Source organism: Chimaeribacter sp. YP20170169, assembly GCF_056739715.1.
This window is the reverse complement of sequence record NZ_CP176824.1, coordinates 2,237,465-2,457,989: the sequence shown is the minus strand read 5'-3', so window position 1 is coordinate 2,457,989 and position 220,525 is coordinate 2,237,465. Positions and strand designations below refer to the sequence as shown.

The window sequence follows — 220,525 nt, the reverse complement described above, 5'->3', positions numbered from 1 at the left end:
TGTGGCGCGCGCAACTGGCGGCGTTACTGTTTTCTTTCCACCAGACTATCAATGAGGGAAATGAGGCATATGAAGAGACAAAAACGCGATCGCCTAGAACGGGCACATTCACGCGGGTATCACGCAGGTATTTCAGGGCGCCCCAGGGAGCTATGTCCCTATCAATCGTTGGATGCCCGGTCTCACTGGTTGGGAGGTTGGCGACAAGCCATGGAGGACAGGGCTGTGACCGCTTAAGCGGCGCCCTGTAAGAGAAAGGGATAACCTCCGCCACGGCGCGGAGGTTTTCATTTTGGCGCTTAGAACGCGCTAGTGTCCTTGAACAGGCCCACTTTCAGATCGGTGGCGGTGTAGATCACCTTGCCATCAACCAGCACTTCACCATCTGCCACGCCCATGATCAGCTTGCGGTTGATCACACGCTTGAAGTTGATGCGATAGGTCACTTTCTTCGCGGTCGGCAGCACCTGGCCGGTGAATTTGACTTCACCCACGCCCAGCGCACGGCCTTTGCCTTCGCCGCCCAGCCAGCCGAGGTAGAAGCCAACCAGCTGCCACATCGCGTCCAGACCCAGACAGCCCGGCATCACCGGATCGCCGATGAAGTGGCAGTCAAAGAACCACAGGTCAGGGCGGATATCCAACTCTGCTTCCACGTAGCCTTTGTCATGGCTGCCGCCGGTTTCGCTCATTTTGACGATGCGATCCATCATTAGCATGTTGCCAGACGGAAGCGGCGGGCCGCCTGCGCCGAACAGTTCACTGCGGCCGGAGGCTTCCAGATCTTCTTTCGTGTAAGAGTCGCGTTTTTCTACCATGTCGATGTAAGCCTTATTTTAATGAAGGTCGCAGATTAGCGTACAGGTGTAAGCTGAACAACTCCGATCAGCCGTGGTTAAACCAGTTTAACCAGCGCAGTCCCCAGGGCAGATGCCTGCGTTCCTGTGCGGTGACCTGTGCTATGCGATCCTGAATGGCGCCCAGCAGGCTGGGTTGCTGTTCGTCAGCATAGGTTACGCCTGTGATTATCGTTAATGCCTCAGCGGCGGTAGTGACAGCCCACACATGGAACTGCCCCTCACGCACGGCATCCACTACCTGCGGTTGCAGGCAAAGGTGGCGCAAGTTAGCCAGCGGCAGGATTACGCCCTGCTTACCGGTCAGCCCGCGCCGTTGGCAGACTTCAAAGAAGCCCTCAATCTTTTCATTGACCCCGCCGATCGGCTGGACGTTACCAAACTGATCCACGGAGCCGGTCACGGCAATCTGCTGGTTGAGCGGCTGCTGCGCGAGGGCGCTGATCAGCGCACATAGCTCGGCCAGTGAGGCGCTGTCGCCATCCACTTCACCGTAGGACTGCTCAAACACCAGCGAGGCGGAGAAGGGCAGTTGCTGGTCCAGCTCCAGTTCTGAGATCAGGAACGCCTGCATGATCATCATGCCCTTGGCGTGCAGGTTGCCGCCCAGCTCCGCCTTGCGCTCCACGTCATGGAACTCGCCGTCGCCAGCGTGCACCACGCAACTGATGCGTGATGGCTCGCCAAAGGCGCGCGGGTGGCCGGGGTACTCCAGCACCGAAAGGCCGTTGATCTGGCCCACCACTTCGCCTTCGGTTTCAATCAGGATCTGGCCCAGCTCAATCTCATCCTGCATCCGCTCGGCCAGATAGCTCTCGCGCCATGCCTTGGCCTGACGCGCGGCGTCGAAGGCCTGCTCGTCCAGCAGCGGGCCATTGCCATAGAGCGCGGCCTCTGAGAGCAGGGTGGCAATCCACTCCGGGCAGAGCGGCAGGCTGCCCTGATCGCCACTGAAGCGCACCGCCTCCGTCAGCAGGCCCGGCCAGGCGTCGGCCGCCGGGCGCGGCAAGGAAAGGGTGTCCGCCAGCGTATTGATATAGGCACACCAGGTCGCCATCTCTTCCGGCTCGGTGAGTGGCAACTCGCCCTCAAACTCGCCATACAGCCCTTGATCGACCAGCTCCGGCTCCATCTCATTGAGATCGGCCAGGCCCGGCCGGTCACCGACGATAATCAGCTTCAACGCCAGCGGCATGGGTGGGATGGCGACCGGCAGGGGGCGGCTCTCGTCCGGCGAGATCCAGCGGAACACCCCTTCGTTGACCATCTGCTTGAGCCGCAGCCACATCAGCGGCTGCGCCAGCAAGGTACGCACGCTCAGGATCAGCACGCCGCCATTCAGCTGGTGCACCACGCCCGGTTGCAGCACCAGCTGGCCGTCCAGCAGGGCGGCACGGCCAAACAGCTGCTCTGGCTCTATCCACTCATGGAACTGGCAACGCGACGTGGCGCTAAACGAGCCGGAAGCGGCAGGAATAAAGTGGGCGGTGGTACCCTCAATCTGGTAGTGGCCGCCAGCCGGGCCGTCGCGCTCTGGCAACAGGCCCTCTACCGCCTCAGCGATGACCGAGAGATAGGCACGACTCTCCTGGGCTTTAACCGTCATCATGCGTGGGCGGGACTGGGGATGACAGAACAGGGTCAAGCCATTTTCCAGTCGCGGTTGGATCGCGGAGAAGGTTATCGGGGCCAATTCTGGCGCCGCGGCGAATAATGCCTCATAAGGCGCGGCGTCAGGAAGAAGTGACTGCCATTCAAGTCGGTTATTGGTCAAAGTATCAGGGTCAATCAGTAATAGGTAAAGGGCGATTATACAAGAATAACGAAGGCTGCATATACGCAGAGTGTCTCATCCGGGATTCAGGTTCCAGGGTAGATGTGGAGTGCGCAAAAAACAGACAAATCACAGAAAGAAAAGGGGTAAAAAGTCGTCGCAAAGCTGTTATGCTTAATAACGTTACACGGTCACATTAAGGCGCGCAATGAAATACCAGCAACTCGAAAATCTGGAAAGCGGATGGAAATGGAAGTATCTGGTGAAAAAACACCGGGAAGGGGAGCACATCACCCGCCATCTTGAAAACAGTGCTGCGCAACACGCCGTACAGGCGTTGCTACAGATGGAGAGCGAGCCGGTTAAAGTCCTGCAATGGATCGCCGAGCATATGAACCCGGCGTTGGATAACCGCCTTAAGCAGACTATCCGGGCGCGGCGCAAACGCCACTTCAATGCCGAGCACCAGCACACCCGCAAAAAATCGATCGACCTGGAGTTCCTGGTCTGGCAGCGGCTGGCCGGACTGGCGCGCCGACGCGGCGTCACGCTGTCAGAAACGGTGGTACAGCTGATCGAAGACGCGGAGCGCAAAGAGAAGTATGCGAGCCAGATGTCCTCACTGAAACAGGATTTGCAGCAGATTCTGGCCAAGAAAGAGTAGGCCGTGGTCAAGGGAACATAAAAACCGCATTGGCGGTTTTTTTATGGTTGATTGCTGGCATAAAAAAACCCCGCCGAAGCGGGGTTTTTATTATCTGGAGCGTTTAACTTAAGCCTGCGGCTGAGTTACAACGTCTTTAATGCCTTTCACTTCGATCTCAACACGACGATCCGGAGCCAGGCAGTTGATCAGGGCGTTACGGCCTTTCACGCTGTCACAGGTAGAACCGGTAACCGGCTGGCTTTCGCCCATGCCGCGTGCGGAGATTTTGTCAGCCGGGATGCCTTTGGAGACCAGGTAGTCCACAACGGACTGAGCACGCTGCTCAGACAGTTTCTGGTTGTACTGGTCGGAACCGATGCGGTCGGTGAAGCCCAGAACCACAACAGAACCGTCTTTCGGGTCCATGGAGCTCAGCTGGGAGTACAGCTGATCCAGAGCCTGCTGGCCTTCGCCTTTCAGGGTGGATTTGTTGAAGTTGAACAGAACGTCAGACTTCAGGGTGAAGCGCTTGGTCTCAACAACCGGAGCCGGGGCCGGAGCCGGAGCAGCGATCGGAGCAGCTACGTCATCCTGACCGAAACGGTAGGAGACGCCCAGGCTCAGCATGGCGTTGTCAGGACGTGCACCCACGGTGCCTGCGTCGCCGATGTTGTTAACCCACTGGTAGTCCAGACGGGTAGCCCAGTTTTTGGTCAGTGCGTATTCCAGACCTACAGCAGCCAGCGGGGACACGCCAGTGTCGTTGTCGCTGATACGGTTGCCGTTTACGAAGCCTTTGGAGTCAGCGCGCCATACCATACCGCCCAGACGGGTGTAGATGTCCAGCTCGTCGTTGATCGGGTAGCTCAGTTTAGCAGCCAGCTGAATGCCTTGTGCCTTGAATGCACCGTTGTTTACGCTGCCTTTGTAAGGCATACGGCCAAGCCAGTCATATCCCATTTCAAAGCCCAGGTACTGGTTCGCTTGGTAGCCTACGAACGCACCTGCACCCAGTTGGCTTTCATGAGTTGGGCCATTGCCAACACCGTTGTAGCCGTTACCATAGAAACCAGTGTCATGGTACTGGGACCAGCCCAGTTTAGCACCGGTGTACCAGGTGTTATCTTTAGGGGCGGCTTGCGCTACGGTAGCGAAACCTGCCAGTGCCACTGCTAATGCGATAGCTGTCTTTTTCATTTTGCGCCTCGTTATCATCCAAATAGGCAATGAGCTTTAAGCTGTTATAAGCCCTTGGTTAAAATCCTTCGTCAAGGTTATTGCTTCCGTTAGTTACTTTGCCAATTGATTTGGCCTTATAGAGCAACCTTGGCGATGTAAAGTCTACAACGTGGCGTGAAACTTACAAGTATGAAGTTTTCAGGGCCAGCAAAAATGGCTTAAAACGTACATAATTTTTAACATGTTCGAGCAATTGGTGACGAATTTAGACGGAAAAAACCCTTAATGGACGTTAAACAGGCCGCTTGAATGGCGGGTTGTAGAGTTATTGACGTCAAAAAGGGCTTTTTTCATGAGAATATTCCTAATTTGTGTCAATGATAACGTGATGAGTGAATTTTAAGGGCCGGGAAATGTCCGCACGCCCGGCGCTCCCCCAACTGAGGGCGCATAATGAAACCGTAAGCCTGCCCGCGTTGTGCTGCTTGTTGCAATCGGGCATGTTCGGCGTCGGTCAGTTCCGGCAGCCACCCTAACACCACGCTGTAATTGCCGCTCTGCAAAGCCCTTGCCATCGCTTCTACTGTAGAGGCAGGGGGCAGGGTGCGCAGCTGTACCACTTTATCCACCGGCAACCCGGAATCACGTAGCCAGTGGCGGCTCAATTTCTGTTGAGGGGCCAGCCAGAGCAACCAGCGGGACTGGGCGCCGAGGTGGTGCAGGAGGGGAAGAAGGATGTGTGCCAGGACAGGCTGCTCCTCGCTGTAGACAAATTCGCTGATCAGGCCACCTTGGTATTCCGGTGAGGCTGGTAGCGTGGAGGACGACATTGTGATTTGAGCGTGTTCGCCAGTCTGATAGTTATGAAGAGATGGACGCATAATTTCCCTGCCCTGAAGTCACTGTATGCATATACAGTATCCCCAGAAAATTCAAAAATCAACGCCATTCTTTCAAAGCAGCTCGCAGATTTAGCAGGTAATCCGCTGCAAACGCAATTTGTATTTGGCACTCTCACCCAGTTTGCGTATTTTGTAATTCGCTGTTCTTAATACAGTTATTTCGCTTATAGACCTATTTACTAAAGGAAATAGTAATGAAGAACCTATACAAAAAAAGGATCGATCGCGCCAAGCTCGCGCTGGCCTCTTTGGGTGAAATTTGTACTCGTCCGCAGTTCGGCGGTTATGGCGTATTGGTCGGCGGCGTGATGTTCGGCTTGTTTTTGCAGGGTGAACTTTATCTACGCGCCACGGCGCACATTGAGGCGGAATTCCTCCAGCAGGGGATGACGCGACTGCGCTATCTGCGTCGCGGCCTGCCGTTGACCCTGAAATATTACCGGATAACGGAGGCGCTATGGGCGGATGAGACGCAGTTGCTGGCGCTCGCGACCCTCGCCGTGGAGAGCGCCCGCCGCGAGGGAAGCGAGAAGCAAGGTGATACCCGGCTAAAGGCCTTGCCCAATATTGGCCTTAACCTGGAGGGGCAGCTGCTACAGGCCGGTATCGGCAACCCGGCTGAGCTGAAAGCACAGGGTGCCAAGGCGTGCTATCTGAAGCTGGATACCGAGAAAACGCCCCTGAGCATCCGGGTGCTGTTTGCTCTGGAGGGGGCGATCACGGGCTACCATGAGGCGGCGCTGCCACCGGAGCGCCGTGAAGAGTTGCGCAGCTGGTATGAGAGCATCCACCCCGCCGCCAAAAAGTAAGCCTTGAGGTCAGGCGGCCAGCCAGTGGGCTGGCCGCCATTCACGCCGCACTCTCCTGTGCAGGGTGCGCCAGCCGCTGATGCAGGGCCACCAGCTCCGGCAGCAGCCGTAGCACCAGCCCCACCTGTTGCAATACCAACTGCTCACGGCTCTCGGCCTCCGGCGTGATACTTGCCACCCGCTGCGAGAGCTGGGCCAGCAGCCGCTGGATGCGCGCGGCGTCATGCTCGGTCAGGTGCAGCGCACCATCGACGTAGCAGGCGGTGTCATCCAGAATGGCGAGGACGGCCGGATCGCCCAGTTCGCCGCGGTGCGCGCCAAGGGCGGAAATATAGCTGAGCAGCGTATGGTTAAGGCAGAGCAAGCGGAACGCCTGCTCCTGGCGATCGGCACTGTTATCTGGCTCCGCCGACATATTGGAGATCACCGACGCCAATTCGGCATTGCCATTGTGAGCATCGCGACGGGCGATACGATACTCCAGACGATTGTCGCGCCCCTGATGGTACTGCACCAGTATGGCGTCAAGGTAGCGGCAGTCGGCATTCAGCGCCCGGTCAATCACCTGTGGCAGTTGGCGGAAACGCCAGTCCGGCCAGATAAAACTGACCGCCGCCCAGGCGATGGCACAGCCCAGCAGCGTATCCACCACGCGAGGCAGTGCCACCTCAAATCCCTCACCCAGCAGGTTGAAGCAGAGCAGCACCAGCAGGGTAATGAACATGGTGGCATGGGCATACTGCACGGTGCGGAAGGCAAAGAACAGCACGCCACTGATGACAACCAACACCAACTGTCCCTCCGTCGAGGGGACAAAATAGAGGATCGGCAGGCCGAGCAGCACCCCGGCCAGCGTGCCAATGATGCGCAGCGCCAGCCGGCGGCGGGTGGCGTTATAGTTGGGCTGGCAGACAAACAGGCTGGTCAGCAAAATCCAGTAACCGTGATCCATCCCGGTCACCTGGATGAAGGCGTAACCGACGCAGAGCACCACGGACATGCGAATGGCGTGGCGGAACAGCGCCGAGCGCGGCGTCAGGTTGCGGCGAAAACGCAGCAACATATCCCCCCAGCCTGACAATCCCTCCTCCGACAGCCGCTCATGGGCGTAGAGGGCGGCGCTCGCCTGCTCAGACTCAATGTTTGCCAGCTGTGCATCAATGGCGCGCAGGTTTTTCAGCAGGTGGCGCAGCGCCCGCAACAGGTCGCGGTTCTCTGCGTCGGCGGAGAGCCGAGTCAGGGTCGCCTGCAGGTGGCTGAATGCCCGCTCAAACTGGCTGTTATGGTGATAGGTCTGCTGGTGCAGAACGCACTGTGCCAGATGCTGACAGGCCCGCGCCTGCATAGTCAGCAGCCGCTGGAAGCGGAACATGATGTCGCTGTAGCGGAATTTTTCACTCAGCTCACGGTACTGGGCGTGGGTGGAACTGGCGCGCTCATGGATATCCTGCGCCGCAAAGTAGTAGTGCAGGGCGCGGCGGGTGCCACGCTGGCCGCGATCCCCCTTCAGGCGCGTCAGCAAGGAAACTTTGGTCTGGTTGAGGGTCGCGACCAGTGTGCCGTTAGCCATCGCCACATCAATCAGCGCCTGATTGCCCTCCTCAAGGTCGGGATCAAACAGGTTGGATTTGGCATCCAAATAGGCGGCCAGCTGGTCAAAACTGCGGGCAATCAGATCCTGTAGCGGCCGGATCGGATAGATCAGGTGACCAAGCAGCGTTAACAGGTTGTACCACATCGCGCCGCACAACAGCAGCAGCGGTTGCTGGTACCAGACGTGGTACATCGACGTCCCCAACATGGTGTACACGGCGATCAGCAGGGCGCCAAAGGCGATGGTGGCGTAGCGCTGCCCGAGCGCGCCAAGCAGGATAAACCCGCAGGTGGAGAGCGTCAGCCCGGCGGCAAACAGCCAGGGGTAGGGGAACAGCAGCTCAATTGAGGCGGAGGCGACAAAGAAGCAGAGCAGCGTGATCAGCAGGTTGCGCAGGCGACCGGCCAGGCGATCGTCCAGATCGGCCAGCGCCGCCGCTACCACTCCCAGCGTCAACGGAATGGTGAGCTTGGGCTGGCCCAGCCACCAAGGCACCGCCGCCGCACCGGCCAACGCCAGGGTGATACGGATATGGTACAGGACGCTGCTGTTATAAAAGTACCGACGCAGGCCGGTGGCATAAGCGAGCACAGAAGACTCCGCAAATCAGAAAATTGGCCCGGCCGCAGCCGGGGCGAGGGCAGGCCAGGTGGCCTGTCGCCGATTAACGGCGTCGGGCGTTATCCAGCCGCGCCTGTTGCGCCACTTCGACTGGCACCACGCGGCGGCCCACCGGCCACAGGGCAATGGCCGCAATCTTGAAGTTGGCGATGCCCACGGGAATGCCAATGATGGAGAGGCACTGCACCACGCCGGTGGCGATGTGGGAGAGGCAGAGCCACCAGCCAAACAGCACGAACCAGACCACGTTCAGCAGCGTGCCGCCACTGTTGAGCAGGGTACTGCTACGCTCCGGGTAGAGCACATCCACATGCACCGCCTCATTGCCGTAGGGCAGCAGCGACAGCTTGGTGATCTCCCAACAGGAGCGGGTCAACGGCAGGGTGAAGATCAGCACCACGCTCACCAGCGTGGCAAACAGCCAGGCGAGGGTGGTGAAAAAGCCACCCAACACGAAATTCAAAATATTCAATACAGTACGCATAATAGAAAAGTTGTCCCTTATTTAAAAAACCTGGTTGCCAGAGTGCGCTATGGTTGTGCCACACCCGGCCAGTTTACCCTTTTTTTAACGCTGGAGCGCCTATCCCTCCCACAGGTAAACTTGCGCTGGAACATTGAACCCTTGGTAACTGACAGCGTGGATTATGGAACTGAAAGCAACGTCACTGGGCAAACGTCTGGCGCAGCACCCCTATGACCGGGTGCGGCTGCTCAATGCGGGCCTCGAGGTGAGTGGGGAGCGACACCACTACGTGATCCCTTTCAACCAATTGGTCCGTATTCAGTGTAAACGAGGAATGGTCTGGGGCGAGCTGGAGTTTGAGCTGCCGGGCCAGAAAGTGGTGCGGCTGCATGGCACTGACTGGCAGGAGACGCAGCGCTTCCACCACCACCTGAACGAGGTGTGGCAGCAGTGGAGCGAAGAGATGAGCGTCATCAGTGCCAACGTATTGCAGGCGCAGAGCGCGGCACTGGCGCAGGCGGAGCAGGCCAATGGCTGGATGAGCCAGCCCGCCCTGTCAGCCTTGCAGGCGGAGATTGCCGATACCTTTGCCGCCCTGCCGATGCCGCTGGCACGAATGACGGAATTTGACGCCTGCCGCGCCGCTGCAGCCCACTGCCGTGCGTGGCTTGAGGAGGGGGAAGCACGGCAGGCGGCGCGCAACCGCCGCTGGGCGAAACAGATGCAGGAGGCACACCCGGCGTGGCTCGCCACCTCAGCCACTGGGCCGCTGGATGAGCGGCAGGTGCAGGCGGTAGTGAATGGCGAACGCGCCGTGCAGGTCATGGGCATGGCTGGCAGTGGCAAAACTGCGGTGCTGGTGGCACGCGCTGGTTGGTTGGTGCAGCGCGGCGAGGCCGCCGCCGGGCAGATCCTGCTGATCGCCAGCGGCCAGAGCACGGCAGATGAGCTGAACGGCCGCCTTAAAATCGAGCAGGGCAAGCAGGCCCCCGAGGCCCTTACCGTGCCCGCGCTGGCGTTGCAAATTCTCCAGCAGGGTGGGCGCAAGGCGCTGGTGCTCAGCAAATTGGAGCAGGATGAGAAGGCGCGCCGCGCCCTGTTGCTGAAGCTATGGCGGCAACAGTGTGAAGAGAAAAAGCCACAGGCCAACGGCTGGCGTCTCTGGCTGGAAGAGGAGCTGGGCTGGGCGTTGCCTGCCGGCGCGTACTGGAAAAACCGGGCGCTGGGCGAGCGGCTGGCCGGTCGGCTCGATCGCTGGCTGGGATTGATGCGCGCGCACGGTGGCAGCCAGGCCGCAATCATCGCTGAAGCGCCAGAGGCGCCAAGCTTCGAAAAACAGGTAAAACTGATGGCCCCGCTGGTGAAGGGGTGGCGCAGCGCCCTAAAAGAGGAGGGGGCCGTGGATGCCGACGGCGCGATCCGGCAGGCGCTGGATCGCCTGAACAAGGGGCGTTTCAATCCACCCTGGCGGCATATTCTGCTGGATGAGTGGCAGGATTTGCCGCCGCTACATGCGCAGTTGTTGCGTGCCCTCTGTACGGGCGACGATGGCCCCAGCCTGTTTGTCGCCGTCAATGCGTCGCTGTCGCATGAAACTCACACACAAGCATTACCGGCTGCGATGGCGGTGTGTCCGCTGGCACGCAGCTACCGCGCCGACGCGATAGGCGAGCTTGCCGACCGCCTTCTGGCCGGCCACGCGGCCGCGCGCCGCAAGCCGGGCCTGCGGAACGGGCCATCGCCGGACTTGCTGCTGTTGCCGGATGACCAGCTGGCCGCGCTGCTCGACAAACTGAGCGGTTTTGCGCAGGAGAAGGAGCGGGTGCTGCTGCTGGCGCGTGACGTGCACCAACGTCCAGCGCTGCTGCAAAAGGCGAAAACCCGCTGGCCAAAATTGTCGCTGGCTTTCTCGACCATTCAGATGAGCGCGGGGCAGGAGGCAGAGTATGTGATTGTGCTGGAGGCGATGGCGGATGAGGGCGCGGTAGCGGCACTGGAACAGGCGCTGGCACCTGCGGAAGAGGCTGGCGCGGAGAGGCAACGGTTGCTCTATCTGGCGCTGACCCGCGCCCGCACGCGGGCCTGGCTGCTCTCTCCGCCAGAGGCGCCCTCGCCGTGGGCGGCGGCGCTGCGTGCGCAGGGCGTGCCGCAGCGTCGCACGCCCTGACGGGGGATTATTTTAACCGTTCTTGCAGATAGCGCTGGTAGTCAGGGATGGTGACCTTCACTTCCTCACGGAACAGGCCGGCGCTGATCAGGAAATCCGCCGTGGCGCGGTTGTTGGCGACCGGGATGTTCCATACCGTCGCCAGACGCAGCAGCGCCTTGACGTCCGGGTCATGCGGCACCGCATTCAGCGGGTCCCAGAAAAAGATCAGCACATCAATCTTGCCCTCAGAAATCAGTGCGCCCACCTGCTGGTCGCCGCCCATCGGCCCGCTTAGCATACTGGTGACCTCCAGCCCGGTATTGCGCTGCACCAGGTTACCGGTCGTGCCGGTGGCATAGAGCCGGTGCTCTGAGAGCAGGGCCTTGTTCTCATCCACCCAGTTCAACAGGATATGCTTGCAGTGATCGTGGGCAACCAGGGCAATGTGCTTCTGCTTGCCGATCGTGCGGGTCGTAAATTCCATGCGATGTCCCTTATCAGACGTTGAGATAAGTGACAGAGTACTGAAACTGTTTTTCTCTGCAAATGCCGGAGCGGGGAAAAGCGGCCCGCGAGGAGAAAAAAGCGCTTTTTGTAGAAAAAAGCGCTTGATGAAGTTATTTCGCGGTTGCGCGGTGCTGTTCCGCCCAAGAGAGGAAGCGAGCTTGAGTGGTGTGATCCGCCTGCTGGAACCAGTACTGCAACATCTGCTCGGTGACGTTCTCGCCCTGTAGCGTGACGGTCTTCTGGTTGACGTTGCCGACCACCACGGGCAGCGCGGCTGGGGCCTCCTGAGGTTGGATGGCGAGTGCCGGCAGTGAGGCCGGGTGTTTGCCAGCATTGTAGCCAGCCATGACATGCTCAAGATCTGCCATCAGGCTCAGGCCGGGCACCTGGAGCGTATCGCGGCGCAGCGGCAAGGGTTGCTGCTGCTCATCAAGAATCTGGTAGTCGCGGTGTGTGTCAAAACGGCGGCCATCACGATCGCTGGCCAGAGTGGGGAGCTTGATGCTGATTTTTTTATGGTTTTGGGTGTCAAAGACCGCGATCTGCGGCGAAGAGTGGTAGATAAATTGATCATGCTGACCCGATTTGACCACCTTGGAGACGCGGAACAGCAGCTGGTGCTCCCCGGCGCTCAACTCCAGGCTGTCAGCACTCTTCAACAGCGAGCCTGATACTTTTTTGCCATCCACCACCAGCAGATCCACTTCGGGTGACAGCGCCAGCGTAGCGGCCATAGCCGGCAGGCCGACGGCCAGCGCCAGCAACCCGGCAAACAGCCTTGCTTTTTTCATTGTGCTCTCCTTTATAAAAATTGACCGCCGATATTCTCAGTGAACCGCCACAGTGTGTCAAAGTTTTTCAAATGGCCAATTTGTTAATATTTAGAAATGAAATGACTGTTGATTATTTATTCATTACGTGAATTTTGTGCTGACAAATTGAACGGAATGGTGCGGTTTGCGGCAAAAAATGTGCGATGAAGTGACGGGCGTCGCCGGTGGGTTACACTTAGCACACTGAACAGGCAAAGGAGTGGAACCATGCAACAGAGTGATATTGCACAAATCCTGCAATCGGTGAAAACAATCGCGCTGGTGGGTGCCAGCGATAACCCGTCACGGCCAAGCTATGGGGTGATGGCCTATTTGCTGGCACAGGGCTATGACGTGATTCCGGTCAGCCCCAAACTGGCAGGCAAAAGCGTGCTGGGCCAGCAGGCAGTGGGTTCGCTAAAGGAAATTGGCAAGCATGTGGATATGGTCGACGTGTTTCGCAACCCCGATGCGGCCTATGGCGTCGCGCAGGAGGCGATTGAGATTGGCGCGGATGTGCTGTGGTTGCAGATTGGCGTCATTAATGGGGAAGCGGCGGTGCTGGCGCAGGATGCTGGCCTGAAAGTGGTGATGGATCGCTGCCCGAAGATTGAGATCCCCCGGCTGGGGCTGCACAAGCCGGCATAAGGCCATAAAAAAGCCCAGACTGGGTCTGGGCTCAGGCGTTTCTCAGTGATGCAATCAGTGGCGCAGGCGCGGGGTCTTGAGCTGGTGCCGGATATTTTCGGCCAGCTCATCCAGCGAGGGCTGCTCAGGGTGGGCCTGGGCCACTTCACTATCGAGTTGCGCCTCAGCCAGATAAGTGTGCACTGGCTGCCCCTGATCGTCCTCCATGACCACGTGATACCAGGGCGCGAAGCGCAGCGTGTCGCTGTCTGCTACCTCCTCCGCACTGGGCTTGTCCAATGAGTATTCGGGATCGATATCGATTACCACGCCCAAATACCCTAGCAGCTTATGGCGAACCTGCTGGCCAATACCAAATTTGCTGGCAATCATAGATGACCTCCTGAGAAACCGTGCCTTAACCCAACAGATATGGGGGCAAAAGGCACGTTTTCAAGTTACATCACCCGGCAGGCAAAGCCTTTCAGATAGAGTCCTTCAGGATAGGTGGCAATGACCGGGTGATCCGCCGCCTGGCGGAACTGCTCTATAAATTGTACATCACGCCCCGCATCCACAGCGGCATCGGCCAAAATTTTCTGGAAAAGATCGGTGGGCATCAGGCCAGAGCAGGAGAAGCTCAGCAGGATGCCGCCCGGCGACAGGATCTGCATCGCCAGCATGTTGATGTCTTTGTAACCGCGGCAGGCGCCCGCCAGCTGGTTCTTGTTCTCGACGAACTTGGGCGGGTCCATGACGATCAGGTCGAAGGTTTCGCCGCGGTCACGGTAGGCGCGCAGCAGCTGGAACACATCTTCGCGCACGAAATCGGCCTTGCTCAGATCCAGCTGGTTCAACTCGACGTTCTGGCGCGCCACATCCAGCGCCGCCTGAGAGGTGTCAACGCTGGTGACATGGCGGCAACCGCCCATCAGCGTGGAGACGGCAAAGGCACCCGTATAGGAGAAGCAGTTCAGCACCCGGCGGCCTTCGGCATAGCGGCGTGCCGCCAAACGGCTGTCACGCTGGTCGAGGTAGAAGCCGGTTTTGTGGCCCTGCTGGATATCCACCAGCAGCTGCATACCGTGCTCGGTAATAGGCAGCAGCGCTGGCGGCAGGTCGCCCAGCACCTGGCCTTGGGTCAGCGGCAGCCCCTCTTTCTTGCGCACCGCCACATCGGAGCGATCATAGATCGCGCACTCTGGGAAGCAGTGTTGCAGGGCAGAGAGCAGCGCCGCACGCTGGAACTCCGCGCCAGCGGAGAGCAGTTGCAGCACCAAAAAGTTTTGGAAGCGGTCGATGGTGATGCCCGGCAAACCATCGGACTCGCCAGCAATCAGGCGGTAGCCATTCAGGCCGTCGCGCTCGGCCAGCCACTGGCGCCACTGCTGCGCCTGCTCCAGACGGCGGATGAAGAACGCGGTATCGATCGCCTCTTCTTTGTCAAAAGTCCAGACACGGGCGCGGATCTGGGACTGCGGCGAGTAAGCGCCACGTGCCAGCCACTTGCCCTGGTGGTCATGGATCTCAATGGTGTCGCCCGAGGCGGCTTTGCCCTCAACGCGCGCAACGGCGCCGGAGAAGACCCAGGGGTGACGGCGGAGCAGGGATTTTTCACGCCCTTTGGCGAGAAACAGACGTACGGTCATAATATAAAGGCTGCCAGCTGAAAAAAAAGAGCGACATTGTCGGGCGGTGGTGCCGAAAATGCAATGAATCACATCAGGAGGAGAAGATTATGGCAAATGTCTGTGTTTCTGCCTATGTCTATGGGCGAGTACAGGGCGTTGGATTCCGTTACTCAACCCAGCAGCAGGCGACCCAGCTTGGCCTGACCGGCTACGCGCGCAACCTGGACGACGGCAGCGTCGAGGTGGTGGCGTGCGGATCACAGGAGCAGGTGGACAGCCTGATTGACTGGCTGAAACAGGGGGGGCCAAAAAGCGCCAAAGTGGATCGGGTACTGACGGAACCCAAGGCCCCCGGCGACTACCCTGATTTCAGGGTGCGTCACTGATTACAGGCACTTCACGGGCTTGGGCAGGCCGGCAATTTTGGTGGCCTGCTTGGCTGGCCCCTTGGGGAACAGGCGGAACAGATAGCGACTGTTGCCCTTCTCCTCACCATACTTTTGTGCCATCGCCTTGACCAGCATCCGCACGGCCGGCGAGGTATTGAACTCCAGATAGAAGCCGCGCACAAAGCGCACCACTTCCCAGTGCGCGTCCGTCAGCTCAATGCCCTCTTGCTCCGCCAGCAGGGGCGCCATGCCCTCTTGCCAGTCGGCGCTGTTTTTCAGATAGCCCTGCGCATCGGTCTCGATGGGGCGGCCTTCAAACTCGAACATACAACCTCAGTCATGCAGAAAAAACGGCGGGCAGTCTAGCAAAAATCGTGTGCGACGGACAGCAGGGCGTCGCCCCAGCTGAGTGGGGCGACGGGGCTGGGGGATCAGTTGCTGCGGGCGAAGCCTAACAGGCTCAGCAGGCTGACAAAGATGTTGTACAGCGACACATAGAGGCCAACGGTGGCGCGGATGTAGTTGGTCTCGCCGCCGTGGATGATGTTGCTGGTCTCCCACAGGATGGCACCTGAGGAGAAGAGAATGAACAACACGCTGATCGCCAGGTAGAGCGCCGGGATTTGCAGGAACAGATTGGCGATCACTGCCACCAGCAGCACCACAAAGCCCGCCATCATCATGCCGGAGAGGAAGGACATATCTTTACGCGTGGTGAGCACGTACGCCGAGCAGCAGAAGAACACCAGTGCGGTGCCGCCCAATGCCAGCATAATGATGTCCCCCGCGCCCGCCGAGAGCAGCGAACTCAGGATGGGCCCCAGGGTATACCCCATAAAGCCGGTCAGGGCGAAGGTTGCCAGAATACCGGCCGGGCTGTTAGCCAGACGGTAGGTCAGGAACATCAGGCCATAAAAGCCCACCAGCATCAGCAACAGGCCGGGTGCCGGTAGTTGCAGCAGGGTACTGGCCGTCGCCGTCAGGGCAGAGAAGCCCAGCGTTAACGCCAGCAGGAAATAGGTATTGCGAAGCACCTTGTGGGTGCTGAGGAGCGATGACTCCCGTGACGATACGACGATACGATCCATAACCATCCACCTATAAAGAGTGAAAAGAGAGGAAATAATAAGAAGTTACCGTAAGCGGGCAAAGGCGTTTTACCCTTCTTTACGCGCTCCTGACGCATAAAAACGCATCATTCTGATGATATTTGCAACGCTTGCGTGCCTTATGCCGATTTTTCAGGCAATTGATACACGTCGGGCTTTACAACGGGATCGGGGATGTTTATAGTTCGCGTCGTTGCGGAGGAGTGGCCGAGCGGCTTAAGGCAACGGTCTTGAAAACCGTCGATGGGAAACCATCCGTGAGTTCGAATCTCACCTCCTCCGCCACTCTCCCTGCAGTATCTCATGACACTCTCCCTGATAGTTCCAAACACCGTATCTCCTTTGACTTTCCTTATCTTTGCACCGATGTTCTCTCTGTCTGTGAATGCCCGCAGAAGTGTGATCCTGTTCTAACTTAAGCACGACACATAAGTCGTGGTAGTGGAAAGTGATGTTCATCACATTCAGAAACTAAGTAATAAATTAGGATTAGTGCCAATAGACGAACGGAGGTTGTCTGTTGTTTTCCCGTCGAAGAGCTGACTTGCCTGACAACCGGAGATAAGCGCCGGGGGTGAACGACCTTTCCTCACGGACTTCTGTTAGCAGCAGATAGGCCAATCAGTAAAATGATGTTTTGCAGCAAAAATATACCCTGCCTGGCGCAGGGTTTTTTTGTTGCTGGCGATCGGTGATGGCTGCGGCGCGTGGCGCATCTGGGCTGTATTGTTTATTATATCTTCATACTGGGCGTGAATATGTGTCGCCTACGATTGCACGCAGTACGCTGCGTAATGAGATGTTGTGGAAAAGAGATCCCCTCTCCCGGAGAGACCTCCGTATCAGGAGACGTTGGGCGACGCGCAGTTTGCGGTCGCCGTGCTGGTGGTAGCCTCCAGCGCCCTTATCATTTTTACGCTGATTATTACACTACTGGTGACCTGACGGACAAGGAGGGAAACAGCATGGAGAAGAACCGTTTCGATGACAACAAACTGATTGCCCTCATTGCCTTGCTGGCCTCCAGCCTGATTGTGGTCTCTGTGATGTTTGCTATCACCTACTTCAATGATGTGAAGCACGACGACGCCCGGCTGGACGTCAAACGCTGCTATATCAAAGAGTCACCCTCTACACTTTCACCCAATACTTGAGGCACCCCTCGCTGTGGCCAGTGACCGGATCGCTGGTTGGCAGCGGCACCGCGAGCACGCTTTTGCGGCGTTTCGCCAACAGCGGCGGCTCATCCCGACAGAGGTCAGGGCTAAAGCCGGTGGGGTAGGCACCCACCAGCATAAAAGCTTTGTCTGCCTCCATCTGCTTATGACCCACCCCTGCCGGGAGCAGCAGCACATCCCCGGCCGTGACCTCATGCACTGGCCCGCCTTCACCACCGAGCTGTAATTTGGCGGAGCCAGCGTAGCAGCCGAGTACCTCATGGGTGTTGGAGTGGAAATGGGTATAGGGGTAGACCGGGTAACGCCACTGTGGCAGCCAGCCATTGGCGGTGAACAGGCGCTCCAGGTAGGCCGCGGGGTCAGCGGTTTCCGGCGGCAGCACATGGTGATAGAGGATCACCGGATAGGGGCTGTTAGGGACACCGTGGGCAGCTTTGGTCAGTGCAATCCTCTCCATGGCAACCTCCCGTGATTGCGCGCGCGCCGGGGAACCAAAGGGCGACACGGCCAGTAAAATGAAAAAGCCGCAAAACTGGCGGCGATCAAGCGGCATCGGCGCTCCTCCTTGGGTGACGGTGGAATAAGCACAGCAATTGCGCAGGCTTACATCAAACAGGTATAGCGCAAAACGTGATGCTGGTCGCGGTAGGAAGATTTTTCCTGTGGCTTTTTTTCCCACGCGGACGCAGGCAAACATGCCGTCTGGCAAGGGGTGGCGCGCGCCCGGCAGGGGTAAACCGGTCTCATGGGAAAATGCCGGGCGGTGGCAAAACGGCAAACGAATTTGAAAAACTTGCGTTATCTTCTAGGCTTAAAGGACATCACGCACCTCAGGAGGAGAAGTCATGAATAAAAAAACGCTGTTAATGGCGGCAATGGGAGCTGTTACGCTGCTGTCAGGCTGTACCGCATACGACCGCGCCGCCAGCTATGTGGATGAGCCGGTTGTCAGCGATGTCAAAGTCGGTATGACCCGCGACCAGGTGCGCGCCATCGCCGGCCCGCCGTCCACCGACGCCACGCTGGTGCATGCCAAGGGCACCTGTAGCACCTACGCGGTAAAACCGCGTGACGGCAAGGCGCAGACCTACTTTGTCAGCTTTGATGAGACCGGCCATGTGATGAACAAGGGCTACCAGTCCTGCTCCGATTACGACAAAGACCCGCAGCAGGGCCAGTAATCGCACCACATCAGAGAGGCCGCCGGGGAGACCCGGCGGCCTTTTTTTATCGATGAGTGGGCAATCGCGCAATTTGGCAGCAAAGCGGCCAGCTATTCCCGCCATGGCCGGCGGGGGAGATGGCGTAACCTGAGTGTTCACTCACAAGGAGACGCCATGAGACCGAAAACTGAGCGGTTGTTTAAATGCCTGAGCCTGCTGTGCGGGCTGACCATCGTCGTGCTGCTGGTGGTGATGTACCGTACCAGCCCCTAGGCCGGCTCGTCGCCGTCAATTTTCACGCCGATCCGGGTCACGGTGTGGCCCTCCATCTCTGCGATAGTCCAGACCAGATCGTTCCACTCCACGTGGTCGCCAATCACCGGCTCGCCGCCCAGATGCTGCATGATGAAGTGGCGCAACGGCTGGTTGGGATCAATCTTCGCCTCCAGCGTCAGCCCATACTGCGCCGCCACGCCGCCCAGCGGGGCATCGGCGTCGAGGATAAAGTCGCCGAAGAAGCGCTCATCCACCACCCGGGTTTTCGGCGTCTCGCTAAACAGCTTGCCGAGCCGCGGAATGTCGCTCTCGCGGCCAATCACGCACAGGATGTCCCCCTCCTGCAAACGGGTGTGGCGGGAGGGGTAGATCATCTCCTGGCCGCGGAACAGTGCGGTGATGCGGGTCTGTGGCGGCATGTGCAGGTCACGGATTGCCGCGCCGATGTACCACTTCTCCGCGCCAAGCTTGTAGGTAAAGTGCTGCCAGACGTTTTGCGGGTCGATGTCCAGCCCAATGCGTGACTCCGGCGTGGGCTGGGGCGGCACCAGCACCCGCGCCCGCTGGGCGGCCCACGCCAGCGAGCTGCCCTGCACCAGCAGTGACACCAGCACAATAAAGAAGGCGACGTTGAAAAACAGCCGCGCATCCGGGATGCCCGCCATCATCGGGAAGACCGCCAGGATGATGGGCACCGCGCCGCGCAGGCCCACCCAGGAGAGGAAGATGCGCTCGCGGCCCGTAAAACTGCGGAACGGCAGCAGGCTGGCGAACACCGCCACCGGCCGGACAAACAGGATCATCCACACCGAGAGCAGCAGCGCCGGCACGGCAATCGGCAGCAACTGGCTGGGGGTGAGCAGCAGGCCGAGCACCATGAACATGCCAATCTGGCTTAGCCAGGCCATGCCGTCAAAGGTCTGCAAAATGCCGTGGCGGTTGCGGATCGGGGAGTTGCCGAGTTTCAGCCCGCAGAGGTAGACCGCCAGAATGCCGCTGCCCTCCAGCAGTGTAGTAAGGCCAAACACCAGCAGGCCGCCGCTCAGCGCTAGCAGCGGGTAGAGGCCGTTGGCCAGCGAAATGCGGTTGATGGATTGCTGCAACAGCCAGCCGCCCGCAAAGCCAAGCAGGATGCCGAGGCCAAACTGGCGCACGATGTCGATAAGGAACATCCAGCTCAGACCCTGCTCGCCCTTGCCGATCATGTCAATCAGGGTGATGGTCAGGAACACCGCCATCGGGTCATTGCAGCCGGACTCAATCTCCAGCGTGGCGCTGACGCGGTCATTCAGCCCCTTGCCGCCAATCAGCGAGAAGACCGCCGCCGCATCCGTCGAGCCGACAATCGCGCCAATCAGCAAGCCCTGATAGAGATCGATGTCAAACAGCCAGGCGGCCGCCAGCCCGGTGAGGGCGGCGGTGAGCACCACGCCCAGCGTCGCCAGCGACAGTGCCGGCCATAGCGCGACGCGGAAGTAGGAGGCGCGGGTGCGCATACCGCCATCCAGCAGGATCACCGCCAGCGCCAGGTTACTGATCAGGTAGGCGAAGGGGTAGTTGTCAAACTCGATGCCGCCCAGACCATCGACCCCGGCCAGCATCCCGATAGCCAAAAAGATCACCAAAATGGGGATGCCGAGGCGGGAAGAGAGCGAACTTAGCAGAATGCTTGCCCCCACCAACACGGCACCAATCACAAACAGTGTGTTGATTGTGGATGCGTTCACTCTGCCTCTCTCCTTTTTGCCAGTCATGCAGCAACCATGCCAGCGTGTTAAATGGTCTGGATAATCCAGATATAATTTAACCCGAGAATAGCAAAGAGGTTATTGATAATTTAGGAAAATGAGCGCTTGCGCCTTTTTTGGCTGGCGCAGCGCGGCAGGGAGGGGGGGCCGGTTCCCTCTGGCCCAGGATCCTACCTTCAACGGCGGCGGTCACGCGGGTTGAGCAGGTCACGTGAGCGGCTCAACCGGATGTGCCGGGTCAGGGCGTAGGCCGCCACCACACAAAGCAGCACCAACAACCCAATCAATGCAGTTTCCATAGGCATATCTCCGGTAAGGGGCAGAGGTCAGCCGGCCTATCCCTGTGCCGCATCAGCCAGCCAGGCAGCGTTCACCGGCCTTTTTGGAGTGTAGTGCACCCGGCCCGGTTGTACAGCCGCGTGGGGTTGGGTTGGGAGTGCCGAGCGGCTATACTGCCCGGCTGCGCCCGGCTGGCGGGCGCAATGACAAGAGAGAACCTGTGTCTGATTCAACTTCCGCCGTGCGTGCGCCCGGTTTGCGCCTGTCTGTCCAGGAGTGGGTGCTAATTGGCATCACCATGATTTGGGGCGGCACCTTTTTGGTCGTCCATTTGGCCGTGCAGGAGAGCAGCCCCTTCTTCTTCGTGGGCCTGCGCTTCGCCACCGCCACCGCAGTGCTGCTGCTCTTCTCCGCCCATACGCTGCGCGGCCTGACCCTGGCCGAGCTGAAGGCGGGCACTCTGGTGGGGGTGGCGATTATGTTTGGCTACGGCCTGCAAACCGTTGGGCTGCAAACCATCAGCAGCAGCAAATCCGCCTTCATCACTGCCATGTATGTGCCCATCGTGCCGCTGTTGCAGTGGCTGGTGCTGCGCCGCGCGCCGGGGCTGATGTCGAGCATTGGCATCGTGCTGGCGTTTGCTGGCCTGATCCTGCTGGCCGGGCCAGACAACGCCTCGCTGGCGTTCACCTTCGGTGAGCTGATCACGCTGGTCAGCGCGCTGGCGATCGCTGCGGAGATCCTGTTGATTGGTGCCTTCGCCGGGCAGGTGAACATTCGCCGCGTCACCATTATCCAGCTGGGCACCGCCTCGCTGCTGGCCTTTATGATGATGGGGCCGACCGGCGAATCGGTGCCGCCGCTAAGCGATCGCCTGCTCTACAGCGCCATAGGGCTGGGCTGCGCCAGCGCGCTGATCCAGGTCACCATGAACTGGGCACAAAAGAGCGTCTCACCGACGCGCGCCACCGTGATCTATGCCGGGGAACCGGTGTGGGCTGGCGTGGTGGGGCGGCTGGCAGGTGAGCGCCTGCCGGGCGTCGCGCTGCTGGGCGGTGTGCTGATTGTATTGGGGGTACTGGTGAGTGAGTTGCGGCTGAAAAGAAAAAAACCGGCGGTTGTCTCAGACGGGTGGGCTGAGTAACCGCCGGCGATCATCAACGATGATGAGCTAAGGAGAAACTGAGGTCGTCATCCTTTGGTTGCAGATTCTGTGCCAACTGGCAGCACCCGCCGGTTGCGCAGCAGCGCGTTGAGTAAAATTGCCCCGAAAGTGGCGGTGCCGATGCCGCCCAAGGTAAAGCCACCCAGCGTCAGCGCAAAGTCGCCCGCCCCCAGCACCAGCGTGACGGCAACCATAATCAGGTTGCCGTTCTCGCTCAAGTCCACCCGGTTCTGCACCCAGATGCGCGCACCGGCCACCGCAATCAAACCGAACACCACAATCGAGGTGCCGCCCAGTACTGGGCCGGGAATGGTGTGGATCAGTGCACCAAATTTGGGCGAGAAGCCCAAAACAATGGCGATCAGCGCTGCCGCGACAAAGATCAGTGTGGAGTAGATACGGGTCACCGCCATCACGCCGATGTTCTCGGCATAGGTGGTAACGCCGGTGCCGCCCGCGGAGGCCGAGAGCATAGTCGCCAGCCCGTCGCCGACAAACGCCCGCCCCATGTAGCGATCCAGGCTCTGCCCGGTCATGCCCGCCACCGCCTTGAGGTGGCCCAAATTCTCCGCCACCAGAATTACCGCCACCGGCGCAATCAGCAGCATCGCGTGGCTGTCAAACACCGGCGCGGTAAAGGCTGGCAGCCCGAACCATGCGGCGCTGGCGAGAGGAGTGAAGTCCACCGGCGTGCCCCAGCCCAGCCCATTGGTGACGGCCACGTAGATCAGGTAGGCGGCCACCAGCCCGGCCAGGATCAGCAGGCGTTGCAGCAGCCCACGGGTGAAGACCGCCACGCCGCCGATGCAGAGCACCGTCACCACCGCCATCCAGCTCTCAAACGCCGAGCCAGAGACGCCCTTGACGGCAATCGGTGCCAGGTTCAGGCCAATTGCCATCACCACCGCGCCGGTTACCACCGGCGGCATCAGCCGCTCGATCCAGCGAGTACCCGCGGCCATCACCACCAGCCCGACCAGCGTATAGACCGCGCCGCAGGCGATGATGCCGCCGAGCGCCACGCCCATATTGAGGTTCGGCCCCTGACCGCCGTAGCCAGTCACCGCGATCACCAGCCCGACAAAGGCGGCGCTGGAGCCAAGGTAGCTCGGCACCCGGCCCCCCACCACCAGGAAGAACAGCAGGGTGCCGATGCCGGACATCAAAATCGCCAGATTGGCGTCGAAGCCCATCAGCAGCGGCATCAGAACGGTGGCACCGAACATCGCCACCGTGTGCTGTAGCCCCATGATGAGGGTCGGCCCGAGCGGCAGCCGCTCGTCCGGGGCGATCAGGGCACCATCCAGATTGCCCTGCCGTTTTTGCCATTGCGGGAACCAGTGAGCCATTGTCTTCTCCGAAAGAAAGCGCCGCACGGGCGGCAGGGTGGTCAACGTGGGGCGTGCGTCAGGGCGTGGTAGCGGCGGTCGGCATAGATCAGGCCATGCCCCTCCGTGTTGCAGCAGATCGCCAGAGCCTCGCAAAACAGGATGTCATGGCTGCCGACGCTCACCACTTGGCTGATGCGGCAATCGACGCTGGCCACCGCGCCAGCCAGCACCGGCGAGCCACTCTCCAGCGTCTGCCACTCGGCGGCGGCAAAACGCGCCGCCATCGGCGTCTTGCCGCCAAACAGCGTGGAGAGCGCCTCCTGGTCAGCGGCCAGCGTGTTGACGCACAGCTGCTGGTTGGCGAGGAACACCGGATGCACCGAGGCGGCGCGGTTCAGGCAGACCAGCAGCGTCGGCGGGCTGTCGGTAACGCTGCATACCGCCGAGGCGGTGAAACCGGCGCGCCCGGCCGGGCCATCCGTGGTGATGATGTTGACGGCCGCGCCAAGGCGCGCCATAGCATCGCGGAAGGTGGGTGCCGCCACTGGGGCGGCCGGGGTAGTGGATAACAGGGTTTGCATACTGCCACTCCTATGTGAATTGCCTACAGCAGTCGGCAGGCGCGGTCAAACGGCAGGCGCGGCAGGCGGCCATACACCTTGCCAGCGTCACCATAGCCAATGTTGATCAGGAAGTTGGACTTCCAGCCCAGCTCCGCCAGAAATTCGCTGTCCACCTTCGCCTGATCGAACCCGGACATCGGCCCGGTATCCAACCCCAGCGCCCGGCAGGCGATGATCAGGTAGGCGGCCTGCAAACTGGCGTTGCGAAACGCAGTCTCCTCGGCCAGCGCCGGGCTGGAGGTGAACCAGCTACGTGCGTCGCCATGCGGGAACAGTTCCGGCAGGGCGTCATAGAAGGCCGGATCCCAGGCGACGATGGCGGTCACCGGGGCGCTCTCAGTCTTCTTCACATTACCGCTGGAGAGCGCTGGCAACAGCCGCGCCCGCGCCTCCGGCGTGCGAATGAACAGAATGCGCGCCGGGCTACAGTTGGCCGAGGTGGGGCCGAGGGCCGCCAGCGCGTAGGCCTCCTGCAACAGCGCGTCGCTGACCGGTTTCTCCAGCCAGCCATTCTGGCTGCGCGCCTCGGTGAACAGCGTCGCCAGGGCGCTGGGGCTTAATGCTTCGCTCATACAGGCTCCGTGCAGTGGCGCTGCAACCACGCCAGCATCAGGGGGTTGAAGGTGTCAGGGTCGGTCACGCTCATCGCATGGCCGCCATAGGGCATGATGTGTGTCTCGCCGTGCGGCAGCAGCGTCGCCAGCGCATTGGCGCAGGGCCAGGGCACCAGCAGGTCATCGCGGCTGGAGAGCGCCAGCACTGGCAGGTCAAGCTGTGGCAGGCGCGTGCGCAGGTCGCATGTCATCAGCGCCTGCAAGCGCCGCAGCAGGTTTTCACTGCCCTGAAAATGTGCCTCCTGGTGGCGCTGCTCCTCCGCCAGATGCACCTCATGGCGGGAGAGCCAGTCAGCCGGGTAGAGGAACAGCGGCTGGGCGCGCACATAGGCCGCTACGCCGCTGTTGAGCAGCAGGTCGCGGCGCACCTCAAAGCAGCGGCGGGTCTGGCTGTCCAGTACCGCCCAGCCATTGACCACCAGCACGCTCGCCAGCAGGCCCGGATGGTCGAGCGCCAGTTGCAGCCCAATCAGGCCGCCCAGCGCATGGCCCACCAGATGTGCCTGCCGCACCTCTAGCGTCTCCAGCAGCGACGCCAGCTCGCTGGCCATCGTCGCCATTGTGTACTCAGCCGGCAGGGTGCCGCCGCTGCGGCCGGTGCCAGCGTGGTCATAGAGCACCACCCGGTAGCGCGCCTCCAGCGCCGCCAACTGCGGCTGCCAGAAGCTGCCACTGCCGCCCAGCCCCGCCGAGAGCACCACGGTGGGTGCGGCCGGGGAGCGGATACCACGGATCTCATGGAACATGCGAAGCTCCCTCAGCGCACGCCAATGTGGGCGATGGAGGCGATCTCCACCAGCGCGTCCGGCTTCACCAGCCCGCACTGGATGCAGAAGCGGGCCGGTTTGTCACCGGGGAAGAACTCGGCATACACCTCGTTGATCGCCGCGTAGTTCGCCCAGTCGGTGAGGAAGAGGGAGTTGAAGGTGACATCCTCCATGCTGCCGCCAGCGGTCTCAATCACCCCCCGGATGATCTCCAGCACATGCCGGGTCTGCGCTGCCGCATTGCCGACGTGCACCACATTGTTCTCTTTGTCGAACGGCAGGGTGCCGGAGACATAGACCACGCCGTCGGCCAGCGTGCCGGGGACGAAGGGGGCCAGCGGTACGCCGCTGCCAGCGGGGATAATCGCGTGTTTAGGCATTCTCACTCTCCAGTATGGTGTGGGGGGTAGACTCGCTGGACACGGCCGCGCAGAAGCTGGCGACATCCGAGACCCAGCCGAAGAAGGTTTCAATATTGAACAGCGCCGCCTGCTGGGCGAAGGCTGGCCCGGCCTGATGGGTGGCATCCTCCAGCACCACGCCGAAATACTCGAGGAAGAAGCCGTCGCGCAGCGTGGATTCGACGCAGACGTTGGTGGCGATGCCGGTAAACACCAGGTGGTGGATGCCATAGCTGCGCAGCAGGCTGTCGAGTTGAGTGTTGAAGAAGCCGCTATAGCGCGGTTTCGGCAGTACGATGTCACCCGGCTGCGGTTGCAGTTCGTCCACCAGTTGATAATCCCAGTCGCCTTTCGCCAGCAGCTTGCCCATCAGCTCCGGCTGCTTGCGCATGGTTTTGAGCGCGTTGGATTTGTGGTAGTTGGGCGAGCCGGGGCCACCGGCCTCGACATACTGGTCATCCCAGCCGTTCTGGAAGAAGATCACCTTGATGCCAGCGGCGCGCGCGGCGGCAATCGCCCGTTTGATGTTGGCGATCACTGGCCCGGTGGCGGAGACATCAAAGCCCGCCAGATCCAGGTAGCCGCCCGGCGAGGCGTAGGCGTTCTGCATATCCACCACAATCAGCGCGGTCTGCTGCGGGCTGAAGGCCAGCGCCTCCGGGCGGGCAGCCAACGTGACTTCCCCGGTAACACCCGCGCCACGGCGTACCACTGGCACTGTTTCATCTCTGCTCATCATGCCACCTCGCGCTTGTCAGTCAGCAGGTTCTGGCGGGTCTGCATCAGCGGCTGAATGCGTTCGCCAAACTGCTCGATGCCCTGGATAAAGTCATCAAAGGTCAGTAGCACCCCCTCGGTGCCGGGAACGGTGGCCACTTCATCCAGCATCTTCGCCACGTTGGCATAGGAGCCGACCAGCGTGCCCATGTTGATATTGACCGCCGAGGTCGGGTCAGCCATCTGGCGCACATTGGTGTCCGCGCCGGACTTAGTATCCTTGCCGCTCTGCTCGGTCAGCCAGGCCAGTGCCTCAGTGTCTGCGCCCGCCTTGTAGCGCTCCCACTTGGCGCGCGCCGCCTCGTCGCTCTCATCGGCAATGATCATAAACAGCACGTAGGAGGTGACATCGCGGCCCGTCTGCTCGGCTGCCTGCTTCATGCGGGCGGCGGTCGGGGCAAAGGCGGTCGGCGTGTTGACCCCCTTGCCGAAGCAGAAGTTGTAGTCGGCGTAGCGTGCGGAGAAGGCCATACCGGCGTCGCTCTGACCAGCGCAGATTACCTTCATCTCTGCCTGCGGGCGCGGGCTAAGGCGGCAGTCATTCATCTGGAAAAAATCGCCTTTGAAGTCTGACTTGCCGGTGCCCCACAGGTCGCGCAGCACCTGGACATACTCCGACAGGTAGTCGTAGCGGCGGCTGAAGTACTCATCGCCCGGCCAGATGCCCATCTGCTCATACTCCGGCTTCTGCCAGCCGGTGACCACGTTCAGGCCAAAACGGCCATTGGAGATGGAGTCAATGGTAGAGGCCATGCGCGCCACAATCGCTGGCGGCAGGGTGAGGGTGGCGGCGGTAGCGTAGATCTTGATGCGCGAGGTGACGGCCGCCAGCCCGGCCATCAGGGTGAAGGACTCGAGGTTGTGATCCCAGAACTCGGTTTTGCCGCCAAAACCTCGTAGCTTGATCATCGACAGGGCAAAATCGAAGTGGTAGTGCTCCGCCTTCTGCACGATCGCCTTGTTCAGCTCAAAGGTCGGCATGTATTGCGGCGCGGCGGTGGAGATCAGCCAGCCATTGTTGCCAATCGGAATAAAGACGCCAATTTTCATCTGCACACCTCATCAGTCAGTCAGGAAGGGCCGCGGCGCGGCGCGATGGATTGACTATTGCAAGGGCAGTGCCACTTTTTTAAACGTTTTTAAAATCAGTATGTTAAAAATCACGGCAGGAAATTAACGGACTGATTGGTCTTTTCAGACCAGTTGGTCAAAACAAATTGCACGAAAAACAGGCAGTGCTGGGCCGCTTTGGTGCGTGCTGCTCAACACGCATCCGTAGGCGTTCGCTGCTGAGGGGCGTCAGCCACGTAGGCGCATCCGCCACGGTTTGTTATGCTTGGCTAATAAAGAGCCGCCTACCAATCCCGGGAGGGGATGTGAAACCACCAGCCGCCGAGGACGCCCTGCCGGCATCCGCACCCAAATTGCCAACCCGCCGTTCACGCGCCACGGCCGCCAAGCGCCACGCCATCATGGCCGCCGCGCTGGAGTTCTTCTCCCACTACGGCATCCACGGCACCAGCCTGGAGCAGGTGGCAGAGCGCGCCGATGTCTCCAAAACCAATTTGCTCTACTACTTCCCCTCCAAAGAGGCGCTCTACGTGGCGGTGCTGCGCGAGATCCTCGACATCTGGCTGGCGCCGCTGAAGGCACTACGCGCCGATCAGGACCCGCTGGCGGCCATCAGTGAATATATCCGGCTGAAGTTGGAGGTATCGCGCGACCACCCGCAGGCGTCGCGGCTCTTCTGTCTGGAGATGATTCAGGGCGCGCCGCTGCTGAAACAGGAGCTGCAAGGCTCACTGAAAACGCTGGTGGCGGAGAAGTCCGCCATTATTGAGCGTTGGGTGCAGGCGCGGCGCATTGCGCCCATCGCGCCGCTGCAACTGATCTTCATGCTGTGGGCCACCACTCAGCACTACGCCGATTTTTGGGTGCAGGTGGAGGCGATCTCTGGCACCTCCCTTCAGGATGAGCACTTCTTCCGCCAGACGGTGGAGAACGTCCAGCGCATTATCCTTGACGGCATCCGCCTGCGTCCGTAAGCGGATTTTTGGTAATTTTCGCCGGTTATGCATATGGTTAAACCAGCCGCGGCGAAGGCTGACGCCGTTGGGCGAACCCATTACATAGCCAGTTGACCGGCGTTGCGCAGGCCGGCTTACCGACCAGGGAGAGATGATGGACTCTGTTTCGCAGTTAGTGCTGGGGGCGGCCGTCAGTGTGACGGTGATGGGGCGGCGGATGCCGGTGTGGAAGTCGGCGCTGTTGGGCGCGGTGTGCGGCACGTTGCCCGATCTGGATGTGTTTATCAACCACGGCGACCCGGTCAGCAACATGACCATGCACCGCACCGAGAGCCACGCGCTGTTCTACCTGACGCTGGTGTCGCCGCTCCTCTCGTGGCTGGGGGCGCTACTGCTGCGCGAGCGCGGGCAGGTGGTGCGCACCTGGCTGGCGGTGTGGCTGGCGCTGATCACCCACCCGCTGCTGGACGCAATGACCGTCTACGGCACCCAGCTTGGCCTGCCGTTCACTGACTACCCCTATGCCGTCGGCAGCATGTTCATTATCGATCCGCTCTACACCTTGCCGCTGCTGGTGGGCACCGGCATGGCGCTGATCTTGCGCTCGCCGCGCGGGCTGCGCTGGAACCGCATGGGGCTGCTGCTGAGCTGCCTCTATCTGGCATGGAGCGTGTTTGCCCAGTATCAGGCCACGCAGGCGGCGCGTCAGGCCATCGCCCAGCAGTACATCAATGGCCAGCGGCTGCTAGTGACGCCGACCAGCCTCAACACGCTGGTGTGGCGGGTGGTCGTGATGACCCCCGGCACCTACGGCGAGGGCTTCTACTCGCTGCTGGATCCAGATCGGCCCCTGGAGTTCACCTTCCACCCGCGCGGCGAGGCGCTCTATGCGCGCAACCGCGACAACCCCTACGTGGCGCGCATGGCGTGGTTCACCCACGGTTTCTTCCGGCTGCGGGAGCAGGAGGGGCGGTTGCTGCTGAGCGACCTGCGCATGGGGGAGGAGCCTTACTACACCTTCACCTTTGATCTGGGGCCATTGGATGATACCAGCGGTGAGGCGGCACCGGCGCGGGTGGAGAGCGTGCGCCCGCCAATTGGCGAGAGCCTGCACCGCCTCTGGCAGCGGCTGAAAACGGAATAAAAAAAGCCCCGCTAAGCGGGGCTTTTTTATCAGGCGGCGAGGCGCTGTTTGCGGCGGATAATGCCGTAGGTCACGGCCAGCAGCAGGAACCACAGCGGCGTCACCATCAGCGCCTGACGGGTGTCCTCCTGCAGCGTCAGCAGCACCAGCACAAAGGCGAAGAACGCCAGGCAGACCCAGCACATCACAATGCCAAACGGCATTTTGTAGCGCGAGGCCTGATGCAGTGCCGGGCGCTTGCGGCGGTAGACCAGATAGGAGCAGAGAATGATGCTCCAGACAAACATGAACAAAATCGCCGACACCGTGGTGACCAGCGTAAAGACGGTCATCACGTTCGGGATCAGGTAGATCAGCACCACACCGGCCATCAGGCAGATGCAGGAGAAGATCAGGCCGGTAGAGGGCACCGCTCGGCTCGACAGACGGCCAAAGCTTTCCGGCGCGCTGCCCTCTTGTGACAGGCCGAACAGCATCCGGCTGGTGGAGAAGACGCCGCTGTTGGCGGAAGAGGCCGCGGAGGTCAGCACCACAAAGTTGATGATGCTGGCGGCGGCTGGCAGGCCAACCAGCACGAACAGCTCGACGAACGGGCTTTTGTCTGCCACCACTGAGCGCCACGGTGTCACGGACATGATCATCACCAGCGCGAAGACGTAGAACATGATGATGCGCAGCGGGATGGAGTTGATGGCCTTCGGCAGCACGCGTTGCGGATCTTTGGTCTCGGCAGCGGTGGTGCCCACCAGTTCAATGCCGACAAAGGCGAAGACCGCGATCTGGAAGCCAGCGAAGAAGCCGCTCACCCCTTTCGGGAACATGCCACCATCATTCCAGATATTGCTGAACGAGGCCACGCTGCCGGACGGCGACGGGAAGTGCATCATCACCATCGCCACGCCAGCGACAATCAGCGCCATGATCGCCACGATTTTGATCATCGCGAACCAGAACTCCATCTCACCGAACAGCTTGACGGTTGCCAGGTTGAGGCTCAGCAGCAGCAGCACGCAGAGCAGCGAGGCGACCCAATGTGACAGGCCGGGGAACCAGAATTGCGCATAGGAGGAGATGGCGACCACGTCGGCAATGCCAGTGACAATCCAGCAGAACCAGTAGGTCCAGCCGGTGAAGTAGCCAGCCCAGGGGCCAAGCAGGTCGGTGGCGAAATCGCTGAAGGATTTGTACTCCAGGTTGGAGAGCAGCAGCTCACCCATCGCGCGCATTACGAAGAACAGCATAAAGCCGATGATCATATAGACAAAGATGATCGACGGCCCGGCCAGGCTGATGGTTTTACCTGACCCCATAAACAGGCCGGTGCCGATGGCGCCGCCAATGGCAATCAACTGGATGTGCCGGTTTGTCAGATTGCGTTTTAGGTTCTCTTCGCCGCGCTCTGGCGCGGCGGCAAGCTCTTTTGTTTGATCAACCATTAATGAGGGTTCCTGTCTGTCTTGGTGGCGGGCTCTAACTGGCCCTTGTTTGTTGTGTTGTGTTTGCCTGCGGCAATCTTCAAGATAATGTAATGCATGTGTTAATTGTTAGTGTCTTGTATGCTATTTCCTGCAGCGCAAGCGGGGTCATTTGTATATTTATTTTTACGGTTTGGTGACAGTTGTGGGCATAAAATTCAGAGCGCAAGAGGCTAACAAAATAACTACAGGCAAACAACGTGATTCCTATCACAGGATATAAATCTTGGGCGGCCATGACGCGTTATTTCACCACTGGGGCAGGGCAACCGTTTGCGATTCTGCGGCAGGGCAAAACAGGCGCAGAATAAAAAGAAGCATATCGCCCAAGGGGCAGAAAATTTGTTGGATGGGTAAATCCTCTGGTGCGACGGATGGTCATAAGCAGACGATCTGGCCATCCTCTGAATTGTGCTAAGCATTGCCGGATCTGGCATTTCTCCCGGCAACGGAACCCCCTATAGTCGGCTTATCGCTTCTTTTTCAGGATGATGCCATGAACCGACTGTTGCCCGTAGCCGCTGCCCTTGCCCTGACCGCACTTACCCCGGCCCACGCCGCCACGCCGCCTGACACGCTGGTGGTGGCGGTCTCACTTGACGGCATCATCAGCCTGGATCCGGCCGAGAGCTTTGAGACCATCAGTACTGGCAGTCTGGTCGATACCTATCAGGGTCTGGTCGCCGCTGACCGCCAGGATCCGCGTAAACTAACGCCGCAACTCGCCACCCAATGGCAGCCGGGGGAGGGGGAGCACAGCCTGCTGTTCACCCTCAACCCTCAAGCGCGCTTTGCCAGCGGCAACCCAGTCACGGCGGAGGATGTGATCTACTCGCTGACCCGCGGCGTAAAGCTCAACAAAACCCCCTCCTTTATTCTGGGGGAGTTCGGTTGGACGCCGGAGAACATTGACGCGCAGTTCGTACGCCACGGCGACCATCAGGTGGAGATTCGTTGGGTATCGCCCATCGGGCGCGATCTGGCGCTACGGCTGCTCTCCGCGCCGGTCGCCAATATTGTCGACAGCAAGCTGACGCAGCAGCACGCCACTGAGGGTGACTTCGGCAATGGCTGGTTGCGCACCCACTCCGCCGGCAGCGCCGCCTATCAGGTACGCACCTATATTCCGCACGAGGCGCTGATTCTGGAGCAGAACCCGCAGGCCAACCCGGCACCGAAGCTGAAGCGCGTGCTGCTTAAAAACGTGGCCGATCCCGGCACCCGTCGTCTGCTGCTGACGCAGGGGGACGTTGACGTCGCCTATGATTTGGGCGCGGATCAGTTTGCCGCGCTGGCGCACCAGTCGGGCGTGAAGGTGGCAAGTTTCCCCTCTGGCCTGATCTATTACCTCGGTTTCAACACCCAGAACGCGCAGCAACCGGCGCTCGGCAACCCGGCGCTGTGGCAGGCGGCACGCTGGCTGGTGGATTATGATGCGCTGGCGAACCAGCTATTGAAGGGGCAGTTCCAGGTGCACCAGTCCTTCCTGCCACAGGGTTTTGATGGCGCACTGGAGAACCAGCCTTTCCACCTGGATGTGGCGAAGGCCAAACAGATCCTGTCACAGGGCGGCATCCAGCCAGGCACCCGCTTTACTTTGACCATCGTCAATCAGCCGCCCTACACCGAGGTCGCGCAGGCATTGCAGGCCAGCTTCGCACAGGCTGATATCAACATCGACATCCAGCCCGTGGCAGAGGCCGAGCTGTGGGGCAAGATGCGCAGCCGCGATTTCCAGTCGATCTTTATCTACTGGGGGCCGGACTACATAGACCCGAACACCAATGCCAGCGCCTTTGTCTATAACGTCCCGAACGGCCCGAAAACGCTGGCCTGGCGCGTCGGCTGGCAGATCCCGCAGCTGAGTGAGCAGACCCGCAACGCCGCCGCCATCAGCGACGCCAGCCAACGTAACGTGCTCTACACCCAGTTGCAGACGGAAGTTCAGCAAAACTCCCCCTACGTGGTCACGCTTCAGGGCCAGCGGCAGGTAGGCTTGCGCAGCAACATTGAGGGGGCAACCCAGAACCTCGGCAACAGTATGCTGTTCTTTGACACGGTCAGCAAAGTGCAATAAAAACGCACCTATTGCTTAGAAATCAGCAGCAAAAGTGACCGCCGGCCTTTGACATCCCCGGCGGACAGGAGAATAATTCAGCACATCGGGTCGTTAGCTCAGTTGGTAGAGCAGTTGACTCTTAATCAATTGGTCATAGGTTCGAGCCCTATACGACCCACCAATTTAATCAACTACTTAGCGGCGGACAGCGGTATCGCTTCCGCCAAGTGGGACAGATTTGGGGGACGCTCACCAAATATTGCGTCAATTTGGCGGGTGTGCTCTGTCAGAGGATTCGGTGCCAGGTGCGCATATCGCTTTACTCTCTCTTTTGACTTCGCTTTCATCTCCTGAGAAAAATTGGGTATAAATTTTCATGATAGTATGATCATGTAAATAATATTCCGTATTTTTCTTCTTAAATTTTCATTAAAATTGAAAAGTATTTCATTATTATTAATTGATAATGGGATGCTGATGATGAAATTAAGTTATTCTGAAAGTTTAATGATTAATCTATTATCTACTATTTTAATTGAGCCATTGGCGGGCCATGTGGTCATTTTATAGGCGGCATCTCTTTGTTTTTCACTCATGTGGTTATCTTCAGTCGCTACTGTATTTAAGAGTCCCAGCATATTAAGATAGCTGCCTTTTCTAAAGGATTCATTCCTTTCAAAAAAAGAAACGCCAAAATCGTCAGCGCGTTGCTTTTTCCATGGGTTAGCAAAGGCTATCTTGCCTACGACAAATAATTTTATATAGTAAGTGATGATCAGGTAAACCTGTGAGTTCAAAACCGTAATTTATCAGACAAGCAATTATTGCGGCGCAAAATGCGAACATTTCTGTCCGATGCATAGCGCGATTTTTTCCATGTGGCATTCCAAATGTTTGCAATAGTTAAATTATTTTGTCGGCTACTTTCTATCATTACACTTTTTAATTATGATTATCTATATGTAGAACATTAAGTTTGATTTTAATATTGTTCAGGTATCAGAGTGCATTACAACATGTTTTTTCGATTTTTTAATAGAATCTATCCTTTCTAGTTATCTTCAGCCAGCTAACCATTAAAAAACCCCGCCGTAGCGAGGTTAAGTGGAGCATGACAGCATCAAGGCTTTTTCACGGTGACAGGCTTGGGATTAAGCTGGGTGATGGCCAGATAGAGATCGCTGGCGTCCATCTTCTCTGGCTCCTCAGCGGCATACCAATACTCACGCAAAAAACCTTCGTCATAATCATTAAAGGTGAAGGTCATCAATCTATAGATATGTCCGGCCTCGTCAGCGATGACGCCATTAGGCTCCTCGTTGATAAAACCGGTAAGCGTGGTCAGGTGGAAATGTTTTTCTCGCGTGAATACAACCACATCTTCGCTCATTTTCATCCTCCCTCAGGTTATACGGCAGTTTGGGGTGGGTGCAGCTTTTGACGATGGTGTAAGACAAAAGAGATGCCTTGTCGAAAAAGTATACGCTGGAACAGTGTGGAAAGTGTGCGCTCCGTCACGTCAGGAAACGGAGTTTATCCAGATGATTGCTTTCCCGATAATGATTGCTTTACCGGGCATCCGCACACCACGCATCAGGAGCCACTATGCACCCTCGCGTTACCCTGCCAGCGCTCTTGCTGGCCCTTGGCTTGTCCAGTTTGCCCACCGCGCAGGCCGCCCCTTCGAATGATGAAATTAAACAGCAAATGATTGAGGAGTCCATCGCGGCCTATGATGGGAACTGCCCTTGTCCCTATAACACCATGCGCAATGGTCGCAGTTGCGGGAAACGCAGCGCCTGGAGTCGGCCGGGTGGCGAATCACCGCTCTGTTATAAAAATGATATTAGTGATGAGGAGGCCGCAGCCTGGAGCCAGCAGCACAGTGAATAGGCCGCCTGCAAGATAAAAGCGAACTATGCTTGTATCTTGACTAACCCGCGCCTGCGCCGGGTTATGTGCTGCTGACTGGAGATTATATGGATAAAAAACTGCAACAGAGCGCAGAAAGGCTTGGAAAAGAGCTGAAAAAGCAGAGTATGCGCGTCACCTTTGCGGAGTCATGTACGGCCGGCCTGGCTGCCATGGCTGTCGCGTCAGCCAAATCCAGCGGCGAGTTCTTTAGCCGCAGCTATATCACCTACACCTACGATGCCAAGCGCGAAGTGCTGGGCGTCAGTAATAGCGCGCTGGAAACCTACACTGCCGTGAGCGAACCGGTAGCGCGTGAAATGGCCGAAGGCGCGCTGCGGGTGTCAGGCGAGGAGGTGGCCGTGGCGATCACGGGCTACGCGGGGCCTGATGGCGGGCCAGATGGCACCCCAGCCGGCACGGTCTGGTTCGGCTGGGCCTTCGCAGACGGGCTGACCATCGCGGAGGTCGAGCACTTTCCCGGTGAGTGTGAGGAAGTCATGCTGGCGGCGGCGGATTATGCCCTGACCCGCCTGACAACGTTGGTGCAGCAAAAACTTGCCTGAGAGACAGAGGCCCGCTGGCAAGGCGGGCCTGATTGCCCCTGAATTGATGAGATTTTCCCACCTTTTTCCCTCTATTATAAAAAGACCAGACTTCACTGCGCCGGTCGCTTAATGCTGCTTATCTTGCCTATTATCGGCTGACCATCTCCTCCCGTGTGAAAAAGAGGGCAGGTGTTGATATCAACTTTTTCTCAGCGGAGAAATTACCCTGCTTTCCGGCGGCGTAATAATAGACAGCGCCACACGCCTATTGAAGGGAAAAGAGTAGGCAGGCTAATTACGGGCTCGTTATAAAACCCGGGATAATTGTCGTCATCAATCTCAATAAAAAGAATTATTGGTTTAAATGCATTGATATCAATGGGTTGATTGAGGTTGATATACGGGTGGGATGGCCAAAGAGTTCACCTCGGCTAATGCTATTAAATGCGTGACACAATGGTGTGCAGGGTGAGCGAAATAAATCATGAAAAAGAGGGCTACGCAGGCGATTTTTATATTGCTTAGAGAGCTGTGTCGCGCTTTGGAGGGTAGGAGGAAGTTACAATGGATAAACGTTAGCCTTCATCACTAATTTAAATAATATCATTGAGTTATTTGGTGATATTTCATGTTTTCGCGCTGGCGGTTATCGCTCGTATGAATGCTACCGTTTAAAAAAGCTTATCTATCGAGGAGGCAAGCTATGACACGTGAGCAATTCAAACAGGCCGCTGGGCTGACTGACGCATTGGCAGATCGCTGGTATGAACCCTTCATGCAGACCTGCCATGAATTCATGATCGATACCCTGACGCGCCAGGCCTGCTTCCTGGCGCAGATTGGGACGGAATCAGGCGGTTTTACCCAGCTGATCGAGTCCTTCAACTACAGCGTCAAAGGGTTGGTAATTTTTGGACCACGCCTGACCGCTGCGCAGCGGGCGACCCTTGGACGCAAACCGGGCGAACCATCACTGCCCCAAGAGCGGCAGCGAGCCATCGCTAACCTGGTCTACGGCGGCCGGCTGGGCAACAGCCACCCAGATGATGGCTGGACTTACCGTGGCCGTGGGTTAAAACAGATCACCTTCAAGGCGAACTATCAGGCGTGTGGCAAGGCGCTGGGGTTGGATCTGTTGGCCAATCCCGATCTCCTGCTCTTGGAGAGCAATGCGGCTCGCTCGGCGGGGTGGTTCTGGCAGGAGCATCATTTGAGTAAATTTGCCGATCGCGGTGATTTCACTGGGATGACAAAGGCGATCAATGGTGGCCTGAATGGGCTGGAGGATCGGCTGGCGCGTTTGCAGGTCGCGCGCAAGGCGCTGGGACTGGCCTAAGGGGGAGGGGGCCGGGCGGCGACGCCCGGCCTGGGGACTACTGGCGGTACGCTTGCTTGATCTGAGCCAGCGTGGTGCGGAAGGTCTCCGCCTGCTGCTCGTCCTCAATCTGGGTAATGAACTTCTCCAGATTCAGAACCACTTTGCCGGCATCTGCTTGGCCCAGGGCCTTCAGCATCATGGTCAGCGTGGCTTTCAGGCAGGCAACTTCGGTAGCCAGCGTCTCAACATTCGGGGCGGTGGCAAATTCATTAAGGCTCATTCTCATCTCCTGGCGATGAACAGCGCGCTGACATGCGCGACAGGCGGCATGGCAACGCAAAATAGCGAGGCGGGCGAGTATACCACAGTCACATCCACCTTCACTCCCCTCTGCGGTAGCGAAAAAGCATGAATGGCGCGGGGAAGCGACAAGGCTGGCAGTAGCATATGCCAAAATCTGCTCATTCTGGCGGGAAAGGTTATAAACAGGGGTTCATGTTACGGCTTATTAAAAAAGAATCATTATTAATGGCATGTTCAAGGCAACTTAAGGATAAGAAGATGTTGCTTATTTAGCATGAAGTCGGCACAAAAATAAAAAAGCAGATTTACTGTAAACTTGATGTAAAAATGTTCTGGCAAAGTTTGCATATTTTATAATTTGTGCTTTAATTCAAGAAGTTACTGTGCGATTTTTTGCGCACTAAGACCGCTAGCAATTTTTTACAGTGTTTGTTGGTCAAATATAGAGGCATGCAGTAAAATGAGCGGGTCAAATAGCGGCTCTCCTTTTCGTTACGAATAATAACAACGTTCGCCGGAAGCTGCCGCTCTTTGCCACTTTTGTTGAGTTCAATAGATGTAAAATCGTGCCAGGCGTCGCGTATCCCGCCCCGTCTGGCGTTTGTTACGCTGGCCTGTTCATCTCTGGCTCAGACATCGTCATTCTTGCGCAGTGAACAAAAGCTGACGGCGTTACTCCCTTTTTTTGGAGAATTCTCTTTGATTAGCGTTCTTCTTGTTGATGACCACGAATTGGTGCGCGCAGGGATACGACGCATTCTTGAAGATATTAAAGGTATCAAAGTCTCAGGTGAGGCGCAGTGCGGTGAAGATGCCGTCAAATGGTGCCGTAGCAACGACGTTGATATCGTGCTGATGGATATGAACATGCCGGGTATCGGCGGGTTGGAGGCCACACGCAAGATCGTGCGTTTCTCGCCCCATATCAAAGTCATCATGCTGACCATCTATACAGAAAATCCGCTGCCCGCCAAGGTGATGCAGGCAGGTGCCGCTGGCTACCTGAGCAAGGGTGCCGCGCCGCAGGAGGTGATCAATGCCATCCGTCTGGTCTATTCCGGCCAGCGTTATATCGCCTCCGACATTGCCCAGCAGATGGCGCTCAGCCAGTTGGAGCCACAGGCGGAGACGCCTTTTGGCTGCCTTTCTGAGCGTGAGCTGCAAATCATGCTTATGATTACCAAGGGGCAGAAAGTCAATGAGATCTCGGAACAACTCAATCTCAGCCCGAAAACCGTGAACAGCTACCGCTACCGGATGTTCAGCAAGTTAAATATCAGCGGTGACGTTGAGCTGACCCACTTGGCTATTCGTCACGGCTTATTCAATACTGAGAGCCTGACCAGCAGTGAGTGATCGTTTTGATTCCCAAGCCTTCCTGAAGACAGTGACCAGCCAGCCCGGGGTGTATCGCATGTATGATGCCACCGGGACGGTGATTTACGTAGGTAAAGCCAAAGATCTGAAGAAGCGGCTTTCGAGCTACTTCCGCACCAATGTCGGCAGCCGCAAGACGGAAAATCTGGTCAAAAACATCCAGCAGATTGACGTGACCGTCACCCACACGGAGACGGAAGCGCTGCTGCTGGAGCACAACTACATCAAACTGTACCAGCCGCGCTACAACGTGTTGCTGCGCGATGATAAGTCCTACCCGCTGATTTTCCTCAGCGCTGACGAGCACCCGCGCCTTTCAATTCACCGGGGTGCCAAACATGCGAAGGGCGAGTATTTCGGCCCTTTCCCTAACTCCTATGCGGTGCGTGAAACGCTGGCGCTGTTGCAGAAACTATTCCCGATCCGCCAGTGTGAGAACAGCGTCTACCGCAACCGCTCGCGCCCCTGCCTGCAGTACCAGATTGGGCGCTGTCTCGGGCCGTGCGTGTCCGGGTTGGTGAGCGAAGAGGAGTATAAACAGCAGGTCGATTATGTGCGGCTGTTCCTGGCCGGCAAAGACCAGCAGGTGCTGACCCAGCTGATTGAGCGCATGGAGCGCGCCAGCCAGGGGCTGAATTTCGAGGAGGCCGCGCGCATCCGCGATCAAATCCAGGCGGTGCGCCGGGTGACCGAACGCCAGTTTGTCTCGGGCGACAGCGATGATCTGGATGTGATAGGCGTCTCCTATGATGCCGGGTTGGCCTGTATGCATGTGCTGTTTATTCGTCAGGGCAAGGTGCTTGGCAGCCGCAGCTACTTCCCGAAAGTGCCGGGCGGCACGGAGCTGGCGGAGGTGGTGCAGACCTTTATCGGCCAGTTCTACCTTCAGGGTAGCGAGGGGCGTACCCTGCCGGGCGAGATCCTGCTGGACTTCGCCTTGCCGGAAAAAGATCTGCTGGCCGGCTCGTTGAGCGAGATGGCCGGGCGTAAAATTGCCATCCAGACCAAGCCACGCGGCGATCGGGCACGCTATCTGAAGCTGGCGCGCACCAATGCCACCACGGCGCTGGCGACCAAGCTTTCGCAGCAATCTACCATCCATCAACGGTTGGCGGAGCTGACCAGCGTGCTGGGGCTGGCGGAGATCAACCGCATGGAGTGTTTTGACATCAGTCACACGATGGGAGAGCAGACCGTTGCCTCCTGCGTGGTATTTGATGGCAACGGCCCGGTGCGCTCAGAGTATCGCCGCTACAACATTACCGGCATCACCCCGGGCGATGACTATGCCGCCATGGCGCAGGTGTTGCGCCGGCGTTACGGCAAGCCGCTGGAAGAGAACAAAATTCCAGACGTTATTTTTATTGATGGCGGCAAGGGGCAGCTGGGGATGGCGATGGATGTCTTTGCCGAGCTGGACGTGCCGTGGGACAAGAGCCGTCCTAAGCTGATTGGCATCGCCAAGGGCACCGACCGCAAGGCTGGATTGGAGACACTGTTCTTCAAGCCAGAGGGGGAGGGCAAGGCCCTGCCATCAGATTCACCGGCACTCCACGTGATCCAGCATATCCGTGATGATGCCCATAACCACGCCATTACCGGTCACCGGCAGAAACGGGCGAAGGTGCGCAATACCAGCGCACTGGAAACCATTGAGGGCATCGGGCCAAAGCGTCGCCAGGTATTGCTGAAATACATGGGCGGCCTGCAACCCCTGCTCAATGCCAGCATCGAGGAAATTGCAAAAGTGCCGGGTATTTCACATGCATTGGCAGAAAAAATCTACAATGCGTTGAAACACTAAGGGCAATGTAGCAACATACTCACAATAATCACTTTTGCCAGATAGTTACTGAGCGCTATGCAATTTAATATACCGACTTGCCTCACGCTGTTTCGCGTGGTTTTGATACCTTTTTTTGTGCTGGCGTTCTACCTTCCCTTTATCTGGGCGCCGATGGCCTGTGCCGTAATCTTTGTCATTGCCGCCATCACCGACTGGTTTGACGGCTTTCTGGCGCGGCGTTGGAAGCAGACCACCCGCTTCGGCGCCTTCCTTGATCCGGTTGCGGACAAGGTAATGGTGGCGATAGCGCTGGTGCTGGTAGCGGAGTACTTCCACTCCTGGTGGATAACGTTGCCAGCGGCGACCATGATTGCGCGCGAGATAATCATCTCTGCACTGCGGGAGTGGATGGCGGAAGTGGGCAAGCGCAGCAGCGTGGCAGTCTCCTGGATTGGCAAGGTGAAGACCACGGCGCAGATGCTGTCGCTGGTGGCGCTGTTATGGCGGCCTGATCCGGCCCTGGAGTTCGTCGGGGTGATTGCGTTGTACATCGCGGCGGTGCTGACTTTCTGGTCGATGTTCCAGTATCTGTATGCGGCGCGCAAAGATCTGCTTGAACCGTGATCGATGTGATTCAAAAACCGGCAAACGAACATTTTGCGCTGATAATTGTATTGACTCATCGGCGCAGGTAAGTAGAATGCATCGCATCAGACGGCAGCACGAAACGCCGAAAGATAATGAAATCAGCAAGTTCTGATGTTTGCGGGAATAGCTCAGTTGGTAGAGCACGACCTTGCCAAGGTCGGGGTCGCGAGTTCGAGTCTCGTTTCCCGCTCCAAATTAAATAAGTTGGTTGATTGACGAGTGATGTCAACGAGCTTAGCCTGAAAGACGGCAAACCTGTTACGGCGCGTTAACAAAGCGGTTATGTAGCGGATTGCAAATCCGCCTAGTCCGGTTCGACTCCGGAACGCGCCTCCACTTTTCCCGATGCCCGGGTGGTGAAATCGGTAGACACAAGGGATTTAAAATCCCTCGGCTTATGGCTGTGCGGGTTCAAGTCCCGCCCCGGGTACCACGGAAAAGCAATAAAAAAGCAATAAGCAAGGTCGTGAACCGCCGAGAGGCGGTTTTTTTGTTTTTGTTCCTGCTTGCCAAAATAATCTACTGCTTGCTCAAGCCGTTAAACCATAACCCACGCCGATACTTGCCTCTGGTAGCCGTTCCCTTCGTATTGTCCCGTGCCATAGCCACCGATGTGAATATTTTGTAACCTCGATGCTTCTTTCTACCAGGAGCGGCACCATGCATTACCATCTTCCCTCGGAAGTCATTACCCTGCATCGTTTTACCCCAGCCGATCGCCAGGGAGTAATTGACGTTATCCTCCCGATTCAAAATCAGGAATTTGGGATTGCCATCACAGCAGAGCAACAACCAGATTTAAGCGAGATCCCCGCCTTTTATCAGCAGGGATATGGTGATTTCTGGCTGGCCAAGCGCGGAGAAGAGGTGGTAGGCACATTGGGGCTGAAAGACATTGGTAACAGGCAGGCCGCGCTGCGAAAAATGTTCGTTAAACAGACGGTGCGAGGGCGAGAACATGACGTTGCAGCCCGGCTTCTCGATATTTTGTTACAACATACTTATGATGTAGGTGTGAAGGAGATCTACCTGGGCACCACGGCAAAATTTTTGGCGGCGCATCGTTTCTATGAGAAACACGGTTTTCAGGAGATTGAAGTGGCTGCGCTGCCAGCGGCATTTCCCCTGATGGCAGTGGATACCAAGTTTTATCTGCGAAAAGTAAAAGGGCCGGTGTGAAAGACGTCAGCTGGCCTCCTCCTATTGGCACGCGTCAGCGTGTGAAAGAGATGAAACGTTGCAGGGAAGGGCAGAGGTCAAAGGAGAAAGCGGCGTCACATAAGGCTCGCTCCTGCTGGCAAACGTAACGCTGACGAGTATTCGGGAGTAAATGAAGCGCCGCGTCAAAAGCGGCGTCACACAAGGCCCTCTCCTGCTGGCAAACGTAATGCTGACGAGTATCCGGGAGTAAATGAAGCGCCGCGTCAAAAGCGGCGTCACATAAGGCTCGCTCCTGCTGGCAAACGTAACGCTGACGAGTATCCGGGAGTAAATGAAGCGTTGCGTCAAAAGCGGCGTCACATAAGGCCCACTCCTGCTGGCAAACGTGATGCTGACGAGTATTCGGGAGTAAATGAAGCGTTACGTCAAAAGTGGCGTCGCATAAGGCTCGCTCCTGCTGGCAAACGTAATGCTGACGAGTATTCGGGAGTAAATAAAGCGTTGCGTCAAAAGCGGTGTCGCATAAGGCTCGCTCCTGCTGGCAAACGTAACGCTGACGAGTATCCGGGAGTAAATAAAGCGTTGCGTCAAAAGCGGCGTCACACAAGGCCCACTCCTGCTGGCAAACGTAACGTTGACGAGTATTCGGGAGTAAATGAAGCGTTGCGTCAAAAGCGGCGTCGCATAAGGCTCGCTCCTGCTGGCAAACGTAACGCTGACGAGTATTCGGGAGTAAATGAAGCGCCGCGTTAAAAGCGGCGTCACATAAAGCTCAATCCTGATAACGAGCGCAGAGCGCAGCGCTGACGATCAATAAAACTTTAAGACACAACGCTGCGTTGGCTGGCTCCTGCTGGCAGGAATAGGTACAAGCCGCGTTCACTCCGTCTCCTGCCAGTTACCCCACTGGGCATTCTCAATCAATGGTCGTAGCGCCTGATCAAATACCCGCAGCTGGGCGGGCGACAGATTGGCCAGCGTCTTCTCCGCCATAATCTGCCGGGCCACACCACGGGCGCTGGCAAGGTTGGTGCCGCTTTGGCCCGCCGCCTCCTCAATCAGCTCCGGCAGGTTATGGTAAATATGGGACAGGGCTTTCACATTTAACATGGCGGCGCTCCAGAGGGGGACATCCTTTAACTATAGTGCGCGCTGTAAGTGGCTGCATATCGGCTGCTGGGCTTTGTCTGATTTTGCTGAGCAATAGGTGTGTTTCGCTTGAATGTCATGTTTATCGACTAGTCTTACAGCACGGAAAGCCCTTTTCCCCTTTGGGTCACATGGCAAGGCCGGGCTTTCACTTCTGAATACGATCACTGATGCAGCCTCCAGAACCGTCAGCCGCCTGGCTTCTGCCAGTATGCGGTCGCTGTCGGTTATTACACTTTTTATATGGAGTTCCCGTTATGCAGACGATTGACAAAATTACGGTTAAAGATGGCACGCAAATCTACTTTAAGGATTGGGGTGAAGGGCAACCCATCGTGTTCAGCCACGGTTGGCCGTTGACCGCCGATGCCTGGGAGGATCAGATGCTGTTCCTCGCCTCGCAGGGCTACCGGGTCATCGCCCATGACCGTCGTGGCCACGGGCGCTCGTCGCAGCCTTGGGATGGCCATAATATGGATCAGTATGCCGATGATCTGGCCGAACTGACCGCTATGCTGGATCTGCAGGATGCCATTCATGTCGGCCACTCCACCGGTGGCGGCGAAGTGGCGCGCTATATTGGCCGTCACGGCACCAGCCGGGTGGCGAAGGCGGTGCTGATCTCCGCCGTCACGCCCATTATGCTGAAGACCGATTTCAACCCCAATGGCGTGCCAAAAGAGGTATTCGATGGCATCCGTGAGAATGTGCAACAAGACCGTTCGCAATTTTTCCATGACTTGCCGGCAGCCTTCTATGGCTACAACCGCCCGGATGTGCGCGCCTCGCAAGGTGTGGTAAATGCCTTCTGGTTACAGGGCATGGCCGGATCCATCAAGGCGCTCTATGACTGTGTGGAAGCCTTCTCGGAGACCGATTTGCGTGAAGATTTGCGGAAGATGACCATCCCAACGCTGGTGATCCACGGCGATGACGACCAGATTGTGCCATTCGAAAGTTGTGGCAAGCAGGCAGCAGAGATGCTGCCCAATGCACAGCTGAAAGTCTATCCGGGCGGCTCGCATGGCATCTGCACCACCCACAAAGACCAAATCAATCAGGATCTGCTCGAGTTTATCCGCGCCTGAGTCTTTAAGCCGGCGCACTGCGCCGGCCTGCTACACCAGTGGGTCGCTGATCGGCTCCAGTAGCGCCGGTTCATCATGGTGAACATTGCCCACCGCTTTGTCTACCGGGTGCCAGTCAAACTCCTCCGCCGCAACCGCCCCTTCTGCCACCAATTTTTCTGCCTCTTCCGCACTGTAGTCGGGATCAAGCCAATCGCGGGCGGCCGCCGGGGTCAACACCAGCGGGCGGCGATCGTGAATATCAAGCAACCCGGCATCGGATGCCGCCGTCACAATCACAAAGCCATCATCGTCTGGTGACTCTGGTGCGTCAGGATGGAAACGGCTGATGGCAGCGAAAAACAGCGGCGTTTTGCTCCGGTGATAGATGAAGTAGGGCTGCTTCTTCTTGGCGTCTTCGGCATCTTTTTTCCACTCAAACCAGCCATCGGCCATCACCAGCGCGCGCCCATGCTGCCACAGCGGCTTAAACATCCGGCTTGTGGCGGCGGTTTCAACCCGGGCATTGATCACCGGGGGGCGATGCGCCTCCTTGGCCCAGTGCGGCTGATAACCCCAACGCAGTGGATCGAGGTGCAGCTCGCCGTCACGCTGGTTGAGCAGCAGCACGCGAGTACCGGGTGCCACGTTATAGCGGCCAATCGGCACCGGGTCGAGCGCGCCGTTGAAGGGGAGATCCGAGCCAAGGGCATCGAGATAATCGGCCCGGGTCTGGTGTTGTGAAAAGCGTCCGCACATAGTTCCTCCTGGGTTTCCCCTAAGTATAGAGGGGAGGACGCCGGGCGCTTAGTCTGCTTGCGGCTGGTGGGGCGTGGGCAGCAAGAGTTGGTAGAAGGCCAGATCGAGCCAGCGGTCAAACTTGTAGCCCGCCTGCTTGACGGTGCCACAGTGCTGGAAGCCCAGTGACTCATGCAGCGCGATGCTACCGAGGTTGCCGCTGTCAATGCCGCCGACCAGCGTGTGCACCTGATTGGCTTGCGCCTCTTCAATCAGCCGTGCCAGCAGCTGGCGGCCTAGGCCGCGGCCACGGTGATCCTTATGCACATAGAGCGAGTGCTCCATCGAATACTTGAAGGCTGGCCAGGCGCGGAAGGTGCCGTAGCTGGCAAAGCCGAGCAGCGTGCCATCCTCATCCTCCAGTCCAATCACCGGGAAGCCATTGTCCCGTTTCACGGCAAACCAGCCGGCCATCGCCGAGAGCGGGCGCGGATGGTAATCATATAGGGCCGTTGAGGTCGCAATTGCGTCGTTGAAAATCGCCAGAATCGCCTCTGCATGTCGTTCTTCACTACAGGCCACCCACTTCATATTGCTCGCTCCCGCTGTCATGTCTACTATAGTGGAAATTATTCCACTAAGCTAAACAACAGGGACAGCCATGTCAATTGACGAGATCATCGCCGACCAATTACAGGGACGGCGGCGCGCCAAAGGCTGGAGCCTTGAGGAGCTGGCGCAGCAGGCGGGGGTCAGTAAGGCGACCATCTCCAAGATCGAACGGCGCGAGAGCAGCCCAAGTGCAGCCATCCTCGGCCGATTGGCGGCGGCACTCGGTGTGTCATTGGCGGAGCTGGTGACGGCCACGGAGCCACAGGCCGCCCCCCTGCGCCGGTTGGCCGATCAGGCCGTGTGGCGTGACCCCAATCTGGGCTACCTGCGGCGGCAGGTAAGTGAAAAAGATCCACTGCATGGGCTGGAACTGGTGGAGATCACCTTGCCAGCTGGCGCGCGCGTCAACTACCCGCCCTGGCATGATGCCCCCTATCACCAGCGGCTCTGGCTGTGCGAAGGTCGCCTGCACTTGCACTACGGCGCGCAGCGCTACCAGCTGGAAGCGGGGGACTGCCTGACATTCGGTGTGGATGCGCCGCTCAGTTTTATTAACCCGGCGCAACAGCCCTGCCGTTATCTGCTGGTGATGACGGCAGGTTAGCGGATCAGAAGAGGGAGAACAGCAGCACGACCGGGAAACTCAACGGCCAGGTCAGGCCAATGATGCCGGAGGTAAACAGGCGGATCCTGAAAGAGGAGTCGCGGCTAATAAACAGGGTGAAAAGGGCGGAGAGGGCAAAGCCGACGTAGAAAATGGTTTTTAACGCTTCCCAGGCGGTATGAGCAGACACATCTGTTACCTGTAATTTACACAATGTCATTATTGTATTAAATGTGCTCTTTTCGTTCAATTGTTTGATCGGCTTAATAGACAACGGCAAAAAAATTTCATCGACAGGGGCGGGAAACGGGCATAAAAAAAGCCCGGCCAGGCCGGGCTTCTCAGCAAGAGGGCAGGATCAGTGACGACCACCCAGCAGCTTGGCCAGAACGAAGCCAACACCTGCTGCCACTAACAGCGCCGGAACCGGGTTGTCAGAGGTCTTACTTTTGATGGTGTCTACCGCATCGTTGACGGCATAAGAGGCCTGAGAGAGGTTCTTACGCACTGCCCCTTCAAATTGGGTTTTGCTGTCATCAGTCGCACGACCAAATTGTTCCTGACCTGCGCCTACGGCTTCTTCTGCTTTATCTTTGGCTTTCTCAAACATACGCAAACTCCATTTGTTGGTGAACGTACTTAAAGCGTAGACCAGAAATTGGGGTTTGGCGGCGTTATTAACATGCAGTAACAATGGTTTTCACTCTCTGGCGCTAAAAACCGCGGTTTTTTAGCTGAAAAAGGCGCGCCGTTACAGGGTTTATGGCCGGTTATCCCGGTATGCCGCCGGGTTAGCAACTTGTTACATTGTGCTGCCGGAATCCTTACAGCCAAACCCTGTAGTATCGTTTCCAGCGAATGAATCGCCAGAACAGCCTACATAGAGGTCATAATGAAAATGATTAAATCAGTGATGCTGGGATCACTGTTGGTATTGAGCAGCGCCGCGATGGCCGCGCCGGCACACCAGGATCAGCCGGTGAAAAAGGTGGCGCATGTCGCCCCGCATCAGGCTGCCAAACATGCCGCGCCGAAGCCAGTGTTGCACAAGGCCGCGCACCACCCGGTCAAAAAACCGGTGAAGAAAGCCAAGCCGGTGGCCCACCACCCACAGGCGCCGCGTTAATCCGCATCCAGAAAAAAGCCCACCGATTGGTGGGCTTTTTTTATCGTCAGGCTTTGCGCTTCTGGCCGGTGGAGAGGGGCCGCGTAACAGGTTGCGGCTGGTAACGATCGCGGAAGAAGTGCTCTATCTGCTCCAGACTGCGCCCCCGGGTTTCTGGAATGCAGCGGATCACAAAGAGGGAACCGGCAATGCCAATCACCGCAAAGGTGAAGTAGGCCCCGGCCAGCCCGACGCTGGCCAGCAGCATTGGGAAGGAGAGGGAGATCAGGAAGTTGGCGATCCACATGGCGAACACCGCGGCCCCCATACAGATGCCGCGCAGGCGGGTCGGGAAGATCTCTGACAGCAGCAGCCAGGTCACTGGCGAGAGCGCCCCCTGCTGGAAGCTAAGGAACATCAGCATCCCGGCCAGTACCAGATAGCTGCGCAGCAGGTTAGGCGCGCCCGCCACCGTCTCTGGCATCAGCACACAGACCGCCCCGAGGAAGAACAGGCAGCTGGTGCAGCCAATCTGCCCAATCAGCACAATCGGCCGGCGGCCAATCTTGCCCAGCAGCCAGATGCCAACAAAGGTCATCAGCACCGAGATCACCCCATTGGCGATGGTGGCGAACAGTGCGGCATCGGCGCTCAGGCCGGTAGCCGTCAACACCGTCGGCGCATAATACATAATGGTGTTCACGCCGGTCAGCTGCTGGATCACCGCGATGCCGATGCCCAGCAGGAACAGCCGCATCAGCCACGGGGTCGCCAGGTCACGTACCCGCCCCTTGCCGAGATGACGGTTCTCTTCAATCGTCTCCTCAATCTCGGTCATCTCCCACTCGACATCCTCCTTGGCGCGGGTACGCTCCAGCACCCGGCGCGCCTCGGCGAAACGCCCCTTCATCGCGTACCAGCGTGGGGAGTCGGGCATGAACATCATGCCGAACCACAGCAGCACCGCGGGCACCGTCGCCAGCGCCAGCATCCAACGCCAGGTGGTGGCACCCCCCCAGATCTCATTAAAGGTGGCGTTGGAGATGTAGGCGAGCATCTGGCCGGAGACGATCATCAGCTCCTGCAACGTGACGAGCTGGCCGCGCCGGTTGGCCGGGGCGATCTCAGCGATATAGACCGGCACGGTCGCCGCCGCGCCGCCCACCGCTACGCCGAGCACCAGGCGGAAGACAACCATCCAGGTGACATCTGGCGCCATGGCGGTGCCTACCGCGCCAATGGCAAAAATGACCGCCAAAAACAGGATGATTCTTTTCCGCCCGGCGGCATCGGCCATGTGGCCAGCCAACAGCGCGCCAAAGGCGGCACCGAACAGCAGGGAGCTGGTAACCAGCCCGGTGGTAAAGGGGGTGAGGTGCAGTTCTTCGCCCATAAACAGCAGGGCACCTGAGATGACGCCGGTATCATAGCCAAACAGCAGGCCGCCCAGCGTGGAGATAATGACAATCACTTTGACGAACGGCTCGGTCTTGGTGCGGCTGTTGGGGCCGGATGCAGGGTTGGTTGTTATGTAGTTTTCCATGGTGACTCCAGTAGTGGTACAGACTCTGAAGGTAGGGGCTGACAGAGATCATCGTGGTACAAAAAAATAACATCCTATTTATAGACTTTTAATTTTATTTACATGAAGAGTGAAAAATTGATTTTGTGGGTGGGGTCATAAAAAGAGGCATAAAATGCGATTTTGAGGGCTTTTCATCAAAGTAATGGTTTTCCTGCGGCGCAATTGCCGATTGCAGACAAATCAATTTGGAACGTATGTTCTGATTTCCAAGGCTGTGCGGATGAAAAATCCCGCGCTGCCCGTCAGGCTGAGGGCGGTTCAAGTGGTTAAGCGCGTTGGACGCGACAGCAGGGGTTTCATCAGGGGGGGAATTAACAGGTAACGGCGGCTAATCATTTCCGCTCAGGAGCGACGGTTCTCCTGGGTCACTTCGATCAAATCACTCACTGCATGCATCGAGATACCGCTATTGCCCCAGTCAACCATCGCCCAGGGTTTGTCCTGCCGTGAGAGCAGTGAAATGACGCGGCCAATGATATTGCCCGTTTTATGTTTGACCAGAGAGTGGACGCCAATGCTCATTGTCTCTCCTTTTTTCAAAGGCTGTTGCCATGCCAGCACGTTGTGAAGGGCTGATAATCTAACATTAGCCCAAATCAACATTGCCCGGCACTAAAATTATCTCATCACCTCCCTCTCAGGCAGGGCAGGGTAAAAAGCGCTTTACAATAGAGAATGATAATGGTTATCATTCAAGTGTCTTCCGGACGGCGGCTCTGCCGGCACGGAAGACCGACATTGCTCACATTGCTTCCAGTATGTTGCGCCAGCCTAACCCGCTGGCGCTTTTTTTATGCGCGCCGCAGCATAAAGCGCCCTCAATGTACCAAAGGGAAACGGCGCAGCAGGCGGGTGCGTAACGGGCGCCGCCGCTTTTTGATCAAGGGGTGGAGGGTGTAGTGCTGGAACAGGGTGCGTGGCTTACGTCGCTTCTGGTCGTCCTGATATTTTGTGAAAGAGAACCCCGACACCGCCGCCAATACCAATACAGAAGCCATTTCTTGAAACATAGTGCTTTTTCAGTAAGTTTAGGAGTATTCCTAATGCTGACAAATTCCCTCATTGCCAAACAGTATCCGCCAGGTAATGATTGCGACAGGAAATGTAAGTAGTTCTTTTTGTTTGGCTATTTCCGTGAGGATATTCTGAAAGGGGGGCGTCATGCTCGCCTTATACCGGGGCTTAGGCTATAAAAGCCGGTTGCCATGACAGGGGTGGCAACCGGCCCAGTGTGCCGTGAATCTCCGGGTTATGCCAGCGCCCAGATATGGTATTTGCCGTCGATCATCTCCGCGCCCTCCAGCTCCTTTTCGAAGCCGGGGAACTTTTCCCCCCATTCGGCGATGCTGCGGATATAGCTCAGCCACGGCTGGGTCGGGTCGCCAAAGTTTTCACCGGGCATCACAATCGGGATGCCCGGTGGGTAGGGAATGACCCCCACGGCGGAGACGCGGCCAGCCAGCTTATCCAGCGGCAGGTGCTCGCACTCCCCGGCCATATGCGCCTGAAAGGCGCGGCGCGGCAACACCACCGGCTGCGGCAACTGGCCAAACGCCTCGGCTTGCAGGCGATCCATCTGGCTGTTCTTCATATAGTCGAACATCTCGTCACAGAGATCCTGTAGCCCCATCCCGGCATAGCGCGCCGGGTGGCCGCCAGCCAGATTGGGCAGGCAGGCAGTGACCGGGGTGTTCTCATCATAGTGACGTTTGAACTCCAGCAGCGCGTTGATCAGCGTACCCCACTTCCCTTTGGTGATGCCGACCGAGAAGAGGCAGAGCACCATGAAGTCCGTGGTGCGTGACGGCACAATGCCGTGCTGCGTCAGGAAGGCGGTCACCATCGCCGCCGGGATGCCGTTCTCCATCAGGCTGCCGTCATCGTTCATGCCCGGCGTCAGGATACCGGCCTTGATCGGGTCGAGCATGCACCACTCCTCCTCCAACTGCTCAAAACCGTGCCAGCTCTCGCCCGGCTTCAGTACCCAGCAGGAGGGATCGGTGGTGAGCCGCGCCTTGTCCGCGAGGCGGAAGGGGATCTTCTTGCCGGTTTTCGGATCGGTGATCTCCGGCGGGTTCCACGGGGCGAAGAACCATTCACCGCGATCGCGGAAGGTGGCGTTGACCTTGGCCAGCGCCAGCCGGAAATCCACCGCCTCGTTGATCACCTCCTGCGTCAGCGTCTGCCCCTGTCCGCCCTGCATCATCGCCGCGCCAATCTCGTTGGCGGCAATGATGGCGTACAGCGGCGAGGTGCTGGCCTGCAACATGTAGGACTCATTGAAGCGCGAGTGCACCACCGGCTTGCGCCCGTTGCGGATGTGGATGTAAGAGGCCTGCGACAGCGCCGCCAGCAGCTTGTGGGTGGAGTGGGTGGCGAACACCGTCGGGCCGTCGGGATCATGCTCCTCCGGGTTGCCGCGCATGGCGAAGCGCCCAGCATAGAGGGGATTGAAACGGGCGTAGGCGTACCACGCCTCGTCAAAGTGGATCTGGTCGACGCGCTCTGCCAGCAGATCCTGCGCCTGACCGGCGTGGTAGCACATGCCGTCATAGGTGCAGTTGGTGATCACCGCGTAGACCGGCGTGCGATCGCTGGCCTGATCGATCAGCGGGTGGGCGGCAATGCGCGCATCGATCGCCTCTGGCCGGAACTGCTGCTTGGGGATCGGGCCAATGATGCCGAAGCGGTTGCGGGTCGGCACGAAAAACACCGGCAGTGCGCCGGTCATCACCAGCCCCTGCTCAATTGACTTATGGCAGTTGCGGTCGCAGAGCGCCACCTGGCCTTCGCCCACCACCGCCGCCATGATGGCGCGGTTGGAGCCGGAGGTGCCATTCAGCACCGCATAGCTGCGGTGCGAGCCAAACACCTTGGCGGCGTAGTCCTCCGATTCGCGGATCGGGCCGCTATGATCGAGCAGCGAACCCATCGCCGCCCGCTCAATGCCGGTGTCGGTACGGAACAGGTTTTCGCCATAGAAGTCGAGGAACTCGCGGCCCACGGCACTTTTGGTGAAGGCCACGCCGCCCTGATGGCCCGGCGCGGCCCATGAGTACTCCGGCGACTCCAGCGTGTAGCGAAACAGCGCCTTGGTAAAGGGCGGCAACAGCTGGTCATAGTATTGGGTGATCAGCGCCTTGGCGCGGGCGGCAATAAACTCCGCCGTATCCTCGTGCATCCAGACGAACTCATTCACCATCCGCATGATGTCCAGCGTCAGGCTATCGATGCAGGAGTGCTCGGCCATCAGCAGCACCGGCACCTCCTTATTGCGGCGGCGGATCTCGCGCAGCAGCTCGCTGGCCTGGCCGTGGGAGGCGCTGTCATTGCCACCGGCAGTCCAGTTGACGAACAGGCAGCAGAGCGAGGCGTCAGACATCACCGTCGCCCGGCCATCCTCAAAGCTGGCCGCTGGGATCACCTCGAAATAGAGCGCGCGCAGTGCGTCAATCAGCTCCTGCACGGCCCGGCCGTTGGTGGTATTCAGCTCCAGCAGGCTGCTGTCCACCACCAGAACCTTGCGCTTTTTAGGGGTGCCTAAGTCAATCATGCTCTCTCCCAGATATCAGTTGGCCGCCAACGCTTAATCATCGTCACGCACATAGGGGCGATGGAGCGGGAAGGGGTTTTTATGGCGGCGGTTATAGTTGACGGTATACAAAGTGGTGATCACCATCAGCGCCACGAATGACCACATCACCTCCTGCGGGCCAGACCCCACCACCGCCCAAATGCAGTAGAGGAAGGCCACCAGCGTGATCAGGAAGTAGGCAACGTGCAGCCGCCCCAAATGGCCATGCCCGACCAGCAGCAGTGCCGAGCAGGTATAGAGGTAGGGCACCAGCGTAAAGATCACCGAGACCGAGGAGACCAGCGCGAATTGCTGGGTGGCGTTGGGCGAGATGCTGCTGATCTGGAACAGCGTCATCAAGATGCCGATGATCAGCAGCCCGGCGACCGGCACATTATCCTTGTTGACCTTGGCGAAGATCGGCGGGAACAAGCCATCGTCGGCGGCGGCCTTGGCGGTCTGGCCGGCCAGCAGTGTCCAGCCGCCCAGTGAGCCTAAGCAACCGAGCGCGGCACACAGCGCCACGGTGCCGCCAGCGAGGTCACCGAGCGCCAGCCGCGCGGCGTCGCCAAAGGGCGAGGCGGAGAGTTGCAACTCTGCATTGGGGATCATCCCCATGATGGCGGTGGTGGAGAGCACATAGCAGACGGCGGCGATCAGCACGCCGCCGAGGGTGGCAATCGGCACGTTGCGTTTCGGGTTCTTCACCACCCCCGCCGCCACCGAGGCGCTCTCCACGCCAATAAATGACCAGAGCGTGACGCTCAGGGTACTCTGGATGGCGCCGAACGGGTTCTGGCCGCTGACGTTCCACGCCGCCATATAGGTCTCCCCGCTGAACCAGAACCAGCCCAGCAGCGCGACGGCGACAATTGGCACCAGCGCCAGCGTGGTAGCCACCGCCTGCACACGGGTGATCATCTTCGGGCCGATGATATTGAGGAACACAAACAGCCAGAGGATCGCCACACAGGCGATGGTCAATGGGATCGGCTGCTTCAGCAGCGGAATAAAGTAGCTCAGGTAACCAACGCCAATCACCACCATTGCGATGTTGCCGATCCAGCAGGCCAGCCAGTAGAGCACATTGGTCTGGTAGCCGAGGTAGGGGCCAAAGGCGCGGCGCGCGTAGGCGTAGGAGCCGCCGGGGCTGTCATCCAGCGAGGACATTTTGGCATACACCATTGACAGCGACAGCGCGCCAATGATGGTCACCAGCCAGCCCCAGATGGCGATGCCCCCGGTGGCGGCCAGACTGGCCGGCAGCAGGAAGACCCCGGAACCCATAATATTGCCGGAGACCATCAACATCACCGGAATCAGGCCCACTTTTTGACTTTCTGAATTTTCTGCCATAACTCACCCTTATTTATTTCATTGCGATCGGGGCGGAAAACGTTTTTACGCCGGCAGTCGTCGGTGCGTAATGTTAAATAAGGTAGCCCCTCTGGCAGGAATAAAAAGCAATAAGCGGCTAATGTTTTTTCAATGATGGAAATCATGAAATTAAAATATATATTTAATTTAACAGAGAAATTCATCATGATAAGGCGGCTATGCCCATTTTATTAGGGTCGTTTAAGGGCAAGGGGAATAAGCGTGGTCAGTCTGCATGAAATATCCGCACAAATAATTTATCCGCAGCAATAATAACACCCTATCCCACAGGGAAATAATGGGTGGGGTAGAGGGTTAACTAAGTGGTTGGGTATTTAACGGCATAAAAATATCCATCAACGGCGGTAATAATTGCCCGCAACAGCACGTATGCTATAACAGTTTGGCCTGGAATCGGTGACAACTGCTATGCAGTCTATAACAGTGGCTGTGCTACTATCATCGCCACTATATCCGGCCAGGGGGCCACCCCGGCTTGCCGGCGGAGCCAGCCTGCGGCTGGCACTTCCCAGTCCACGACAGTATCCAGATGAGGGTGACACCATGGACGCCATCAAGACCATCCTGGTCCGCGAGATCGCACACATCAACCGCGCCGAGCGCCGTGACGGCAAGGCACGCTTCAACACCGAGTTCTTCACCAAGCACCCCTGGCTTTGCCTGGCGATGCTGATCGGCTACCTGGCGGTGGGCGTGGTGATGTACTGTTCGCCCTATATGGGGCTGGGCTGGTTTGCGGGCTTTACCGCTTTCCTGCTGGTGGTCTCCGCCGGCCTGCTGATGGACATCAAGCCCATCTACCGCTATGAGGACATTGGCGTGCTGGATCTGCGTGTCTGCGTCAATGGCGAGTGGTACTTCAGCCGCGAGCTGCCTACGGCGGCGGTGGAGGAGATTCTGGCGCACCCGCAGGTGGCGGGAGAGATCAAAAACCGGATGCGCGAAATCATCCGCAACAAAGGCATGATCGACTTCTACGACGTCTATGACCTGGCCCGCAAGCAGCGTCGCCAGCAGCAGGCGGCGCGCACCGAGTTGCACCAGCACCAGCCGGCTCATTAAGCGCACGTAAACGGCATATCCCCGGCCGCTCCCGATGGGGTACACTATGCGTATTCACGCAATCAATGTGTACTACCATCGGGAGCCGGCGTGCAAAAGATCAAACTCACCATTCACCACCTCTACCAGCAGGGCGAGTGCGGCCGCCGCGATGCCCACGCCACGGCGCGCATCTATGCCGGCGATCGGCTCATCCATACCGAAACCATGTTTGGCCAGGCGGAGCACTATCCGCGTTATTTAAGCGCCGCGGAGGATGACGGCCAGCCGCTGCGTGTGGAGTGGGAGAGCGACGGCAGCGCGGCGATGTCGGTGGCGCGGACGGAAGTGTGCCCTTGCTGCGGCGGGGATGAGTGGCACTAACAGGGAGACAGGCGATGAAAATGCTGCACAATGAGCGCGATTACCGTAACTGGATCATGGCGGAGCTGTTTTTGGTCAGCGAGACCGGCGAGGCGGCGCAGTTTGTCGATCAGGAGATTGAGGATTTTATCTTTGACGCGCGGCCCAGTGCCTATCCCTGCATTGCGGTGATGGTGCAGGCCAAGGGGCAACCGGCGGTGTGCGAGCCAAAGTTTGTCTATAAAGAGCAGGTGTTCGAGTGGGCGCACCAGATGGGGTTTGGCTTCGACAGCTAACCGGGCCGCCGCAGCGCGGCGGCCGTGGGCATCAGACGTTTTTGCGGTCGACCTTCTCTTCGCCCCAGAACAGGTGATCGGCGTCGGTCTTCTCAAAGGCGCGAATCAGCACCTCATCATTTCCCTCTTCCCAGATCTTTTGCGCCAGGGTCTCATCATTCTCGGCAAACTCAAAAATCGCTTCCGCAATCTCAATCGAGGTTTCACGGATCTCTGCCCAGGACTTCACATCATGTTTATCGGCCATTCAATCTCTCCCTTGCTGGGGGACGCCGGCGGCGCCCCAGTGATAGTGTTGACCCTTTAACTATGGTACTGACCCGGCAGGGATGCAAATCCGCTGGCGGTAAGTGCCGGGTTTCTCACCAGTTGGCTTTCTGTGCGCCCCCCAGGACAGGCTGGCGGTCGTCGGTTATAATCCGCTGCCGCACCACGACACAGGAGAACTGCGATGAGCGATGATATTTTTGATTTTGACATTGATGCTGAACTGGCCAAGGCCGCTGAAAAGACGGAAAAGCGCGTCAATGAGGTGCCCGAGGTGGCCGGTGGGGAAGACGATTGCGAAGGCTGCAAAATCTGACGCCCCCTACATAAAGAAAACCGCTACGGCGGTTTTTTTTATGGGACTTTTCTGGGAAATAATAAAAAATTCTGATTTTAAATTATCAATTCATTCGTTATAGAAATAACTCTGATTTTATTATCAGCACTTAACTCGTTTTTTAATTAAATGTAGTAAATAAAGCGGTATTTATTGCTTCCATGTTTCTGTTTTGTTATTTTCAATCCCAGTAGTGCAACGGAACGCCAGATTTACGCCGGAATGCGTCATGAGCCGGGGGATTTGCCTTTGATGAGCCGGGTTTCCCGCCCTAGCCTGACTAGCCTTAAGGTCGCACCATGCAACTGTTAAATAACCACTTTGAGTACCGTCACTGGATGCTGCACAACTACTTTATGATTGAGGGCACAGATGGCACCTCATTACTGTCAGAAGAGGAGTTGGATGAATATTTGTTTGAGCTGCGGCCACGCGATTATCCTTGCCTGGTCACCATTACCTCGCAAACTCATCAGCCATTGAATAATGAAGTGACCTATATTTATCGTGAGCAAATTGCCGACTGGGCTGAAAAAATGGGTGTCAGTTAAGGACGTCCTTCCTATTGATATCTGTACAACGCAAAGAATGTGTACAAAATTGCGTTTCAAGGGAGCAGGGTAATTCTGTACCGCCACCACCAGGGTGTACAAAAATAGGGATGACCCTGCACTTCACAGGCTGCCATGTCTTCTCGGCAGCCTTTTTTATGTCTGGCGCGCCGGGCATAAAAAAACCAGCCCTCCGGCTGGTTTCGGCTCCCGGCAAAGGCCGGCCTTAGCGGGTCTGGGTGGTGGTCGAGGTGGAGGTGGCAGTCGAGGTGCCAGTGCTGCCGCTCGGGTCCATAGCGGAAGCCGCTGCGGCCACGCCACCCGAGATCAGGGTCGCGCCGCTGGTGGCGGCTGCCCCTGCGCCATTGCCCACGGCCACGTCCGCACCAGCGGTGGTGGCGGCAAAGGCGGCGGACGCCCCGGCCAGGTAGAGCGCAACAGCGGTAATGGTCAATACTTTGGACATAAGTAACTCCTTGCGTTAAAGGGATCTGACTTGCCATAAAGCACTTACCAGTTTAACTGTTGGATAACCTTAAACAAATAAGAAAACTATGAAAATGAAACATTAATTTTACTCCTGTCAATAAGAGTAAAACTGATTTCACTCCCTGACTTCCACCAGCACCGGGCAGGGGGCCGTGGCGACCACATCGGCGCTGACCGAGCCTTTCAACAGCCGGCCAAATACCGTGCGGCGGTGATGGCCCATCACAATCACGGACGCCTGTTGCCGCTCTGCCTCCGTCACCAGCGCTTGCGCTGGCTCCCCGACAATCACCTGGCCGCTGACCCGTTCGCCCAACGGGGCAAGTTGGGTCAGCGCCGCGCGTACCACCTGGCAGGCAGTATCCTGCTCCTCACAGGCGGGCTGATAGAGGCTCACCTCGCCGGGGCCGCCCAGTGTGTCGGCATCCACGGCATAAGACTCATCCACGCAGCAGGTGACGGAAATACGCGCACCGGTTTTGGACGCCAGTTCGGCGGCCAGGGCCACCACGCGCGGCGTCTGGCTGGAGCCATCTACCGCCAGCAGGATATGGGTAAACATCGTCGCTCCTTACACCGGCGCTGCCGGTATCAACGGCAATCCAGCTTGCCGATTTCGCCCATCAAAGAGGCCCGGCAGGCCAGAATGGCTGCCTGCAAGGCCGGTAAGTGGTGGTGCAGCCGTTCGGTGGGCACCAGAAGTGACACCGAATAGCGCCCCAATAGGGTATCGATGGCGATGCCCATCGAGGAGATGCCCTCCAGCGTCTCGCCATGCTCGATCGCCACCCCCAGCCGCCGCACTTCTGCAAGCCGGGTGAGCAGCGTCTCCATGTCGCGCACCGTCCGGCCGGTCACTGGCTCGAACTCGTCGCCAATCAACTGCCGCACCTCATGGTCGCTGTTTAGCGCCAGCAGCGCACGCCCACCGGAGGTGCTGTAGATCGGCAGGTTGAGGCCAAAGCGCGGCACCACCCGCAACTCGCGGTCGGCCACCACCATGTGCACGATGGCAATCTGCCGCCCGCTGGGGCGCGCCAGGGTCACGGTCTCGTTGGTCTCCTTGCACAGCGCCTGCAAGAAGGGGGTGGCGATGGCGATGATGTCGATGTGCACGGTCGCCACCAGCCGCAGTAGGGTCGGCCCCAGCCGGATGCCGTGGCGGCCGTCGCTGCGCACAATGCCCTCATCCGCCAGCGCGGCCACAATGCGTTGCACCGTGGAGCGGGGCAGGGCGACGGCCTGCGCGATGGCCCCCAGGCTCATCCCTTCCGGGTGCGCGCCGAGTGCATTAAGGATGCTGGCGGCACGGGAGATCACCTGAATGCCGCCGCTGCGCTCCTCCTCCGTGGAGGGGGTATGATGCATGGTCACGCTAAGGCTCCTTATCAATAAACGCCCGGATATTTAACGGCATTCCCTGCCGGAACTCAATCGTTAACCACATTGCAATACAGTGGACCGTATTGTAGTATCCCGCGCTGTGATGCCATTCGCATAATGACGGCCTCACTTTCACCTGCCATTACTGCACCCGTATCTGTTTCCCGTTGCGCCCCGCGCCCAGGCCCTCTGCTGCCGGCCGCTGGCGGCAGGTACAGTGCGCACAAAAAAAAGATGAGTTTAGTTATGAGTGTAGTCAGTGTGTCGCCGGCCAATGCCAGCGGCATTCCTCCTGCTGCCCCAGTGGCCCAGCCCTTTACTGTCCGGCTGGTGATTGGGTTGGTCGGCGTGCTGATCGCCGCCCTCTCATCCGGCCTGAATGACCGGGTGACTGACATCGCGCTGGCTGACGTCCGCGGGGCGCTGAGCATCGGCAGCGATGAGGGCTCCTGGCTGGTCGGCGGCTATCAGGCGGCGGAAGTGGCCGCCATGATGCTGGCTCCCTGGCTGGCGATGACCTTCTCCATGCGGCGCTTCGCCATGAGCATGGTGCTCGGCTTCGGCCTGCTCGGGGCGATCCTGCCCTTTTCGCCCAATTTGACGGTCTTCATCACCCTGCGGGTCATCCAGGGGCTGTTTGGTGGCGCACTGCCGCCGCTGCTGATGACCGTTGCCCTGCGCTTCCTGCCGCCCGGCTTCAAGCTGTATGGGCTGGGTGCCTACGCCCTGAGCGCCACCTTTGGCCCCAACCTCGCCACCTCGCTGGCGGCACTCTGGACCGATGACGTGGGCTGGCAGTTCGTTTTCTGGCAAGTGATCCCGCCCTGCCTGCTGGCCTTCGCCATGATCAGCCACGGCATCCCCCAGGATCCGTTGCGGCTGGAGCGGCTGAAGCAGATTGACGCCTTCGGCATGATCACCGGCTGTAGCGGCGTGGCGATGCTGGTGCTGGCGTTGCAGCAGGGTGAACGGCAGGACTGGCTGGAGTCCGACCTGATCTGCGCGCTGTTGTATGGCGCGGCGGTACTGATCACGGTGTTCCTGATCAATGAGTGGTATCACCCGCTGCCGCTGTTCAAGCTGCAACTGCTGGGGCGGCGCAACCTCGCCCACGGCCTGCTGACGCTGGCCGGGCTGATGCTGGTCTACCTCTCCGGCTCGGTGCTGCCCTCCAACTACCTGATCTCGGTCAGCGGTTTTCGTGCCGCCGAGGTGGGGCCGCTGGCGCTGACCATCGGCGTGCCACAGCTGCTGATGGCGCCACTGGTGGCGGCGATCTGCAACCTGCGCTGGGTGGACAGCCGCTGGGTGCTGGCCAGTGGGCTGGGGCTGCTGGCCTTCACCTGCTACTGCGGCTCGGCGATCAACAGCGCCTGGGTGCAGGGCAACTTCTACTGGTTGCAGGCGATGCAGGCGGTGGCACAGCCGATGGCGGTGATCCCCATCCTGATGAGCGCCACCAGCGTGGTGCAGCCGATGGAGGGGCCTTTCGCCTCCGCCATGTTCAACACCGTGCGCGGGCTGGGGAGCGTCACTGCCTCGGCACTGCTGGAGACCTTTATCACGCACCGGGAGAAGTTCCACTCCCATGTGCTGCTTGACCACGCTGGCTCGGTCAGCCACCTGCTGTCGCAGCCCTATGACGGCAACCGTGCGCCGCCCGCGCCGCTCAACCCGGATGGCAGCGCCATCTCCACCGAAGTGCTGGCACGCTTCTCCTCGCTGGTGAAGAAGCAGGCCACCATCCTCGGGCTGAGCGACGCCTACCTGATGATTATGGGGGTGGCGCTGGCGCTGATTGTGCTGGCCGCCCTGATGCCGCAGCGCACCTATCCGCCGCAGTCGTTGGTCAACCGTTGATTGCCCCTATTTCCGAGAGCATTGAGAGAAGAGAATTATGTTAGCAACATCGTCAAAACGCATCCCGCTGCTGGTGGCGGTTATTCTGGTGGCCCTGCTGGTGGCCTTTATTGTCTGGCGGCTGGCCGGGCGGGGTGACGAAACCACCAATGACGCCTACGTCACCGCCGACTATACGCTGGTGGCGCCGCGCATCTCCGGCCATATCGCCGAGGTGTTGGTGGAGGACAACCAACAGGTGCAGGCGGGCCAACTGCTGGCGCGCATCGATCCCCGTGATTACACCAACGCCCTGAATACGGCCAAGGCCACGCTGGGCAGCAAACAGGCGCAGATCCAGAGCCTGGATGCCCAGCTCGCCAAGCAGCAGCAAGTGATTATTCAGGCGCGGGCGGACATTGACTCCAGCACCGCTGGCATGAACTATGCGCGCCAGAGCGCTGACCGCTACCGCCGGCTGTTGCAGAATGGCTCCGGCACCGCTGACCAGCGTGACGAGTCGGATGCTAACTACCGCGAGAAGGCGGCACAGCACCAGAGCAATGTGGCGGCGCTGGAAGCCGCCCAGCAGGAGGTGGACGTGCTGCGAGCGGAACGTGCCGAGGCGCTGGCGGCAATTGAGGCGGCAAAGGCCGATTTGGCGCAGGCGCAGCTCAACCTCTCCTACACCGAGATCAAGGCACCGATTGCCGGCACCGTCGGCCAGCGCTCGCTGCGCGTGGGCGCCTATGTCAGCGCGGGCACCCGCGTGCTGGCGGTGGTGCCGCTGCAACAGGCTTACATTGTCGCCAACTATCTGGAAACGCAGCTCGGCAGCGTGCAGCCGCAGCAGCCGGTCAGCATCCGCGTCGATGCCCTGCCAGACGTGCAGCTGCATGGCCATGTCGAGAGCATTGCCCCGGCCACCGGCGCGACCTTCTCGCCGATTGCCGCAGACAACGCGACGGGCAACTTCACCAAGGTGGCGCAACGTCTGGCGGTGAAGATTGTGCTGGACGCCGACCAGCCGCAGGCGCAGCGCCTGCGGGTCGGGATGTCGGTGGTGCCGACCATCAATATCCACTAATAAAAAAGCCCGCCTAATGGCGGGCTTTTTATTGCCACTCTCAGGCGGCAGGCGGGATGGGCACCGGTTTTTGTGATTTGCCGGAGAACAGGAAACGCAGCATCGGCACCTGTTTGTGCAGCTCATACAACAAGAAGGCCAGGCCGAAGACAAATATCATTCCCAAGCCAAAGCCTGCCAGATTATTCTCAATTTTCGGTGTGATGAATGCGCCATATATCAGTGTTAGCGGGTGGTGGACCAGATAGATAAATAGTGAGGCATTAACCAGATAGGTAATCCGCGGCGAGTGGCTGTTGAGCATCCGATGGCCAAAGGCAAATACCAGGTTGACCATCACAATCCCCAGCATGTAGGTGATCAGCGTATCCAGCTGGGGCGAAAGGTGCGCGCCATCATTCAGGTGCTGGTTGGCGATATAGGCGGCGAACAGCAATGGCGCCAGCAGCAGCGCCAGCGGGGAAGGCTTGAGCAGCAAGGCCTTAAGCCAGCCATATTTGAACGCCAGCGCACCCAGAATAAAGAACGGCAGATAGAACAGCGGTTGCATAACGATAAAGTTAAGCAGCGAGTTGAATAGCAGGCCGGGCAGCGCATGATCCAACGTAAATTGAATAATTGCATAGACCAAACCCAGCAGGACAAAATAAAATAAGAGTTTTCCTAAGTTATTAAGGCGCTTTTCGCTAAACCGTGCCGGAAGAATCTGAATGTTCCGCAGGCGGCGGAAAATATAGAACCCCGCGCAGGTTAATATTACCAATGTTAACAAAAACCATAAGTGTGAAACTATTTCCCAGATGCCCACGTTGATTTTTTCATAGCCGCTGAAATGGGCCCACCCTTGGATGCGCTGGGTATAATTTTTCAGCATATAGAACTGTGGCAGGGTGATCAGCACCATTGCCGACAGCATCGGGATCGCCACGCGCTCCAGCCGCACCTTCAACCAGCGCACTGGCTCATAACGTTCATACAACATATAGGAGAAGTAGCCGGAGATGACGAAGAACACCTGCATCCGGAAGGCGTGGATGATGTCATTGAGCACCGTCAGCAGGTCAGAGGGGGTCTGGCTGTTCACCGCCCAGTTGTGGCTGGAGTAGATCAACGACAGATGGAAAGGAACCCCGAGCAGCATCAAATAGGCCCGGATGGAATCGAGAAAGTATTCCCGTTGTACTGTTTTTTTTGTCATAAGTTTCCAGGATTTTTACTTAAAGGGTGCGCCGTTTATTTTAGCGTGTCCGATAAATCGCATCGATGGGGTTTACTCCCAAACCGATTGGCTTAAATCACCGGCCGGAACCCTACTATAGGTGTTGCTAATTTTCTACTGTGGTTTAATCTGCATCCGGCACTGATAACGCTGTCTGGCTGATTAAACTCTAACCCACAGAGAGGAACCATCCATTTATCATGTTGTCGGATAGCTAAATAATCCTTTAATATGGATTTAGAATGATTTCAGCACTCGAAAGGGGGGGTTGTGCGAGTTAAAAATTTATCCAAGGGGCCACGTGCGGCAAAGGTATGTGCGTTGAGCGCCGCGATGTTCCTGTCACTGGGCGCGTCACATGCATGGGCATTCTCGCTCGATGACGTGGCCAAACAGGCCAAAGATCTGGCAGGAAAGGGATTTGAGGCACCAAAAAGCAACCTTCCTTCCCAGTTCCGGGAAATGAAATTTGCTGACTACCAGCAGATTCAGTTCAACCATGACAAAGCCTACTGGAACTCGCTGAATACGCCGTTCAAGCTGGAGTTCTACCACCAGGGCATGTATTTCGAATACCCGGTGAAAATCAATGAAGTCGCGGCCGACAAGGTCAGCGAGATCAAATACAACCCGGACTACTTCAATTTCGGCAACGTCAACCATGACGCTGACGCGGTGAAAAACCTCGGCTTCGCCGGGTTCAAGGTGCTCTATCCGCTCAACAAAGCCGACAAGAATGATGAGATCATGAGCGTGTTGGGCGCCAGCTACTTCCGCGTCATCGGCAAGGGCCAGGTCTATGGCCTGTCGGCGCGTGGCCTGGCTATCGACACCGCGCTCGCCTCCGGCGAAGAGTTCCCGCGCTTCCGCGAGTTCTGGATTGAGCGCCCGAACCCGGACGAGAAGCACCTGGTAATCTATGCGCTGCTGGACTCGCCGCGCGCGGCCGGGGCCTACCGCTTCGATCTCTATCCGGGCAGCGACACCACCGTGGATGTGCAGGCCAAGGTCTACATGCGTGACAAGGTGGGCAAGCTGGGCATCGCCCCGCTGACCAGCATGTTCCTGTTTGGCCAGAACCAGCCCTCCCCGAACATGAACTACCGCCCGGCGCTGCATGACTCCGATGGCCTGTCGATCCATGCTGGCAACGGCGAGTGGATCTGGCGTCCGCTCAATAACCCGCGCCACCTGTCGGTGAGCACCTACACCATCGAGAACCCGCGCGGCTTCGGCCTGCTGCAGCGTGGCCGCAGCTTCGCGCAGTATGAGGATCTGGATGACCGCTACGACCTGCGCCCGAGTGGCTGGGTCGAGACGCATGGCGACTGGGGCAAGGGCCGGGTCGAGCTGGTGGAGATCCCAACCGCCGACGAGACCAACGACAACATCGTGGCCTTCTGGTCGCCGGAGAAATTGCCGGATGCTGGTCAGCCGCTGGACTTGAGCTATCGCCTGCACTTCACCCGCAATGAGGAGGCGCTGCACGCGCCGGATCTGGCCTACGTCAAGCAGACCATGCGCTCCGCAGGCGACGTGAAGCAATCCAACCTGATCCGCGAGCCGGATGGCAGCATCGCGCTGCTGATCGACTTCGCTGGCCCAGTGCTGAAGGCGCTGAAGGAAGATACCCCGGTTGCCTCGCAGATCAGCGTGAATGACAACGCGGACATGGTCGAGAACAACGTCCGCTATAACCCGGTCACCAAGGGCTGGCGCCTCACCCTGCGCGTCAAGGTCAAGGATCCGAAGAAACCTGTTGAGATGCGCGCTGCGCTGGTCAATGGTGACAAACCGTTGAGTGAAACCTGGAGCTATCAGCTGCCTGCCAATGAATAAGTCAACGCCTTTACCTCATCAATATATTGAGGCGCTGCCCCTCTCCGCGGAGGAGAAGGGCGCGCTCAGCGGCCAGGCTGACGCCTTGCCGGAGCTGCACCGCCGGCTGGGCGGGGCAGGGGAGGGCCTGCCGTCAGACGACGCGCCGCTGGCCTCGGTGAAAACCCGTCTGGAGCAGGCCTGGCCGGATGCGCTGGACGGTGGCAAGCTGCTGGACGCCGACGCGGAAGGCCGCACCACCCTCAAGGCGATGCCGCCGATCAAGCGCGCCAGCATGTTCCCGGAAGCCTGGCGCACCAACCCGCTGGCACGTTTCTGGGACTCGCTGCTGGGGCGTGGCAATATGCCGCAGGCCCCGCTCTCCAAGGAGATGGCGGAGTCCGAGAAGCGCTGGCGTACCGTTGGCACGCTGCGTCGCTACATCCTGCTGGTGCTGATGCTGGTACAGACCGGCATCGCCACCTGGTACATGAAGACCATCCTGCCCTATCAGGGCTGGGCGCTGATCGACCCGATGGAGATGGTAAATCAGGACCTGATGCAGTCGGTGCTGCAACTGCTGCCCTATGTGTTGCAGACCGGCATCCTGGTGCTGTTCGCCATCCTGTTCTGTTGGGTTTCGGCTGGTTTCTGGACCGCGCTGATGGGCTTCCTGCAACTGCTGATCGGCAAGGATAAGTACAGTATCTCCGCCTCCAGCACCGGCACTGAGCCGCTGGACCCGGCGCAGCGCACTGCGCTGATCATGCCTATCTGTAATGAGGACGTGGACCGCGTCTTCGCTGGCCTGCGCGCCACCTATGAGTCGGTGAAACGTACCGGCGATCTGGCGCACTTTGACGTCTACATCCTTAGTGACAGCTACGATCCTGATATCTGTGTCGCCGAGCAGAAGGCCTGGCTGGAGCTATGCCGCGAAGTGGAGGGCCACGGCAAGATCTTCTACCGTCGTCGCCGTCGCCGCGTGAAGCGCAAGAGTGGCAACATTGATGACTGGTGCCGTCGCTGGGGCAAGGACTACAGCTACATGGTGGTGCTGGATGCCGACAGCGTGATGAGCGGCGAGTGCCTGACCGGGCTGGTGCGCCTGATGAACGCCAACCCGCACGCCGGCATCATCCAGTCCGCGCCGAAGGCGTCGGGCATGGACACCCTCTATGCGCGCCTGCAACAGTTCGCCACCCGTGTCTATGGGCCGCTGTTCACCGCTGGCCTGCACTTCTGGCAGCTGGGCGAGTCCCACTACTGGGGGCACAACGCCATCATTCGCGTACAGCCATTCATTGAGCACTGTGCGCTGGCGCCGCTGCCGGGCGAAGGCTCTTTCGCAGGCTCCATCCTCTCCCACGACTTCGTAGAAGCAGCCCTGATGCGCCGCGCTGGCTGGGGCGTTTGGATCGCCTACGACCTGCCGGGCAGTTATGAGGAGTTGCCGCCGAACCTGCTGGATGAGCTGAAACGTGACCGCCGCTGGTGCCACGGCAACCTGATGAACTTCCGCCTGTTCCTGGTGAAGGGGATGCACCCGGTGCACCGTGCGGTGTTCCTGACCGGCGTGATGTCCTACCTCTCCGCGCCGCTGTGGTTCATGTTCCTTGCGCTCTCCACCGCCTTGCAGGTGGTGCATACGCTGATGGAGCCACAGTACTTCCTGCAACCGCGCCAGCTGTTCCCGGTGTGGCCGCAGTGGCGGCCGGAGCTGGCGATTGCGCTCTTCTCCACCACCCTGGTGCTGCTGTTCCTGCCGAAGCTGCTGAGCGTGGTGCTGATCTGGGCCAAAGGTGCGAAAGAGTATGGTGGCGGGTTCCGCCTGCTGATCTCCATGCTGCTGGAGATGCTGTTCTCGGTGCTGCTGGCCCCGGTGCGGATGCTGTTCCATACGGTGTTTGTGGTCAGCGCCTTCCTCGGCTGGGAAGTGGTCTGGAACTCGCCGCAGCGTGATGATGATGACACCCCTTGGGGTGAGGCATTCCGCCGCCACGGCTCGCAGATGCTGCTTGGGCTGGTGTGGGCCGGTGGCATGGCTTGGCTGGACCTGCGCTTCCTCTGGTGGCTGGGGCCGATCGTCTTCTCGTTGATCCTCTCGCCTATTGTGTCGGCGCTGTCGAGCCGCGCGACGCTGGGCCTGAAGAGCAAGCGTGCCAAGCTGTTCCTGATCCCGGAGGAGTACGATCCGCCGCGTGAACTGGTGGCCACCGACGAGTACCTGCAACATAACCGTGAACGCGCGCTGCGCAACGGCTTTATGCATGCGGTGGTGAACCCCTCCTTCAACGCACTGGCGACGGCGATGGCGACCTCACGTCACTATACCCGCTCGGCGATCGAGCACTGGCGTCAGGAGCGTCTGGCACAGGCGCTGGCAACCGGCCCGGCCAAGCTTGGCAAGGCCGATCGCCTGCTGCTGCTGAGCGACCCGGTGCTGATGGCGCGCCTGCATCAGGCGGTCTGGAGCGATCCGGCCCAGCATACGCAGTGGCGTGAGTACTACGCGACGCTGCCGCACAATCCGTTGGCGTTCCCGAACGCGGGCTAATCCTGCCTGATTTTCCTCCTGAAAAGCGGAATGCGTAAGCATTCCGCTTTTTTTATCCACAGTTACTCGTTTATCGGCATAAAAAGACTAAACGGTCGGGCAAAAGCTCTCTAATATTCACGCCCCTTATAATGATAAGAGTAATTATATGTCTTCTGATTTATACACCATCCTTCGCGCACTCAAGCAATTTGTGCTGTGCGCTGTGGCTGTCGCTTTAGTCAGCACCTTGTTGTTCATCGATATTATTTGGTTGCATAACGCGGTAAAAGAGGCCTCCCTGACGGAGATCGCCCAAGAGACACTGCTGGGATTGAGCGCCCTGATCTTCTTCCGTTTGGCGCAGCGCCACCCGCAGTGGCGTTATGGCTTTGTGCTGCTGGGTGGCTTCCTGCTGACCATGCTGATCCGCGAGCTGGATGGGGTGTTTGACCTGATTGTCCATGGCTGCTGGGTCTACTTTGCCCTGCTGGTGACGGTGCTCTGCCTGCTTGGTGCGGCGTGCAATATGGTCTCCACCCTGTCAGGGCTGGCCTGCTTTGTCCGCTCCCGCAGCTATGGCATCATGATCTGCGCGCTGCTTTGTATCCTGCTCTTCTCGCGCCTGATGGGGATGCACCAGATCTGGGAAAATGTGCTGCTGGATGGGTATGTGCGTACCGCGAAGAATGTGGTGGAGGAGGGGACGGAGCTGTTTGGCTATACGCTCTGCTTTATCGCCAGCCTGCAATTCATGCGCGCGCTGGCGCGTCGCTGATTTACACTCCCTTAACTTTGCCAGCGGCGCGGCAGGGTGCGCCAACATGCTATGCTAAGGGCATCAGGGCTGGCGCACCGCGCCGGCCAAAGCCCGGTAAATACAGTGAGTATAACGTGAAGGTTAATCTCTTCCTGCGCATCGGCGTGGTGGCGCTGGCGGCGGCCAGCCTAAGTGGGTGTGGCAGCATCGTCAGCCGCACCATGCCGGGGCAAGGGCATGGCAACCAGTACTATCCCGGCGTCCAGTGGGATCTGCGTGACAGCCGCTGGCGCTACGTCACGGTGATTGATGTGCCGCTCTCGATGATTGTCGATACCTTTATGCTGCCCATCGATGCCCGCCACGGCCCCTACGAATAGCGGCCGCGGCAGCAGTGGGACTTAACGCTCGTCCCACTCATCGGCGGCGGTTTTGCCCTCTTCGGTGTCCAGCGGTGGGTCAAGCTGGAACTCGCCCTCATCCCACTCGTGTAGGGTGTTCTCCTCCTGCCACTCCTGGCGCAGCTCCTCCTCATCAAAATCGCCGTCATAGATGGCCTGTGCCGCCGCGCCGCTACGGAACGGCAGGCCCTCTATCGCATCGCCCTCATCCAGGAAAAACTCCGCCTGCCACATGATGTCGCCATCTTGCAACACGTACTTTTGCAGGTTGAACTGCTGCGGCGGGGGCACCTCCTCATCGGCGAAGTCATCCGCCAGCGCTTCCAGGTACTCTTCGCGGGCAGTCTCAAGGGCTTCTTCCAAGGTTGCGTACATGCTCATAGTTGGCCTCCATCAATGGCATGGTTGCGCCGCGTCGGCGCAGTAAAAGGGAGATACCGGTTAAGTGTTGTCGGTGAAACCAAGGATGCAAGTTTTTGGCCGGGCGAAAACGAATAAAATTTTTTATTCTGCGGCCGGGCGGCAAGGTGTCGATATTGCACTATTTTATCAGGTGAAAATTGAGCGATTCGCCCAACGCCGGGCCGGATGTGTGGACGAAAGCGTGCCCGGCCCGATCACTTCAGCAAGGCCCGTTTCGGCGCGCGTTGCAGGCTCCACCAAGAGTAGAAGGCGTTGAACAGCACCACGCAAGCGGTCACGCCAAATACCGCGCGGAAACCGTAGCCCGCCGAGACTGCCGCCCCCAGCAGCGGCCCGGTGACGTTGCCAATGTCACGGAACGACTGGTTATAGCTGAAGATGCGCCCCGCCACCTGGCTGGTGCTGTTGTAGATCAGCAGCGTTTGCACCGCTGGCAGCAGCGCGCCATCGGCGGCCCCCAGCAGGAAGCGCAGGATGCCGAGCTGCCACGGGGTCTGCACAAAGGCCATTGGGATTAAAATCACCACCGACAGCGCCATCATTGCCACCAGAATGCGCTCCGGGCCGATGCGATCGCCGAGCTTGCCGAGGCGCGGGGCGCTCAGCAGCGCCGCCACCCCCGGCACCGAGGCGATCATACCGCTGATAAAGGCCAGGTTCTGCGTCTGTCCAGCCAGTTCGCGCACGTAGAGCGTCAGGATTGGCGCGATGGAGCCGGTCGCCACCTGGATAATCAGGGTGGTGACGAACAGGCAGAGCACCAGTTTCGGATCTTTCAGCGAGGCCAGCACCTGCCGGGCATTGAGCATGTCCTTCTTCAGCACCGGTACAAACTGCTCTTTGATCAGCAGCAGCGTCAGGATAAAGCAGAGAAACAGCACCAGCGCCGTGATGTAGAACACCGGGCGCAGGCCATAGCGGTCAGCCAGCAGGCCACCGATCAGCGGGCCAATCAGCGCCCCGCTCACCGCACCGGTGGAGAGGGTGCCGAGCGCCCAGCCGCTGCGGTTGCGCGGCACCTGGGTGGCGATCAGCGCGTTGGCGTTCGGCACAAAGCCGCCCAGCAGCCCGAGTACCGCCCGCAACGCCAGCAGTTGCCAGATGTTTTGCGCCAGCCCCATCAGCACCATCACAATCGCCATCCCTAGCGCCGAGCGCAGCAGCATCAGCTTGCGCCCCTTGCGGTCGGCCAGCCCGCCCCAGAAGGGCGAGGCCACGGCAGAGAACAAAAAGGTGATGCTGAAGACCAGCCCAGACCACATGTTCAGTGCCTCATGGCCCTGCACACCCAGCACTTCGATATAGAGCGGCAGGAAGGGCATCACCAGACTGAAGGCGACACCGGTCAGAAAGCAGCCCAGCCAGGCCACTGCGAGATTGCGTTTCCAGTTGATGGGTTCAGCCGAAGTCATAGTGTCCCACAGTCAAGGAGGTGGAACCGCCGTGTCAGTCGCCTGCCGGCGGAGGGTGAAAAACAGACAGGCAAACAGTATGGGCTTGATTGTGCAGGCATTCAACCTGCCGGGCGGGAAAAACGGGAGGGGAGTCCGGCCAGCCTGATGCCAGCCGGGGGGATCACTGGCCTTGCAGGGCGGCCAGCGCCTCCTGGGTACGGGTGACCGCCAACTCGGTCACCTCATAGTCGGCCACCGCCTGAAACGGGTCTTCCGCCAGAATGCGCGCCAGTTCGTCACGATCGACATTTTGCATCAGAATCACGCCGCCACTGCGCGGCACCTTGCGGCCCGCGGCCAAAAATAGCCCCTGCGCAAAGTAGCGGTCGAGCCAGTCAATATGGCCCGCCAGGTGGGCATCCACGGCGTCGATGGGCTGGTTGTAGGTGAGGCTGACAATATACATGGTCTTATCCTTACGGCATGAAAAGCGCCCGGCCAGGCCGGGCGGGAAATGTCAGTAGAGCGACGGTTGCCCCTCCGGGCGGGTCTTGAAACGGCGGTGCAGCCACATGTACTGGTCAGGGGCCATCAGGATCGCCTGCTCCACCACCTGATTCATGCGGGTGGCGGCCGCCAGCTCACTCTCCAGCGGCATATCCTGCACCTTTGGCAGGATGTGCATCTCATAGCCCTTGCCATCCGGCAGGCGGCGCGGCACAAACGGAATGATGGCTGGCTTGCCCATCCGCGCCAGCAGGTAGGTGCCAGTGGTGGTGGCGGCATCCGGCACGGCGAACAGCGGCGCGAATACGCTGGCGCGCGGGCCGTAATCATGGTCTGGCGCATACCAGATGATCTCACCCTGTTTCAGGCTGCGGATCATGCCCTTCAAATCTTTGCGATCCAGCATACTCTTGTTGGAGCGGGTACGGCCCCAGGTCTGGATCCAGTCCATCAGCTTGTTGTCATGCGGGCGGTAGACGCCGATGCCGGGGTTATAGATGCCGAAGATGCGCGCGCCCAGCTCCAGCGTCAGGAAGTGGATGCCCACCAGCAAGACGCCCTCTTTATCAAGGTGGGCCTGTTTGATGTGCTCATCGCCGGTGACGGTGAACCAGTGGCGCACCCGCCACTCTGGCCAGAACCAACCCATGCCGGTCTCGAACAGCCCCATGCCGACCGACTCAAAATTTTTGCGTACCAGCTCATCGCGCTCGTGCGCCGGCATATCAGGGAAGCAGAGCGTCAGGTTGCGGTGGGCGATGTGCACCCGACGTTTTAAAAAGCGCATTGAGAAGCGTCCCAGCGCGGTGCCAAGGCGATAGATCACTGGGTAGGGCAGTAGCACCAGCAGGTAGAGGATGCCCAGCCCCAGCCAAGTGGGCCAGTAGCGTGGATGCAGCAGGGATCGGTTGAAGGTTGGAAGGTGCGTCATAATTTCTCTGCTTTATTGTGTTACGACGTAACAATCATGGATCGGGCGTCCCGGCCTGCGGAAAACAAACCTATGGCGGCTCTCCGTGGCACAAGGCTTAAGGGCAGGCGCAGGGACAGGATGCAGTAGGGATCAATGAACGTATTCATCCACTACATTGTTAATATTGTGCCATCATTCCTGGCACAGGTGAAAATTGACCGCATAAAAGATTCATTTTGCCAGAAAGATGCGCAGATTAGCGGCGAATTGCCTGCTTTTTCGGCCATCAAGGCGGCGGGCCGGCTGACCCGCCGCCGGGCAGGGTTATTTATCGTTGAACAGCCCTTTCAGCGCGTGGGGTTCTGAGCGCTTGTACTGGTCAGGGGCAATCGCCTTCGCGCCCAGACGGGCAGCGGCGTGCCACGGCCAGCGCGGGTCATAGAGCATACCGCGCGCCAGCGCCACCAGATCGGCCTGACCGGTGGCGACAATCGCTTCCGCCTGCTCTGGCTCGGTGATCAGCCCCACCGCGATGACCGGCATCTTGACCGCCTGACGGATGCGATCGGCAAAAGGCACCTGATAGTTCGGGCTGACGGCAATCTTCTGCGCGGTGGAGTTGCCGCCGCTGGAGACGTGGATGTAGCTGCAACCCAACTCATCCAGCGCCTTCGCCAGCGCCACGGACTGTTCCAGATCCCAGCCGCCGTCCGCCCAGTCGGTGGCGGAGATGCGCACCCCAATCGGTTTTTCTGCCGGGAAGGCGTCACGCAGCGCCTGATAGATCTCCAGCACCAGCCGCATACGGTTTTGCAGTGAGCCGCCATACTGGTCATCACGCTGGTTGGAGAGCGGGGAGAGGAACTGGTGCAGCAGGTAGCCGTGTGCCGCGTGCAGCTCCAGCAGGTCGAAGCCCAGCCGGTCAGCGCGTTTGGCGGCGGCGACAAAATTGGCCTTCAGCTCCTCAATGCGCGCCAACGACATGGCCTCCGGCGTCTCATCCTTTTCTGGGTTATAGGGAATGGCGGAGGGGGCAACGGTCTTCCAGCCGCCTGGTTGGCCTGCTGGGATGGAGGCGCCGCCCTCCCACGGACGCTGGCAGGAGGCCTTGCGGCCTGCGTGGCCTAGCTGGATCCCTAGTGGAATGTCGCTATTTTCGCGGATGGCCTTCACCACGCCGGAGAGCGCCTGCTCCGTCTCATCATCCCACAGCCCCAGATCCTGCTGCGTGATGCGGCCCACGGCCTCCACGGCCGTCGCCTCCACAATCAACAACCCGGCACCGGAGAGCGCCAGATTGCCGAGGTGGATGGTGTGCCAGGAGGTGGCCTTGCCATCGTCAGAGGAGTATTGGCACATCGGTGCGATGACGATACGGTTGGGAAGCGTCAGGGAGCCAAGGTGGTAGGGGGTAAAGAGCTGACTCATGGGTAACCTCGCTTGTCTGGCGGGGAGGGGCGGGCCTCCCCAAAGGTGAATGTTTTACAATGAAACGATAACAAGGCTTATCGCTTTTCCTCATTACGTCAACCCATTGTCCAGCAACATTTTGTTTCGGCATGCCCATTGCCGGAAAAGCCAGCATTCATTGGCGCTGATGATGTTTTAGCAAAAACTATCATGTATCATACGGCCGCCGTTTTCGCCCTCGCGGCGACTGCTGGCCCGATTCATACCAAACATCGCAGGAACGTACACCATGCCAGTGTTACATAACCAGATTTCCAATGAAGAACTGAAGGCGCGCATGTTGGCCGAAACCGAGCCGCGCACCACCATTTCGTTCTACAAATATTTCACCCTTGACGATCCCAAGGCGTTCCGTGACGCACTCTATCTGGCGTTCATCGCTGAAAAGGTGTTCGGCCGCGTCTATATCGCCAAAGAGGGCATTAATGCCCAGATCAGCGTACCGCAGAGCCGCGTAGAGGCGTTCAAGCAGGCGCTGTTCACCAGCCACCCGGCGCTGGATCAGGTGCGCCTGAACATCGCGCTGGAAGACGATGGCAAATCATTCTGGGTACTGCGCATGAAGGTGCGTGAGCGCATCGTGGCCGATGGCATTGAGGATGAGACCTTTGATCCCTCCAACGTCGGCGCGTACCTGAAGGCCGATCAGGTCAACCAGATGATTGACGATCCCAACACGGTGTTTGTCGACATGCGCAACCACTACGAGTATGAAGTGGGCCACTTCACCAACGCCCTGGAGGTGCCCTCTGACACCTTCCGCGACCAGCTGCCGATGGCGGTAGAGATGTTGCAGGAGCAGAAAGAGAAGAACATCGTGATGTACTGCACCGGCGGTATCCGCTGCGAGAAGGCCAGTGCCTACATGCTGCACCACGGTTTCAAGAACATCTACCACGTCGAGGGCGGGATCATCGAGTACACCCGCCGCGCCCGCGAGCAGGGGCTGCCGCTGAAGTTCATCGGCAAAAACTTTGTCTTTGATGAGCGCATGGGCGAGCGGGTGTCGGACGATGTGATTGCCCACTGTCACCAGTGCGGCACCTCCTGCGACACCCACACCAACTGCAAGAATGATGGCTGCCACCTGCTGTTCATCCAGTGCCCGCAGTGTGCCGAGGCCTTTGAGGGCTGCTGTAGCGAGATCTGCTGTGAAGAGCTGAAGCTGCCGCCTGAGGAGCAGCGCGCGCGCCGTGCCGGCCGTGAAAATGGCAATAAGATCTTCAACAAATCGAAGGGCATGTTGCGCCCACGCCTGCACATCCCGGCGCCGGACAACAGCGACGCCTGATAAGACGAAAAAGGCCACCCCACGGGTGGCCTTTTTTATGGCGGCGGCCTTATTTCGGCCTGACCCCCTCCAGCGAGATGATCAGCTCCACGTTTTGTGAGGCCGGGCCAAGCTTGGTATTGATATTGTAATCCTTCAGCGCGAACTCGCCCTCGGCCTCAAAGCCGGCGCGGTAGCTGCCCCACGGGTCATCGCCCTGGCCGATCAGCTTGGCTTCCAGCGTCAGCGGCTTGGTCACGCCATTGAGCGTGAAGTCACCGGTGATCTTCAGTTCGTCGCCATCCTTCTCCACCTTGGTGGAGGTGAAGGTCGCCTGTGGATACTTGCCGGTATTCAGGAACTCCGCGCTGCGTAAGTGCTTGTCGCGCTCGGCATGGTTGGTGTCCACGCTGTTGGTATTGATAGTCACGTTCACCTTGTCAGCGGAAGGGTTCTGCTCATCAAAGGTGAAGTTACCGTCAAAATCATTGAAGCTGCCATAGATCCAGCTATAGCCCAGGTGCTTGATGCGGAACTGCAAGAACGCGTGCTGCCCCTCTTTATCAATCTTGTAGTCAGCGGCCACGGCCGCCCCCGCGCTCATCATCAGGGAGGCGAGGGTCACGCCCAGAACGCTGCGCTTAAGCAGGTGGGTCATCGTTGTCATAACATTCTCCATGTATCCAGTAGGTAACGCGTTATCAAGAGAGGCGGCGACCCAGCATCCGTCTGAGGGTGTCATCGCGATCGATAAAGTGGTGTTTCAGCGCGGCCAGCGCATGTAGCACCGAGAGGATCACCACGCCCCACGCCAGCCAGAGGTGCAGGTCGCCGGCCAGATCGGTCTGGGTGGCGTCGAGGCTAAACAGCGCCGGCACGTTAAACCAGCCGAAGACGCTAATGGGCTGGCCCTCCGCGGTGGAGATCAAATAACCGGTGACCATGATGGCAATCAGCCCGGCCAGCAGCAGTAGGTGCGCAGCCGTGGCGGCCATCCGCGTGAGCGCGCTGTAACTGCTGAGCGGCAGGGGCGGCGGCGAGACAAAGCGCCACAGCACGCGGAACAGCATCACGATAAAAAGCAGGGTGCCGACGCTCTTATGCAGCTCTGGCGCCCGGTGATACCAGGTATCGTAGTAGCCAAGTGTCACCATCCATAACCCGAGGGCGAACATGCCATAAACCACCAGCGCCGCCAGCCAATGGATCACAATACTGGTATGCCCAAAGGCATGGGTATCATTGCGGAATTTCATCATCGACCTTTTGCTTGCCGACAGGGGATTTTCCAGAAAATAGTCATCAGCCAAATTAAAAGCAACAATTATTTTTCAAATGAAATAATTAGCTAACTTTATTCATCTTTTTTGACCGGTAAGTGGGAAGGTTATTCAATGCCATCGGTTGAGTAAGGAGGGAAATAGCGAGCAGAAAAAAACCGACACCGGCGCTTGCCGTTATTAATGTCAATTAACGTTATTAATACGTCAGTTTTATTCAGGAAGTGTCAATATAACCAAAGTGATTTGACCCAGTGGAAAGATAACGGGCAGCGGCGGCAATCCATTGCCCATCACTCTAGGCGGCTAGGGAACCAAATCGTAATTCAGGTAAGCCAGCAGCGAGTTATCTGTCAGGCGGCGATAGGCTGGCGGAAAGATCACATACTTAAGCATCGGGTAGAGCGAACAGAACTCTAGCCGGTTGCGCACCGCCAGCTTCTGGGTGGCGTGGCGCTTGTGCACGTACACCGTACGGCCGCAGATCCCCAGTTGCTGGGCAATCTGGTGGTTGGTTTTCTGGTGGTCTATCCATAGCACAATCACGGCCAGCTCCTGCCGGGTAAAGAGATAGCCGTTGTTGGTATAGGTGATAAAGCCACCCGGCTGGCACGGCGCGGTCAGCATGGGGAGCAGGGCCGTCAGGCCATGTTTGTTCATCAGCGCCACCCGGCCAGAGAGCGGAATTGGGTCCGTTGAGGTGGGATAGGGGGCATCAAGGTAGATGTAGACCCGCGCCGGGCCGCACAACAGGAAAAAATCCGCCAGCGAGGGAAAAGGGCCGCTGCAACGGCAGTGGTGGGTCAGGTTTACCAGCACCACATCAAAGAAGGCGCCGCGCAACATCTGGAGGGCCTGTTCAGGGGAGGCGGCCTGCTGGAGGGTAATATGGGGGTAATCTGCCAGGAAACTGGACGTGCCGAGAAAGGTATAGGCACAACTATCAACAATAAGTATTCGCATTCTCTGCTCACTCGTGGGCAATACATGAATGTCCATTTCATTAGTGCGCAAAAATAAGCAGAACATCTCGCAACGTCAATTCAGAAAAAGAGGGGTGTCACCCCTGCAAAAGCCGAATATATTCTCTAGATAAATACAGGCAAAGAATTAATATTCTGCGCCTGTATATTATTGCGGGCCGGTCAGTCGAAACGGTTCAGGCGGAACGGCGTGAGGTCAAAGGGAATGGGCTGGTCATCGGCATAAAGGGCAGCAATCTCCCCGAGGACACTGGCAAATTTAAAGCCGTGGCCACTCAGGCCGGTGATGACCATCGCCTGCGGGCAGTCGGGCAGGGTATCAATGATAAAGTCCTCGTCTGGCGACATGTCATAGCTGCACGCTTCGCCATGCAGGCAGACACCGACACCCGGCAGGAAGCGGCGCAGGAAGCGGAACACCTCGGTGCCATCCTCCGCCACACTGCCGAATGGCCGGCACTCCGCCAGCGTCTCAATTGGCTGGCCGCCATTGTGCTTGCCCAGTTTCAGCCCCTCTTTGCCCGCCGGGAAGCCGTAGTAGTGGTCATTTTCGCCCGCTTCAACGGTGAAGGCCGGGAAGTGGTTCTCCTGGCTGTAGCGCCCATCGGCCTGATGCCAGGCGAAAACCTTGCGCACCGGCTGCATCGGCAGCTCAGGCAGCAGCGCTTTCACCCAGCTACCGGCGCAGATCACCACTTTGCGTGCGGTAAATACCCCCTCCGGCGTGGTGACGCTCATACCCTGTTCCAGCGGGGTAACGGCGCTGACCGGGCAGTTGAACAGCTGGGCACAACCGGCCTCACGGGCCAGCCGGATGTAGCTTTCAATCGCCTTTTCACACTCCAGCACCCCAGAGCGCGGCTCAAAAATCCCGATGAATTCATCCGGCACGGTAAACACCGGCCAGCGTGCCTGTACCTGCTGGGAGTCCAGTATCTCCACTGGCAAACCGTGGCGCTCCGCGCTCTGGCGGACATTGTGCAGGAAGGCTGACTGCGCTGAGCCAATATTGATGACGCCGCAACGGTGGAACACTGTGGCTTCGCTCTGCGTCGCCAGCTGTTCCCATAGCGCCTGCGCGCGCAGCACCAGCGGCACATAGCGTTCACCCTCACCATAGGCATGGCGAATAATGCGTGTCTGGCCGTGGTGGCTGCCGCTCTTGTGCGGCGGCATTGCGCTGTCAATCATCAGCGTCTTCAGCCCGGCCTGATGCGCATAGTAGCCCGCCGCCGCCCCAACGGAGCCGCTGCCGACAATGATCAAATCATATTCCATGAAACTGCTTCCTCTTAGGCACCCTGAATCCTAGCCATGATAGAGATCTTCCCGCCAATGACAATGCGTGGCGCAGGGGGCGGCCTGAAAATGCAAAAGGCACCCGGAAGAGGGTGCCTTAGGCCGAGAGGTAAACAACATTAATGTTTACGGTGATCAAGATCCAGGTATTCATTGGATTCGATTTTTGCGATGCCAGCTTCAAGAATGGAGACGAGTTGCCGTGCAACATCGGTAGTCAGCCATAATGTCCTGTCGACATGGGCCTCTTCGGGTGACTGGTCTGTTGAAGACAGGTAATGAAGACGAATCATCATGGCGTCGTAAACATCGACGGTACTGATATCCCAACCTACGAGCGGGTGTGTCTGAATTACTTCATCTTTTCTGTCCATATAGACCCCTTAGGTGGTAGTGACTAACGTGAGTGACTAACTGAGGATCAAGGCGGCTCGTTATCAGGTGAGCAGGTTAAGTATAAGCACGGCCGACAGGTTTTTGGAAAGTAAAAGTTGATGCTAGGCTAAAAAAATGCCTGAACGGGCAGGAATTGAGCAAAATTCGCTTTTTTTCTACTTAAGCTATAGGAACCTCCCCGGCCACGCCGGAGAGGCTAAATTTTATTCGGCAGTGGGGGTAATCGTTGGAGAAAATCGTTTTTCCCACTGTTCCGCCAGCTCGGCGAAATGCTTCTGCGTCTCGGCATCCCGATTCTGGTTTTGGGCTTCCAGTTTCAGGCTGTGAATCATTAATTGTGCTGATTTATCGTCATGACTGAATGCCAGATAAGAGAATGCCGCTTCCAGTACACCTAACCGCCGTTGCTGATCGCGGATCAGCTCCAGCAGCTCGCCAAACGTCATTGCCTCTTCTGGTTTTTCGGTGACCATGTGTTTCTCCTGTTTGATGACAAGCCAGATATAGACGCCGCTGTGGGCAGCCCGGCACGGGGAGCCGCCGGAGCGGGAACGCTAAGAAGACCACTTAATGCTATATCGGCTTGGGCAAGTTGAACAGGGGAGAGCGGCAGATAAAAAAGCCGGGAAGCGACGCCCGGCAAAAAACAGCGAAAGGTCAGAGATCGGTGGTGAACCACTCATCGGCGCTCTCCCAGGTTTGCTGGAGGATCTCTTCGATGAGTGCCCGGTCTGTTTTGGCGCCGCCCAACACGGAGAGATGGTTGGCGCCAGCATAACGCACCTGTACCGATACGCCGTCGAACTGCTGGTTCAGGCGTTTACTCAGCTCACCAGAGAGCGCCTCAAGGGCACCACCTGGCAAGGGTTTGGTTTTATCAAGGGTCAATTCAACACGCATTACGCACCCCCTGCGCCAGATTTACCTGTTTATTTATACAGTATGGCGTGAGGGTGCGCAAGCCCGTTTAAGCGCTCTGGTTGCGTACCCGCCACGGCAGCGTCTGGCCGGCTAGGAAGGGCACAATGGTGTCGCCGGGCAGGGCAATCTCTTGCGGCTGGGTTACCTCGACGCGCTCCAGCTCAATGAAATCCTCATTGACCGGCAGACCGTAGAACTGCGGGCCGTTGAGCGAGGCGAAGGCCTCCAGATGCTCCAGCGCGCCCAGCTCCTCAAAGACGGTGGCATAGGCAGACATCGCCAGCGGCGCGTTGAAGCAGCCAGCACAGCCACAGCTGGACTCCTTGCGGTGGCGGGTGTGCGGCGCGGAGTCAGTGCCGAGGAAGAAGCGGTCACTGCCGCTGGCGACCGCACGGCGCAGCGCCTCCTGGTGGATATTGCGCTTCAAGATGGGCAGGCAGAACAGATGGGGACGGATGCCGCCCACCAGCATGTCATTGCGGTTGAACATCAGGTGCTGGGGAGTGACGGTGGCACCGAGGAAACGGTCGCCGTTCAGCACGTACTCTGCCGCATCTTTGGTGGTGATGTGCTCAAACACAATCTTCAACGACGGGAAGTGGCGGCGGATAGGATCCATCACCTCATCAATGAAACGCGCCTCGCGGTCGAAAATATCCACGTGCGCATGGGTCACCTCGCCGTGGATCAGCAGTGGCATACCGATCTTCTGCATCTGCTCGAACAGCGGATAGATGCCCGGCACGTGCGTCACGCCGTGGGAGGAGTTGGTGGTGGCATTGGCCGGGTAGAGTTTAGCGGCGGTAAAGATGCCCTGCTCAAAGCCCTGCACCAGTTCATTGGCGTCCAGGGTGTCAGTTAGGTAGCAGGTCATCAGCGGTTCGAAACGGTGGCCCGCGGGCACGGCCGCCAGGATACGATCCCGATAAGCAATCGCTTGCTTACACGAGGTGACAGGGGGAACCAGATTCGGCATGACGATCGCCCGGCCAAAAACCTCGCTGGTGTAGGGCACCACGGTTCTGAGCATGTCATCATCACGCAGATGGATGTGCCAGTCGTCAGGGCGGCGGATCTTCAGAACTTGCGGTCGTGCGGTCATTTCAAACTCCGGCATAAATAAAAAAGGCGTTATGGGCGGCCTTGTGAAGAGGCGATTTATGGCGGGGTGTAAGCATAAGCGGAAAGCGCCGTCGATGCATCTGTTTGTTAATCCAAAGTTGAAATCGATTGCGTGATGGGGCCATAGTGAGTGTATTCATTCGGCCGGGGCCGCATTATCCGCAGGCCCGGCCTCATTATTAAGGAGTTTACCTATGGAAGTGCGTGTCGTCGCAACCTTGGTCGCCAAGCCTGAACATCAGGAAGAGGTGGCCAGCACACTGCATGAGATCATTGAGCCGAGCCGGCTGGAAGTGGGGTGCATTCAGTATGAACTGCATCAGGACAGCGAAGATCCAGCCTGCTTTGTCTTCTTTGAGCGCTGGCGCTCGCAGGAGGCGCTGGATAAGCACAATAACAGCGAACACTTTGGCCGCTTTGCCAGCCAGCTGGAGGGCAAGCTCGCCTCCCTGGATATCAAAACGCTGAAACAGATTGCCTGACCACTGGGCGCAGGCATAAAAAAACCCGCCAATTGGCGGGTTTTTCTTATCTACCAACCCCCCCATGGGGAGGGCGGCAGGCTTACTCGCTCATTTCTGGGCGGGTAGCCGGGGCAGTGGCGGTGCTGGCCGCCGCGTGGCCGCCAGCGGAGCCTTTGCCTTCAAAGTTGAAGGTTGGGCGCTGCCAGTTGCTTTCGCGTGGTGCTTCCGGCTGGTAGGCCGGGGCCGGTGCCTTGGTCATCGGTGCCGTGGCGTGATGCTTGAAAGCAACCTGCGACTGTTCAGCTGCCTGGGCGGCTTCGGCCACCAAGGTCGCCTTGGCTGCTTCCTCTTCCACTGCCGGGGCAACCTCAACGTTGGTTGCAGGCGCGGCTTCCACTACGGCTTCTTCAGCCTGAGGGGCAGCGTTTACGGCAACCGGTGCCGGGGTTTCTGCCTCAACCGGCGCAGAAGTGTCGGCCGGAGCGGCCTCTTCCACTGCGTGGGTGATTTCAGCAGGCTCGACCTCATGAACCGGCTGCGCTTCCGGGGCTGGCGCTGGCTCGGCCACGGCGTGCTCTGCCGGTTCCGCCAGACGGGCTGCCTCTTCCGTCACCACTGGCGTCTCAGCCGGGGCCTCTGCTGGCGCCTCTGCTGAGATGGCTGGCGCGGCGGCAATCGGCTCTGCCGGTTGCTCAGTGGCCGGGGCTTCCACCGGGGCTGGCTGTTCAGCTGGCTCGGCGTTCACCGGTTCCACGTCCATCTCAATGGCACCCTGCGGCGCTTCAATCACCACGCTGTCAGCGTTGACCAGCGGATCGGCGACAATTTCCAGCGTCGGGGTAGCGACCTCTGCGGCGTCAGCCACCTCATCTTCCGGTTTGTTGCGGTAGACGTAGTCACCGTTCTCATGCAGTTCAGCAATGCCAGCAGAGAGTGCAGTGTGCGGCGACATCTCTTCATGATGCTCTTCCGCAGCGGCCGTCACTGGATAGCTGACCCACACTTTGCCAGAGGCCATCTCTGGTGAGGCGAAGGCGCCTGCCAGCGGCACTGGCGACTGGGACGGGTAACGCTCATCACGATAACGGCGGCGACGCTGGCCACTGACGCGCAGGTGACGCGGCGAACGGCGTGAACGGCGCGGCATACCGCCCTCGTTGCCATTGCGCGACTCGGCGTTGTTCTCCTCCTCGGCGGGCGCGGCGGTGTCGCTCTCTGCCTGTACGACTGGCAGTGGCTGCTCGTCACCAATACGCACACGCTGGGTCAGCTGGCGGCGTTCACGGCGCTGCATGACCGGCTGCGGACGATCTTCCTGCTCAACATCATCGGCGTTGGCGGCGACTGCCTCCTGGGTTGCCACGATCTCTTCGGTCTTGGCATCCAGCTGCGCTTTGCGCTTCTCTTCCTGACGACGGCGCTGGCGCTCGGCACGCTGCTCACGGCGTTGCTGCTGCTCTTCACGCAGCGCCTTTTCCGCCTCTTCACTGCGCTCAACCACCACATCCTGATTGCGTTTGTTGCGGCGCTGATCGTCACGTGGCTCGCGGGATTCACGCGGCTCACGGGCCTCGCGCGGCTCACGGGCTTCACGCGGCTCGCGGGACTCACGCGGTTCACGCGCCTCGCGTGGCTCACGGTCGTCACGCTGACGGCGGTCACCATTGCGGTCCTTGCGGTTGCCATTCTGGCGGCGTGGCGCACGGCGCTCACGATCGTTGCGACGGGTATCGCTGCTCTCTTCCTGCTTCACCACCGGCTCTTCTACCGGTTTGGCTTCCGGTTGCGGCTCGGCAGCGAACAGGTTTTTCAGCCCACCCAACAGGCGGCCAAAGAAGCCAGGGGTTGGCGCGGCAGCAGCCGGAGCCGGTTTCGGCTGGGCGACAGGCGCGGCAGCGGCAGCTGGCTTGGCCACAGGGGCTTTTTCCTCAAACACCGGCGGGGCTTCGGCAGGCAGGGCGAAGGTCGCCAGCGCCGGCTGCTCCGGGCGTTTGCGCTCGGCTGGCATGTCGTCGGATGGCTGCACCATCTCTGCCTCATGCAGCTGCGGCAGCAGGTAGCTGAGGGTCGAGGTCTCTTCCCCTTTGCGCACGCGCAGCACGGAGTAGTGCGGGGTGTGCATCTGGTCGCTTGGCACGATAACGGCACGGACGCCGCCCTGGCGCTTCTCAATCGCATTCACCGCTTCACGTTTTTCATTCAGCAGGTAGGAAGCGATCTGCACCGGCACAATGGCGTGCACCTCTTTGGTGTTCTCCTTCAGTGCTTCCTCTTCGATCAGGCGCAGGATGGAGAGCGACAGCGATTCGTTGTCACGGATGGTGCCGGTGCCGCTACAGCGCGGGCAGACGTGGTGGCTTGACTCGCCCAGCGATGGGCTGAGGCGCTGGCGGGACATCTCCAGCAGGCCGAACCGGGAGATGCGGCCGATCTGGATACGGGCGCGGTCCTGGCGCACGGCGTCGCGCAGGCGGTTCTCCACCTCGCGCTGGTGGCGCACCGGGGTCATGTCGATAAAGTCGATAACGATCAAGCCACCGAGGTCACGCAGGCGCAGCTGGCGGGCAATCTCGTCGGCCGCTTCCAGGTTGGTGTTGAACGCCGTCTCTTCAATGTCGCCGCCGCGGGTGGCGCGAGCGGAGTTGATGTCGATGGCGGTCAGCGCTTCGGTGCTGTCAATCACGATGGAGCCGCCAGAGGGCAGGCGCACTTCACGCTGGAAGGCAGACTCAATCTGCGACTCGATTTGGTAGTGGCTGAACAGCGGGATCTCGCCGGTGTAGAGCTTTATCTTGCTGCTGAAGTCCGGGCGGCCCAGCGCGGCGATGTGCTCTTTTGCCAGGTCGAGGATCTTCGGGTTATCGATCAGGATTTCACCGATGTCCGGGCGCAGGTAGTCGCGGAAGGCGCGGACAATGACGTTGCTCTCCTGATGGATCAGGAAGGGCGCCGGTCGGCCCTCTGCGGCTTTCTTGATGGCGTCCCAGTGCTTGATGCGGAAAGAGAGATCCCACTGCAGCGCTTCGGCGGACTTGCCGACGCCAGCGGTGCGCACAATCAGCCCCATGCCGTCTGGCAGTTGCAGGGCAGAGAGCGCCTCTTTCAGCTCGGTGCGGTCGTCACCTTCGATACGACGGGAGATGCCACCCGCGCGCGGGTTATTCGGCATCAGTACCAGATAGCTACCCGCCAGGCTGATGAAGGTGGTTAGGGCCGCGCCCTTGTTGCCACGCTCTTCTTTATCTACCTGGACAATGACTTCCTGGCCTTCGCGCAAGACATCTTTGATGTTGGGGCGACCGTGGGAGGCGTAGTTACTGGGGAAATATTCGCGGGCAATTTCTTTGAGGGGGAGAAAACCGTGTCGCTCGGCACCGTAATCAACGAAGGCGGCTTCGAGGCTAGGTTCTATACGTGTGATTTTGCCTTTATAGATATTGGCTTTTTTCTGTTCATGGCCCGGACTTTCAATATCCAGATCATACAACCGCTGTCCATCTACAAGGGCAACACGCAACTCTTCCTGCTGAGTTGCGTTAATCAACATTCTTTTCATCTTAACTTACTCGTTATTTTTGCATTGTCGATAAAGCTGCGGGCAAAATAACCTCCTGACCGGTTTTACCGTTGGCCCCGTGTCTTCTCGCTAAGCCGTCAACCTCCCGGTTGTCGCCTGCATAGGGGCGCATTACTTCGGTAAGCCCGTTTTTCTTTGTGAAAAGCGGCGCTCTTTGTAGGGGAATAGCCTCTCAGTTACGTCGACAGATCTCATTCCATTATGCCGGCCAGGCTGCAACCCGCAGCCCGCTAATTGCTTGATTTATCACTACGTCTTACGCCATTGCTGCGTTTGTGCGATCAGGCAATATTATTATTCCGCTATTTTCCCTGTCTCAACGAGAATCAACGCGGAAAGTAGACGCATTATTCCATTGCTGACACGGTTATAGCAAGGTGACTTTAGCAGTGCCTAACAAGAAACTCACGCACTAGAAAGCATGGCGATCACGGTTGCCGAGTTAATAGCCAACTTTGCGCCACAAGCGGCGTGAAAAGCCGCGCCGCATCACAAAAATCAGTGGCGCGAAACCGGCCGGGTATTTAGAATCGCCGCCATGAAAACAGAGAACCCATCAGTGCAGATCGTCACCATCTCCGACGATCAGGCCGGCCAGCGTATCGATAACTTTTTGCGTACCCAGTTGAAAGGGGTGCCGAAGAGCATGGTTTACCGCATCGTGCGCAAGGGCGAAGTCAGAGTGAACAAAAAGCGCATCAAACCGGAGTACAAGCTGGAAGCCGGGGATGAGGTGCGCATCCCGCCGGTGCGCGTCGCCGAGCGTGAGGAGCCGCAGGTTTCCGCCAAGCTGGACAAGGTGGCGGCCCTGGCGGAGTGCATTTTGTATGAGGATGAGCACCTGCTGATCCTCAACAAACCCGCAGGCACCGCAGTACATGGCGGCAGCGGTCTGAGCTTTGGCGTGATTGAGGGGCTGCGCGCCCTGCGCCCGGAGGCCCGTTTCCTCGAGCTGGTGCATCGCCTCGACCGTGATACCTCTGGCGTATTGCTGGTGGCGAAAAAGCGCTCGGCGCTGCGTTCGCTGCATGAGCAGCTGCGCCTGAAAGGGATGCAGAAGGACTATCTGGCGCTGGTGCGCGGGCAGTGGCAGTCCCACTGCAAGGTGGTACAGGCACCGCTGCTAAAGAATATTTTGCAGAGCGGCGAGCGCATCGTGCGCGTCAACAGTGAGGGCAAGCCGTCGGAGACTCGCTTCAAGGTCGAGGAGCGCTTCACCTTCGCCACACTGGTCAAGGCCAGCCCCATCACCGGGCGCACCCACCAGATCCGCGTCCACACCCTGCACGCCGGGCACCCCATCGCCTTTGACGATCGCTATGGCGACCGCGAGTTCGACAGCCAGTTGGCCTCGACCGGGCTAAAACGCCTGTTCCTCCATGCGGCGGCGCTGCGCTTTGAGCACCCGAACAGCGGTGAAACCATGCGCATTGAGGCCCCACTGGATGCGGCGCTGCAACGCTGCCTGAACGTGCTGCGTAAAGAGGCGAAAGCCTGACCCTACTTAAGGCGCCCATGGGCGCCTTTTTGTTGGGCGCTACCCGAGCAGCGGATTAACGCCCTCGGCGCGCAGCAGCGCCAGCAAGGCGATCAGCGGCATCCCCACCAGGGTGTTGGGGTCGCGCCCCGCCAGACGCTCAAACAGGCTGATGCCAAGCGCCTCACTCTTGAAGCTGCCAGCGCAATCCAGCGGCATCTCACGCGCCAGGTAGCCGTGGATCTCCTCATCGCTCAGGGCGCGGAAGTGCACGTCAAAGGTCTCACATACCTGCTGCAACCGGCCACTGGCGCTGTTGTAGAGGGCCAGCCCAGTATAGAAAGTGACGCAGCGGCCGCTGGCGCGCCGCAGTTGCGCGAATGCACGCTCAAGGGTGTGCGGCTTGCCCGTTATCTCACCGTCCAACACACAGACCTGGTCAGAGCCTATAATAAGGTGGTGCGGAAACGCCTCAGCCAGCGAACGGGCCTTGGCGGCGGCCAGCCGGGTCACCAGCGTGTCGGCCTCTTCGCTGGGCTGTGGCGTCTCATCGGCGTCAGGCGCGGCAGTGGTGAACGCGAGGCCGGTTTTTTCCAGCAGTGCGCGGCGATAGGGGGAGGTGGAGGCGAGGATTACAGGGATGGACATATTTTTTCCACAAACCATAGCGTAATTGAATTCAGCATTTTAAACTATCGGCCGCTGCGGAAGCGAATATTGGTGAAAGGTGCGGTTAACCGGCCTTTTTCTTTGACTCTATGTCGTTACAAAGTTAATATGCGCGCCCTATGCAAAAGGTAAAATTACCCTTGACCATTGATGCGGTTCGTACCGCCCAGAAGCGTTTAGACTACTCCGGTGTCTACTCGCCTGAGCAGGTAACACGAGTTGCCGATTCCGTGGTCAGTGTGGACAGTGACGTACAGACCTCTCTGTCGTTCAACATTGATAACCAGCGGCTGGCTGTGATCTCCGGGACATCGGATGTGACAGTGACGCTGGAGTGTCAACGTTGCGGCAAGCCGTTTGAGCATCACGTTCACGCAACGTATTGTTTCAGCCCGGTCGTCAGTGATGAGCAGGCTGAGGCATTGCCGGAAGCCTACGAACCGATCGACGTCGACGATTTTGGCGAAGTTGATCTGTTGGCAATGATTGAAGATGAAATCATTCTTTCACTGCCGGTGGTTCCGGTACATGATTCTGAACACTGTGAAGTGTCCGACGCGGACATGGTCTTCGGTAAACTGCCTGAAGAGGCGGAGAAACCCAACCCATTTGCCGTATTAGCCAGTTTAAAGAAAAAGTAATTGAGGAGTAAGGTCCATGGCCGTACAACAGAATAAACCAACCCGTTCCAAGCGTGGCATGCGTCGTTCTCACGATGCTCTGACCACCACCACTCTGTCTGTGGACAAAACGTCTGGTGAAACCCACCGTCGTCACCACATCACTGCCGACGGTTACTACCGCGGTCGCAAGGTTATCTGAGTAGCTTTTGCTAAGTAATTTAGCAAAGCGATAGATGCCTTGGCTTGTCTGACCCTCGCGTTAGATGCAATGGGCGGGGATTTCGGTCCGTCCGTCACAGTGCCTGCTTCATTGCAGGCACTGGCCTCCAATCCAGAGCTCAACCTTCTTTTAGTCGGTGATCCCGACGCGATTTCGCCCCATCTGCACAAAACCGATCCGTCTTTATTGACGCGCTTGCGGGTCATTCCTGCTGAATCGGTGATAGCCAGTGATGCCAAGCCGTCACAGGCGATCCGCAACAGCCGCGGCAGCTCAATGCGCCTGGCGCTGGAGCTGATCAAGCAGGGGGACGCGCAGGGGTGCGTCAGCGCAGGCAACACCGGCGCGCTGATGGGACTGGCCAAGCTGGTGCTCAAACCCCTGACGGGTATTGAACGGCCAGCGCTGATGAGCGTACTGCCCAATCAGCAACGCAGTAAGACCGTGGTGCTCGACCTTGGCGCCAATGTGGCGTGCGATAGCACAATGCTGGTCCAGTTCGCTGTGATGGGGGCCGTCATGGCGGAAGAGGTGGTCGGCATAGCCCAGCCCCGGGTGGCATTGCTCAACATCGGGGAAGAAGAGACCAAAGGCCTGGATAATATCCGCGAAGCCGCCGCCGTGCTAAAAAGAACGCCCACAATAAACTATATAGGCTATCTTGAAGGCAACGACTTGCTGACTGGCAAGACGGATGTCCTGGTGTGTGACGGCTTCGTGGGTAACGTCACCCTGAAGACCATGGAAGGTGTGATAAGACTCTTTTTGTCACTCCTCAAATCCTCTGGCGAAGGGAAGCGGAAAGCCTGGTGGGTAACACTGCTGGGCAGATGGTTACAGAAACGCGTGGCAAAGCGGTTCGGTCATTTGAACCCTGACCAGTATAATGGCGCATGTCTGTTAGGATTGCGGGGCACTGTTATCAAAAGCCACGGCGCAGCGAATCAACGAGCATTTGCTGTCGCGATTGAACAGGCTGTGCAGGCGGTGCAGCGGCAGGTCCCTGAACGTATTGCCGCGCGCCTTGAGGCTGTATTACCCAAGAGTGACTGATCGTACATGTATACTAAGATTCTCGGTACGGGGAGCTATTTACCCGTACACGTGCGTACTAACGCCGACCTTGAAAAAATGGTGGATACCTCCGACGAATGGATCGTCACCCGCACCGGTATCCGTGAGCGCCGCGTGGCCGACGCCAACGAAACCGTCTCAACGATGGGTTTCGAAGCGGCGCAGCGCGCGCTGGACATGGCTGGCATCAGCAAAGATGACCTGGGCCTGATCATTGTCGCCACTACCTCCGCCAGCCATGCCTTCCCCAGCGCCGCCTGCCAGATCCAGCAAATGCTGGGCATCAAAGACGCAGCTGCGTTTGACCTGGCCGCTGCCTGTGCCGGCTTCACCTACGCCCTGAGCGTGGCTGACCAGTATGTCAAAAGCGGCGCCGTGCGCCACGCGCTGGTCATTGGCTCCGATGTGCTGACCCGTACCCTTGACCCGCAGGATCGCGGCACCGTGATCCTGTTCGGTGATGGCGCGGGCGCCGTGGTGCTGGGCGCCTCGGAAGAGCCGGGGATCCTCTCCACCCACCTGCATGCCGATGGCAGCTACGGCAACCTGCTGACCCTGCCGCACCATAACCGCCAAAGCCCGGACACCCCGGCTTACCTGACCATGACCGGCAATGAGGTCTTCAAGGTGGCGGTAACGGAGCTGGCGCACATCGTGGATGAGACGCTGGCGGCCAATAACCTTGACCGCAGCGAGCTGGACTGGCTGGTGCCGCATCAGGCTAACCTGCGCATTATCAGCGCGACCGCCAAGAAGCTGGGCATGAGCATGGACAACGTGGTGGTGACGCTTGACCGTCATGGCAATACGTCCGCAGCCTCCGTGCCCTCCGCTCTGGATGAAGCGGTGCGCGACGGGCGCATCCAGCGCGGCCAATTGGTGCTGCTGGAGGCCTTTGGTGGCGGTTTCACCTGGGGCTCGGCACTGGTTCGTTTCTAACCTCGCGAGATAAAAATAATGACGACATTTGCAATGGTATTCCCTGGGCAGGGTTCCCAGGCGCTGGGTATGCTGGCTGACTTGGCTGCGCAGTACCCGATTGTGGAAGAGACCTTCTCACAAGCCTCCGCGGCGCTGGGTTACGACCTGTGGCAGCTGGTTCAGCAGGGGCCAGCAGAAGAGCTGAACAAGACCTGGCAGACCCAGCCGGCACTGCTGGCGGCCTCTGTGGCCATCTGGCGCGTCTGGCAGCAGCAGGGCGGCGCGATGCCAGCCATGCTGGCTGGCCACAGCCTGGGTGAGTACTCAGCGCTGGTGTGCGCTGGCGTGCTGGAGTTCCAGGAAGCGATCCGTCTGGTGGAACTGCGTGGCAAGCTGATGCAGGAAGCCGTGCCGGAAGGCACGGGTGCGATGTCCGCGATCATCGGCCTGGACAATGACGCCATTGCCAAGGCGTGTGAAGCGTCTGCGGAAGGGCAGGTGGTATCACCGGTCAACTTCAACTCCCCAGGCCAAGTCGTGATTGCCGGCAACAAAGAGGCCGTAGAGCGCGCCAATGCCGCCTGTAAGGCTGCTGGCGCGAAGCGTGCCCTGCCGCTGCCGGTCAGCGTGCCGTCCCACTGTGCGCTGATGAAGCCTGCCGCAGAGAAACTGGCGCAGGCGCTGGAGAGCGTGACCTTCTCCGCCCCAGCCATCCCGGTCGTCAACAACGTTGACGTGAAGAGCGAAACCTCGCCGGAAGCCATCCGCAGCGCGCTGGTTCGCCAGCTCTACAGCCCGGTTCGCTGGACCGAGAGCGTGGAGTTCATGGCCGCCAATGGCGTGGCGCACCTGATTGAAGTAGGGCCGGGCAAAGTATTGACCGGTCTGACCAAACGTATTGTTGACACCCTGACAGCGGCTGCGGTAAACGATCCGGCCAGCCTGTCGGCGGCGCTTGAACAATAAAAAGAGGAAAACAATGAGCTTCGAAGGAAAAATTGCCCTGGTAACTGGGGCAAGCCGCGGCATCGGCCGGGCTATCGCTGAGACGCTGGTCGCGCGCGGCGCCAAAGTTATCGGCACCGCAACCAGCGAAAAAGGGGCTGAAGCCATCAGCGCCTATCTGGGCGAGAACGGCAAGGGCCTGATGCTGAACGTGGTGGATTCCGCCTCAATTGACGCCGTACTGGCAACAATTCGTGCGGAATTCGGCGAGATCGATATTTTGATCAACAACGCCGGTATCACCCGTGACAACCTGTTGATGCGTATGAAAGATGATGAGTGGCAGGATATCCTGGACACGAACCTGACTTCCGTATTCCGTCTGTCAAAAGCGGTAATGCGCGCTATGATGAAAAAGCGTTTTGGCCGTATCATCACCATTGGTTCCGTCGTCGGCACCATGGGCAATGCAGGTCAGGCGAACTACGCGGCGGCTAAAGCGGGTCTGATTGGTTTTAGCAAATCTTTGGCACGTGAAGTTGCTTCACGTGGCATTACCGTTAACGTCGTGGCGCCCGGCTTTATTGAGACGGACATGACACAGGCGTTGACAGAAGATCAACGCGCAGGCATTTTGGCCCAGGTTCCGGCTAGCCGGCTTGGGGAAGCTAAAGAAATCGCCAGCGCTGTTGCTTTTTTAGCCTCTGATGAGGCTGGCTATATCACCGGTGAAACGTTACATGTCAATGGCGGCATGTATATGATTTAAAAATCACGAAAACTATTTGCGTTATTTGAGGTAAACACCGCAAAATAGCGTAAAATCGTGGTTTGACCAGCCGGGATTTAGTTGCATCTTTTTCAACATTTTATACACTACGAAAACCATCGCGAAAGCGAGTTTTGATAGGAAATTTAAGAGTATGAGCACTATCGAAGAACGCGTTAAGAAAATCATCGTTGAACAGCTTGGTGTTAAGCAGGAAGAAGTTACAAACAACGCTTCTTTTGTTGATGACCTCGGCGCTGATTCTCTTGACACCGTTGAGCTGGTAATGGCTCTGGAAGAAGAGTTTGATACTGAGATTCCGGACGAAGAAGCTGAGAAGATCACTACTGTTCAAGCAGCCATTGATTTCATCCAGGCTAGCCAGCAGTAAGCGAACATATCTAGGCGGTCATTCGACCGCCTAAGTTTTTCTATCCCTGAGTATCAATATTTTTTTCCCTCCCTGGAGGACAAACGTGTCTAAGCGTCGAGTTGTTGTGACCGGACTGGGCATGTTGTCTCCTGTCGGCAATACTGTAGAGTCCACGTGGAAATCTCTCCTTGCCGGTCAGAGCGGCATCAGCCTAATCGACCATTTCGATACTACTGCCTATGCAACGCGTTTTGCAGGCTTAGTAAAGGATTTTAACTGTGAAGACTTCATCTCGCGCAAAGATGCACGCAAGATGGACGCCTTCATCCAATACGGCGTTGCGGCCGGTATCCAGGCCATGCAAGATTCCGGTATTCAGGTCACGGAAGAGAACGCCACCCGCTTCGGGGCAGCTATTGGCTCCGGCATCGGCGGACTGGGCCTGATCGAAGAGAACCATACCGCGCTGGTCAATGGCGGCCCCCGCAAAATCAGCCCGTTCTTTGTGCCCTCCACCATCGTCAACATGATCGCCGGCCACCTGAGCATCATGTATGGCCTGCGTGGCCCGAGCATCTCCATTGCCACCGCCTGTACCTCTGGTGTGCACAACATCGGCCATGCTGCCCGTATCATCGCTTATAACGATGCGGACGTCATGCTGGCTGGCGGCGCAGAAAAAGCCAGTACCCCATTGGGTGTCGGCGGTTTCGGTGCGGCACGCGCGCTCTCCACCCGCAATGATGCCCCACAGGCGGCCAGCCGTCCTTGGGATCGCGACCGTGACGGCTTTGTGCTGGGTGACGGCGCAGGCATCATGGTGCTGGAAGAGTATGAGCATGCGAAAAAACGCGGCGCGAAAATTTATGCAGAGATCGTCGGTTTCGGCATGAGCAGCGACGCTTACCACATGACCTCTCCGCCGGAAGATGGCGCAGGCGCGGCGATGGCGATGAAAAACGCCCTCCAGGATGCCGGCCTGACCACCTCTGACATCGGTTACATCAATGCCCACGGCACCTCCACCCCTGCGGGTGACAAGGCTGAAGCGCAGGCGGTGAAATCGGTGTTCGGTGACGACGCGAAACGTGTCATGGTCAGCTCCACCAAATCCATGACCGGCCACCTGCTGGGCGCGGCGGGTGCCGTGGAGTCAATCTTTACCGTACTGGCGTTGCGCGATCAGGCCGTGCCGCCGACCATCAACCTGGACAACCCGGATGAGGGCTGTGACCTGGACTTCGTGCCGCATGAGGCGCGTCAGGTGAAGGAGATGGAGTACACCCTGTGCAACTCGTTTGGCTTTGGCGGCACCAACGGCTCGTTGGTCTTCCGTCGGGTATAAATAACGATAACGCGCAAGCGAGATGCCTACCTAAGCCCGGTTCTGCCGGGCTTTTTTATTGCGGCAGCGCCAGCGGCCGGAACCCCGGTGGCGATTGCCAGTCTCAGGACACAAGGATTTTTACATTTTAACCGTTGGAGGCGCGATGTATTGGATCAACGGCCAGCCCGCCACCACTCTGCCGGTCAGCGACCGGGGTATGCAGTTTGGCGATGGTTGCTTTACCACTGCCCGCGTACAGGCGGGGGAGGTGCAGTGGCTCACCGCCCATCTGGCGCGCCTGCAAGCTGGCACAACGGCGCTCAGAATTGAGGGCGTGCCTTGGGCATCACTGGCGATAGAGATGCAACAGGCCGCTGCCGCGCAGGGGGAGGGGGTATTGAAAGTGGTGCTGACGCGCGGCAGCGGCGGGCGCGGCTACAGCCCAGCTGGCTGCCAGCAGCCGACGCGCGTAGTCAATACTTCTGCTTATCCCGCGCACTACCACCTCTGGCGTGAGCGTGGCATTACGCTGGCGCCCAGCCCGGTGCCGCTGGCGCAAAGCCCGCTGCTGGCCGGCATCAAACATCTCAACCGGCTGGAGCAGGTGTTGATTCGGATGCATCTTGAGCAGACAACCGCCGAGGAGGCGCTGGTGCTTGACACTTCCGGGATGCTGGTGGAATGCTGTGCGGCTAATTTATTTTGGCGCCAGGGCAGGCGGGTAAAGACGCCGGATCTGCGTCTCTCGGGCGTGGACGGTATCATGCGCCGGCATATTTTGGCGCTGTTGGCCGAGCGGCCGGAGTATCAGGTCGAGATTGTCCGGGAACCCCTCGCGGCGCTGGCGGAGGCGGACGAGGTACTGGTCTGCAACGCGCTGATGCCGTTGCTGCCGGTGAAAAGTGCGGCGTCATGGCGCTATCACTCCCATACCCTCTATCAGGCATTGGCCCCCCATTGTTAACTATTGGCTGTTGAATGAAAAATAAGAGACTGAAGCTTCTCGTGTTACTGGCCGCGGCCTTGATTGCGGCGGCAGTGTTTGTCTACCAGAGCACGGAACACTTTGCCGACCAGAAATTGACCATTCGTCAGGAGACGATCTTTACCCTGCCAGCGGGGACGGGCCGCACTGGCCTGGAGACGCTGCTGAACGAGCAGCAGGTGCTGGCACCCAGTCCGTGGTTCGCCTGGCTGCTGCGTATTGAGCCTTCGCTGGCGAATGTCAAGGCTGGCACCTTCCGCTTTACGCCGGGCATGACCGTGCGACAGATGCTGGCACTGTTGGTGAGCGGCAAAGAGGCGCAATTTGGCATTCGCTTCATTGAAGGGCTGCGCCTGACCGACTGGTTGCAGGTGTTGCAGGCGGCCCCCTACCTGAAACATGAGCTGGCGGGCAAGGATGAGGCCGCCATTGCCGCGGCGCTGGGCATCAACGCGGGCGAAAAAGTGGAGGGGCAGCTCTACCCCGATACTTACCTCTACACCGCTGGCATGAGCGATCTCTCGCTGTTGAAACGTGCCTATGCACGGATGCAGAAGAGCATCGCGGAGATTTGGGCACAGCGTGCGCCCAACCTGCCGTACAAAACGCCCAATGACCTGCTGACCATGGCTTCCATCATTGAGAAGGAGACCGCCGTCAGTGAGGAGCGTGATGAGGTGGCCTCGGTATTTATCAACCGCCTGCGCATCGGGATGCGCCTGCAAACCGATCCGACCGTGATCTACGGCATGGGTGAAGCCTACAATGGCAACATCACCCGCAAGGATCTGGAGACACCGACCCCCTACAACACTTATGTCATCTCCGGCCTGCCGCCTTCGCCGATCGCCATGCCAAGTCTGGCCTCGTTGCAAGCGGCGGCGCACCCGGCCAAAACGCCCTACCTCTACTTTGTGGCGAATGGCACCGGCGGGCACACTTTCAGCACCAACCTTGAGAACCACAACAAGGCGGTGCAACATTATCGTGAAATCCTGAAAACCAGTGCGGGGCGCTAACCAACCATGAACGGCAAATTTCTTGTGATTGAGGGGCTGGAGGGTGCCGGCAAAACCACCGCCCGCGATACCGTGGTGGCAGCATTGCACTCCGCAGGCATTACCGAGATTGTCTTTACCCGTGAGCCGGGCGGCACACCGCTGGCGGAGCAACTGCGTACCCTGATCAAGCAGGGCATTGAAGGGGAGAGCCTGACCGCCAAGGCCGAAGTGCTGATGCTCTACGCGGCGCGCGTCCAGCTGGTGGAGACGGTGATCAAGCCGGCGCTGGCACGCGGTGCGTGGGTAGTGGGCGATCGCCATGACCTCTCCTCACAGGCGTATCAGGGCGGCGGGCGTGGCATTGACCCGCAGATGATGGCTACGCTGCGTGACGTAGCGCTGGGCGCATTTCGCCCTGACCTAACGCTCTACCTTGACCTGCCGCCGGCGGTGGGGCTGGAACGCGCGCGCCAGCGCGGTGCGCTGGATCGCATTGAACAGGAGTCGCTGGACTTCTTCGAACGCACCCGCGCCCGTTATCAGGCGCTGGCCGCCGAGGATGCGCGCATCCGCACCATTGATGCCGCCCAGCCGCTGCCACAGGTGTCGGCCCAGATTACCGCGGTGCTGCAACAGTGGCTGCAACAGCCGGGGCAGGGCGGATGAACTGGTATCCGTGGCTCAATGGCCCCTACCGCCAGCTGATTGGCCAGTATCAGGCCGGGCGCGGCCACCATGCGCTGCTGATTCAGGCCGAAGAGGGCAACGGTGCTGACGCGCTGGTCTACGGGCTGAGCCGCTGGTTGCTGTGCCAGCATCCACAGGGGGAGAAGAGCTGCGGCGAGTGCCACAGCTGCCGCCTGATGCTGGCTGGCAATCATCCGGACTGGCACGTGCTGGCACCGGAGAAGGGCAAAAGCGCGCTCGGCATCGACCGGGTGCGTCAGGTGATCGACTCGCTCTATCATCACGCCCAGCAGGGTGGGGCCAAGGTGGTGTGGCTGGCGCAGGCGGAGGGGCTGACGGAGGCCGCCGCCAACGCCCTATTGAAGACGCTGGAAGAGCCGCCGGAGAAGACCTATTTCCTGTTGGGCTGCCACAGCGCTGCCCGCTTGTTGCCAACGCTGCGCAGCCGTTGCAGCTACTGGCCGCTGCCCACGCCACCGGAGGCGCTGAGCAGCCAGTGGATCCAGCGCCAGCAGCCTGCGGAGGCACAGAGCGTGGCTACGGCGCTGCGGTTGAGCCGCGGCGCGCCGCTGGCCGCCGCCGCGCTGTTGCAACCAGAGCGCTGGCAGCAGCGCCAACAGTTGTGCCGTATGCTCGGCGAGCTGTTGCCCACGCGCAACCTGTTGGCGCTTCTGCCGCAACTCAACCACGAGGATGCCGCCGAGCGGCTACACTGGTTGAGCACGCTGCTGCTGGATGCCCTGAAGTGGCAACAGGGCGCGTTCCACTATCTGCTAAACCAAGACCAGCAACCGCTGGCGGCGGCACTGGCGGCGGCCCACTCGCCGGGCATGTTGCAGGCGACCTTGCAGGCGTGGCTCACCTGCCGCCACCAGTTGCTGACGGTCACCGCCGTCAACCGCGAGCTACTGCTGACGGAGTGCCTGCTTGGCTGGGAAGCCCGGCTCGCCGCGCCAACACCCTCCTTTTAACCGGTTGTAGAGTTTAAAAATTATGTTGTTAGTTGATTCGCATTGCCACCTTGATAGCCTGAACTATCAGGATCTCCATACCAGCGTCGATGACGCGCTGACCAAAGCGCACCAGCGCGGCGTGAAGTTCTTCCTGGCGGTGGCGACCACGCTGCCGGGCTACAGCGCCATGCGCGAGCTGGTTGGCGAGCGGCCCGATGTGGCCTTCTCCTGCGGCGTGCACCCGCTGAACATGGAGGAGGAGTATGAGGTGGAGACGCTGCGCCGCCTGGCCGCCGACCCGCGCGTGGTGGCGATGGGCGAGACCGGGCTGGACTACTTCTACCAGAAAGAGAACCTGCATGTGCAGCAGGAGTCGTTCCGCAACCATATCCGCATTGGCCGCGAGCTGAACAAACCGGTGATCGTGCACACCCGTGATGCGCGCGAAGACACGCTGGCGATCCTACGTGAGGAGCAGGCTGGCGAGTGCGGCGGTGTGCTGCACTGCTTCACCGAGGATCAGCCCACCGCGAAGGCACTGCTGGATCTGGGCTTCTATATCTCCTTCTCCGGCATCCTGACCTTCCGCAATGCCGAGCAGATCCGGGAAGCCGCGCGCTATGTGCCGCTTGACCGCATTCTGGTGGAGACCGACTCCCCCTATTTGGCGCCGGTGCCGCACCGTGGCAAGGAGAACCAGCCAGCCTATGTGCGCGACGTGGCGGAGTACATGGCCGTGCTGAAAGGCGTCTCCCTCGACGAGCTGGCCGCTGCCACCAGCGAAAACTTTTCTCGCCTGTTCCACGTTAATCTTCCTACCCTGGCCTAATCTTAAGGCGCACCGTGCCGGTGCTTTATTTTTCAGCGCGTAATTAATGGCGATGAAATCCTGTTCACCGGCACCCATTTTGGCGGCTTATCTGCCAATAAATTGCCTTTGCCGTTAAAAAATGTCATTTGAAATGAAAGATACATCTTTTATTTTGAGAAACGTGATTGTTATCAAACATTGCAAACGGCATTTATTTTACTCTTCGTAAAAATTAAAGGGGTGCTTCAGACACCCCCTCAGTAAAGGCTCTCTCCCCCCTTTACTGGACACCGGACTGCCTCCTCTTAGCTGTCAGGTGCATGTAGTACCAAGAGCACTATTACTCAGGAGCACACTCAATTATGTTCAAGAATGCATTTGCCAACCTACAGAAAGTAGGTAAATCGCTTATGCTGCCGGTGTCGGTACTGCCCATCGCAGGTATCCTGCTTGGGGTCGGTTCCGCCAACTTCAGCTGGTTGCCGCTCATCGTCTCCCATGTGATGGCGGAAGCGGGCGGCTCAGTGTTCGCCAATATGCCACTGATCTTCGCCATTGGCGTGGCGCTGGGCTTCACCAATAACGACGGCGTCTCGGCGCTGGCGGCAGTGGTGGCCTACGGCATCATGGTGAAAACCATCGCGGTGGTGGCCCCGCTGGTACTGCACCTGCCGGCAGAGGAGATCGCGGCGAAACACCTCGCGGACACCGGGGTGCTCGGCGGCATTATCGCCGGTGCCATTGCGGCGTACATGTTCAACCGTTTCTACCGCATCCAGTTGCCAGAGTATCTGGGCTTCTTCGCCGGGAAACGCTTTGTGCCGATCATCTCCGGCCTGGCGGCAATCATCCTGGGCGTGCTGCTCTCCTTCATCTGGCCTCCGGTCGGTACGGCGATCCAGACCTTCTCCCAATGGGCGGCCTACCAGAACCCGGTGGTGGCGTTCGGCATCTACGGCGTGGTTGAGCGCGCTCTAGTACCGTTCGGCCTGCACCACATCTGGAACGTACCTTTCCAGATGCAGATTGGTGAGTACGTGAACGCAGCTGGTCAGGTCTTCCACGGCGACATTCCGCGCTACATGGCGGGTGACCCGACCGCAGGTAAACTCTCTGGCGGCTTCCTGTTCAAAATGTACGGCCTGCCGGCCGCGGCCATCGCCATCTGGCACTCGGCCAAGCCGGAAAACCGCGCCAAAGTGGGCGGCATCATGATCTCCGCCGCGCTGACCTCGTTCCTGACCGGTATCACCGAGCCGATCGAGTTCTCCTTCATGTTCGTGGCACCGATCCTGTACGGCATCCACGCCATCCTGGCGGGTCTGGCCTTCCCGATCTGTATCCTGTTGGGGATGCGTGACGGCACCAGCTTCTCGCACGGCCTGATTGACTTCGTGGTACTGAGTGGCAACAGCAGCAACATCTGGCTGTTCCCAATCATCGGTGTCATCTATGGTCTGATCTACTACTCCATCTTCCGCCTGCTGATTGCCAAGCTGGACCTGAAAACCCCGGGCCGTGAAGATGTGGCGGGCGACAAGTCCACCCAGAGCGGCAGCGAAATGTCGGCAGCGCTGGTACAGGCCTTTGGCGGCAAAGAGAACATCACCAACCTCGACGCCTGCATCACCCGTCTGCGCGTCAGCGTGGCGGATGTCTCCCGCGTTGATCAGGCTGGGCTGAAGAAACTGGGCGCGGCTGGCGTGGTCGTGGCTGGCTCAGGTGTTCAGGCAATCTTTGGCACCAAATCCGACAACCTCAAAACGGACATGGACGATTACATCCGTAATCACTAATGCCGGTTGGGGAGCGACAGAGGGGGGCGAAAGCCCCCCTTTTTTTATGCGGCGAAGCGCGAGCGCTGGCCGATCCGCTGCTCTTTTCTCCGGCAGTCAGCGGTTAATCTGTGGAATGAGGTTGAAAGAGATGGAAATTGTCACTCATACTGCGTACATCGTTTTATCGTCACCAAAGGACAACCGCCATGGCCGAAGAGACAATTTTCAGTAAGATTATCCGCCGCGAGATCCCCGCTGACGTGGTCTACCAGGATGAGCTGGTCACCGCATTCCGCGACATCTCCCCTCAGGCGCCCACCCATATCCTGATTGTACCGAACCTGCTGATCCCTACGGTCAATGACGTCGCCGAGGAGCATGAGCACGCGCTGGGCCGGATGTTCACCGTGGCAGCGAAAATTGCCGAGCAGGAGGGGATCGCGGAGGATGGTTACCGCCTGATCATGAACTGCAACAAGCATGGCGGTCAGGAGGTGTACCACATCCATATGCACCTGCTGGGTGGCCGTGCGCTGGGGCCGATGCTGTCGCGCTGACGGGAAAACACTATGCAGCTTTATGGCCGGGCCGTGCTGGCCCTGCTGGTGGGTGGCGCCCTGGCCGGGTGCAGCACGCCACAGCACATTGCCTTAAATGAGCAACAAACCGTGGTGATGGAGTCGCCGGTGCTGACCGCCGGGGTGATTGCTGGCAAGCCCACCATCGCCGACGCTTCCGGGCGCAAGAGCGCCGCCTCGGTGCTCTCCAATGGCCAGAACGTGCCGGTCACCGTGCACTACCGCTTCTACTGGTACGACGCCAAAGGGCTGGAGCTGATGCCATTTGAGCCGTCGCGCACCGTGACCATCGCGCCAGCCTCCACGGCCACCGTCTATTCGCTGATGGGCAACCTGTATGCCGACAGCGTGCGTTTATACCTTTATCTTTAAAGCATCGAGAGGGTAGATGAAAAAGTTCCTGTTCGTGGCTGCCGCCGCGCTGATCCTGTCAGGCTGTATCAACCGTCCGGCGGAAGAGCCGCAGGCGCCTGTCACCACCATTCCCGGCCAGCCGCAGCCGACCCAGCCCGTGCCGCCGCAACCGCAGCCGCAACCGACGCAGCCCACGCCAACGGACACCGTGCCGCAGCCGCCAAAAATGCAAAAGCCGATTGACTGGCAGGCCAGCGTGCAGCCGCTGATTGCGCAGATGCTGCGGGCCGATGGCGTGGAGAGCGGCAGCGTGCTGCTGCTGGACAACGTGAAAAACAGCACCAATGGCCGCCTGCAAACCGGTGCCGCCACCTCCGCGCTCTATAATGCGCTGGCATCCAACAACACCTTCTCGGTGGTGCCAGCCAGCCAGCTGACGCAGGCCAAGCAGACCCTCGGCCTGTCGGCGGATGACAGTCTGGTGTCGCGCAGTAAGGCGATTGGCCTGGCGCGTTACCTGAAGGCGCAGTACGTGCTCTACAGCGACGCCAGCGGCAGCGCCAAGGCACCCACGCTGGAGATGCAACTGATGCTGGTGCAGACCGGTGAAATTGTCTGGTCAGGCAGTGGCGATACCCAACGTTGATCCCAGCCTGCTGGACAGTCTGCGTCTCCTCCTGCCGGCGGTGAAAACCGCCGGTTGTCATTTCAGCCCGGTGGCCGGTCTCTCCGGCCAGAGCTGGCGGGTGGAGACGCCGGCTGGCTGCTTTCTGGCGCGCCGCCAGAGTGCCGCAATGCAGCGGATGGGCGTCAGCCGCCGCCGCGAACAGCGAATGTTGCGGACGCAGGCAGCCGGGGAGACCGGGCCACAGCCGCTCGGCTACCACCTCGGCTGGCTGTGGCTGCGCTGGTTGCCGGGCGCACCGCTGGAGGCATCCACCTTCGCCGCGGGTCTTGCGCCATTGGCGGCGCTGCTGGCGCGGGTGCACCGTCAACCGCGTGGCGGCACACCGCTGGCGCTGAAGGCGCAGCTGGTGCGCCAGTGGCAGCAGATTGATCGCCGCCGCCTGACGCCACGCTGGCTGCGCTGGCACCGGGCACTGATGCGCGCGCCGTTGCCGCCAACGCTGAAGTGTGCGCCGCTGCATATGGATATCCACGCCAGCAACCTCATCGCCACGCCGTCCGGCTGGCGGCTGATTGACTGGGAGTACGCCGCCGATGGCGACATCGCCTGCGAACTGGCAGCGCTGGTGCGCGGCAATGGCTGGTCTGAGGCGTGCCTGCCAGCGCTAGTGGATGCCTACTGCGCACAGGGCGGCTACGGCGATGCCCGTCGGCTGGCGGCGGCGATAGGGCGCTGGCTACCCTGGATCGACTACCTGATGCTGATGTGGTACGAAGTACGCTGGCAACAGAGCGGCGAAGCGCCGTTCCGGGCGGCAGCCGATGCGCTGCACGCCCACTTATTGAACCGATAACGAAACCGGCCGCTGGCCGGTTTCCTGTAACGCGAGTAGAGAAGGGAGAGTACCGTGGGCCCGCTAATGTTAGATGTTGAAGGATATGAACTGGATGCCGAGGAGCGCGAGATCCTGCGCCATCCGCTGGTGGGTGGCCTGATCCTGTTCAGCCGCAATTTCCATGACGCCGCGCAACTGCGCGAGCTGGTTCGCCAGATCCGTCAGGCCTCGCGCGAGCGACTGGTGGTGGCGGTTGATCAGGAGGGGGGACGCGTGCAGCGCTTCCGCGAGGGCTTCACCCGCCTGCCAGCGGCGCAGTCCTTCGCTGCGCTCAACGATCCGCATGAGGCGGGGCGACTGGCGGAAGAGGCCGGCTGGCTGATGGCCGCCGAGATGATCACCATGGACATCGACATCAGCTTTGCGCCGGTGCTGGATATCGGCCACGGTAGCGCGGCGATTGGCGAGCGCTCTTTCCACGCCGAGCCGCAACAGGCGCTGGCGGTGGCGGATCGCTTTATCCAGGGGATGCGCGCCGCCGGGATGAAGAGCACGGGCAAGCACTTCCCCGGCCACGGCGCGGTGGCGGCCGACTCCCACAAAGAGACCCCGCACGACCCGCGCCCGCTGGCGGAGATCCGCGCCCATGACATGCTGATTTTCCGCGAGCTGATTGCCCGCGGCCGGCTGGACGCCATCATGCCGGCGCACGTCATCTATACCGAGGCCGATCCGCGCCCGGCCAGCGGATCGCCGTGGTGGCTGAAGCAGGTGCTGCGGCAGGAGCTGGGCTTTGGCGGCATTATCTTCTCTGACGATCTCTCGATGGAGGGCGCGGCCGTGATGGGCAGCTACGCCGAGCGTGGGCAGGCCTCACTGGATGCCGGTTGCGACATGATTTTGGTGTGCAACAACCGCGCCGGGGCGGTCAGCGTGCTGGATAACCTGACACCGGTCAACGCATCCCAGGTTGCGCAATTGTATCATCGCGGTAACTACACCCGGCAGGAGCTGCTGGATTCGCCGCGCTGGAAACAGGCCCATCAGGATTTGACGGCCCTGGATGCCCGCTGGCAGGCGCATAAACAGCAACTCGCCGGATAAGCTGCGGCCCCACGGGGCCGCCTTACGCCAGAGGGGAAGCGCATGATCATCTATCTGCACGGCTTTGATTCAACCAGTCCCGGCAACCATGAAAAGGTGTTGCAGCTCCAGTTCATTGACCCGGATGTGCGGTTGCTGAGTTACAGCACCCGCCATCCGCGCCACGACATGCAGCACCTATTGCGGGAAGTCGACCGAACGTTGCAGCAGGGCGGGGATACGCGCCCGCTGATTTGCGGCGTGGGGCTGGGCGGCTTCTGGGCCGAGCGCATCGGCTTTTTGTGCGGCATCCGGCAGGTGGCGGTCAATCCCAACCTGTGGCCAGAGGAGAACATGCCGGGCAAGATTGACCGCCCGGAGGAGTATCTGGATATCGCCACCAAGTGCGTCAGCGACTTTCGCCAGCGCAACCGGGGGCGCTGCCTGCTGATCCTCTCCCGCCATGATGAGGTGCTCGACAGCCAACGCAGCGCCACGGCCCTGCACCCCTACTATGAAACCCTTTGGGATGAGCGGCAGAGCCACAAATTCAAAGATCTCTCCCCGCATCTCCAACGCATCAGCGCCTTCAAAATCGCTGGCTGATTTTCAGACTATCCTTAACAAATGGCCCGCGCCCGCACGGCGCGGCCAGTGGTCACCTCGCTTCCACTGCGCTTGTCGCTTTTCCATACCAGGGTTGTACGCTCCCTCGCCTTATAACTGACTGGGCTAGAGAGTATCGCGCGTAATAACCCAATGATTTAAATAAGTAAAAATCTTAATTTGTCCATAACATAAACAAAAAAGTTTGATGTATATCAATTTTGGTATGACCAAATAACCTGCCGTGATATTCTGCCCGGAGATGCTGGTTTAATTTACGCGAACCATATGTTTTCTAAGGATATTACTTTAACTTTTAGATCACAATTGGTTCACATTTGAGGGGGTCAAATTGACTGCACCAATGAAGAAAATCGTAATCGTAGGTGGTGGCGCCGGCGGGCTGGAGCTGGCAACCAGCCTGGGGAAAAAATTAGGCCGTGGCAACAAGGCTGAAATTACCCTGGTGGACCGCAATAATAGCCACTTATGGAAACCGTTACTGCATGAGGTAGCCACCGGCTCCCTGGATGCCGGCGTGGATGAGCTGAGCTATCTGGCTCATGCGCGCAACCATCACTTTGCCTTCCAACTGGGATCGCTGACTGACATCAACCGCGAAGGCAAAACCATCCGTCTGGCGGAGATCCGTGACGCACAGGGCGAGCTGCTGGTGGCGGAGCGCGAACTCCCCTATGACATTCTGGTGATGGCGCTGGGCAGCACCTCAAATGACTTCGGCACGCCGGGCGTCAAAGACAACTGCATCTTCCTGGATAACCCCCATCAGGCGCACCGTTTCCACAACGAGATGCTAAACCTGTTCCTGAAGTTCTCGGCCAGCCAGAAAGAGGGCGAGCGCGTCAACATCGCCATCGTCGGCGGCGGCGCGACAGGCGTGGAGCTGTCAGCTGAGCTGCACAATGCGGTAAAAGAGCTGCACAGCTACGGCTTCAAAGGGCTGGATAGCCAGGCGCTGAACGTGACGCTGGTCGAGGCGGGCGAACGCATCCTGCCTGCGCTGCCGCCACGCATCTCCGCTGCCGCCCATCAGGAGCTAAACAAGCTGGGCGTGCGCGTGCTGACCAACACCATGGTCACCAGCGCCGACGCCGGCGGCCTGCACACCAAGGGTGGCGAGTATATTCAGGCGGATCTGATGGTCTGGGCGGCGGGCATCAAGGCACCGGACTTTATGAAGGAGATTGGGGGTCTGGAGACTAACCGCATCAACCAGTTGGTGGTGGAGCCGACGCTGCAAACCACGCGTGATCCGGCCATCTACGCCATTGGCGACTGCGCCTCCTGCCCACAGCCAGACGGCAAGTTTGTGCCGCCCCGCGCCCAGTCGGCGCACCAGATGGCTTCCCGCTGCTACGAAAACATCTTGCAGCAGCTTAAGGGTCACGACGACAAGCTGAAGCCCTACGTCTACAAAGACCACGGCTCGCTGGTGTCGCTGTCGCGCTTCAGCACCGTAGGCAGCCTAATGGGTAACCTGATGCGCGGCTCCATGATGGTGGAGGGGCGCATCGCGCGCTTCGTCTACATCTCCCTCTACCGGATGCACCAGGTGGCGCTGCATGGTTACCTGCGCACTGGCCTGATGATGCTGGTCAGCCGCATCAACCGCGTCATTCGCCCGCACCTGAAGCTGCACTAAGGTCAAAAGCCCCATCACTCTGATGGGGCTTTTTAAGTCCGGTTCGTCTATCAAACACCCACTATCCCATTCACTCAATTTATCTTAGGCAGGCGGTATTAGCCCGCCGACAGGATTTTTCATCCTGTACCGCAGCATAAATTTTGCTTAAGTCGCACTCCTCCTTCAGACTACTCCGAAACCCGTGTTTTCCCATCATAAATCCACACCTTTCGTCCATTCCGCTTATTGCAGGCCGCCGTTGGCAGAGGCACACTCTGCGCCATTAGCAGGGGGCGATACACGCACGCCTCCCCCTCCGGCAGGAGGGTTTGCGCCCGCACTTTGCAGGCGCAATCAGCAGAATGCGTGAGTAAAACCGGGGGGTATCTCTATGAATAAATCAATGGTCGCCGGTATCGGCATCGGCATTGCCGCGGCGCTGGGCATTGCGGCAGTTGCCAGCAACATGGATGCGTTCTCCGGCCCACGCTACGCGCAGGTCATCAAAAGCACACCAATTACTGAAACCGTCAAGACGCCGCGCCAGTCATGCCGCGATGTCACGGTGACCCACCGCCGGGCGGTGCAGGATGAGCACCAACTGACCGGCTCAGTGCTGGGCGCGGTGGCGGGTGGGGTATTGGGACACCAGTTTGGCGGCGGCCGTGGCCGTGATGTCGCCACGGTGGCCGGTGCGCTGGCAGGTGGCTTTGCGGGCAACCGCGCGCAGAGCGCATTGCAGGATCGCGACACCTACACCACCACCCAGCAGTCATGCAGCACGGTCTATGACAAGTCGCAAAAGACGCTGGGCTATGACGTGACCTACAAAATTGGCGAGCAAGAGGGCAAAGTGCGGATGGATCACCAGCCGGGCAGCCAGATCCCGCTGGATCACAATGGCCAGCTGGTGCTGACCGACAGCCACCGTACCTGATAAAAAAACCGCGCCCGTGCGCAGTGTTAGTTCTGATCGCTTAGCGGGCTAAGCGAGTGGCGTTAACATTGGCACGGGCGTTTTTTTGGGCGGCGCAACGCCGCCCGGTAGGTTACAGGGTATGGGCGGCGAAGGCCTTCAAATGGTCGCCGATAAAGGAGAGGCGCAGGTTGCGCTCGCTGAGATCGCGGGTGAACTTCAGCTTGGTTGGCCCATCCAGCCGGTAGACCTGTGGTTCCTTCTGCAACAGCCCAATCAGGTAGCCCGGATCGACGCGGTTCTTCTCGCCAAATTCAATAAAGCCACCACGGTCGTTGCCCTCAATCCGCTTGATGCCCAGCGCCTGCGCCGTCAGCCGTAGCGCGGCGATGCTCAACAGGTTGCGCGCCGCATCCGGCAGCAGGCCGAAGCGGTCAATCAGCTCCACCTTGATCTCCTCCAGCTCGCCCTCGTGCTTGGCGCTGGCAATGCGCTTATAGAAGGAGAGGCGGGTGTTGACGTCCGGCACAAAGTCCTCCGGCAGCAACGAGGGCATCCGCAGCTCCACCTCGGTCTGGCTGCTGGTGAGATCCTCCAGCGACGGCTCACGCCCCTCTTTCAGGGCATTGACCGCGCTCTCCAGCAACTCCATGTAGAGGGTAAAGCCGACGCTGGTCATCTGGCCGCTCTGGTCTTCGCCCAGCAGCTCGCCCGCGCCGCGGATCTCCAGATCGTGGGTCGCCAGCGCAAACCCGGCACCCAGATCCTCCAGCGAGGCGATCGCCTCCAGCCGCTTCTGCGCGTCAGTGCTCATCGCCTTCGGCGGCGGCGTCAGCAGGTAGGCGTAGGCCTGATGGTGTGAACGGCCCACGCGGCCGCGCAGCTGGTGCAACTGCGCCAGACCGAGATGATCGGCGCGCTCAATGATGATGGTGTTGGCGCTCGGGATGTCGATGCCGGTCTCAATGATGGTGGTGCAGACCAGCACGTTGAAGCGCTGGTGGTGGAAGTCGTTCATCACCCGCTCCAGATCGCGCTCGCGCATCTGGCCGTGGCCGACCGCCACCCGCGCCTCCGGCACCAGCTCCTCAATCCGCCGCGCCGCCTTCTCAATGTTCTCGACGTCGTTATAGAGGTAGTAGACCTGACCGCCGCGCAGCACCTCACGCAGGATCGCCTCGCGCACCACCAGACTGTCATACTCGCGCACGAAGGTCTTCACCGCCAGCCGGCGCGCCGGTGGGGTGGCAATAATGGAGAGATCGCGCATCCCGCTCATCGCCATGTTGAGCGTGCGCGGGATCGGCGTGGCGGTCAGGGTCAGGATGTCGACGTCAGCGCGCATCGCCTTGATGCGCTCCTTGTGGCGCACGCCGAAGCGGTGCTCCTCATCGACAATCAGCAGGCCGAGATCTTTCCAGCGCAGGTCGCTCATCAGCAGCTTGTGGGTGCCGATGATGATGTCCACCTTGCCCTCGGCCGCCTGTTCCAGCACGCCCTGCTGCTCCTTGGCGCTGCGGAAGCGTGACATCAGCTCAATGCGCACCGGCCAGTTGGCGAAGCGATCGCGGAAGTTGTCAAAGTGCTGCTGGGCGAGCAGGGTGGTCGGCACCAGCACCGCCACCTGTTTGTTGTTCTCCACTGCCAGGAAGGCGGCGCGCATCGCCACTTCGGTCTTGCCGAAGCCGACGTCGCCGCACACCAGCCGATCCATCGCCAGCGGCTCGCGCATGTCATGCAGCACGGCATTGATTGCCTGCTCTTGATCCGGCGTGGTCTCAAACGGGAAGGATTGGCAGAAAAGCTGGTACTGCTCGCGGTCATGGCGGAAGGCGTAACCGGCCTTGGCGGCGCGCTGGGCGTAGATGTCCAGCAGCTCCGCCGCCACGTCGCGCACCCGCTCGGCGGCCTTCTGCCGCGCCCGGCTCCAGGCGTCGCCGCCCAGTTTGTGCAGCGGCGCGTTCTCGTCGGCCCCGCCAGCGTAGCGGCTGATCAGGTGCAGCGAGGAGACCGGCACATAGAGTTTGTCCTCGCCGGCATAGGTTAGGATCAAATACTCTGCCTTGATGCCGCCAGCCTCCAGCGTGGTCATGCCAGCATAGCGCCCGACGCCGTGCTCAAGGTGCACCACCGGCTGGCCGGGGTGCAGCTCCGCCAGGTTGCGGATCAGGGTCTCGGTATTGATGGCGCGGCGGTTGTCCTGCCGACGGCGGCTGACGCGCTCGCCCAGCAGGTCGCTTTCGCATACTAGCGCCAACTGGCGATCCGCGTTGAGGAAGCCGCGCTCGCTGGCGCCAATCATCAGGTAGTGGCCAGCCGGTTCGGTCTGCTCCAGACGGTCAATCAGCGTCGGGCGCAGCTTGATGCGCGCCAGCAGCTCTTGCAACGCCTCGCGCCGCCCCTCGCTCTCCACGGAGAAGACCAGACTGCCGTCGAAGGATTCGGTAAAGCGGCGCAGGTTGTCCAGCGGCGTGCGCTGTTGCGGCTCCACCGCCAGCAGTGGCAGCGGCTGGTAGCCGAGGTTGGTGTTGGCCGCCTTCTCCGGCAGGGTGTCACCCTTGAGCTGCACGCGCGGCCACTGCTTCAGTTCACTGAACAGGGCATCGACCCGCAACCAGAGCGCCTCCGGCTCCAGCAGCGGGCGCATCGGGTCAACGCGGCGGTTCTCATAGCGCTGGTTCACATCCTGCCAGAAACGCTCGGCGGAGGCCTCAAGGTCGCCGGTGTTCACCAGCAGGGCGTTCTCCGGCAGGTAGCTGAACAGGGTGGTGAGCGGCTCGCTGAAGAACAGCGGCTGCCAGTACTCAATCCCGGCCGGGAAGGTGCCCTTGCTCACCTGCTGGTAGACATGCTCCGGCTCGCGCCGGACGTCGAACTTCTCGCGCCACTGGCTACGGAACAGCTCAATCGCCGCCTTGTCGGTGGGGAACTCGTGCGCTGGCAGCAAGTTGATGCGATCCACCTCGCTCAGGGTGCGCTGGGTATCCACGTCAAACACCCGCAGGCTGTCGATCTCGTCATCGAAGAAGTCGATGCGGTACGGCTCCTCACTGCCCATCGGATAGAGGTCGAGCAGCGCGCCGCGCGTGGCATACTCGCCATGCTCCATCACCTGATCCACGCTGCGGTAGCCCGCCTGCTCCAGCTGGGCGCGCAGCTTGTCGCGTGACAACCGCTGCCCCTTGCGCATCACCAGCGCGTGGCCGTGCAGGAAGGCGTGCGGGCAGACGCGCTGCATCAGGGTGTTGACCGGCAGGATGATCACGCCGCGCTCCAGGGTAGGCAACTGGTAGAGGCTGGAGAGGCGGGCGGAGATGATCTCCTGGTGCGGCGAGAAGCTGTCGTAGGGCAGCGTCTCCCAATCCGCCAGCGCGGTCACCAGGTGCGAGGTAAATTGCTGAATCTCGTCACGCAGGCGCAGGGCGTTCTGCATGTCGGGCGCAATCAGCATCACCGGGCCATCATGGCGCTCAATGATCTCGGCGCACTCAACGGCGCAGGCCGAACCGGTCAGTTGGCCCAATAGGCGGACATCACCACGGCGGGCGGGCAGGGAATAGCGGTATGTGTGAGGCATAGGCAGTTTTACATTCTCATTGTTCAGTCACGGACGGCGACGGCGCGGCGGCATCATGCCTCACTCGCACCGGTTCCGGGCTGGCAGTCTTAAGCATGGCTGGCGCCTTGGCGCCAGTCAACGCGATGTGAAGCGTAAGCGACGGGTGTTCAGCGTAAGCAACAATAAAAGCCTAGCAGTTAATCGGTTAGTGGTTCCCTAATGCGGGACTACCCTTTATTATCCTTGATCACTTTGCTTTAGCAACTGCCTCAAAACGGATTTCATGTATCAACCTGTCGCATTATTTATCGGCCTGCGTTACATGCGCGGGCGAGCCTCAGACCGCTTTGGCCGGTTCGTCTCCTGGCTTTCCACCATTGGCATTACGCTCGGCGTGATGGCGATGGTGACTGTCCTGTCGGTGATGAACGGCTTTGAGCGCGACCTTGAGCGCAACATCCTCGGGCTGATGCCCCAGGCCCTGATCACCGCCCCACAGGGGTCAATCAATCCAAAAACGCTGCCCGCCACTGACCTGAAAGGGTTACAGGGCGTCAGTGGCATTGTGCCGCTGACCACTGGCGAGGTGGTGTTGCAGAGCGCCCGTGGCGTGGCGGTCGGCGTGATGCTGGGCGTCACCCCTGACCAGCCGGAGCCGCTGGCCCGCTATCTGGTGGGCGTGCGCCAGCAGCAGCTCCAGCCCGGCGGCTACAACGTGATTCTGGGCGAGCAGCTGGCCGGCCAGCTGGGCGTCAAGCGCGGCGACACCCTGCGCCTGATGGTCACCAGCGCCAGCGAGTTCACGCCGATGGGGCGCATCCCCAGCCAGCGCCTGTTCACGGTGATCGGCACCTTTGCCGCCAACAGCGAGGTCGACGGCTACCAGTTGCTGGTCAACCAGCAGGACGCCTCGCGCCTGATGCGCTACCCGGCCGGTAACATCACCGGCTGGCGCCTGACGCTGCAACAGCCGCTGGCGGTCGATACCCTGAGCCGCCAGCCGCTGCCAGCCAACACCCAGTGGAAAGATTGGCGTGAGCGCAAGGGCGAGCTGTTCCAGGCGGTGCGCATGGAGAAGAACATGATGGGGCTGCTCTTGAGCCTGATCGTGGCGGTGGCCGCCTTCAACATCATCACCTCCCTTGGCCTGCTGGTGATGGAGAAGCAGGGTGAGGTGGCGATCCTGCAAACCCAGGGGCTGACCCGCCGCCAGATCATGGCGGTGTTCATGGTGCAGGGCGCCAGCGCGGGCATCATCGGCGCGCTGCTGGGCGCGACCCTCGGCACGCTGCTGGCCAGCCAGCTCGACCACATCATGCCGGCGCTCGGCATGGCGGTGGCCGGCACCGCGCTGCCGGTGGACATCGAACCGCTGCAAATCATCAGCATCGCGCTGGTGGCGATGGCGGTGGCGCTGCTCTCCACGCTCTACCCATCCTGGCGCGCTGCCGCCGTTCAACCCGCTGAGGCTTTACGTTATGAGTAACCATCCCTTATTGCAGTGCGACAGCCTGTGCAAGACCTACCAGGAGGGCAAGCTGCATACCGATGTGCTGCGCGACGTCACCTTTGCCATGCAGCCGGGTGAGATGATGGCGATCGTCGGCAGTTCGGGTTCCGGCAAGAGTACCCTGCTGCACCTGCTGGGCGGACTGGATACCCCCACCTCTGGCGACGTGGTGTTCAAGGGGCAGGCGCTGAGCCGCCTCTCGTCACGCGCCAAGGCCGAGCTGCGCAATCGCGAGCTGGGCTTTATCTACCAGTTCCACCACCTGCTGCCGGACTTCACCGCGCTGGAGAACGTCGCCATGCCGCTGCTGATTGGGGCGGGCAAAATGGGCGCGGCGCAGGAGAAGGCACGCGAGATGCTGGCGGCGGTTGGGCTGGAGAAGCGCGCCCACCACCGCCCCTCCGAGCTATCCGGCGGCGAGCGCCAGCGCGTGGCGATTGCCCGGGCGCTGGTGAACAGCCCGGCGCTGGTGCTGGCGGATGAGCCAACCGGCAACCTCGACCAGCGCAACGCCGACAGCATTTTTGAGCTGCTGGGCGAGCTGAACGTGCGTCAAGGCACCGCCTTCCTGGTGGTGACCCATGACCTGCATCTGGCGCGCCGCCTCAACCGCCAGCTGGAGATGCGTGACGGTCAGTTGCAGCAGGAATTGACCCTGCTGGGGACGCCGTAATGGGGCTGCCTCTCTCTCTGGTGATTGGCCTGCGCTTTAGCCGCGGCCGTCGCCGCAGCGGCATGGTGTCACTGATCTCCATCATCTCCACCGTCGGCATCGCGCTGGGGGTGGCCGTGCTGATCGTTGGCCTGAGCGCCATGAACGGCTTCGAACGGGAGCTGAACAACCGCATTCTGGCGGTGGTGCCCCACGGCGAGATTGAGCCGGTGAACCAGCCTTTTGAGGGCTGGCAGGGGCTGCTGTCAAAGGTGGCGCAGGTGCCCGGCGTGGCAGCCGCTGCGCCCTACATCAACTTTACCGGCCTGCTGGAGAGCGGCGCGAAGCTGCGTGCGGTGCAGGTGAAGGGCGTCGATCCGCAGCAGGAGGCGCGCCTGAGCGCACTGCCGCACTTTGTGCAGGGTGAGGCCTGGAGCCACTTCCGTGCTGGCGAGCAGCAGGTGATTATCGGCAAGGGGCTGGCGGATGAGCTAGGCGTCAAGGCTGGCTCCTCGGTGACGGTGATGATCCCCAACAGCGATCCGCAGGGCAAATTGTTGCAGCCCAAGCGTATCCGCCTGCATGTGACCGGCATCCTGCAACTGAGCGGCCAGCTTGACCACAGCTTTGCGATGGTGCCGCTGGCGGATGCCCAGCGCTATCAGGACATGGGTGACAGTGTCACGGGCATCGCCATCAAGGCGCAGGATCCGTTCACCGCCAACACGCTGGTGCGTGAGGCTGGCAAGGTGACGGAAGCCTACGTCTACATCCGCAGTTGGATCGGCACCTATGGCTATATGTACCGCGACATCGAGATGGTGCGCGGCATCATGTATTTGGCGCTGGTGCTGGTTATTGGCGTCGCCTGCTTTAACATCGTCTCCACGCTGGTGATGGCGGTGAAGGACAAAAGCAGCGACATCGCGGTGCTGCGCACCCTCGGGGCCAGCGACCGGCTGATCCGCGCGGTATTCATCTGGTACGGCCTGCTGGCCGGGCTGCTCGGCAGCCTGAGCGGCGTGGTGGTGGGTGTGGTGGCGGCGCTGCAACTGACGCCCATCATCCACGGGCTGGAGACGCTGATTGGCCACCGCTTCCTGTCGGGTGACATCTACTTCATCGACTTCCTGCCCTCGGAACTGCACTGGCTCGACGTGGCTGGCGTACTGCTGACCGCCATCGTGCTGAGCCTGATTGCCAGCTGGTATCCGGCACGGCGCGCCAGCCGCATCGACCCGGCGCGGGTGCTGAGCGGCGGCCAGTGATGGCAGGGGAAGGCATGTACTACGGCTTCGACATGGGCGGCAGCAAGATTGAGCTGGCGGTGTTTGACCCACAGCTCACGCCACTGTGGCGCAAGCGGGTGCCGACGCCACGGGATGACTATGCCGCGTTGCTGTCGGCCTTCGCTGGCCTGACGCAGGAGGCGGATGCCCGCTTTGGCACCGGCCGCGTTGGCGTCGGCATTCCCGGTCTGGTACGCGCCGACGGCACGCTGTTTTCCGCCAATGTGCCCGCCGCCTCCGGCCACGGTTTTCAGGCTGACTTGGCGGCCACGCTGGGGCGGGCGGTGCGCATCGACAATGACGCCAACTGCTTTGCGCTCTCCGAGGCGTGGGATGAGGAGTTCCGCGCCTACCCGTCGGTGCTGGGGCTGATTCTGGGCACCGGCGTCGGCGGCGGGCTGGTGTTCAATGGCCGGGTGTTTGCCGGGCGCAACGGCGTGGCCGGTGAGTTCGGCCACCTCCGCCTGCCGGTGGATGCACTGGCGCGGCTGGGGTGGGAGACGCCGCTGCTGGCCTGTGGCTGCGGCCAGCAGGGGTGCATTGAGAACTACCTGTCAGGCCGCGGCTTTGAGTGGCTCTATACGCAGGCCACCGGCCAGACGCTCGCCGCGCCCGCGATCATCGCCGCCAGCCGGGCCGGTGATGGCGCGGCGCAGGCGCACCTCGACCGTTACCTGGATCTGCTTGCCATCTGCCTTGGCAACCTGCTGACCCTGCTTGACCCCCATCTGGTGGTGATCGGCGGCGGGCTGTCAAACATGGCGGAGATCTACCCGGCGCTGGCGGCGCGGTTGTCGGCCCACCTGCTGCCGGGCAGCGTGGCGCCACGCATTGAACGGGCGCGCCACGGCGATGCGGGCGGCGCACGCGGGGCAGCCTGTTTAAATTTGTTAGACTAATACCTGACCCGGCATTGGGCCGGGCTGGGCGGCTACAGGGGAGCAGGTGTCATGCAGACGCGCCACAGGTTGCGCCGTTTCCGTAAGCACAAACGCTTGCGGCAACAACGGTTTCGCTCACGCATTTTCCATCGGGACAATATGGCGGCTACCGAGATGAAAAAACCTTTTGTGGTGGTATTGACGGGCGCGGGCATCTCCGCGGAGTCGGGCATCCGTACCTTCCGGGCGGCGGATGGGTTGTGGGAGGAGCACCGGGTGGAGGAGGTCGCCACGCCGGAAGGGTTCCAGCGCGATCCGCTCAAGGTGCAGAACTTCTACAACGCCCGCCGTCGGCAGTTGCAACAGCCAGAGATTGCGCCCAACGCCGCGCACCTCGCGCTGGCGGAGCTGGAGGCGGCGCTCGGCGACCGCTTTTTGCTGGTGACGCAGAATATTGATGATCTGCACGAGCGCGGCGGCAACCATCAGGTGCTGCATATGCATGGCGAGCTGCTGAAGGCGCGCTGCACCCGCTCCGGTCAGGTGGTGGCGTGGCCCGGTGATCTGACGCTGGAAGATCGCTGCCACTGTTGCCAGTTCCCCGCGCCGCTGCGCCCGCATGTGGTGTGGTTCGGCGAGATGCCGATCGGCATGGATGAGATCTATCAGGCGCTGGCGCAAGCTGACTACTTTATCGCCATCGGCACCTCCGGCCACGTCTACCCGGCGGCTGGCTTTGTGCATGAGGCCCGGCTGGGCGGCGCGCATACGGTGGAGCTGAACCTGGAGCCAAGCCAGGTGGAGAGCCAGTTCCATGAGCGGCGCTACGGGTTGGCGAGTGAGGTAGTACCGGCGTTTGTGCGGGAGATGCTGGCCGGCGGTGCCGGTAAGTGGGAGTAAAACAGGCCGGGCAGGGCGCCCGGCCTGAATGGCGTTATTGGCCGGCTTTCAGCTTCTGGTACTCCGTTTCGTAGAGTTCGCTGGCGGCACCCACGTCATTCTGCCACTCGCCGTTTTTCAGCACGTCGGCGGGCGGATAGAGGGACGGGTCATTGGCCACCTCAGGCGGCAGCAGCTTCTTGGCCTCCAGGTTTGGCGTCGGGTAGCCGATGGTCTCCGCCACCTGCGCCGCCACTTCCGGGCGCAGCAGGAAGTCGATCAGTTTGTGCGCGCCCTCCACGTTGTGCGCGTTGGCCGGGATCGCCAGGCTGTCCATCCAGAAGATGCCACCCTCTTTCGGCCACACCACCGTCAGCGGGATGCCCGACTGGCGCGCCACGTAGGCGGAGCCGTTCCACACCATCCCCAGATTCACCTCTCCCTCCATGAAGGGGTTGGCCGGGTTGTCAGAGTTGAAGGCCAGCACGTTCGGCATCAGCTTTTTCAGCTCCTGATAGGCCGCCTCAATCTCTTTCGGATCGGTGGTATTGCCGGAGTAGCCGAGCTTGCGCAGGGCAACCTGGAACACTTCCCGCGCATCGTCAGTCAGCAGCAGGCTGCTCTTGTATTGCGGTTTCCACAGGTCAGCCCAGCTGGTAACGGTTGCCGGATCGATCTGGTCACTGTTGACGCCAATGGCAGTCGCGCCCCAGATATAGGGGATGGAGTAGTCATTGTTCGGGTCAAACGGCTTGTTCAGCAGGTTCGGGTCCAGGACAGAGAAGTGGCTCAGCTTGCTCTTGTCGATCTTTTGCAGCATCCCCTCCTTGCGCATCTTGGCGATGAAGTAGGTGGAGGGCACCACCAGATCGTAGGCGCCATCCTTGTAGGTCTTCAGCTTGGCGTACATGCTCTCGTTGGACTCATAGGTGGAGTAGATCACCTTGATGCCGGTCTCTTTGGTGAACTGCTCCAGCAGCCCCGGCGGCACATACTCAGTCCAGTTGTAGAAGTACAAGGTTTTGCCATCGTCGGCGGCCTGGGCGAAGGTGCTGGCGGCCAGCAGGCCGGCCACCAGCCAGTGTGCTCTCTTTTTCATTCTCTCCCCTGATTCTCTGTGTGGGCCACAGCCCATGAAGGCTGCGGCGGGTATCACCATCCAGTTATAGATGCCTGATAAAAAGCAGGCGCAGTATAAAAAGCGCCTGTGACAGATGAAAGGCGCCTCAGCGCCCCTCGCGTTCGCGCAGCAGCCACTGGCTGGCAAATACCAGCACCAGTGACAGCCCCAGCAGCAGCGTTGCCAGCGCATTCACCTCCGGCGACACCCCGACCTTCACCATTGAGTAGATCTTCAGCGGCAAAATCTCATAGCCCGGCCCGGTGACAAAGGAGGAGACCACCACATCATCCATCGAGAGGGTGAAACTCAGCAGCCAGCCGGCCGCCACCGCTGGCATCGCCAGCGGCAGGATGATTTTGCGCAGGATGGTCAGCTCACCGGCACCCAGGTCGCGCGCCGCCTCAAGCATCCGCACGTCAAAGCCCTTCAGGCGCGAGTAGACCGTCACCACCACAAAGGGCAGGCAGAAGGTGATGTGCGAAAAGAGCAGCGACCAGAAGCCGAGCGAGATGCCCACCAGCATAAACAGCACCAGCAGGGAGATGGCCATCACGATGTCCGGCGACATCATCACCACGAACAGCATCCCGCTGACGAACGGCTTGCCACGGAAGCGATAGCGGTAGAGCGCCACGGCGGTCAGGGTGCCAATCAGGGTGGCGAAGGTGGCGGAGAGCACCCCCATGGTCACCGAGTGGCGCGCCGCCTGAATCAGGCTGTCGTTGTTGAACAGCGTGTCATACCACTGGGTGGTGAAGCCCTGCCAGTCAAAGCCGAAGCGTGAGCGGTTGAAGGAGTTCACAATCAGGATAATGATGGGGATATAGAAGTAGGCGTAGACCAGCGTCATAAAGCCGCCACGCAGCCAGCGTCCAATCATTCCAGCTCCCCTTTCTTGTTCAGCGCCTTGGCGACCTTGTAGTAGACCAGCAACAGCAGCCCCATTAGCAGCGTCAGGCAGATGCTGGTGGCCGCGCCAAACGGCCAGTCACGGATATTGAGGAACTGGCTCTTGATGACGTTGCCGATCAGCAGGTTTTTCGCCCCGCCCATCAGGTCAGCGATGTAGAACAGCCCCATCGCTGGCAGCATCACCAGCAGACAGCCGGCGATGATGCCGGGCATGGTGAGCGGCAGGATGATGCGCACGAAAGCCTGCACCCGGTTCGCGCCCAAGTCGCGTGCCGCCTCCAGGTAGCCCTTGTCCAGCTTCTCGATGCTGGCGTAGAGCGGCATCACCATAAAGGGCAGCAGGATGTAGACCAGCCCCAGAATCACCGCCTGCGGCGTGTACATAATGCGCAGCGGGGTGTCGATCAGGCCGAGCGCCATCAGCCACTCATTCAGGTAGCCACGGGTGCTGAGGAAGATCTTCAGGCCGTAGACGCGGATCAGCGAGTTGGTCCAGAAGGGCACAATCAGCAGGAACAAGAGCAGCGGCCGCACCTTTTTCGGCATCCGCGCCAAAATGAAGGCGAACGGGTAGCCAATCAGCAGGCAGCAGAGCGTGGCGATCAGCGCCATATTGATCGAGTGCAGCAGCACATCGGCATAGAGCGGATCGAGCAGCCGGCGGTAGTTGTCGAGGGTAAAGACCAGACTGACCAGACTCTCATTGTCGCGGGTCAGGAAGCTGGTGCCGATGATCATCAGGTTGGGCAGGAAGACAAACAGCGTCAGCCACGCCACCACCAGGGTGATCACCCCCCGCTGGAAGTGCTTGCGTGCGCTATTCATCGGCCAGTACCACCTCCCAGCTCTCCACCCAGGTCACCGCCACGCGCTGATCGAGGGAGTGGTCCACATCCGGGTCATCTTCGTTGAAGAATTCGCTGACCATCACCAGCTTGCCGCTCGCCAGCTCCACCGTGGACTCCAGCGTCATGCCCTTGTAGTTGCGCTCGCGCACGTGGCCGATAAAGCCCTCGGCCTCATCGGCGTCGCTGATCTCCTCGACACGCAGATCCTCCGGGCGCAGCAGGACGTTCAGCTTCTGCCCCGGCGTCACTGCCAGGCGGTTGACGGTGATGTCACACTCGCGCCCCTCAATGCGGGCGCGCACCCGGTCGCCATCCAGCCGATGGAGAACCTCCGCCTCAAAGATGTTGATCTCTCCGATAAAGCTGGCGACGAACAGGTTCTCTGGCTCCTCGTAGATCTGGCGCGGGGTGCCATCCTGTTCGATGCGGCCGTCGCGCATCACCACGATGCGATCGGACATGGTCAGCGCCTCCTCCTGATCGTGGGTCACGAACACGAAGGTGATGCCGAGCTTGCGTTGCAGCGCCTTCAGCTCATTCTGCATCTGCTTGCGCAGCTTGTAGTCGAGGGCAGAGAGCGACTCATCCAGCAGCAGCACGCGCGGGCGGTTGACCACGGCGCGGGCGATCGCCACTCGCTGCTGCTGGCCGCCGGAGAGCTGGTGCGGGCGGCGCTGGGCGAACTCATCCAGCTGCACCATGCGCAGCGCCTCGGTGACGCGCGCCGTGATCTCCGCCGCCGCAGTCTTCTGCATCCGCAGGCCGAACGCCACATTCTCAAACACGCTCATGTGCGGAAAGAGCGCATAGCTCTGGAACACGGTATTGACGTTGCGCTGCTCCGCCGGCACGGCGGTAATCTCCTGCCCATCCAGCATGATGCGGCCGGTGTCGGTCTCTTCCAGTCCGGCAATCAGCCGTAGCACAGTGGTTTTGCCGCAGCCGGAGGGGCCGAGCAGGGTCAGGAATTCACCATGATTGATGGTGAGGTTGAGATCGCGGATTATCGTTTTGCCGTCAAAAGCTTTACTCAATCCGCTCAGGGTTACCAGCGGGGTCGGGGCCAGGTTTTCAGTCATTTATCGGGGCACTCTTTTCATCGCTCAGGTTGCCCGGTGGGCAACGTGCAGCAAGCTATCGTCTCATTCAGTGAGTCTGATCTCGGAGGTGGGGAATTCTACGTGAATATAGCGCGATGACCAACGGTTGCACGTCCTAAGGGCAGAAAAAGCCAGCAAATTTCGCTGGCCGCTGTTTTTAAGGCAAATAAACGCTAAGGTTAACCAAGATGAAAAGTGACCTGACGCAAGATCAGACCCATTTATGCTGCGCATAATGGCCAGCATTTCCCGGAGGACAACGCTATGGATAAATTACTCGACCGTTTTCTGCACTATGTCTCGATTGACAGCCAGTCCAAGCCCAATGTCCGGCTGGTGCCGAGCAGCGAGGGCCAGTGGCGCCTGGCGCGCGTGCTCCAGGAGGAGCTGGCGACGCTCGGGCTGACAGACATCACCCTCAGCGAGCATGGCTGCGTCATGGCGACGCTGCCGGCCAACGTGGCGTGGCCGGTGCCGGTGATTGGCTTTATCTCCCACCTCGACACCTCGCCGGACTTCACCGCGAAAAACGTCAACCCGCAGGTGGTGGAGAACTACCGTGGCGGCGACGTGGCGCTCGGCAGCGGCGAGGAGGTGCTGTCGCCGGTGATGTTCCCGGTACTGCACCAGTTGCAGGGGCACACGCTGATCACCACCGATGGCAAGACGCTGCTCGGTGCCGATGACAAGGCGGGCATTGCCGAGATCATGACCGCGCTGGCGCAGCTGATCCAGCAGGATATCCCGCACGGCAAAATCCGCGTCGCCTTCACCCCGGACGAGGAGGTGGGCAAGGGGCCGCACTACTTCGATGTGCCAGCATTCGGCGCGGAGTGGGCCTACACCATTGACGGCAGCGGCATCGGCGAGTTGCAGTATGAGAACTTCAACGCCGCCTCCGCCACCGTCAAGATTGTCGGCAACAATGTCCATCCCGGCAGCGCCAAGGGGGTGATGGTCAACGCCCTGACGCTGGCGACCCGCTTCCAGCAGGCGCTGCCCGCGGAGGAGGTGCCGGAGCGCACGGACGGCTACGAGGGCTTTTTCCACCTCAACAGCATGAAGGGCAGCGTCGATCGCGCCGAGATGCACTACATCATCCGCGATTTTGACCGGGCGAAATTTGAGGCGCGCAAACAGCAGCTGGTGGCAGTGGCGGAGCAGGTGGGCAAGGGGTTGCCGCCGGAGTGCTACATTGAGGTGACGCTGGAGGACAGCTATTACAACATGCATGACCAGGTGGCGGCGCACCCGCACATTGTCGAGATCGCCGCCGAGGCGATGCGCCGCTGCGACATCGAGCCGGAGATCAAGCCAATCCGGGGCGGCACCGACGGGGCGCAGCTCTCCTTCATGGGCCTGCCTTGCCCGAACATCTTCACCGGCGGCTACAACTACCACGGTAAGCATGAGTTCGCCACGTTGGAGGGGATGGAGAAGACGGTGGCGGTGATTGCCCGCATTGCGGAGCTGACGGCGCAGCGCGCCAAAGCGGAGTAACAGAAGGCCGGGCGAAAGCCCGGCCTACGGCATCAATCCTGGAAGTACCAGTAACCGCTGTTGACCAGCGCGGCCAGCAGCGCCAGGAAGGAGGGATCGTCCAGCGCGTCGCCGAAGTACGAGGCGTCCAGCGTGTGGTGCTGGCAGAGCGCGTTGGCGGCCTCATGATGGTCAGTTTCGATGCGCTCGCCGTTGACGAAGCAGCGCTCACCAATCCGCAGTACCCGCAGCCCACCGACGCGTTGCAGCGTCTCCCCGCCCTGCAACAGCTCATAGATCTCACCGGCCTGATAGGGCGGCTCTGGCGGTGCCAGATCCAGCTCATGGCGCGACTGGGAGATAAACTCGCCAAACCATCCCTCAAAGTGCTCCGGCTGTTGCAGCAGCTCCAGCATCATGCCGCGCAGGCCATCCAGCTCCTGTGGCAGGATGTCGGCATGTTGCTCACGCGCTGGCAGATCCGGGTCGCTGTAGCGCTTGCTGCCCAGCTCGCGCGACAGCACATAGTCCGCGAAACCGCTGACCAGCTCGCGGCCGCTCGGCGCGCGGAAGCCGACGGAGTAGTTGAGGGCGTTCTCCAGCGAGTAGCCCTCATGCGGGAAGCCCGGCGGGATGTAGAGGATGTCGCCCGGCTCCATCTCCTCATCAATGATGGCGTCGAACGGCTCAACCTGCAGCAGATCCGGGTGCGGGCAGTGCTGTTTCATCGGCACCTTTTCGCCGACACGCCAGCGGCGGCGGCCGGTGCCTTGGATAATGAACACGTCATACTGGTCGAGGTGCGGGCCAACGCCGCCACCCGGCACCGAGAAGGAGATCATCAGGTCATCCATCCGCCAGTCCGGGATGTGGCGGAACGGGCGCATCAGCGCCGCGGAAGGCTCGTGCCAGTGATCGACCGCCTGCACCAGCAGCGACCAGTTCGTCTCACCCAGATGGTCGTAGCTCTCGAATGGGCCGTGGCTCACCTGCCAGCGCCCCTCCTCATGGCTGACCAGCCGGCTGTCCACCTCGTTCTCCATCGCCAAACCGGCCAGTTCATCCGGGGAGAGGGGATCGATAAAGTTTTTGAAGCCGCGCTTCAGGATGACCGGGCGTTTCTGCCAGTAGCGTTGCAGGAAGTCATGCCAGTCGAGATCGAGTTGATAATCCATTGTGTGTTCCAATGATGGGTGAAGACTAGCAGCGAGTATAACGGATGGCGGCCGCTGCGGGGGCACTCGCGGCGAGAAATTCCCGTGCCTCAGGCGTCGCTGCCGGTCTGGCGGCCAAAGGTGATGCGCATCCGCGTGCCGCCGAGCGGGCTGTCATCAATCTGGATGTCACCTTGATACTGGGCAATGATCTCGCTGGCCACCGCCAAACCGATGCCCTGGCCGGGCCGCAGGGTGTCGGCACGCTGGCCGCGCTGGAAAATCAGGTCGCGCTTGCTGGCCGGGATGCCGGGGCCGTCATCGTCCACCACCAGCACCAGCGCGTGCTCCGCCGGGATGGCGCTCACCTCAACAAACTCCAGCGAATACTTGCAGGCGTTGTCGAGGATATTTCCCATCACCTCCATAAAGTCATTCTTCTCGCCGACAAAGGCCAATTCCGGCGGCAGGTCGAGCGTCAGCACCACCCCTTTGCGCTGGTAGACCTTGTTCAGCGCCGAACAGAGGCTGTCGAGCAGCGCCGACGCCGAGTGGATCTCGCGCGTCAGCACGTTTTTCTCGGAGCTGACGCTGGCACGGTGCAGGTAGTAGCCAATCTGCTGCGAGATGCGGCTGATCTGCTCCAGCATCACCGGCTCCGCCTGATCGATGGTCAGTTGCTGGCCGCCGCGCAGCGATCGCAGGGTCGATTGCAGCACCGCCAGCGGGGTCTTCAGGCTGTGGGTGAGGTCAGCGAGGGTGGTGCGGTAGCGGGTGTAGCGACCGCGCTCATTGCTTAGCAGCAGGTTGAGGTTGCGCACCAGACTGCGCAACTCGCGCGGCGGGTTCTCATCCAGCATGTCGCGCTCGCGCTTCTCCAGCTCGCCAATCTGGCGCGCCAGCGCCTTGATCGGCCGCAGGCTCCAGTGCGCCGCCAGCCACAGCAGCGGCAGCACCAGCAGCAGGTTGGCCGCCAGCACGTAGCTGAACCACTGCCAGACCAGATCGGTACGCTGCAACTCCTGCGGGATGGTGTCTACCACCACGATAGTCAGCGGCGGCAGGCGGGCGGTGGCGGCGTAGCGGTTGACCACCACCGAGTGGGTCAGGGACTGATCATCGTTATTGTCATAGCCGCGCAGCTGGTGCTGGGCGCGCGGGTTGTTGCCGACCACTGCGCTGCTCAAGTGCGGGTTGGCATCCAGTTCATAGAAGCCGCCCTTGCGCAGCCAGTTGGGCTGGATGCGCGCCTCCATCTCCGGCACTGCCCGCTGTCGCCACAGCAGCGTACCCTGATCGTCATAGATGAACACCAGCGTCGGGAAGTTCAGCTCCAGATCGGGCGGCACCGCGATGGTCAGTTGCCGGTTGCGCCACTGCGCCAGGCTGAAGAATAGATTGCTCTCGCCGCGCAGCAGCTGGTAGGCGGTTTTGTCGAAGCTGACGGTGTAACCCACCACTGCCACCAATCCGTAGGAGAGGGAGAGCGCCAGCACGACGCCCGCCGTCGCCAGCAAAAAGCGGGAGCGCAGCGAGAAGGGCGCTTTACGGGTCATCGGTGGCGGCCTCGGTCAGCGGGCGTCAGACGGCATCAAAGCGATAGCCCTGGCCGCGCACGGTGGTGATCACATCCTGTGGGTAGCCAGCCTGCATCTTTTTGCGCAAACGGCCCATCAGCACGTCGATGGTGTGGCTCTCACGCAGTTCGGCATCCGGGTAGAGCTGCAACATCAGCGTCTCCTTGCTCACCACCTTGCCAGCATTGCGGATCAGCGTCTCAATGATGGTGTACTCAAAGGCGGTCAGGCGCACCGGCTGCCCCTGAATGCTCAATTCGCGCCGCGAGAGATCAATCTGGAACGGCGGCAGGCTGATGATCTGCGAGGCCAGCCCGCTGTTGCGGCGCATCAGTGCCTGCATCCGGGCAATTACCTCCTCCAGGTGGAACGGCTTGGTGACATAGTCATCCGCGCCCGCCTCCAGCACGGCCACCTTGTCCTGCCAACTCTCACGGGCGGTCAGCACCAAAATTGGCAGCTTGGCCTGATGGCCGCGCCAGCGCTGGATCAGGCTTAGGCCATCCTCGCCCGGCAGGCCGAGATCGACAATGGCGATATCCGGCGCATGTTCGTGCAAAAAGTAGTCCGCCTCTTTGGCATCCTCCGCGGCATCCACCTGGTGGCCCAGTTCACGCATCTGCACCGTCAGGTGGTGACGTAGCAGGGCGTTATCCTCCACTACCAATACTCGCATCAATCTCTCCTCGGGCGGGCGCACCCGCAAAGTTGGCCGCGCCGGACAGCGCGCGAAAGGTCACCCATTATCACTGAGAAACGTAAACGGCGGGTCAACCAGCACCCAGACAGGCTAAACGAAAAATAAAGGGGGCAGAAGGGAAAAAACGGGCGGCAGAGCGCCGCCCGTGGGGGGATTACTTCAGATTGTCGACCAGCTGGGTGGCGTGGCCGATGTAGTTGCCCGGCGTCATCGCCTTCAGGCGGGTCTTCTCCTCTTCCGGCAGGGCGAGGCCGTCGATGAAGGCCTGCATTCCGGCGGCGTCCACGCGCTTGCCGCGCGTCAGCTCTTTCAGCTTCTCATACGGCTTTTCAATGCCGTAACGGCGCATCACGGTCTGGATCGGCTCAGCCAGCACTTCCCAGTTGTGGTCCAGCTCATGGGCCAGGTTGGCTTCGTTCACTTCCAGCTTGCTGATGCCCTTCAGGGTCGCCTGATAGGCGATCAGCGCGTAGCCCACGCCCACGCCGAGGTTGCGCAGCACGGTGGAGTCGGTCAGGTCGCGCTGCCAGCGGGAGACTGGCAGTTTGCTGGCCAGGTGGCCCAGCACCGCGTTCGCCAGACCCAGGTTGCCCTCGGAGTTTTCGAAGTCAATCGGGTTGACCTTGTGCGGCATGGTGGAGGAGCCAATCTCACCGGCAATGGTCTTCTGCTTGAAATGGTTGAGGGCAATGTAACCCCAGATGTCGCGGTCAAAGTCGATCAGGATGGTGTTGAAGCGCGCGATGCAGTCGAACAGCTCCGCAATGTAGTCATGCGGCTCGATCTGAGTGGTGTAGGGGTTCCACTGGATGCCAAGGGAGGTCACGAACTCCTCGCTGAACTGGTGCCAGTCAACGTCCGGGTAGGCCGCCAGGTGGGCGTTGTAGTTGCCGACCGCGCCGTTGATTTTGCCGAGGATCTCCACCTGGGCCAGCTGGCGGTACTGGCGCTCCATGCGGTAGGCGACGTTGGCGAACTCTTTGCCGATGGTGGACGGCGTGGCTGGCTGGCCGTGGGTGCGTGACAGCAGCGGGATGTCGCGGTATTGCAGGGCCTGTGCCTTCAGCGCGTCAATGATTTTTCGCCAGAAAGGCAGCACCACCTCTTCACGCGCGGTGTGCAGCATCAGCGCATGGGAGAGGTTGTTGATGTCCTCGGAGGTGCAGGCGAAGTGGATGAACTCGGAGACCGCGTGCAGCGCAGGCACCGCCGCCACTTTCTCTTTCAGGAAGTACTCCACCGCCTTCACGTCGTGGTTGGTGGTCTTCTCGATATCCTTGATCCGTTGCGCATCCTGCTCGTTGAAATTGGCCACGATCTGGTCAAGGTAAGCGTTTGCGTCGGCGTCAAATGCAGGAACTTCAACAATGCCTGCACAGGAGGCCAGTTTTTGCAGCCACCGTACTTCAACCTGCACGCGGAATTTCAGCAGGCCGAATTCGCTGAAAATGGCGCGCAACGCGCTGACTTTATCACCGTAACGTCCATCAACGGGGGAAACGGCGGTCAGTGAGGATAATTCCATCGGGAGCAACTCCTGGGTATTGGTTAACATTGAGCTAGGATTTTCTTGGCCTGTTCAAACAGGCGGTTACGCGAAAACATCAGTTGCAGGCGACCGCCGCCCACTTGGTGCCACAGTACCGCGGCACGGATGCCGGCCAGCAGCGCCGCGCGCACGCGGGCCTGGGTTTGCGGATTTTGCAGCACGGCGGGGGAGCCAGTGACCTGAATGCGTGGGCCGAGCGGGCTGACCACATCCACATAGATGCTGGCCATCGCGCTCATCAGGGTGTCAGATTCAAGATCGAAGTGAACCAGCTGGCGCTCCAGCTGGTTGATGCGGGTGGAGAGGCTCTCCAGCGCGCCCTTGTTGGCACTGAGCTTGCGCTCCAGCACCATCAGGCTGAGGGTGTAGCGGGTCAGTTCGGCGCCCGGCCCCTGGCGTTGGGCATTCAGCACGCCCAGCAGGGTCTCCAGGCCGAGCATCAGGTTGCTCTCATCATTACCGAACACCGCCAGCGTGGATGCCGGGTTGGTCTCCAAAATGCTCTTCAGCGAGACCGCCAGCGCGTCGCGGTTGCATTGGCCCTCGTGGGCCAGCTGCTGTGCCAGCCGGGCGGCCTGACAGATCCCTGCCAGCGCCAGCGTAATGTCACGGTAATTTTTCGCCACGTTTACCCCTGTATGCGTTGTTCGATGATGCCGCCGCCAAGGCAGACCTCATCCAGGTAGAAGACCGCCGACTGGCCGGGCGTGACCGCCGCCACCGGCTCATCGAAGCGCACCTCAATGCGCCCCTCGTCCAGCGGCGTCACCAGACAGGGGATATCCTGCTGGCGGTAGCGGGTTTTCACCGTGCAGCGCAGCGGGGCGCTCAGCGGCTGGCGGTCAACCCAGTGCAGCTGCTGGGCGATCAGGCCGGTGGACATCAGGCGCGGGTGCTCATGGCCCTGCGCCACCACCAGCACGTTGTTCTCCACATCCTTGTCCACCACGTACCACGGATCTTCGCCGCCGTCCTTGATGCCGCCGATGCCCAGCCCCTTGCGCTGGCCGAGGGTGTGGTACATCAGCCCCTGATGCTGGCCCATCTCCACGCCGTCAACGCTGACGATGCGCCCCGGCTGTGCCGGCAGGTAGCGGCCAAGGAAGTCACGGAACTTGCGCTCGCCAATGAAGCAGATGCCGGTGGAGTCCTTCTTCTTGGCGGTGATCAGGTCAAGTTGCTCGGCGATGCGGCGCACCTCCGGCTTCTCCAACTCGCCGACCGGGAACAGGCTCTGGGCGATCTGCTCGTGGCTCAGGGTGTAGAGGAAGTAGCTCTGGTCTTTGTTGTTATCCACGCCACGCAGCAGGCGGCTGACGCCGTCCACGTCCTGACGGCGCACATAGTGGCCGGTGGCGATGTAGTCCGCGCCAAGATCTTCCGCGGCGAACTCAAGGAACGCCTTGAACTTGATCTCTTTGTTGCAGAGGATGTCCGGGTTGGGGGTGCGGCCCGCCTTGTACTCTTCCAGGAACAGCTCAAAGACGTTGTCCCAGTACTCGGCGGCGAAGTTGACGGTGTGCAGCTCGATGCCGAGCTTGTCACACACTGCCTGCGCATCCGCCAGATCGGTGGCGGCGGTGCAGTACTCCTCGCCGTCATCCTCCTCCCAGTTCTTCATAAACAGCCCGGCCACCTGGTAGCCCTGTTGCTGCAACAGGTAAGCGGAAACCGAGGAATCGACGCCGCCGGACATGCCGACGATTACTTTTTTCTGACTGTTCTCTGACATGGGGATCTCACGAGCCTGGATTACTGGGCGGCGCGCGCAGTGGCGCACGTCGCGCGGCAGTGGGCGGGGCGGCCGGCCACTGCCAGTTAAAAACGAGCGCCGGATTTTAACACGTTGGCGGCCCTGCTGCACCGCCGAATGCAACAATCATGCAAATTGTCTAATGGGGAAAGGGCCAGTGGAAGGCCGCCAGCAGCGACAGCGGATAGCGCTCCGGCTGCTGCCAGCAACGCAGCGTCTCGGCCACCAGCGGTGAGCGCAGGTTGGGCGCGCGGAGGATCTCGTCGGCTGTCAGCCACAGGCAGCGGTCGATGTCGCGATCCTGTGGCGCGGTCGCCACCGGCTCCGGCAAGGTGAGCGTAAAAGCGAAGCGCAGGAAGGGGGTGTTGTCCGGCGCAATCCACTGGTGCAGGCGCAGGAAGTGCTCTACCCGCGCCTCGACGCCGGTCTCCTCATACAGCTCGCGCTCGGCCGCCTGTACCAGCGTCTCATTGGCCTCCAGATGGCCGGCCGGTTGGTTCCACAGCGCCTTGCCGCGCACGGTCTCCTCGACGATCAAAAACTTTCCCTGCGCATGGACCACGCAGGCGACGGTGACATGGGGTTTGAACATGAATTTCTCCGTTGGCAGCGAGCGGGTTGGGGCAGGGCAAATAGTGCCCACCCGCTAACACTATACCAAAAGCGCTGGGGTGCCGCCGACAGGCGTGTCAGCACTGCCCCTCGACAAAGATCGCCCACAGTGCCTCCACCGCGCGCGACATGCTGGCGGCTGGCCGAAACAGACGGATGTCAATCGGCACCCACAGGCCGCTCTCTGCGGACGCTGCCGCCGCGATGTTCCCTGCCTGAACATCGGGTGCGGCCAGCGTCTCCGGCAGCCAGGCCACCCCCTCGCCAGCCTTGACCATCGCCAGCAGCGTCGCGGCCAAATCGGCGGTAAACACCGCCTCCATGCCGCGCTTGGCACGGTTGATCGCCGAGGTGGCAGCAATGATCCGCCCCAGCCCGGACTCCGCAGAGAAAGAGAGGTAGGGGAAGGGCTGGCCGTCGGTGACGCGCCAGCGCGGCCGCCCGCTCTCCGGCAGGCACTGGGCGTAGGGGATCAGCCGCTCCCGGCCAAGGCGCACGCTCAGGTACTTCTGCTGCTCCAGATGGATATGCATGTGCGGGTGGGAGTAGCAGAGCAGGAACTGCGCGTCGCCCTTCGCCATCATTCGCTCGCAGGCGCTCAGGGAGTCTGACAACAGACGGAAAGAGCCAAAACGGGCGATTTTCTCATTCTCACGCATAAGTTGCGGAAAGAAGGAGAAGGAGAGTGAGTGGGTCGCTGAAAAGATCACGTCTGGCCGGGTGTCGCCCGCCGCCTCATTTGCCTCGCTGCGCAGCGTGTAGAGCGCCCGGATAATCCCCGGCACCTGCTGTATAAACACCTCGCCCGCCCGCGTCAGGGCCACGCCGCGCCGGTTACGCTCAAACAGCGGCGTACCCAGCCACTCCTCCAGCGACTGGATGCGCCGGCTAAATGCCGGCTGGGTCACATATCGTGCAGCCGCCGCGCGCGAAAAATTCAGGGATTCCGCCAGCGCGAGACAGTCTTCAAGCCACGTGAGTTCCAAGTGATGCCGGTTTTGCATAACAGACTTCCTGATTTGCATTAGATAAGCCCAGTGCCAGCCCATAAGATGGCGAAATAGCCGGCACGCATCACCCACTTTGCCATCCTGAGTGATCCCGCCTGCCAATAAATTGGCATCGCCAAATGATAACTGACCCTTGAGGGAGAGAACATGCGTATCCTTGATGTTGTAGAGATCACCCAACCCATCGCGTCCCCCATCCGCAATGCCTATATCGATTTCAGCAAAATGACCGCCAGTCTGGTCGCCGTGGTCACGGATGTCGAGGTGGCGGGACGCCGCGTGGTGGGGTATGGCTTCAACTCCAATGGCCGCTACGGGCAGGGCGGGCTGATCCGCGAGCGCTTCCGTGACCGTATCTTGCAGGCACCGCCGGAGAGTGTGCTGAACGCGCGCGGCGATAACCTCGACCCGCACGCCATCTGGGATGCCATGATGAGCAACGAGAAACCGGGTGGGCACGGCGAGCGCTCGGTGGCCGTCGGCACGCTGGACATGGCCATCTGGGATGCCACCGCCAAGATTGCCAACCTGCCGCTGTTCCGTTTGCTGGCGCAGATGAAGGGCGTCGAGGCCAACCCGCGCGTGTTTGTCTACGCGGCGGGCGGTTACTACTACCCCGGCAAGGATCTGGGTGCGCTGCGCCAGGAGATGCGTGGCTACCTCAACCGTGGCTATACCGTGGTGAAAATGAAGATCGGTGGCGCCCCGCTTGAGGAGGATCGACGTCGCATTGAGGCCGTGCTGGAGGAGATTGGCAGTGAAGGGCGGCTGGCGGTGGACGCCAACGGCCGTTTCGATCTGGAAACCGCCATCGCCTATGCAAAAATGCTGCGGGAGTACCCCCTGTTCTGGTATGAGGAGGCGGGCGACCCGCTGGACTACGCCCTACAGGCAGCGCTGCCAGCGTTCTACCCCGGGCCGATAGCCACTGGCGAGAACCTCTTCTCCCATCAGGACGCCCGCAACCTGCTGCGCTACGGCGGCCTGCGCCCCGATCGCGACTACCTGCAATTTGACTGCGCGCTCTCCTATGGGCTGGTCGAATACCTGCGCACGCTGGAAGTGCTGGAGCAGTTTGGCTGGTCGCCCTCCCGCTGCATCCCACACGGCGGCCACCAGATGTCATTGAACATTGCCGCGGGCCTTGGGCTGGGTGGCAACGAGAGCTACCCGGATCTGTTCCAGCCCTATGGCGGCTTCCCGGACTCCGTCACCGTTGAGGCAGGATACATCACCATGCCGGAGCTACCGGGCATCGGTTTTGAGGGCAAAGCCTCCCTGATCAAAGAGATGCACGCGCTGGCGGAGTAGGCCGCGCCTTATCCTCTCCCAGCCTTGGGAGGGGACATCACCCCTAAAAAAACAGCGAAAAGCCGATTCATCAAGGCGCAGTAAACCTCACCCCTTACCCTACAAAAGCCCGATGACGAGGACGTTACCATGAGTGTCCCTTCCCCGCGTGAACACAGTCTGGGTCGGTAACAAGCGGTGGACCATTATCCTGCCCGCCGTTTTTATCATGTACACCCTCTCTTTCTTTGAGCGCGTCAACATTGGCATGGCGCTCCCCCATATTGTCGCCGAATTGAAACTGACGCCGGTGGAGGCCGCCTGGCTGTTCTGCGCCATCTGATTTTATCTGGTGCCGAAAAATATTCAGGCCGCCCGCTGGCTCAGCCAGTCAGACCGGGAGGTGATTGAGGCGGAGCTGGCGGCCGAGCAGGCGCGCCACGCTGAGCAAAAATCCGACCCGTGGTGGACGATTTTGCGCATACCGGTGCTGTGGCTGATGCTGGCTGGCTACTCGCTGCACAGTATGCTGGCTTATGGCTTTACTCTGTGGCTGCCGACGGCGCTCAAGGGCTATGGCACGTTGAGCGAATTTATGGTGGGGTTTATCAGTGGCCTGCCGTTCCTGATGACGATGGTGGGCATCTGGTATATCACGCGCCGCTCTGACCGGTTCAACCAGGAGCGGCGGCTGCATGCGGCCATCCCTACTGTGCTCTGTGGCGTGGCGCTCTCGGCCGCTGCGTTCGTGCCGCAGTCCCTCTACTGGCTCCAGATTGCGCTGTTTATGTTCGTGGGCCTGACAATGAAGATGCTGGTGCCACTGGTTTATGTGCGGCTTACCGAGATCCTGCCCACCCGCAAGGCCGTGCCAGCGGTGGCGTTTGTCGGGGCGTGCAGCAACGTTATCGGCCAGTTTGGCGGCCTGCTGGTGGCTGGCTAACACCTCGGCGGCGGCACGGAGATGACGCTGGCCTGGGGTGTGCTGGGGCTGTTCTCGATCGTGGGCGGGACGCTGTTCGCTTCGGCCATCGGCAAGCATGAGCGTCTGTGGGATATGAAAGCGGCGTTCAGGAACCCGGCCCGACGCACGCTTCCCACCGGCGAATAGCGGGCGTAGAGGAAGCGACCGACGCAGGATGCGTGGCGGCCGCTTTGCCACTATAGGCGCGGCACTTCGCGCCACTCGCCCGGCGCCAGATCGCCGAGGGTGGCATCGCCCAGCGCATAACGGATCAGGCGCAGGGTCGGGAAGCCGATGTGGGCGGTCATCCTTCGCACCTGACGGTTGCGCCCCTCATACAGGGTGATCTTCAGCCAGGCGGTAGGGATGGCCTTGCGCTCGCGGATCGGGGGATTACGCGGCCAGAGCCACGCGGGTTCTTCTACCCGCTCCACGCCAGCCGGCAGGGTCGGGCCATCCTTCAGCGTAACGCCGTGGCGCAGCGCCGCCAGCGCCGCCTCATCCGGCTCGCCCTCCACCTGCACATAGTAGATTTTGCCGGTGCGTTTGCCCGGCTGGGTGAGCTGTGCCTGCAACTGGCCGTCGTTGGTCAGCACCATCAGCCCCTCGCTGTCGCGATCGAGGCGGCCGGCAGCATAGATACCGGGCAACGGAATGAAATCTTTCAGCGTGGCGCGGCCCGCCTCATCGGTAAATTGTGGCAGCACGTCAAACGGTTTATTGAACAACACAATGCGCCGTGGGCCAGCAGGCGCTGCCGGACGCGCGGCGGGCGGGGCGCTGAATCGTTTAACGCGGTGATTTTTAACAGGGAATTTTTTCATAATCTTTGACGTTGAACTGAATAGGCGCATTATAGCCGATAACGCTTTCAGATTGGCGCGAGCAAAATATTCAAGTAGTATTGACACGCATCTTACAAATCATTAACAAAGTGCGCTTTGAAGGAGAGGTTAATGGAAAGCAAAGTAGTTGTTCCGGCGGAAGGTGAAAAGATTTCGGTTGATGCTCAGGGGAAACTGGTTGTACCACATAACCCGATCATCCCGTTCATCGAAGGTGACGGCATTGGCGTTGACGTGACCCCCGCCATGATCAAGGTTGTGGATGCAGCGGTTGAGAAAGCTTACAAGGGTGAGCGTAAAATTTCCTGGATGGAAATTTACACCGGTGAAAAATCGACCCACGTTTACGGCGACGATGTCTGGTTGCCGGAAGAGACCCTCGACCTGATCCGCGAATACCGCGTCGCCATCAAAGGCCCGCTGACCACCCCGGTCGGTGGCGGTATCCGCTCCCTGAACGTCGCCCTGCGCCAACAGCTGGATCTCTACATCTGCCTGCGTCCGGTGCGTTACTACCAGGGCACCCCAAGCCCGGTCAAACGCCCGGAAGACACCGACATGGTGATTTTCCGTGAAAACTCCGAAGACATCTACGCGGGAATCGAGTGGAAAGCTGGCTCTGCCGAAGCAGACAAGGTGATCAACTTCCTGCAAAACGAGATGGGCGTGAAGAAGATCCGCTTCCCACAGCAGTGCGGCATCGGCGTCAAGCCGTGCTCGGAAGAGGGCACCAAACGTCTGGTGCGCGCGGCGATTGAGTACGCGATCACCAACGACCGTGACTCCTTGACCCTGGTGCACAAAGGCAACATCATGAAGTTCACCGAAGGCGCGTTCAAGGACTGGGGCTACCAGTTGGCACGTGACGAGTTCGGCGGCGAGCTGATCGACGGTGGCCCGTGGATGAAGATCAAGAACCCGAACAGCGGCAAAGAGATCGTCATCAAAGACGTGATCGCTGACGCCTTCCTGCAACAGATCCTGCTGCGCCCGGCTGAATATGACGTCATCGCCTGTATGAACCTGAACGGCGACTACATCTCTGACGCCCTGGCAGCCCAGGTTGGCGGCATCGGCATCGCGCCGGGTGCCAACATCGGTGACGAGTGCGCCCTGTTCGAAGCGACCCACGGCACCGCGCCGAAGTACGCTGGTCAGGACAAGGTAAACCCAGGCTCTGTAATCCTCTCCGCTGAGATGATGCTGCGCCACATGCAGTGGTTCGAAGCGGCAGACCTGATCGTCAAGGGCATGGAAGGCGCGATCGCCGCCAAGACCGTGACCTATGACTTCGAACGCCTGATGGAAGGCGCTAAGCTGCGTAAGTGCAGCGAGTTCGGCGACGACATCATCAGCAACATGTAAGCATCATTGCCTGCCTGAACGGGAGCCAAGCGGCTCCCGTTTTTTTTTGCCTGCGCAGGGGGCCGGGCCTTTGTTGAAGTTGTGATGTGCGACAGGAATGGTTAATTAATGCTCACCTATACTCTTTAAGCCCATATCGGGTGGCTGGAGGTACTTATGTCTGAACGTCCTGATGAATTTGAACCATTGCCGGATGATGAAGTAGTGCCGGGTGATACACCGGAGGAGATCCCAGGTGGCGGCGACCCGCTGGGAGATGATGAGGTGGCGGATGATGATGTCATAGGGGATGACGATGTGGTCGGTGACGACGATATGGTCGAGGATGACTATGAGGATGATGAAGATGAGGACGATCTGACACAATCACCTTAACTCCCGGCTTACGGGGGTAACCACAGCACGGCACAATGAAAAAAACCGCCTCTTCAGGCGGTTTTTTTATGGCGTCAGCCCGGCTCCCTGGCCTCTGGCAGGCGCGCCAGCGCCTGGTGGTAGAGGGCGTCGCTGTGCTTGTCCAGTGGGAAGCGCACCACGCCCTGATAGCCGGTCTGGTCAATCGGCACGATGTCCGGGTGTGATCCCAGCTTGCCGGAGGCGAGGCAGAGGCCGCTGGCGGGTGCCTCCTGCCACACTTTGCCAATGCGGTCGCAGGCGTCCACCCAGACAAACAGGTCATCCGGGCGGAAGTGGGCAAGCTGCTCATTGAGTGGCGCCAGCAGGTAGGTCTCAAACTTCGCCTCAATCTTCTGGTTGCCCACCTTCAGGATCAGCGGGTACTTAAAGGTGCTGCCAGCAAAGGAGAAGCTGTGGCTCTCGAGATCAACGTTATAGCGCGTGATACGCTTCGGCACGCCCCATAGCTCAATCAGCGCTGGCATCCAGGAGGTGATGCGGCTGCTGAAATCCTCCATCGTGGAGGCCAGCGAGGCATTGCTCAGGCTGCTGCGGCCAAGGCCAATGAAGTTGTCGCCGCCCAGCAAGTCCAGCACTGTCGCGCCGTTGTCCAGCGTGCTGCGCGGCTGGCTGTTCAGGCCCTGCTGCTCACCGCTGCCATCCAGGATAAAGAACAGATCGCGGCGATCATGGCGGGTGAGCTGGCTCCAGGCGGTGTTGTTCATCGCCAAATGATCGGAGGAGAGCACAATCACCGTGTCTTTGTAGTAGGGCGACTGCTGGATGCGCTGGATGAATTTCGTCACAGTCTCCTGATTGCAGAGGATAGCGCTCAGGGATCGGTTCTCCTTGCCGCCGCTGCGGTAGCTGTTCTGGCGGCAGCTGCGAGACACATAGCCATCCGGGTGATGGGTATCCACCGTCAGGGTAAAGAGGGCGAACGGCTGGCCCTGCTGGGAGAGGGTCTCAAACTGGCGGTAGGCCAGATCCAGCAGGCTGTCGTCATACAGCCCCCAGTCATTGACATAGCCCGGATCGGGCAGCTGTGGTTGCAGCTCCTTGCGGCCATAGACATGGTCAAAGCCGTGGGCATTGAGGAACTGCCCCTTGCCGGCAAACGCCAGATCCGCCCCTTGGTAGAAGTGCAGGCTGTAGCCGGAGGCTTTCAGGATATCCCCCAGACACACCTTGCCGGGGTAGAAACCATCCACCTGATTGGCCGCGTTGGCGTCAAAGGGGGCAAACAGTGGGATGCCACACTGGGAGGCGACAATGCCGGCGATGGTGTATTCGGTGCCGGGCAGTTGGCGGGTGTCGCTGAAGTCCAGCGCCTGCTGTTTGACCGGCGTTAAATCCGGGGTCAGGCCGGGGAACTCTTGCTCATCAAAATAGGTGCGCTCAAAGCTCTCGGCGTAGATATAGACCAGATTGCGTTTGCGGCCCTCAATCAGCGTGGTCGGCGTTTTGTAATAGGTGTAGAACTCCTCACCCTTATTGGCGTGGCGCGACTTGATCATGGTGTAGATCTCGCCGGTGGCCGGGGTGATGATCAAGGAGGCGCTCACCAGCCCCAAAGCCAGCAAATTGTAGGCGGGCCGGGTTTTCATTCGCCGACCGTGCAGCAGCGCCCACAATACCGCCGCCATCACCAGCAGCAGGCCGCCAGTCAAGCTCAGGGCGGGCATCAGGTATTTGCCCATCCCAGCGCCCTGGAGGTTGCTGGTCAGGGTATAGAGCACCGAATCATTGATGCCATTACCGGTAAAGTAATTACTGGCATACCAGATGATATTTAGCAGAATAAATACCACGGAAGTTAAAAAGAGCGAGATCAACCAGTAGAGGTTGTTAATCCCTTTTCGGAAAGCGATAAGTATCGATATAACGAATAATAATATTGACAATAATTCAGGAAAACTAATTGTCACAATGCGCGTCCTCAAGATATGTCAATGAATAACCAGTTAAAAAAGGAAAAGCGGGGGCCGGCGGAAAGGCAGTAGAAATAGGAAGCGGGCCAAGAGTAGACAGTATATTACATGGGGAATGGGTGGTCAGGCCACTGCGGTTGGTTTTTTATGAGGTGTCTCCCAAATATTATGACAGTTCCGTTTAACTTTTGTTTAGGCTGCGGTATCAAGGGGCTGGAAAAAAGTCAGTGGCGGCGTACTGGGGCAGGGCGGTATGCTGGGTGATCTTTCATCCAAGGGAGTGACATTATGCCGCATGTAAAACACCTGATTCCTGCCCTGTTCGCCCTCGGCCTGGCCGGTTGCAGCACCATGGAGAGTGCGCCAATGGGGGCGCTCTCACCCGGCGCCCATGCGCAGGAGATCCGCCGTGAACAGACCGCTAACCTGACGCGCGTTGGCGTGGCCTCAGCCACGGTCTATGGCAATCCGATGAACGCCGCGGAACTGATCCAGAAAAAGGCCGATGCCGCGGGCGCACACTACTATTTTGTTTCCAAAGTTGAACCCACGCAGGCACCAGACCAGTGGGTCGCAGAGGCCACGCTCTATCGTTAAGGGCGTTACTGCTCGCTGCCGCACGCCATCATCACAAAGATCCGGCGGCAAGGTGCGGCAGCATCATCTACGCTGAAAGGGAGACACAAAAAAAGGAGAGAAATCATGACGACGGATGTGCAGTTCACCCGCCAGGAACCGGCCGGCAGCCACAACGTTATTGTGGGGGACATTGTGCGGCTGGAGACACGAAACCTGAGGCACGTCTATCTGTTGGATGTAATGCTGAGTCGCCGGGAAGGCGATGCTTTGATTGGCAATATTGTGGTGGCCTCGCCTACCACGGATATCCCGGTCGACCTCTGGGAGCTGCGGCAAGGGCAGGAGGTCACGTTCCACCAGGAGAACATTATCGATCGTCGCCAGGATGCCGGCCATGCGTGAGGCCGGCCCCTGGCCGCTTATGCTGCCCCAGAGCAGGAGCGCTTTGTAAAATTTTGTATAGCCTTGAATAACCAGCGAAATCGGCTAGGCTTAAGGTAGCTGACAACAAAAAGGAGAGGCTGCATGGATCTTATCCGAATTATTATCGCCATTATCTTGCCACCACTGGGCGTCTTTTTGCAGGTAGGCTTCGGCGGGGCCTTCTGGTTGAACATCCTGTTGACGCTGCTCGGCTACATCCCCGGCATCATCCACGCTGTCTGGATCATCGCCCGCCGGTAGATCCTCCCCCGGCTTCCTCTGCTAGACTTTAAACAGTCACGTCCAACATGGCCTGCGGGTGCGCCACCCGCAGGCGTCTTTCCGGGCGCTGGCGTCGTTCAGAGGGAACAGCCATGGAAAATCATGCTTCACTAGAAGAGTTAACGGCCCGCATTGAGGCGCTGGAACAGCGTGAGCAGAGCCTGACCTACGCCTCCCATGCCTATCAGGCCATCATCACCACCCTGTTGGGTTCCATCGACAAGCCTACCCGTGACAAAGTGATCGCGCTGGTGGAGCAGGCCCATGAGATTGCGTTCAACCGAGCGGTCAATCAGGCCAACACCAAACAGACTACCCTGATCAAAGGGGCAGATGAGGTGGCGCAGCGAATGTTCATCTTCGCCCAACGTGACCGCCGCGATCCGGACTGACGCCTATTGTCAGGCCGTTCGACAGCTGCTACAACACAGGGCCACCCCCGGCATAACCCGCGTGTCCAGGCCACCTCGTGGCCGCCAGAGAGGCGTTTACGTGCATGAACACTTTTACCCTGTTGTACCGCATCATCCGCCAGGCCCTGCTGGCGTCACTGCCGCAAGCCCATGACCTTAACCCGTTGCTGACCCTCAACCGCGCGCTGGCGACCGGCCAGTTGGGCGAGGAGCGGCGCGACTGGCAGATCCAGCGCCTGAGCAATGAGGAGGAGTCGAGCGGCAGCATCTTCGCCACCGAACCGCTCTATGAGTACTACTTCTGCCGCGGGGAGAGTGCCGAGCGCATCGACCCACAGGAGGCGAACGCCCGCGCCCTGATGGATGATTTTGACGCCATGGTGCGTTGGATGGTGGTCAATGACTACCTGTTTCTGGACGGCCAGGACTACGTGGTGCTGGAAAAGTGCCTGAAGACCTCGGCACTGGCCATGAGTGACGAGCGTCAAGGCTAATTCACCTTACTCTTATCCTTGAGCATATTAATGGCCGCGCCCAGCATGATGCGGCGCTGGGTATTGCTGCTAGCGTGCAGCTGCTCCACCAGCAGATCCACCAGCGCGGCCGTGCTAAGCGGCTGCTGCTGGCGACGCAGTTGGATCACCCCTTCGCCAATGATCCGTGTTACCTCATCCCATAATGGCTGAATCTCATGTTCCGAGAACTTCATGCTCACCTCGGCTTTGTTTAAATTATCATCAATTTAACACCTGTAGATCGTCAGGCAACCCCTGTGGCGTGGTTTAGGGCAAATTTCTGCCGGCGATCAAAATTCAGCGTGCTCCTGGGCAGGCAGCCCATACCCTTCGATAAAGTCCTCCACCGGCATACAGGCAGCGTGGCGCAGGCGCTGCTCCTCCATAGCCCGCAGGCACTGTGGCTGTGTGTTGAACGCATCGATGACCAGATCGTCACAACCGCCACCCAAGTAACAGATTGACAGGATTAGCGCATACATGGCTCAGGGTTCCTTGTTAATCACTCCCGTGCGAGCGGGAAAAAGGGGGTCGCACAGGGTAAGCATAGCGCCGCCGGCCCATTGTTGCCGCCGCCGGCCCCGGGCAGTCGCTGCCGCCGTCGCGGGCGTATGCCCCAAAACAGGACAACAGGGTTACATTTTTCTCAACTTCTGCCACTCGAATGCACAACGGGATGCCAGCTTTGTGACAGAACTGGCATTTCGGAAAATAGCCACGCCCTATCAGAACAATTAGCTGTCAGATCAGCGGCAAAAGGTGGAGGATGGTGTAAGATTAATCTTAGTCGCTGAGGCGATATTCATAAAAACAGTTGTCGCTGGGAGGTCGTTATGCACTATATGGTTCAATCACGTTTGTCCTATGTTTTGGCCGGTTGTGTTGCTTTTTGGTGCTCGGTAGCGTGGCTGGTGGTTTCGCTCGCAAACTAATCCCCCCAATCGAACTGCGTTCAGGAGAACCCGCCACGGCGGGTTTTCCGCTTTTGGCGGGCAGGGCAGCCGCATGGTATGCTTGGCGGCCATGCTTTTATAGAAAATTGTGATTGAGGTAACCCATGTCAGAGATGTTGACGCAGGATCAGGAGCTGGTGTCCGACCTGGTCGCCTGCCAACTGGTGATTAAGCAGATTTTGGATGTGATTGAGATCATCGCGCCCGCTGAAGTGCGCGAAAAAATGTCCCACCAGTTGAAGAGCATCGATTTCAGCCGCCATCCCGCCGGTGCCGATCTGGTGACCCAGCGTGCCGTCCAGAAGGCCATTGCGCTGATCGACCTGAAGTTTACCCCGACCACGGAGTAACCCAAACCCCGCGCTGCGGGGTTTTTTCCCTCTACTCCACCACTTCCGCCATCTTTTTCAGCACCGGGCATTGGCTTACGCCCACGATGCCGCTGTCAGAGTGCAGGTACTGGGCGCTCACCACGCCACGCGCGGTCAGGTAGTGGCACTGCAGGCCAAGGCCCGCCGCGTTCTGCGCGCTGCCCACCAGCACGCCATAGCCTGAAAATAGAAACAGGGCGTAGAGTAGTGCAATGAAAAATAGACCAAACCGCATGCGTTCTCCTGATTGTGACGGGCCGATAACCGGCCATCCGCCCGACTCTACGGCGTCGGTGGCCACAGGGAAAGGGTAACACTCTGAAAAGCCGGGGCAGGCAATCACCGGCCAGTTACAGCATGGTTTAAGATAGGGGGCGTAACCTGACCCTCTCTCAACCACGAAAGGGTGGAGCGCTGTTTGAAATTGAAAACCTTGGGCACGTTATTGCTGATTGGCGCGGCCTGTATCGCGCTTTACCTGCTGGCGCTGAACAGCTACTGCGACCAGGGGGGAAACTTTACCTTGGGCATGTGCTCGGTCACCTCGTTTATCCCCTTCTAGGGCGTTGTCCGGCACCGGCCAGCCGGTATAGGATAGGGGTTTGGTCATTGAGTAAGTAGGACGGGCAATGTTTGAGTTTTTATCGGGATCTTCTGGCGTGGCGTCACTGGCGCTCTCGCTGGTCAGCGCGCTGTTGCTGCTGGTCATCTGGTTTATGGTGAACCGCGCCAGCGTCAGGGCCAACGAGCAGATCCGGCTGCTCACCGAGATCGCGGAGCAGCAGCGCCGCCAGACCGAATTATTGATGCAGCTGGCCAACCGCCAGGCTGGCACTCCCCCGCCGGAGGAGGAGATCTCCCCCTTCCGCTTTGTACCAGAGCGTTAACCGCCTCCCTCCCTGACGTGTCATAAAAGTGACGTAAAGCCGTCGTAAGCTGGGTCAACCTGAATCAGGAGGACCCTATGATTGACTGGGCTGAAGAGCAAGATAGCGACATTAACCGCACCATCGCCGAGCTGGTGGGCGAAAATCCCGACAAGTGGTATCCCTATGGCGGCATGAAGGGCAAGGATTATTGCAACAATCCGGCCGATGCTTGGCCGATCATCTGTACCTATCGCATCAACCTGCGTTTTCCCACCGACAACCCCGGCCAGCAATGGATTGCCTGCATTACCAATGAGCGTGGCGAATGGCTGGCTTACCACACCTGCCCATTGCGCGCCGCGATGGAGTGTTTCCTGTTAAGTCAGATGCCTATGCTGCAACAGGCCTGAAAATACGCTATATAAAGAGGGTGAGCGAAAGCAGAGTAAAAAGTCAGACCTTTTAACTGATTAATGTTTCTTCATGACGACAGTTTTGTCTAAGGCGGAGTCCATTATGAAGCGAATTATCAAAGGCGATAAAACCCTCTCCCATCTGGTCGTGGCCCATGCCGCCATCGACAGCCATGAAAAGGCCCACGGCACCCGCCGGCAGGGCTGGCCCTCAACTTACTTAGTCAATTATAAAGGCACGCGTGTGGCGGTGGAGGTCGTGACGCGGCGGCAATCTTATGTTGCCACCGTGATGGTAGGTGCCCGCAATCTTAGCAAGCTCTGTGGCATGGCGGCCTGACAGGGCCAACAGCCAGCAAAGCCAGCCCAAGGGGCTGGCTTTTTTATAGACGCTCAGCGCGCGTGGTGGCCCGCGTTGCGTATCTCACGTTCGCCAAACAGCCGACAGAGCGCGCGTGCCAGGGTCGCGGTGATGTCAATCACCACCACGCTCAGCATCACCAGCAGCATCACCAGACCATTGGCTGTCCACTTCACCAGTTTCAGGCCGCTGGCGGGCAGGGTGCTTCGCTGCCAGCCTTGGCGTGCCGCCCGGCCCAGCCGCGCCAGCGGCGAGGGGCGCCGTTTGGCCGCGGGGTGGGGGGTACTCTCTTGTTGCTTCATAACCACTCCTGACTGCATAGTTGGGTAACGGGCCTTGGCCCGGTGAGGCACCAGCCGCCACAGGGCGTACCGGGCCATTGATCATAGGCAACTGACCGGTGGGTGCCTTGATCGCACACCCGGATCAGCTCAGGACTTCACTCCCCGGTGCAGCGCCCCGCACCGAGGGAAAGGGCAGAGGAGCGCACCATGCGATATAAAAACCCCTACTATCAGGCTGACAAGCCCCACCACACCCCTGAAGGTTTTCGCAATCCCCAGCAGGCCCAGACACGGGCCGAGGGTGACTTCAAGCGGTGGCAGGAGGAGCGCAAACGGCAGGGGCTACCCAAGCCGCCGAAAAAGGGGTATGCCCACTTCATTGCCGACTGGTGGCAATCCCCCGACTTCAGCGGCAGCGAAGACGCCGCCTGGTGGCTGGGCCATGCCTGCCTGCTGTTCCGGCTGGATGGCCGCTATATCCTCACCGACCCGGCGCTGTCTGAGCGCGCCTCGCCCCTCTCATTCTATGGGCCAAGGCGCAAGACGCCGCCGGTGGTCACCGTCGAGCAACTGCCGCCCATCGACACGGTGCTTCTCTCGCACAATCACTATGATCATCTTGACAAGCGAACGGTCAAAAAGTTGCTTAAATGTTTCCCTGATGTGAGCTTTCTCGTGCCCTTAGGGATGAAACGGTGGCTCCAGCGACAGGGTGCACGCCAGGTGAAGGAGCTGGACTGGTGGGACGAAACGCCACAGCAGGGGCTGACCTTCCATTGCGTGCCAGCGCAGCACTGGAGTATGCGCACCCTGTGGGATCGCAACCGCTCGCTCTGGTGTGGATGGGTCATCAATACTGCCCGCCAACGCCTCTACTTCTCTGGCGACAGCGGCTATACGCCACTGTTGCAACAGATAGGTGAACGCTTTGGCCCCTTTGATCTGGCCGCGTTGCCGATCGGGGCCTATGCACCACGTTGGTTCATGGGGCCACAGCATATGGATCCGCAGCAATCGGCGGCGTTGTTTCGGCAACTCAATTGCCGCCGCGCCATCCCCATTCACTGGGGCGTATTTGAATTAGCGGATGAATCCCTTGACGAACCACCGGAAATTTTGCGCGAAGCCATTCTGGCGGAGAATATATCCGAGCAGGCGTTCAGTGCGCTGAAAATCGGTGGCCGGATTAATTTAACCGGGCCAGAGAGCTGACCACTGGTGCGGGCTAACGGGTATCAATCGGCAATTTACGCCGGAAGCCCGGCGTAAGATAAATTAAATGTGGCTGATAATTATTGGTGAAATGTTATAGATTTGTTGAAGTCACTGACTTTAATGAGAACTATACCCATTTGGCTTAAGGTAACCACGCAATCGTTCGAAAGTCCCGTTAATTGTAGGGATATCAGCCGGCTGACCCGTGCTGTGACGCCTTCGGGGTCATCTGAGTGGAAGTGAGCAGGGCGGCCGACAACTCGCGGCAAAAAAGTGATCACAGCCTGATAAACAATCATCATACAAAAAATTTTTTAATGAATGACTATTTTCCGGCACCTTTTTTATTAATATAAGCACGGTGATAAAGCAGGAAAAATAATAAGCCAAAATTTATACCTATAAATATATGCCTGCATTTTTCCCTTATGAAAATAATGGGGGTTGTTATGCGATATTCATTTAAGCGACGCAATTCAGTCAAAGATAATAGGGTTTTTTCATCAGCACTATTTGCCTGGCACATTTTTGGCAGGTAACGATGCGTCCAACAGTGGTAGGTAAAAATCTGAAAATGCCGTGGCAGCAGGCTGCACCAATTTAGGGAGCTTCAAGGGCCATGACGGCGCATAACCTCGCCCACAGCCGTAGACACGCCCCTTTGGGCAAAAAAAACCACTTTTCATCAAGCTGTCATAGAGTTAGGGTAAGGATGGCATCAGTGAACCGCTGCCAGCACTGGCGCAGGCTGTAGCGAAAATGGTGCCTTGCCACTGCATGATCGGTGAGGATGGCTGAGAACAGAATGGGGTGGTCAGGGGGAGTAGGTAACCAATTGAGTCAATTGCTTAATATTTCAACCTGTTAGGTAGACTGCCCCAGCCCTTTGGTCAAATAATTTTTGCTCAAAAGTGCCCAATTGGCGCAGCTAAACCATTCTAAGTCTATCAATTTCCATAATAATTATCATTTTTGGATGTTTTCTGCTTACGGTTGGCAGATAAATGATCAATAATTAGTGCAGGGTTGTTATTGCTTAGCCGTATGGGAAGGGAATCAACCACCCCGGCGGAAGGCGTCAAATACAGAGCAGAAAATAGCGTGGCTATCAACTTATTTTCGCTTAAGGGCATGGTCAACGCGTTTAACCGTCTCAAATATGTGCGACATATCCATCGCTGATTAAAAATGGCTTGCCATTAATATCAATGTATGTGATAACGCATCTGGGTAAAACGAGGTACAGTTCTGTATATGTGTGGCATTTTCAGTAAAGAAGTTCTGAGTAAAGACGTTCACGTTGAATACCGCTTCTCTGCCGATTTTTATCTTAGTGCCTCAAGCAGTAACGACTCTAGTTTGTCTATGTAACGCCCACGGGCGGTTTAAACAATCCAAAGGAAATACTCAAGATGGCAAAGATCAAAGGTCAAGTTAAGTGGTTCAACGAGTCTAAAGGTTTCGGTTTCATCACCCCAGCTGACGGCAGCAAAGACGTGTTCGTACACTTCTCTGCTATCCAGGGTAACGGCTTCAAGACCCTGGCTGAAGGCCAGAACGTTGAGTTCGAAATCCAAGACGGCCAGAAAGGCCCGTCTGCAGTTAACGTAACTGCAATCTAAGCAGCGTCAGCTGTAAAAAAACCCGCCAAGTGCGGGTTTTTTTGTGGGCGCGTTATGGCGGCAGGATCACCAGCCCTGAGTGCTGGTTACGGCCCTTGATGCCAGGGTGAGCCGGATCGGCCGCGCGCCGGTGGCTATTGCGGCGGTAGCTGGTAAAGGCGAAGTGCGGCCCCTCTGGCTGCGCGCTGCGCTGGCAGATGGTGCAGGGTGCCAGATTATCCACCGTCGCAAAGCCTAGCGCCCGCAGCTTGGCGGCGGCGATGCCCGGTAGGTCAAGGTGGCGTGGCCGTGGTGTCATCCACTCTGCCGGTAGCGTCGGCAAGCGTTGACGGAACGTCTCAACCAGCTCCTCACTCACTTCATAACAGCAGGCATGGGCCGCCGGGCCAATCGCCGCCACCCACTGTGACGGGTGATCGTCTTGCGCAATGTGCGCCGCCATCTGCTCCAGAATCCCCTCGACCAGCCCGCGCCAGCCCGCGTGCGCCACCCCAATCGCCGTGCCGTCGCGGCGGCTGAACAGCACCGGCAGGCAGTCAGCGGTCAGTACCGTTAGCAGGATGCCCGGCTGGCGGGTAAACAGCCCGTCCGCCTCACCGCACGGCTGCTGTGGCTGGCTCACCTCGATAATGCGGGTGCCATGCACCTGCTTTTTCTCGGGGGCGGTGGCGCGCCAGGGTTGCAGTACCTCCGGCATCAGGGCGCGCTTGTGGCCGAAGCCGTGGCGCAGGGCAGGGATTGCGTCAAGCAGGGGAGAGAACGATTCCATAGGCCATCCGGGCAGCAGGGGGAAAAGGGCAGTGTAGCTAGCCAGCCACTGCCTTGGCTAGCCCCATCGGTTGCACGGGCCGGCGTGGTTGATTAGACTGGCCGCCTTATTGACTGGCGGCAACATGCCGCGCTTACGGAATCTCTCATGGCTTATCAGTGTCCCCTCTGTCACCTGCCGCTGCGGCAGAACCATCAACAATGGCGTTGTGAAAATAACCACCAGTTTGACCGCGCCAAAGAGGGGTATGTCAATCTGCTGCCGGTGCAGCATAAACGCTCAAAGCAACCCGGCGACAGTGCGGAGATGATGCAGGCGCGCCGCGACTTCCTCGACGCGGGCCACTACCAGCCGCTGCAACAACGGGTGTGTGATCTGCTCGATCCGGCACTGCCAGCCGAAGCGCAGGCGGTGCTGGACATCGGCTGTGGCGAGGGCTACTACACTGCGGCGCTGGCAGACCGCTTGGGCGCGCGGCGCACCCTTACGCTGTATGGACTGGACGTTGCCAAGGTGGCGGTGCGCCATGCCGCCAAACGCTACCGGCAGGTCAACTTCTGCGTGGCCTCCAGCCAGCGTTTGCCATTTGAGGAGAGTGTGCTGGACGCCGTGGTGCGCATCTATGCTCCGTGCAATGCGGCGGAGCTGGCGCGTACCGTCAAGCCGGGCGGCTATGTGCTGACGGTCGCACCAGGGCCGCGCCACCTGTTGCAGCTGAAGGCGGCCATCTACTCACAGGTACAGTTGCATGTGGAGCAGGATGAGCAGCTGGAAGGGTTTACGCGTGTCGATCAGCAGTCGCTGGGATATACCCTGACGCTGACGGGGCCGGAGGCATTACAGCTGTTGCAGATGACGCCCTTTGCCTGGCGCGCCAGTGAGGAGACCCGTCAGGCGTTGGGAAGCAGCGGCCTGACGTGTGAAACGGATTTCGTCATCCGGCTGCACCAGCGGCAACCGGACGCCTGATCAGGCCATCAGGCCGAGGTGCTGCAACAGGATGTTGCTGCCGATGCCAATCAGCACCAGCCCGCCAATGATCTCTGCCCGTTTGCCGAGCATCGGGCCGATAAAACGGCCAATCAACATACCGAGCGTCGCCATCACCATGGTGGCCATGCCAATCGCCAGCGCGGTATGGATGATATTGACTTGCAGGAAGGCCAGGCCGACGCCAATCGCCAGAGCGTCGAGGCTGGTGGCAACGGCGGTGGCGGCCAGTACCCAGAAACTGTGGCAATCTTTGCAGGGTTCGGCGACATCCGGGGTTTTCAGCCCCTCCATCACCATACGGGCACCGAGGATAAACAGCAGGCCAAAGGCCACCCAGTGATCCCACTCCATAATGTAGCGGCTGGCCATCAGCCCCAGGCCCCAGCCAATCAGCGGGGTGATGGCTTCAATGGCGCCAAAGATCAGCCCGGTGCGGAATGCTTCACGGAAACGCGGACGATGCAAAGTGGCGCCCTTGCCAATTGACGCGGCGAAAGCGTCCATAGACATGCCAAAAGCAAGGATGAGCGTTGCGGAAAGATTCATGGAAAAAGCCTCGGCCGGGTGCCTTCATACGCACGTAACCCACCCCCGAACCTATTGACGGAGTTACATGCCTATGGTCTCGCCAACCTTACCTGGCTGCCCGCACCACGTTTTAGAAAAAAACGAGTATGTTGATGCGGGCGTTTCTGAAATAGAGTGTTCAGAAACCGGCTACTCCCCAATGACGGCGCAACATTAGCATATTATTTCTGCCCCAGACAACACTAAATCTATATGGGTAAACGTCCCCGCATATACCGTGGTTAAATAACCACCAACTTCGGGCGGGAATAGAAAATAAAATAATGATTAGCCTGCGTGCAGGAAAAACGGCAGAAGTGTTGAAAATAAAAGCAGATATAGCCAAAGCTATAATTGGAATATAGCCTTGGCTATATTTTTGTTTTTATGTAATATTTTGATTTTTATAGAGAATGTTTTTTATGTTCTCGAGATCGCTTATATGTTGTACGTGGATTGGCAGCGCACGATTTTCAAGTTGAATGAATAACACTCCCTGCTCAGATAAATGAAGATGACGAATGCGCGTATAGGAAATGAACCAGTTGGCGTAGTAAAACCCCTGCGGTTTAAACAGTAATTTGGGCCGACGGACAAAAGAAATATAGAGCGTGGCAATTAACAGGAAGGTCAGTAAATAGAGGGTAAGGGGATCACCCTGGCCGGAAAAATGGCGGTAAATCACGATACCGAGCAGCACGATAAAGATCACGCTATCCAGCCGGTTCTTTCGCAATAAGTTAACCTGCAACAAGGTGTTACCCCGGCGGCGCGGCAACCACCACTCCAGGCACAGGGCATAGGCCAGCAACAGGGTGATACCCAACAGCAGCAGGCCATTCGTCAGGGTCATGGGTGCTCCTCAGAGAGGCCGGGAGCCAGGCTCCCGGCAGGGGGATTACAAACCAAACAGGCCAACGGCGTAGCCGAGGATGCCAATCACGAAGAAGCCAATGATAATCCACAGCGCATTGACCTTATGCCGCAGCAGCCACATGCAGCCGAAGGTAAGCAGCAGCGGCACCAGCCCCGGCATCAGCTGGTCGAGGATAGTCTGTACCGTGGTGACCGTGGTGTTGCCGGCCTGATCGGTGATGCGCGACACCTCCAGTGGGATGTTGACATGCGTCCACTTGTTAACCAGCGCCCCCATCACAAACAGGCCGAGGATTGATGCCCCCTCGGTCATCTTTTGCAGGAAGCCGCCGCCCATGTCATTGACGATGTTCACCCCCTTGCGATAGCCATAGGCGACACCGTAGTAGCGCGTCACCAGCCGCAGCAGGTTGAACAGTACAAAGAACAGCACTGGCCCGAGCAGGCTGCCGGTCATCGCCAGCCCGGCGCCCAGCGCTGCGAACACTGGCCGCACCGTGCCCCAGAAGATCGGGTCGCCGACGCCAGCCAGCGGCCCCATCAGGCCCACCTTCAGGCCGTTGATCGCGCCGTCGTCGATGGGCGCGCCGTTGGCACGCTGCTCCTCCATCGCCATGGTGACGCCCAGCACCGGCGCGGCCACGTAGGGGTGGGTGTTGAAAAATTCCAGGTGACGTTTAATCGCCTGCTTGCGCTCCTCGGAGTTCTCCGGGTAGAGGCGACGGATCACCGGCACCATGGAGAAGCAGAAGCCCAGCGCCTGCATCCGCTCAAAGTTCCAGGAGCCCTGAAACAGGTTGGAGCGCAGGAACACGTCGCGTACGTCGCCGGAGGTCAGTTTCTTCTGGTCGGGCGTCGTGGTTTGTGGGTTTTGGTGCTCACTCATCGGATTGCCCCTGTTAATCAAGTTCGTTATCGAGATCGTTATTGGCAGGCGCGGCAGCTTGGGTGCCGGCCGGGCGGTTATATTTCGGGCTGAGCTGGATATAGAGGATCGCCATCACGATGCCGATCACCCCGAGCGCCACCAAGTTGAAGTTGGTGAAAGCAGCGGTGACGAAGCCCAGGTAGAAGAAGGGCATCAGGTAGCCGGCGCGCATCATGTTGATCACCATCGCGTAGCCGACCACCACGATCATGCCACCGGCAATGTTCAGGCCGCTGGTGACCACCTCCGGGATGGAGCTGAGCAGGTCATTGACCACGGCGGTGCCCACCGACACGGCAACAATCGCCGCCGGAATGGCGATGCGCATGGCCTGCAAGATCAGCGCCGAGATGTGCAGCCAGGTGATGCCGGTCAAACTGCCGCGTTCGGCAGCCTTGTCGGCGGCGTGCTGGAAGGCCACCGTCAGGGTACGCACAATGATGGTCAGCACCTGTCCGGCAGCGGCCAGCGGAATGGCCAGCGCGATGCCAGCGCCAATCGACTGCCCGCCAGCGATCACCAGAATGGTCGAGATGATCGACGCCAGCGCGGCATCGGGTGCCACCGCGGCACCGATGTTCATCCAGCCAAGGGCGATCATCTCCAGCGTGCCGCCAATCAGGATGCCGGTTTTCATGTCGCCCAGCACCATGCCAATCAGGGTACAGGCCACCAGCGGGCGGTGAACCTGGAACTCATCCAGCACCGATCCCATGCCAGCGACGCAGGCGACGATAAAGATTAAAACGATTTGTAGGGTGGAGATCTCCATACACTCTCTCCTTCAGGCCAATGGCCCGGTTGGGTGGGGTTGCGTCGCCGCGCGTCAGGCGCTGGCCTTGTTGATCAAATCCATCATTTTGAGCCGGCTGTCACTGGCGACCTTGCGCACCTCCAGTTCGATGCCACGCTCGTTCAGCGCCTTAAAGGCGCTGACGTCCTGATCATCGACGGAGACGGCATTGGTCAACTGCTTCTTGCCGATTTTATAGGCCATGCCGCCAATGTTGACGGAAGTGATGGTCACGCCCTCGCGCACCACCCGCAGCACATCCGTAGGGTTGGTGAACAGCAGCATTACGCGATCGTTGGCATATTTCGGGTTGTTGTAGACGCGCACCGCCTTGGCGACGTCGACCACATGGGCGGTGACGCCCGGCGGGGCGACCTGCTTCAGCAGGGTACTGCGCATGGTGTCGGCCGCCACCTCATCGCTGATCACGATAATGCGTGACACCCGCGTCTCCTTGGTCCAGCGGGTCGCCACCTGGCCGTGGATCAGGCGGTCATCAATGCGCGCCAGCCCAATCTGCATGTGGCCGCCGGGGCCAGCGGGTGGCGTGCTGGCTGGGGCCGCGGGCGGCGGCTTCGTCGCCTCCGCGGTGGGCGCGCTCACCTCCGGCTCCAGTTCCAGGGTCTTGAGCGCCTTGACCCCCTGCCGGCCGCTCTCCAGCGCCACCCGCGTCAACGCCTCCAGCGTTGGGTTATCATCACGTGCCATAAAGGTTTCGGCCAGCATCGGGACATTCACCCCGGTGACCACTTCATAATGCTCTTCGCTGTGCGCTACCCGGCTGGCGGCATTGAACGGGCTGCCGCCCCAGACATCCACCAAAAACAGCACGCCCTCTTGGGTATCCAGGGTCTGGACGATCGCTTGGTATTTGTCGATCAAGGTTTCTGCATTCTCGCCGGGGACGAAATCGATAAAGGCCACATTGCTCTGCGCCCCCAATACCATCTCCGCGGTTTTCAGCAATTGCTCGGCCGCCTGCCCGTGCGTGCCGATGATAATAGCAATGCTCACTCGCTACCTCCTGTGGGTCTATTCCGGCGGCACCCCTTTTCGGGCTGCCGTCCGGCTGGCTTTTATGGGATAAAACAACGCCCGCTCCACCCTGGCGAAAAGGCGAAGAAATAATAAATACCCTAATATTTTCAGTTGGATGAACAACAGGCGTTAGCAACCCCATTTATTTTAGTCAGTAAAAAAATATTTTATGTGATGCCGCTCCGTTATTTGTTGATGCGTCAATTCAATGTAAAACAGTGTAAAAAGTGTCACGTTCATGACCAGGTGATTCAAATTGTAAACAGGGGATATGGCTGGTAAATAAAAATGCTGATACAGTGCCGGTTCTTATTATCACGAGGAGTACAGGGTTTAACCCACTTTATGGACTGTCACCGACGTCGCTCTCTGTTTATTGATCGCCTGCTGCCGGCCTGCCGCGAAACACGCACGATCTTCCGCTTCACCCCACTGTTCAACGCCTCCCCCTGCCATGACCACCCGTGGGCGCCCCTGCGTCTGGCGGCGCATGGTCTGGCTGGTTTTTGCCCGTTAACCCGTTCACTTTCTGGAGTCTGACATGGAATTTTTGCTGGATCCCTCAATCTGGGCCGGTTTACTGACGCTGGTGGTGCTGGAGATTGTGCTCGGCATCGACAACCTGGTGTTCATCGCCATCCTGGCGGACAAGCTGCCGCCAAAGCAGCGTGACAAGGCGCGGCTGATTGGCCTGTCGCTGGCGCTGGTGATGCGTCTGGGCCTGCTGTCACTGATCTCCTGGCTGGTGCGCCTGACTACGCCACTCTTCGCCATCGGTAGCCTGAGCTTCTCTGGACGCGACCTGATTCTGCTGTTTGGTGGGGTGTTCCTGCTGTTCAAGGCCACCACCGAACTGCATGAGCGGTTGGAGGGGCAACATGGCAATGGCGAGAACAACCGCGGCTATGCCAGCTTCTGGCTGGTGGTGCTGCAAATTGTGGTGCTGGACGCCGTCTTCTCGCTGGACGCGGTGATCACCGCCGTCGGGATGGTGGACAATCTGGCGGTGATGATGACCGCGGTGGTGATCGCGATGGGCGTGATGCTGGTGGCCTCAAAGTCACTGACGCGCTTCGTCAATGCCCACCCGACGGTAGTGGTGCTCTGCCTGAGCTTCCTGCTGATGATTGGCCTGAGTCTGGTGGCAGAGGGCTTTGGCTTCCACATTCCGAAAGGCTACCTCTACGCGGCCATCGGCTTCTCCATCCTGATTGAGCTGTTCAACCAGATTGCGCGCCGCAACTTCCTCAAGCATGAGTCGCGCCGCCCGCGCCGTGAGCGCACCGCCGAGGCGATCATGCGCCTGATGGGCGGCCGCCGCCAAAGTGACGCCGCCGAGCCAGCGCAGCCAAACGACACGCCGGTGGTGGAGGCCTTTGCCGAAGAGGAGCGCTATATGATCAGTGGCGTCCTGACGCTGGCCTCCCGCTCACTGCGCAGCGTGATGACGCCGCGTACTGACATCTCCTGGGTCGATGCCGATCGCCAGCCAGAGGAGATCCGCGGGCAGTTGCTGGACACGCCGCACAGCCTGTTCCCGGTCTGCCGTGGCTCGCTGGATGAGGTGGTGGGTGTGGTGCGCGCCAAGGATCTGCTGGTGGCGCTGGAGCAGGGCGAGGATATCGTCGCCTTTGCCGCCCAGACCCCGCCGATCATCGTGCCGGAGACCATGGACGTCATCAACCTGTTGGCCGTGCTGCGCCGCGCCAAAGGGCGGCTGGTGGTGGTCAGCAACGAATTCGGTGTGGTGCAGGGACTGGTGACGCCGCTGGATGTACTGGAAGCGATCGCTGGTGAATTCCCGGACGAGGATGAGACGCCGGACATCGTACCGGAAGGCAAAGGCTGGCTGGTGAAGGGCGGGGCGGATGTGCACTCGCTGGAGCAGGCGCTGAACTGTTCCGAGCTGGTCAGCCCCTCCGAGGATTACGCCTCACTGGCTGGCCTGCTGCTGTCGCATATTGGCCAGATGCCGCAGGCGGGCGACGTGCTGGAGCTGCACAACTTCCGCTTTGAGATCCGCGAAGTGTCAGACTACCGCATCGATCTCATCTACGTCGAACGGCTGCCGGAGGCCGACGCCGAGCAAGAGTAACGCACACAGCGGCCAACCGGCCGCTGTTTTTTTATCGGCCGCGGGCGGCGTCAAATGCCGCCAGCCACGCCGGGAAGGCGGTGAGCAGCATGGGCCGCGCATAGTAGTAACCCTGCACCGCCTCCACCTGCCGTTCGCGCAGGTAGGCGATCTGCTCCGCCGTCTCCACCCCCTCCACCACTAGTTTCAGGTTCAGCCGCTGCGCCAGGGTTATGATCATGTCCGTCACGGTGGCGTTGACCGCGTCAGTGCCGATGGCGGCGGTGAAGCCCTGCTCGATCTTCAGCGCATCCGGGTTGAGCGCCTTCAGGGTACTCAAGGCGTTGTGGCCGGTGCCAAAATCATCAATCGCCAGCAGCACCCCCAGCGCCTTGAGTCGCGCGATCAGGCCGGGGTCAATCTCTGCCAACGTACTGCGTTCGGTTAGCTCCACCATCAGCGTCGGCTGTGGTTGGCAGGGGAGCCATACCTGCTCAATGTCGCGCACGATTTGCTGGCGCTCAAAGTGGCGCGAATCGACATTGACGCTGATATAAAAATCCGCGCTGGCCGGGAAGAGGGCAATCTGTTGCGCCACCTGCTCCATCAGGTAGCGGGTGAGGGGCACAATCAGGCCATGCTCCTCCGCCAGCGGGATAAAGACATTCGGTGGCACCGCGCCATAGCGCGGGCTGTCCCAACGCAGCAGCGTCTCAATGCCGACGCAGCGCTCGCTGTGGCAATCGACAATCGGCTGGCAGAAGACGGCGAACTCCTGATGGGCCAGGGCATAGCCCAGCGGATGGGCCAGCGTCATGCGCCGTCCGGCTGCCAGCCAGGCCGCGCCCGCCACCAGCAGGCTGAGCAGCAGCGCCAGCGGCAGGTGCTGGTAGAGTTGGGTGGCCGCCAGCCGGTGCGCGGAGAGCGCATAGAGTGATATGGAGAAGGGGTAGCGCGCGGAGTGCCAGGTAAACTGCGGCGTCTCATGCAGCTCCTGGGGGGAGGTCAGCGTGGCTTTGTGGTACTCCAGGCTATTTCCCGAGACATTCAGCACCAGCCGGTCGGCATAGGGCGGCTGCGGCTCCAGCAGGAAACCGGTCAGCAGCCGGATATTGAAGATGTAGATCTGGCCGCTGTCATCACGCGGGCCGAAGGATTTCCACAGCAGCATCAGCGGCTCACGCAGGGCCGGCTCGTCGGCATGGATCAGCACCAGCTGCCGATCCTTGGGCGGCAGAACCGGCAGGATGGCGGTAAAGGGCTGGTTGAGCGTACCGCGCAGGCTAGAGCAGACCAACCGGCCATCCCGCACCAGCACAATTGAGCGCAGGGTTTGCAGCGCCGCCGCCTGCTGCATCAATTTGGGCTGGATCTGCGGGCAGTCCATGCCATAGAAAGCATCAAAGCCAAGCGGCACCCGATCCACTGGCGCAATCAACATATCCAGCTGCTGTACCGTGTGCGCCACCAGCCCCTGCTGGCTATGGGCGATGCGGCGGCTCTCTTCATAAAAACGCAGCGCCAACACCAACAGCAAGGTCAGCAGGCCAATGGCGGCCGCCAGACTCCAGCGGTAGAAACGGTATTTGGCGATGGCGTCAACAGGCGTCAGCATAGCGCAATCCCTTATTCTTATGGTCTGGCTGGCCGTGAACAGGCGGGCAGCCCCGGACGCCCGGCTGCGAAAGGGAGCAGGAGGGCGTGAAGGCCGCCGCACTGGCCGGCATCCCGTGCACAAAATTATAGGATTCCCGCGCGCGCAAGCAGGAAAAATATCAATAATATTGATAGATGCGTCAGAGGAAGGGGAAGAGAACCGGCCACCGCGTGGGGGTGACCGGCAAAACCCGACGGGGGGGCCGCCGGGAATCAATCAGTCACACTGGACCTTGATGGCGAGGCCGCCGCGCGAGGTTTCGCGGTATTTGGCGTTCATGTCCTTGCCGGTCTCGTACATGGTTTCGATCACCTTGTCGAGGGAGACGCGCGGCGCGCTGGTGCGGCGCAGCGCCATACGCGCGGCGTTGATCGCCTTCACCGAGGCGATGGCGTTACGCTCAATGCACGGCACCTGCACCTGGCCGCCGACCGGGTCACAGGTCAGCCCCAGATTGTGCTCCATGCCAATCTCAGCAGCGACACACACCTGCTCCGGGCTTCCACCCAGCAGCTCCGCCAGACCGGCAGCGGCCATCGAGCAGGCGACGCCCACCTCACCCTGGCAACCCACCTCCGCGCCGGAGATGGAAGCATTCATCTTGTAGAGCGCGCCAATGGCCCCGGACGCCATAAAGTAGCGGACATAGATCTCAGGCGACACCGGCTCAATGAAGTGGTCGTAGTAGGCCAGCACCGCCGGCACGATGCCGCAGGCACCGTTGGTTGGCGCGGTCACGACCCGGCCACCGGCGGCGTTCTCCTCATTGACCGCCAGCGCGAACATATTCACCCAGTCAATGACGTTCATCGGATCGCTGGAGAGCTTGTCCGAGGCCACCAGCATCCGGCGCAGCGCGGAGGCGCGGCGTGGCACCCGCAGCGGGCCGGGCAGCACGCCCTCCGTGTTCAGGCCACGGTCGATGCAGGCGCGCATGGTCTGCCAGATCTGGCCAAAGTAGCGCTCAATCTCCGCCTTGCCATGTAGCGCGATCTCGTTCTGCATCACCAGCCCGGAGAGCGACAGCCCGGTCTGGCTGCAATGCGCCAGCAGGTCGCTGGCGTGGTTGAAGGGGTAGGGCATGGCGATCTCATGGGTGTCCGCCTGGCCGAAGTGCTCCTCATCGACGATGAAGCCGCCGCCGATGGAGTAGTAGGTCTTGCTGTAGATGCACTCCTCGCCCGCGTAGGCGTGGATCTGCATCCCATTCTCATGCAGCGGCAGGTTGTCCTGACGGAAAATCATGCCGCCCTCACGCGGGAATTCTACCTCATGGCGGCCATTGGCCAGCAGCAGCCGCTGGCGCTCGGTCACGTCGCGGATGAACGCCGGGATACCGTCAATGTCCACGCTGTCCGGCAGGTTGCCGGCCAGTCCGAGGATAATGGCGATATCAGTATGGTGGCCCTTGCCGGTCAGGGAGAGCGACCCGTAAACCTCAACGGCGATACGGGTTACGGCAGGCAAAAGATCGCGGCTGACCAGATCATCAGTGAACTGTTTGCCCGCTTTCATAGGCCCAACAGTATGGGAACTCGACGGGCCAATGCCGATCTTAAACATGTCGAAAACGCTGATCACACTCAAACTCCTTCACGGGGAAAAACGGGGGGCTGTATAAAAAGCAGCCATCATGCTTATTGTAGTGTTGCCGCCCTGCACCCAAACCCCTTTTCGCATGAAATAAACGCATCCGTGCGCAGCGGCTGGGTGGTGAAAAAAAGATCACAAAACACCGCGACACAGGCAATGAGCAGTTTCTCATACAAAAAACAGGGATTTTTACAGTAGCAAATTAGGTCAGGAGGCTAATATACAGAAGATTACCATAAATACGGTGACAGGGATCGCCTTCCTCTATGCATAATCAGCAAGATTGCGCACAAAAAGGCGATGGCAGAGGATGACGTGATGCTCAGGGCGCGAGTGGGGAGCTGTTCATGCTATATCCGTCCTCTGGACGGCCGACATGCTGCGACAGTTCACGGATGATGCCAGCGGTCATGCCCCAGACAAACTGCTGCTGATACCAGCTTAAATAGATGCGGTGGCGAATGCCGCGCCGCTCGATGTCCAGCGGCGTATAGCGTGACAGCCGTAGCGCCTCCTGCAACGGAATCTCAAACACCTCTGCCACCTCATCGGCATTGGGTTGCAGCACGATATCCGGCGACACCAGCCCCACCACCGGCGTGACCTGAAAGCCGGTGGAGCTTTCGACCGGCCCCAGTTGCCCCAGCACCTGCACCGCCTCAGGCGGGATGCCCACCTCCTCGTGCGCCTCGCGCAGCGCGGTGAAGATCAGCGAGCGATCGTCGGGATCAGCCGAGCCGCCGGGAAAGGCGACCTGTCCGGCATGTTTGCGCAGCGTGTCGGCACGGCGGGTCAGCAGCAGCGTCGGCGCTGGACGGCAGACCACCGGCAGCAGCACCGCCGCCTGACGCACCGCGCGCGGCGGCCGCGCCGGGGCGGGCTGTTGCAGCATAAAGCGGGTAATGAACTCATCCAGCGTATAGTCAGCACTCATTCGGTAGTGTCCCTCTCCGGTTGCCGGGCGTGGTCGCGCAGTTGCGGCAGGATGCGTGCCACCTTGTCAAAGGTCTCCTGGTACTCCGCCTGCTCGTCGCTGTCGGCGACGAGGCCGCCGCCAGCCCAGCAGTATAGCCGCCCCTGCTCGGCCAGCAGCGTACGGATGGTGATATTGGTGTCCATCGCGCCGCACAGGCTCAGGTAGCCGATGCTGCCGCAATAGGCGTTGCGGCGCTGCGGCTCCAGCTCCTCAATGATCTCCATCGCCCGCACCTTGGGCGCGCCGGTGATGGAGCCGCCGGGGAAGCAGGCGCGCAGCAGGTCAGTGGCATGGCGATCGTCCGGCAACCGGGCGGTAATGGTGCTCACTAGATGGTGCACCGCCGGGAACGGCTCCACCACGAACAGCTCCGGCACCCGCACGCTGCCCGGCTCGGCGACGCGGCCGATGTCATTGCGCAGCAGGTCAACAATCATCAAATTCTCTGCCCGGTCTTTCTCCGAGGCGGCCAGCCGCGCCGCCTGACGGGCATCCGCCTCCGGGTCAGCCAGCCGTGGCAATGTGCCCTTGATGGGGCGGGTCTGGATCTGCTGCTGCTCCAGCCACAGGAAGCGCTCCGGCGAGACGCTCAGCACCGCCTGTTGCGGCAGGCGCAGGAAGGCGGAGAAGGGCGCGCGGTTGCTGGCGTTAAGGCAGGTGAAAGCCTGCCACTCACAGCCTTGGTAGGGGGCAGAGAAGCGCTGGGTCAGGTTGATCTGGTAACAGTCGCCGCTACGCAAATAGGCCTGTACCCGGCGGAAACGCTCGCCATAGCCCTCGCGGCTCAGGTTGGCCTGCCACTCGCCGGTCAGGCGAAAATCCGCCACTGGCGCGGGCAGGGCGGCGTGGCGCGCCAGCCAGGCGAGGCGGGCATCCCGATCGCCAAGGCACACCAGCGTCAGGCGCTGGCGATGGTGATCCGCGATCAACGCCCAGTCATAGATGCCGACCGCCATATCCGGCGCACGTAGATCGGCCTCCGCCTGCGTCGGCAGTGCCTCCACCCGTCTGCCGAGATCGTAGCCAAACAACCCCAGCGCACCGCCCTGGAACGGCAAATCCGCCTCGGCGGTCGGCGTCACGCCCAGCGCGGCCATGGCTTCCCTGACCAGCATGAAGGGATCGGCATCACTCACGCGCGTGCCGGTCATATCCTCAATCACGGTGGAGGCCCCCTGCGTCACCAGCGTGGCGCAGGGGTCTGCCACCAGAATATCGAAGCGGTTATGCAGGTGATCCGCCTGCCCAGAGTGCAGCAGCATCGCCCACGGCAGGGAGGAGAGGGGGGCAAAACGCGTCAGCAGCGCATCAGGGGTATAGTCGAGGGTGGTGGTCGTGCACATGATCTCAAGCAATCTCAGCGGCCTGCCGCCGGGGCGGCAAAAAAGAGGCAGCCAGCCTACCACAGAACCCCGGCAGAGGGGAAAGCAGGCCGCTAGGTCATCGGCCCGCTGGCGCGTATACTGGAACATTAACAGAGGAGAGATCCATGCAATCGGGTATGCCGGCACTTACACACCAGGAGCAGCAGCAGGCTGCGGAACGTATTCACCAGCTCATGGAGCAGGGGATGAGCAGCGGGGAGGCGATCGCGCGGGTCGCGCAGGAGATCCGGGAAGCCCACCGTGGCGCACAGGTGGCGGTGCGTTTTGACGAAGAGGATGAGCAGGATCAGGATGACGAGGCGGAAGAGGAGGACGGGCACGCCCGTTAACCCCTGCCAGCCACAACGGGCGCAGAAGCGCCCGTGATGTTTTGAATCAGCCGCTCACCTTGACGGCAGCCGCGGCCTGAATGGCGCGCTCGACCGCCGCCTCGACCGTGTCGCCGGTCGCCAGTGCCACGCCAAGGCGGCGCTTGCCAGCAATCTCGGGCTTGCCGAACAGGCGGATCTGGTTATGGCCGCCCAGCGCCTGTTCCACACCAGCAAAGCGCACGTCGCCGCTGGTCAGCTCCGGCAGAATGACCGCCGAGGCTGATGGGCCAAACTGGCGCACCTCGCCAATTGGCAGGCCAAGGAATGCGCGCACATGCAGCGCAAACTCCGACAGATCCTGTGAAATCAGCGTCACCATGCCGGTATCATGCGGGCGCGGCGACACTTCACTGAAGATCACCTCATCGCCACACACAAACAGCTCGACGCCAAACAGGCCGCGGCCGCCCAGCGCCTTCACCACTTGCTCAGCAATGGCCTGCGCGCGTTGCAGCGCCAGTTCACTCATCTGCTGCGGCTGCCAGGACTCACGGTAGTCACCCTCTTCCTGACGGTGGCCGATTGGCGCACAGAAGTGGATGCCATCCACCGCGCTGATGGTCAGCAGGGTGATCTCGAAATCAAAACGCACCAGCCCCTCGACAATCACCCGCCCGCCGCCAGCGCGCCCGCCCTGTTGGGCATACTCCCAGGCGGCTTGCATCTGGTCTGCGGTGCGGATCAGGCTTTGGCCCTTGCCGGAGGAGCTCATCACCGGCTTAATGATGCAGGGCAGGCCAATCTCCTCCACGGCCTGGTGGAAAGCGCTTTCGCTGTCAGCAAAGCGGTAGCTGGAAGTAGGCAGGCCCAGGGTCTCCGCCGCCAGACGACGGATGCCCTCGCGGTTCATGGTCAGGCGGGTGGCCTCGGCGCTCGGCACCACGTGGTGGCCCTCCTGCTCCAGCGTCACCAGTAAACTGGTGGCGATGGCCTCGATCTCCGGCACGATAAAGTCAGGGCGCTCGCGCTCAATCACGGCGCGCAGCGCGTCGCCATCCAGCATATTGATCACGTGGCTGCGGTGGGCGACGTGCATGGCCGGGGCATCGGCATAGCGGTCAACGGCGATGACTTCCAGGCCAAGACGCTGGCACTCAATGGCCACTTCTTTACCTAATTCACCCGAGCCTAACAGCATGACACGGGTCGCGGAGGGGCGCAGGGCAGTTCCAAGGATCAACATAGCTTACCTATCTGTTTCAGGGTTGACTGACTCGACTTAAAAATGACGCGCGCAGTATAAACGAAAACGTTTGCGTGTGCAGCCGTGCTGACGTTCTTTGGCCCGCGTTCATGTGTGATTTTTAGGCACCGACGGCAGGCCATGCCATCCACGCATCGGGCGTTTTGTCAGGAAAACCAATACAATCCATAGCTTAGGACAGGAGAAAAATTTGCGCTGCCCGCATGAATATGCGTTAATTCCCCGGTCCTGCGGAGCAGGCAGCAGGTGCGGTACCTCAATGGGATGAGCGGTTTTTATGGGATGGCCCTCCCGGCTTTTCAGCGGTTCTGGTGTCGTTATCCTGATGCTGGCCTGTGGCGCAGGGCGTCTCGCGCCTGCGGGCAGACTTATCAATGAAGGAAAACGCCATGAGCAAGAAAACTGGCCACGTGAAGTGGTTCAACGAATCCAAAGGCTTCGGCTTCATCACCCCGGCTGACGGTTCCAATGACCTCTTCGTCCACTTCTCGGCGATCGTTAGCGACGGCTTCAAAACCCTGGCGGAAGGGCAGCAGGTGGAGTTCTCCGTACAGGAGACCCCGCGTGGCCCATCGGCTGCCAACGTGGTCACCATCTGACTGCGCATTGCCGCCCCGTGCGGTGAGCGCCTGAAAACCCGCCCGGCGCGGGTTTTTTTGCCCTAGGCCCCCGCCGTGTTACCGCGCCCGGCCCGCTCTCTGCTATGATGGGCGCTTGCCGGAACTGACTGTATTGCAGCACACGCCCGCCCCCCTTTTTTTCCATCATAAGAGCGACTGTCTTGAGCACACTCCCATTTTCTTCCCTGCCGCTGCCGGCGGAGCAACTCGACAATCTGGCGGAACTGGGTTACGCCACCATGACCCCAGTACAGGCCGCCGCCCTGCCGGCCATCCTTGATGGCCGTGACGTCCGTGCCAAGGCACAGACCGGCAGCGGCAAAACCGCCGCCTTCGGCATTGGCCTGCTGGACAAGATTGTCGCTGGCCAGTACCTCACTCAGGCGCTGGTGCTCTGCCCAACCCGCGAGCTGGCGGATCAGGTGAGCAAAGAGCTGCGCCGCCTCGCGCGCTTCACCCAGAACATCAAGATTCTGACCCTGTGCGGCGGCCAGCCCATTGGCCCGCAGCTTGATTCGCTGGTGCGTCCGCCGCATATCGTGGTCGGCACGCCGGGCCGGGTACAGGAGCACCTGCGCAAGCAGACGCTGAACCTGGACGCACTGCGCCTGCTGGTGCTGGATGAGGCCGATCGTATGCTCGACATGGGCTTCAGCGATGACATCGACGAGGTGATCCGCTACACCCCGCCGCAGCGCCAGACCCTGCTGTTCTCCGCCACCTACCCGGAGGGGATCGCCCGCATCAGCGCGCGTGTCCAGCGCGAGCCGCTGACGATTGAGATCGACGGCGGTGAGCAGCCGCCCTCCATTGAGCAGATTTTCATCGAAACCAGCCGTGACAAACGCCTGCGCCTGCTGACTGGCACTCTGCGCCACTACCAGCCGGCCTCGTGTGTGGTGTTCTGCAACACCAAACGCGATTGCCAGGAGGTGGCCGACGCGCTGGCTGCCGAGAACATCAGCGCGCTGGCCCTGCACGGCGACCTGGAGCAGCGTGACCGCGATCAGGTGCTGGTGCGCTTCGCCAACCGCAGCTGCCGGGTGCTGGTGGCGACCGATGTCGCCGCGCGCGGCCTCGACATCAAGGATCTGGAGCTGGTGGTGAACTACGAGCTCTCCTTCGACCCCGAGGTGCACGTCCACCGCATTGGCCGCACCGGCCGCGCGGGTACGGCCGGTGTGGCGGTCAGTTTCTGCGCCCCACAGGAGATGGTGCGCGTGCACGCGCTGGAGGATTACCTCGCCATCCGCACCCAGTGGCAGCCGGCTGACAAGCTGATGGCGACCCCGTCCGTGGCGCTCGAGCCAGAGATGGCTACGCTCTGCATCGATGGCGGCCGCAAGGCGAAAATCCGCCCCGGCGATATCCTTGGCGCGCTGACCGGTGACGCCGGGCTGACGGCGGCGGAAGTCGGCAAAATCGACATGTTCCCGGTACACGCCTATGTGGCGATCCGCCGTGCCAGCGTCCGTCGTGCGCTCTCGCAGCTCCAGCAAGGTAAAATCAAAGGCAAAAGCTGTAAAGCCCGGTTATTGAAGTAATTTATTTTTTGGGAGGCGGGTTCCGGTTTGTGCGAAAGGGCTTGCCTCCCCGTCCTATTTTCCTTAAACTGTATATCTATACAGTAGTGTGCCATTAAGAGGATTAACACTCATGACGGTTGAAGTGAAATATGTCGTGGTGCGACAAGGCGAGGAAAAGATGACGTTTGCGACCAAGAAAGAGGCTGACGCTTACGACAAGATGCTGGATCTGGCCGATACCCTGTCTGAATGGCTGGCCCATTCCGCACTGGAGATGGAAGAGGGCGAGCGTGAAAGCCTGAGCTTCTTCCTGGCCGAGCATAAAGATCCGCTGACCCAGATCCTGCGCGGCGGTTCGCTGGAGAGCGTGCTGGCGAGCAAAGCGGAAGAGGGTGCTGAAGAGCCTGCGCGCCTGAAGCCCAAGGGCCGCGGCAAAGAGGCGGCGGACAGCGACAATCAGGCCGCCTGAGCCTGACGCCATCAAGGAGTGATGCCATGCGATCCTTTACCTTCTATCGCCGCTTCCAGGATGACATCCTGGCCGGCCGCAAAACCATTACCCTGCGTGACAGCCTTGAGGCCGACGTCACGCCGGGTGAGGTGTTGTGCGTCTCGCGCCTTGAGGATGGCGGCGTCTTCTGCCATCTGCGCGTGCTTGCCGTGACGTCGGTGGCCCCTTCCGAGCTAAACGACACCCATGCCCGGCAGGAGAACATGTCCCTCCCTGAGCTGCGACAGCTTATCCAGACCCTCTACCCCGATATCCAGCAACTCTACTGCATTGAGTTCGCCCTCTGTTAAGGGCTATCATGCCTCTTTTGTTAAGATGTTGTTTTCAGGTTGCCTGAGGCGCCAACATTTATCCGACGCCTGACCGGCGCAGTAGCCATACTTAGCAGGATTCCATGCGCCGGTGCGTCCTTTCGCCCCTTATCGGTTAACAATGGCAGTGCCAGGGAACAGTCGATGATTACACCACCCAAAGCTGACAAGCGCCCCCATACTCTCACCACGCACGGTGATAGCCGTATCGATGAGTATTACTGGCTACGTGATGATGAGCGCAGCGCGTCGGACGTGCTGGCCCACCTGACCGCCGAGAACCAGTACACCGAGCAGATGATGCAGCCCCATCAGGCACTGCGTGAAACCCTCTATCAGGAGATGGTGGATCGTATCCCGCAGGAGGATGCCTCAGTACCCTACGTGCGCCACGGTTACCGCTACCAGACCCGCTACCAGCCCGGCAAGGAGTACCCGATCTACGTGCGCCAGCCTGCCGCCGAGACGCAGGCATGGGAGGTGCTGCTGGATGCCAACGTGCGGGCGGAGGGGCATGAGTTCTACACCCTCGGCGCACTGGACGTCAGCCCGGACAACCAGCGGCTGGCGATGGCGGAGGATTTCCTCTCGCGCCGCCAGTACGACATCCGCATCCGTGAGGCGGCCAGCGAGCAGTGGTCGGAAGAGGTGATCACTAACACCTCTGCCAGCTTTGAGTGGGCCAATGACTCCCGCACCCTCTATTACGTGCGCAAGCATGACAAAACGCTGCTGCCTTATCAGGTTTATCGCCATATGGTGGGCAGCGATCCGGCGCAGGATGTGCTGGTGTATGAGGAGCAGGACGACACCTTCTACGTCAGCCTGGAGAAGACCACCTCCGAGCGCTATATCCTGATCCACCTCAGCAGCACCACCACCTCAGAGATCCTGCTGCTGGACGCGGCGGAGCCAGAGGCCGAGCCACAGATCTTTGTGCCGCGCCGTCGTGACCACGAATACGCCATCGATCACTACCGTGACCACTTCTATATTCGCTCCAATAAAGAGGGCAAAAACTTTGGCCTCTATCAGGCCGAAAGCCCGGACGAGGCGGGGTGGCAGGTGGTGATACCGGCGCGCCAGGAGGTAATGCTGGAGGGCTTCAGCCTGTTCCGCCACTGGCTGGTGGTGGAGGAGCGCAGCGAGGGGCTGACCCACCTGCGCCAGATCCACTGGCAGAGCGGGGCGCAGAAGGAGATTCGCTTCGACGATCCCACCTACGTCACCTGGCTGGCCTATAACCCAGACCCGGAGACTGAATTGCTGCGCTACGGCTACTCCTCCATGACCACCCCCAGCTCGCTGTTTGAGGTGGATATGGAGAGCGGCGAGCGCACCCTGCTGAAACAGCAGGAGGTGAAGAATTTTGATAGCGGCCACTATGCCAGCGAACGGCTATGGGTGACGGCGCGCGATGGGGTGAAGGTGCCGGTGTCGCTGGTCTACCGGCGTGACCTGTTCCAGGCGGGGGCCAACCCGCTGCTGGTCTATGGCTATGGCTCCTACGGCAGTAGCATGGATCCCTCATTCAGCACCAGCCGCCTGAGCCTGCTTGACCGTGGCTTTGTGTTTGCGCTGGCGCACATCCGCGGCGGCGGGGAGTTGGGCCAGCAGTGGTATGAGGATGGCAAGCTGCTTCACAAGCTCAACACCTTCCACGACTTTATCGACGTTACGCAGGCACTGGTAGAGCAGCGCTATGGCCGCCAGGATCGGGTCTATGCGATGGGAGGCAGCGCTGGCGGCCTGTTGATGGGGGCGGTGATCAATCAGGCTGGCGACCTCTACCACGGCATCGTGGCGCAGGTGCCGTTCGTGGACGTGGTCACCACCATGCTGGATGAGAGCATTCCGCTGACCACTGGCGAGTACGACGAGTGGGGCAACCCCAATCAGGCGGAGTACTACCACTATATGTTGCAGTACAGCCCGTATGACCGGGTGGAGGCGAAAGCCTACCCAAGCATGATGGTCACCACTGGCCTGCATGACTCACAGGTGCAGTATTGGGAGCCGGCCAAGTGGGTCGCCAAATTGCGCGAGCTGAAGACCGACGGCAACCCGCTGCTGCTCTATACCGATATGGATGCCGGACACGGCGGCAAATCTGGGCGCTTCAAGGCCTATGAAGATATCGCGATGGAGTACGCCTTTGTGCTGGCACTGAGCGAGGGCACGCTGGCCTGATGCCTGCCGGGGCAGCGCGCCAGCGCTGCCCCCTGGGCAGTCAGGGCGTGAGGTAGTGGGTGAGGGTGTAGCGCATATCGGGGCTGAGGTCATCGATGGATTTCAGCATCCAGCGCAGGTAGCCGGGATCTTCCTGGGCAATCGCCTCAATCGGCCGGCCACGGTACTTGCCGAACTTAAGGGTGCGCAGTAGCACCGGCTGTTCAGTAATCTCTGCCATCTCTTCGGCGCTCCAGCCCGTCTCCTGCATGATGCGCTGCAACAGTGCGGCGGTGACGTAACAGTCATAGAGCGCGCGGTGCGGCCACAGCCCGTCTGGCAGATCGACCTTCAGCCGCAGGGCATAGCGTAAGTGTTGGTTGCTGTACTTCAGGCCGGGGAATGCCTTGCGCGCCAGCTTGACGGTACAGATCCAGCGGCCATGCATCTCTGGCAGCATGGCGCGGTCAAAGGCCGCATTGTGCGCCACATAGTAGGGGCTGCCTTGGTAGCGGCCAATCACTTTCGCAATCCGTGGCTTGCCCTCCACCATCTCCTCCGTGATGTGGTGGATAGCCATCGCCTCAATGCTGATGGGCCGGTCGGGCGAGACCAGATCGCTCATTGGATTCACAATCTGCCCCTCTACCACATCCACTGACGCAACTTCCACCACGCCGCCGTCAAGGCCGCAGGTTTCAGTGTCAATGACTCGCAGGATCATAGTGCTCCTCGTTAATTAGCTGTCTAAAGAGATAGTGCGGCCCTGCCACTGGCCATGTAACCGCTCGCCCAATACCAGCGCATTGCCGGTGCGTCCGGCGCGGGTGATGCAGCGGCCATCCTCCGCCCAGATGGCGCTTTGGCCTACACCCAGCAGACCACCGGTCTGGCTGCCGTGGTTGGCCATCAATACCGCCATCTGGTGGCGGCTGGCGTACCCCTGCAAGCGTCCGCTATCCCGCTCGTAATTATCCTCAGAGAACAGCACACCCGCAGTATAGATGTTGGCACCGGCCAGCGCTGCCTGCTCCGGATGCGATGGCACTGTCACATCGGCACAGATGGCCAGCCCGACATTGTACTCCTGAACCCGCACCAGCGGGCCGCCCTGGCCCTGGCTGAAGTAGGCCAATTCATGCTCCACCAGATGCTGTTTGGTATAGGCATAGAGTGAGCCGTCAGTTTCACAGGCAATCGCGCCAATGCAGCAGGTCCCCTTGGGATCGGTCAGGAGCGGCGCGCCAAACACAATGGTCATGGCATGGCGCTGTGCATCCTGACAGAGGGGCATCAGGCGCGGATCGTCCAGGGTCAGGGCCAGATCGCTGGCCTGACCCAATTCATAACCGGTAATAGAGAGTTCAGGGAAGATCAGCATGTTGACCTGTTCTTCGGCAGCAATTGCCACAAACTCACGGTGCAACGCGATATTTTTCTCAATATCGCATGGCACACTACAGTATTGTGCCGCTGCAATGACAATTCTATTCATGCCATCAATCCTTTTGGTATCAAACAATAAAAAACCCGCCTGAGCGGGTTTAAGTACGCGGGTCAGCCGGAATCACTCTTGCGGATGTGCTTTTTTGGCACGCTTGTCCGCCCGTTTTTCAGCAGGGGTTTTCAACGGCTTCTTCTTCGCATTCTTTTTGCTATCCATTCCCTTACTCATGGTGGCCTCTCTATACCGGTGATTGGGTTGGTATGCACCCTTATTAACATCTGTTTAAACTATTTTTTCAAGTAGAATTCAGCGGATTTTTTAAAAAAATGACTGTTTTTTCGTCACTCTTTTTTTGCTTACAAAATCCGGCAAGATTGACGATAAAATGGCCGAAAGAATGTGATTTCTTACAAATAAGAGCTAATTCATTGACGTAAATATAACAATCAGTTTTATTAACCCGAGGAGCAGGCAGATCGGGACAGCAGATGACGGCATTAAAGGGGTTATATCCCCCCATCAGGGCTTACGCCAGTGGCTGGCTTAACACCGGCGACGGCCATCAGGTTTACTGGGAACGTAGCGGCAATCCGGCGGGTAAGCCGGCGGTTTTCATCCACGGTGGCCCCGGGGGCGGCTGTTCGCCGATGCACCGGCAGTTATTCGATCCTGAACGTTACAACGTCACGTTATTTGATCAGCGCGGCTGTGGCCGGTCGCGTCCCCATGCCAGTCTGGACAACAACACCACCTGGCACCTGATAGAGGACATGGAGAAGCTGCGTGAGATGGCAGAGGTCGAGCAGTGGCTGGTGTTCGGCGGCTCCTGGGGATCGACCCTTGGTCTGGCCTATGCGCAGGCGCACCCTGATCGCGTCAGTGAACTGGTGCTGCGCGGCATCTTCACGCTGCGGCAGCGCGAGCTGGCCTGGTACTACCAGGAGGGAGCATCACGCTTCTTCCCGGATAAGTGGGAACGAGTGCTGTCGATTCTGTCAGAGGAGGAGCGGCAGGATGTGATTGCCGCCTACCGCCGCCGCCTGACCAGCAGCGATCTGGAGGTACAGCTGGAAGCCGCACGCCTCTGGAGCCTGTGGGAAGGGGAGACGGTGACACTGATGCCCGCCATCAACTCCGCCTCCTTTGGCGAAGATGAGTTTGCCCTGGCGTTCGCGCGCATCGAAAACCACTACTTCAGCCACAACGGCTTCTTGGAGCATGACAATCAGTTGCTGGACGAGATGCCGCGCATTAGCCACCTGCCGGGCGTGATTGTGCATGGCCGCTATGATATGGCCTGTCAGGTACAGAATGCCTGGGATCTGGCGCAGCGCTGGCCAGAAGCGGAGTTACATATCATTGAGGGGGCTGGCCACTCCTTCGACGAGCCGGGCATTCTGGATCGCCTGATCCGCGCCACAGATCGCTTTGCCGGCAAGGCATGACCGCCCCGGCTGGGGCGGCAGTCACTTTTTGGGTTCGTAGGGCAGGCGGGAGTATTTGTAGGACTCGCCGCGATAGAAGGCCACACGTTCGCGGAAGTAGGCGCGCAGCGCTTCCGGCTGCTCCCGCTCCACCAGTTCCGGCACCACCGGCATATTGTAGCGCTCTTTAAAGGCCACGCCGGACGCCGCCAGATCCACATTGATTCGGTTCATCTCTTCGATAGGCCGTTCAGCCAGGTTGTATCCCATTGCTCTCTCTCCGGGCGTTGGTTGTGCTGCGGCAAAAATAAAGCAAGCCTGACCAAATGGCAAGGCAGCAACATCGTGGCAAAAAGGGGAAATCCTGGCAACCGCCATGCAAGAATATAAATAAGAACGATTCTCCTTATTAATCCCTGACAGGGTAATGGTTCTCATTTATTAATTTAAGAGGATTTTAGAATGACGTTTATATATTAAATAAACTATTTAATTCAATCACTTGTACTTTTCATTAAAAAATTTCCGATTGATGGTTTCTATTTTTGGCGTGGGGCGGCATAATGCGCGAAATTAATCATTGCTTTCGCCTGTCATATTTAAGGATGCACCTATGTTAAAGCCAGAGATGGTCAGCCGCCTCAATGAACAACTGAACCTGGAGTTCTATTCCGCCAACCTCTACTTGCAAATGAGCGCCTGGTGCAGCGACAAGGGTTTTGAGGGGGCCGCCGCCTTCCTGAAAGCCCATTCGCGTGAAGAGATGGAGCACATGCAGCGTCTGTTTGATTATGTCAGCGACACCGGTGCACTGCCGCTGCTGGGTGCGATTGCCGCGCCGCCAGAGGAGTTTGCCTCTCTGTCTGAGCTGTTTGCCCAGACCTATGAACATGAGCAGCTGATCACGGGCAAAATCAACGAGCTGGCGCATCTGGCTATGACTTTGCAGGACTACTCCACCTTTAACTTCCTGCAATGGTATGTGGCTGAACAGCATGAAGAGGAGAAGCTGTTCAAGTCGGTGCTCGACAAGCTGGGTCTGGTGAGCAATACCGGCAACGGCCTGTTCTTTGTTGATAAAGAGCTGAAAAACATGACCCCCGGCGTAGAGCCGACGGCATAATCCCGCTGCTGCCTAAAAGCCCGCCTTGTGCGGGCTTTTTTATGGCGGCAGGGGAGGTAAGTCTCTTGGGGAATAGTGGCGGGAAGCATGATGGCCTTTAACCGCGGTCGGCTGCTTTTCTCTTCAGCCCGGCTAAAATAGAAGCAATAAAAAAAGACCGAATACGATTCCTATATTCGGTCTAGGGAAATGGCTCTTGGGAGAGAGCCGTGCGCTAAAAGTTGGCATTAATGCAGGCTGTTATGCCTTGCACTTTATAGCGTAGACGACAGAGGTGATTTTTCCAGCATCACACACCGGCTGTGTGAGCGGGAAAGCCATCGGAATTCACTTTTGTGATAACTATCCCAAAACAATTCCTTAACATTGGCGTTCTGCCTTTTTCATGACTTTTCACGGTGCGTTCTGGCTTAATCGCAGAGGGTCATTGCTTTCTGCTGCACGGCGGCCAGGCTCATTTTCTGGCCCGGCTGTTGCGGATCGTCAAGCTGGATTTTGGCAATCGGCTGCGCCTGGGTTTTGCCGGCTTTAACCTCTGCTTCAGCCACCTCATTCAGCGGGTACTGCACCAGCGTGCTGTCATTAATGGCAAACAGCGCCTTGCCAGTGCGGCACTGCAACATCACCTCCTCACGGGTGAAAGGCCATGCCTTGCCAAACTGGAAACGGCTGACGGTCACAATGTCCGCCGCCACAGCGCTGCCGCACAGGGTGGTCAAAACCAGAGAGAGGATCACTTTTTTCATGGAAAGTCCTTATAGACAGAGAATTCTTAGCCTGCCGGCACCGGCTCTAGGGTGGCAAACAGGCTGACCAGCAAAATCACCAGCAATGACAGCGCCAGCAGCAGCAATGTGGTACGCACCACATCGCGCTGCGCCCGCTGCGGATCGGCCGCGAAGCCCGGCACAATGTGGTAGCGGTTATAGAGCGCTGCCCCGACCATCAATACCACCAGCCCCATTTTGAGCAGCAACAGCATCTGGTAGGGCGAATGCCAGTTCACCGGCCAGGTGCCGACCACCATCAGGGTGTCCAGCATACCGGTGCCGATCACCAGCGCCACGGCCAGATGGCCGTAGGCGGAGAAGCGCAACAGGGTAGTGATGGCCTCCGTCCGCCGTGGCCCACGGCACTGGCGCAGGCAAGCCAGCAGCGGCAGCAAGCCGCCGAACCAGTAAGCCGCGGCCAGCAGGTGGAGCGTATGGTTAGTGCGTTGGAACGTGCCCACCCAGCCGTCACGCATCGCGGCATGGCCGACGGCACCCAGCCCGGCCAGCAGCGCGATGGCGGCCAGCAGCAGCAGCGCCTCACGCAGGCGGTCGGCAGGCAGCAGCAGGCAGAGCATCATCAGGGCGGCAAACAGCAGGTGCCAGCGCCACACCTGGCCAAACGCGGTATCCAGCACCGCCAGCCAGATGGGATAGGAGAAGCTGTCCTGCCACCCATCGCCCATTAGCCCGCCCTGAATCGCCACCATCGAGAAGGCGGTCAGCAGGGTGATGACCCCGGCGACGCCCTGCCAGCGGCGCAATTGGCGCAGTAGCACCGGCCCAAAGGAGGCTGGGGCCAGCAGGCGGGTAAAAACGCTGATGCCAAACAGTTGCATCACCGCCAGAAAATGCAGGAAGCGGCAGACAACCCAAATCAGGGAGAGCGTGCTCATTTGAGGGTGAAGCGGTAGCTTCCTTGGGTGCGGTGGCCATCAACAGAGACCACTTTCCAGTTTACCAGATACTCCCCGGCCGCCAGACGGTGCGGAATCGGCACCAGCAGGTGGGCTTTGTCATCCTGCGCGTTGCGCAGCTGCTTGGCAGAGACAATCACCTCCTCCGGGCCACTGAGCGTCACCTGGCTGAAGCGTGGCTCCACCCCTTCAGTAAAGCCCAGCACCAACTGTTGCGGGCTGGCCGCGACCAGCGCATTGGCAGCTGGCTCGGCACTGGCAAGGTGGGCATGGGCCAGCGCCTGAGGGGCCGCAGCGATCAATAGCAACGCGCATAATGTGCGCAGGCATCGGGAAAAATCTGGCATAAACATGGCATCTCTTCAGCGGCGGAAAGGTCAGGGCCTACTTTACCCGATCCTTGGCGGCGATTGTTGCGAAAAATTGCGCTGAATTATGTCGTTGGGTTAGGGTCTTGTGATCGTTTTGCAAGGCCGCAGCGGAGAAACCCCCTGCCAGACGGCCGGTAGAGGGCATGACCTCACCAGTTGCGGAACGGGATGCCGCTGGCTCGCAGCGTCACCTCCAGCCCCATCTTCTGCATCAGGGTATGGGTGGCGGCCAGCGCCAGATCGCTGTTGGGCGTATGGCCCACAATGATCTCACGAATGCAGCGATCCTGCGGCTGGTCAAAGGGCAGTTTATGGAAGGGCACCAGCGTCGAGCGACCGGGGCGGAAGGCCAGTTCCACTGGGTTGAGCGACCGGCGGGAGATGGCGCGCCACTCCGCCTCCTCGCTGAAGCTGCTGTCCTTCAGCACGGCCGCCACGCAGTAGAGCTTCTCCTGAAACAGCCGCGAGGCGGCCGAGGGCTGCTCAATGTGCGCGTGGTCTGGCTCCGGCTGGCCGGCAAACTGGTTGAGCACCTCATCGATCATGGCGTTGAGCGCCGCCTCATGCTCCGTAGGTTGGTAGAGGCACTTCATCAGCACATACTCCTGCCGGGCAAGGCTGCGGCGCAGCCCTTCATAATCAAAACCAATCGAATAGCCTCCCAGCCCGGCGGCATAGCCACGCCACTGGCTGAGCAGATCGCCATTCTCAGAGAGGGAACAGACACAGACATTGACGTCATTCATCCGCGGCAGCGCCTCCCGGAAGCGGATCAACCGGATCACCACGTCGCGTGCAATCTCGGTGCGCAGGCGCTCTTTCAAAATCTCATCGGCGATGCTAAGCGCGAGGAAAAACTCTTTATTGTCGTTGAGATACTGGATCTTGGTTGCCCAGAGTGTGGCGCTCTCCGTGATGCCGAGAAAACCGGTCTGGTTGGTGTAGTGGTAAAGCAGCATAGGCACTCTCCTGGTTACGGCTTCCAGCATAGGGGAGCGAGCGGGCTTTTCAACGGTTATCAGCGGGCAAAGGTTGTTTTTGTGATCCCAAGGAGTTAATAATTATGCTCCTATTGTGAATAAATATGGAGTGAAGAGGGATGATCTGTCGAACCTGGCACGGGTGCGTGCCACGTGAACATGCAGAGGGCTTTGCCAGGCATTTGCAGCTGACCGGGGTACAGCACGCCGAGGGCCTGCCCGGTTGCTGTGGGGCACAGGTGCGCCGCGAAACCCAAGGGGAGTATGAACACTTCTTTCTAGCGACCTGGTGGCAGGATCTGGAGGCCGTGCGCGCCTTCGCGGGTGAGCGTTATCACGTTGCCGTTACCTATCCAGACGATGAGCAGTTTGCGCTCATCTCAGATCCCTATGTGTTTCACCATCAGGTGGCAGGGATTGCCCCACTAGAGTCGTGAGCAATTAAAAGCCCGGCCGAGGGGCCGGGCTTGTTGGCGCCCTGGAAGGGACGCGGCGGGCGCGTCTTAGCTACGTACTTTCAACGATGCAAGCACTAACGCTACGTTGCATAACAGAAAAATAAATAGAGCCATAACTCCCCCCTTGTAATAATAATCTTATAAAAGTGTAGTAGTTTCGCCGGGAAACAGTTAAGCATTCCGTGGGGTTTCTAAGATAAATCTTAGATAGAAGTGCCGGAAAAGGTGACGGGAACCGGTAGATATCGCGGTCATGCCAGCCCTACGGCGGGCAAAAAAAGGGCCTCCGAAGAGGCCAATCTGAGGGGGTATTATTATTGTTTTTCTGCACGTCGGAGAGTGATGCCCTGTTGGAGCGTGCGGCCAATCTGCTGCCAACGCTTCTCAATATAGTTGTTAGTGACACTGGCGACCGCGGCCACCCCAGCCAGAATGGCCAGTAGCAGCAGGTCATTGATGAACGGGTTGCCAAAATCGAGGTAGCGGTGCTCGCCCACCATTGGCGCAATCTGCCAACCGGTCACCTTCTGCACCACGATCAGTAGGGAGATCAGGCAGAACAGCAGGGCGGCGTGGGTCATATAGATGGAGTAGGAGAGCACGCCCAGCCGCAGGAAGAATCGGCGCTTCATCAATTGCGACACGGCACCCAGTTCCAGCGCGAAAGTAAAAACGCACAGGCAGAACAGCAGGATGGCGAGCAGGGTCTTGTCAGGCAGCGGCAGCGCCACCACGGTGATGGTGGTAACCAGCACCACCACTTCCACCAGCGATCCCAGGGTAAAGCCCAGTGCAATCTTGTCGCTGACTTGGCGATAAAGGACATAAGTCAGCGCCCCGCCAAAGAAGCAGGCCAGCCCATGCAGGGACTTCTCCGTCAGATAGGGGTGGCCGTGCAGCAGCAGATAGAGGGCTACGCCAGCAACCAGCGCCCAAGCCACCACTTTTCCGCGCCCGCGCAGCAGCGTCAGGGCAAAGAAGATCATATAGATGTAATACTCAACGCTGATGCTCCAGGCCGGGAAGTTATAGCTGAGCGGCGAGGTGAGCGGCGTCCAGGATTGCACCAGCATCAGGTTGGGCAGTATCTCCTGTGGAGCGGTCACGCCAGTGAAGGGCAGGCTGTTGAAGACGAACCCCTTCTGGTACGCCAACCATTTGCCCACCTCCAGCAGGATAAAGACGCCCAGCATCGCGATATGCAGCGGGAAGATGCGGAAGGTGCGTGAAATAAAGAAATCCCTGAACCGCACATCGCGTTTAAACCCATAGCCGTGGGTCAGCACAAAGCCGCTCAGCACAAAGAAGAAATCCACCAGCAGGTGGCTTTCGCGGAAAAAAGCCAGCTCGGTCAAACTGCCAACAATATTAACGTGGAATATCACCACAGACATGGCGCACAACCCGCGAAAGCTATCCAGCGCTTCAAAACGCTTATTCGGTATCATGGTAGGCTCCCAGGGTTGATAAGTGGGAGAATTGTAAATAAACCGCGTGAAACCGCAATGCATGACGCTTCCTGTGCGTCTAAAAAATAGAATTGTTATTCTTAAATAAGAATCATCCCAAAGAGTTTGTTTGTTTTACATCATTTAAAACAATGGATTAAGCCGTGTAAATTGGTTTATTAAATAAAGTAAGGTTTAATCGTCCGAAAGTTATCCGTTATTTTTTAGGAGAAGTTCGCAGGGTAATGAATTATTGCCATGCCGAGCGAGAAACATATTGTGGAGAGCGGGAAAAGATAAGCGGCGCTGAGCCGTGGAGGGGGGTAAATAACCACTTATCAGCGTAGGTAATCAGCCTGGGTCAGCGAGCGGAAGAATGGATGAAATAGGGAGCAGTTTCATCAAATATATTTAATGATAGGTCGAGATAAACATACATTTTATTTATCAATATAGAGGCATTCCGCAAAAACCGATAATGCCACCTCGCCAGATGACAATCTCTGGACAGGCCGTTATAACAGACAACATATCTACCAATAGGAGCAGGGCATGAAAACGGAAAAAGAGAAGATGTTGGCCGGTGAGGCCTATCTCGCCACCGATCCGCAACTGACAGCGGATCGCCGGCAGGCGAAAAAGGCGTGCCAGCTGATCAATCAGGGCGACTACGATGACGAGGCGGGCCGCAACGCACAGCTGGCAGCCTTGATCAATTTTCAGGGCAGTTTCTATGTCGAGCCACCGCTCTACGTGGATTATGGTTACAACATACTAGTAGGGGACAACTTCTACGCCAACCACGGGCTGACCATTTTGGATGGGGCGCGGGTCGTGATGGGCAAAAATGTGTTTATCGCCCCCAATGTGGTGATCTCCACCGCCGGGCACCCGCTGGACAAGATGCGGCGTGCCGCCGGTGAGGAGTTCGTCAAGCCGATTACGCTGGGGGATGATGTCTGGCTTGGCGCGCATGTCACCCTCTGCCCCGGCGTCACCATTGGCAACAACGTGGTGGTAGGGGCAGGGAGTGTGGTGGTGCATGACCTGCCGGACAACAGCGTCTGTGTCGGTACGCCGGCCCGGCCGGTCAAATCCTTGGCGTGACTATTTGAGGCCAGCGCGACGGGCAGAGACGGTCGCCACCCCCGCCCAGTCCAGATCGCCGTCGCCCTGCGCTATCGCATCAATGAAATTGTCACGCAATACGCCAGCGAACGGCAGCGGGGTTCTGCTCTGCTGGCTGGCCTCCAGCGCCAGGCTGACATCCTTCAGCCCCAGCGTCAGCTTGAAGCCAGCGGGCGAGAAACGCTCCTCGGCAATCATGCCGCCATAGTTCTTGTAGGCGGGGCAGTTGAACAGCGTACCGGAGAGCATCGACAGGAAATCCTGTGCGCCGACCCCGTGGTTGCGTACCAGCGCCGTGCTTTCCGCCATGGTCTCAATGGCGGAGGCGAGGGTGAAGTTGGCGGCAATCTTGACCACGTTGGCCTGCGCTGGCGTGTCGCCGAAGTACCAGGTCTTCTGGCCCATGATATCCAACAACGGCTGCACCTTTGCCAGGGTGGCGGCGTCACCGGCCGCCAGGATATTCAGCTGACCAGCGGCGGCCACCTCCGTGCGGCCAAGCACCGGGGCGGCAATGTAGCCCACATGCCGCGCCTGATGCAGCGCATCCAGCTGTTGCGCCAGCGCCACCGAGATGGTCGCCATATTGACATGCACCGCGCGCGGCGCCATTTGATTCAACAGGCCACTCTCGACAATCACAGACCAGGTGGCATGGTCATCCGCCAACATGGAGATCAACACATCTACGTACGCCAGCTCAGTAGGGTCGGCAGCGCGGATCGCCCCCAACGCCACCAGGTCATCTGCTGCCTGCGAGCTGCGGTTCCAGACTATCACCGTATGACCCGCTTGCAGAATATTCTTGGCCATCGCGCTTCCCATCGCGCTCAGGCCCGCAAATCCGACTTTCATGGCGTTCTCCTCATACCCATTGTTATACGTTAGCGCTGCACTATATGGACTTCTATATAGACGGCTATCTTATTATTAACGTGCGTAATTATTAGAGCACAAAAATAGACGCCCCTGAAATAAAGTTAACAACTGCGTAACGTTCTTGTGCGGTAAATCTTCTGAAATATTCTGGTTAAGGGCTTTCTCTAAGCGACTGATGGGTGGGTCAGTTTTTAAAAATTCTGCGCCTATGTTATAAACGCTGCGGTTATTCTGCATGTGAAGAAGAGGGATGGCGTCAGGCAGGGCGCGGAGCTTGCCGGCGAGAACCCTCCTCTTTATGCCTGGATATAAGCAGCCAAGAGGCTGTGCAGATTGGCGGCAGCTGGGGCACCGCTCCCCGGCCGCCGCCAGGCGATGAGGCGTCAGGCTGGCCTGATGCGGAGTGCGCTACACTTTTACCTAATTTTGCCATAAAGGGAATCGGATGCATTACGCCGAACACATTACCCGCGTTGGAGCAATCAGCGCGTTGGCACTGGCGATTAACGCCCTCTTTCTGTTTCCGGCCAGCGCCGATGAGAGCTGGCTGTCACGCTGTGCACCCTCACAAGCCTTGAATGCCTGCCAGCAGCCCTTCCAGCAAGGGCTGGCGCCGGTGCTGCTGGGCAGCACCAAAGAGAAGCTGGGCAAGTGGGGGTTCATGGATACCTCCGGCCATCTGGTGATTGAGCCGGCATTCAGCGACGCCCAAGGCTTCGTGAATGGCCTGGCGGCCGTGGCACAGGATGGCAAATATGGTTATATCGATCAGCGCGGCAAGTGGGCCATCCCGGCGCGCTTCACCCGCGTCACCCCGTTCAATGCCGAGGGCACCGCGCTGGTGGAGATCAACGATCGTCTGGCGCTGATTGACAAGCAGGGCGCGGTGGTTCGCACCCTGCCATTCGCCGTCAGTCTGGCGACCGACGGCTTTGTCGGCGGCCAATCGCTGGCCAGCGTGCAGATGCAGATTGCACCGGCCCTGTGGCGCGCCGACATCGATCGCGCGCTGGCCCTGCCCGATGACGTCATGGCGCTTGAGGCGCCGCAGTCGGGCTTGGTGCCAGCCCAGAAACGTGACACCCATGACAATGGCTACTGGGGCTACCTCAATGAGGGTGGCGAGTGGGCGATTGACCCGATGAAGATCAAGAGCCGCACCCTGCCGAAGCTGAATGGCGACACGCTGGCAGTGCAGGGCAAGGCCGGTTGGTTCTTCATTGATCGCCAGGGTGCGCTGCGCAGCAAAACCCCTTATAAAACCGCCACCCCGTTGGCGAACGGCAACTGGCTGGTGCAGACCAGTGAGGGCGCGTGGCAGCTGCTCAACGGTGCGCTAGAGAAGCAGCCGGATCTGCCCGCCGGGCTGGGGGACTCCTTGCGCCCGTGGCACCAGTGGCAGGTGGGTACCAGTGATGCCGGGGTGGTGCTGATTGGCCCGGACAACCATGTCACCCTGCTGCCCGCTGAAAACGCGAAGTTGGAAGTGCGGCTGGACTCGCTCTGGATCCGCGCCGGCAAGGACGCGCATCTGGTGCAGATCGTTGACACCCGCGGCGTGGGGCTGCTCTCTGATGTCACCTTGAAGGCATTGGCAGGCTACCAATTGAAAGCGTTGCGCGGTGAGCCAGCGGCGGATGACACCGACGCCAGCCGCCGCTTGCCGCTGGCGATCCTCACCCCGGCCGACAGCAAACAGCCGCTGGCCCTGCTGTCGGCGCACGGCGAGATCGTGACCGACCCGCAGTGGGCTGGCTTTGAAGCAGGCACCGATGCCGCGCCGCTGCGCGTACGTACGCAAGACAAAAAGATGGGCGCGGTAGACGCCAATGGCCAGTGGGTGGTGGCACCGCAATTTGTGCAGGTTCAGCCCTTCACGGGCGACTACGCATGGGCCACGGTATCAGACGGCAAAACCGAGAGCCGCCGCCTGATTGACCGCAGCGGCAACGTGCAGGACATCCCGACCCGCACCCTGCAAATGGCGCGCGACATCACCGGCAACCTGCTGCTGACGGCGGCTGGCGAGGGCGACCAGCAGCGTTGGGGCGTCTGGGACATCGCCGCGAAACGCGAGCTGCTGGCACCGACCTTTGAGCAGATTGAGCCATTTGCCGAGGGCTACGCGCTGGCGCGCAGTGGCAAGGCGTGGGGCGTGATCACCCCAGAGGGCCGCTGGGCGCTTGCGCCACAAGAGGGGCACGGCAAGCCGCAGGCGATGGGCCACGGCCTCTACCTGCTGGAAACCGGCAAAGAGGCGGAGCGCCGCTTCAGTCTGGTAAACGCCGCCACCAGCCGCACCCTGGCCGCTGACCTGCTGGAGAAACCGCGGGCCGTCGGGCCGACGCACTGGCTGGTGAAGCCGGCCAGCGGCGGCGTGGCGCTGATTGATGCCGATGGCCGCCCGGTGATGGAGAAGGCGGTGCCGGTGGAGAGGGCGACCATTGACGGCGAGCACGTGCTGCTCAGTTTTGGCCAGCGCTACGGGGCGATCAACGCACGCGGCGAGTGGCAGGTGGCACCGATCTACACCGCGCCGCTCACCTTCAGTGGCCCGCGGCAGTGGGCGGTGGCCCACCGTGACCAGAACACCCTGCTGATTGATGGCAACGGCGGCCAGCCGCTGCCGGAGTTCCCCACAGCCGTGCCACTGGCGGGCATGAACCGCGTGGCGGAAAATGATCCGGCCACCGGCCAGAGCGTGCTGCGTGACTTCAGCGGCCAGGAGATCCAGCGCTACCCAGGGCTGGACAGCATTCTGGTGGCGGCCGCTGGCGGTGGCGTGGTGCCGCTGCGTGGCGAGGGGAACCGCTACGGCCTGATCGATGAGAGCGGCGCCACCCGTGTGGCTGCCTACTTCGACCAGCTGGGGCCGCTGCATGATGAGCGCGCCCGCGCGGTGAAACGCGCCACCTATGGCGCGCTCAATGGCTATATTGACAAGGATGGTCACTTCGCCATCAAGCCGGCCTACAGCGCGGCAGGCGACTTCAGTGACCATCGCGCCTGGGTGGTGCATAAGGGCGTCACCAAACTGATCGATTCCCACGGCAAGGTGCAGGCCCAGGTGGTGGTGCGCTGCAACCAGCGGATCGTCATCACCGCCAAAGGCCGCCCGCTCTGGCCGGCCAAGGCCCTGACCTGTGCGGGTAGCCCGCAAGGGGAGAAGAGATGAAACCAGACCCCGGCCGGGCATTGCGCGGCGGCGGTGTGCTGATCCTGCTGGCCCTCGGCCAGCAGGCGCAGGCGCAAACGGCGTGCAGTATGCCGGTGCAGGAGGGCGTGCAGGCCGAGGCGCGGGCGCGGGCGGCATTGCCGCAGGCGATCCCCCTCTGCCTGCGCGATCTGCATCAGGGGCGGGCGGCGGTGCTGCTCCCCTCCGCCGATCTGCCAGTGGACGATGTGGCACTGGCGTCCGGCCTGACCGGGCACCGTTGGGGATTCCTCGACGGCAATGGGCAACTGGTGATCCGGCCAGTGTTTGAACAGGTGGGCGACTACCACCATGATTTGGCGGCAGCGCGCCAGCAGGGCAAATGGGGTTATCTGGATGCCCGCGGCAACTGGGCCATTGCCCCGCAGTTTGACAGTGCCGCCGATTTTACTCAGGCGGGCATCGCAGCCGTAACGCGTGATGGCCGGCCGCAACTGATTAACCGCAGCGGCGCGCCCGTCGGCCCGCCGCTGGATGACCGGGTCGAGACCCTCACCCTCGAGGATGGCAATCCGCTGTTGCTACGCCTCACTACCCGCACCGTGTTTATCTCACCTGATGGCCAGCGCCACTTCGCCAGCGACAAGATGGAGATTGTCCAGCCCTTCGGCAACGAGGGGTTGTTCATCGCCCGCAACGGCGCGCACCAGTATGGCATTGCCGACCCTGACCTGAACTGGCGTATCGCGCCACAATTCAACGCCATCACCCTGCCGCCGCAGGGTGCCGGGTTGGCGCGCGCCGAGGAGGGGGATGAGGTGGCCCTGATCCGCGCCGATGGCTCGCGGGTGGAGGGGCACTATGTGCAGGCCGAGCCGCTGACGGCGGGCCTCTGGCAGGCCACCCAGCCGGATGGGCAGACTCTGTTGCTCAATGACCGTGGCAAGGCGCTGCACAGCCTGCCCGCCGATGCCACCCTGACGGTGCATGACCACGCGGTGCTGGTGCGCGGCAAGGGCGCGCCCGCGCTCTATCTGGATGGACAGGAGCGGCCGCTCAGCCTGCCAGCGGGCAGCGTGATGGATGAGCGCGACACCTTGCCCTATCTGGTGACGCTGGCTGGCGCGGGGGGCAAGATCAATGGCGTGGTGTCACCCGCTGGCACCCTGCTGAATGCCAGCTGGCTCGGGCAGGCCGCCTCCGCTGAACTGATCAATGGCCGCCTCTGGTTGCGCGATGAGCGCGGCAAGCTGCTCAATATCCTTGATCCCGAGGGCAAGGCGCTGCTCAGCGCCCGTACCCTCGAGAGGCTGGCGGCGCACCCGCTGCAACCGCTCTACGGCCACGATCGCGCCCAGCGCGAGGTGCAGCCGGATCTGCCGCTGGCGCGCATCGACCCGGTGCCGGGGCAGGCGGGCAACGCTGGCCTGCTGCGCGCCGATGGCAGCCTGTTGCAACAGCCGGACTGGCAGTCAGTGACGTTGGCCGATGGCGCGGACGCCGCGGTGGAGGGCAGCGCGCCGCTGCAATTCATCGTTGCCACCGAGGGCGGCATGGGGCTGGTGGACAGCCAGGGACAGCAGCGGCTGGCCTTTGGCGAGGATAACATCACCCCATTTGTGCAGGGCTACGCCTTTGCTTATCGCGATGGGCTGCTCAGCGCCGTTGACCATCAGGGCCAGCGTTACGCCCTGCCGGATGAGGTGCAGATTGAGTCCATTGGCGGTGGCTGGTTCCGTTTCCGCGCCTCGGCGGCGCAGGACGCGCCGTGGGGTATCTTTGACGCGCTGGCCCGGCGCGAGGTAGCCGCGCCCGCCTTCCGCCAGGTTGCCAATAGCGTCGGGGGCGAGGTGGCGGTGCAGCAGCCCGACGGCCGGTGGGGGGTGATTGACGGCCAGAACCATTGGGTGATCGCCCCACAGTACGCGGCGCTGGAGCGCATCAATGACGCGCTCTGGTTCGCCACGCTGCCGGCACCGGCTGGCGAGGCGGCCACCCGCCATACCCTGCTTGGTGCCGATGGCCAGCAGCGGGTGCCGCCGACCAGCGGCCTGCGCTATGGGCACTTCAACGATGGCCGCATTTTGGCCAGCGCCGCCGACGGCCAGTCGTGGCTGTTGTCGGCCAGCGGCGAGCCGGAGCTGAATGAGCAGGACACCACCATTCAGGCGCTGGGGGAGTGGATCAAATTGACGCGCCTGCCGCAGGCGGGCTACCTGAATGAGCAGGGCAGCTGGCAGATCCCGGCCGATGGCCGCAGTGCCACCGCCTTTGCCAATGGCCGCGCGCTGCGCGGGCAGGGGCCGCTGACGCAGGTGATCGACGCCACCGGCGCAAAGGTGGGGGAGCTGCCCGCCGGGCAGTGGTTCTGGCCACCCGCCAGTGAGATGAGTTTCAGCATTCTGGCTAATGGCGGCGAAGCCACCACCCGCTATGCTGACATCAATGGCCACGTGGCGCTGACGATCGCCGGGCGCGGCAGCCGGATGCAGGATGGGCGCGCGGTGCTGGCGCAGGGGCCGCAGGCGCAGATCTGGATTGATGGGCAGGGGCAGCCCATCGGCAACGTGCGCTATCAGGAGCTGGGCCTGCCAGCGGATGGCCTGGCCTTCGCCCGCACCGCCGGCCACTATGGCTTTGTCGATGTGCGCGGCAACTTTGTCATCCCGCCAGTGTTTGACGCCGTGTCGCCCTTTTCCGAGGGGGTGGCAGTGGCTGCCAACGGTGCCACCGCCATGATGATTGATCGCGGTGGCAGGCCGCTGGCACGGATCGTGACCGAATGCGGCGTACGGGTGCTGTATGGCCCCGGCAGTGAGCGCCAGTGGCCGGCGTCGCTGCCGGTGCGCTGTGACGCCGCCAATGATAATAGCGCCCGGCCCGTCGCCGGGCCTGAAGAGTGAGAACCACATGAAAAATTTGCCTGAGAAGTACCAAGATGCCGATCGCTGGGCATTCGCTGATAATGAAGCGCTGGCCGATGCGCTGGCGAAAAAGGTGGTGGAGGGGGTGAAAACCGCCACCTGCGCCCCGCTGGATGATGAGGGCGTGCCACAGGTGGGTGACACCTTCGTGGTGGTGGATGGCCGCAACCAGCCGGTGTGCGCCATTGAGCTGACCTCCACCGATCTGGTGCCGTTCGATCAGGTGCCAGAGTCCCACGCGCGCGCCGAGGCCGAAGGGGATGGCACCCTGGCTGACTGGCGCCAGCAGCAGCAGGCGTTCTTCGAGGAGTATGAGATGTTCTCCCCGCAGATGACGCTGGTGCTGATGAATTTCCGCGTGGTTGAGACGTTCTGACCGATGGGGCAGCAGCCTGCCGGGCCGGTGCCCTATTTTAGCCAGTGGGCGTCACCCGGCGACGCGGCAGCGATCATCCGCGGCGACAAGACGCTGGCAGAGATTCCCCATTGGCGTGAGGCAGGTGCGCTGACCCAGGCGGAGTTTGTCGAGTGGGCCAGCCACCTGTGCGGGATGTGCTGCCTGCAGATGGCGCTGGCGGCGGAGGGGCGTGAGCCACCGCCGCTGCTGGCGCTGGCACGCGCCAGCCTGCCCTATGGCACCTACGTGCGTGAGGGCGAGGCCATCCGCGGCCTGATCTATGCGCCGTTCGTGGAGTATGTGCGGGAGGCGTGGGGCTGGGCGGCGGAGGTGGAGGTCGGGCGCGCAGCGACGGAGATTGCCGGGGTGCTGCGCCGTTACCGCTGGTTCATCGCCTCGGTGCACCCCAGCATTCGCCAGCCGGAGAGCCAGCCGCCCAAGACCGGGGGCCATCTGGTGCTGGTCTCCCACGCCGATGCGCAACAGCTGACCTTCCACAACCCCTCCGGCGATCGCCCGGAAACCCAGTCCCATGTTACCCTGCCGCTGGCGACCTTTGCCCGCTTCTACGCTGGCCGTGGCATCGCCTTACAGGCGCGCGCCTGACGGCTACTCCATCCGCAGTACCCACGCATCGCACTGCTTGTCATAGCGCTCCTTGTAGAGCGTGCGTTGGCAGCCATCCAGCGTGGCGGGAATGCTGGTGTGATCGTCCCAGCCATCCAGCTGCATACATAGCTCCGGGTCAGACTGACAGGGAATGCGCAGGGTATTGTGGCCGCAGGAGGTGTCCGGCGCTGACAGTTCGGCATCCTGGATCTCATAACTGCCGATTCTAACCGTGGTCTTGCCCATAATCGGTTCCTCAATGGCTGGCGGGAGGGGATGTCCGGTGTGGTGACTCTGTGAGCGTAGCCGAGCGACTGGAATTTGCCAGCGCCGCCCGGCCCCAGAGCACAAAGGTCAGGGGGCGGGCTGATGGGATGTGACGGCCATCATGTTGAACTGGTTGCGGCCACGGTTTTTCGACAGGTAGAGCGCCTCGTCGGCGGCGCTGACCAGCTCTGCCTGATCGGTCACCTCCGCCTGCTCGCCAGGGGAGTAGGTGGTCATGCCAAGGCTGATGGTGACACGCTGGAACGGGCTCATCTGGTGGTGGATCCCCAGCCCGCTGACCGCCTCCATGATGTGGTGCGCCACCACCCGTGCGCCCTCGGCGTCGGTATCCGGCAGGATGGCGGCGAACTCCTCGCCGCCGAAGCGGGTCACCACGTCGGTGCTGCGCTTCAGCGCCCGGCGCAGGGTACGCGCCACCAGCCGCAGGCAGGCATCGCCTGACAGGTGGCCGTAGTGGTCATTGAAGTGTTTGAAGTAGTCGATGTCGATCATCATCAACGAAATAGGCGTCAGCGTGCGCTTGGCGCGCAGGAACTCATGGTTCAGCACCTTTTTGAACTCACGGCGGTTGGGCAGCCGGGTCAGGGAGTCGGTGCGCGCCTGAATCGCCAGCCGACGGTTGACCTTCACCAGCTTCAGCTCCAGCAGCTTGCGCTCATGGATATCCTCGGCGGTGCCGTACCAGCGCTCAATGCGGCCATCTGGTGCATGGCTGGGCGCGGCGCGGATGCGCATCCAGTTCCAGCCGCGATCGACGTGGCAGAAGCGCAGCTCAATATCGAGCGGCGCGCCGGTGGCGAGGGCATGGCCCCACACCTCCAGTGCCTGCCGCCGGTCATCGCTGTGGATCGCCTGCACCCAGCGGTCGGCCAAAATCTCCTGCCGTGACAGGCCGCTGATGCGCTGGAACCGCGAACTGACATCGGTCAGCAGCCCGTCCGGGTCAGCCGTCCACGGGATTTGCGGGTTCAGCTCCACCATGTTGCGGTAGTGCTCCTGGCTCTCACGCAGCGCCCGCTCCATCTGCTTCATGGTGGTGATGTCAATCATCGCCAGCGACAGGCCGAGGGCCGCGCCCTGGCTGTCATAGGCTGGCTTGAGGCGGATAAAGTAGATGCGCTCGCCGAGGGTGAACTCGCGATCTGGCATCGCCTGCCGCCCGGCCGCCTGCGACTGCGCGTCCATCAGCAGCGGGCTGAGTGCCGGGATGAAGTCGCCCACCTGGCGGCCAATCGCCTGATAAGGCTCCACCCCGAGGATGGCGGCCATCGCGTCATTCACCGTCACGTAGCGGGCGGCCATATCGACAAAGCAGAGGCCGACGGGGGCGTTGGCGTAGATTGACTCGAGCTGGAACAGGCGTTGCCCCGGCGCGTGGTAGAGCGAGGTGAGGTTGCGGTCAATGCCCCGGTAGCCGCGGAACGTGCCCTGCGCGTCAAACAGCGGGATGCCGCTGGTCTCCAGCACCACCTCGCTGCCGTCGGCGCGCACGTTGCGGTTGAGCAGGCCGCCAAAGGGCGCGCGGCTGGCGACGATGGCGGCAAACTGCTCGCCGATCCGTTTCGCCTCATCCGGCGGCATGAAATCAAACGGCGTCTTGCCCAGCACCTGCTCCGGCGGCACGCCAAGGAACTCGATGCTTTTGTTGGAGGAAAAAGTGTAGCGCCCCTGTGCGTCAACTTCCCACAGCCAGTCGGAGTTATTGTCTATCATCTCCCGCAGGCTGATGACGTCGCGCAGCATCGCGTTTTCTGCGAGGATCTTTTCTTTCTCATCATTCAACATGATGTGCTCTCCAACCGGCAACAATCTCTGGGGCATGGGGTCTGGCGGCCAGGCCATTTTTATTGCCCCAGCTTATTAGGATTATTCTTACGCGCAACGCTTTTATCATACCAAACCGGCGAACTGCCGATTTTTTCAACGCTAACAAGGACTAATACTCGAGCGTCAGGGTCACGTTGTCGCTGTAGCTGCCAGCGGGTTGCTGCGCCTGCGAGCCGTTGACCCGCACCACATAGGCGATGCTCTGGCTTAGCCCGGTGCCGCTGCCGTTCAGCTTATTGTTGCTGTCCCACAGGGTGGTGCCGTTGGATTGGTAGATCTGATATTGCAGGAAGGTGCCGGGCGTGGTGGTGTTGGCCATCCGCTTCCAGGGGCTGACGTAGTTGTTGCCGTTGGTAACGTAGGTTTTGTAGCCCTCGGTTTTGGTACAGGTGAGGGTGATGCTCTGGGTGACGGCGTTGAACTGGCCGACCAGCGCCACGCTGCCGAGGTTGACGTTGGGCGCGCTGTTGATGGCGCAATCCTTGGTGATGATGGCGGTCACGGTCACCAGCGCGGTGCCGGTGCCAGTCCAGGCACCGAGGCAGGTCAGTACCCCGAGGTAGCAGACCGAGTAGTTCCAGACGACGCTGATGACGTCGCTGTAGGTGCCGGATCGCACATTGGCGCCGGTGGTGGTCTGGATATAGAGCGGTATCGTGACGTTGGAGTTTTGGAACAGCGCCGCCGCCAGGTTGAGGCTGTTGTAGTCGATGGTCTGGCCGCTACTGAAGGCGTATTGGTAGTTGGCGTCCGGGTAGATCAGGTAAGGGATGGCGTCACCGGAGCCGTCGGTATTCAGCAGCCGCATATTGTTGCTGGTGGAGGCGATGGTGGCGCGCAGGGTGTTGGTGCCGCCCAGGTTGACCGTCAGCCCGGAGCAGGTCAGGCCACCGGTGCCCTGGGCGCGCAGGCGGCTGTTGTAGGCAGTAAAGGAGCTTTGGCTGCCGAGGTTGACGGTGCCGTTGCTGATGGCGCAGTCGGCGCGGGCGTTGTGACCGAGGCCCAGCAGGCCCAGCAGCAGGGCGGCGGCCCACAGCGGCGCGCGGCGCAGAGAGGGGGTAATCATAAAACGCTCCTGTTTCATGGGCGGCATACCAGCGGCCCCAAGGTGTGAAGGCCTTTCGGTTGCGGCAGGCGCACGGTGACGTGGCAGACGCTGCCGTCATCCATCCGTGTGATGGTCAGCCGGTTCTCCTGTTTGGCCTCCTCCAGCCACACCAGCCCATCCCACCCCACATAGATCGGGCTTGGGCGTCCCTCCACCCGCACCGTACTGCCGTTGGGCAGCGGCTTGCCATCTGGGCCGACCAGCGTCAGGTTGGCGGCGGAGAGCTGTTTCACCGGGAAGTTGACCAGCAGGCCGCTGTTGCGGCGGATGGAGAGGGTGCGCTCCACCGTCGGGGTGCTGACATCCGCCGGCAGGTTGAGCGGGTCAATCTGGAAGCGCGCATGGTAGAAGGAGGTGACAGTCGGCACCAGCAGGTAGCCGCGCTCATCGGTTTCGCCGATCTTCTGGTTCTCATAGGAGACCGGGATGCCGCTGTAGCCATCGGTGGAGACCAGCGCGAAGGCGTCATTCACCTGGTTGGCGGCATAGACGCGCCCATCCATCGCCACCAGCGAGCCACTTAACTGTCCCCAGCGGGTGTAGTTGCTGCGGCTGCCATAGAGGCCGCCGCGCACTTCGGTATGGTCGCCGCGCCAGCTCAGATCCGCCTGCTGGTACTGGCTCGTGTTGGCCTGCCCGTCGGCATAGGCGAGGTTCCAGCCAAAGCCGCCATCGGTCGGGATGGCGCGGCTGTAGGTGGCGCGGCCATTCCAGCTATTTTCGGTGTCGCGCGTCGCGCCAAAGCTGGCGGTGCCCATGTCGCCAAACGGAATACTGATCATCAACTGGGCATTGAAGCCATTGCCGCCGATTTCACGGTTGGCGGTGGCGTAGAAGGAGATGTTGCGCCCGAGGCTTTTGCTATAGCTCAAGTTTACCAGCCGAGTGCGGCCGCCGTCGGCGTCGCGCACGTCAAAGTAGCCGCTGCCCAGCGTGCCGAAGCGCCCGAGGCTCAGGCTGCCGGTCAGCTGGTCGCTGCGGCGGCTCAGGCGGTAGCGCGTCTGGTAGTTGGAGAGATCGGCGTAGTTTTCACTGCGCAGGATGCGTTGCGCGCTCAGGCTGAACAGGGAGGTGCTGTAGGTGTAGCCGACGGCGGTCTGGCTGCCGCGCCCGCCGGTGGGCGCCTGATAGAGGCCATAAGCGGAGGTGGCGGCAAAGGGATCGGTGATGTCGCTGTCGGTGAAACTGCCCTCGGCACGGTTGTCGCGCGCGGTGCCGTCGTCATGATCAAAGGCGTCATACTGGCTCTGGCTGGCGCTCCAGGCGCTGTTCAGCACCCCAAAGCGGCCGAGCCGTAGCCCGGTGCCTGCACCAGCCACCGCCATGCCACGCGCGCCTTCGGCGCGCCCCTCCAGCGTCAGCCAGTCGGTCAGGCCGTGGCGCACCGTGCCGCTGGCCGCCAGCTCGCCATAATCCATTGAACTGATGCCATAATTCTGGCGCAGCGCCCCGAGGCTGACGCTGTAGTCGGTCAGCCCGGCCTGCAACAGGTCGCTGGCAACGTAGAACGGCACCACGGTGGAGACCTGCCGGCCCAGCGCATCGGTGGTGACCACCGTGGCCTCACCGGCACCGCTGACATAGGGCACGGTGTCGAGGGTGAAGGGGCCGGGGTTCACCTGCGCGCTGCTGGTTTTATAGTTGTTGATGTAGAGATCGACGGTACTTGGCACTGCCGCCTGCCCGGCGAAGGCGGGCAGCGGGTAGGTGACCAGATCCGGGCGGGTGGAGAAGTTGCGCGCAATCTGCACGCCGCCGAGCCGCACGGCGTTGGTCCAGGGCAGCGCGCCGGTGATCACGTCACCGGCGCTGTAGCTCATCATGGCGAGGTCATCGTTGTACTGCCACTGGGTGTCGTAACGGATATAGCGGTTCTGCGCCACGATCCCTTCGCCCGCGCCGATGTCACGCCGGTAGACGCCGGAGTTGGTGAGCGCGCCGAAGTTGCCGAACAGCCGCTGCTCCGTCCAGGCGGAGACGTAGCCATCCTCTGGCGCGTCCGGCGTCTGGTTGGCGTAGATGTCATAGTTGAACAGCAGCCCCAGACTGCTCTGCGCTGGCAGGTAGTCCCCCGTCAGAGGATCGCCCACGCGCTGTTCCGGCAGCCAGTCGTTGGGCACCTGGATCAGCAGTTGCTGGGTTTCGCCGCTGTACGTGACCTTCAGCCGGCTGTCTATCTGGTCAATCGCCACCGGCTGGTCGCCCTTTTGCAGCATCGGCACCCCGGCCTGCTGCAACTGATCAGGGGAGAGGTAGTAGTGGCCGTCGCGGTACTCCACGGGCAGCACCTGCCCACTGGGCCGACCATTGACCACAATCTCCAGATAGAGCTGCGCGTTGGGCATTGCAGCGGCGGTGGGCGGCGGTGGCAGGTCAGCCGCCCACGCCCGGCCGCCCAGCAGCGCCAGCGTGATCAGCAGCGGCAGCGGCCGCCTGCGCCAGGTTGGCATCAGTGCCCCCGGCGAACGGCAGTGATCATCACCATATATGGCCCCGGTCAGTAACGGCTGATGGTGACAGGCTGCGGATTGTCATTGACTGTCGCCTCCAACTGGCCACCGCCACCCAATGCCGTCGTCAGGGGGAACCGTACCTCCTGCCCCGGCAGCACATAGCCGAGCAGCCCGTCATTGACCGTCTGGCGGCGTGACCCACTAACCAAACTCACTTTGGAGATGCGGGCATGCACAATCCCCTGATTGCGCACCAGCAACCCCGGCTTGCCCTGCATGGAGATTGGCCGGAAGGCCAGCGCCGGCTGGGTCGCCTTGCTGTAGTCGCGCGGGTGTTCGTAATCCTGTTTCGTCCACACTCCCTGGCCGCTCACAAACAGTGGCACCGAGTAGCGCATCTGGAACTTCAGCCCCAGCGAGCCGGCACTCTGCGGTGACTGCCCCTGCGGCACCTCATCCACCAGAATGCGGTAGGCGCGCTCCTGACCGGGCGGCACCTGGCCATTCTTCACCAGCCGCACCAGCTGGCGCTTGCCGGGGCCGATGGTGGCCATCGGCGGGCTGGGGATCACTTCGGTCTGGCTGTCATAGCTCTCCTCACCATTCACCTGCCGCCAGCCCAACACGCGGATTTGCAGGTAGACCGGCTGGCTGTCGCGGTTCTCCAGCCAGAGGGCAGTGGCGGTTTCAGAGGATTCGATCACTGGATCAATGGGCCAGATCAGGATAGCGGCGGCGGCGTGGGCCGTGGCGCTGAGAAACGGGGTAGAGAGGGCGGCCAACAGCGCGCCGAACATGCGTAACGTCATAAAACATCCTTTTTAAATTCAGTACGTGACAGTGACCAGCACGCTATCACTGTAGTTGCCGGCGGTCGGCAGCGTGCTGCTGGCGAACAGGCGGGCATACAATTTGTACTCCTGCACGGCCCCGGTGGCGCTGAACGCCTGCACGGTGCCGCCGTTACTGCCATTGCCCCAGACCGTGGTGCGGCCGGCATCCTGATAGATCTGGTAGAGCAGCGTTTCACCGGTTGAGGCATTGCGCAGCAAGCGGCCGCTGGCAATCGAACCGGTGACGTTATTGCCATTGCCCAGTGCCAGCGTGACGCTGGTGCCGGGGGTACAGCGCAACACCACCGAACCGGTGCCCTGATTGGAGGCCACATCGGCAGCAGCATCCAGTGAGGAGCGGCTGCCAAAGCTCAGGGTACCGAAAGTGCTGACATCGCTGGTGCCGCTGCCCAGCACACAGCCATTGACCAGCGTGGCGTTGACGGTAAACGCCTGGGTTCTGCTCAAATCATCCACGCCGGTGTCACCCCATGCGCCCCACGGCAGCAGGCAGAGCAGGGGCCAGCAGCGGCGCAGGCGGGAGGCGTTCATCATCCACCCGCTACCAGCTGACGGTGACTTGCACCGTGTCGCTGTAGGTGCCAATGGCCGGCGTGGCCTGTGCCGGGATACGGCCATACACCGGCAGGAACAGCGTCTGGCCGGTGCCAGTGCCTGCCACGCCAGTGACGTTGTCCCAGACGGTGGTATATGCCGCGCTGGTGTACAGGTTGTAGGTGACGCGCTGGGCCGATGGCCCGCCGACCAGATAGCGGCTGGTGGTGTTGCCGCTGTTGCCGCCGCCCAGCAGGACTCGCCAGGCGGTGCCGTTATTGCACTTAATCTGGATCGCGCCAGCGTTTTGCTGGCCGGTGACATTCACGGCGCGGGAGAGGAAGGCGGTGGTGCCAAAATTGAGCGTGCCAAAGCTGACCACACCGTTGGTGGTAGTGCCCGCCGTGCACGAGGCCACCAGCGTCGTGCTGACGTTGACGCTGGCGGTTTTGGTCACGGCGGCAACCGGCCAGCTACCCCCGGTAGCCAGCAGGCCCATGCCCCAGACCAGAGGGCTTACCCACAACGATCTCCTCACCGTACGCTCCTTCGTCCAGGTGACGCTTACCAGGTGATGGTCATGGTCACGGTGTCGGTATAGGTGCCCGCGGCGGGTGTCGCCTGAGCAGGCACCTGGCCATACACGATCAGGTTAACCGGGGTGCCGGTGCCAGTGCCCGCCAGCGGTGTGCCGGGGTCCCACAGGGTGGCCCGCGCCGGCTCCTGGTACAGGTTGTAGTTGATAAAGGTGCCGCCCGTGCCGGCCATGCGCCGCTGCCCGGCCGCCGCATTCAGGCCATTGTCCAGACCAACCGTGAAGGGCGTGCCGGTGGTGCACAGCAATTGCAGGTTGCCGGTGCCGGCAGCATCGGTGGACTGGGAGTTGATGATGTTAGCCAGTGAGGAGTACTCACCAAAGCTCAGGGTACCGAACTGGTTCACCGCCCCGGTCGAATCGCCCCCAATCACTTCGCAACCGGCGCCGATGGTCAGCGTCACGCCGAGGTTGCCGGTGACTGTCCCGGCGAAGAGCGGTGTCGCAGTCAGGGACATCATCAACGGCACGGAAGCCAGCGTGAGTAGTGTTTTCTTCATGTCCTGTTCCTTTAAGTAAAAGCAAAAGCTGCAACAGTGGTTGAACGACAGACGCTGCGATTCCCCTCCTCAATAACAATGGTTAGGTTTATTAATCTGATTAATTATTAGGATAACTTTTGACATATTTCATCTCAAAATTTAAAAAAAGTTAACTTGCGCATCAAACTGGCCAATTGTTCAGTAATGCAACAATTGCGCACGGTTTGAAGGCCGCCGCTTCAAATAAATGTTATGAGGGAGTTAAGAAAGGATAAGGAGTGTAACTTCAATCATTTAGGATAAACATTAGCATTGCTAATATAAGTGAGGGCTGAAAGGTGGGGTGTGACGCTTTTTTGCGCAGGAAAACCGGGTTATCAGGTAAGCAAAAATGAAGAAAGCGGGCAGTTGCCCGCTTTGGGGAGGAGAAAAGCGTTATTTGACCGCGGGCAGGGCGACGAAGGCCGCGCCGTCGCGTACCAGTTCGCGCGGCAGGGCATTTTTGATGCGGCTGCCAATGCGCTTGGCCAACCCTACCGGTTGCCCGCAGTAGGTCAGGATAAAGTCATCGCCAGCCGGTAGGCTCTCTGGATAGAGATCGCGCCCCATAAACCACGTCTGCGCCAGTTCGGCATCCAGCGCCAGCGTTGCATGGCCAGCGGCGTCAGCCAGCGCGATCACCGCCTCATGCTGCCAGCGGTAGCCCTTGGGGAACCGCTCCGCCAGTTTCAGGCCGATGCGTGAGAAGCGCACTTTGCCAAACAGCGGTGCCAGCGCCTCAGGGAACAGCCAGATCTCTTTGTCACGCTGCCACAGGGCATGTGTGGCAGGCAGCGGCAGGCCAGCCGCCCCGGCCACCTGTTCCAGCAGCGCGCGCTCTTTGCCGGGCAGCGGCGCAAAGGGGAAGGCCCCCACTTTGTAGCCGGGCACGGGCAGCGGCGCGACGGCCGCTGTTTTACGTAGCCGTGCGACAAAGAAGCCCTCGCTGTCAAAAATCTGTGGGAAGACATGCAGGAAACCTTCCGGCGTGGCAGCGCGCGCGGCCTCCGGGAAGAGGCCATCCAGCGGCTCCACGCTGACCGCTTCCGGGTAACGCGCCAGCAGCCAGCGGCACACCTCCTGGTTCTCCTGCGCGTTCAGCGTACAGGTGGAGTAGACCAGCACCCCGCCCGGTTTCAGGGCGTGGAAGGCGCTGTCAATCAACTCGCGCTGGGTGGCGGCGATGGAGAGGATGCTCTCCGGCGACCAGTTGCTCATCGCATCCGGATCTTTGCGTACCACGCCCTCGCCGGAGCAGGGGGCATCCAGCAGGATGGCGTCGAAGCTCTCTGGCAATGCTGCACCAAACACCCGGCCATCAAAGTGGGTGAGGGCGGTGTTGCTGACGCCACAGCGGCTGATGTTGGCGTGCAGCACCTTAACGCGGCTGGCGGAGTACTCATTGGCGACGATGCCGCCAAGGTTGCCCATCCGCGCGGCGATCTGGGTGGTTTTGGAGCCGGGGGCCGCCGCCACGTCCAGCACCCGCTCCGGCTCCACGCCGCCGCTGAACAGCGCGCTGACCGGCAGCATTGAGCTGGCCTCCTGGATATAGAACAGACCGGCCAAGTGCTCCAGCATATTGCCGAGCCGCAGGTTCTCATCATCCATCCGCTCGATCCAGAACCCCTCCTCACACCACGGGATCGGGGCGAGTTGCCAGCCGTAGCGGGCAGCCAGCGTCTGGAAATCCGCCACGCTGATCTTCAGCGTATTGACGCGCAGGCTGCTGCGCAGCGGGCGTTGGCAGGCGGCGATAAACCCCTCCATATCCAGTTCGGCAGGCATGATGGCGCGGGTGGCCGTCAGGAATTCAGGCGGCAGGTAAGCAGAGAGGTGTTTAGCCACGGGGAGTCAATCCAGATACAGGGTAAAAAGTGCCGCGCAGTCTAGCACACTCCGACGTTGGCGGTGAAATGGGAGGTGTTCCGCGTTGCGGAACAGGGAACAGGGGGTATAATCACCGTCGAACCCTGCTTTGGAGACGAACATTATGAGCACCTCCTCACCCCCGCATCCCGGCAAAATGATTGCCGACATTCTGGCGGCCAATCAGGTCAGCGTCTCAGAGTTTGCTGACAATATTGGCATCGCTAAATCCAGTGCATCCCGGCTGATTAATGGCCATTCGGCGATCACACCAGAGATGGCTTACCGGTTGGCGGCCTGTTTTGGCAGCTCCCCCGAGCTATGGATGAATATGCAGACCCGATATAGCCTGGCAGAAACAGGAAAACAGCTCGATCTGCGTGGCATAAAACCCATTGGTGCAGGTGAGGGCACCGGGCTGCCAGTGCGTCAGGCTGACCCCAGCGTGATGCGGCACCAGATCCGACGCCCGGCGGCACACAAGGCGCGTTTGGGTGCCATGAGCAAAGCGGTGAAGTAGAGGATACGGGCAGAAAATGGATATTTGTATAAACCAGTCAACATGGATCGACACGAAGATTGCACAGATGCCGTATGTTCAATACATCGTTGAGGAGTTCAAAACCTACAAATGCCTTGCCTGTGAGAGCGGGGAACTGCCGCACCCGCGGAAGCCTACCAGCGCATAGCGGAATCGCTCATGGATACCACTGGGCGCGATCGTTTCGCTGTCTGCCCCATCGAGGCCAGGGCCGAAGAGTTGCACCATGTGCATATCTGGCAAGAGGGCTGTGTCTGGGAGTCGCAGGGGGAGCCAAAGGTGCAGTGGGCCTGTACCAGCGATAGCTATGTGGTTTACTCCTACTTTATTGACCGGGAGCACTACCATCACCTCTATATCATCGACTACCTGAACGACGGTGCGCATAAGAAGATTGCCGATCTGTTGTCGGTCAAGGCGTGGGCGGAGGAAGCCAGGCGCTATCGCGTTGCCTGCCGATAACCGGGCATCGCGCGCAAGCGTTCCCGGCAACCCACAGGCTGCCGGGGGGAGGGTTACCCTTGCGGGATGGCGGTGCCCCAGCTCTGCCACTCCTTCGGCTCTTCGCTGTTGAGCAGGAAGTGCTTGCCCGGCTGGGCTTTCGGCGCGAGCGGGATGCTGGGTGGGGTCATAAAGGCGATGCCGCCACGGATAAATTGCTGGAAGGTGCCGCTCTTCACCACGCCGCCGGTCAGGCCAAACTTCAGGTTGTAACCCGAGGCGAGCCAGAACACGGTGTTGTTGCGCACCAGATGCTGGAACTTCTTGCTGATGCGCAGGGAAACGTGCACGCGATCGCCGAGGTTGCCGAGGGCAAAGCCGGTGATGGTGCCGACCTCAATGCCGCGGTAGAGGATAGGCGTGCCAATGGTGAGCGAGCCGGTCTCCACGGCATCCAGCACGATCGCCAGCCCGTCGGTGTAGCGGGAGTCGGTGATGGTGGCTTCCTGCAACTCAAAACTGCGCGTCATGTTGCCCACGCCCGGCTCGACGTTGATATAGGGCTGGATCAGCGTGTCCAGGTTGCTGACACCGGCCGCCGAAATCTCCGGCGAGACGATGGAGAAGCGGGTGCCAGCGCGGGCAAAGGTCTGCACGAACTCTGGATAGAGCACCGCCTTGGCGTCCACCTGATTGCGGGCCGACGTCAGTTTCAGCGATTCTACCTGGCCGATGTCGATCCCCAGATAGCGGATTGGCATACCCGGCGAGAGCTTGCTGGCGTCAAAGGTGGTCAGGGTGATCTGGCTGCCCACCGCGCGGGCGGCGGTCTCGTTGCTGTAGAGCATCCGTTTCGCCCCTTTGTTCAGCGTCACGCCCTCCAGGTTGTCGAAGCTGATCGCCCCCTTCAGGGCGCGGTTCAGTGGCGAAGCCTGTACTGACAGGCCCGCGCCATTCAGTTGCACCTTGGCACCGCCCTCTGCCCAGAAGATGCTTTTCTCCGTCAACAGCTTGCGGTACTCCGGCTGGATATAGACGTCGATATCAAAGGCGTGGGCGCGCGGGCGGATGTCCGTGATCTCGCCAACCTGGAATTTGCGGTAGAGCACCACCGAGCCGGCCTGCACATCCGGCAGGCTGTCGGCGGTCAGCGTCAGCGAAGGCTTGGGCCGCTCGCCCAGCGTGCCCTCTTCGGCCTTCTGCTCATCGCTGTAGAGCGGGTAGCGGCCAGCCGGCGCACCCTTGCCGCCCGGCAAGATTTTGATGCCGCCGTTAAGCCACTCCTCCGGGCTGGCACCGGTGACCTGCAACCCATCCAGCCCCACCTTCACGCTGACCCGGCTATTGACCACAAACTTGCTGTCCTGATGCACCAGATGGCGGTACTCCGGCTTGATCGCCGCCTTGAACAGGATGCCCTGATCCGTCAGATCGCGTGACAGCACCTGCCCGACGTTCAGGCCATAGAGCACCAGCGGCTGGCCGGGATGGATGCCGTAACTCTGCGAGGCCAGCAGCTCCAGCGTCAGCACATCGGGTTGCTGCAACAGCTTCTGGCTGCTGTCGAGCACCTGGAAGGTCTGCTGCGGTTCGCCCTCGCCGGGGATCAACTCCAGCGTACTGCCGGTCAGCAGCGCGCTCAGGCGGGTGTCCGTCAGGCTCAATTTCGGGCTGTTAAGCTCAATGCGCGTGCCGCTGCGCATCAGCTCCACCACCGACGGATCTACCGTCAACTTACCGGTGACCTTGCCCCCTTTCTCCAGCGTGACGTCCGTCAGGGTGCCAACCTGCAACCCCTGATACATCAGCGGCGTATGGCCGGCGTTCAGGCCGTCGCCAGAGGGCAGCGCCAGATGAATCACCACGCCGCGCTGGCTGTGCGCCAGATCGGGGTAGAGCTCATAGTTCTGCTCGGAGCGGGCCTGCGTGCCGCCGGGCGGTGAGTCAAAGGCGATGGCACCGTTGACCAGCGCCGCCAGGCTCTCCATCTTCACCGAGGCACCCTGTAGGCTGAAATCGCCCTGGAAGCCCGAGACGTTCCAGAAGCGGCTGTCGGTCTTCACCAGATTGGCGAAACGGCGATCGATCAGCACATCGATGGTCACCCCCTCCTTGCCGGGGGAGATGTCATAGTCATACACCTTGCCGACCGGCACCTTGCGGTAGTAGACCAGCGAGCCGGTGTTGAGCGAGCCGAGATCGGCGGCGCGCAGGTGCACCATCAATTCGCCGGTGTTGAGGCGGAACTTGGGTTGGGTGTCGAGGGCGGTGAAGTGATCCTGCGGCTCGCCCTTGCCGGGCATCATGCCGATGTAGTTGCCGCCCACCAGCGCATCCAGCCCGGAGACGCCGGCCAGCGAGGCCTTGGGCGTCACCAGCCAGAATTGGGTGCCCTCGCGCAGCGCATCCTCCATCTCACTGCGGATGCTCACCTTCACCAGAATGCTGTGCAGATCCTTGCTCAGGCTAATGGTCTGGACGGTGCCTACCTCCACCCCCTGATAGCGTACCGGGGTGCGGCCCGCGACAATCCCCTCCGCTGACTGGAAGGAGAGGGTGACGGTGGTGCCGCGCTCCTGATAGTTGCTCCAAATTAACCAGCCGGCGATCAACAGCGCGATGAACGGCAGTAACCAGAAGGGGGAGAGCCGGCGCTTGTTTTTGACCCGCGCCTCAGTCGGCGTATTCGGCGTTTCTTGTTGCATGTGCATCCCAAATCAAACGGCTATCCAGCCAGTGAACGGCAAGAATAGTTAAGATCACCGCGCTGCCAAAGTAGAAAGCAGCCGGCCCCATAGTAAACGAGAAGAGTTGATCGCGGTTGATGAGTGACATCATCAGCGCAATCACAAACAGGTCCAGCATCGACCAGCGGCCGATCCAGGTCACCAGACGCAGCAAGCGGATACGGGTTTTCAGGCTCTGCTGGGTACGGAAATGGATGCTGAGCAGCAGCACCAGCAGCACGATAACCTTGGTAAAGGGCACCAGCACGCTGGCGATGAAGACAATGCCGGCAATCGGCACATTGCCGGAGGTGGCGAGAGAGACCACGCCAGAGAAGATGGTGTCCTCCATCCGCTGGCCGTTGGTGTAGATCACCGAGATGGGCAGCAGGTTGGCCGGTAGCAGGAAGACCATTGAGGCAATCAGCGCTGCCCAACTCTTTTGCAGGCTGTGGCGGCGGCGTAGGCGCATCGGCACATGGCAGCGCGGGCAGCGGCCACGGCTGTCGGGGGTGCCGGTGAAGTGGCACGCCAAACAGAGGCGCAGCTGCTCGGGCGTCTCCGTGGGCCGCGGCTGCGGGTAGAGCCGCCGCCAGAGCTGGTCAACGTTGAGGTGGATCAGCAACAGCAGCGTCAGCAGTAGCATCGCCAGATAGGCGGCCAGCGCCGGGCCGGGGGAGATGTCGGCGAAATCCTTGACCTTGATGCAGGCTACCGCCATGCCAATCAGGTAGATGTCGAGCATCACCCACTCCTTGACGCGATCCAGCATCAACAGCACCGGCCGCAGGTTCATCCCCAGCTGGCGGCCGATAAACAGATAAAGGATCGCCAGCACCAGCGTCAGCGGCGCGCCGAGGGTGCAGAAGGCGACCATGCTGGCGGTGAGCGGCGAGCCTTGCTGGGTCATCAGCCCGATGCCGTCGAGCAGCGAGGCGGTAATGCGCGTACCGAGCAAGCGGATGGCGATCAGCGGCTCGCTGAAGGCAAAGGGCATCAGCACCAGCGCGGCCACCGCCACCGCCGCCAGCCGCGTCAGCGACCAGTCATGGCCCTTCTCAATGCGGGCATTGCAGCGTGGGCAGTAGGCGACCTGGATGCGTTGCAGCGGAGGCAGGGTAAACAGCGCGTCGCATTCACCGCAACGTCGGTAGTGGGCCTGCGGCAGGGGGCCGGAGAGTGACTCTATTTTCATGATCCCGGTCTCGGCATAAGGTGCGTGAACAGCCTGGATGGGGTCTGTGCCACCTGGTTACAAAAAAACGCGCGCGCCCGGCAGGCTCTCTGGGGCACAATCCGCTCCCGGCCTTGCCGGCCGGCCGGCGCGATCACTTTTTGATGCGCGTCCAGAAACTTAGCGTAGCGTGAAATTAGGAAGTGATCAGGCATGGCTGGGAGAAATCTGGCAACTTCGTGCCGCCAACATACCGCGACACAGGGTGTTTTGTGAAGTAACCGCCGATTAACCTTGTGACGATACGCATTTAATGCTTATTTTATAGGGGCTAAGCGCAGTGCGACGCTGGCTGTCCCCACAGATTCTATGGTCATAACATGAATAAAGAAGCATTCTACACCGAATTAAAACGTGACATGGGCGCGCTGCTGGCCGGCGAGACCAACTTTATCGCCACCCTCTCCAATGCCAGCGCGCTGCTCTATGAGCGCCTGGAGGGCGTCAACTGGGCCGGGTTCTACCTGATGGATGGTAAAACGCTGGTGCTCGGGCCGTTCCAGGGCAAGATTGCCTGCGTGCGCATCCCGGTTGGGAAGGGCGTGTGCGGCACCGCCGTGGCCGAGGGCACCATTCAGCGCGTGGCGGACGTCCATGCGTTCCCAGGCCACATCGCGTGCGATGCTGCCAGCAATGCCGAAATTGTCCTGCCGCTGCGGGTCAATGGCGAAGTGATTGGCGTGCTGGATATCGACAGCACCGTCTATGACCGCTTCGACCAGGAGGATGAAACCGGTCTGGCGGCCGTGGTCGAGACGCTCTGTACCCTGCTTGAAGCATGTGAAGCAGGAAAATATGTTCGCCTTTCTCACGATGATTAACGGATAACGTGGCATTTACTGATGGCGTCATTATAATGGCGCCTGTTCATGCCTGCGCCGGTTGGCAAACCCGTTGTAATCAGGAAATTTCATGGAAAATCAACCTAAGTTGAACAGTAGTAAAGAAGTCATCGCCTATCTGGCTGAGCGGTTCCCGCTCTGTTTCACCGCCGAAGGCGAAGCGCGCCCATTAAAGATCGGCATTTTTCAGGATCTGGTGGAGCGCGTTCAAGCTGAGGAGAACCTGAGCAAGACGCAACTGCGCTCTGCCCTGCGCCTCTATACCTCGAGCTGGCGTTATCTGTACGGCGTCAAAGTCGGCGCACAGCGCGTAGACCTTGACGGCAACCCGTGCGGTGAGCTGGAAGAGCAGCACGTCGAGCACGCGCGTAAGCAGCTGGAAGAGGCGAAAGCCCGCGTCCAGGCCCAGCGCGCCGAGCAGCAGGCCAAGCGCCGCGAAGCTGCCGCCGCTAACGGGGAAGCCCCGGAAGCGCGCCGTCCGCGCCCGGCAGGGAAAAAGCCTGCGCCGCGCCGTGACAACGCCGCTGCCCAAGAGCCTCGCAAGCCGCGCCAGCCGCGTCCTCAGCAGGCCAAAGCGCCACGTGCTGAACGCCAGGATAGCCCGGCCCGCCAAACGGCGCCCGTCACCGATATCTCGAAACTGCAAATTGGCCAAGAGATCAAAGTCCGTGCTGGTAAGAGCGCGATGGACGCAACCGTATTGGAAATTGCCAAAGACGGTGTCCGTGTGCAGCTCTCTTCCGGTCTCGCGATGATCGTGCGCGCAGAACACTTGCAGTTCTGATACGGAGGCCAACCCAGGCATGAACAAATTTGTCAGATTGACCGCGGTAGCGGGGCTGTTGCTGGCGGGCGCAAGCTTTGCCAATGACGCACCCGTGACCCTGGATACGCTTCCGCAGCTCCAGCAGGAGCCGCAGGATGCCACCGTCAGCGAACGCGTGACGGCCCGTTTTACCCGCTCCCACTATCGCCAGTTTGACCTGGACAGTGAATTCTCCGCCAAAATTTTTGATCGCTACCTCAATATGCTGGACTTCAACCACAATGTGTTGATGGCCGCGGACGTGGCGCAATTTGCGGACAAGCGGGGCGAGCTGGGCGACGAGCTAAAAACCGGTAAGCTCGAGACCGCCTATGCCCTGTTCAACCTGGCGCAGAAACGCCGGTTCGAACGCTTCCAATATGCCTTGACGGTGTTGGCCAAACCGATGGACTTCACCGGCAATGACACCATTGACCTCGACCGCAGCAAAGCGCCGTGGCCGAAGGATATCAATGAGCTGAACAGCCTGTGGGACGCGAAAGTCAAATATGACGAGCTGAACCTCAAGCTGACCGGCAAAGATGAGAAAGAGATCCGCGAGATCCTCAACAAGCGCTACCAGTTCGCCATCAAGCGACTGGCGCAGAGCAACAGCGAAGATGTGTTCCAGCTGATGATGAACGCCTTCGCCCATGAGATTGATCCGCACACCAACTACCTCTCGCCGCGTAACACCGAGCAGTTCAACACCGAGATGAGCCTCTCCCTTGAGGGGATCGGCGCGGTGCTGCAACAGGATGATGACTACACCGTCATTAACTCCATGGTGCCAGGTGGCCCGGCGGCCAAGAGCAAAAACATCACCGTAGGCGACCGCGTGGTCGGCGTCGGCCAGAGCGGCAAGCCGATGGTGGATGTGATTGGCTGGCGTCTGGATGACGTGGTGGCACTGATTAAAGGGCCGAAGGGCAGCAAAGTGCGCCTGGAGATCCTGCCGGCTGGCAAGGGCACCAAAACCCGCACCGTGACCCTAACCCGTGAGCGCATCCGTTTGGAAGACCGCGCGGTGAAGATGACGGTGAAGAACGTCGGCAAAGAGAAAGTGGCGGTGATGGATATCCCCGGCTTCTACGTTGGCCTGACGGATGACGTCAAGGTGCAGTTGCAGAAGATGGAGAAGCAGCACGTCAACAGCCTGGTGATTGACCTGCGCACCAACGGCGGCGGCGCGCTGACCGAGGCGGTGTCGCTCTCCGGCCTGTTTATTCCTAGCGGCCCGGTGGTGCAGGTACGTGACAACAACGGCAAGGTGCGCGAAGACAGCGACACGGACGGTGTGGTCTACTACAAAGGCCCGCTGGTGGTGCTGGTTGACCGCTTCAGCGCCTCGGCGTCCGAGATCTTCGCTGCGGCGATGCAGGACTATGGCCGTGCGCTGATCGTCGGCGAACCGACCTTCGGCAAGGGCACCGTGCAGCAGTACCGCTCGCTCAACCGCATCTATGACCAGATGCTGCGCCCAGAGTGGCCGGCGCTTGGCTCGGTACAGTACACCATCCAGAAGTTCTACCGGGTGAATGGCGGCAGTACCCAGCGTAAGGGCGTAACGCCTGACATCCTGATGCCGACCGGCGTGGAAGCGGCGGACACCGGCGAAGCGTTCGAAGATAACGCCCTGCCGTGGGACAGCATTAACGCGGCTACCTACAGCAAAACCGGCGACATGAAGCCGTTCGTGCCGGAGCTGCTGAAGGCCCACAATGACCGTATCGCCAAGGATCCTGAGTTCCAGAGCATCGCGCAGGACATTGAGAAGTACAAAGCGACCAAGGATAAGCGTGACATCGTCTCCCTCAACTTCGCCCAGCGTGAAAAAGAGAATCAGGAAGATGACGCCACCCGCCTGACGCGCATCAATGAGCGCTTCAAGCGTGAAGGGAAAAAGCCGCTGAAATCACTCGAGGATCTGCCGAAGGATTACCAGCAGCCAGACCCTTACCTGGATGAGACGGCGCACATCGCGCTGGATCTGGCCGGGGAGTTGAAGGCTTCAGACCAGACCACTGCCGCGAAGTAAGCGGCAGGCCAGAAAAGGCGCACCGCGGTGCGCCTTTTTTTATGCCTGGAAAATATTTCGCTTACACTTTGTCATGATGCGAGACAGATCGCTGCATTATGTAAAGTTTTGTGATTTTAGCAGCTTAAGCGCGTTCAACGCTTGAAACGAGCGGGGAAGCCCATAGGATCTAGGGGCAGGCATGTGGCCTGTGTACCCTTTCAACAAGAGGAAGTAACATTTTATGATGCGTATAGCGTTATTCCTGCTGACCAACCTGGCAGTCATGGTGGTCTTCGGGCTGGTGCTCAGCCTGACAGGGATCCAATCAAGCAGCGCCATGGGGTTGATGATCATGGCCGGGTTGTTTGGTTTCGGCGGCGCATTGGTTTCGCTGCTGATGTCCAAATGGATGGCGCTGCGCGCCGTTGGCGGCGAAGTGATTGAACAACCCCGCAACCAGACCGAGCGCTGGTTGATGGATACCGTGCGCCAGCAGGCGCAACAGGCGGGCATCGCGATGCCACAGGTGGCAATTTACCATGCGCCGGATATCAACGCCTTTGCCACGGGCGCACGCCGTGACAAATCGCTAGTGGCCGTGAGCACTGGCCTGTTGCAGAGCATGAGCCAGGCCGAGGCAGAGGCCGTTCTGGCCCACGAGATCAGCCACATCGCCAACGGCGACATGGTGACCATGACCCTGATTCAGGGTGTGGTGAACACCTTCGTTATCTTCATCTCCCGTATGCTGGCGCAGGTGGCGGCGGGCTTCCTCGGCGGCAACCGTGAGGAGGAGGGCGAGGGTGGCAACGGCAACCCGCTGATCTACTTCGCCGTGGCAACCGTGCTGGAGCTGGTGTTTGGCATCCTGGCCAGCATCATCACCATGTGGTTCTCACGCCACCGTGAGTTTTACGCCGATGCAGGCTCCGCGAAACTGGTGGGCCGTGACAAGATGATCGCCGCGTTGCAGCGTCTGAAGACCAGCCACGAGCCGCAGGAGGCAAGCAGCATGATGGCCTTCTGCATCAACGGCAAGAACAAGTCCTTGAGCGAGCTGTTCATGTCGCACCCGCCGCTGGATAAGCGCATTGAAGCCCTGCGCAGCGGCCAGTACCTGAAGTAAGATTGAACCAAGAAAAAGCCCCGCAGAGCGGGGCTTTTTTTATGCGCGTGGCGAGGGGCCTTTGGCCGCCGTGCCGGGCTGGGTCATGCGCAGGAAACTCACTACCGCGCCACCCGCGGCCAGCGTACCGGCCAACAACAGCGAGGCGTGGGTGCCGTTGTGGTCAAACAGGTTGAACATCAGCGCCACCAGCGCCGCCCCGGTGGTCTGGCCGAGCAGGCGGGCAGTGCCGAGCATACCGCTGGCGCCGCCACTGCGGTTGCGCGGTGCGGCACTGATGATGGTGTGGTTGTTCGGGGATTGGAACAGCCCGAAGCCCGCACCGCAAATTATCATCCGCCAGATGATGTCCAGATCGCTGGGGTGATCTGGCAGGAGCGCCAGTGAGACAAGGCCCGAGGCGAACACCGCCAGACCAATTCCCCCAAGCAGCCCAGCGTGGTAACGCTCCACCAGCCGGCCCGCGATGGGCGCCAGCACCATGGTCGCCAGCGGCCAGGGCGTCAGCAGCAGCCCGGTCGCCACCTCATCACGTCCCACCACGGTCTGCAAGAAGAACGGCAGCGAGACAAACGCCAGCATCTGCGCGCTGAAGGAGCAGATCGACGTCCCCAGTGACAGGGCAAAAATCGGGATGCGCAGCAGGTCAACCGGCAGCAACGGGAAGGGCTGGCCCAGCTGGCGACGGACAAAAATCACGCCCACCACCGCCAGCGCCACTAACTCGCCCAACGTCAGCAGCAGGCTCTGCCCTTGGGCAAAGCCGCTTAGCGCGCTGATCAGCAGGCCGAAGGTCAGGGCATTCAGGATGGCGCTGACCAGATCGAATTTCTGCCCCTGGCTACGGCTGTTGGCTGGCAGGAACTTCAGCCCCAGCAGCAACGCCAGCAGGCCAATCGGCAGGTTGATGGCGAACAGCCAGGGCCAGGAGGCGAAGGAGAGGATGCCAGCGGCCACCGTTGGCCCGGCGGCGGAGGAGACCGCGACGATCAGCGCATTGATGCCCATGCCGCGCCCCAAATATCGCTGGGGGTAGATGATGCGCACCAGCGCGGTATTGACGCTCATGATGGCCGCCGCGCCAAACCCCTGTAGGATACGGGCGATGGTCAGGGTGGTCAGGGAGTCTGAGAGCGCGCAGAGCAGCGAGGTAAGGCTGAACACCAGCAACCCTGCCTGATAGATACGCCGGTAGCCAAGGATGTCTCCCAGTGATGAGAGGGAGAGCAGGGAGATGGTGATGGCCAGCTGGTAGGCGTTCACGATCCAGATAGAGGCGGCCGGGCTGGCATTCAGGTCATGGGCAATGGTCGGCAGCGCCACGTTGGCGATGGCACTATCCAACACGGACACGGTGATGCCCAGCGCAATCGCCAGGATTGCGCCATAACGTTGAGGGACGGGCAGGCCGTCAGCTTGGGTTGCGGTCATAAATCCGATGTAGTGGAGAGCAAAAGGTATAAAATATTAACATGCTAACCTTTTATGGCGGCCCGCGATGGGCATTAGATAACGCCTTTTTCACCCGCCCAAACAGTCAATTATAGTGCAGGGACTTGCGCAGCTGGCTGGGACTGATGCCAAACGCCTTTTTAAACGAGGTGGAGAAATTGTTGCTGTCGCTGAAACCGCAGGCAAAGGCGATTTCGGTCAGGGTGTCATCCGAGGATTGGATCTGGTACTTCGCCCGGTTGAGCCGCAGGGTGTTGAGGTATTTTTGTGGCGTCTGGCCGGTGTGGCTGAGGAACTGACGGTGCAGGGTGCGCGGCGTGATGTAAAACCGTTCAGCGAGCGCCTCCCAGTTCACCTCGTCCAGCGGGTTTTGCTGTAGGTAGAGCAAAATCTGTTGCAGCTTATCCTGATTGGAGTCGCTGTGGCTGATGCGGTAACGGCCCTGATGCAACAGCAGCAGAATGCGCAGGAACAGCGTCTCCTGGCGGCACTGCTCAATCAGGGGCACCGGGCTGGTCTCTTGGCGCATTTCATCCAGCAGGCTTTTCAACGCCTTTTTCAGCGTCGGGCTAATGTTCCAGATACAGCCATCATCCGGCGTCGGCAGCAGGTGGGTGAAATTTTTGATAAAGGTAAAGTTATCGCTGGGCCGGTAGAGAATATTGACCAGCCGCAGGTCATCCACCTGCTCGAACAGATGGCGGTCGCTGGCGTTGATGTAAAAGCACATGCCGCAGTTGATGGTATACGGGAAGTCATTCAATACATGCAGGCCGCTGCCGCCGTCAACAATGAAGATTTCGTTGAAGTCATGGGTGTGCTCCGGGAAGGGTTCCTGAGGCTCACGGAATGCCAGGGCCACCGCATCTTCCTGATGCGGGAAGTAGTCATCACTGCGCAAGGTATACATACGTTTCTCTCACTCAGACAGGCCGCGCCGCAGCGGTCAGATAGGGGTGTGGCATTAATTAAAACGAATAAATAAAAAAAATAAACCGGCGTTTCATTAAATTGTGACGCAGGTGAGATATTTTCGCATTTGGCAGGAGAAAGCGTGTAAGGGCGGAAAAAGTGCCGTAGATTGCTATGGTGATTGCATTTCTCTTATACTGAATTGCTGTTCTGATTTTTTTAAAACCCATTCATGCCCGCGGCCATTGGTCGCTGAAACAGGTAAGACACCATGGCGATTGCAGATCTTGATAAACAACCCGATTCCGTCTCATCCGTGCTGAAAGTCTTCGGCATCCTTCAGGCGCTGGGGGAGGAGCGGGAGATCGGCATCACCGAGCTTTCGCAGCGGGTGATGATGTCCAAGAGCACCGTCTACCGTTTTCTGCAGACCATGAAGTCATTGGGCTATGTCGCGCAGGAGGGGGAGTCGGAGAAGTATTCACTGACGCTGAAACTGTTTGAGCTGGGTGCCAAGGCGCTGCAAAACGTCGATCTGATCCGCAGCGCGGATATCGAGATGCGTGAACTCTCCAAATTGACGCGCGAGACCATCCACCTCGGTGCGCTGGATGAGGACAGCATCGTCTACATCCACAAAATTGACTCGATGTATAACCTGCGCATGTACTCGCGCATTGGCCGCCGCAACCCGCTGCACAGCACCGCCATTGGCAAGGTACTGCTCGCCTGGCGTGACCGTAATGACGTGGCGGAGATCCTGTCACAGGTGGAGTTCACCCGCAGTACCACGCGTACCGTAGGCAGCGCCGAGGAGCTGATGCCGGTGCTGGAGACGGTGCGCGAGCAGGGCTACGGTGAGGACAATGAGGAGCAGGAGGAGGGGCTGCGCTGCCTGGCGGTGCCGGTCTTTGACCGCTTTGGGGTGGTAATTGCTGGCCTGAGCATGTCTTTCCCCACCATCCGTTTCTCGGAAGAGGCCAAGGCCCACTATGTGGAGATGCTGCACACCGCCGCCCGCAATATCTCTGAGCAGATGGGCTACCACGACTACCCCTTCTAAATTGCAGCCATAAAAAAAGGCCGGGATAACCCGGCCTTTTTTGTGTGCGCTGCTTAACGGTGTGCCAGTTCAGCGCTCTCGTCTGCGTTCATCACGCTCTTATCGGTCTGACGCATCAGCTGGCTGGTCACCGTACCGGCGGTCATGGAACCGCTGACGTTCAGCGCGGTACGGCCCATGTCAATCAGCGGCTCTACGGAGATCAGCAGCGCTACCAGCGTCACGGGCAGGCCCAGCGCCGGCAGCACGATCAGCGCGGCGAAGGTCGCACCGCCGCCCACGCCCGCCACACCGGCCGAGCTGAGGGTCACGATGCCCGCCAGGGTGGCGATCCATGCTGGGTCAAACGGGTTGATGCCCACGGTCGGGGCCACCATGACGGCCAGCATCGCCGGGTAGAGGCCGGCACAGCCATTCTGGCCGATGGTGGCACCAAAGGAGGCGGAGAAGCTGGCGATTGACTCCGGCACGCCAAGGCGGCGGGTCTGCGCTTCCACGTTCAGCGGGATGCTGGCGGCGCTGGAGCGGCTGGTGAAGGCGAACGTGATCACCGGCCAGACCTTGCGGAAGAAGCGGCCAGGGTTAACGCCGACGCCTGCCAGGAACAGCGCGTGCACCACGAACATGATGCCGAGGCCGAGGTAGGAGGCGACCACAAAGCTGCCCAACTTGATAATGTCCTGCACGTTGGAGCCAGCAACCACTTTGGTCATCAGCGCCAGCACGCCGTACGGCGTCAGTTTCATCACCAGACGCACCAGCTTCATCACCCAGGATTGCAGGGTGTCGATGGCGGTCAGCACGCGCTCGCCTTTAACTTTGTCATCTTTCAGCAGGTGCAGCGCGGCCACACCCAGGAAGGCGGCGAAGATCACCACGCTGATGATGGAGGTCGGGTTGGCGCCGGTCAGTTCGGCGAACGGGTTTTTCGGCACAAAGGAGAGCAGCAGCTGTGGCACGGTCAGGTCAGAGACCTTGCCCGCATAGTTGCTCTGGATGGCGGCCAGACGCGCGCTCTCTTGCGCACCCTGCACCAGCCCTTCGGCGGTCAGGTTAAACAGCCAGGTCACGAACACGCCCACCAGTGCGGCGATAAGCGTGGTGATCAGCAGCGTACCGATGGTCAGCAGGCTGATTTTGCCGAGTGAAGAGGCGTTATGCAGCTTGGCAACGGCGCTCAGGATGGAGGCGAACACCAGCGGCATCACAATCATCTGCAACAGCTGCACGTAGCCGTTGCCGACAATGTTGAACCAGCTGATGGACTCTTTCAGCGTGGCGCTCTCTGCGCCATAGACCGCCTGAAGCCCCAGGCCAAACAGCACGCCCAGCACCAGACCGGCCAGCACCTTTTTCGCCAGGCTCCATTGGGTGCGGCGGGTCAGCGCCAGCAGCCACAGCAGCGCGACAAACACCACAATATTTATGACGAGCGCAAGGTTCATACTCATCTCTCCAGAAGTAAACGGGTTAAACAGTGAATCATTTGCAGGTTGGTCCGATTGACAGAACCTTCACCTGATAAAGCGATGGCGCATAGGGTAACAGGCCGCATCGCGCGGCCTTATAACCAGATCTTATGGCTTATAACTTTTTGTGTTTTTTTGTGTGATCTTTCACCGGCTTGATGATAAGCCGGTCAGATAGACGTGAAGTTTTTGATCAGCGCGCCGACATCCTGCAAGTGCAACATGCTCGCCAGCGCTGGCCCCTGTTGCCACCAGACCGCCAGCCCCACCAGCAACAGGCAGAGGGTGCGCTCCCGCTGGTTGCCGCGCTGGCTGTTGAGGATCGGCATACGGAAGCGCCAGCGGAAGGGCCACAGCAGCGGTACGCCAGCCGGCGTCAGCATGTCCGCCACGATGTGGCTGAGGTAGCCGACAATCATGGCATGTAGCACATCCAGCGGGATGCCCCACTCCGGCGGCAGTTTGGCGCGGAACAGCAGAATGCCGATCGCCACTGCCAGCAGGCTATGGGTAAAGCCACGGTGGCCAAACATGCGCGAGATCGGGACGGAGATCCACTTCAGCCGTCGGCCAAGCAGCGAGCGGGGGTGATCAATGTCGGGCAGCAGGGAGGTAACCAGCGCGCTGGGAATAATGTGCCACCAGTCGCCTTGGGCCAGCTCAGGGGTAAGCTCGGCCTTTTTCGCGAAAATGGCGCAGGCAACGGAAAAGATGAGATGCCCTTCGGCGGTCATAACCAAACATCCTGACGGGTAAAACTGTTATTTTATCCAGTATAAGGCATATTCAGGAACGGCGGAAGCGGTGACGGTGTAACTATTTGCAAGCACAGGGAAATATCGTGCATAAAAAACGCGGCCATTGGCCGCGTGATAAAGGGAGGGGACGTTAACGCGCCAGCCAACCGCCGTCAACCGCCAGCGTGTAGCCGTTGACATAGTCCGAGGCGCTGGACGCCAGAAATACCACCGGCCCCATCATATCCTCTGGCACCCCCCAGCGGCCTGCCGGGATGCGGTCGAGGATCTCCTTGCTGCGATCCTCATCCTCACGCAGTTGCTGGGTGTTGTTGGTCACCATGTAACCTGGCGCGATGGCGTTGACGTTGATGCCATGCTTCGCCCACTCGTTGGCCAACAGGCGGGTGACACCCAGTACCGCACTCTTCGAGGCGGTGTAGGAGGGGACGCGGATGCCGCCCTGATAAGAGAGCATCGAGGCGATGTTGATGATCTTGCCGCCGTCGCCCTGCTGGATAAACTGCTTTGCCACCGCTTGTGACAGGAAGAAGACGGTTTTGATGTTGACGTTCATCACCTCGTCCCACTCCTGCTCACTGAACGCCAGGGCGTCCTGGCGGCGGATAATGCCAGCGTTGTTGACCAGGATATCGATGCGGCCAAAGTGCGCCACCGCCTGCTCCAGAATGCCGGGGATCACCTCGATGCTGCTCAGGTCCGCCCGGATACTCAGGAAGCGACGCCCGAGCGCTTCCACCGCCTGTTGGGTCTCGCCAGCGTCAGAGTGGGTGACGCCAATAATGTCGCATCCCGCCTGCGCCAGCCCGATGGCCATTCCCTGACCCAACCCGGTGTTGCACCCTGTTACCAGGGCCACTCGATCTTTCAGTTCAAACGCGCTCAGCATCATCGTTCACTCTCTTATGGTAGCTGTTTTATGCAGGTGAAGGTCACGGCGTCTAGCGCAGGTCGCGGACGGCGACGTGGTCCATATCGCCGAAGACCTGATTTTCGCCGATCATGCCCCAGATGAAGGTGTAGCGCTTGGTGCCGACGCCCGCGTGGATTGACCAGCTGGGCGAAATCACCGCCTGCTCATTCTGCACCAGCAGGTGGCGCGTCTCCTGCGGCTGGCCCATCATGTGGAATACGGCGGTCTCTTCATCCATGTCGAAGTAGAAGTAGACCTCCATCCGGCGCTCATGGGTGTGGCACGGCATGGTGTTCCACAGGTTGCCGTCGGCCAGCTTGGTCAGCCCCATCGTGAGCTGGCAGGTGGGGAGCACGTCCGGCACGATAAATTTGTTGATGGTACGGCGGTTGCTGGTGGCATCCTCGCCCAGCGTCTGCGGCGACGCCTCAGCCAGCGTGATTTTGCGGTTGGGGTAGGTGGTGTGCGCCGGCGCGCTATTGTAGTAGAACTTGGCCGGGCGTGATGCCTCGACGCTGCTGAACTCCACCACCTCTGCGCCTTTGCCGACGTACAGCGCCTCTTCGTTGCCTACCTCGAAGGTTTCGCCATCCACCACAATCAGCCCCGGCCCGCCAATGTTGATCACGCCCAGTTCGCGGCGCTCCAGGAAGTAACTCACCCCCAGCTGCTTGCCCACCTCGCCGCCAATGGAGACCGTCTTCTGCACCGGCTTGATGCCGCCAATGATGATGCGGTCGATGTGGCTGTAGGTCATGGTGTAGGTATCGTCTTCAAAAATCTTTTCAATCAGGAACTCACGGCGCAGGCCGGCGGTGTCGAGCTGTTTGGCGTGGTCGCTGTGGATGCTTTGACGGACTTGCATGTCAGTGCCTCATAGGGATTGGGGAGGAAGGGAGAGGGATGCGTCGGGCAGAGGGAGAGGCCGCGTGGCAGCGACAGCCTGCCCATCTTGGGCACCCGGTGCACCCTCGTCTTCACAAAGCATAGTGCCGGCGGTATATGAATTCAATAAAAATGAAATAACGTTTTATTTATACTTTGAGCAGCGTCATGCTTTTGCACCTCGGTAGCTGACGCCCAGCTGGATGGGGCTGCTATGATTGCCCAAGCAATCCCACTTATGACGACAGGAGCAGGGTATGAACACATTCTTTTTTGATCAGGAGACCCCATGGGAAGATCTAGGGCGGGGCGTCAGACGCAAGGTAATGACCTGGAGCGAAGATTTAATGATGGTGGCGGTGCAGTTTGATGAGGGTGCGGTCGGCACGCCGCACAGCCATGAGATCCATGACCAGATCGCCTACGTGGCCGCCGGCAGTTTTGAGGTGGAGATTGAGGGGGTGAAACGGGTGCTGAAAACCGGCGACGCCTACCGGGCGGTAAAACATGAGATGCATGGCGTGGTGGCGCTGGAGCCAAACAGCCTGCTGATTGACACCTTTTCGCCAAAACGCGCCGACTTCCTCTAAGCGTGTGAACGGGCGGCACGCCGCCCGCCATGCCGCCTTAGCGCAAGTGCTCCGCAGTCAATTGTGCCAGGGAGTCCAGCCGGATGTCAGCCAGCGCCCAGCGCACGTCCCCCCGATCCCCCGGCGCGGGCACCACGATAGAGCGCATCCGCGCCGCCTTGGTGGCGATCATGCCGTTGACCGAATCCTCCAGCGTTACGCAGTTCAAGGGATCGACCCCCAGTTGCTGCGCCGCCAGCAGGTAGACCTCCGGGTGCGGCTTGCTGTAGGCGAGGGGCTGGGCCGAGACGCGCACCGGGAAATCCGCCTCCAGCCCAAACATCGCCAATACCCGGTCAATCATCATACGCGGCGAAGCAGAGGCGATGCCGATTTTCAGCCCCAGCTGGCGACAGAGCGCCAGCGCGTGGCCGACGCCCGGCAGCAGCGGCTGTTGCTGCTCGACCAGCGCCAGGGTGCGGTCAATGATACGCGCCGCTACCTCCGCCTGACTCGGGCCTTGCCACGGCATCGTTTGATACCACATCGCCACCACCTGATCGATGCGTAACCCCAGCGTGTCGGGCAGGCTGTCACGCTGGGAGAGATCCAGCCCCAGCGTGCCGAAAATATCCAGCTCGGCTTGAGTCCATAGCGGCTCTGAATCAATCAGCAGGCCATCCATATCAAAAATCACGGCGTGTATCGGGCGAACATAGGCCATGCGCAACGGCTCCTCGTGGCAAGTGAACGGAATCTGCCGCCACTGTAGCACCGTGGCCGCACTCTGCTAAATGATTAAATGGTTGGGCGGAATTTCTATCTGTGGGTAAACTTGGCAGATGGAAATCACGTCTATACAAGGGGAAACCATGACGTATCAACAGGCGGGGCGCATCGCCGTGCTTAAAAGGATTGCGGGCTGGGTGGTCTTTATCCCGGCGCTGCTCTCGACGCTGGTATCACTGCTGAATTTTATCTACGCGCAGAGCAAGCAGACGCAGGGCATCAATGCGGTCATGATCGATTTCATGCATGTGATGATTGAGATGGCCCGCTTCAATACGCCTTTCCTAAACACTTTCTGGCAAAATTCGCCGGTGCCCGTGCTGGGGCAGGGGTTAGCTGGCGCCAACCTGATGTTCATCCTCATCTATATTTTGATCTTTGTCGGACTGGCGCTGCGCGCCTCGGGCGCGCGGATGTCACGTCAGGTACGCCATGTGCGTGAAGGGGTGGAGGACCAGATGATCCTCGAGCAGGCGCGCGGTACGGAGGGGCGCAGCCGGGAGCAGGTGGAGGAGAGAATTAGCCTGCCGCACCACACCATCTTCCTGCAATTCTTCCCGCTCTATGTGCTGCCAGTGATCATTGCGGTGCTGGCCTGGCTGGTGCTGCGGCTGGTGGGGCTGATTGCCTGAGGCCGCGTCTCAGGCATTCTCCGGGTAGAGCAACTGGTCGACGGCGCGCTGCGCCGCCACCAGATGCTGGCCGCCAAACAGGTTGCTGCGGTTGAGCAGGGTATAGAGCTGGTAGAGCGGCTGGCGATCCAGAAAGTCAGCTGGCAGTGGCCAGATGCTCTGGTAGCCGTCATAGAGCTGGGCGGCAATCTGCGGGTAGCGCGGCAGCAGCGCCAAATCGCACTCGCGGTCGCCCCAGTAGCAGGCCGGGTCAAACAGCACGGGTCCCGCCGGGCCAAGGGCGCAGTTGCCTGCCCACAGGTCGCCATGCAGCAGCGAGGGCTGGGGCTGGTGGCCGTAGAGCCGCTGTTTGACCGCCTCAATAATCTCCTCCATGTTGCCGAAGGTCATGCCCTGTTCGGCCGCCAACTGTAACTGCCAGCCAATGCGCTGCTCGGCGAAGAAGGTGCTCCAGCGCCGCTGCCAGCTGTTGGGCTGCGGCAGCGTTGCCAGTTCATTGTCAAAATCCAGCCCAAACTGCAACTGCTCGCTCCACTGGTGCAGGCAGGCCAGCTGCTGGCCAAGGCGGTAGGCCCCGTGGCCATCCAGCGGGCGCAGGGGAATGAACTCCAGCAGCAGGAAGCTCTCCTCACGATCGCTCCCCACGCCATACACCTCCGGCACCCGCACCGTCTGGCTGCGTGCCAGCAGCGCCAACTGATCCGCCTCGGCAGTGAACATCGGCAGAAGATCGCGGCGGTCAGCCTTGACGAACACCTCGTGCTCGCCGTAACTGAGCCGCCAGGCCGGGTGGATTTCACCGCCGGGCAGTGACACGCGCTCGCGGATCTCCGCCGGGCCCAGGTGATCATTCAACAGGTGACTGATGGCTTGCCACATACTATTCCCCTCCGTCCGGCCGATGATTCATCAGGTTGCATGCAAATCACTGATTACGATCTGGCGCACAGGCTGGCGCGTGGGCGCCCGCCGGGGCAGGTTGCCCTAAGAAGTATATACGCGTTTGATACTACGGCTAAAAAAAGAGCAACTTTTTCCGGCGCTATTCACTCCTTGGGCGTCAGCCGCGTCTGGTCAATCTGCGCCAGATAGTCCGCCAGTGTCTCCAGCGTCACTTCCGGGCGTCGCCCCAGCGCCGTTTCACCTAGCCGTTCGGCCAGTTCCCGCGTCTCCTCCTCGCTGCGCACGCCGGTCACGCCGTAGCTGTTGCTGCCCAGTTCGTGTAGCACGCCCTGTTCATCCGTCAGGGTGGTGGTGAAGCCGGCCAGCGTCAGCTGGTTGGTCAGGTTGGCCGGGTCTGCCAGACTCTCCTCCTGGTAGCGGAACGTCACCACATAGCGTTGGATATCCATACTGTTTCTCCTGATTAATGAGATATTCATCAGGATAGTCCAATAATCCTATTCAGGTGCCGCTTCGCTGCCGGTATGCTGACGCGCACCCCCGCTTAACGCGTTTGAATAAGGAAGAGAGCCACGTGAAGCGACAGATCGGTTATTTGCTGGCGGTATTGCTGCTGGCCAGCTGCGCCAGCCATAAAGAGGCCCCACAGCCCGCACGGCGCGGCAGCAATCAGGTGTTCACTGGCACCAATATGGCGGCACTGGAGTACGCGAACGTGATCCATCAGGCCGCCCGACGCTATAACGTCGATGAGACGCTGGTGAAGGCGATTATCCAGGTGGAGTCGGGTTTCAACCCGGCCGTGGTCAGCCGCTCCAACGCCATTGGGCTGATGCAGCTGAAAGCCTCGACCGCCGGGCGGGACGCTTACCAGCTTAAAGGCCGACGTGGTCAGCCGAGCAGCCGCGAATTGAAGGATCCGGCCATCAATATCGATTTGGGCACCGCCTACCTCAGTATGCTGCAACGCCAGCTGGCAGGCATCGACAACCCGCTGACCCAGCGGTATGCCATCACCGTGGCTTATGTTAACGGCGCGGGCGCGCTGCTGCGCACCTTCTCCTCCGATCGCCAGCAGGCCGTGCGCGCCATCAACCGCCTCTCGCCAGAGGACTTCTACGCCCATATTCAGGCCAAGCATCCGGCCCCGCAGGCACCGCGCTATCTGTGGAAAGTGAACACCGCTTACCAGTCGCTGACCCCGGATGCCTAAACGGCAGCACACTGGCGAGGGGAAAAGCGGCCGGGGGAGATTGATAATGCAATCAATTCTCATTACTATCTCGGCACACTTTATTTACAGGAGTTCCTTGTGCCACGTTTCCTCTCCCTGCTGGCTGCCGCTGTGGCGCTCAGCTGTGCCGCGCCGGCGATTGCCACCACCTATCCGTTGACCGTCACTGACACCGCCGGGCAGATCCTGACCCTTAAACAGGAGCCGAAACGCATCATCGTGCAGGATGGCCGTGACATTCTGGCGCTGGCGCTGCTGGATCGTGAAAATCCTTTTGGCCGCGTGGTGGCCTGGAACAACCTGTTGAAAAAGGGCGACAACGCGACCTGGCAGATCCTCGACACCAAATGGCCGGCGGCGAAAAAAATTCTCGACATGGGCTTCAGTGACAAAGGGGAAGTCAATCTGGAGAGCGTGATTGCTGAGCGCCCTGACCTGATGATCGCGCAGCTGCGCGCCAAGCCGGCCCTGAGCGAAACCGGGGTGCTGGAGAAGATGAAGGCCCTGAATGTGCCAGTGCTGTTTATCGACACCATGCAAAAGCCGGTGGAGGACACGCCGAAGAGCATCACGCTGCTGGGCGAAGTGCTCAACCGCGAGCAGGAGGCCAAGGAGTACACGGACTTCTACCAGCAACACTACCGTATGCTGCTCGACAAGACCGCCAGCGTTGAGCCAAAACCGCTGGTGTTCATTGAGGCGAAAGCGGGCCTTGGCGGGCTGGATGCCTGCTGCTTTACCCACGCCCACGTAGGGTGGGGCGCGCTGGTGGAAGCGGTTGGCGCGCGCAATGTCGGCTCCTCCCTGCTGCCCGGCCCGACGGGTGACGTCTCGCTGGAGAAAGTGATCAGCCTGAAACCGGATGTCTATATCGTCTCTGGTTCCCAGTGGGCCAGCAAGAATAACGCGGCAGTGCCGTTCGGTTACAACGTCACGCAACAGCAAGTGGATGCTGCTTTCAATACGCTGCGCACACGTGCGGGCTTCAGTGAAGTTAAGGCGCTGCGTGACAACCGCTTCTACGGCGTTTACCACAACTTCTATAACCACCCGTACAACATCGTTGGGCTGGAGTTCCTCGCCAAGGACATCTACCCACAGCAGTTCGCCGGCCTCGACCCGAACCGCACCTGGAGTGAGATCCTGAGCCGCTTCACCACCATCCCGGCTGGCACCGGCGTGCTGGGCGCTCAGGCACCGGCCCAGTGATTTCCCGGCCCGGCCACTGGCCGGGCCTTCGCTTTCCCCTCTCTGCATCAACCAATCTGCCGATCGCCAAGAAAGGGGTTGGAATCAGCAAATTATTTAGTGTTACTATCCACAGGCTGTCCGGCTTTGGCCGGAGGATCCACTGTTTGCCCGGTTGGGGGGAAATGTAACAATTGTGGGTTAGATTTTCGCTCAACACGCTGAATATACACTTAAATTTATTACTGCATGTGAACTGTCGTGTGGTTCACCACTGTAGATAAGGAATTATCATGCCTGTTATTACTCTTCCAGATGGAAGCCAGCGCCACTTTGACCATGCCGTCTCCCCGATGGATGTCGCCATGGATATCGGCCCGGGCCTGGCGAAAGCCTGTATTGCTGGCCGCGTCAACGGCGAGCTGGTTGACGCCAGCGACCTGATCGAGGCGGATGCCCAGCTGGCCATCATCACCGTTAAGGATCAGGAGGGGCTGGAGATCCTGCGCCACTCCTGTGCGCACCTGCTCGGCCATGCCATTAAGCAGCTCTGGCCGGACACCAAAATGGCCATCGGCCCGGTGATTGACAACGGTTTCTACTATGATGTCGACCTGGATCGCACCTTGACGGACGAAGATCTGGCGCTGCTCGAAAAGCGTATGCACGAGCTGGCGGACAAAGATTATGACGTCATCAAGAAGCGCGTGAGCTGGCAGGAAGCGCGTGACACCTTCGAGTCGCGCGGTGAGACCTACAAGATGGCTATTTTAGATGAGAACATCAGCCATGATGACCATCCGGGCCTCTACCATCACGAAGAGTACGTGGACATGTGCCGCGGCCCGCACGTGCCGAACATGCGCTTCTGCCACCACTTCAAACTGCAAAAGACCTCTGGCGCCTACTGGCGCGGTGACAGCAAGAACAAGATGCTGCAACGCATCTATGGCACTGCCTGGGCGGACAAGAAGCAGCTGAACGCCTATCTGCAACGTCTGGAAGAGGCGGCCAAGCGTGACCACCGCCGCATCGGCAAGCAGCTTGATCTCTACCACATGCAGGAAGAGGCACCGGGCATGGTGTTCTGGCACAACGACGGCTGGACCGTGTTCCGTGAGCTGGAAGCCTTTGTGCGCATGAAGCTGAAAGAGTACCAGTACCAGGAAGTGAAAGGCCCGTTCATGATGGACCGTGTGCTGTGGGAAAAGACCGGCCACTGGGACAACTACAAAGAGGCGATGTTTACCACCTCCTCTGAGAACCGTGAGTACTGCATCAAGCCGATGAACTGCCCCGGCCACGTGCAGATCTTCAACCAAGGCCTGAAGTCCTACCGCGACCTGCCGCTGCGCATGGCCGAGTTCGGCAGCTGCCACCGCAACGAGCCGTCAGGCGCGCTGCATGGCCTGATGCGCGTGCGCGGCTTCACCCAGGATGATGCCCACGTCTTCTGTACCGAAGACCAGGTGCGTGATGAGGTGAACAGCTGCATCAAGATGGTGTACGACATGTACAGCACCTTCGGCTTTGAGAAAATTGTGGTAAAATTGTCGACCCGTCCGGAAAAACGTATCGGCAGTGACGAGATGTGGACCCGCGCTGAGGATGACCTGGCCGCAGCGCTGACTGAGAACGACATTCCGTTTGAGTATCAGCCGGGTGAGGGCGCCTTCTACGGCCCGAAAATTGAATTTACCTTATATGATTGTTTGGATCGCGCGTGGCAGTGTGGTACCGTGCAGCTCGATTTCTCTCTGCCAGGCCGTCTGAATGCCTCTTACGTTGGCGAGAGTAACGACCGTCAGGTCCCGGTCATGATCCACCGCGCCATTTTGGGGTCTATGGAGCGCTTCATCGGTATCCTTACCGAAGAGTACGCAGGCTTCTTCCCAACCTGGTTAGCACCGGTGCAGGTTGTGGTGATGAACATCACCGACAGCCAGTCCGATTACGTCGATCAAGTGACCAAAAAATTGCAAGAAGTCGGCATTCGAGTGAAAGCGGACTTGAGAAACGAGAAGATAGGCTTTAAAATTCGCGAACACACGTTACGTCGTGTCCCGTATATGTTGGTCTGTGGTGATAAAGAGGTCGAAGCAGGCAAAGTGGCCGTTCGTACCCGCCGCGGGAAAGACCTGGGAAGCATGGACGTTAACGAAGTCGTAGACAAACTGCTCAACGAGATTCGCAGCAGAAGTCTTCATCAACTGGAGGAATAGAGTATTAAAGGCGGAAAACGAGTTCAACCGGCGCGTCCGAATCGCATTAACAGAGAAATTCGCGCCCAAGAAGTTCGCCTAACAGGCGTCGATGGCGAGCAGATTGGTATTGTCAGTCTGAATGAAGCTCTTGAGAAAGCTGAGGAAGCGGGCGTTGATTTAGTCGAAATCAGCCCAAATGCCGAGCCGCCGGTGTGCCGTATTATGGATTACGGCAAATTCCTCTATGAGAAGAGCAAATCTACCAAAGAGCAGAAGAAAAAACAGAAAGTTATTCAGGTCAAGGAAATCAAATTCCGACCTGGTACCGATGATGGCGACTATCAGGTCAAACTACGCAACCTGGTTCGCTTTCTGGAAGATGGCGATAAAGCCAAAATCACCCTGCGGTTCCGTGGGCGTGAAATGGCGCACCAACAGATCGGTATGGAAGTGCTTAACCGCGTCCGTAAAGACCTGTGTGAAGATTCTGATCTGGCCGTTGTCGAATCCTTCCCTACGAAGATCGAAGGCCGTCAGATGATCATGGTGCTCGCACCTAAGAAGAAACAGTAAGGCTTCCAAGTAAAAACTCCCGCGCTGCGTTCGCGCAGTGTGGGTTTTTTTCGCCTGCTGATTCGTTGTAATTAACAATGCGAAGTGGAAATTAAAATGCCAAAGATTAAAACTGTACGTGGCGCCGCTAAACGCTTCAAAAAGACCGCTAAAGGTGGTTTTAAGCGTAAGCACGCTAACCTGCGTCACATTCTGACCAAAAAAGCTACCAAACGTAAACGTCACCTGCGTCCTAAAGGCATGGTTTCCAAGAATGATTTGGGCCTTGTCGTCGCTTGTCTGCCGTACGCATAATTAACTTTTTTTAACTCAGAATAGAACTCAGGAGAGCATATGGCTCGCGTAAAACGTGGTGTGATTGCACGTGCACGTCACAAAAAAATCTTAAAACAGGCGAAAGGTTACTACGGTGCTCGTTCGCGCGTATATCGTGTTGCCTTCCAGGCAGTTATCAAAGCTGGACAATACGCTTACCGTGACCGCCGTCAGAAAAAACGCCAGTTCCGTCAACTGTGGATCGCACGTATCAACGCTGCGGCCCGTCAGAACGACATGTCTTACAGCAAATTCATTAACGGCCTGAAAAAAGCCTCTATTGAAATTGACCGTAAGATTCTGGCTGACATCGCAGTCTTCGACAAAGTGGCCTTCAGCGCACTGGTTGAGAAAGCGAAAGCAGCTCTGGCGTAAGTCAGATGAAAAGAGGGAGCTTGCTCCCTCTTTTTACGTTGTAATTCAAAGAACAATTGACTTTTACCGCCGCTAGCCCCGACAATAGCCGTCAGTTGATTTCCAAGGTAATGCAAGCATGAATACCGCTGTTTTCCGCTTCTTTTTTTACTTTAGCGCCTGATTTCAGGAGGCTTCTGCGCGTAAGAAAAGAAACGAAAAGTAGCGCCAAAGCCTCCCTCGCGGAGGCTTTTTTTTTGGCGAAATGAGCAGGCAATTTGTCTCGCCCTTGCAAACCATTCAGTGCCTTGCAGGAGTGGGAGAGGGTTGTCCGGCGCGAATAATAAACAAAGATCGAGAAGAGGAAAGCAATGCCACATCTCGCAGAGCTGGTTGCCAACGCGAAGGCAGCCGTAGAAGACGCCAAAGATACTGCCGCGTTGGAGTTGGTGCGCGTCGAATATTTTGGCAAAAAAGGCCACTTTACCCAGCAGATGCAATCCCTGCGCGAGGTGCCCACCGAGGAGCGCCCGGCTGCCGGTGCGGTGATCAACCAGGCGAAGCAGGAAGTGCAGGACGCCCTGAATGCCCGTAAAAGTGAACTGGACAGCGCCGCCCTGAACGCGCGTCTGGCGCAGGAGACCATTGATGTCTCGCTGCCCGGCCGCCGCATGGAAAATGGCGGGCTGCACCCGGTGACCCGCACCCAAGAGCGTCTGGAAGCCTTCTTTGGCGAGCTGGGCTTCTCCGTCGCCACTGGCCCGGAGATTGAGGATGACTACCACAACTTTGATGCCCTGAATATTCCGGGCCACCACCCGGCGCGCGCTGACCACGATACCTTCTGGTTTGACGCCACCCGCCTGCTGCGCACCCAGACCTCTGGCGTGCAGATCCGTACCATGGAGAACCAGCAGCCGCCGATCCGCATCATTGCGCCGGGCCGCGTCTACCGTAATGACTATGATCAGACGCACACCCCGATGTTCCACCAGATGGAGGGGCTGATCGTGGATAAGGACATTAGCTTCACCAACCTGAAGGGCACGCTGCACAACTTCCTGAACAACTTCTTTGAGGCCGATCTGCAGATCCGCTTCCGTCCCTCCTACTTCCCGTTCACCGAACCCTCTGCGGAAGTGGATGTGATGGGTAAAAACGGCAAGTGGCTGGAAGTGCTGGGCTGCGGCATGGTGCACCCGAGCGTACTGCGCAATGTTGGCATCGATCCTGAAGTCTACTCTGGCTTCGCCTTTGGCATGGGCATCGAGCGTCTGACCATGCTGCGCTACGGCGTGACGGATCTGCGCGCATTCTTCGAAAACGATCTGCGTTTCCTCAAACAGTTTAAGTAAGGCGGGAATATCACATGAAATTCAGCGAACTCTGGTTGCGTGAGTGGGTAAACCCAGCCATCAGCAGCAATGAACTGGCCGAGCAAATCACCATGGCCGGTTTGGAAGTAGATGACGTCGAGCCAGTGGCGGGCGCGTTCCACGGCGTCGTGGTGGGTGAGGTGGTGGAGTGCGGCCAGCACCCGAACGCCGACAAACTGCGCGTCACCAAGGTCAATGTGGGCGGCGAGCGCCTGCTGGACATCGTCTGCGGCGCGCCAAACTGCCGTCAGGGCCTGAAAGTGGCCGTTGCCACCGTTGGCGCGGTGCTACCGGGCGACTTCAAAATCAAGGCTGCCAAGCTGCGTGGCGAGCCATCAGAGGGCATGCTCTGCTCCTTCTCTGAGCTGGGCATTTCGGACGATCACAACGGCATCATTGAGCTGCCAGAAGATGCGCCGATTGGCACCGACATTCGCGAGTTCCTCAAGCTGGATGACAACACCATTGAGATCAGCGTCACGCCAAACCGTGCGGACTGCCTGAGCATCATTGGCGTTGCGCGCGATGTGGCGGTTAATAACCAACTGCCGTTGAATGCGCCGGAGATTGCGCCGGTTGCCGCTACCATTGCTGACACGCTGCCCATCAAAGTGGAAGCCACGGAAGCCTGCCCACGCTATCTGGGCCGTGTGGTGAAAGGGATCAACGTCAAGGCGGCCACCCCGCTGTGGATGAAAGAGAAGCTGCGCCGTTGCGGCATTCGCTCCATCGATCCGGTGGTGGACGTCACCAACTATGTGTTGCTTGAGCTGGGCCAGCCGATGCACGCCTTTGACCTGAACCGCATTGAAGGCGGCATCGTGGTGCGTATGGCGCAACCGGATGAGACGCTGGTGCTGCTGGATGGCAACGAAGTGACGCTGCGCGATGACACCCTGGTGATCGCGGACCACCAGAAAGCGCTGGCAATGGGCGGCATCTTTGGCGGCGAACACTCCGGCGTCAATGAAGAGACGCAGGACGTGCTGCTGGAGTGCGCCTACTTTGACCCGCTGGCGATCACCGGCCGTGCGCGCCGCCACGGCCTGCACACTGACGCTTCCCACCGCTACGAGCGCGGCGTGGATCCGGCGCTGCAACCCAAGGCTCTGGAGCGCGCCACGGCGCTGCTGCTGGCGATCTGTGGCGGTGAGGCTGGCCCGGTGATTGATGCCACCCACGAGGCGACTCTACCGCAGCCAGCGACCATCACCCTGCGCCGCGAGAAGCTGGCGCGCCTGATCGGCATCGAGATTGCCGATGAGCAGGTTAGCGACATCCTGACGCGCCTTGGCTGCACCGTGACCGCCACCGAGAATGGCTGGCAGGCAGTGGCACCGAGCTGGCGCTTCGACATGCAGATCGAAGAGGATCTGGTGGAAGAGGTGGCGCGCGTCTACGGCTACAACAATATTCCCGATGTGCCGGTCAGGGCCA

Annotated in this window: 232 protein-coding genes, 5 tRNA genes, 1 riboswitch and 1 other annotated feature (1 of these 239 only partly in view); of the genes, 123 read left to right on the top strand and 114 right to left on the bottom strand. The window is 59.8% G+C overall.

The window, feature by feature from the left end:
• Positions 1–69 precede the first annotated feature (69 nt).
• Positions 70–237 (top strand): ribosome modulation factor, encoded by a 168-nt coding sequence (gene rmf, locus ACK3SD_RS11195; protein WP_137763622.1) that lies wholly within the window; start codon positions 70–72, stop codon positions 235–237.
• Between the two features lie 62 nt (positions 238–299).
• Here rmf and fabA read toward each other — a convergent pair whose 3' ends face one another.
• Together fabA and ACK3SD_RS11185 are read right to left on the bottom strand one after the other, a co-directional pair.
• Positions 300–818 (bottom strand): bifunctional 3-hydroxydecanoyl-ACP dehydratase/trans-2-decenoyl-ACP isomerase, encoded by a 519-nt coding sequence (fabA, locus tag ACK3SD_RS11190; protein ID WP_137763621.1) that lies wholly within the window; start codon positions 816–818, stop codon positions 300–302.
• 67 nt (positions 819–885) lie between these two features.
• Positions 886–2,631 (bottom strand): AAA family ATPase, encoded by a 1,746-nt coding sequence (locus ACK3SD_RS11185; protein WP_481125527.1) that lies wholly within the window; start codon positions 2,629–2,631, stop codon positions 886–888.
• A 208-nt stretch (positions 2,632–2,839) separates the two neighbouring features.
• Here ACK3SD_RS11185 and matP point away from each other — a divergent pair, with 208 nt between their 5' ends.
• Positions 2,840–3,295: a macrodomain Ter protein MatP gene (gene matP, locus ACK3SD_RS11180; protein WP_137763619.1), complete on the top strand. Its 456-nt coding sequence runs from the start codon at positions 2,840–2,842 to the stop codon at positions 3,293–3,295.
• A 108-nt stretch (positions 3,296–3,403) separates the two neighbouring features.
• Here the strand turns inward: matP and ompA are convergent, their stop codons facing one another.
• Positions 3,404–4,474 carry a porin OmpA gene (gene ompA, locus ACK3SD_RS11175; RefSeq protein ID WP_481125526.1) on the bottom strand — a complete coding sequence of 357 codons (1,071 nt, stop codon included), beginning with the start codon at positions 4,472–4,474 and terminating at the stop codon, positions 3,404–3,406.
• 356 nt (positions 4,475–4,830) lie between these two features.
• The gene (gene sulA / locus ACK3SD_RS11170; protein ID WP_481127537.1) at positions 4,831–5,286 is read right to left on the bottom strand and encodes an SOS-induced cell division inhibitor SulA; all 456 of its coding nucleotides are present in this window, start codon (positions 5,284–5,286) and stop codon (positions 4,831–4,833) included.
• Positions 5,287–5,552: 266 nt separating this feature from the next.
• On the opposite strand from sulA, the gene ACK3SD_RS11165 reads away from it, so the two are divergent.
• Positions 5,553–6,167 (top strand): TfoX/Sxy family DNA transformation protein, encoded by a 615-nt coding sequence (locus tag ACK3SD_RS11165; protein WP_481125525.1) that lies wholly within the window; start codon positions 5,553–5,555, stop codon positions 6,165–6,167.
• Between the two features lie 40 nt (positions 6,168–6,207).
• On the opposite strand, the gene yccS is transcribed toward ACK3SD_RS11165, so the two are convergent.
• Together yccS and ACK3SD_RS11155 are read right to left on the bottom strand one after the other, a co-directional pair.
• Positions 6,208–8,352, bottom strand: coding sequence for a YccS family putative transporter (gene yccS / locus ACK3SD_RS11160; protein ID WP_481125524.1), 2,145 nt, complete (start codon positions 8,350–8,352; stop codon positions 6,208–6,210).
• 73 nt (positions 8,353–8,425) lie between these two features.
• Positions 8,426–8,866 carry a YccF domain-containing protein gene (locus tag ACK3SD_RS11155; RefSeq protein WP_137763614.1) on the bottom strand — a complete coding sequence of 147 codons (441 nt, stop codon included), beginning with the start codon at positions 8,864–8,866 and terminating at the stop codon, positions 8,426–8,428.
• Between the two features lie 163 nt (positions 8,867–9,029).
• Between ACK3SD_RS11155 and helD the strand changes: the two genes are divergently transcribed.
• A complete protein-coding gene (gene helD / locus ACK3SD_RS11150; RefSeq protein WP_481125523.1) occupies positions 9,030–11,015 on the top strand; it encodes a DNA helicase IV in 1,986 nt (661 codons plus the stop codon).
• Between the two features lie 7 nt (positions 11,016–11,022).
• Here helD and ACK3SD_RS11145 read toward each other — a convergent pair whose 3' ends face one another.
• Together ACK3SD_RS11145 and ACK3SD_RS11140 are read right to left on the bottom strand one after the other, a co-directional pair.
• Complete coding sequence (locus ACK3SD_RS11145) at positions 11,023–11,481, bottom strand: methylglyoxal synthase (protein ID WP_137763612.1); 459 nt, start codon at positions 11,479–11,481, stop codon at positions 11,023–11,025.
• Positions 11,482–11,614: 133 nt separating this feature from the next.
• The gene (locus ACK3SD_RS11140; protein ID WP_481125522.1) at positions 11,615–12,295 is read right to left on the bottom strand and encodes a DUF2057 family protein; all 681 of its coding nucleotides are present in this window, start codon (positions 12,293–12,295) and stop codon (positions 11,615–11,617) included.
• Between the two features lie 249 nt (positions 12,296–12,544).
• Between ACK3SD_RS11140 and ACK3SD_RS11135 the strand changes: the two genes are divergently transcribed.
• Positions 12,545–12,964: a CoA-binding protein gene (locus ACK3SD_RS11135; RefSeq protein WP_481125521.1), complete on the top strand. Its 420-nt coding sequence runs from the start codon at positions 12,545–12,547 to the stop codon at positions 12,962–12,964.
• 54 nt (positions 12,965–13,018) lie between these two features.
• Here ACK3SD_RS11135 and hspQ read toward each other — a convergent pair whose 3' ends face one another.
• Both hspQ and rlmI read right to left on the bottom strand, forming a co-directional pair.
• The gene (gene hspQ / locus ACK3SD_RS11130; RefSeq protein ID WP_137763609.1) at positions 13,019–13,336 is read right to left on the bottom strand and encodes a heat shock protein HspQ; all 318 of its coding nucleotides are present in this window, start codon (positions 13,334–13,336) and stop codon (positions 13,019–13,021) included.
• Between the two features lie 65 nt (positions 13,337–13,401).
• Positions 13,402–14,592, bottom strand: coding sequence for a 23S rRNA (cytosine(1962)-C(5))-methyltransferase RlmI (gene rlmI / locus ACK3SD_RS11125; protein WP_137763608.1), 1,191 nt, complete (start codon positions 14,590–14,592; stop codon positions 13,402–13,404).
• An 89-nt stretch (positions 14,593–14,681) separates the two neighbouring features.
• Between rlmI and yccX the strand changes: the two genes are divergently transcribed.
• Positions 14,682–14,960, top strand: coding sequence for an acylphosphatase (gene yccX / locus ACK3SD_RS11120; protein ID WP_481125520.1), 279 nt, complete (start codon positions 14,682–14,684; stop codon positions 14,958–14,960).
• Here yccX and tusE read toward each other — a convergent pair whose 3' ends face one another.
• Both tusE and yccA read right to left on the bottom strand, forming a co-directional pair.
• On the bottom strand, positions 14,961–15,290 hold the full coding sequence (tusE, locus tag ACK3SD_RS11115; protein ID WP_137763606.1) for a sulfurtransferase TusE: 330 nt from the start codon (positions 15,288–15,290) through the stop codon (positions 14,961–14,963). It lies immediately after the preceding gene.
• Positions 15,291–15,394: 104 nt separating this feature from the next.
• On the bottom strand, positions 15,395–16,051 hold the full coding sequence (gene yccA, locus ACK3SD_RS11110) for an FtsH protease modulator YccA (protein ID WP_137763605.1): 657 nt from the start codon (positions 16,049–16,051) through the stop codon (positions 15,395–15,397).
• 218 nt (positions 16,052–16,269) lie between these two features.
• On the opposite strand from yccA, the gene ACK3SD_RS11105 reads away from it, so the two are divergent.
• Positions 16,270–16,357, top strand: a tRNA-Ser gene (locus ACK3SD_RS11105).
• Between the two features lie 680 nt (positions 16,358–17,037).
• Complete coding sequence (locus ACK3SD_RS11100; RefSeq protein WP_137763604.1) at positions 17,038–17,226, top strand: hypothetical protein; 189 nt, start codon at positions 17,038–17,040, stop codon at positions 17,224–17,226.
• On the opposite strand, the gene ACK3SD_RS11095 is transcribed toward ACK3SD_RS11100, so the two are convergent.
• Positions 17,204–17,707, bottom strand: coding sequence for a cupin (locus ACK3SD_RS11095; RefSeq protein WP_481125519.1), 504 nt, complete (start codon positions 17,705–17,707; stop codon positions 17,204–17,206). The two genes, ACK3SD_RS11100 and ACK3SD_RS11095, sit on opposite strands and share 23 nt — an antisense overlap.
• A 388-nt stretch (positions 17,708–18,095) precedes the next feature.
• On the opposite strand from ACK3SD_RS11095, the gene osmE reads away from it, so the two are divergent.
• Entirely contained in the window at positions 18,096–18,431 is a 336-nt protein-coding gene (gene osmE / locus ACK3SD_RS11090) for an osmotically-inducible lipoprotein OsmE (protein WP_481125518.1), read from the top strand.
• Positions 18,432–18,682: 251 nt separating this feature from the next.
• On the opposite strand, the gene ACK3SD_RS11085 is transcribed toward osmE, so the two are convergent.
• Together ACK3SD_RS11085 and ACK3SD_RS11080 are read right to left on the bottom strand one after the other, a co-directional pair.
• Positions 18,683–20,416, bottom strand: coding sequence for a potassium/proton antiporter (locus tag ACK3SD_RS11085; RefSeq protein WP_481125517.1), 1,734 nt, complete (start codon positions 20,414–20,416; stop codon positions 18,683–18,685).
• Positions 20,417–20,613: 197 nt separating this feature from the next.
• Positions 20,614–20,736: a hypothetical protein gene (locus ACK3SD_RS11080; protein WP_255508602.1), complete on the bottom strand. Its 123-nt coding sequence runs from the start codon at positions 20,734–20,736 to the stop codon at positions 20,614–20,616.
• A gap of 278 nt (positions 20,737–21,014) precedes the next feature.
• On the opposite strand from ACK3SD_RS11080, the gene ACK3SD_RS11075 reads away from it, so the two are divergent.
• The gene (locus ACK3SD_RS11075; RefSeq protein ID WP_481127536.1) at positions 21,015–21,860 is read left to right on the top strand and encodes a DMT family transporter; all 846 of its coding nucleotides are present in this window, start codon (positions 21,015–21,017) and stop codon (positions 21,858–21,860) included.
• A gap of 47 nt (positions 21,861–21,907) precedes the next feature.
• Here ACK3SD_RS11075 and rutG read toward each other — a convergent pair whose 3' ends face one another.
• The 7 genes from rutG to rutA are packed head-to-tail and all read right to left on the bottom strand — an operon-like array spanning position 21,908 to position 27,444.
• Positions 21,908–23,230, bottom strand: a complete 1,323-nt coding sequence (gene rutG, locus ACK3SD_RS11070) for a pyrimidine utilization transport protein G (RefSeq protein ID WP_481125516.1) — start codon at positions 23,228–23,230, stop codon at positions 21,908–21,910.
• Between the two features lie 41 nt (positions 23,231–23,271).
• On the bottom strand, positions 23,272–23,793 hold the full coding sequence (gene rutF, locus ACK3SD_RS11065) for an NADH-dependent FMN reductase RutF (protein WP_481125515.1): 522 nt from the start codon (positions 23,791–23,793) through the stop codon (positions 23,272–23,274).
• A gap of 23 nt (positions 23,794–23,816) precedes the next feature.
• Entirely contained in the window at positions 23,817–24,407 is a 591-nt protein-coding gene (locus ACK3SD_RS11060; protein ID WP_481125514.1) for a malonic semialdehyde reductase, read from the bottom strand.
• Complete coding sequence (rutD, locus tag ACK3SD_RS11055) at positions 24,404–25,195, bottom strand: pyrimidine utilization protein D (protein ID WP_481125513.1); 792 nt, start codon at positions 25,193–25,195, stop codon at positions 24,404–24,406. Before rutD ends, ACK3SD_RS11060 begins: the two co-directional genes overlap by 4 nt.
• An 11-nt stretch (positions 25,196–25,206) precedes the next feature.
• Complete coding sequence (gene rutC / locus ACK3SD_RS11050; protein WP_481125512.1) at positions 25,207–25,596, bottom strand: pyrimidine utilization protein C; 390 nt, start codon at positions 25,594–25,596, stop codon at positions 25,207–25,209.
• Positions 25,589–26,353 (bottom strand): pyrimidine utilization protein B, encoded by a 765-nt coding sequence (gene rutB, locus ACK3SD_RS11045; RefSeq protein ID WP_481125511.1) that lies wholly within the window; start codon positions 26,351–26,353, stop codon positions 25,589–25,591. Before rutB ends, rutC begins: the two co-directional genes overlap by 8 nt.
• On the bottom strand, positions 26,353–27,444 hold the full coding sequence (rutA, locus tag ACK3SD_RS11040) for a pyrimidine utilization protein A (protein ID WP_481125510.1): 1,092 nt from the start codon (positions 27,442–27,444) through the stop codon (positions 26,353–26,355). The genes rutB and rutA overlap by 1 nt, the downstream gene beginning before the upstream one ends.
• A gap of 326 nt (positions 27,445–27,770) precedes the next feature.
• Between rutA and rutR the strand changes: the two genes are divergently transcribed.
• Together rutR and ACK3SD_RS11030 are read left to right on the top strand one after the other, a co-directional pair.
• The gene (gene rutR, locus ACK3SD_RS11035; RefSeq protein WP_481125509.1) at positions 27,771–28,439 is read left to right on the top strand and encodes an HTH-type transcriptional regulator RutR; all 669 of its coding nucleotides are present in this window, start codon (positions 27,771–27,773) and stop codon (positions 28,437–28,439) included.
• A 136-nt stretch (positions 28,440–28,575) separates the two neighbouring features.
• Positions 28,576–29,565: a metal-dependent hydrolase gene (locus tag ACK3SD_RS11030; protein WP_481125508.1), complete on the top strand. Its 990-nt coding sequence runs from the start codon at positions 28,576–28,578 to the stop codon at positions 29,563–29,565.
• Positions 29,566–29,594: 29 nt separating this feature from the next.
• On the opposite strand, the gene cycA is transcribed toward ACK3SD_RS11030, so the two are convergent.
• A complete protein-coding gene (gene cycA, locus ACK3SD_RS11025) occupies positions 29,595–31,001 on the bottom strand; it encodes a D-serine/D-alanine/glycine transporter (protein WP_481125507.1) in 1,407 nt (468 codons plus the stop codon).
• A gap of 535 nt (positions 31,002–31,536) precedes the next feature.
• On the opposite strand from cycA, the gene ACK3SD_RS11020 reads away from it, so the two are divergent.
• Both ACK3SD_RS11020 and ACK3SD_RS11015 read left to right on the top strand, forming a co-directional pair.
• On the top strand, positions 31,537–33,117 hold the full coding sequence (locus tag ACK3SD_RS11020; protein WP_481125506.1) for an ABC transporter substrate-binding protein: 1,581 nt from the start codon (positions 31,537–31,539) through the stop codon (positions 33,115–33,117).
• 87 nt (positions 33,118–33,204) lie between these two features.
• A tRNA-Lys gene (locus ACK3SD_RS11015) sits at positions 33,205–33,280 on the top strand.
• A 310-nt stretch (positions 33,281–33,590) separates the two neighbouring features.
• On the opposite strand, the gene ACK3SD_RS11010 is transcribed toward ACK3SD_RS11015, so the two are convergent.
• Positions 33,591–33,896 carry a hypothetical protein gene (locus tag ACK3SD_RS11010; RefSeq protein WP_481125505.1) on the bottom strand — a complete coding sequence of 102 codons (306 nt, stop codon included), beginning with the start codon at positions 33,894–33,896 and terminating at the stop codon, positions 33,591–33,593.
• Positions 33,897–34,219: 323 nt separating this feature from the next.
• On the bottom strand, positions 34,220–34,489 hold the full coding sequence (locus tag ACK3SD_RS11005; protein WP_481125504.1) for a hypothetical protein: 270 nt from the start codon (positions 34,487–34,489) through the stop codon (positions 34,220–34,222).
• A 215-nt stretch (positions 34,490–34,704) separates the two neighbouring features.
• Here ACK3SD_RS11005 and ACK3SD_RS11000 point away from each other — a divergent pair, with 215 nt between their 5' ends.
• The 3 genes from ACK3SD_RS11000 to ACK3SD_RS10990 all read left to right on the top strand — a co-directional run bounded on the left by ACK3SD_RS11000 (position 34,705) and on the right by ACK3SD_RS10990 (position 36,894).
• Complete coding sequence (locus tag ACK3SD_RS11000; RefSeq protein ID WP_481125503.1) at positions 34,705–34,992, top strand: hypothetical protein; 288 nt, start codon at positions 34,705–34,707, stop codon at positions 34,990–34,992.
• Positions 34,993–35,078: 86 nt separating this feature from the next.
• Positions 35,079–35,576, top strand: a complete 498-nt coding sequence (locus ACK3SD_RS10995) for a CinA family protein (protein WP_481125502.1) — start codon at positions 35,079–35,081, stop codon at positions 35,574–35,576.
• A 685-nt stretch (positions 35,577–36,261) separates the two neighbouring features.
• A complete protein-coding gene (locus ACK3SD_RS10990; RefSeq protein ID WP_481125501.1) occupies positions 36,262–36,894 on the top strand; it encodes a glycoside hydrolase family 19 protein in 633 nt (210 codons plus the stop codon).
• A 37-nt stretch (positions 36,895–36,931) separates the two neighbouring features.
• Here the strand turns inward: ACK3SD_RS10990 and ACK3SD_RS10985 are convergent, their stop codons facing one another.
• Positions 36,932–37,156 (bottom strand): DUF2594 family protein, encoded by a 225-nt coding sequence (locus ACK3SD_RS10985; RefSeq protein WP_137763587.1) that lies wholly within the window; start codon positions 37,154–37,156, stop codon positions 36,932–36,934.
• 722 nt (positions 37,157–37,878) lie between these two features.
• On the opposite strand from ACK3SD_RS10985, the gene uvrY reads away from it, so the two are divergent.
• The 7 genes from uvrY to ACK3SD_RS10950 all read left to right on the top strand — a co-directional run bounded on the left by uvrY (position 37,879) and on the right by ACK3SD_RS10950 (position 42,169).
• Complete coding sequence (gene uvrY, locus ACK3SD_RS10980) at positions 37,879–38,535, top strand: UvrY/SirA/GacA family response regulator transcription factor (protein WP_137764983.1); 657 nt, start codon at positions 37,879–37,881, stop codon at positions 38,533–38,535.
• On the top strand, positions 38,528–40,360 hold the full coding sequence (uvrC, locus tag ACK3SD_RS10975) for an excinuclease ABC subunit UvrC (RefSeq protein ID WP_137763586.1): 1,833 nt from the start codon (positions 38,528–38,530) through the stop codon (positions 40,358–40,360). Before uvrY ends, uvrC begins: the two co-directional genes overlap by 8 nt.
• Before the next feature lie 57 nt (positions 40,361–40,417).
• Positions 40,418–40,966: a CDP-diacylglycerol--glycerol-3-phosphate 3-phosphatidyltransferase gene (gene pgsA / locus ACK3SD_RS10970; RefSeq protein WP_137763585.1), complete on the top strand. Its 549-nt coding sequence runs from the start codon at positions 40,418–40,420 to the stop codon at positions 40,964–40,966.
• 141 nt (positions 40,967–41,107) lie between these two features.
• Positions 41,108–41,183 (top strand) — tRNA-Gly (locus ACK3SD_RS10965).
• Between the two features lie 69 nt (positions 41,184–41,252).
• Positions 41,253–41,326: transfer RNA gene (locus ACK3SD_RS10960), tRNA-Cys, on the top strand.
• A gap of 11 nt (positions 41,327–41,337) precedes the next feature.
• A tRNA-Leu gene (locus ACK3SD_RS10955) sits at positions 41,338–41,423 on the top strand.
• 227 nt (positions 41,424–41,650) lie between these two features.
• On the top strand, positions 41,651–42,169 hold the full coding sequence (locus ACK3SD_RS10950) for a GNAT family N-acetyltransferase (protein WP_481125500.1): 519 nt from the start codon (positions 41,651–41,653) through the stop codon (positions 42,167–42,169).
• Positions 42,170–43,030: 861 nt separating this feature from the next.
• On the opposite strand, the gene ACK3SD_RS10945 is transcribed toward ACK3SD_RS10950, so the two are convergent.
• The gene (locus ACK3SD_RS10945; RefSeq protein ID WP_481125499.1) at positions 43,031–43,261 is read right to left on the bottom strand and encodes a type II toxin-antitoxin system TacA family antitoxin; all 231 of its coding nucleotides are present in this window, start codon (positions 43,259–43,261) and stop codon (positions 43,031–43,033) included.
• A 296-nt stretch (positions 43,262–43,557) separates the two neighbouring features.
• On the opposite strand from ACK3SD_RS10945, the gene ACK3SD_RS10940 reads away from it, so the two are divergent.
• Positions 43,558–44,388 carry an alpha/beta fold hydrolase gene (locus ACK3SD_RS10940; RefSeq protein WP_137763582.1) on the top strand — a complete coding sequence of 277 codons (831 nt, stop codon included), beginning with the start codon at positions 43,558–43,560 and terminating at the stop codon, positions 44,386–44,388.
• Positions 44,389–44,418: 30 nt separating this feature from the next.
• On the opposite strand, the gene ACK3SD_RS10935 is transcribed toward ACK3SD_RS10940, so the two are convergent.
• Positions 44,419–45,126, bottom strand: a complete 708-nt coding sequence (locus ACK3SD_RS10935; protein ID WP_481125498.1) for an SOS response-associated peptidase family protein — start codon at positions 45,124–45,126, stop codon at positions 44,419–44,421.
• Positions 45,127–45,174: 48 nt separating this feature from the next.
• Positions 45,175–45,696, bottom strand: a complete 522-nt coding sequence (locus ACK3SD_RS10930; RefSeq protein ID WP_137763580.1) for a GNAT family N-acetyltransferase — start codon at positions 45,694–45,696, stop codon at positions 45,175–45,177.
• A 70-nt stretch (positions 45,697–45,766) separates the two neighbouring features.
• On the opposite strand from ACK3SD_RS10930, the gene ACK3SD_RS10925 reads away from it, so the two are divergent.
• Positions 45,767–46,321, top strand: a complete 555-nt coding sequence (locus tag ACK3SD_RS10925; protein ID WP_137763579.1) for a helix-turn-helix domain-containing protein — start codon at positions 45,767–45,769, stop codon at positions 46,319–46,321.
• Positions 46,322–46,325: 4 nt separating this feature from the next.
• Here ACK3SD_RS10925 and ACK3SD_RS10920 read toward each other — a convergent pair whose 3' ends face one another.
• Positions 46,326–46,511, bottom strand: coding sequence for a GhoT/OrtT family toxin (locus ACK3SD_RS10920; protein WP_481125497.1), 186 nt, complete (start codon positions 46,509–46,511; stop codon positions 46,326–46,328).
• 168 nt (positions 46,512–46,679) lie between these two features.
• Entirely contained in the window at positions 46,680–46,931 is a 252-nt protein-coding gene (locus ACK3SD_RS10915; RefSeq protein ID WP_240775688.1) for a CsbD family protein, read from the bottom strand.
• Between the two features lie 282 nt (positions 46,932–47,213).
• On the opposite strand from ACK3SD_RS10915, the gene ACK3SD_RS10910 reads away from it, so the two are divergent.
• On the top strand, positions 47,214–47,447 hold the full coding sequence (locus ACK3SD_RS10910) for a hypothetical protein (RefSeq protein ID WP_481125496.1): 234 nt from the start codon (positions 47,214–47,216) through the stop codon (positions 47,445–47,447).
• Between the two features lie 46 nt (positions 47,448–47,493).
• Here the strand turns inward: ACK3SD_RS10910 and ACK3SD_RS10905 are convergent, their stop codons facing one another.
• The 4 genes from ACK3SD_RS10905 to adiC form a co-directional block, all read right to left on the bottom strand.
• On the bottom strand, positions 47,494–48,969 hold the full coding sequence (locus ACK3SD_RS10905) for a sugar porter family MFS transporter (RefSeq protein ID WP_481125495.1): 1,476 nt from the start codon (positions 48,967–48,969) through the stop codon (positions 47,494–47,496).
• Between the two features lie 384 nt (positions 48,970–49,353).
• Complete coding sequence (locus ACK3SD_RS10900; RefSeq protein WP_137763576.1) at positions 49,354–49,533, bottom strand: hypothetical protein; 180 nt, start codon at positions 49,531–49,533, stop codon at positions 49,354–49,356.
• Positions 49,534–50,260: 727 nt separating this feature from the next.
• Entirely contained in the window at positions 50,261–52,564 is a 2,304-nt protein-coding gene (locus ACK3SD_RS10895; protein ID WP_481125494.1) for an Orn/Lys/Arg family decarboxylase, read from the bottom strand.
• A 33-nt stretch (positions 52,565–52,597) separates the two neighbouring features.
• Positions 52,598–53,941, bottom strand: a complete 1,344-nt coding sequence (gene adiC / locus ACK3SD_RS10890; protein WP_481125493.1) for an arginine/agmatine antiporter — start codon at positions 53,939–53,941, stop codon at positions 52,598–52,600.
• Between the two features lie 585 nt (positions 53,942–54,526).
• On the opposite strand from adiC, the gene ACK3SD_RS10885 reads away from it, so the two are divergent.
• The 3 genes from ACK3SD_RS10885 (at position 54,527) to ACK3SD_RS10875 (ending at position 55,683) form a co-directional block, all read left to right on the top strand.
• Positions 54,527–55,045, top strand: a complete 519-nt coding sequence (locus ACK3SD_RS10885) for a YlaC family protein (RefSeq protein WP_137763572.1) — start codon at positions 54,527–54,529, stop codon at positions 55,043–55,045.
• A 90-nt stretch (positions 55,046–55,135) separates the two neighbouring features.
• On the top strand, positions 55,136–55,408 hold the full coding sequence (locus ACK3SD_RS10880; RefSeq protein WP_481125492.1) for a hypothetical protein: 273 nt from the start codon (positions 55,136–55,138) through the stop codon (positions 55,406–55,408).
• Positions 55,409–55,422: 14 nt separating this feature from the next.
• Entirely contained in the window at positions 55,423–55,683 is a 261-nt protein-coding gene (locus ACK3SD_RS10875) for a hypothetical protein (protein ID WP_481125491.1), read from the top strand.
• Positions 55,684–55,714: 31 nt separating this feature from the next.
• On the opposite strand, the gene ACK3SD_RS10870 is transcribed toward ACK3SD_RS10875, so the two are convergent.
• On the bottom strand, positions 55,715–55,930 hold the full coding sequence (locus ACK3SD_RS10870; protein WP_137763569.1) for a YccJ family protein: 216 nt from the start codon (positions 55,928–55,930) through the stop codon (positions 55,715–55,717).
• Positions 55,931–56,134: 204 nt separating this feature from the next.
• On the opposite strand from ACK3SD_RS10870, the gene ACK3SD_RS10865 reads away from it, so the two are divergent.
• Positions 56,135–56,266, top strand: a complete 132-nt coding sequence (locus tag ACK3SD_RS10865) for a hypothetical protein (RefSeq protein WP_481125490.1) — start codon at positions 56,135–56,137, stop codon at positions 56,264–56,266.
• Positions 56,267–56,586: 320 nt separating this feature from the next.
• The gene (locus ACK3SD_RS10860; RefSeq protein WP_481125489.1) at positions 56,587–56,838 is read left to right on the top strand and encodes a hypothetical protein; all 252 of its coding nucleotides are present in this window, start codon (positions 56,587–56,589) and stop codon (positions 56,836–56,838) included.
• Between the two features lie 226 nt (positions 56,839–57,064).
• On the opposite strand, the gene ACK3SD_RS10855 is transcribed toward ACK3SD_RS10860, so the two are convergent.
• The 3 genes from ACK3SD_RS10855 to ACK3SD_RS10845 all read right to left on the bottom strand — a co-directional run bounded on the left by ACK3SD_RS10855 (position 57,065) and on the right by ACK3SD_RS10845 (position 58,695).
• Positions 57,065–57,304: a hypothetical protein gene (locus ACK3SD_RS10855; RefSeq protein ID WP_481125488.1), complete on the bottom strand. Its 240-nt coding sequence runs from the start codon at positions 57,302–57,304 to the stop codon at positions 57,065–57,067.
• Between the two features lie 138 nt (positions 57,305–57,442).
• On the bottom strand, positions 57,443–57,889 hold the full coding sequence (locus ACK3SD_RS10850; protein WP_481125487.1) for a universal stress protein: 447 nt from the start codon (positions 57,887–57,889) through the stop codon (positions 57,443–57,445).
• Between the two features lie 29 nt (positions 57,890–57,918).
• Positions 57,919–58,695: an IclR family transcriptional regulator gene (locus ACK3SD_RS10845; protein ID WP_481127535.1), complete on the bottom strand. Its 777-nt coding sequence runs from the start codon at positions 58,693–58,695 to the stop codon at positions 57,919–57,921.
• 261 nt (positions 58,696–58,956) lie between these two features.
• On the opposite strand from ACK3SD_RS10845, the gene ACK3SD_RS10840 reads away from it, so the two are divergent.
• Positions 58,957–60,570 (top strand): MFS transporter, encoded by a 1,614-nt coding sequence (locus ACK3SD_RS10840; RefSeq protein WP_481125486.1) that lies wholly within the window; start codon positions 58,957–58,959, stop codon positions 60,568–60,570.
• Between the two features lie 37 nt (positions 60,571–60,607).
• Complete coding sequence (locus ACK3SD_RS10835; protein WP_481125485.1) at positions 60,608–61,636, top strand: HlyD family secretion protein; 1,029 nt, start codon at positions 60,608–60,610, stop codon at positions 61,634–61,636.
• 40 nt (positions 61,637–61,676) lie between these two features.
• Here the strand turns inward: ACK3SD_RS10835 and mdoC are convergent, their stop codons facing one another.
• Positions 61,677–62,834 (bottom strand): glucans biosynthesis protein MdoC, encoded by a 1,158-nt coding sequence (gene mdoC / locus ACK3SD_RS10830; RefSeq protein ID WP_481125484.1) that lies wholly within the window; start codon positions 62,832–62,834, stop codon positions 61,677–61,679.
• A 354-nt stretch (positions 62,835–63,188) separates the two neighbouring features.
• On the opposite strand from mdoC, the gene ACK3SD_RS10825 reads away from it, so the two are divergent.
• From ACK3SD_RS10825 to ACK3SD_RS10810, 4 genes are all read left to right on the top strand, one after another.
• Positions 63,189–64,694 (top strand): glucan biosynthesis protein G, encoded by a 1,506-nt coding sequence (locus ACK3SD_RS10825; RefSeq protein WP_137764978.1) that lies wholly within the window; start codon positions 63,189–63,191, stop codon positions 64,692–64,694.
• Positions 64,687–67,230 (top strand): glucans biosynthesis glucosyltransferase MdoH, encoded by a 2,544-nt coding sequence (gene mdoH / locus ACK3SD_RS10820; protein ID WP_481125483.1) that lies wholly within the window; start codon positions 64,687–64,689, stop codon positions 67,228–67,230. Before ACK3SD_RS10825 ends, mdoH begins: the two co-directional genes overlap by 8 nt.
• Positions 67,231–67,378: 148 nt before the next feature.
• Positions 67,379–67,987, top strand: coding sequence for a hypothetical protein (locus ACK3SD_RS10815; protein ID WP_481125482.1), 609 nt, complete (start codon positions 67,379–67,381; stop codon positions 67,985–67,987).
• A 116-nt stretch (positions 67,988–68,103) separates the two neighbouring features.
• Positions 68,104–68,349: a YceK/YidQ family lipoprotein gene (locus ACK3SD_RS10810; RefSeq protein ID WP_481125481.1), complete on the top strand. Its 246-nt coding sequence runs from the start codon at positions 68,104–68,106 to the stop codon at positions 68,347–68,349.
• Positions 68,350–68,370: 21 nt separating this feature from the next.
• Here ACK3SD_RS10810 and ACK3SD_RS10805 read toward each other — a convergent pair whose 3' ends face one another.
• From ACK3SD_RS10805 to ACK3SD_RS10790, 4 genes are all read right to left on the bottom strand, one after another.
• Entirely contained in the window at positions 68,371–68,751 is a 381-nt protein-coding gene (locus ACK3SD_RS10805; protein WP_137763561.1) for a MysB family protein, read from the bottom strand.
• A 236-nt stretch (positions 68,752–68,987) separates the two neighbouring features.
• Complete coding sequence (mdtG, locus tag ACK3SD_RS10800; RefSeq protein WP_481125480.1) at positions 68,988–70,205, bottom strand: multidrug efflux MFS transporter MdtG; 1,218 nt, start codon at positions 70,203–70,205, stop codon at positions 68,988–68,990.
• A 163-nt stretch (positions 70,206–70,368) separates the two neighbouring features.
• Positions 70,369–70,653 carry a YciI family protein gene (locus tag ACK3SD_RS10795; protein ID WP_481125479.1) on the bottom strand — a complete coding sequence of 95 codons (285 nt, stop codon included), beginning with the start codon at positions 70,651–70,653 and terminating at the stop codon, positions 70,369–70,371.
• A 51-nt stretch (positions 70,654–70,704) separates the two neighbouring features.
• Complete coding sequence (locus ACK3SD_RS10790) at positions 70,705–71,625, bottom strand: Kdo(2)-lipid IV(A) acyltransferase (protein ID WP_481125478.1); 921 nt, start codon at positions 71,623–71,625, stop codon at positions 70,705–70,707.
• Between the two features lie 135 nt (positions 71,626–71,760).
• Between ACK3SD_RS10790 and ACK3SD_RS10785 the strand changes: the two genes are divergently transcribed.
• Positions 71,761–71,973 carry a hypothetical protein gene (locus ACK3SD_RS10785; RefSeq protein WP_481125477.1) on the top strand — a complete coding sequence of 71 codons (213 nt, stop codon included), beginning with the start codon at positions 71,761–71,763 and terminating at the stop codon, positions 71,971–71,973.
• Here the strand turns inward: ACK3SD_RS10785 and ACK3SD_RS10780 are convergent.
• Positions 71,932–73,035 (bottom strand): NADH:flavin oxidoreductase/NADH oxidase, encoded by a 1,104-nt coding sequence (locus tag ACK3SD_RS10780; protein WP_481125476.1) that lies wholly within the window; start codon positions 73,033–73,035, stop codon positions 71,932–71,934. The genes ACK3SD_RS10785 and ACK3SD_RS10780 overlap by 42 nt on opposite strands.
• Before the next feature lie 271 nt (positions 73,036–73,306).
• On the opposite strand from ACK3SD_RS10780, the gene trhO reads away from it, so the two are divergent.
• A complete protein-coding gene (trhO, locus tag ACK3SD_RS10775) occupies positions 73,307–74,368 on the top strand; it encodes an oxygen-dependent tRNA uridine(34) hydroxylase TrhO (protein ID WP_481125475.1) in 1,062 nt (353 codons plus the stop codon).
• Between the two features lie 49 nt (positions 74,369–74,417).
• Here trhO and ACK3SD_RS10770 read toward each other — a convergent pair whose 3' ends face one another.
• From ACK3SD_RS10770 to pyrC, 8 genes are all read right to left on the bottom strand, one after another.
• On the bottom strand, positions 74,418–75,005 hold the full coding sequence (locus ACK3SD_RS10770) for a YceI family protein (RefSeq protein ID WP_137764976.1): 588 nt from the start codon (positions 75,003–75,005) through the stop codon (positions 74,418–74,420).
• Between the two features lie 43 nt (positions 75,006–75,048).
• On the bottom strand, positions 75,049–75,603 hold the full coding sequence (locus ACK3SD_RS10765) for a cytochrome b (protein ID WP_481125474.1): 555 nt from the start codon (positions 75,601–75,603) through the stop codon (positions 75,049–75,051).
• Between the two features lie 330 nt (positions 75,604–75,933).
• Positions 75,934–76,590, bottom strand: a complete 657-nt coding sequence (locus ACK3SD_RS10760; RefSeq protein WP_481125473.1) for a response regulator transcription factor — start codon at positions 76,588–76,590, stop codon at positions 75,934–75,936.
• A gap of 182 nt (positions 76,591–76,772) precedes the next feature.
• Complete coding sequence (solA, locus tag ACK3SD_RS10755; protein ID WP_481125472.1) at positions 76,773–77,888, bottom strand: N-methyl-L-tryptophan oxidase; 1,116 nt, start codon at positions 77,886–77,888, stop codon at positions 76,773–76,775.
• 140 nt (positions 77,889–78,028) lie between these two features.
• On the bottom strand, positions 78,029–78,283 hold the full coding sequence (gene bssS, locus ACK3SD_RS10750) for a biofilm formation regulator BssS (RefSeq protein ID WP_072925467.1): 255 nt from the start codon (positions 78,281–78,283) through the stop codon (positions 78,029–78,031).
• A gap of 225 nt (positions 78,284–78,508) precedes the next feature.
• On the bottom strand, positions 78,509–78,778 hold the full coding sequence (locus ACK3SD_RS10745; protein WP_481125471.1) for a hypothetical protein: 270 nt from the start codon (positions 78,776–78,778) through the stop codon (positions 78,509–78,511).
• Positions 78,779–78,962: 184 nt separating this feature from the next.
• Positions 78,963–79,205 (bottom strand): DNA damage-inducible protein I, encoded by a 243-nt coding sequence (dinI, locus tag ACK3SD_RS10740; protein ID WP_137763552.1) that lies wholly within the window; start codon positions 79,203–79,205, stop codon positions 78,963–78,965.
• A 67-nt stretch (positions 79,206–79,272) separates the two neighbouring features.
• Complete coding sequence (gene pyrC / locus ACK3SD_RS10735) at positions 79,273–80,328, bottom strand: dihydroorotase (RefSeq protein WP_481125470.1); 1,056 nt, start codon at positions 80,326–80,328, stop codon at positions 79,273–79,275.
• A gap of 214 nt (positions 80,329–80,542) precedes the next feature.
• Here pyrC and ACK3SD_RS10730 point away from each other — a divergent pair, with 214 nt between their 5' ends.
• Positions 80,543–80,830 carry a putative quinol monooxygenase gene (locus ACK3SD_RS10730; RefSeq protein ID WP_137763550.1) on the top strand — a complete coding sequence of 96 codons (288 nt, stop codon included), beginning with the start codon at positions 80,543–80,545 and terminating at the stop codon, positions 80,828–80,830.
• A gap of 82 nt (positions 80,831–80,912) precedes the next feature.
• Here the strand turns inward: ACK3SD_RS10730 and rne are convergent, their stop codons facing one another.
• Positions 80,913–84,368 (bottom strand): ribonuclease E, encoded by a 3,456-nt coding sequence (rne, locus tag ACK3SD_RS10725; RefSeq protein WP_481125469.1) that lies wholly within the window; start codon positions 84,366–84,368, stop codon positions 80,913–80,915.
• Between the two features lie 559 nt (positions 84,369–84,927).
• Between rne and rluC the strand changes: the two genes are divergently transcribed.
• Positions 84,928–85,887 carry a 23S rRNA pseudouridine(955/2504/2580) synthase RluC gene (gene rluC, locus ACK3SD_RS10720; RefSeq protein WP_137763548.1) on the top strand — a complete coding sequence of 320 codons (960 nt, stop codon included), beginning with the start codon at positions 84,928–84,930 and terminating at the stop codon, positions 85,885–85,887.
• A 39-nt stretch (positions 85,888–85,926) separates the two neighbouring features.
• Here the strand turns inward: rluC and ACK3SD_RS10715 are convergent, their stop codons facing one another.
• The gene (locus tag ACK3SD_RS10715) at positions 85,927–86,514 is read right to left on the bottom strand and encodes a Maf family protein (protein WP_481125468.1); all 588 of its coding nucleotides are present in this window, start codon (positions 86,512–86,514) and stop codon (positions 85,927–85,929) included.
• A gap of 140 nt (positions 86,515–86,654) precedes the next feature.
• On the opposite strand from ACK3SD_RS10715, the gene yceD reads away from it, so the two are divergent.
• The 22 genes from yceD (at position 86,655) to ACK3SD_RS10605 (ending at position 105,668) form a co-directional block, all read left to right on the top strand.
• Positions 86,655–87,176, top strand: a complete 522-nt coding sequence (gene yceD / locus ACK3SD_RS10710; protein WP_481125467.1) for a 23S rRNA accumulation protein YceD — start codon at positions 86,655–86,657, stop codon at positions 87,174–87,176.
• Between the two features lie 16 nt (positions 87,177–87,192).
• Entirely contained in the window at positions 87,193–87,357 is a 165-nt protein-coding gene (gene rpmF / locus ACK3SD_RS10705; protein ID WP_137763545.1) for a 50S ribosomal protein L32, read from the top strand.
• 39 nt (positions 87,358–87,396) lie between these two features.
• The gene (gene plsX, locus ACK3SD_RS10700) at positions 87,397–88,431 is read left to right on the top strand and encodes a phosphate acyltransferase PlsX (protein WP_481125466.1); all 1,035 of its coding nucleotides are present in this window, start codon (positions 87,397–87,399) and stop codon (positions 88,429–88,431) included.
• A gap of 6 nt (positions 88,432–88,437) precedes the next feature.
• A complete protein-coding gene (locus ACK3SD_RS10695; RefSeq protein ID WP_481125465.1) occupies positions 88,438–89,391 on the top strand; it encodes a beta-ketoacyl-ACP synthase III in 954 nt (317 codons plus the stop codon).
• A gap of 18 nt (positions 89,392–89,409) precedes the next feature.
• Entirely contained in the window at positions 89,410–90,339 is a 930-nt protein-coding gene (gene fabD / locus ACK3SD_RS10690) for an ACP S-malonyltransferase (protein ID WP_481125464.1), read from the top strand.
• Positions 90,340–90,352: 13 nt separating this feature from the next.
• Positions 90,353–91,087 (top strand): 3-oxoacyl-ACP reductase FabG, encoded by a 735-nt coding sequence (gene fabG / locus ACK3SD_RS10685; RefSeq protein ID WP_137763541.1) that lies wholly within the window; start codon positions 90,353–90,355, stop codon positions 91,085–91,087.
• A 154-nt stretch (positions 91,088–91,241) separates the two neighbouring features.
• Positions 91,242–91,478, top strand: a complete 237-nt coding sequence (gene acpP / locus ACK3SD_RS10680) for an acyl carrier protein (protein WP_137763540.1) — start codon at positions 91,242–91,244, stop codon at positions 91,476–91,478.
• An 85-nt stretch (positions 91,479–91,563) separates the two neighbouring features.
• Positions 91,564–92,805, top strand: coding sequence for a beta-ketoacyl-ACP synthase II (gene fabF / locus ACK3SD_RS10675; protein WP_137763539.1), 1,242 nt, complete (start codon positions 91,564–91,566; stop codon positions 92,803–92,805).
• Between the two features lie 145 nt (positions 92,806–92,950).
• The gene (gene pabC, locus ACK3SD_RS10670) at positions 92,951–93,751 is read left to right on the top strand and encodes an aminodeoxychorismate lyase (protein ID WP_481125463.1); all 801 of its coding nucleotides are present in this window, start codon (positions 92,951–92,953) and stop codon (positions 93,749–93,751) included.
• Positions 93,752–93,765: 14 nt separating this feature from the next.
• Entirely contained in the window at positions 93,766–94,791 is a 1,026-nt protein-coding gene (mltG, locus tag ACK3SD_RS10665) for an endolytic transglycosylase MltG (protein ID WP_481125462.1), read from the top strand.
• Positions 94,792–94,797: 6 nt separating this feature from the next.
• Complete coding sequence (gene tmk / locus ACK3SD_RS10660) at positions 94,798–95,439, top strand: dTMP kinase (protein WP_481125461.1); 642 nt, start codon at positions 94,798–94,800, stop codon at positions 95,437–95,439.
• Positions 95,436–96,431 (top strand): DNA polymerase III subunit delta', encoded by a 996-nt coding sequence (holB, locus tag ACK3SD_RS10655; RefSeq protein WP_481125460.1) that lies wholly within the window; start codon positions 95,436–95,438, stop codon positions 96,429–96,431. The genes tmk and holB overlap by 4 nt, the downstream gene beginning before the upstream one ends.
• Before the next feature lie 22 nt (positions 96,432–96,453).
• Positions 96,454–97,242, top strand: a complete 789-nt coding sequence (locus tag ACK3SD_RS10650) for a metal-dependent hydrolase (protein ID WP_481125459.1) — start codon at positions 96,454–96,456, stop codon at positions 97,240–97,242.
• Between the two features lie 344 nt (positions 97,243–97,586).
• Complete coding sequence (gene ptsG, locus ACK3SD_RS10645; RefSeq protein WP_137763533.1) at positions 97,587–99,020, top strand: PTS glucose transporter subunit IIBC; 1,434 nt, start codon at positions 97,587–97,589, stop codon at positions 99,018–99,020.
• Positions 99,021–99,208: 188 nt separating this feature from the next.
• A complete protein-coding gene (gene hinT, locus ACK3SD_RS10640; protein WP_137763532.1) occupies positions 99,209–99,559 on the top strand; it encodes a purine nucleoside phosphoramidase in 351 nt (116 codons plus the stop codon).
• 12 nt (positions 99,560–99,571) lie between these two features.
• Complete coding sequence (locus ACK3SD_RS10635) at positions 99,572–99,952, top strand: YcfL family putative periplasmic lipoprotein (RefSeq protein ID WP_481125458.1); 381 nt, start codon at positions 99,572–99,574, stop codon at positions 99,950–99,952.
• Positions 99,953–99,968: 16 nt separating this feature from the next.
• Entirely contained in the window at positions 99,969–100,580 is a 612-nt protein-coding gene (gene lpoB / locus ACK3SD_RS10630) for a penicillin-binding protein activator LpoB (RefSeq protein WP_137763530.1), read from the top strand.
• Positions 100,540–101,415 carry a phosphotransferase gene (locus ACK3SD_RS10625; protein ID WP_481125457.1) on the top strand — a complete coding sequence of 292 codons (876 nt, stop codon included), beginning with the start codon at positions 100,540–100,542 and terminating at the stop codon, positions 101,413–101,415. Before lpoB ends, ACK3SD_RS10625 begins: the two co-directional genes overlap by 41 nt.
• A 66-nt stretch (positions 101,416–101,481) precedes the next feature.
• Entirely contained in the window at positions 101,482–102,501 is a 1,020-nt protein-coding gene (gene nagZ / locus ACK3SD_RS10620) for a beta-N-acetylhexosaminidase (protein ID WP_137763529.1), read from the top strand.
• Between the two features lie 42 nt (positions 102,502–102,543).
• Entirely contained in the window at positions 102,544–103,086 is a 543-nt protein-coding gene (gene ycfP, locus ACK3SD_RS10615; protein WP_137763528.1) for an alpha/beta hydrolase YcfP, read from the top strand.
• Positions 103,087–103,438: 352 nt separating this feature from the next.
• Positions 103,439–104,749: an NAD(P)/FAD-dependent oxidoreductase gene (locus tag ACK3SD_RS10610; protein WP_137763527.1), complete on the top strand. Its 1,311-nt coding sequence runs from the start codon at positions 103,439–103,441 to the stop codon at positions 104,747–104,749.
• Positions 104,750–105,122: 373 nt separating this feature from the next.
• A complete protein-coding gene (locus ACK3SD_RS10605; RefSeq protein ID WP_481125456.1) occupies positions 105,123–105,668 on the top strand; it encodes a glycine zipper 2TM domain-containing protein in 546 nt (181 codons plus the stop codon).
• Between the two features lie 112 nt (positions 105,669–105,780).
• On the opposite strand, the gene mfd is transcribed toward ACK3SD_RS10605, so the two are convergent.
• Positions 105,781–109,224: a transcription-repair coupling factor gene (gene mfd / locus ACK3SD_RS10600; RefSeq protein ID WP_481125455.1), complete on the bottom strand. Its 3,444-nt coding sequence runs from the start codon at positions 109,222–109,224 to the stop codon at positions 105,781–105,783.
• Between the two features lie 265 nt (positions 109,225–109,489).
• Here mfd and lolC point away from each other — a divergent pair, with 265 nt between their 5' ends.
• The 5 genes from lolC to cobB are packed head-to-tail and all read left to right on the top strand — an operon-like array spanning position 109,490 to position 114,438.
• Positions 109,490–110,692 carry a lipoprotein-releasing ABC transporter permease subunit LolC gene (gene lolC / locus ACK3SD_RS10595; protein WP_481125454.1) on the top strand — a complete coding sequence of 401 codons (1,203 nt, stop codon included), beginning with the start codon at positions 109,490–109,492 and terminating at the stop codon, positions 110,690–110,692.
• On the top strand, positions 110,685–111,389 hold the full coding sequence (lolD, locus tag ACK3SD_RS10590) for a lipoprotein-releasing ABC transporter ATP-binding protein LolD (protein ID WP_137763523.1): 705 nt from the start codon (positions 110,685–110,687) through the stop codon (positions 111,387–111,389). The genes lolC and lolD overlap by 8 nt, the downstream gene beginning before the upstream one ends.
• Entirely contained in the window at positions 111,389–112,636 is a 1,248-nt protein-coding gene (lolE, locus tag ACK3SD_RS10585; RefSeq protein ID WP_481125453.1) for a lipoprotein-releasing ABC transporter permease subunit LolE, read from the top strand. The genes lolD and lolE overlap by 1 nt, the downstream gene beginning before the upstream one ends.
• Positions 112,637–112,650: 14 nt before the next feature.
• The gene (gene nagK, locus ACK3SD_RS10580) at positions 112,651–113,556 is read left to right on the top strand and encodes an N-acetylglucosamine kinase (RefSeq protein WP_481125452.1); all 906 of its coding nucleotides are present in this window, start codon (positions 112,651–112,653) and stop codon (positions 113,554–113,556) included.
• 51 nt (positions 113,557–113,607) lie between these two features.
• Positions 113,608–114,438: a Sir2 family NAD+-dependent deacetylase gene (gene cobB, locus ACK3SD_RS10575; RefSeq protein ID WP_481125451.1), complete on the top strand. Its 831-nt coding sequence runs from the start codon at positions 113,608–113,610 to the stop codon at positions 114,436–114,438.
• 34 nt (positions 114,439–114,472) lie between these two features.
• On the opposite strand, the gene potD is transcribed toward cobB, so the two are convergent.
• The 4 genes from potD to potA all read right to left on the bottom strand — a co-directional run bounded on the left by potD (position 114,473) and on the right by potA (position 118,379).
• Entirely contained in the window at positions 114,473–115,516 is a 1,044-nt protein-coding gene (gene potD, locus ACK3SD_RS10570; protein ID WP_481125450.1) for a spermidine/putrescine ABC transporter substrate-binding protein PotD, read from the bottom strand.
• Between the two features lie 127 nt (positions 115,517–115,643).
• Entirely contained in the window at positions 115,644–116,420 is a 777-nt protein-coding gene (gene potC, locus ACK3SD_RS10565; RefSeq protein WP_137763518.1) for a spermidine/putrescine ABC transporter permease PotC, read from the bottom strand.
• On the bottom strand, positions 116,417–117,277 hold the full coding sequence (gene potB, locus ACK3SD_RS10560) for a spermidine/putrescine ABC transporter permease PotB (protein WP_137763517.1): 861 nt from the start codon (positions 117,275–117,277) through the stop codon (positions 116,417–116,419). Before potB ends, potC begins: the two co-directional genes overlap by 4 nt.
• Positions 117,270–118,379 carry a spermidine/putrescine ABC transporter ATP-binding protein PotA gene (potA, locus tag ACK3SD_RS10555; RefSeq protein WP_481125449.1) on the bottom strand — a complete coding sequence of 370 codons (1,110 nt, stop codon included), beginning with the start codon at positions 118,377–118,379 and terminating at the stop codon, positions 117,270–117,272. Before potA ends, potB begins: the two co-directional genes overlap by 8 nt.
• Positions 118,380–118,664: 285 nt before the next feature.
• Here potA and pepT point away from each other — a divergent pair, with 285 nt between their 5' ends.
• The gene (pepT, locus tag ACK3SD_RS10550) at positions 118,665–119,900 is read left to right on the top strand and encodes a peptidase T (RefSeq protein WP_481125448.1); all 1,236 of its coding nucleotides are present in this window, start codon (positions 118,665–118,667) and stop codon (positions 119,898–119,900) included.
• 32 nt (positions 119,901–119,932) lie between these two features.
• On the opposite strand, the gene ACK3SD_RS10545 is transcribed toward pepT, so the two are convergent.
• The 8 genes from ACK3SD_RS10545 to ACK3SD_RS10510 form a co-directional block, all read right to left on the bottom strand.
• Entirely contained in the window at positions 119,933–121,054 is a 1,122-nt protein-coding gene (locus ACK3SD_RS10545; RefSeq protein WP_481125447.1) for a ribosomal protein uL16 3-hydroxylase, read from the bottom strand.
• A gap of 89 nt (positions 121,055–121,143) precedes the next feature.
• Positions 121,144–122,589 carry a two-component system sensor histidine kinase PhoQ gene (phoQ, locus tag ACK3SD_RS10540; protein ID WP_481125446.1) on the bottom strand — a complete coding sequence of 482 codons (1,446 nt, stop codon included), beginning with the start codon at positions 122,587–122,589 and terminating at the stop codon, positions 121,144–121,146.
• A gap of 25 nt (positions 122,590–122,614) precedes the next feature.
• A complete protein-coding gene (gene phoP / locus ACK3SD_RS10535; protein WP_481125445.1) occupies positions 122,615–123,286 on the bottom strand; it encodes a two-component system response regulator PhoP in 672 nt (223 codons plus the stop codon).
• Between the two features lie 178 nt (positions 123,287–123,464).
• A complete protein-coding gene (gene purB / locus ACK3SD_RS10530) occupies positions 123,465–124,835 on the bottom strand; it encodes an adenylosuccinate lyase (protein ID WP_137763511.1) in 1,371 nt (456 codons plus the stop codon).
• 23 nt (positions 124,836–124,858) lie between these two features.
• A complete protein-coding gene (gene hflD, locus ACK3SD_RS10525) occupies positions 124,859–125,485 on the bottom strand; it encodes a high frequency lysogenization protein HflD (protein ID WP_481125444.1) in 627 nt (208 codons plus the stop codon).
• A gap of 2 nt (positions 125,486–125,487) precedes the next feature.
• Positions 125,488–126,591, bottom strand: a complete 1,104-nt coding sequence (mnmA, locus tag ACK3SD_RS10520) for a tRNA 2-thiouridine(34) synthase MnmA (protein ID WP_137763509.1) — start codon at positions 126,589–126,591, stop codon at positions 125,488–125,490.
• A gap of 160 nt (positions 126,592–126,751) precedes the next feature.
• Positions 126,752–127,204 (bottom strand): NUDIX domain-containing protein, encoded by a 453-nt coding sequence (locus ACK3SD_RS10515; RefSeq protein WP_481125443.1) that lies wholly within the window; start codon positions 127,202–127,204, stop codon positions 126,752–126,754.
• Positions 127,205–127,301: 97 nt separating this feature from the next.
• The gene (locus ACK3SD_RS10510; protein WP_481125442.1) at positions 127,302–128,228 is read right to left on the bottom strand and encodes a LysR family transcriptional regulator; all 927 of its coding nucleotides are present in this window, start codon (positions 128,226–128,228) and stop codon (positions 127,302–127,304) included.
• Between the two features lie 153 nt (positions 128,229–128,381).
• On the opposite strand from ACK3SD_RS10510, the gene ACK3SD_RS10505 reads away from it, so the two are divergent.
• The 4 genes from ACK3SD_RS10505 to ACK3SD_RS10490 all read left to right on the top strand — a co-directional run bounded on the left by ACK3SD_RS10505 (position 128,382) and on the right by ACK3SD_RS10490 (position 130,635).
• The gene (locus ACK3SD_RS10505; protein ID WP_481125441.1) at positions 128,382–129,545 is read left to right on the top strand and encodes a mandelate racemase/muconate lactonizing enzyme family protein; all 1,164 of its coding nucleotides are present in this window, start codon (positions 128,382–128,384) and stop codon (positions 129,543–129,545) included.
• A 148-nt stretch (positions 129,546–129,693) separates the two neighbouring features.
• Positions 129,694–129,867, top strand: a complete 174-nt coding sequence (locus ACK3SD_RS10500; RefSeq protein WP_481125440.1) for a hypothetical protein — start codon at positions 129,694–129,696, stop codon at positions 129,865–129,867.
• A 9-nt stretch (positions 129,868–129,876) separates the two neighbouring features.
• Positions 129,877–130,467, top strand: a complete 591-nt coding sequence (locus ACK3SD_RS10495) for an MFS transporter (RefSeq protein ID WP_481125439.1) — start codon at positions 129,877–129,879, stop codon at positions 130,465–130,467.
• A 21-nt stretch (positions 130,468–130,488) separates the two neighbouring features.
• Positions 130,489–130,635, top strand: a complete 147-nt coding sequence (locus ACK3SD_RS10490) for a hypothetical protein (protein ID WP_481125438.1) — start codon at positions 130,489–130,491, stop codon at positions 130,633–130,635.
• A 50-nt stretch (positions 130,636–130,685) separates the two neighbouring features.
• Here the strand turns inward: ACK3SD_RS10490 and rluE are convergent, their stop codons facing one another.
• Positions 130,686–131,312 carry a 23S rRNA pseudouridine(2457) synthase RluE gene (rluE, locus tag ACK3SD_RS10485; protein ID WP_481125437.1) on the bottom strand — a complete coding sequence of 209 codons (627 nt, stop codon included), beginning with the start codon at positions 131,310–131,312 and terminating at the stop codon, positions 130,686–130,688.
• A gap of 132 nt (positions 131,313–131,444) precedes the next feature.
• On the opposite strand from rluE, the gene icd reads away from it, so the two are divergent.
• Positions 131,445–132,698: an NADP-dependent isocitrate dehydrogenase gene (gene icd, locus ACK3SD_RS10480; RefSeq protein WP_481125436.1), complete on the top strand. Its 1,254-nt coding sequence runs from the start codon at positions 131,445–131,447 to the stop codon at positions 132,696–132,698.
• Between the two features lie 156 nt (positions 132,699–132,854).
• The gene (locus ACK3SD_RS10475; protein WP_137763502.1) at positions 132,855–133,073 is read left to right on the top strand and encodes a hypothetical protein; all 219 of its coding nucleotides are present in this window, start codon (positions 132,855–132,857) and stop codon (positions 133,071–133,073) included.
• 74 nt (positions 133,074–133,147) lie between these two features.
• Here ACK3SD_RS10475 and opgB read toward each other — a convergent pair whose 3' ends face one another.
• Positions 133,148–135,022 (bottom strand): phosphatidylglycerol--membrane-oligosaccharide glycerophosphotransferase, encoded by a 1,875-nt coding sequence (opgB, locus tag ACK3SD_RS10470; protein ID WP_481125435.1) that lies wholly within the window; start codon positions 135,020–135,022, stop codon positions 133,148–133,150.
• Between the two features lie 291 nt (positions 135,023–135,313).
• On the opposite strand from opgB, the gene bsmA reads away from it, so the two are divergent.
• The 5 genes from bsmA to ACK3SD_RS10445 all read left to right on the top strand — a co-directional run bounded on the left by bsmA (position 135,314) and on the right by ACK3SD_RS10445 (position 137,216).
• The gene (bsmA, locus tag ACK3SD_RS10465; RefSeq protein WP_481125434.1) at positions 135,314–135,622 is read left to right on the top strand and encodes a biofilm peroxide resistance protein BsmA; all 309 of its coding nucleotides are present in this window, start codon (positions 135,314–135,316) and stop codon (positions 135,620–135,622) included.
• Positions 135,623–135,727: 105 nt separating this feature from the next.
• Positions 135,728–136,006, top strand: coding sequence for a hypothetical protein (locus ACK3SD_RS10460; RefSeq protein ID WP_481125433.1), 279 nt, complete (start codon positions 135,728–135,730; stop codon positions 136,004–136,006).
• Positions 136,007–136,129: 123 nt separating this feature from the next.
• Positions 136,130–136,288 carry a YqaE/Pmp3 family membrane protein gene (locus ACK3SD_RS10455; RefSeq protein ID WP_137763498.1) on the top strand — a complete coding sequence of 53 codons (159 nt, stop codon included), beginning with the start codon at positions 136,130–136,132 and terminating at the stop codon, positions 136,286–136,288.
• A gap of 113 nt (positions 136,289–136,401) precedes the next feature.
• Positions 136,402–136,701, top strand: a complete 300-nt coding sequence (locus ACK3SD_RS10450; RefSeq protein ID WP_137763497.1) for a hypothetical protein — start codon at positions 136,402–136,404, stop codon at positions 136,699–136,701.
• A gap of 104 nt (positions 136,702–136,805) precedes the next feature.
• The gene (locus tag ACK3SD_RS10445) at positions 136,806–137,216 is read left to right on the top strand and encodes a hypothetical protein (protein ID WP_481125432.1); all 411 of its coding nucleotides are present in this window, start codon (positions 136,806–136,808) and stop codon (positions 137,214–137,216) included.
• On the opposite strand, the gene ACK3SD_RS10440 is transcribed toward ACK3SD_RS10445, so the two are convergent.
• Together ACK3SD_RS10440 and ACK3SD_RS10435 are read right to left on the bottom strand one after the other, a co-directional pair.
• On the bottom strand, positions 137,213–137,431 hold the full coding sequence (locus ACK3SD_RS10440) for a hypothetical protein (protein ID WP_481125431.1): 219 nt from the start codon (positions 137,429–137,431) through the stop codon (positions 137,213–137,215). The genes ACK3SD_RS10445 and ACK3SD_RS10440 overlap by 4 nt on opposite strands.
• 96 nt (positions 137,432–137,527) lie before the next feature.
• Positions 137,528–137,719: a YdfD/YebW family protein gene (locus tag ACK3SD_RS10435; RefSeq protein WP_481125430.1), complete on the bottom strand. Its 192-nt coding sequence runs from the start codon at positions 137,717–137,719 to the stop codon at positions 137,528–137,530.
• A 575-nt stretch (positions 137,720–138,294) separates the two neighbouring features.
• On the opposite strand from ACK3SD_RS10435, the gene ACK3SD_RS10430 reads away from it, so the two are divergent.
• Positions 138,295–138,540: a DUF2766 family protein gene (locus ACK3SD_RS10430; protein WP_481125429.1), complete on the top strand. Its 246-nt coding sequence runs from the start codon at positions 138,295–138,297 to the stop codon at positions 138,538–138,540.
• 31 nt (positions 138,541–138,571) lie between these two features.
• On the opposite strand, the gene ACK3SD_RS10425 is transcribed toward ACK3SD_RS10430, so the two are convergent.
• Positions 138,572–138,796 carry a YobH family protein gene (locus ACK3SD_RS10425; RefSeq protein WP_137763492.1) on the bottom strand — a complete coding sequence of 75 codons (225 nt, stop codon included), beginning with the start codon at positions 138,794–138,796 and terminating at the stop codon, positions 138,572–138,574.
• Between the two features lie 198 nt (positions 138,797–138,994).
• Between ACK3SD_RS10425 and mgrB the strand changes: the two genes are divergently transcribed.
• From mgrB to ACK3SD_RS10405, 4 genes are all read left to right on the top strand, one after another.
• Entirely contained in the window at positions 138,995–139,123 is a 129-nt protein-coding gene (mgrB, locus tag ACK3SD_RS10420; RefSeq protein ID WP_481127534.1) for a PhoP/PhoQ regulatory lipoprotein MgrB, read from the top strand.
• A 67-nt stretch (positions 139,124–139,190) separates the two neighbouring features.
• A complete protein-coding gene (locus ACK3SD_RS10415; protein ID WP_481125428.1) occupies positions 139,191–139,448 on the top strand; it encodes a YebO family protein in 258 nt (85 codons plus the stop codon).
• 77 nt (positions 139,449–139,525) lie between these two features.
• On the top strand, positions 139,526–139,840 hold the full coding sequence (locus ACK3SD_RS10410; protein ID WP_137763489.1) for a phage protein NinX family protein: 315 nt from the start codon (positions 139,526–139,528) through the stop codon (positions 139,838–139,840).
• A 106-nt stretch (positions 139,841–139,946) separates the two neighbouring features.
• Positions 139,947–140,183, top strand: coding sequence for a DUF4060 family protein (locus ACK3SD_RS10405; protein WP_481125427.1), 237 nt, complete (start codon positions 139,947–139,949; stop codon positions 140,181–140,183).
• A gap of 53 nt (positions 140,184–140,236) precedes the next feature.
• On the opposite strand, the gene ACK3SD_RS10400 is transcribed toward ACK3SD_RS10405, so the two are convergent.
• Complete coding sequence (locus tag ACK3SD_RS10400) at positions 140,237–140,506, bottom strand: hypothetical protein (protein WP_137763487.1); 270 nt, start codon at positions 140,504–140,506, stop codon at positions 140,237–140,239.
• A 189-nt stretch (positions 140,507–140,695) separates the two neighbouring features.
• On the opposite strand from ACK3SD_RS10400, the gene ACK3SD_RS10395 reads away from it, so the two are divergent.
• From ACK3SD_RS10395 to cspE (ACK3SD_RS10385), 3 genes are all read left to right on the top strand, one after another.
• Positions 140,696–141,700 (top strand): MBL fold metallo-hydrolase, encoded by a 1,005-nt coding sequence (locus tag ACK3SD_RS10395; RefSeq protein WP_481125426.1) that lies wholly within the window; start codon positions 140,696–140,698, stop codon positions 141,698–141,700.
• Positions 141,701–142,957: 1,257 nt separating this feature from the next.
• Entirely contained in the window at positions 142,958–143,074 is a 117-nt protein-coding gene (locus ACK3SD_RS10390) for a DUF2627 domain-containing protein (RefSeq protein WP_072925258.1), read from the top strand.
• Positions 143,075–143,115: 41 nt separating this feature from the next.
• On the top strand, positions 143,116–143,325 hold the full coding sequence (cspE, locus tag ACK3SD_RS10385) for a transcription antiterminator/RNA stability regulator CspE (protein ID WP_002221949.1): 210 nt from the start codon (positions 143,116–143,118) through the stop codon (positions 143,323–143,325).
• A gap of 52 nt (positions 143,326–143,377) precedes the next feature.
• Here the strand turns inward: cspE (ACK3SD_RS10385) and pgeF are convergent, their stop codons facing one another.
• Positions 143,378–144,094: a peptidoglycan editing factor PgeF gene (gene pgeF, locus ACK3SD_RS10380; RefSeq protein ID WP_481125425.1), complete on the bottom strand. Its 717-nt coding sequence runs from the start codon at positions 144,092–144,094 to the stop codon at positions 143,378–143,380.
• 147 nt (positions 144,095–144,241) lie between these two features.
• Between pgeF and rlmA the strand changes: the two genes are divergently transcribed.
• Complete coding sequence (gene rlmA / locus ACK3SD_RS10375) at positions 144,242–145,063, top strand: 23S rRNA (guanine(745)-N(1))-methyltransferase (protein WP_481125424.1); 822 nt, start codon at positions 144,242–144,244, stop codon at positions 145,061–145,063.
• Here the strand turns inward: rlmA and mntP are convergent, their stop codons facing one another.
• The 5 genes from mntP to manX all read right to left on the bottom strand — a co-directional run bounded on the left by mntP (position 145,064) and on the right by manX (position 149,265).
• Entirely contained in the window at positions 145,064–145,633 is a 570-nt protein-coding gene (gene mntP / locus ACK3SD_RS10370) for a manganese efflux pump MntP (protein ID WP_481125423.1), read from the bottom strand.
• Positions 145,634–145,643: 10 nt separating this feature from the next.
• A riboswitch (yybP-ykoY riboswitch) is annotated at positions 145,644–145,825 on the bottom strand.
• Between the two features lie 214 nt (positions 145,826–146,039).
• Positions 146,040–146,507: a DUF986 family protein gene (locus ACK3SD_RS10365; protein WP_481125422.1), complete on the bottom strand. Its 468-nt coding sequence runs from the start codon at positions 146,505–146,507 to the stop codon at positions 146,040–146,042.
• 45 nt (positions 146,508–146,552) lie between these two features.
• Entirely contained in the window at positions 146,553–147,416 is an 864-nt protein-coding gene (locus ACK3SD_RS10360) for a PTS mannose transporter subunit IID (RefSeq protein WP_137763481.1), read from the bottom strand.
• Positions 147,417–147,429: 13 nt separating this feature from the next.
• Positions 147,430–148,230 carry a PTS mannose/fructose/sorbose transporter subunit IIC gene (locus tag ACK3SD_RS10355; protein ID WP_481125421.1) on the bottom strand — a complete coding sequence of 267 codons (801 nt, stop codon included), beginning with the start codon at positions 148,228–148,230 and terminating at the stop codon, positions 147,430–147,432.
• 54 nt (positions 148,231–148,284) lie between these two features.
• Positions 148,285–149,265, bottom strand: coding sequence for a PTS mannose transporter subunit IIAB (gene manX / locus ACK3SD_RS10350; RefSeq protein ID WP_481125420.1), 981 nt, complete (start codon positions 149,263–149,265; stop codon positions 148,285–148,287).
• A gap of 565 nt (positions 149,266–149,830) precedes the next feature.
• On the opposite strand from manX, the gene ACK3SD_RS10345 reads away from it, so the two are divergent.
• A complete protein-coding gene (locus ACK3SD_RS10345; protein ID WP_481125419.1) occupies positions 149,831–151,384 on the top strand; it encodes a TerC family protein in 1,554 nt (517 codons plus the stop codon).
• Between the two features lie 31 nt (positions 151,385–151,415).
• Here ACK3SD_RS10345 and ACK3SD_RS10340 read toward each other — a convergent pair whose 3' ends face one another.
• The 4 genes from ACK3SD_RS10340 to pabB form a co-directional block, all read right to left on the bottom strand.
• On the bottom strand, positions 151,416–152,978 hold the full coding sequence (locus ACK3SD_RS10340; RefSeq protein ID WP_481125418.1) for an EAL domain-containing protein: 1,563 nt from the start codon (positions 152,976–152,978) through the stop codon (positions 151,416–151,418).
• Positions 152,979–153,236: 258 nt separating this feature from the next.
• Positions 153,237–154,601 carry an L-serine ammonia-lyase gene (gene sdaA / locus ACK3SD_RS10335; RefSeq protein ID WP_137763476.1) on the bottom strand — a complete coding sequence of 455 codons (1,365 nt, stop codon included), beginning with the start codon at positions 154,599–154,601 and terminating at the stop codon, positions 153,237–153,239.
• A gap of 334 nt (positions 154,602–154,935) precedes the next feature.
• On the bottom strand, positions 154,936–155,547 hold the full coding sequence (locus ACK3SD_RS10330; protein WP_481125417.1) for a CoA pyrophosphatase: 612 nt from the start codon (positions 155,545–155,547) through the stop codon (positions 154,936–154,938).
• Positions 155,544–156,932 carry an aminodeoxychorismate synthase component 1 gene (pabB, locus tag ACK3SD_RS10325; protein ID WP_481127533.1) on the bottom strand — a complete coding sequence of 463 codons (1,389 nt, stop codon included), beginning with the start codon at positions 156,930–156,932 and terminating at the stop codon, positions 155,544–155,546. Before pabB ends, ACK3SD_RS10330 begins: the two co-directional genes overlap by 4 nt.
• A gap of 146 nt (positions 156,933–157,078) precedes the next feature.
• Between pabB and ACK3SD_RS10320 the strand changes: the two genes are divergently transcribed.
• Complete coding sequence (locus ACK3SD_RS10320) at positions 157,079–157,303, top strand: YoaH family protein (RefSeq protein WP_137763473.1); 225 nt, start codon at positions 157,079–157,081, stop codon at positions 157,301–157,303.
• Positions 157,304–157,349: 46 nt separating this feature from the next.
• Here the strand turns inward: ACK3SD_RS10320 and purT are convergent, their stop codons facing one another.
• Positions 157,350–158,528, bottom strand: coding sequence for a formate-dependent phosphoribosylglycinamide formyltransferase (gene purT / locus ACK3SD_RS10315; RefSeq protein WP_481125416.1), 1,179 nt, complete (start codon positions 158,526–158,528; stop codon positions 157,350–157,352).
• A gap of 410 nt (positions 158,529–158,938) precedes the next feature.
• Between purT and cspE (ACK3SD_RS10310) the strand changes: the two genes are divergently transcribed.
• From cspE (ACK3SD_RS10310) to ACK3SD_RS10290, 5 genes are all read left to right on the top strand, one after another.
• Entirely contained in the window at positions 158,939–159,148 is a 210-nt protein-coding gene (gene cspE, locus ACK3SD_RS10310) for a transcription antiterminator/RNA stability regulator CspE (protein ID WP_481125415.1), read from the top strand.
• Positions 159,149–159,330: 182 nt separating this feature from the next.
• The gene (gene dbpA / locus ACK3SD_RS10305) at positions 159,331–160,713 is read left to right on the top strand and encodes an ATP-dependent RNA helicase DbpA (RefSeq protein WP_481125414.1); all 1,383 of its coding nucleotides are present in this window, start codon (positions 159,331–159,333) and stop codon (positions 160,711–160,713) included.
• A gap of 112 nt (positions 160,714–160,825) precedes the next feature.
• Entirely contained in the window at positions 160,826–161,164 is a 339-nt protein-coding gene (locus tag ACK3SD_RS10300; RefSeq protein ID WP_137763469.1) for a YebG family protein, read from the top strand.
• Between the two features lie 26 nt (positions 161,165–161,190).
• The gene (gene yqfB, locus ACK3SD_RS10295) at positions 161,191–161,496 is read left to right on the top strand and encodes a N(4)-acetylcytidine aminohydrolase (protein WP_481125413.1); all 306 of its coding nucleotides are present in this window, start codon (positions 161,191–161,193) and stop codon (positions 161,494–161,496) included.
• A gap of 165 nt (positions 161,497–161,661) precedes the next feature.
• The gene (locus ACK3SD_RS10290) at positions 161,662–163,707 is read left to right on the top strand and encodes a S9 family peptidase (RefSeq protein WP_481125412.1); all 2,046 of its coding nucleotides are present in this window, start codon (positions 161,662–161,664) and stop codon (positions 163,705–163,707) included.
• Between the two features lie 40 nt (positions 163,708–163,747).
• On the opposite strand, the gene exoX is transcribed toward ACK3SD_RS10290, so the two are convergent.
• Both exoX and ACK3SD_RS10280 read right to left on the bottom strand, forming a co-directional pair.
• Positions 163,748–164,410 carry an exodeoxyribonuclease X gene (gene exoX, locus ACK3SD_RS10285; RefSeq protein ID WP_481125411.1) on the bottom strand — a complete coding sequence of 221 codons (663 nt, stop codon included), beginning with the start codon at positions 164,408–164,410 and terminating at the stop codon, positions 163,748–163,750.
• A 15-nt stretch (positions 164,411–164,425) separates the two neighbouring features.
• Positions 164,426–165,181 (bottom strand): carbon-nitrogen hydrolase family protein, encoded by a 756-nt coding sequence (locus tag ACK3SD_RS10280; protein ID WP_481125410.1) that lies wholly within the window; start codon positions 165,179–165,181, stop codon positions 164,426–164,428.
• Positions 165,182–165,621: 440 nt separating this feature from the next.
• Here ACK3SD_RS10280 and pip point away from each other — a divergent pair, with 440 nt between their 5' ends.
• Entirely contained in the window at positions 165,622–166,578 is a 957-nt protein-coding gene (gene pip, locus ACK3SD_RS10275; RefSeq protein ID WP_481125409.1) for a prolyl aminopeptidase, read from the top strand.
• Positions 166,579–166,599: 21 nt separating this feature from the next.
• On the opposite strand, the gene ACK3SD_RS10270 is transcribed toward pip, so the two are convergent.
• Positions 166,600–166,827 carry a DNA polymerase III subunit theta gene (locus tag ACK3SD_RS10270; protein WP_137763463.1) on the bottom strand — a complete coding sequence of 76 codons (228 nt, stop codon included), beginning with the start codon at positions 166,825–166,827 and terminating at the stop codon, positions 166,600–166,602.
• Between the two features lie 343 nt (positions 166,828–167,170).
• Between ACK3SD_RS10270 and ftnA the strand changes: the two genes are divergently transcribed.
• The gene (gene ftnA, locus ACK3SD_RS10265; protein ID WP_481125408.1) at positions 167,171–167,680 is read left to right on the top strand and encodes a non-heme ferritin; all 510 of its coding nucleotides are present in this window, start codon (positions 167,171–167,173) and stop codon (positions 167,678–167,680) included.
• Between the two features lie 410 nt (positions 167,681–168,090).
• Here the strand turns inward: ftnA and ACK3SD_RS10260 are convergent, their stop codons facing one another.
• The 4 genes from ACK3SD_RS10260 to ACK3SD_RS10245 all read right to left on the bottom strand — a co-directional run bounded on the left by ACK3SD_RS10260 (position 168,091) and on the right by ACK3SD_RS10245 (position 170,697).
• The gene (locus ACK3SD_RS10260; protein ID WP_481125407.1) at positions 168,091–168,426 is read right to left on the bottom strand and encodes a YebY family protein; all 336 of its coding nucleotides are present in this window, start codon (positions 168,424–168,426) and stop codon (positions 168,091–168,093) included.
• Positions 168,427–168,452: 26 nt separating this feature from the next.
• Entirely contained in the window at positions 168,453–169,346 is an 894-nt protein-coding gene (gene copD / locus ACK3SD_RS10255; RefSeq protein WP_481125406.1) for a copper homeostasis membrane protein CopD, read from the bottom strand.
• Positions 169,343–169,714, bottom strand: a complete 372-nt coding sequence (gene copC, locus ACK3SD_RS10250) for a copper homeostasis periplasmic binding protein CopC (RefSeq protein ID WP_137764973.1) — start codon at positions 169,712–169,714, stop codon at positions 169,343–169,345. Before copC ends, copD begins: the two co-directional genes overlap by 4 nt.
• Positions 169,715–169,887: 173 nt before the next feature.
• Positions 169,888–170,697: a DUF2971 domain-containing protein gene (locus tag ACK3SD_RS10245; protein WP_481125405.1), complete on the bottom strand. Its 810-nt coding sequence runs from the start codon at positions 170,695–170,697 to the stop codon at positions 169,888–169,890.
• A gap of 140 nt (positions 170,698–170,837) precedes the next feature.
• Here ACK3SD_RS10245 and ACK3SD_RS10240 point away from each other — a divergent pair, with 140 nt between their 5' ends.
• Entirely contained in the window at positions 170,838–171,155 is a 318-nt protein-coding gene (locus ACK3SD_RS10240; RefSeq protein WP_481125404.1) for an antibiotic biosynthesis monooxygenase family protein, read from the top strand.
• A gap of 335 nt (positions 171,156–171,490) precedes the next feature.
• Here the strand turns inward: ACK3SD_RS10240 and ACK3SD_RS10235 are convergent, their stop codons facing one another.
• Positions 171,491–172,624: an acyltransferase family protein gene (locus ACK3SD_RS10235; RefSeq protein ID WP_481125403.1), complete on the bottom strand. Its 1,134-nt coding sequence runs from the start codon at positions 172,622–172,624 to the stop codon at positions 171,491–171,493.
• Between the two features lie 552 nt (positions 172,625–173,176).
• Here ACK3SD_RS10235 and ACK3SD_RS10230 point away from each other — a divergent pair.
• On the top strand, positions 173,177–173,731 hold the full coding sequence (locus ACK3SD_RS10230) for a sugar O-acetyltransferase (RefSeq protein ID WP_481125402.1): 555 nt from the start codon (positions 173,177–173,179) through the stop codon (positions 173,729–173,731).
• Here ACK3SD_RS10230 and ACK3SD_RS10225 read toward each other — a convergent pair whose 3' ends face one another.
• Positions 173,732–174,607: an NAD(P)-dependent oxidoreductase gene (locus tag ACK3SD_RS10225; protein WP_481125401.1), complete on the bottom strand. Its 876-nt coding sequence runs from the start codon at positions 174,605–174,607 to the stop codon at positions 173,732–173,734.
• Between the two features lie 469 nt (positions 174,608–175,076).
• Here ACK3SD_RS10225 and ACK3SD_RS10220 point away from each other — a divergent pair, with 469 nt between their 5' ends.
• Genes ACK3SD_RS10220 through ACK3SD_RS10205 form a run of 4 tightly spaced genes read left to right on the top strand, consistent with a single transcriptional unit; the run spans position 175,077 to position 181,712 of the window.
• Positions 175,077–177,806 (top strand): WG repeat-containing protein, encoded by a 2,730-nt coding sequence (locus ACK3SD_RS10220; protein WP_481125400.1) that lies wholly within the window; start codon positions 175,077–175,079, stop codon positions 177,804–177,806.
• The gene (locus ACK3SD_RS10215) at positions 177,803–180,688 is read left to right on the top strand and encodes a WG repeat-containing protein (protein ID WP_481125399.1); all 2,886 of its coding nucleotides are present in this window, start codon (positions 177,803–177,805) and stop codon (positions 180,686–180,688) included. Before ACK3SD_RS10220 ends, ACK3SD_RS10215 begins: the two co-directional genes overlap by 4 nt.
• A 7-nt stretch (positions 180,689–180,695) precedes the next feature.
• A complete protein-coding gene (locus ACK3SD_RS10210) occupies positions 180,696–181,085 on the top strand; it encodes an ASCH domain-containing protein (RefSeq protein WP_137763450.1) in 390 nt (129 codons plus the stop codon).
• Between the two features lie 3 nt (positions 181,086–181,088).
• Complete coding sequence (locus ACK3SD_RS10205; protein ID WP_481125398.1) at positions 181,089–181,712, top strand: cysteine peptidase family C39 domain-containing protein; 624 nt, start codon at positions 181,089–181,091, stop codon at positions 181,710–181,712.
• Between the two features lie 3 nt (positions 181,713–181,715).
• On the opposite strand, the gene ACK3SD_RS10200 is transcribed toward ACK3SD_RS10205, so the two are convergent.
• The 9 genes from ACK3SD_RS10200 to rsmF form a co-directional block, all read right to left on the bottom strand.
• Complete coding sequence (locus ACK3SD_RS10200; protein WP_137763448.1) at positions 181,716–181,961, bottom strand: DUF1480 family protein; 246 nt, start codon at positions 181,959–181,961, stop codon at positions 181,716–181,718.
• 108 nt (positions 181,962–182,069) lie between these two features.
• Positions 182,070–183,788: a sensor domain-containing diguanylate cyclase gene (locus ACK3SD_RS10195; protein WP_481125397.1), complete on the bottom strand. Its 1,719-nt coding sequence runs from the start codon at positions 183,786–183,788 to the stop codon at positions 182,070–182,072.
• Between the two features lie 151 nt (positions 183,789–183,939).
• Entirely contained in the window at positions 183,940–184,896 is a 957-nt protein-coding gene (locus ACK3SD_RS10190; protein WP_481125396.1) for a Csu type fimbrial protein, read from the bottom strand.
• 14 nt (positions 184,897–184,910) lie between these two features.
• Positions 184,911–187,388 carry a fimbria/pilus outer membrane usher protein gene (locus tag ACK3SD_RS10185; RefSeq protein ID WP_481125395.1) on the bottom strand — a complete coding sequence of 826 codons (2,478 nt, stop codon included), beginning with the start codon at positions 187,386–187,388 and terminating at the stop codon, positions 184,911–184,913.
• A gap of 47 nt (positions 187,389–187,435) precedes the next feature.
• Complete coding sequence (locus tag ACK3SD_RS10180) at positions 187,436–188,188, bottom strand: fimbrial biogenesis chaperone (RefSeq protein WP_481127532.1); 753 nt, start codon at positions 188,186–188,188, stop codon at positions 187,436–187,438.
• Between the two features lie 30 nt (positions 188,189–188,218).
• Positions 188,219–188,779, bottom strand: coding sequence for a Csu type fimbrial protein (locus ACK3SD_RS10175; protein WP_481125394.1), 561 nt, complete (start codon positions 188,777–188,779; stop codon positions 188,219–188,221).
• Between the two features lie 7 nt (positions 188,780–188,786).
• Entirely contained in the window at positions 188,787–189,278 is a 492-nt protein-coding gene (locus ACK3SD_RS10170; protein ID WP_481127531.1) for a Csu type fimbrial protein, read from the bottom strand.
• Positions 189,279–189,343: 65 nt separating this feature from the next.
• Positions 189,344–189,874 (bottom strand): Csu type fimbrial protein, encoded by a 531-nt coding sequence (locus ACK3SD_RS10165; RefSeq protein WP_481125393.1) that lies wholly within the window; start codon positions 189,872–189,874, stop codon positions 189,344–189,346.
• 417 nt (positions 189,875–190,291) lie between these two features.
• A complete protein-coding gene (rsmF, locus tag ACK3SD_RS10160) occupies positions 190,292–191,683 on the bottom strand; it encodes a 16S rRNA (cytosine(1407)-C(5))-methyltransferase RsmF (RefSeq protein WP_481127530.1) in 1,392 nt (463 codons plus the stop codon).
• Between the two features lie 205 nt (positions 191,684–191,888).
• Here rsmF and ACK3SD_RS10155 point away from each other — a divergent pair, with 205 nt between their 5' ends.
• Entirely contained in the window at positions 191,889–192,284 is a 396-nt protein-coding gene (locus ACK3SD_RS10155) for a HigA family addiction module antitoxin (RefSeq protein ID WP_481125392.1), read from the top strand.
• 180 nt (positions 192,285–192,464) lie between these two features.
• Positions 192,465–192,767, top strand: coding sequence for a type II toxin-antitoxin system YafO family toxin (locus ACK3SD_RS10150; protein WP_481125391.1), 303 nt, complete (start codon positions 192,465–192,467; stop codon positions 192,765–192,767).
• Between the two features lie 53 nt (positions 192,768–192,820).
• On the opposite strand, the gene ACK3SD_RS10145 is transcribed toward ACK3SD_RS10150, so the two are convergent.
• Positions 192,821–195,451, bottom strand: coding sequence for a PqiB family protein (locus ACK3SD_RS10145; RefSeq protein WP_481125390.1), 2,631 nt, complete (start codon positions 195,449–195,451; stop codon positions 192,821–192,823).
• A complete protein-coding gene (gene yebS, locus ACK3SD_RS10140; protein WP_168195845.1) occupies positions 195,420–196,667 on the bottom strand; it encodes a membrane integrity lipid transport subunit YebS in 1,248 nt (415 codons plus the stop codon). Before yebS ends, ACK3SD_RS10145 begins: the two co-directional genes overlap by 32 nt.
• 359 nt (positions 196,668–197,026) lie before the next feature.
• Here yebS and ACK3SD_RS10135 point away from each other — a divergent pair, with 359 nt between their 5' ends.
• The 4 genes from ACK3SD_RS10135 (at position 197,027) to htpX (ending at position 201,499) form a co-directional block, all read left to right on the top strand.
• A complete protein-coding gene (locus ACK3SD_RS10135; RefSeq protein ID WP_481125389.1) occupies positions 197,027–197,527 on the top strand; it encodes a GAF domain-containing protein in 501 nt (166 codons plus the stop codon).
• 91 nt (positions 197,528–197,618) lie between these two features.
• Positions 197,619–198,332: an RNA chaperone ProQ gene (proQ, locus tag ACK3SD_RS10130; RefSeq protein WP_137763441.1), complete on the top strand. Its 714-nt coding sequence runs from the start codon at positions 197,619–197,621 to the stop codon at positions 198,330–198,332.
• 19 nt (positions 198,333–198,351) lie between these two features.
• Positions 198,352–200,391, top strand: coding sequence for a carboxy terminal-processing peptidase (gene prc / locus ACK3SD_RS10125; RefSeq protein WP_481125388.1), 2,040 nt, complete (start codon positions 198,352–198,354; stop codon positions 200,389–200,391).
• A 223-nt stretch (positions 200,392–200,614) separates the two neighbouring features.
• Positions 200,615–201,499 carry a protease HtpX gene (gene htpX / locus ACK3SD_RS10120; protein ID WP_137763439.1) on the top strand — a complete coding sequence of 295 codons (885 nt, stop codon included), beginning with the start codon at positions 200,615–200,617 and terminating at the stop codon, positions 201,497–201,499.
• Positions 201,500–201,538: 39 nt separating this feature from the next.
• Here the strand turns inward: htpX and ACK3SD_RS10115 are convergent, their stop codons facing one another.
• Both ACK3SD_RS10115 and rhaS read right to left on the bottom strand, forming a co-directional pair.
• The gene (locus ACK3SD_RS10115; protein ID WP_481125387.1) at positions 201,539–202,930 is read right to left on the bottom strand and encodes an MFS transporter; all 1,392 of its coding nucleotides are present in this window, start codon (positions 202,928–202,930) and stop codon (positions 201,539–201,541) included.
• Between the two features lie 106 nt (positions 202,931–203,036).
• A complete protein-coding gene (gene rhaS / locus ACK3SD_RS10110; RefSeq protein WP_481125386.1) occupies positions 203,037–203,861 on the bottom strand; it encodes an HTH-type transcriptional activator RhaS in 825 nt (274 codons plus the stop codon).
• 273 nt (positions 203,862–204,134) lie between these two features.
• On the opposite strand from rhaS, the gene kdgR reads away from it, so the two are divergent.
• On the top strand, positions 204,135–204,926 hold the full coding sequence (gene kdgR, locus ACK3SD_RS10105) for a DNA-binding transcriptional regulator KdgR (protein WP_137763436.1): 792 nt from the start codon (positions 204,135–204,137) through the stop codon (positions 204,924–204,926).
• A gap of 53 nt (positions 204,927–204,979) precedes the next feature.
• On the opposite strand, the gene ACK3SD_RS10100 is transcribed toward kdgR, so the two are convergent.
• The 4 genes from ACK3SD_RS10100 to kduI form a co-directional block, all read right to left on the bottom strand.
• On the bottom strand, positions 204,980–206,371 hold the full coding sequence (locus ACK3SD_RS10100) for an L-cystine transporter (RefSeq protein WP_481125385.1): 1,392 nt from the start codon (positions 206,369–206,371) through the stop codon (positions 204,980–204,982).
• A 194-nt stretch (positions 206,372–206,565) separates the two neighbouring features.
• On the bottom strand, positions 206,566–207,129 hold the full coding sequence (locus ACK3SD_RS10095; RefSeq protein ID WP_481125384.1) for a metal-dependent hydrolase: 564 nt from the start codon (positions 207,127–207,129) through the stop codon (positions 206,566–206,568).
• A gap of 154 nt (positions 207,130–207,283) precedes the next feature.
• Positions 207,284–208,045: a 2-dehydro-3-deoxy-D-gluconate 5-dehydrogenase KduD gene (gene kduD / locus ACK3SD_RS10090; protein WP_481125383.1), complete on the bottom strand. Its 762-nt coding sequence runs from the start codon at positions 208,043–208,045 to the stop codon at positions 207,284–207,286.
• 49 nt (positions 208,046–208,094) lie between these two features.
• Positions 208,095–208,931, bottom strand: coding sequence for a 5-dehydro-4-deoxy-D-glucuronate isomerase (gene kduI / locus ACK3SD_RS10085; protein ID WP_137763432.1), 837 nt, complete (start codon positions 208,929–208,931; stop codon positions 208,095–208,097).
• Between the two features lie 277 nt (positions 208,932–209,208).
• On the opposite strand from kduI, the gene ACK3SD_RS10080 reads away from it, so the two are divergent.
• Positions 209,209–209,541, top strand: a complete 333-nt coding sequence (locus tag ACK3SD_RS10080; RefSeq protein WP_481125382.1) for a cupin domain-containing protein — start codon at positions 209,209–209,211, stop codon at positions 209,539–209,541.
• A gap of 37 nt (positions 209,542–209,578) precedes the next feature.
• Here ACK3SD_RS10080 and hxpB read toward each other — a convergent pair whose 3' ends face one another.
• On the bottom strand, positions 209,579–210,244 hold the full coding sequence (gene hxpB / locus ACK3SD_RS10075) for a hexitol phosphatase HxpB (RefSeq protein ID WP_481125381.1): 666 nt from the start codon (positions 210,242–210,244) through the stop codon (positions 209,579–209,581).
• 148 nt (positions 210,245–210,392) lie between these two features.
• On the opposite strand from hxpB, the gene ACK3SD_RS10070 reads away from it, so the two are divergent.
• Complete coding sequence (locus tag ACK3SD_RS10070; protein WP_137763429.1) at positions 210,393–210,941, top strand: YniB family protein; 549 nt, start codon at positions 210,393–210,395, stop codon at positions 210,939–210,941.
• A gap of 9 nt (positions 210,942–210,950) precedes the next feature.
• Here the strand turns inward: ACK3SD_RS10070 and ACK3SD_RS10065 are convergent, their stop codons facing one another.
• Together ACK3SD_RS10065 and ghoS are read right to left on the bottom strand one after the other, a co-directional pair.
• Positions 210,951–211,820: a fructosamine kinase family protein gene (locus ACK3SD_RS10065; protein WP_481125380.1), complete on the bottom strand. Its 870-nt coding sequence runs from the start codon at positions 211,818–211,820 to the stop codon at positions 210,951–210,953.
• Between the two features lie 167 nt (positions 211,821–211,987).
• On the bottom strand, positions 211,988–212,293 hold the full coding sequence (gene ghoS, locus ACK3SD_RS10060; protein ID WP_137763427.1) for a type V toxin-antitoxin system endoribonuclease antitoxin GhoS: 306 nt from the start codon (positions 212,291–212,293) through the stop codon (positions 211,988–211,990).
• Positions 212,294–212,418: 125 nt separating this feature from the next.
• On the opposite strand from ghoS, the gene ACK3SD_RS10055 reads away from it, so the two are divergent.
• The 9 genes from ACK3SD_RS10055 to pheT form a co-directional block, all read left to right on the top strand.
• Positions 212,419–213,057: a transglycosylase SLT domain-containing protein gene (locus tag ACK3SD_RS10055; RefSeq protein WP_137763426.1), complete on the top strand. Its 639-nt coding sequence runs from the start codon at positions 212,419–212,421 to the stop codon at positions 213,055–213,057.
• A gap of 99 nt (positions 213,058–213,156) precedes the next feature.
• Positions 213,157–214,287: an ABC transporter substrate-binding protein gene (locus tag ACK3SD_RS10050; RefSeq protein WP_481125379.1), complete on the top strand. Its 1,131-nt coding sequence runs from the start codon at positions 213,157–213,159 to the stop codon at positions 214,285–214,287.
• A gap of 272 nt (positions 214,288–214,559) precedes the next feature.
• On the top strand, positions 214,560–216,488 hold the full coding sequence (gene thrS / locus ACK3SD_RS10045) for a threonine--tRNA ligase (protein WP_137763424.1): 1,929 nt from the start codon (positions 214,560–214,562) through the stop codon (positions 216,486–216,488).
• A gap of 3 nt (positions 216,489–216,491) precedes the next feature.
• Entirely contained in the window at positions 216,492–217,043 is a 552-nt protein-coding gene (infC, locus tag ACK3SD_RS10040) for a translation initiation factor IF-3 (RefSeq protein WP_137763423.1), read from the top strand.
• 96 nt (positions 217,044–217,139) lie between these two features.
• A complete protein-coding gene (gene rpmI / locus ACK3SD_RS10035; protein ID WP_137763422.1) occupies positions 217,140–217,337 on the top strand; it encodes a 50S ribosomal protein L35 in 198 nt (65 codons plus the stop codon).
• A 39-nt stretch (positions 217,338–217,376) separates the two neighbouring features.
• Complete coding sequence (gene rplT / locus ACK3SD_RS10030; protein WP_013576134.1) at positions 217,377–217,733, top strand: 50S ribosomal protein L20; 357 nt, start codon at positions 217,377–217,379, stop codon at positions 217,731–217,733.
• A gap of 113 nt (positions 217,734–217,846) precedes the next feature.
• Positions 217,847–217,971, top strand: a sequence feature (Phe leader region).
• On the top strand, positions 217,852–217,896 hold the full coding sequence (pheM, locus tag ACK3SD_RS10025) for a pheST operon leader peptide PheM (RefSeq protein WP_168195886.1): 45 nt from the start codon (positions 217,852–217,854) through the stop codon (positions 217,894–217,896). (Overlaps the previous feature by 45 nt.)
• A 112-nt stretch (positions 217,972–218,083) precedes the next feature.
• Complete coding sequence (gene pheS, locus ACK3SD_RS10020) at positions 218,084–219,067, top strand: phenylalanine--tRNA ligase subunit alpha (protein WP_137763421.1); 984 nt, start codon at positions 218,084–218,086, stop codon at positions 219,065–219,067.
• 14 nt (positions 219,068–219,081) lie between these two features.
• A protein-coding gene (pheT, locus tag ACK3SD_RS10015) for a phenylalanine--tRNA ligase subunit beta (protein WP_481125378.1) crosses the window boundary here: on the top strand, positions 219,082–220,525 show its 5' portion. It continues 944 nt past the right edge of the window; 1,444 of the gene's 2,388 nt are visible here — the first part of the coding sequence; the start codon lies at positions 219,082–219,084; its stop codon lies beyond the right edge, outside the window.

Bases quoted from the DNA above. Each gene is read 5' to 3' on its own strand.
- rmf (WP_137763622.1), top strand. From the start codon at position 70: ATGAAGAGACAAAAACGCGATCGCCTAGAACGGGCACATTCACGCGGG.
- fabA (WP_137763621.1), bottom strand. From the start codon at position 818: ATGGTAGAAAAACGCGACTCTTACACGAAAGAAGATCTGGAAGCCTCC.
- matP (WP_137763619.1), top strand. From the start codon at position 2,840: ATGAAATACCAGCAACTCGAAAATCTGGAAAGCGGATGGAAATGGAAG.
- ompA (WP_481125526.1), bottom strand. From the start codon at position 4,474: ATGAAAAAGACAGCTATCGCATTAGCAGTGGCACTGGCAGGTTTCGCT.
- sulA (WP_481127537.1), bottom strand. From the start codon at position 5,286: ATGTCGTCCTCCACGCTACCAGCCTCACCGGAATACCAAGGTGGCCTG.
- ACK3SD_RS11165 (WP_481125525.1), top strand. From the start codon at position 5,553: ATGAAGAACCTATACAAAAAAAGGATCGATCGCGCCAAGCTCGCGCTG.
- ACK3SD_RS11155 (WP_137763614.1), bottom strand. From the start codon at position 8,866: ATGCGTACTGTATTGAATATTTTGAATTTCGTGTTGGGTGGCTTTTTC.
- helD (WP_481125523.1), top strand. From the start codon at position 9,030: ATGGAACTGAAAGCAACGTCACTGGGCAAACGTCTGGCGCAGCACCCC.
- ACK3SD_RS11145 (WP_137763612.1), bottom strand. From the start codon at position 11,481: ATGGAATTTACGACCCGCACGATCGGCAAGCAGAAGCACATTGCCCTG.
- ACK3SD_RS11140 (WP_481125522.1), bottom strand. From the start codon at position 12,295: ATGAAAAAAGCAAGGCTGTTTGCCGGGTTGCTGGCGCTGGCCGTCGGC.
- ACK3SD_RS11135 (WP_481125521.1), top strand. From the start codon at position 12,545: ATGCAACAGAGTGATATTGCACAAATCCTGCAATCGGTGAAAACAATC.
- hspQ (WP_137763609.1), bottom strand. From the start codon at position 13,336: ATGATTGCCAGCAAATTTGGTATTGGCCAGCAGGTTCGCCATAAGCTG.
- rlmI (WP_137763608.1), bottom strand. From the start codon at position 14,592: ATGACCGTACGTCTGTTTCTCGCCAAAGGGCGTGAAAAATCCCTGCTC.
- yccX (WP_481125520.1), top strand. From the start codon at position 14,682: ATGGCAAATGTCTGTGTTTCTGCCTATGTCTATGGGCGAGTACAGGGC.
- tusE (WP_137763606.1), bottom strand. From the start codon at position 15,290: ATGTTCGAGTTTGAAGGCCGCCCCATCGAGACCGATGCGCAGGGCTAT.
- yccA (WP_137763605.1), bottom strand. From the start codon at position 16,051: ATGGATCGTATCGTCGTATCGTCACGGGAGTCATCGCTCCTCAGCACC.
- ACK3SD_RS11100 (WP_137763604.1), top strand. From the start codon at position 17,038: ATGGAGAAGAACCGTTTCGATGACAACAAACTGATTGCCCTCATTGCC.
- ACK3SD_RS11095 (WP_481125519.1), bottom strand. From the start codon at position 17,707: ATGGAGAGGATTGCACTGACCAAAGCTGCCCACGGTGTCCCTAACAGC.
- osmE (WP_481125518.1), top strand. From the start codon at position 18,096: ATGAATAAAAAAACGCTGTTAATGGCGGCAATGGGAGCTGTTACGCTG.
- ACK3SD_RS11080 (WP_255508602.1), bottom strand. From the start codon at position 20,736: ATGGAAACTGCATTGATTGGGTTGTTGGTGCTGCTTTGTGTGGTGGCG.
- ACK3SD_RS11075 (WP_481127536.1), top strand. From the start codon at position 21,015: ATGATTTGGGGCGGCACCTTTTTGGTCGTCCATTTGGCCGTGCAGGAG.
- rutG (WP_481125516.1), bottom strand. From the start codon at position 23,230: ATGGCTCACTGGTTCCCGCAATGGCAAAAACGGCAGGGCAATCTGGAT.
- rutF (WP_481125515.1), bottom strand. From the start codon at position 23,793: ATGCAAACCCTGTTATCCACTACCCCGGCCGCCCCAGTGGCGGCACCC.
- ACK3SD_RS11060 (WP_481125514.1), bottom strand. From the start codon at position 24,407: ATGAGCGAAGCATTAAGCCCCAGCGCCCTGGCGACGCTGTTCACCGAG.
- rutD (WP_481125513.1), bottom strand. From the start codon at position 25,195: ATGTTCCATGAGATCCGTGGTATCCGCTCCCCGGCCGCACCCACCGTG.
- rutC (WP_481125512.1), bottom strand. From the start codon at position 25,596: ATGCCTAAACACGCGATTATCCCCGCTGGCAGCGGCGTACCGCTGGCC.
- rutB (WP_481125511.1), bottom strand. From the start codon at position 26,353: ATGAGCAGAGATGAAACAGTGCCAGTGGTACGCCGTGGCGCGGGTGTT.
- rutA (WP_481125510.1), bottom strand. From the start codon at position 27,444: ATGAAAATTGGCGTCTTTATTCCGATTGGCAACAATGGCTGGCTGATC.
- ACK3SD_RS11030 (WP_481125508.1), top strand. From the start codon at position 28,576: ATGGACTCTGTTTCGCAGTTAGTGCTGGGGGCGGCCGTCAGTGTGACG.
- cycA (WP_481125507.1), bottom strand. From the start codon at position 31,001: ATGGTTGATCAAACAAAAGAGCTTGCCGCCGCGCCAGAGCGCGGCGAA.
- ACK3SD_RS11020 (WP_481125506.1), top strand. From the start codon at position 31,537: ATGAACCGACTGTTGCCCGTAGCCGCTGCCCTTGCCCTGACCGCACTT.
- ACK3SD_RS11005 (WP_481125504.1), bottom strand. From the start codon at position 34,489: ATGAGCGAAGATGTGGTTGTATTCACGCGAGAAAAACATTTCCACCTG.
- ACK3SD_RS11000 (WP_481125503.1), top strand. From the start codon at position 34,705: ATGCACCCTCGCGTTACCCTGCCAGCGCTCTTGCTGGCCCTTGGCTTG.
- ACK3SD_RS10995 (WP_481125502.1), top strand. From the start codon at position 35,079: ATGGATAAAAAACTGCAACAGAGCGCAGAAAGGCTTGGAAAAGAGCTG.
- ACK3SD_RS10990 (WP_481125501.1), top strand. From the start codon at position 36,262: ATGACACGTGAGCAATTCAAACAGGCCGCTGGGCTGACTGACGCATTG.
- ACK3SD_RS10985 (WP_137763587.1), bottom strand. From the start codon at position 37,156: ATGAGCCTTAATGAATTTGCCACCGCCCCGAATGTTGAGACGCTGGCT.
- pgsA (WP_137763585.1), top strand. From the start codon at position 40,418: ATGCAATTTAATATACCGACTTGCCTCACGCTGTTTCGCGTGGTTTTG.
- ACK3SD_RS10950 (WP_481125500.1), top strand. From the start codon at position 41,651: ATGCATTACCATCTTCCCTCGGAAGTCATTACCCTGCATCGTTTTACC.
- ACK3SD_RS10945 (WP_481125499.1), bottom strand. From the start codon at position 43,261: ATGTTAAATGTGAAAGCCCTGTCCCATATTTACCATAACCTGCCGGAG.
- ACK3SD_RS10940 (WP_137763582.1), top strand. From the start codon at position 43,558: ATGCAGACGATTGACAAAATTACGGTTAAAGATGGCACGCAAATCTAC.
- ACK3SD_RS10935 (WP_481125498.1), bottom strand. From the start codon at position 45,126: ATGTGCGGACGCTTTTCACAACACCAGACCCGGGCCGATTATCTCGAT.
- ACK3SD_RS10930 (WP_137763580.1), bottom strand. From the start codon at position 45,696: ATGAAGTGGGTGGCCTGTAGTGAAGAACGACATGCAGAGGCGATTCTG.
- ACK3SD_RS10925 (WP_137763579.1), top strand. From the start codon at position 45,767: ATGTCAATTGACGAGATCATCGCCGACCAATTACAGGGACGGCGGCGC.
- ACK3SD_RS10915 (WP_240775688.1), bottom strand. From the start codon at position 46,931: ATGTTTGAGAAAGCCAAAGATAAAGCAGAAGAAGCCGTAGGCGCAGGT.
- ACK3SD_RS10910 (WP_481125496.1), top strand. From the start codon at position 47,214: ATGAAAATGATTAAATCAGTGATGCTGGGATCACTGTTGGTATTGAGC.
- ACK3SD_RS10905 (WP_481125495.1), bottom strand. From the start codon at position 48,969: ATGGAAAACTACATAACAACCAACCCTGCATCCGGCCCCAACAGCCGC.
- ACK3SD_RS10900 (WP_137763576.1), bottom strand. From the start codon at position 49,533: ATGAGCATTGGCGTCCACTCTCTGGTCAAACATAAAACGGGCAATATC.
- ACK3SD_RS10895 (WP_481125494.1), bottom strand. From the start codon at position 52,564: ATGATTGACTTAGGCACCCCTAAAAAGCGCAAGGTTCTGGTGGTGGAC.
- adiC (WP_481125493.1), bottom strand. From the start codon at position 53,941: ATGGCAGAAAATTCAGAAAGTCAAAAAGTGGGCCTGATTCCGGTGATG.
- ACK3SD_RS10885 (WP_137763572.1), top strand. From the start codon at position 54,527: ATGGACGCCATCAAGACCATCCTGGTCCGCGAGATCGCACACATCAAC.
- ACK3SD_RS10875 (WP_481125491.1), top strand. From the start codon at position 55,423: ATGAAAATGCTGCACAATGAGCGCGATTACCGTAACTGGATCATGGCG.
- ACK3SD_RS10870 (WP_137763569.1), bottom strand. From the start codon at position 55,930: ATGGCCGATAAACATGATGTGAAGTCCTGGGCAGAGATCCGTGAAACC.
- ACK3SD_RS10865 (WP_481125490.1), top strand. From the start codon at position 56,135: ATGAGCGATGATATTTTTGATTTTGACATTGATGCTGAACTGGCCAAG.
- ACK3SD_RS10860 (WP_481125489.1), top strand. From the start codon at position 56,587: ATGCAACTGTTAAATAACCACTTTGAGTACCGTCACTGGATGCTGCAC.
- ACK3SD_RS10855 (WP_481125488.1), bottom strand. From the start codon at position 57,304: ATGTCCAAAGTATTGACCATTACCGCTGTTGCGCTCTACCTGGCCGGG.
- ACK3SD_RS10850 (WP_481125487.1), bottom strand. From the start codon at position 57,889: ATGTTTACCCATATCCTGCTGGCGGTAGATGGCTCCAGCCAGACGCCG.
- ACK3SD_RS10845 (WP_481127535.1), bottom strand. From the start codon at position 58,695: ATGCATCATACCCCCTCCACGGAGGAGGAGCGCAGCGGCGGCATTCAG.
- ACK3SD_RS10840 (WP_481125486.1), top strand. From the start codon at position 58,957: ATGAGTGTAGTCAGTGTGTCGCCGGCCAATGCCAGCGGCATTCCTCCT.
- ACK3SD_RS10835 (WP_481125485.1), top strand. From the start codon at position 60,608: ATGTTAGCAACATCGTCAAAACGCATCCCGCTGCTGGTGGCGGTTATT.
- mdoC (WP_481125484.1), bottom strand. From the start codon at position 62,834: ATGACAAAAAAAACAGTACAACGGGAATACTTTCTCGATTCCATCCGG.
- ACK3SD_RS10825 (WP_137764978.1), top strand. From the start codon at position 63,189: ATGTTCCTGTCACTGGGCGCGTCACATGCATGGGCATTCTCGCTCGAT.
- mdoH (WP_481125483.1), top strand. From the start codon at position 64,687: ATGAATAAGTCAACGCCTTTACCTCATCAATATATTGAGGCGCTGCCC.
- ACK3SD_RS10815 (WP_481125482.1), top strand. From the start codon at position 67,379: ATGTCTTCTGATTTATACACCATCCTTCGCGCACTCAAGCAATTTGTG.
- ACK3SD_RS10805 (WP_137763561.1), bottom strand. From the start codon at position 68,751: ATGAGCATGTACGCAACCTTGGAAGAAGCCCTTGAGACTGCCCGCGAA.
- mdtG (WP_481125480.1), bottom strand. From the start codon at position 70,205: ATGACTTCGGCTGAACCCATCAACTGGAAACGCAATCTCGCAGTGGCC.
- ACK3SD_RS10795 (WP_481125479.1), bottom strand. From the start codon at position 70,653: ATGTATATTGTCAGCCTCACCTACAACCAGCCCATCGACGCCGTGGAT.
- ACK3SD_RS10790 (WP_481125478.1), bottom strand. From the start codon at position 71,625: ATGACGCACCTTCCAACCTTCAACCGATCCCTGCTGCATCCACGCTAC.
- ACK3SD_RS10785 (WP_481125477.1), top strand. From the start codon at position 71,761: ATGAACGTATTCATCCACTACATTGTTAATATTGTGCCATCATTCCTG.
- ACK3SD_RS10780 (WP_481125476.1), bottom strand. From the start codon at position 73,035: ATGAGTCAGCTCTTTACCCCCTACCACCTTGGCTCCCTGACGCTTCCC.
- trhO (WP_481125475.1), top strand. From the start codon at position 73,307: ATGCCAGTGTTACATAACCAGATTTCCAATGAAGAACTGAAGGCGCGC.
- ACK3SD_RS10770 (WP_137764976.1), bottom strand. From the start codon at position 75,005: ATGACCCACCTGCTTAAGCGCAGCGTTCTGGGCGTGACCCTCGCCTCC.
- ACK3SD_RS10765 (WP_481125474.1), bottom strand. From the start codon at position 75,603: ATGAAATTCCGCAATGATACCCATGCCTTTGGGCATACCAGTATTGTG.
- ACK3SD_RS10760 (WP_481125473.1), bottom strand. From the start codon at position 76,590: ATGCGAATACTTATTGTTGATAGTTGTGCCTATACCTTTCTCGGCACG.
- solA (WP_481125472.1), bottom strand. From the start codon at position 77,888: ATGGAATATGATTTGATCATTGTCGGCAGCGGCTCCGTTGGGGCGGCG.
- bssS (WP_072925467.1), bottom strand. From the start codon at position 78,283: ATGGACAGAAAAGATGAAGTAATTCAGACACACCCGCTCGTAGGTTGG.
- ACK3SD_RS10745 (WP_481125471.1), bottom strand. From the start codon at position 78,778: ATGGTCACCGAAAAACCAGAAGAGGCAATGACGTTTGGCGAGCTGCTG.
- dinI (WP_137763552.1), bottom strand. From the start codon at position 79,205: ATGCGTGTTGAATTGACCCTTGATAAAACCAAACCCTTGCCAGGTGGT.
- pyrC (WP_481125470.1), bottom strand. From the start codon at position 80,328: ATGACCGCACGACCGCAAGTTCTGAAGATCCGCCGCCCTGACGACTGG.
- ACK3SD_RS10730 (WP_137763550.1), top strand. From the start codon at position 80,543: ATGGAAGTGCGTGTCGTCGCAACCTTGGTCGCCAAGCCTGAACATCAG.
- rne (WP_481125469.1), bottom strand. From the start codon at position 84,368: ATGAAAAGAATGTTGATTAACGCAACTCAGCAGGAAGAGTTGCGTGTT.
- rluC (WP_137763548.1), top strand. From the start codon at position 84,928: ATGAAAACAGAGAACCCATCAGTGCAGATCGTCACCATCTCCGACGAT.
- ACK3SD_RS10715 (WP_481125468.1), bottom strand. From the start codon at position 86,514: ATGTCCATCCCTGTAATCCTCGCCTCCACCTCCCCCTATCGCCGCGCA.
- yceD (WP_481125467.1), top strand. From the start codon at position 86,655: ATGCAAAAGGTAAAATTACCCTTGACCATTGATGCGGTTCGTACCGCC.
- rpmF (WP_137763545.1), top strand. From the start codon at position 87,193: ATGGCCGTACAACAGAATAAACCAACCCGTTCCAAGCGTGGCATGCGT.
- ACK3SD_RS10695 (WP_481125465.1), top strand. From the start codon at position 88,438: ATGTATACTAAGATTCTCGGTACGGGGAGCTATTTACCCGTACACGTG.
- fabD (WP_481125464.1), top strand. From the start codon at position 89,410: ATGACGACATTTGCAATGGTATTCCCTGGGCAGGGTTCCCAGGCGCTG.
- fabG (WP_137763541.1), top strand. From the start codon at position 90,353: ATGAGCTTCGAAGGAAAAATTGCCCTGGTAACTGGGGCAAGCCGCGGC.
- acpP (WP_137763540.1), top strand. From the start codon at position 91,242: ATGAGCACTATCGAAGAACGCGTTAAGAAAATCATCGTTGAACAGCTT.
- pabC (WP_481125463.1), top strand. From the start codon at position 92,951: ATGTATTGGATCAACGGCCAGCCCGCCACCACTCTGCCGGTCAGCGAC.
- mltG (WP_481125462.1), top strand. From the start codon at position 93,766: ATGAAAAATAAGAGACTGAAGCTTCTCGTGTTACTGGCCGCGGCCTTG.
- tmk (WP_481125461.1), top strand. From the start codon at position 94,798: ATGAACGGCAAATTTCTTGTGATTGAGGGGCTGGAGGGTGCCGGCAAA.
- holB (WP_481125460.1), top strand. From the start codon at position 95,436: ATGAACTGGTATCCGTGGCTCAATGGCCCCTACCGCCAGCTGATTGGC.
- ACK3SD_RS10650 (WP_481125459.1), top strand. From the start codon at position 96,454: ATGTTGTTAGTTGATTCGCATTGCCACCTTGATAGCCTGAACTATCAG.
- ptsG (WP_137763533.1), top strand. From the start codon at position 97,587: ATGTTCAAGAATGCATTTGCCAACCTACAGAAAGTAGGTAAATCGCTT.
- hinT (WP_137763532.1), top strand. From the start codon at position 99,209: ATGGCCGAAGAGACAATTTTCAGTAAGATTATCCGCCGCGAGATCCCC.
- ACK3SD_RS10635 (WP_481125458.1), top strand. From the start codon at position 99,572: ATGCAGCTTTATGGCCGGGCCGTGCTGGCCCTGCTGGTGGGTGGCGCC.
- lpoB (WP_137763530.1), top strand. From the start codon at position 99,969: ATGAAAAAGTTCCTGTTCGTGGCTGCCGCCGCGCTGATCCTGTCAGGC.
- nagZ (WP_137763529.1), top strand. From the start codon at position 101,482: ATGTTAGATGTTGAAGGATATGAACTGGATGCCGAGGAGCGCGAGATC.
- ycfP (WP_137763528.1), top strand. From the start codon at position 102,544: ATGATCATCTATCTGCACGGCTTTGATTCAACCAGTCCCGGCAACCAT.
- ACK3SD_RS10605 (WP_481125456.1), top strand. From the start codon at position 105,123: ATGAATAAATCAATGGTCGCCGGTATCGGCATCGGCATTGCCGCGGCG.
- mfd (WP_481125455.1), bottom strand. From the start codon at position 109,224: ATGCCTCACACATACCGCTATTCCCTGCCCGCCCGCCGTGGTGATGTC.
- lolC (WP_481125454.1), top strand. From the start codon at position 109,490: ATGTATCAACCTGTCGCATTATTTATCGGCCTGCGTTACATGCGCGGG.
- lolD (WP_137763523.1), top strand. From the start codon at position 110,685: ATGAGTAACCATCCCTTATTGCAGTGCGACAGCCTGTGCAAGACCTAC.
- lolE (WP_481125453.1), top strand. From the start codon at position 111,389: ATGGGGCTGCCTCTCTCTCTGGTGATTGGCCTGCGCTTTAGCCGCGGC.
- nagK (WP_481125452.1), top strand. From the start codon at position 112,651: ATGTACTACGGCTTCGACATGGGCGGCAGCAAGATTGAGCTGGCGGTG.
- cobB (WP_481125451.1), top strand. From the start codon at position 113,608: ATGCAGACGCGCCACAGGTTGCGCCGTTTCCGTAAGCACAAACGCTTG.
- potD (WP_481125450.1), bottom strand. From the start codon at position 115,516: ATGAAAAAGAGAGCACACTGGCTGGTGGCCGGCCTGCTGGCCGCCAGC.
- potC (WP_137763518.1), bottom strand. From the start codon at position 116,420: ATGATTGGACGCTGGCTGCGTGGCGGCTTTATGACGCTGGTCTACGCC.
- potB (WP_137763517.1), bottom strand. From the start codon at position 117,277: ATGAATAGCGCACGCAAGCACTTCCAGCGGGGGGTGATCACCCTGGTG.
- potA (WP_481125449.1), bottom strand. From the start codon at position 118,379: ATGACTGAAAACCTGGCCCCGACCCCGCTGGTAACCCTGAGCGGATTG.
- pepT (WP_481125448.1), top strand. From the start codon at position 118,665: ATGGATAAATTACTCGACCGTTTTCTGCACTATGTCTCGATTGACAGC.
- ACK3SD_RS10545 (WP_481125447.1), bottom strand. From the start codon at position 121,054: ATGGATTATCAACTCGATCTCGACTGGCATGACTTCCTGCAACGCTAC.
- phoQ (WP_481125446.1), bottom strand. From the start codon at position 122,589: ATGACCCGTAAAGCGCCCTTCTCGCTGCGCTCCCGCTTTTTGCTGGCG.
- phoP (WP_481125445.1), bottom strand. From the start codon at position 123,286: ATGCGAGTATTGGTAGTGGAGGATAACGCCCTGCTACGTCACCACCTG.
- purB (WP_137763511.1), bottom strand. From the start codon at position 124,835: ATGGAATTATCCTCACTGACCGCCGTTTCCCCCGTTGATGGACGTTAC.
- mnmA (WP_137763509.1), bottom strand. From the start codon at position 126,591: ATGTCAGAGAACAGTCAGAAAAAAGTAATCGTCGGCATGTCCGGCGGC.
- ACK3SD_RS10515 (WP_481125443.1), bottom strand. From the start codon at position 127,204: ATGTTCAAACCCCATGTCACCGTCGCCTGCGTGGTCCATGCGCAGGGA.
- ACK3SD_RS10510 (WP_481125442.1), bottom strand. From the start codon at position 128,228: ATGCAAAACCGGCATCACTTGGAACTCACGTGGCTTGAAGACTGTCTC.
- ACK3SD_RS10505 (WP_481125441.1), top strand. From the start codon at position 128,382: ATGCGTATCCTTGATGTTGTAGAGATCACCCAACCCATCGCGTCCCCC.
- ACK3SD_RS10490 (WP_481125438.1), top strand. From the start codon at position 130,489: ATGACGCTGGCCTGGGGTGTGCTGGGGCTGTTCTCGATCGTGGGCGGG.
- rluE (WP_481125437.1), bottom strand. From the start codon at position 131,312: ATGAAAAAATTCCCTGTTAAAAATCACCGCGTTAAACGATTCAGCGCC.
- icd (WP_481125436.1), top strand. From the start codon at position 131,445: ATGGAAAGCAAAGTAGTTGTTCCGGCGGAAGGTGAAAAGATTTCGGTT.
- ACK3SD_RS10475 (WP_137763502.1), top strand. From the start codon at position 132,855: ATGTCTGAACGTCCTGATGAATTTGAACCATTGCCGGATGATGAAGTA.
- bsmA (WP_481125434.1), top strand. From the start codon at position 135,314: ATGCCGCATGTAAAACACCTGATTCCTGCCCTGTTCGCCCTCGGCCTG.
- ACK3SD_RS10460 (WP_481125433.1), top strand. From the start codon at position 135,728: ATGACGACGGATGTGCAGTTCACCCGCCAGGAACCGGCCGGCAGCCAC.
- ACK3SD_RS10455 (WP_137763498.1), top strand. From the start codon at position 136,130: ATGGATCTTATCCGAATTATTATCGCCATTATCTTGCCACCACTGGGC.
- ACK3SD_RS10450 (WP_137763497.1), top strand. From the start codon at position 136,402: ATGGAAAATCATGCTTCACTAGAAGAGTTAACGGCCCGCATTGAGGCG.
- ACK3SD_RS10445 (WP_481125432.1), top strand. From the start codon at position 136,806: ATGAACACTTTTACCCTGTTGTACCGCATCATCCGCCAGGCCCTGCTG.
- ACK3SD_RS10440 (WP_481125431.1), bottom strand. From the start codon at position 137,431: ATGAAGTTCTCGGAACATGAGATTCAGCCATTATGGGATGAGGTAACA.
- ACK3SD_RS10435 (WP_481125430.1), bottom strand. From the start codon at position 137,719: ATGTATGCGCTAATCCTGTCAATCTGTTACTTGGGTGGCGGTTGTGAC.
- ACK3SD_RS10430 (WP_481125429.1), top strand. From the start codon at position 138,295: ATGTCAGAGATGTTGACGCAGGATCAGGAGCTGGTGTCCGACCTGGTC.
- ACK3SD_RS10425 (WP_137763492.1), bottom strand. From the start codon at position 138,796: ATGCGGTTTGGTCTATTTTTCATTGCACTACTCTACGCCCTGTTTCTA.
- ACK3SD_RS10415 (WP_481125428.1), top strand. From the start codon at position 139,191: ATGTTTGAGTTTTTATCGGGATCTTCTGGCGTGGCGTCACTGGCGCTC.
- ACK3SD_RS10410 (WP_137763489.1), top strand. From the start codon at position 139,526: ATGATTGACTGGGCTGAAGAGCAAGATAGCGACATTAACCGCACCATC.
- ACK3SD_RS10405 (WP_481125427.1), top strand. From the start codon at position 139,947: ATGAAGCGAATTATCAAAGGCGATAAAACCCTCTCCCATCTGGTCGTG.
- ACK3SD_RS10400 (WP_137763487.1), bottom strand. From the start codon at position 140,506: ATGAAGCAACAAGAGAGTACCCCCCACCCCGCGGCCAAACGGCGCCCC.
- ACK3SD_RS10395 (WP_481125426.1), top strand. From the start codon at position 140,696: ATGCGATATAAAAACCCCTACTATCAGGCTGACAAGCCCCACCACACC.
- ACK3SD_RS10390 (WP_072925258.1), top strand. From the start codon at position 142,958: ATGTGTGGCATTTTCAGTAAAGAAGTTCTGAGTAAAGACGTTCACGTT.
- cspE (WP_002221949.1), top strand. From the start codon at position 143,116: ATGGCAAAGATCAAAGGTCAAGTTAAGTGGTTCAACGAGTCTAAAGGT.
- pgeF (WP_481125425.1), bottom strand. From the start codon at position 144,094: ATGGAATCGTTCTCTCCCCTGCTTGACGCAATCCCTGCCCTGCGCCAC.
- rlmA (WP_481125424.1), top strand. From the start codon at position 144,242: ATGGCTTATCAGTGTCCCCTCTGTCACCTGCCGCTGCGGCAGAACCAT.
- mntP (WP_481125423.1), bottom strand. From the start codon at position 145,633: ATGAATCTTTCCGCAACGCTCATCCTTGCTTTTGGCATGTCTATGGAC.
- ACK3SD_RS10365 (WP_481125422.1), bottom strand. From the start codon at position 146,507: ATGACCCTGACGAATGGCCTGCTGCTGTTGGGTATCACCCTGTTGCTG.
- ACK3SD_RS10360 (WP_137763481.1), bottom strand. From the start codon at position 147,416: ATGAGTGAGCACCAAAACCCACAAACCACGACGCCCGACCAGAAGAAA.
- ACK3SD_RS10355 (WP_481125421.1), bottom strand. From the start codon at position 148,230: ATGGAGATCTCCACCCTACAAATCGTTTTAATCTTTATCGTCGCCTGC.
- ACK3SD_RS10345 (WP_481125419.1), top strand. From the start codon at position 149,831: ATGGAATTTTTGCTGGATCCCTCAATCTGGGCCGGTTTACTGACGCTG.
- ACK3SD_RS10340 (WP_481125418.1), bottom strand. From the start codon at position 152,978: ATGCTGACGCCTGTTGACGCCATCGCCAAATACCGTTTCTACCGCTGG.
- ACK3SD_RS10330 (WP_481125417.1), bottom strand. From the start codon at position 155,547: ATGAGTGCTGACTATACGCTGGATGAGTTCATTACCCGCTTTATGCTG.
- pabB (WP_481127533.1), bottom strand. From the start codon at position 156,932: ATGTGCACGACCACCACCCTCGACTATACCCCTGATGCGCTGCTGACG.
- ACK3SD_RS10320 (WP_137763473.1), top strand. From the start codon at position 157,079: ATGCAATCGGGTATGCCGGCACTTACACACCAGGAGCAGCAGCAGGCT.
- purT (WP_481125416.1), bottom strand. From the start codon at position 158,528: ATGTTGATCCTTGGAACTGCCCTGCGCCCCTCCGCGACCCGTGTCATG.
- cspE (WP_481125415.1), top strand. From the start codon at position 158,939: ATGAGCAAGAAAACTGGCCACGTGAAGTGGTTCAACGAATCCAAAGGC.
- ACK3SD_RS10300 (WP_137763469.1), top strand. From the start codon at position 160,826: ATGACGGTTGAAGTGAAATATGTCGTGGTGCGACAAGGCGAGGAAAAG.
- yqfB (WP_481125413.1), top strand. From the start codon at position 161,191: ATGCGATCCTTTACCTTCTATCGCCGCTTCCAGGATGACATCCTGGCC.
- ACK3SD_RS10290 (WP_481125412.1), top strand. From the start codon at position 161,662: ATGATTACACCACCCAAAGCTGACAAGCGCCCCCATACTCTCACCACG.
- exoX (WP_481125411.1), bottom strand. From the start codon at position 164,410: ATGATCCTGCGAGTCATTGACACTGAAACCTGCGGCCTTGACGGCGGC.
- ACK3SD_RS10280 (WP_481125410.1), bottom strand. From the start codon at position 165,181: ATGAATAGAATTGTCATTGCAGCGGCACAATACTGTAGTGTGCCATGC.
- pip (WP_481125409.1), top strand. From the start codon at position 165,622: ATGACGGCATTAAAGGGGTTATATCCCCCCATCAGGGCTTACGCCAGT.
- ACK3SD_RS10270 (WP_137763463.1), bottom strand. From the start codon at position 166,827: ATGGGATACAACCTGGCTGAACGGCCTATCGAAGAGATGAACCGAATC.
- ftnA (WP_481125408.1), top strand. From the start codon at position 167,171: ATGTTAAAGCCAGAGATGGTCAGCCGCCTCAATGAACAACTGAACCTG.
- ACK3SD_RS10260 (WP_481125407.1), bottom strand. From the start codon at position 168,426: ATGAAAAAAGTGATCCTCTCTCTGGTTTTGACCACCCTGTGCGGCAGC.
- copD (WP_481125406.1), bottom strand. From the start codon at position 169,346: ATGAGCACGCTCTCCCTGATTTGGGTTGTCTGCCGCTTCCTGCATTTT.
- copC (WP_137764973.1), bottom strand. From the start codon at position 169,714: ATGCCAGATTTTTCCCGATGCCTGCGCACATTATGCGCGTTGCTATTG.
- ACK3SD_RS10245 (WP_481125405.1), bottom strand. From the start codon at position 170,697: ATGCTGCTTTACCACTACACCAACCAGACCGGTTTTCTCGGCATCACG.
- ACK3SD_RS10240 (WP_481125404.1), top strand. From the start codon at position 170,838: ATGATCTGTCGAACCTGGCACGGGTGCGTGCCACGTGAACATGCAGAG.
- ACK3SD_RS10235 (WP_481125403.1), bottom strand. From the start codon at position 172,624: ATGATACCGAATAAGCGTTTTGAAGCGCTGGATAGCTTTCGCGGGTTG.
- ACK3SD_RS10230 (WP_481125402.1), top strand. From the start codon at position 173,177: ATGAAAACGGAAAAAGAGAAGATGTTGGCCGGTGAGGCCTATCTCGCC.
- ACK3SD_RS10225 (WP_481125401.1), bottom strand. From the start codon at position 174,607: ATGAAAGTCGGATTTGCGGGCCTGAGCGCGATGGGAAGCGCGATGGCC.
- ACK3SD_RS10220 (WP_481125400.1), top strand. From the start codon at position 175,077: ATGCATTACGCCGAACACATTACCCGCGTTGGAGCAATCAGCGCGTTG.
- ACK3SD_RS10215 (WP_481125399.1), top strand. From the start codon at position 177,803: ATGAAACCAGACCCCGGCCGGGCATTGCGCGGCGGCGGTGTGCTGATC.
- ACK3SD_RS10210 (WP_137763450.1), top strand. From the start codon at position 180,696: ATGAAAAATTTGCCTGAGAAGTACCAAGATGCCGATCGCTGGGCATTC.
- ACK3SD_RS10205 (WP_481125398.1), top strand. From the start codon at position 181,089: ATGGGGCAGCAGCCTGCCGGGCCGGTGCCCTATTTTAGCCAGTGGGCG.
- ACK3SD_RS10200 (WP_137763448.1), bottom strand. From the start codon at position 181,961: ATGGGCAAGACCACGGTTAGAATCGGCAGTTATGAGATCCAGGATGCC.
- ACK3SD_RS10195 (WP_481125397.1), bottom strand. From the start codon at position 183,788: ATGTTGAATGATGAGAAAGAAAAGATCCTCGCAGAAAACGCGATGCTG.
- ACK3SD_RS10190 (WP_481125396.1), bottom strand. From the start codon at position 184,896: ATGATTACCCCCTCTCTGCGCCGCGCGCCGCTGTGGGCCGCCGCCCTG.
- ACK3SD_RS10185 (WP_481125395.1), bottom strand. From the start codon at position 187,388: ATGCCAACCTGGCGCAGGCGGCCGCTGCCGCTGCTGATCACGCTGGCG.
- ACK3SD_RS10180 (WP_481127532.1), bottom strand. From the start codon at position 188,188: ATGTTCGGCGCGCTGTTGGCCGCCCTCTCTACCCCGTTTCTCAGCGCC.
- ACK3SD_RS10175 (WP_481125394.1), bottom strand. From the start codon at position 188,779: ATGATGAACGCCTCCCGCCTGCGCCGCTGCTGGCCCCTGCTCTGCCTG.
- ACK3SD_RS10170 (WP_481127531.1), bottom strand. From the start codon at position 189,278: ATGGGCCTGCTGGCTACCGGGGGTAGCTGGCCGGTTGCCGCCGTGACC.
- ACK3SD_RS10165 (WP_481125393.1), bottom strand. From the start codon at position 189,874: ATGAAGAAAACACTACTCACGCTGGCTTCCGTGCCGTTGATGATGTCC.
- rsmF (WP_481127530.1), bottom strand. From the start codon at position 191,683: ATGCCTGCCGAACTGGATATGGAGGGGTTTATCGCCGCCTGCCAACGC.
- ACK3SD_RS10155 (WP_481125392.1), top strand. From the start codon at position 191,889: ATGAGCACCTCCTCACCCCCGCATCCCGGCAAAATGATTGCCGACATT.
- ACK3SD_RS10150 (WP_481125391.1), top strand. From the start codon at position 192,465: ATGGATACCACTGGGCGCGATCGTTTCGCTGTCTGCCCCATCGAGGCC.
- ACK3SD_RS10145 (WP_481125390.1), bottom strand. From the start codon at position 195,451: ATGCAACAAGAAACGCCGAATACGCCGACTGAGGCGCGGGTCAAAAAC.
- yebS (WP_168195845.1), bottom strand. From the start codon at position 196,667: ATGAAAATAGAGTCACTCTCCGGCCCCCTGCCGCAGGCCCACTACCGA.
- ACK3SD_RS10135 (WP_481125389.1), top strand. From the start codon at position 197,027: ATGAATAAAGAAGCATTCTACACCGAATTAAAACGTGACATGGGCGCG.
- proQ (WP_137763441.1), top strand. From the start codon at position 197,619: ATGGAAAATCAACCTAAGTTGAACAGTAGTAAAGAAGTCATCGCCTAT.
- prc (WP_481125388.1), top strand. From the start codon at position 198,352: ATGAACAAATTTGTCAGATTGACCGCGGTAGCGGGGCTGTTGCTGGCG.
- htpX (WP_137763439.1), top strand. From the start codon at position 200,615: ATGATGCGTATAGCGTTATTCCTGCTGACCAACCTGGCAGTCATGGTG.
- ACK3SD_RS10115 (WP_481125387.1), bottom strand. From the start codon at position 202,930: ATGACCGCAACCCAAGCTGACGGCCTGCCCGTCCCTCAACGTTATGGC.
- rhaS (WP_481125386.1), bottom strand. From the start codon at position 203,861: ATGTATACCTTGCGCAGTGATGACTACTTCCCGCATCAGGAAGATGCG.
- kdgR (WP_137763436.1), top strand. From the start codon at position 204,135: ATGGCGATTGCAGATCTTGATAAACAACCCGATTCCGTCTCATCCGTG.
- ACK3SD_RS10100 (WP_481125385.1), bottom strand. From the start codon at position 206,371: ATGAACCTTGCGCTCGTCATAAATATTGTGGTGTTTGTCGCGCTGCTG.
- ACK3SD_RS10095 (WP_481125384.1), bottom strand. From the start codon at position 207,129: ATGACCGCCGAAGGGCATCTCATCTTTTCCGTTGCCTGCGCCATTTTC.
- kduD (WP_481125383.1), bottom strand. From the start codon at position 208,045: ATGATGCTGAGCGCGTTTGAACTGAAAGATCGAGTGGCCCTGGTAACA.
- kduI (WP_137763432.1), bottom strand. From the start codon at position 208,931: ATGCAAGTCCGTCAAAGCATCCACAGCGACCACGCCAAACAGCTCGAC.
- ACK3SD_RS10080 (WP_481125382.1), top strand. From the start codon at position 209,209: ATGAACACATTCTTTTTTGATCAGGAGACCCCATGGGAAGATCTAGGG.
- hxpB (WP_481125381.1), bottom strand. From the start codon at position 210,244: ATGGCCTATGTTCGCCCGATACACGCCGTGATTTTTGATATGGATGGC.
- ACK3SD_RS10070 (WP_137763429.1), top strand. From the start codon at position 210,393: ATGACGTATCAACAGGCGGGGCGCATCGCCGTGCTTAAAAGGATTGCG.
- ACK3SD_RS10065 (WP_481125380.1), bottom strand. From the start codon at position 211,820: ATGTGGCAAGCCATCAGTCACCTGTTGAATGATCACCTGGGCCCGGCG.
- ghoS (WP_137763427.1), bottom strand. From the start codon at position 212,293: ATGGATATCCAACGCTATGTGGTGACGTTCCGCTACCAGGAGGAGAGT.
- thrS (WP_137763424.1), top strand. From the start codon at position 214,560: ATGCCTGTTATTACTCTTCCAGATGGAAGCCAGCGCCACTTTGACCAT.
- rpmI (WP_137763422.1), top strand. From the start codon at position 217,140: ATGCCAAAGATTAAAACTGTACGTGGCGCCGCTAAACGCTTCAAAAAG.
- rplT (WP_013576134.1), top strand. From the start codon at position 217,377: ATGGCTCGCGTAAAACGTGGTGTGATTGCACGTGCACGTCACAAAAAA.
- pheS (WP_137763421.1), top strand. From the start codon at position 218,084: ATGCCACATCTCGCAGAGCTGGTTGCCAACGCGAAGGCAGCCGTAGAA.